A 230686-nucleotide genomic window follows, 5' to 3' on the forward strand; every position below is an offset into this window, starting at 1 on the left:
GCCCTCGGCGTCGTCCTTGCCCGGCGCCGCGCAGAACGGACAGCCGTCGCCGGCGTCCCTCGAGGGGCGGTCGGCCTCGATGTAGGCCATGCGATGAGGCGTCCACAGTCGGCCGAAACCGTCGGGCTCCCCCGCGAAGTCGTGCTCGGACTCGGCGTGCTCGGGAGTGAAGTCCTCGTTCTGCGTGACCATGCGCCCCATCCTAGGGAAACCCGCGCGCCGGGTCAGACCGGAGCGATCTCGGCGAGTTTCTCCACGAGCCGCTCGTCGCTCGCAGCGCCCGCGTGGGCCAGGCCGCCCACGCGCTCTGCCACTTTCTGTGCGACGTCTGCGGCATCACCTTCGCCCACGACGGCGACGGCGCTCGCGAGTCCGCCGAGGCCGCTTGCGGCGTCCTCGAGGTCGAGCCAGTCGTCGTCGGTGAGTTCCGCTGTCACACCCGCCCACACGACGCCCGCGGCCATGACGCCACGTTCGGCCAGCGATCCGACGCTCTCGCGCGGCAGCGAGCCGTCCTCACCGAGGTAGAGCACGACGGCGTTCGCCGCCGGCTTCGACGGGCAGGCGATGCAGCGCTCGCGCTGGTCGAGGGCCCAGATGATGTCGCTCATCGCTGCTCCTTCGTGGCCGCGAACGGTGCGTCGCGGTGCATGTGTCGCTCCTCCGGGGCACCGAATCCGAGACGCTCGTACAACGGGCGCGCCTTCGGACGCGTGTTGAGCAGCATCCGCTCGACGCCGCGCGCGTCCGCCCAGGCGTCGACGGTGCGGAGCATGCGTTCGCCGAGTCCCGCGCCACGTTCGTCGGGCACGACGAAGACGAACGCGACGTACAACCACGGCTTGGCGCCGCGCGCGAGCGTCGGCATCCGGTGGACGAGGGCGCACTGCACGATGCCGACGACGGTGCCGTCGGAACGGGTGGCGATCCACGTGGGTACCTCGTCGAAGGCCGAGAGGAAGTCGTCCGCGTACTCGGTCACGAAACCGGCCCGCTTCGGGTGCCCCTCCTCGAGGTCCGAGCGCAACCGAAGCGCTGCACAGGCGAAGGCGTCGTCACGCCTGGCCCGGGCGATGGTGATCGTCATGGCGCCAGTCAACCACGGCTTGACCCTTCGGCAAACGCCCCGCGCCGCACGGCAAACCACGATGTGAGACACGAGTCCCGCCCCTCGATACCGCCCGGGATATCCTCGGACCAGGTCACGAGCGCCAGCGTCAAACCCCGGTTTGCTGGCCGGCAACCCTCCCACCGCGGCGGGGTGCTCCGGGTGACGACCTGGCCCGGCGTCGGATACGCCCGGGCAAGCGCGGAAGCAGAGCTTCCGGCGCACCCCGCGTGCGAGGTTCGCGCACGGGTAGCGACCTTTCGAGGAGTTGTCATGAGCGCTCAGGACTGGGCTTTCGAGACCAAGCAGATCCACGCCGGCCAGGTGCCGGACGGGGACACCGGATCGCGCGCGCTGCCGATCTACCAGACGACCTCGTTCGTCTTCGACTCCGCCGAGACGGCGGCCAACCGCTTCGGCCTGTCCGACCTCGGCCCCATCTACACCCGGATCGGCAACCCGACGTCGCAGGCCGTCGAGGAGCGCATCGCGGCGCTCGAGGGTGGCGTCGGCGCCCTGCTGCTGGCCTCCGGCCAGGCCGCGACGACGTTCGCCATCCTCAACGTCGCGCAGGCAGGCGACCACGTCGTCGCGTCGGCCGCTCTCTACGGCGGTACGTACAACCTGCTCAAGTACACTCTCAAGCGTCTCGGTGTGGAGACCACCTTCGTCGAGGACATCGGTGACCTCGACGCGTGGAAGAGCGCCATCCGCCCGAACACCAAGCTGCTGTTCGGCGAGACGCTGAGCAACCCCGACCAGAAGGTCCTCGACGTCGCGGGTGTTGCCGGTGTCGCCCACGACGCCGGCCTGCCACTGTTCGTCGACAACACCGTCGCGACGCCGTACCTGCTGCGCCCGATCGAGCACGGCGCGGACGTCGTCATCCACTCGGCGACGAAGTACCTCGGCGGCCACGGCACGTCGATCGCCGGCGTGCTCGTGGACGCCGGAACGTTCGACTACGCCAAGGAGCCGGAGAAGTTCCCGCAGTTCAACGAGCCGAGCGAGAGCTACCACGGTCTCGTTTTCGCCCGCGATCTCGGCGTCGGTTCGGCGCTCGGCGCGAACCTCGCGTTCATCCTCAAGGCACGCGTCGAACTGCTGCGCGACCTCGGCTCCGCCGTGTCGCCGTTCAACGCGTTCCTCATCGCCCAGGGCCTCGAGACGCTGTCGCTGCGCGTCGAGCGTCACGTGGAGAACGCGAAGAAGGTTGTCGCCTACCTGAGCGAGCACGCGCAGGTCGAAAAGGTCTTCTACGCCTCGAAGGACGACAGCCCGTACAAGGAGCTGGCCGACCGCTACCTGCCCACCGGTTCCGGTGCAGTGTTCTCCTTCGAGATCGCCGGCGGCATCGACGCGGGCAAGGCGTTCGTCGACGCCCTCGAGCTGCACTCGCACGTGGCCAACATCGGTGACGTCCGCTCGCTCGCCATCCACCCGGCGACGACGACGCACAGCCAGGGCAGTGACGACGACCGCCGCGGCGCCGGCGTCACGCCCGGCCTCGTGCGCCTGTCGGTCGGCATCGAGAACGCGAACGACATCATCGCCGACCTCGACAAGGGCTTCGCAGCCGCGAAGGCTGCCTCCGCCTGATCGCCCGCACCGCGGAGACTACGACGAAGCCACCACCCCAAATCGGGGCGGCGGCTTCGTCGTATGTGGATCAGGCCTCGGCAGGTGCCTCGGCCGCCGTGGGCGACGTGTTGTTGCGCGAGGCGATGTACGCGGCGATCTCGGCCACGGCCTCGTCGACCGGCACGCCGTTCTTCTGCGAGCCGTCGCGGTAACGGAAGCTCACGGCTCCGTTGTCGCGGTCCTCCTCGCCGGCGATGAGGATGAACGGCGCTTTCGACTTCGAGGCGTTGCGGATCTTCTTCGGGAAGCGGTCGTCGCTCGTGTCGATCTCGACGCGTACGCCGGCCCGACGCAGCTTCTCGCCCACCTCGCCGAGGTAGTCGTAGTACTCCTCCGCGACCGGAACCCCGAGCACCTGAACCGGTGCGAGCCACGCCGGGAACTGCCCCGCGTAGTGCTCGACGAGCACACCAAGGAAGCGCTCGATCGAACCGAACTTCGCCGAGTGGATCATGACCGGCTGCTGACGCGTGCCGTCCTGAGTCTGGAACTCGAGGCCGAAGCGCTCGGGCATGTTGAAGTCGTACTGGATCGTCGACATCTGCCACGTACGGCCGATGGCGTCACGTGCCTGCACGGAGATCTTCGGGCCGTAGAAGGCTGCGCCGCCCGGGTCGGGCACGAGCTCGAGGCCCGAGGCGTTCGCGACGTCGGCGAGCACCTGCGTCGCGACCTCCCACTGCTCGTCGGTGCCGATGAACTTGTCCTTCTTGTCGCCGGCCTCGTCACGCGTCGACAGCTCGAGGTAGAAGTCGTTCAGCCCGAAGTCACGCAGCAGCCCGAGGATGAAGTCGAGCAGGTGCTTGATCTCGCCCGGCGCCTGCTCCGGCGTCACGTAGGAGTGGGAGTCGTCCTGGGTGATCATGCGCACGCGCGTGAGGCCCGAGAGAACGCCGGACTTCTCGTCGCGGTAGACCGTGCCGAACTCGAAGAAGCGCAGCGGCAGCTCACGGTAGGAGCGTCCGCGCGAACGGAAGATCTCGTTGTGCATCGGGCAGTTCATCGCCTTGAGGCGGTACTTCTGCCCGTCGAGGTCCAGCGGCGGGAACATGCCGTCGGCGTAGTAGGGCAGGTGACCCGAGGTGTAGAAGAGGTCTTCCTTCGACACGTGCGGCGTGCCGACGTAGCTGAAGCCCTCTTCGATGTGGCGACGGCGGACGTAGTCCTCCATCTCGCGCTTGATGATGCCGCCCTTGGGGTGGAACACGGGCAGGCCGGGGCCGATGTTCTCGGGGAAGCTGAACAGATCCATCTCCGCGCCGAGCTTGCGGTGGTCGCGCTTCTCGGCCTCGGCGAGGCGCTCGAGGTAGGCCTTGAGCTCGTCCTTCGTGGGCCACGCGGTGCCGTAGACGCGCTGCAGCTGCGGGTTCTTCTCGCTGCCGCGCCAGTAGGCCGCAGCCGAACGCATCAGCTTGAACGCGTTGCCGAGCACCTTCGTCGACGGCACGTGCGGGCCGCGGCACAGATCGCCCCAGGCGACGCTGCCGTCACGACGCACGTTGTCGTAGATCGTCAGTTCGCCGCCGCCGACCTCGGCCTCGGCGCCCTCGGCAGCATCGGCCGCGTTGCCCTTGAGACCGATGAGCTCGCACTTGTACGGCTCGTCCTTGAGCTCCTCGAGGCCCTCGGCGTCGGTGATGACGCGACGACAGAAGGTCTGGCCCTCGTTGACGATCTTGAGCATCGCCTTCTCGAGCTTCTTAAGGTCGTCGGGGGTGAACGCCTCGGCGACGTCGAAGTCGTAGTAGAACCCGTCGGTGATGGGCGGACCGATGCCGAGCTTGGCGTCGGGCTTGGCCTGCTGCACGGCCTGGGCGAGCACGTGTGCGGCAGAGTGACGCAGCACGGCGAGGCCCTCGGGCTCCTGTGCCGTGACGGGCTCGACGACGGCGCCGGCCGGCACCTCGCGGTGCAGATCCCACAGGTCGCCGTCGACCCGCATGACGAGGACGGCCTTGTCGTCGCCGAACAGGTCCGTGCCCGTCGTCCCGACCTCCACCTCGCGCTGGTCACCGGCGACGGTCAGGGTGATCTGTTCGGACACGGGAGGTCTCCTTGGAAGTCGGGATGGGGGCGCACCTGCGCCGACCCGATGCAAGGTTACCGGCTCCCGGAAGTGCCGGGCGAGCCGGTTTGCCGCGCGATCAGAGGCTGTTGACGATGACGGCGGCGAGGCCGCTCGCCACGAGGACCAGGACGACGAGGACCGCGACGAGGAACGTCGACATCCCGCCGCCGCTCGGCGCAGGTGCGGGACGCGGCGCCGCTCTGGCGCTGGCGACACGTGCCGGGGACGCCTGATGCGCGCGCGGCGGGGCACTGGGTCGGGCCGGCGCCGGTGCGGGGCGTCCGGAGCCGCCGGCCGCAGCACGACGGCGTTCCTTCTTGATAGCGGCGATCCATTCGCCCGCCGACGGCGGACGCTCGGCAGGGTCCTTGCGAAGCGCCCACCGAATGGCGGCGTCCACGCGCGGCGTCACCCCGTCGACGCGTCCGACGAGCGACGGGGCCTTCGCGTGGCGGTGGGCCTGGCGCAGCTCCTCCAGTTCCCGCCCCGCGAAGGGCGGTTCACCCGTGAGCGCGTAGTAGAGGACGCAGCCGAGCGCGTAGACGTCCACCGCGGGCCCGTCCTCGGATGATGCGGTGAAGCGCTCGGGCGCCATGTAGGCCCACGACCCGAGAATCTGAGAGCCGGCCGCCACCTTGTGCCGGTCGACGACGGCGATGCCGAAGTCGGCGAGGTAGACGAATCCCTTGCGGTCGACGAGGAGGTTGGCTGGCTTCACATCGCGGTGGACGACGCCCGCGGCGTGCGCGTCGTCGAGGGCCGAGGCAGCCTGCTCGACGATCTCGATGGCCGTACCGAGCGATGCCGGCCCGAACTGCCGCACGACGCCCGAGAGGGAGTGCCCGTCGACGTAACGCATGTCGAGGTAGGCCTGGTCGTCGATCTCGCCGTAGTTGTGGATCGGCACGATGTGCGGCGAGTTCATACGCCCCACGAGGTCGGCCTCGCGGCGGAAGAGCTTGAGGTAGTCGGCCTCGTCGGCCTCCTGGTCGGCAATCACCTTGAGCGCGACGACACGGTCGTAGCGCGTGTCGCGGGCCCGCCAGACACGCCCCATGCCGCCCTGCCCGATGACGTCGAGCAGTTCGTACGGTCCTAGGTGTTGCACGCGGACACCTCCCCTTTCTCGCGGCGAGGCCAACCTTACGGTCTCGTCCTGCTTCGCCTCGCGTGTACGCGCCGAACGCCGGGTCACCCCCTACTTGCGGGTGACCCGGCGTTCGCTTCGACTCGTTCGCGGGTCAGTCGGTTCCGAACTCCATCGCCGCTTCGTCGAGGGCGATCGCCTCGGCGTCCGCGTTGGGGTTGGACGCGATCTGCTTCGCGCCGCCCGGCTCGAGTTGGCCGACGAGGTCGGTCTGCGCGCGGCCCAGGCCGCCCGAGGCGGCGTAGAACTCGAGCTTCTCGCGGGTGTCGGCGATGTCGAGGTTGCGCATCGTGAGCTGACCGATGCGGTCGACGGGACCGAACGCCGCGTTCTCGGTGCGCTCCATCGACAGCTTCTCCGGGTGGTAGCTGAAGTTCTCGCCGACGGTGTTGACGATGGAGTAGTCCTCACCGCGACGCAGGCGCAGCGTCACCTCACCGGTGACGGCGGTGGCGACCCAGCGCAGCAGACCCTCGCGGATCATGAGCGACTGCGGGTCGAACCAACGGCCTTCGTAGAGCAGGCGGCCGAGGCGACGACCGTCGTTGTGGTACGCAGCGATGGTGTCCTCGTTGTGCACGGCGTTGAGCAGTCGCTCGAAGGCCGTGAAGATGAGCGCCATACCGGGGGCTTCGTAGATGCCGCGCGACTTGGCCTCGATGATGCGGTTCTCGATCTGGTCGCTCATACCGAGGCCGTGACGACCACCGACGGCGTTGGCTTCCTGGAACAGCGCGACGACGTCGCCGCCGAAGTCGTCGCCGTTGATGGCGACGGGCAGGCCGCGTTCGAGGCGAACGGTGACATCCTCGGTCTCGATCTCGACGGACGGATCCCAGTGGGCCACACCCATGATCGGCGAGACGATCTCCATCGACTCGTCGAGGTGCTCGAGGGTCTTGGCCTCATGCGTGGCGCCGAGGATGTTGGCGTCCGTGGAGTAGGCCTTCTCGGCCGAGTCGCGGTAGGGCAGACCGTGCTCGGTGAGCCACTCGGACATCTCCTGACGGCCACCGAGCTCGGTGACGAAGTCGGCGTCCAGCCACGGCTTGTAGATGCGCAGCCCCGGGTTCGCGAGCAGACCGTAGCGGTAGAAACGCTCGATGTCGTTGCCCTTGAAGGTGGAGCCGTCACCCCAGATAGAGACGCCGTCCTCCTGCATGGCGCGCACGAGGAGCGTGCCCGTCACGGCGCGGCCCAGCGGCGTCGTGTTGAAGTAGGTGCGACCGCCCGAGCGGATGTGGAAGGCACCGCACGCGATGGCGGCAAGACCCTCCTCGACGAGGGCCTTCTTGCAGTCGACGAGACGCGAGAGCTCGGCACCGTACTGCCCGGCGCGGCCGGGGATGCCCTCGATGTCGTCCTCGTCGTACTGGCCGAGGTCGGCCGTGTAGGTGCAGGGAACGGCGCCCTTGTCGCGCATCCACGCCACAGCGACGGACGTGTCGAGGCCACCGGAGAACGCGATGCCGACGCGCTCGCCGGTCGGCAGTGAAGTCAGAACCTTGGACATGCCGCCGACTCTATCGGCCCAATGACTAGTTATGCAAAACGATCGTATACCTACTCATTCGCGCGTTCATGGGCGCGTTCCAGACTATCGGGGGCGCCGGCGCTTGCGGGCATCATGGGGGCATGGATACCGCTGCGGGACAGGCCGGAACAAGCTTCGACGCGGTCGTCCTCGTCGGCGGCCGCGGTTCGCGTCTCGGCGGCGTCGACAAGGCCGCTCTCGACCTCGGAGGGCACCCACTCGTCGGCGCCTCGCTGAACGCTGCTCGGGGCGCCAGCACGCTCGTCGTCGTCGGTCGCACCTCGGCGCCACTCCCCTCACGCGCGGTCCTCACCCAGGAGGAACCGGCCGGATCGGGCCCCGCCGCCGGGTTCGCCCGCGGGCTGACGACGATCACCGACCCGTCCCCCTGGACGCTGCTCCTGGGCTGCGACCTGCCGGGGGCAGGCGACGCGGTGCGTCGCCTGCTCGACGCCCGCGCAGCTGGTGGCGACGCTAATGGCGTCGCTGATGTTGACGGGTTCGTCCTCACCGACGCCGACGGGCGCGCGCAGTGGATGCTCGGGCTATACCGGACGGCCGCGGTGCGCGCCGCCGTCAACGCATCCGCCGCGACGAACCTCTCGATGCGTGCGCTGTTCGCCGGGCTCGATCTCGTCCTCGTACGTCCGGCAGGCCCGGAGTGGCACGACATCGACACGTGGGCCGACCACGCCGCGTGGACCGAACGCCTCGACCCGCAGCGGCCGGCCTGACTCCCGTCCCGATGTCGCGGCGGTCGCTTGGGCCGACTCTCCTGCGCTTGGGCCGACTCGGCCTCGGCCCAACCGCGTCGAAGTCTGCCCACCGGGATGACGACAGTGCGCTGACATCATGGTGACCCATGAGCACCCACCCCGAGCAGTGGACCCGCTGGGTCGAGAAGGCCTGCACCGCGCTGGACCTCGACCCGGCAGATATCGACATCGATCTCGTCCACGAGCTGTCGAAGAACGTCTCGCACGAGGTGACGCGGCCACTGGCGCCGGTCTCGAGCTACCTCCTCGGCATCGCCGTCGGGCGACGCCTCGAGCGGGGCGAGCCCGTGGACGCCGCGGCTCAGCGCGAAATCGCGGACCGGGTTCCGCTCACCGACTGACGTCGTGCGCTGATCGACTCAGCCGCCGATGGCACTCATCGGGCGTGGCGGCTGCAGGAAGCCTGGCTCGTTGATGCCGTGTCCGGGCAGCTTGCTTGCGAGGCACTCGTGGATCTTCGCGGTGATGTCGTCGTCGCTCGCGCCGGAGCGCAGGATGTCGCGCAGGTTCGTCTCCGTGCGCGAGAACAGGCACGAGCGCAGCTGGCCGTCGGAGGTGAGGCGCAGGCGGTCGCACGCCCCGCAGAACGGCATGGTGACGCTCGCGACGACGCCGACGCGGGCGGGTCCGCCGTCGACCTCGAACAGTTCGGCCGGTGCGGCACCGCGGCCAGGCACCTCCGTGAGCGTGTGGTGCGCGCGCAGGGCATCGAGGATCTCGGCGCCCGTGATCATCTCGGTCCGCGACCAGATGTGCCCGCCGTCGAGCGGCATCTGCTCGATGAAGCGCAGTTCGTAGCCTTCACGGATCGCCCACTCGAGCAGGTCGTTCGCTTCGTCGTCGTTCTCACCGCGCAGCAGCACGGTGTTGACCTTGATCGGCTCGAAACCGGTAGCGCGGGCGGCGTCGAGACCGGCCATGACGTCGTCGAAGCGGCCCCGACGGGTCATCGTCTTGAAGCGCTCCGGGTCGAGGGTGTCGAGGCTGACGTTGAGCCGCGCAAGTCCCGCTTCCCGAAGCGGTTCCGCGAGACGGGCAAGGCCGATGCCGTTCGTCGTCATCGAGATCTCGGGGTGCCCCTCCGGCCCCTCGAGTGCCGCGAGACCTTCGACGATGGCGACGATGTCGGGGCGCAGAAGCGGCTCTCCCCCGGTGAGCCGGATCTCGGCGATGCCGGCCTCCACCGCAACGCGCGCGATGTTGAGCATCTCCTCGAGGGTGAGCAGCGTCGGTTTCGGTGCGAGCGGCACACCGTCCGCCGGCATGCAGTAGGTGCAGCGCAGGTTGCACTTGTCCGTGAGCGAGATGCGCAGGTCGCGGTGGACGCGCCCGAAGGAATCGACCAGCCCGTGGGTCATGTCAGGCCCGACCAGACGTCGTCGCCGTCGGTGTTGTGCTGGTGCTTCCAGATCGGCAGGGAGCGCTTCACCTCTTCGACGAGTTCGTTGCACAGCGCGAACGCCAGGGCCCGGTGCGGTGACGACACCGCTGCGACGATCGCGATGTCCCCGACGCCGAGGCGTCCGACCCGGTGCGTGACGGCGATGCGGGCGACACCGTCAGGGTCGAGCCGCGCGGCTACGTCGGACGCGATGTGCGCCATCGTCTCGCTGGCGCTGGGGTGGGCCGAGTAGTCGAGGTGCGTGACCTCACCGTCGATCTGCGGGTCGTGGTTGCGGACCGCTCCGACGAAGCTCGCGGTGGCTCCCTGACGGGCGTCCTCGACGGCGTCGAGGTGGGCCTGCAGATCGAGCGGCGCGTCGACGACGTCGGCGATGAGGACCGGCATCAGCGCCCGCCGCCAAAGATGCTCGAACGGTGACAACGCATTGGGTCAGGCTATCCCAGCCAGTTCAACGCCCGGTGGCCCACACCTGGGTAAGCGATGGGTACCAAAAACGCGGAACCCGAAGGATTCCGCGTTATCTATGGTGGATGTAAAGGGACTCGAACCCCTGACCTCTCGCGTGTGAAGCGAACGCTCTAACCAACTGAGCTATACATCCGTGTGGTGCGCGGGAAACATTAGTCGAACTCCTGCCCGACACCAAACCGGCCACGGGCCGCTCAGCCCAGGCCGGGCACCTTCGCGAGGAGGTCCTTGGCGAAGTCCGGGAACCAACCCGGCACGCCGGACACGGCGAACATCGCCCAGAAGATGGCCAGGACGAGCGCGAACGTCAGCAGGCCCGCGATGGCCTTGGCCCACCAGCCCTTCTCCTCGAGCCAGTCCCACCAGGCCTCGACGGTGCCACGCACCCACTTGAGCAGGTTCTGGGCCCACTCGAACTCACTCGCCCAGATACCCAGCCCGATGAAGATGATGACCCAGCCGGGCCCCGGGAACGGCAGCAGGATGATGCCGATGAGGACGACGATGAGACCGAAGATGGCCACCGCCATCCGGTAGATCTGCGCGCTTCGCGGGTTGGCGCGGATGCGTCGTCGCCACTCCCAGCGATCGCGATCGCCTCCGTCGACGGGCGTCGCCCCGTGTGCCTGCTCCTCGTGCATGGCAAGGAAGCCTACGAGGCGCAGCGCCTTCGTGCACCTTGATGGGTGAACAGCGTGTCAGGCGAGGAGCTCGTCCTGACGCTCGGAGAACACCTCGGCAAGTCGTGCGGTGACGCGGCCCGGCGTGCCCTCCTCGCTCAACTGCCGTTCGTTGATGGCGTGAATCCCCTGCACGTTTCGCGTCGAGGACGTGAGGAACGCCTCATCGCATTCCGTGAGGACATCGAAGCTCAGCGGCTTCTCGACGATCTCGATGCCGGCCTCACGGCCCCAGCGGATGGCGAGGTCACGGGTGATGCCTGCGAGGGGGCCGTCCTCGAGCGGCGGCGTGACGACGCGCTCCCCCAGCACGACGAAAATGTTGGAGCCCGTGCCCTCACACAGGTTCCCGAGGGTGTTCGCGAAGATCGCCTCGCTGCCACCGTTCTGCTTCGCGGCGGCCAGTGCGACGACGTTCTCTGCGTACGAGGTCGTCTTGAGTCCGGCGACCGCCGAGTTCTCGTTTCGCGTCCAACGCACGGTCGCGACCTTGGTCGTCGGCGCCGGGCGCGGTACGGCGGAAGCGGTGACGATGTGGGTCGGCGGGGCATCGCCGCGGTCGGAACCGAGCGGCCCGACGCCGCCCGTCACCGTGTAGCGCAGACGCCCGAAATCGATCTGGTCACCTTCGAGCACGGCGGCGATGCCGTCGTCGACCTTGGCTCGGTCGAGCTTGGGCAGCCCCAGGCCGGCGAGCGAGCGGTCCATGCGGTCGTGGTGCATCCCCAGCGCGAAGACACGGCCGTTCTCCACCTTGGCGGTCTCGAAGACGCCGTCCCCGACCGTCACGCCGTGATCGATCGGCGAGATGGCGGCACCGTCGTCGACGCGTCGACCTTCGACCCAGATTCGGACGCTCATGCATTCCTCCCAGTGTGTCGGCCATCAGCGATGCCCAACAGTCGACGTGCCTTAAGTTCGGTCTCGTGCCACTCGGTGCCGGGGTCGGAATCCCAGGTGATTCCCGCACCCGCACCGAACGACACTCCACCAGAGACTATCGGCCCGGACGCCGATTCGTTTCGGTGTATTTCGCGATCGTTTTCGCGCCAAAACGTCCGGATTCCGACGGCTAGTTCAGCCTGCCCGGCTGTGCCGTCAACCCACCCGATCGCGCCGCAGTAGGGGCCGCGCGGGGCCGTCTCCAGTTCGGCGATGACGTCCAGCGCACTGCTCTTCGGAGCGCCCGAGACCGACCCTGGCGGGAAGGTGGCGTCGAAGACCTCGGGCCAGCGGACACCGTCGCGCATCTGCCCACGCACGGTCGACACGAGATGAACGAGCCCCGGGTGGTGCTGGGCCTCGAGCAGACCGTCGACGCTGACCGTTCCCGGCCGACAGACGCGCTGCAGATCGTTGCGCACGAGGTCGGTGATCATGATGTTCTCCGTGGCGTCCTTCGCCAGCATGCGCTCGAGCGTCGAGGCGGTGCCCTTGATCGGTGCCGACGTCAGCGCGCTCCCCTCACGCGCCAGGAAGAGCTCGGGCGAGGCGCTTGCGATGTCGACGTGCCCCTCGACGTCGATGCGGCACGCGTAGGGCGCCGGATTATCGACGAGGAGGTCTGCGAAGAGGCGATCGAGATCGTCGCGTTCGGCGCCGTCTGCGCCGTCCCGCTCGAGAACACGGCAGAGATTGACCTGGTAAACGCGACCCCATGCGATGTCGTCCCGGATCGCAGCGACGCCGCGTTCGTATGCCCCGCGGTCGAGGCTCGTGCTCCAGGCGCCTTGCGCCACCGTCGATGCCTGGTGATCGGGCTCATCGCTTCCCAGTCGCGCCTCGAGAGCCCCTGCCCACGCGCGATCTTCGTGGTGGACGACGTGACGCAACCGCGCCGCCGTGACCCGGCCCTCGAAGGTGACGACGAGCGCATGAAACGCCGGCTCGTCCAGCACGGCGAGGTCGTCGTGGACGGACTCCACACCCCACGCACTCACCGTGCGGAACAGGGCGCGTTCGCCGTGCGCCTGCTCGATACCGTCCATCACGCCGCAAGGCTAGAACATACGAAAACACCCCCGGCGCTCGGCCGGGGGTGTTTCGAGGTGGTGGGCGATACTGGGTTTGAACCAGTGACCTCTTCCGTGTCAAGGAAGCGCGCTACCGCTGCGCCAATCGCCCGAGAACGGGATTGGAGCGGACAACCGGGCTCGAACCGGCGACCTCAACCTTGGCAAGGTTGCGCTCTACCAACTGAGCTATGTCCGCCTGTTTCCTCGACCTCGCGGTCTCGGCAACGACGAGAACGTTACCCGGTTCATCGATCGTTCACCAAATCGCGGATGTGCGCAGCGCTCAGGCGGCTTCGCTCACTCCTCGACGACGTGGATCGCCGACTCCTCGGCGCTCTCGTCACCGCCGGCGTAACCCTCGTCGGACGCGACGAGGTCCTTCTCCTCGTCCTCTCGTTCGCCCTCGTCCGGGGCGACGAGACGACCGGCCTCGCGTGCGTCCACCTCCTCCGAGACACCGTCGGGGTTGCCGTACGCGGAGTCGGGGTCGACGTCCGGCGTTTCCTCGGCCAGGCGCTCGTCGAGGGTCTCGGTGCCGCCGTGGTCGGCCCAGCGGGGCTGCTTCTCAGGGGCCGTGATGCCGGCGTCGAGGGCCTCTTCGTACTCGCGGCCGCTCAGGTCGTCCGCCGCCGAAGCCTGGTCGGCGAATTCGCTCAGGGTGCCTTCGTCTTCGTGGTTCGTCATGGGGCCATCATGACAGGTGGCTCCGGCGGCTCGACGTGGGAGCCGGACCGAAACGCGAACGATCCCCGCAGCGGAAAGGCTGCGGGGATCGTCATCGAACTGGTGGGCGATACTGGGTTTGAACCAGTGACCTCTTCCGTGTCAAGGAAGCGCGCTACCGCTGCGCCAATCGCCCGAGGTGGAGACGGGATTTGAACCCGTGTAGACGGCTTTGCAGGCCGTTGCCTCGCCTCTCGGCCACTCCACCACGCGAGTAAAATCTCGCACGTGTCCAAGAAGACACAGAGCGGACAACCGGGCTCGAACCGGCGACCTCAACCTTGGCAAGGTTGCGCTCTACCAACTGAGCTATGTCCGCCTGAAGCTTCGCGCAGTGCGCGTCGCAACGAGGTGAAACTCTAACCCATCCCTGTCGCGGGCGCCAACTTGTCGCAGGCACAGGGGACTCGGCCCAGGGTAGGCACCGCCGTGGGCACGAGATCGACTCGTCCACCGCCCGCACTCACCGGCAGCTCAGGCCGAGCGACGCTCCGCGTCGTCCTGCGTTTCAGTGCCTGCGGCCTCGTCATGGGCACCGTCGGCCGCCGTGAGCCGCGCGGGGGTCCGCTCCCCCTCGGGACGCACGTGGCTCGCGCCGAGGGAGTCGAGGTCCTCCTGGTCGTACGGGCGATCACTCGTCTCGAGGACGCGGGAGCGGACCTTGGCCACCTGCTCCTCGATGAGGCCCTTCGTGCGCGCACGCACGCCCTTGGGCGCCGAGGCAACCGGCCACAGGCGCGCGACGGCCGAGTTGAGGGCCGCGCCGATGAGCACCGAGATCGCGAGGAAGTACAACCAGATGAGCACGATGATCGTCGCGGCGAGGGGCCCGTAGATCGAGATGCCGCCCACCGAAGCCGACAGCCAGTTACGCAGGAAGACCGAGATGACGACCCACGCGACGAGCGTGAAGGCGGCTCCGGGCAGGTCGCGCACCCACGGCGTCCGGATCGGCGTGGCGATGTAGTAGAGCGTCGCGAATGCCACGATCGTCAGACCGCCGACCACCGGCCAGTACAACGACAGAAGGAACAGGAAGCCCGGCGGCAGGAGGCGTCCGAGCAGGTCCGGGCCGAGCACGATGAGCGGCAACACGACACCCATGACGAGCAGCGCGCAGAAATAGAGGGCGACCGAGAGCATGCGCGTCCGCACGATGCCGCGCTCCCCACCCTGGCCGTACATGATCGAGACGGTGTCGATGATGACGTTCACCATGCGCGAACCGGACCACAGCGAGATGAGGAACCCGATCGAGACGACATCGGGGCGGCCACCGTCGAGGGCGTCCTGCAGGGTCGGCATGAGGACGTTCTGCAATGCCTCGCCCGACAGCACGCTCGCCATGGACGCCTCGATGGAGCCGGTGATCTCGTCGACCGTTCGGCCGCCGAGCGCCTGACCGACGTAACCCATGACGCCGAGCAGCCCGTAGACGAGGGGCGGGAACGACAACAGGGCGAAGAAGCCGGCCTCCGAGGCGAGACCCGTCACGCGGTAGCGCATGCACTGGCGCACGGTGACGAGCACGAGGCGGATGAGTGCGTAGAGGCCCGGCACACGGCGGGCCCAGGTGCGAGCGAACGTGCGGAATCGGGAGGGCTCCTCCACGACCGGTTGCTCACTCACGCCGCAAAATTAGCGACCCAACGGCCCGAATTCGTGCTGCCACGCCCGAGCGTCCACCCGAAAGTAGTCGAATCGAGGGTTGTCCCCTGCTCGTGGTTAGGTAAAGCCCATGGATATCTGGCCGGGCAAGCCCTACCCCCTCGGTGCCACGTTCGATGGCACCGGCGTCAACTTCGCGATCTTCTCCGAGGTCGCGGAGAAGATGTACCTCTGCCTCATCGACGAAGATCTCAATGAGCAGCGCATCGAACTGACGGAGGTCGACGGCCACGTCTGGCACGCCTACCTGCCCGGCGTTCAGCCCGGTCAGCGTTACGGCTACCGCGTCGAGGGTCCCTACTCCCCCGAGGACGGCCAGCGTTGCAACGTCAACAAGCTGCTGCTCGATCCCTACGCCAAGGCCATCGACGGCCAGATCGACGGCGACGAGTCGCTGTTCAGCTACTACTTCCTCTCACCGGAGAAGCGCAACGACGAGGACTCGCTCGGCCACACGATGTTGAGCGTCGTCATCAACCCGTACTTCGACTGGGGTCACGACCACCCGCCGCAGCACGAGTACCACGAGAGCGTCATCTACGAAGCCCACGTCAAGGGCCTGACGATGACGCACCCGGACGTGCCCGAGGAGATTCGTGGCACGTACGCCGCCATCGGTCACCCCGCGATCGTGGGCCATCTCGTCGACCTCGGTATCACGGCCATCGAGCTCATGCCCGTGCACCAGTTCGTGCAGGACACGACGCTGGTGGAGAAGGGCCTGACGAACTACTGGGGCTACAACACGATCGGCTTCCTCGCGCCGCACAACTCCTACTCGGCCTCGGGGTCGCGCGGCCAGCAGGTCACCGAGTTCAAGGCGATGGTCAAGGCCCTGCACGAGGCCGGCATCGAGGTCATCCTCGACGTCGTCTACAACCACACCGCGGAGGGCAACGAGAACGGCCCGACGCTCGGCTTCCGCGGTCTCGACAACGAGGCGTACTACCGCCTCGTCGACGACAACAAGGCGCACTACTTCGACACCACCGGCACGGGTAACTCGCTGCTCATGCGCAGCCCGCACGTGTTGCAGCTCATCATGGACTCGCTGCGCTACTGGGTGAACGAGATGCACGTCGACGGGTTCCGCTTCGACCTCGCCGCCACCCTTGCGCGTCAGTTCCACGAGGTCGACCGCCTGAGCGCGTTCTTCGACATCATCCAGCAGGACCCGGTGATCAGCCAGGTCAAGCTCATCGCCGAGCCATGGGACGTCGGTGACGGCGGCTACCAGGTTGGCAACTTCCCGCCCCTGTGGACGGAGTGGAACGGCAAGTACCGCGACACCGTGCGCGACTACTGGCGCGGCGAGCCGGGCTCGCTCGGCGAGTTCGCCTCGCGCCTCACCGGTTCGAGCGACCTGTACGCCCACTCGGGCCGCCGCCCGATCGCGTCGATCAACTTCGTCACGGCGCACGACGGCTTCACGATGCGCGACCTCGTCTCGTACAACGAGAAGCACAACGACGCCAACGGCGAGGACAACAACGACGGCGAGAGCCACAACCGCTCGTGGAACTGCGGCGTCGAGGGCGAGACCGACGACGAAGGCGTCCTCGCGCTGCGCGAGCGTCAGATCCGCAACCACCTCACGACGCTCCTCCTGTCACAGGGCGTGCCGATGGTGCTGCACGGTGACGAGCTCGGGCGCACCCAGGACGGCAACAACAACACCTACTGCCAGGACAACGAACTCTCCTGGATCGACTGGGATCTCGACGAGCGCCGCAGCTCACTGCTCGAGTTCACCAAGCAGCTCATCGCGCTGCGCCGTGAGCACCCCTCGTTCCAGCGTCGTCGCTTCTTCGCCGGTGAGGCGCAGCACGGCGGACGCAGCGAGTGGGGCGACATCGTGTGGTTCCGCGCGAGCGGCGAGGAAATGCAGGACGAGGATTGGACCTCCGGTGCCGGCACCCTCATGGTCTACCTCAACGGCGACGCCATCCACACGAACGACGCCAAGGGTCAGCCCGTTGTCGACGACCACTTCCTCATGTTCTTCAACCCCGGACACGAGGAAGCGGAGTTCACCATCCCCGACGTCGTGCGCGAGGCGGACTGGAGCTTCGCCATCACGAGTTCGCAGGACGACGAGCAGGAGAACAGCGAGTGGAGCGAGGGCGAGAAGGTGAAGCTGCCGGCGCGTACCGTCGCCGTACTGCAGGCTCCGCGTGAAGCCGAGTGACCTGCTCGTTGAGCTGAACATGACGAGGGCCGTCACCGTCCACTTCGGACGGTGACGGCCTTCGTCGATTCGGATGACGGGTGTCAGCCTTCAGAGAAGGGTTCAGAGCTGCGCGAGCGCGGCCTTCTGCTCCTCGACGTCGAACGTCGCCTCGGGCCACGTGAGGTCGAACGAGCGCAGGTGCTCGAGGAGCAACTGCTGCACGGCCAGGCGCGCGTACCACTTGTTGTTCGCCGGAACGACGAACCAGGGCGCGATGTCCGTCGACGTGCGCTCGAGCACTGCCTGGTAGGCATCCTGGTACTCCGGCCAGTAGGCGCGTTCCTTGAGGTCGCCCGGGTTGAACTTGTAGAACTTCTCCGGGTTGTCGAGTCGCTCGGCCAGCCGCGCCTTCTGCTCGTCGGCGTCGATGTGGAGCATCACCTTGATGATCGTCGTGTTCTTGGCGACGGTCGACTCCTCGAAGGCGTTGATCTGTCCGTAGCGACGCATCCAGACCGGGCGCGAAACGAGGTCGTGGACACGCACGATGAGCACGTCCTCGTACTGGCTGCGGTCGAAGACGCCGATGTAGCCGGGCTTCGGCAGAGCGTTGCGGATGCGCCAGAGGAACGGGTGAGCCTGCTCCTCCTTCGTCGGTGCCTTGAACGACGTGAGCTCAACGCCCTGCGGGTCGATGCTGCCGATGACGTGGCGCATGATGCCGCCCTTGCCCGAGGTGTCCATGCCCTGAACGACGAGGAGGACGCTCCGACCGTCGGGGTGACGCTCACTGGCGTAGAGACGCTCTTGCAGGTCGGCGAGTTCCTGGCCGGTCTTGCGCATGAGCTTCTCGGCCTTCTTCTGGTCGCCGTCGAACGCGGGGGTGCCGCTCGCGTCGAGGTCGGCCAGGGAGAAGCCGGGCGTCACCTTGAGCACCGAGGTGAAGTCGCTCAGCTGCGCCTTGTGCTTCTTTTTCAACTTCTTCGTCGACTTGTCCTTGCCGACCTTCTTCGCGGCCTTGACGGCTTCGTCCTTCTTGGGCTTCTTCGCGGCTTCGGTGGCGGGCTTCGACGAGGCCTTCTTGGCGCTGCCCTTCTTCTTGGCAGGAGCCTTTTCGGCCTTCGCCTTGGCCTTCGCTGCCTTCTCCGATGCCTGCTCGGCGACCTTCTTCTTGTCGCTCGAGGTCAGCTCGTCGTCACGCTTCTTCGACTTCGTGTCGGCGTCGGCCTTGGCGGACGCGTTGTCCTTGTTCTTGCCCATGCTTGTCATCATCACAGAACGCGACGTGTCTCGCTATGGTTCGGCGCTCAACCGGCGTCATCTTCGTGCGGTGATTCGCCGACTCTCGTTCGCGCGCACAAGGCCTCGGCGTCCGTTGAGGTGGGCAGAGCCCCGGCTCGTCAGGCGAGGTAGTCGCGAACGACCGTCTCCCAGCGCTCCGGGTCGGTGTTCCACTCGCGCACGTGTCGCGCGACCTCCCAACGTTCCCAGCGCACGAGATCCGGGCGCGCCGCAGCGACGGCCGCGCTCGGCCCGTACGGCACGAACTCGTCGTCGACGGAGTGGATGACGAGCATCGGCTTGACGAGTTCGTCGGCGCGCTCGACCCAGTTCGTCAGCTTGATGTCGACGGACTCGCTCACCCCGATGGTGTGCCGGCTCGTGCGGCTTCCGAGGAGGAACCCGGACAGCGTCGCGAGGCTGGGGTGCACGCGATTGGCACGCGCGTGGTGGAGCATGACATCAGCCCAGTCGAGCACCGGACCGTCGAGCACGACCTTGTGCACGAACGGTGCGAATTCGGAGCGTGCGAGGAACTGCATCGTGATGGCGCCACCCATGGACCACCCGAGCAGATCGACGCTCGTGGCGCCGTGCGCGAGGGCGTACTGAACGGCGGTCTCGACGTCCTTCCACTCGGTGAGTCCGAGGCCGTAACGCCCGTCGAGGCTCGGCGGGCCCTCGAAGTCGTTGCGGTAGCTCGTGACAACGCAGGTGATACCGAGGTCGTGCAGCACCGGTACGGCACGCAGGGCTTCGCCGCGACGCGCGCCACGCCCGTGGACGAGAACGGCCCAGCGCTGACCGTCCCCGGCGTGTGTCACCCATCCGGGCGCGGGCCCGTACTCGGTTTCGAGGACGACGTCTTCGGTCTCGATGCCGTAGGCGTCCTGGGGTGACCCGTCGACGTACCAGCCGCTCCACCGGGCGCGCCCGGGTGCGAGGTCGCCGCGGGTGACCGAGTCGACGCGACGGATGATGTCGCCGTGCTCGGTCTCGCCGAGCACCTCGCCGATTCGGGCGTGACCGCGTTCGTTGTCCCAGAAGAGCCCATAGCGGCCCGGGGCGCGGGACTCGACGGTCGGGGCGAAGACCGCGGAGGTGACACGTCCGTCGCGTCCGTGTCTGACGGTGAGCACCGTTGCGTCATCCGGACGTTCGCGCTCCGGCGTGACGAGTTTGCGCGCGAAGAACGCGGCAACGGCCACGGACGCGAGCGAGGTCGTGGCAGCGAGGGAGCCACCGACGATCGCGCCGATGGCCAGGGAACGGCGAGCAGATGGACGTTGCACGTTCCCATCCTTTCACCGGCGCGCGAGAATGGTCGGCATGGATCTGCCTCTCGACCTCCCCGTCGCGCCGATGCTGGCCAAGGCGGCGACGCGCGTGCCCACCGACGCCGGCTACACGTACGAGCCCAAGTGGGACGGATTCCGTTGCATCGTGGCGCGGGACGGCGACGAGGTCGAGTTGCAGTCACGCGGCACGAAGTCGCTCACGCGCTACTTCCCCGAGGTGGTGGAGCACCTGCTCGGGGTTCTGCCGGAGCGGATCGTTCTCGACGCGGAGATCGTCGTGACGAGCGGCGAGCCGGGCGCGCAGCGCCTCAACTGGGACGCACTCGGTCAGCGGATTCACCCTGCGGCCTCGCGCATCGAGAAGCTGTCCACCGAGACGCCCGCGCAGGTGATCGCTTTCGACCTGCTCGCACTGGGCGACGAGGATCTCACTGCCCTGCCCTACACCGAGCGCCGCGCACGGCTCGAGGCGGTGTTCGCCGACTTGCCGGACTCGGATTCGCTGTTCCTCACCCGCACGACCGACGACCCTGTCGAGGCGCAGCGTTGGTTCGAGGAGTTCGAGGGCGCCGGGCTCGACGGCGTCGTGGCGAAGGCCGACGACGGTGCGTACGAGCAGAACAAGCGCACGATGATCAAGGTGAAGCACAAGCGCACTGCGGAGGCGGTGCTCGTGGGCTACCGCGTGCACAAGAGCGGGTCGGGCGTGGGTTCGCTGTTGCTCGGCCTCTACGCGGACGACGGCAAGCTCTACAACGTCGGCGGCATCAGCGCCTTCACCGCCAAGCGTCGTGAGGAACTCGTCGAGGAGTTGGAGCCGCTCGTCGTGCGCGACGAGGAGGGTGACGCGGTGACGGGTGAGACGGACCGTTCACGCTTCAGCGCGTCGAAGGACGTGTCGTTCGTCACGTTGCGTCCGGAGCGCGTCGTCGAGGTGGCGTTCGACCAGTTGGAGGGCCACCGCTTCCGCCACGCCGTGTCGTTCCTGCGCTGGCGCCCGGACCGTGAGCCGGAGTTGTGCACGATGGAGCAGGTCGACCGCGCACCCGCGTATGACCTGGGACGGGTGCTGCGCTCGTCCTGATCGTGATGCCGTCAAACGCTGATGGCGACGTCCTCGTCGACGACGGGCGCCGGCGCCTTCTTGCCGAAGCGCTGCTGCGCGGCCTGCTTGCTGATGCCGAGGCTGGAGCCGATCTGCGACCAGGAGTCGCCCTTGGCGCGACGCTCGGCGACGACCCACTTGATGGTGTCGCTCATGAGGTTGTTGAGCATCGCGAGGCCCTCGAGCTCGTCCTTGGTGAACAGGTGCGTCTGCACCCGGAAGCCCTCCATGATGCGGGCGGCGGCCTCTTCGACGGACTTCTCGGAGATGCCGCGAAGCTCCTGCGGCAACGGCTTGCTGATCTTCGGCATCCGATGATGGTAGGAGCCACGTCACGTAGATGTCAATTTGGCTTGACATGACGATCGGCTGATTCGCGCGGCTGGGCGGTGCCCGACGGGCGCGCAACCGCGTTGGGCAGAGTTCCCTGCGGCTGGGCCGAGGCGGTCACAACCCAACCGCAGGAAACCATGCCCAACGGCCGCGGACCAGCGTCAGGCGTCGGTGGTGGGCGCCTTCTTCGCGCGGCTCGGCTGGACGCGCGGGGGCTCGCCGGGCATCTTCGGGAAGTCGGGCGGGAAGGGCATCTCGGGCAGGCCGCGCTCGACGTCGGCGTCCCACAGCGCAATGGCGGCGGCCACGTCACCGACGTGATCGTTCATCGACGCGCCGCCCGCGGGTGCCCAGGCGTCACCGCGGTCGGCGACGATGCCCGGGACGGTTCGGATGGTGAAGACGCTCGGCTTCACGTCCCGCAGCTCAGACCAAGCCACCGGCATCGACACCGGTGCTCCCGTGAGCGGTCGCGGCGAGTAGGCCGCGGCGATCGTCCGATCGCGGTTGGCCTGGTTGAAGTCGACGAAAACCTTCTCGCCGCGCAGCTCCTTCCACCATTCCGTCGTCACGAGATCGGGTAGGCGCCGCTCCAACTCGCGCGCGATGCCGATGACGCCGTGGCGCACGTCGAGGAACTCGTGCGTCGGCGCGATGCGGGCGTACACGTGAACGCCCCGGTTGCCGGACGTCTTGACGAACGGCGTGAACCCGAGCGACTCCATAAGTTCTTTGAGCGCGAACGCCGCCTCGACGGCATCGGTGAAATCACGGCCCGGCTGGGGGTCGAGGTCGATGCGCAACTCGTCCGGGTTGTCGTTGTTGTCCGCCTTCACCGGCCACGGGTGGAACGTCACCGTGTTCATCTGCGCGCACCATGCGAGCATCGCCGGTTCGTCGAGCACGAGTTGCTCGTGGGCCCGCGCGCTGGGGTAGGTGCACATCACCGAGCGCGCGTACGCCGGCGCACCCTTCGGCGGGTTCTTCGAGAAGAAGGGCTTCTCCCCCAGGCCCTTCGGGTAGCGCTCCAACGCGATGGGCCGGTCACCGCTCCATCGCAGGAACTGCTCCGCGACGGCGAGCAGGTACTCGACGACGTCGAGCTTCGTCACCCCGTCGTCGGGATAGACGAGGCGATCGGGACTCGAGACCTTGACCTTGCGGACCTCGTCGTCCGGTCCGGGAACCTCGAGGACGACGGCTGCAGCGCTCATGTTCGCCACCCTAAGCCGATGATGAGCGACCGCCGCGTCACCGATGCCGCGTTTCCCAGGCAACATCGGGAAGGTCTGGGCAGCGCCCGACGTTGAACTTTGCACCCCACCCGCGAAGGAGCGACATGAGCGACCTGCCCCGCACCATGAACGACACCACCGACGAGCAGTGGCGCGAGAAGCTGACGCCCGAGGAGTACGCCGTCCTGCGCCAGGGAGGCACCGAGCGTCCGTTCGTGGGCGAGTACACCGACACCGAGACGGCGGGCACGTATCGCTGCCGTGCCTGTGGCGCAACGCTGTTCACCAGCAAGGAGAAGTTCCACAGCCACTGCGGATGGCCGTCCTTCTACGCGCCCGAGGACGCCGAGAACGTCACGCTCCTCGAGGACCGCAGCATGGGGATGGTGCGTACCGAAGTGCGGTGCGCGAACTGCGACAGCCACCTCGGCCACGTCTTCCGCGGCGAGGGCTACCCGACGCCGACCGACGAGCGCTTCTGCATCAACTCGATCAGCATGACGCTGGAGCCCGCCGACGAGAACTGAATAGCCGAACCCCGATCGGGCCCTTCCACTCGCACAGTGGAAGGGCCCGATCTGGGTGGGCGGGGAACGGGTCAGCCTTGCGCGCCCAGCTCGTTCTTGCGGATCTTGCCCGTCGCAGTCATGGGCATCGCCTCGATGACGCGGATCTCGGGAACCTTGTAGGCAGCCAGGCGCTCAGCAGCGAACTCGCGCAGCCGGTCGGCGTCGACCGCCTGGGTGACCGTGACGAACGCGACCGGGCGCTCCCCCGTCTCGTCGTCGGGCTTTGCAACGACGGCGCACGCTACGACGGCAGGATGAGCCGCCACCGCCATCTCGACCTCGGCCGGGAACACGCTCATCCCCTTGACCTTGATCATCTCCTTGTCGCGTCCGAGATAGTGCACGAAGCCCTCGTCGTCGATACGTCCGTTGTCGCCGGTGTGGAGCCATCCGTCGACGAGCTGACGTCGGGTGGCTTCCTCGTTGCGCCAGTAGCCACTCGTGACCGACGGGCTGCGGACGATGATCTCGCCCGTCTCGCCCACGGGCACCGGTGTCTGCGTGCCGAATTCGACGACGGCGATGTCGGTTCCCGGCACGGGCAGGCCGCAGAAAACGGGCTCGGCACGCAGGTCCATGTCGTCTGCGTGCAGCCCGTAGGGGCTCGTGTCCATCGTGTGCGTCTCCGTCATGCCGTAGGCGGCCTCACGAAGCACACCGCCGTCCGGGACGGCAGCCGTCCATGAGGCACGCACCTCGGGAGTCATCTTGCGAACGAACGAGACGGCCTGCGGATCGGTGAGCGACGACAGATCGCGCGAGCCGATGTCGTCGCGCGCCATGAGTTCGAGATAGTTCTCGACCGTGCCGACCATGACCTGGACGTGGTGCTCTTCAATGGCATCGAGCACGGCGTCGGCGTTCCACCGCGACAAGAGAACGCTCGTACCGCCGAGGACGACAGGGAGCAGGATGCCGAGATCCTCCCCGGCGATCCAGAAGATCGGCAGGTAGCACAACGCCGTGAAGTCACCGTGGGCATCGAGGCCGTTCGCCTGTGCGGTGCTCGCCGCTGTGTAGACCATGTCCCCCTGCGAGTGACAGCAACCTTTCGGCAGACCCGTCGTGCCACCGGTGTAGTTGAGCGCCGCGAGGGCATTCCACTCCCCTGCGTCTTCATCCACGCGCGGCCCATCGGTCATCCGGGACGAGCCGTCGTCGACCACCACGACCTCGCACTCGTGCTCCACCTGCGCCGCACCGTCACGCGCCGGCTTCTCGGTGACCGACGACGTCACGATGATCCGTGCCTCGCTGTCGCGCAGCTCGTGGGCCACCTCGTGGGCGCTGAACATCGGGTTCACCGGCACGTGCACCGCGCCGAGACGCAAGACCGCGAGGAACGTGACGACGAATTCGTGTCGGTTGCCCAGGTGCACTGCAACTCGGTCACCCTTCGTTACGCCGTGCTCCCGAAGCCACCCGGCGACACGACGATGGGCGTCGTCGAGTTCGCGGTACGTCATCGTCGTCGGGCCGTCGACGAGGGCGACCCGATCCGGTCGCTCCCCCGCCCAGTGCTCAACGTGTGCGGGCAAGGTCACCCGACCGATCGGGTAGTCGACCTCGTCGCTCCACCCCGACCCGCGGTGGCGTGACTGCCGCGCCCTGACGTCGTCAAGGTAGGCCTCCAGTGTCATCGTGTTCTCCCCCATGTTGGGCTCCTTCACCAGGTGTCGATGTACGGCCGTGTCGAGCGCTCGCCCGGGAATCCGCCGATGAGCTGAAGAATGCGCTCACGGGTCTCGGCGGGGTGGATGATCTCGTCGATCTCGTCGAGGCGTGCCGCGTTGAGCGCCTTGCCCTGCTCGTACTGCTGCGCGACGAGTTCCTCGAACCGCTCCTCACGAGCCGCAGGGTCTTCTATGGCGCCCAGTTCCTTGGCGTAGCCGAGCCGCACCGCTCCTTCGAGCCCCATGGCGCCTATCTCCGCCGTCGGCCAGGCGAGCGTGGCCGACGTTCGTCGGAAGCCCCCGCACGCCATCGCCATCGCGCCGAGGCCGTAGCCCTTGCGGGTGATGACGACGATCGTCGGCACCGTGAGGCGCGCACCTGCGACGAACATCCGGCTCACGTGCCGTACCGTTCCCTCGCGCTCGGCGTCGGGGCCAACCATGAATCCCGGTGTGTCGCAGAGGGAGACAAGCGGGATGCCGTAGCCCTCGCACAACTGCATGAAGCGCGCGAACTTGTCGCCGGCCGCCGCGTCGATGGCCCCGCCGAGCACACCGCAGTCGTTGGCCATGACGCCACAGGTGCGTCCGCCGATCTGGACGAGCGCGATGACAGCATTCGGCGCGAACTCGGGCCGCAATTCGAGGACGAAGCCGTCGTCGGCGAGCGTCTCGATGGCCGTGCGGATGTCGTAGACAAGCTTGCGGCGCTGGGGCACGAGCGTCGTCAGCACGTGTTGGTCGGGCGCCTCGCCCGTGCCAGGGAGTCCGGAGAGCAACCAGAGGTAGTCGCGCGCCGCTTCGACGGCCTGCGCGTCGTCGTCGACGACAAGGTCGACGACCCCGTTCGGTGCCTGGACGCTCATCGGCCCGACCTCGTCTGCCGCCACGCGGCCCAGTCCGCCACCCTCGATCATCGCGGGGCCCGCCATACCGATCGAGCTGTCGGCCGTCGCGATGATGATGTCGCACGTGCCCGCCATGGCCGCGTTGCCGGCAAAGCAGCGGCCGGTGACGACGGCGACCGTCGGGACGAGGCCGTTGAGCGCACCGAGCGCCGCGAAGGTGCCGAGGTCGAGCCCCGTGGCACTGACGAGCATCGCATCGACGTCACCAGGACGCCCGCCGCCGCCCTCGGCGAAGAGCACGACCGGCAGTCGGCGCTCGCGCGCGACCTCGAGTGCGCGGTCGGTCTTCTTGTGGTTGAAGTAGCCCTGCGTTCCGGCGAGAACGGTGTAGTCGTACCCGAGCACGACGCAGGTCAGCTCACCGCCGTCGACCGGTACCCGCGCCACACCCGTCACCATGCCGTCGGCGGGCGTCGACGCCTTGAGGTCGTCGAGGTCGCGGCGTGAGCGTTGGGCGGCGATGGTCGCCGAGCCGTACTCGTGGAACGTTCCGGCGCCCACGAAATCTCGAATGTTCTCGCGCACCGAGCGGTGGCCGGTGGCGGCGCGCTTGGCCATGGCCCCGAGGCGAGCCCCATCGGCGATCCGGGCGCGGTGCTCGTCGAGTTCAGCGGCGAGCGGGTTCTCCTCGGGCCCACCGTCCCCTTCCACGTGTGTCACGTCACACACGCTAAAGGCTGAGCCATCCCCTGCACGTCGATCGCGAACAGCCGATTTTGTAGACGTTCGGCGTCACATACGACGCGCAACGTCTACAGAATCAGACATCGTCGTCAGGCGTAGGCGGCGCACAGGGACGCCGCTCCGGCGCGCCCCTCGTCGATCGCCTTCTCGTACGGCTCGCGCAGCATGAGCGCCATGGTTCCCGCGTACGTCACCATGAGGGCAGACGCCAACGCTTCGGCTCGTTCGCCCGCGATGGGGGTGGCCGTCTCGAGCAGCCTGTCACGCAACAGCGCCGTCTCGAGGTCGAGGATCTCCCGCAGTTCCGGCGCCGGGTCGGGGAACGCCGCAGCAGTACCGGTGAAAGCGCACCAGCGCTCCGTCATCCGCTCGGATTGGTAGGTGCGCAACGCGTTCCACAGCGCGAGCACGCGCCCTGCGTCGTCCGGGGCTGCGGCGATCTCGTCGTCCCAGACCTGCTTCCACACCTCGTACCGACGATGCAGAGCCGCCGCGATGAGGCCTTCCTTGTTCCCGAAGTGCGAGTAGAGGCTGGGCGGCGACGCCCCCGCGGCCTTGAGGATCGTGTCGACGGGCGTGGCGAAGGCACCCTCGACGAACAGCAGCGCGTCGGCAGCGTCGAGCAGGCGCTCGCGAACGGGTTTGCGGGGTTCCACGGCGCCAGAATATAACGTGCGTTATCGTTGGTCTAGAACGAGCGTTCATCACGACGATCAGTGAAGGAGTGACCGTGCCCAGCATTTACATCGATGGCGCGTGGGTCGAGGCCGCATCCGGCGAGACCCGTGAGATCACCTGCCCCGCCGACGGATCCCACGTCATCACGGTGAGCGAAGGCGCCGAGGCGGACGCGAAGAAGGCCATCGCGGCCGCCCGCCGCACGTTCGACGACGGCGCCTGGTCCGCGACGCCCGCCAAGGAGCGCGGCGCCATTCTCGACAAGCTCGCCGACCTGCTCGAGCGCGACAAGGACAAGGTCGCCCGCGTCGAGTCGCAGGACACCGGCAAGCGCTTCGTCGAGTCCCAGTACGACATGGACGACATCATCGGCGTCTTCCGTCACTTCGCCGCTCTGGCCGACAAGGAGGCCGGCCGCGTCGTCGACACCGGCATGCCCAACGTCGCGAGCCGCGTCGTCACCGAACCGGTCGGCGTCTGCTCACTCATCACGCCGTGGAACTACCCGCTGCTGCAGACGGCCTGGAAGATCGCCCCGGCCATCGCTGCCGGCAACACCTTCGTCCTCAAGCCCGCGGAGCTGACGCCGCAGAGCTCGATGTGGCTCATGGACGCCCTCGCCGAGGCGGGCCTGCCCGCCGGCGTCGCGAACCTCGTCACCGGCCCCGGCGCCACGGTCGGATCCGAGATGACGACGAACGAGGACGTCGATCTCGTCAGCTTCACCGGCGGCCTCGTCACCGGCCGCGCGATCATGGCAGCGGCCGCACCGACCGTCAAGACGATCGCCCTCGAACTCGGCGGCAAGAACCCCAACGTCCTGTTCGCCGACGCCGACATCCCGGCCGCCATCGACAACGCCCTGACGGCAGTCTTCCTCGACTCCGGCCAGGTCTGCTCGGCCGGCACGCGCCTCGTCGTCGAGGAGTCCATCCACGACGAGGTGGTCACCGAACTCGTGCGCCGCGCCGAACTCATCCGCCTCGGCGGCCCGTTCGACGACAACGCCGAGACCGGCCCGCTCATCAGCGAAGCCCACCTCGAGAAGGTCGACACCTACGTCAAGGAAGCCATCGAGGACGGCGCGAAGCTGCTCACCGGCGGCAAGCGCGGCGAGGGCGAGCTCGCGAAGGGCTCCTACTACCTGCCGACGATCCTCGACGGCTGCGACAGCTCGATGCGCTGCGTCCACGACGAGTCCTTCGGCCCCGTGCTCACCGTCGAGACGTTCTCCGGCGACGACGCCAAGGCCGCCGAGGACGCCGCCGTCGCCATCGCGAACGACACGATCTACGGCCTGGCCGGCGCCGTCTGGACGGAGAACGCCGGGCGCGCCGAGCGCATGGCGCGCCGCCTGCGTCACGGAACCGTGTGGATCAACGACTACCACCCCTACGTGCCGCAGGCCGAGTGGGGCGGCATGAAGCAGAGCGGTATCGGCCGGGAGCTCGGCGAGCACGGACTCGGCGAGTACCTCGAGACCAAGCACATCTGGCACAACATCGACCCCGCACCGGCCGACTGGTTCAGCGGCCGCGAGAGCTGACCTGCCGCGCCCGCCTCGGGCCGAGCAGCACACATATCGCTCCCGGTGAGGTTCGCCCCGGCGAACCAACCATCCGCTTTCAGGTCCTCGAACGAACTCTGTGGGGCAGGGTTCGTTCGAGGACGACCATGTGAGAACACAAGGAGATTCATCTCGATGAAGAAGCGTTACGACTACGTCATCGTCGGTGGCGGCTCGGCCGGCTCCGCGCTGGCCAACCGCCTCTCGGCCGACTCGAACACGAGCGTTCTCGTGCTCGAGGCCGGGCGCGCCGACTTCAAGATCGACCCGCTCATCCACATGCCCGCCGCGCTCATGTTCCCCAGCGGCAACCCGCTCTACGACTGGCGCTACGAGAGCGACCCGGAGCCCTTCATGGGTGGTCGGCGCGTCGCGCACACCCGCGGCAAGGTGCTCGGTGGCTCCAGCTCGATCAACGGCATGATCTTCCAGCGCGGCAACCGAGGCGACTACGACAAGTGGGCCACGTTCGCCGGCATGGAGGACTGGGACTACGCCCACTGTCTGCCCTACTTCAAGCGCATGGAGACGACGCTCGCGGGCGCCGACGCCTGGCGCGGCGGTTCCGGTCCTCTCACGCTCGAGCGCGGCCCGGCTACCTCTCCCCTGTTCCAGGCCTTCTTCGAGGCCACCCAGCAGGCCGGCTACGCCCCGACGGATGACGTCAACGGCTACCGCCAGGAGGGCTTCGCACCCTTCGACCACACGACGAAGAACGGCTCGCGCATGAGCGCCTCCCGCTCCTACCTGTGGCCGGTCAAGAACCGCAAGAATCTCGACATCGCGACGCTCGCCTTCGTCACGAACTTGCGCTGGGACGGCAACCGCGTCACGGGCGTCGACTTCGTGCGCGGCGGTCGCCGCAAGCACTCCGTCGAGGCCGGCGAGGTCATCCTGTGTGGTGGCGCGTTCAACACGCCGCAGCTGCTGCAGCTCTCGGGCGTCGGCAACCCCGAGGTCCTCGCGGCCGCGGGCGTCGAGACCCGCGTCGACCTGCCGGGCGTCGGTGAGAACCTCCAGGACCACCTCGAGGTCTACCTCCAGCACGAGTCGGTGCAGCCGGTTTCCATCCAGCCCTGGCTCAAGAAGTGGAAGGCGCCCTACATCGGCGCGCAGTGGCTCTTCGCCAACACCGGTGTCGGCGCCTCGAACCACTTCGAGGCGGGCGGCTTCATCCGTACGAACGAAGAGGTTCAGTACCCGAACCTCATGTTCCACTTCCTGCCGGTCGCAGTGCGTTACGACGGCACGGGCGGCGGTCACGAGCACGGCTACCAGGTGCACATCGGCCCGATGAACTCCGACGTGCGCGGCCACGTACGCATCACGAGCAACGACCCGAAGAAGCACCCGAGCATCCTGTTCAACTACCTGTCGACCGAGCGCGACCGCCGCGAGTGGGTCGAGGTCGTGCGCGCCGCGCGCCACATCCTCAGCCAGCCCGCGTTCTCGCCGTTCGACGGTGGCGAGATCTCCCCCGGAAGCGCCGTCCAGACGGACGAGGAGATCATCGACTGGATCGCGAAGGACGCCGAGACGGCCCTGCACCCCTCGTGCTCGGCCAAGATGGGCACCGACGAGATGTCCGTCGTCGACCCGAACTCGATGCGCGTGCACGGCACCGAGGGCCTGCGCGTCGCCGACGCGTCGGTCTTCCCGAGCATCACGAACGGCAACATCTACGCGCCGGTCATGATGGTGGCCGAGCGTGCCGCCGACCTCATCGCCGGCAACACGATGCTCGCGCCGGAGAACCCGCCCACCTACCGCGCCAAGGCCGGTATGCCGCTCTACCCCGAGGGCGACCCGCGCAACGACGCCTGGGACGCCAAGAGCGAGATCCCGAGCGCTGCCGCCATCGTGGGAGAGCCGCGATGAGCTCGGTGACGCCCGCCCCCGACACCGAGGTCGAAACACCCGGCGAAGCCCGGATCAAGCCTGTCGTCCTGTGGACCACGGCCGTGTTCATCGCGGTCGTGGCCGGGTGGGCCCTCATCGACCCGAAGGGCGCCGAGAGCCAGCTCGGTACCGTCGTCGAGTGGATGGGTGGCTGGTTCGGCTGGTTCTACATCGCCCTGGCGACGATCGTCCTGTTCTTCGTCGTGTACCTGGCACTGCGCTTCGGCCGCATCCGTCTGGGGCACGACCACGACCGTCCCGAGTACTCAACGTTCGCCTGGGCGAGCATGCTGTTCGCCGCCGGCATCGGCACGGACCTCATGTTTTTCGCCGTCGCCGAACCTGCGTCGCAGTACCTCGCACCGCCGCAGGGCAAGGGCGGAACGCTCGACGCCGCACGTGAGGGCACCGTGTGGACGCTGTTCCACTACGGCATCACCGGCTGGGGCATGTACACGCTCATGGGTATCGCCCTGGGTTACTTCGCCCACCGCAAGGGCCTGCCGCTCGCGGTGCGTTCGGCGCTCTACCCGCTGGTCGGCAAGCGCATCAACGGCGGCATCGGCAACGCGGTCGACATCGCCACGGTGCTCGGCACGATCTTCGGTGTCGCGACCAGCCTCGGCATCGGCGTCGTCATGCTCAACGTCGGTCTCGACCTGCTGTTCGGCATCAACCAGGGCGTGCCCGCGCAGATCGGTCTCGTCGTCGTCGCCGTCGTCACCGCGACGATCTCCGCGACGTCGGGCATCGACAAGGGCATCCGCATCCTCAGCCAGCTCAACGTCATCCTCGCGCTGTTCCTCGCGGGCTGGGTGCTTGTCTTCGGCGACACCCGCTTCCTCCTGCGCGCGGCGACGATGAACGTCGGTGACTTCGTCAACCTCTTCCCGGGCATGACGCTCGACACGATGGCGTACGACTACCCGGGCGAGTGGATGAACCTGTGGACCCTGTTCTTCTGGGCCTGGTGGATCGCCTGGGCAAGCTTCGTCGGCATGTTCCTGGCCCGCATCTCGAAGGGCCGCACGATCGGCCAGTTCGTCGTGGGCACGCTGACGATCCCGTTCCTCTACATCGTCATGTGGGTGACGATGTTCGGTAACACCGCGATCAAGCGGATCCTGGACGGTGACAAGGCCTTCGGCGACGCCGCGGTCAACACGCCGGAATCCGGTTTCTACCAGCTGCTCCAGCAGTTCCCGGCGGCGACGTTCATCATCGGTCTGGCCACGTTCGTCGGCCTGCTGTTCTACGTGACGTCCGCCGACTCCGGCGCCCTCGTCATGGCGAACCTCAGCTCCGACCTGCCGGACGCCGAGACCGACGCCAAGCCGTGGGTGCGTGTCCTGTGGGCCGCCGCGACCGGTGTGCTGACCATCGCGATGCTCATCGTCGGCGGTATCACCGCGCTGCAGTACGCGACGATCGTCATGGGTCTGCCGTTCGCATTCGTCATGATCCTCGTGATGATCGGTATCCACCGTGCACTGACCGGCGAACAGCGGCACGCCAGCGCGATGCTGGACTCGCTGCGATCGGGCGCGATCGGTGCGCCGCCGGCCGCGAACGGCTCGTGGAAGAACCGCCTCGCGCGTCAGTTCGGCAGCGTGTCGGCAAAGGCCACGGAGGAACGCATGGACGATGTCGTCGTCCCGGCTCTCGAGGAGGTCATCGCCGAACTGCGCGAGCGAGGCGTCAACGCCGAGCTCGAGCACCTGGCGCAGCCGACCAAGCAGCTACGCCGTTCGGTGACGCTCACGGTGCACGCGGCCGACCCGCGCGCCGAGGACTTCCACTACACGAGCCAGATCCGCAGCATCAAGGTCGCGTCCTACGGCGCGCGCATGATCGAGGCGGACGACATCTCGTGCCAGCTCGAGGTCGTTGTCCCCGGCGGTGGCGCGTACGACGTGCTCACCTACTCCAAGGAAGAGATCGCGCACGACGTGCTCGACCACTACACGTGGTGGCTGAACACGAACGCCACGGTCGCCCAGGAAACCGAGTGACCATCGGCTGACGCACGAAGGCGGCAGGTACCGGATCTAATCCGGTACCCGCCGCCTTTGTCGTGCTGAACAGGCTCGGCGGGTCAGCGCATGCGCGCGACGAACTCGCTCATCGTGATCTGCGGGCCGGAGAAGAACGGCGTCTCCTCGCGCACATGACGGCGCGCCTCGGTATAGCGCATCTCGCGCATGAGATCGAGGATCCGGTACATCTCGTCGGCTTCGAAGGCCAGGATCCACTCGTAGTCGCCCAAGCCGAACGACGCGATGGTGTTCGCGCGCACGTCCGGGTACTCGCGGGCCGCCATGCCGTGGTCGTGGAGCATCTTCTTGCGCTCGTCGTCGGGCAGGAGGTACCAGTCGTAGCTGCGCACGAAGGGGTAGACGCAGATGTACTTGCGTGGCGTCTCGTCGGCCATGAACGCCGGGATGTGGCCGCGGTTGAACTCGGCCACGCGGTGCATCGCGACGTTCGACCAATACGGCTCGAGGTGACGGCCGAGGTCGGTAGCGAGGAAGCCCGAGTAGGCCTTCTGCAGCTCGTCGATCGACTCGCCGTGCCACCAGATCATGAGGTCGGCCTCGGCGCGGAAGCCGGAAAGGTTGTACGTGCCGCGCACGGTCACGCCCTTGCCCGCGAGCGAGTCGAGGTACTCGTCTGCCTCACGCGCGATGGCCTCACGGTCGCCGTCGACCTTGTCGACGATGGTGAAGACCGACCACATCGCGTAGATGCGGGAAGCGTTGATGCGGTCGACCGTGACGTGCTTCGGCTCGGGGCGCGAACTCGTCTTCTCGGGGTTCTGCGGGTTCTCCGGCTGCGGGGTGGTCACCGTGATTCTCCTTCGGGTGCGTGCTTGTTCGGAACAGGTTCGGGGGCTCAGGTGAGCTCGTCTTGAGCGCCGAGATCGTCGAGGACGCGGTCGGCTGCGGCTCGCGCCGTGGCGACGCAGGCGGGGATGCCGACGCCGTCGAGCGCCGCCCCGGCGACGTCGAGGGCGGGCAGCCGCGTGAGGTCGTCACGGATGCGTCGGACCCGCTCGACGTGGCCGAGGGCGTACTGCGGCAGACCGTTCGTCCAACGCTGGACGTGTGCGTCGAGCGGGGCGGGAAGGTCGAGACCGGTCGCCTCGCGAAGGTCGGCCAGGCCGACGGCAACGAGTTCGTCGTCGGCGCGCTCGAGAACGGCCTCGTCGCGATGGCGCCCCATCGACACGCGTACGTAGGCCACGTCCGGCGCGGCCTCGGCGAGCCACGGCCACTTGACGCTGGAGAAGGTCGAGGCCTTGATCGTGCGTCTGTCCACCGGAGGGACGAGGAAGCCCGTTCCCTCGGGAAGGCTCGCGTGGACGGAAGCCGGGAAGGCGTAGGTGACGATCGCCATCGTGGCGTACTCGATGCCGCCGAGCGCGTCCGAGGCTTCGGGCGCGATGGCCGCGAGCAGGCGGGCGGCTGCGGGCGCCGCCGTCGTGACGATGACGCCGTCGGCCTCGTGCGGTTCGGGCAGACCGTCCCGTTCGACTTCGAGGTGCCACGTGCCGCGATGGCCGAGCGAGCGGCGCAGCTCGGTGACGCGCGCACCGGTGACGACGTCCACGCCGCGATCGGCGAGACCGGCGCGAAGCGCTTCGGGCAGCGATCCCATGCCGTCAGTGGGCGCCCCGAACACCTGCCGTGTGTCGTTCGACGAGACCGCCGACGCAGCGGCCCGGGCGGCCTCGGTGAGGCGCCGGCCGTCGCGCAGGGCCTTGAAGAGCGGAGGCACACAGGCACGGGCCGAGAGCTCGCGGGCGTTGCCTGCATAGACCCCGCCGAGCAGTGGCTCGACCATGCGGTCGACGACGGCGGCGCCGAGGGCCTGCTCGACAGCGTCACCGACGCTGATGTCGGCCAGGTCATCTGCGCTGTCACCGGCTTCGGAACGGGGCACCGAGATCTCGACCGGACGCTCGTCGGCGGCACGAGCCACCTCGTCGTCGGAGAGCAGCCCGCGCGCCGACTCGGGGTCTGACGGAATGCCCATGAGTGTGCCGGCAGGTAGCGCCTCGAGCGAGCCGCGGGACCACAGGAGGGCCGGGAAACGTTGGGGGTGAACGGCCTCGACGCCGAGCTCGGCGAGCAGGTCGACCACCTCGGGGCGGCGCCAGAGGGCCGACTCGGCACCGACGTCGACGCGGTGCCCGGCGATCTCCTCCTGGCGCAATTTGCCGCCCACGCGCTCGTCGGCTTCGAAGACGGTGATCTTCCACGAGGGCGCCGTCGTCGCGAGATGCCACGCGGCGACGAGACCGCTCACTCCACCACCGACGATCGCGACCGACTTCATGCTCCCAGTTTCCCACTCTCAGCGCGGGTTGGGGTCGCCGGGGCGGCGCGTTGGGGGCAAGTCGTGACGTTTGTCCCGACTCGGGCGGCAGCGACCCACCAGGGAGCGACGGGTGCGGCTACTCCCCCGTACTTCCGTCGACGGCCTGACGCAGGAGGTCGGCGTGACCGTTGTGCCGCGCGTACTCCTCGATCATGTGCACGAGGATCCACCGGAGGCTCACTGTTTCTTCGTCCTCCCGAGGGTTGACGGCGAGAGCGTCCAGACCGGCGTCGTGGGCGAGGGCTTCGTCGACGATACGGTCACTGACCGCGACGGCGTCGTCGAACCACTCCCACAGCTCTTTCTGGGAGTGATCGGCCGCGTGCTCCCACGCCCAGTCCACACCGGCTCCGTGGGAGTGCGCGAGCCAATCGGGGCGCTCGATGCCGCCCGCGAAGGTGAGGTTGAACCAACCTGCCTCCACCATCGTGAGGTGCAGCATCAGCCCGGCGAGCGTCATGTCCATCGGGGGCAGGGCCCGACGCAACTGCTCGTCGTCGAGGCCGGAGCACTTCCACCGCAGCGTGTCGCGGTGGTGCTCGAGCATCCCGCGCAGCGTGGCGACCTCGTCGCCCTGCACCGGCGCCCAGCGCCTTTCGTCAGCCGACATCGCTGAACCACCTGTCATCTCGGGCGCTCCGCTCTCCTCGTGCAGCGACGTCACCCTACGTGCGGGAGGCGAGTGAGGCGTTGACCTCACCGAGAACGTCTGCGGCGCGCCGCAGATCGTCCTCGGCCAGTGTGAACGGAGTCCGAAGTCGCCCTTCGAGGCCACGTCCGTCGAGGGAGAAGGCACTGCCCGGAGTGAGGGTGAGACCGCGCGCGGCAGCTCGCCGCACGATCTCGCTCGACTGCGCGCCCGGCAGCCTCCACCACAGCGACAGGCCGCCGTCGGGAAGATCACAACTCCACCCCGGGCAGGCCCGGGCTATTGCGTCGCGCAGGAGAATTCGTCGACCGGCCAGCTCTGCGCGACGCTCGTCGTCGAGGCCCGATTGATCACGCAGCAGGCCGGCGAGAACGATCTGTTCGAGCACCGGCGCTCCGAGATCGAGCGTCACGCGCGCCGACGCGATGGCACCGATGTAGCGGCGCGGCGCGCGCACCCATCCGAGGCGCAGTCCGCCCCAGTACGTTTTGCTCGCCGACCCGACCGTGATGCACTCGGGAGCAAACGCCGCCATGGGGCGAACGCGCGGCGCCGCGTCGAGCCACAGGTCGGCCAGGGTTTCGTCGACGATGCCGACGGTGCCGTGCTTCGCCCACAGGCGCGCGAGGTCATGGCGGTCTTCCTCCCCCATGAACCGGCCCGTCGGGTTGTGAAAGTCCGGGATGACGAGCATCGCCCTCGGCGCACGGCGCGCGAAGGTTTCGGCCGTGGCCCGCACATCGAGACGACGCTCGTCGACTGATTCGACGGCGGGTACGAACCGCGCGCCACGGCTTCGCAGCGACGCAAGCGAGTTCGGGTAGCCCGACGGCTCGACGGCCACGGCGTCACCAGGCGAAACAAACGCCAACGCCGTAGCGGCCACACCCGCGAGAGCGCCCGTCGTCACGAGGATCTGATGGGGCGTCGTCGGCACGCCCCGCGCGGTGTAGCGCTCAGCGAGGGCATCACGAAGGTCGGGCACGCCGTCGCGGAAGTACCCGCCTTCGTGGGTGTACGCCGCCAGGTGCCGCGGGGCCTCCGCGAACCGTTCGGCGAGGCCGCCCACTGCGGCCGGAGCTGTGTTGGTGAGGTTGATTCCTCCCTGCGCATCGAACCCGCCGAGCACGCCGCTCACGGGTTCGCCACCGCCCGAGACGGGGCCACCGGGGATGCGCACGCGCGTTCCGGAGCCGCGGCGGGCTTCGGCGAAGCCACGCTCGCGCAGCAGTGCGTACCCGTGAGTGACCGTCGTGCGCGACAGGCCGAGCGCCACGGCAGCATCTCGCTCGCTCGGCAGGCGGGTGTCGTGCGTCAACCGGCCGTCGGCCACGAGACGTTCGATGCGGTCGCTCAACCAGGCGTACGCCGAACCTCGCTCGGGTGGTGGGCCGACGAGGCGCGCGAGGGCATTCGCCCCGATCCTGCGTTCCATGGGGCCACTGTGTCCGAATTGGCTATTCAAGACAAGGCCACTTCTGCTGCACTCTGGTTTCATGAGCACCATGTCGACGACCCAACCTCAGCCCGACGCGGCCGCGCGTTCTTCGCGTGGATCGCGCCAGCTGGCCAATCTGACGCCGATGGGTCAACTGCGTGCCGGCAAGCTCGGTCGTCGGCTGCCGCAACTCTTCATCGGCCTGACGCTCTTCGGTGCCGCGATGGGTCTGTTCGTGCGAGCGAACGTCGGCCTCGAGCCCTGGGGCGTCTTCCACCAGGGCGCCAGCCTGCACACCGGCTGGTCGATGGGCACGGTCACGATCGTCGTGTCGTTCATCGTGCTGCTGCTGTGGATCCCCATGCGTCAGTGGCCCGGGCTCGGCACCGTGGCGAACGCGGTGTGGCTCGGTTTCGTGCTCGATGCGACGATGGCGCTCGTCTCCGAGCCGAACTCCATCGTGGCGCGCTCGGCGCTCTTCGCCGTCGGCCTGCTCGTCAACGCCATCGGCGGCGCGATGTACATCGGAAGCCAACTCGGCCCCGGGCCCCGCGACGGTCTCATGACGGGCCTGCACCGCATCACGGGCCTCAGCGTCCGCCTCGTGCGCACGAGCATCGAGGTTGTCGTCCTCACTTCGGGCTGGCTGCTCGGCGGTGGCGTGGGCGTCGGAACGGTGCTCTATGCGCTGCTGATCGGCCCGCTCGTGCAGTTCTTCCTCCCGTGGTTCACGGTCGAGTTGGACGGGCACCGAGCCGAGGGTGCCAAAGCGCCTGAGGGCCCGGGGAAAGAGAACGCCACATACCCCGAGGGTGACTGAGCTTTGCCGACGCAGCTGAACGGCGTCAGGCGTCGGCGACGGGTCGCGAGTCGCCGGCCCTGACGCCCCGCACGATCGTCAGTCCGAGGACGACGAGACCGGCCGCGAGGAGAGATCCGCCGGCCATCTCCGAATCGAGGGGCGCGAGGAACGCGAGCGCCGCTCCGAGGAAGATGGCCCTGCGGGTGCGACGACGCTCGAGCAGCAACAGCGCTGCGGCCGGCACCACGGCGAGTGCGTACCAGGACTGCACGACCGGTGCGAGGAGCACCACCGCAGCGAACACCCCGATGCACGTTGCGAGTCCCGACGTGGGGTCACCCGTGGGCCTCGTGAGGGCCAGGACGATGACCAAGGCGACGGCGAGCGCCATGCCGAGCGCACGCACGACGGGCACGGCGTACATCTCGAGGCCGCTGCCGGTCTGTGCGAGCAGCCATTCGAGCACGACGCCGACGGCGGTGGGCGCGGACGCCGGGGTGACGACGACGCCCGGCACGCTGAGCACCTTGACCCATCCGAGCCCGAGCCCGTAGGGAATGCCGCTTGCCGCGACGGTGGCGGCGGCGATGAGGCCGCCGGCAGCGAGCCTGAGGAATCGTCCGGGTGCCCGCACTGCCCCGGGCAAGGAGACGAGAACGACGGGAACGACCGCCACGACGGCCGTGAACTTCACCGCAGCGGCAAGACCGACGAGCACGACGCCGAGCACCCACCGGCGTTCGGCGGCGAACACGAGCGCCGCGGCCACGAGGCCCATGACGAGGGCGTCGTTGTGCAGCCCGCCGACGGCGTGGACGAGGACGAAAGGTGACGCGATCGCGAGCGCCGTCGCCCTCGCCGGGTCGATGCCGAGGTGGCGGGCGAGGCGCGGAACGGCCCACGCAGTGAGGCCGAGCCCGATCAGGGCGGGCACCCGCTGGAGCAACAGCAGGAGCGTGGGGTCGCCGAACACCTCGCGCGTCAGAGCACCCCAGATGATGGGGATCGGCCCGTACGGCGTGGGGGTGTAGCGCCAGATCGGGTCGACCATCGAGGTGAGTAGTTCGGGCATCTCGCCCGGGGAGATCGTGTACGGGTCACGCCCGGACGCCGCGACGGCGCCCTGGGCCATGTAGCTCCACCCGTCGTGGGAGAACAGCGGCGGCGCGATGAGCAGGGGCGCCATCCAGCGCATCGTCACGGCCCGTACGTGACGGACGCGTTCATCGGCCGATCCTTCCGCCGGGGTCCGCACGAGGCTCACCCATGCGTGCGTGAGCAAGGCGACGCCGATCAGCGTGACGACGAGGGCGAGGAAGCGTCCTGGCGCGTTCGTGCCCAACCATTGCAGCGGGGCGACGAGGAAGCGCACCGGGCTCGGAGGCAGCTCGTTGAGGACGAGACCCGCGAGGAGCAGGAGCACCGAGCCGCACACACCCCGGCTGACGAGGGTGCCGGGCAACGTCGGAGCACGCATGTGCCGGAGCGTCAGCGAGCGGAGATCTCGTGGACGCGGGAGACGACGCGCGTGATGACGTCGGGGTCGGTGCTCGGCAGGACGCCGTGGCCGAGGTTGAAGATGTGGCCCTTCGCGCGACGGCCCGCGGCGACGATCTCGTCGACCTTGGCCTCGAGGGGCTCCCAGGGAGCGAAGAGGAGCGCGGGGTCGAGGTTGCCCTGGAGAGCGTACTGACCGCCGGTGCGTTCGCGGGCGGCGTCGAGGTCGACGCGGAAGTCGACACCGACGACGTCGGCACCCGCCTCGCCCATGGCGGAGAGCAGTTCACCGGTACCGACACCGAAGTGGATCTTCGGCACGTCGAGCCCATCGACAGCGGCGAGCGCCTGGCGTGAGTGCGGCTGGACGAAGCGCAGGTAGTCGGCAAGCGGGAGGTTGCCGACCCACGAGTCGAACAGCTGGACGGCGCTGGCGCCGGCTTCGGCCTGCACGCGCAGGAACGCACCGGAGATCTGGGCGAGACGAGCGCACAGGTCGTTCCAGAGCTCCGGGTCGCCGTACATGAGCGCCTTGGTGTTCTCGTGGTTCTTCGAGGGTCCGCCCTCGACGAGGTACGAGGCGAGCGTGAAGGGTGCACCCGCGAAACCGATGAGCGGCGTGCCGCCGAGTTCGGCGGTGAGCAGCTTGACCGATTCGGTGATGTCCGGGACGGCGTCGGGCGTCAGCTCGGGCAGGCGGTCGAGGTCGGCGCGCGTACGGATCGGCTGCGCGACGACCGGGCCCACGCCCGCGACGATGTCGAGGTCGACGCCGACAGCTGCGAGCGGCACGACGATGTCACTGAAGAAGATGGCGGCGTCGACGTCGTGCCGACGCACGGGCTGCATCGTGATCTCGGTGACGAGGTCGGGGCGGCGGCACGACTCGAGCATCCCGACTCCCTCGCGCACCTTGCGGTACTCGGGCAGCGAACGGCCGGCCTGGCGCATGAACCACACGGGCGTGTAGGGCACTTCTTCGCCGCGGGCAGCCTTGACGAGGACGGAGTTACGCGGGTCGACATTCGTTTCGCTCACGCTCGAAATCCTCTCATGCGCACCTGGCTTCGACAGCGGCGAACCACCCGGAGGACCCCGGTCGATCTGACAGGGTGAAGCCATGGCCTCCCCCGCCGAAACCCTGCACACCGAACGCCTCGTCCTTCGCCGCTTCGTGCCCGATGACGACGCCGACCTCGAGTTCGCTCTCGAGCTCCATGCGAACCCCGATCTGGCCCGGTTCATCCCGTCGGCCGTTCTCACCACCCGCGAGGACGCGGCCGCGTGGTTGCGCCGGATCGACGGCAACACCGCCCCGGGACGCGGCTGGTGGTGCGTCGAGGCCGAGGGCGCGCCCGTCGCGGCCATCCTGCTCAAACCGATCCCTTTCTCCGCCGGGTACACGAACGCGGCGACGGAGGATGTCGAGATCGGGTGGCGCGCCACGAGCACAGCCACCGGTCACGGCTACGTCACGGAAGCGGCCCGCGCCGTTCTCGACGCGGCGCTGGCCGGTGGCCTCGACCGGGTTGTCGCCGTCACCGACCCGGCCAACGTCGCCTCACGACGGGTGACCGAGCGTCTCGGCATGACGCACCTCGGACGCACCGAGCGCTACTACGACGAGTCGCTCGAACTGTTCGTCGCGCGCAGCGACCGGTCGGCCTGAGCCGTCAGATCGACACGAGGCACACGCCCACGACGGTGAGTGCCACGCCCGCCAGCTGAACCCCGCGCAGTCGCTCGCCGAGGCAGCCGCGGGCGAGCAGGAGCGTCGCGACCGGGTAGAGCGAGCCCAGCACGGCGACGATCGAGACCTGCCCCTGGGCCGAGGCTGCGGCGAACAACAGGTTCGCGACGAGGTCGCCGATGCCGAGCAGCGGCAACGCAAGAAGGAGACGAGGCGTCAGAGGTTCGCGGGCCGCGTTCCGTGAACGCAGGACGAGGAACGTGGGGATGAGCAGCGACAGGCTGCCGCACCGCATGGCGAGCATGGAGCCGGACAGGTCGTGCCGCGCCCCTCCGTCCATGAAGTACAGGGACAGCCCGAACGCGACGGCGGCGATCGCGGCGAGCGTCACCGGCCTGCGGCCCACCTCACCCGATAGTTCGGGGCCACTCGCGAGCACCGCACCCACGAGGGCGACGACAAGGCCCACCCCGACGATCGTCGTCCACGCGTCGCCACGGAGGAGACCGAGCGTGACGGGCACGATGGCACCGAGGGCCGTGATGGGCGAGACGACGCCCATCGTCCCGGTCGACAGCGCCGCGTACAGGCACAGCAATCCCACCGCGCCACTGAGCCCCGCCGCGATGCCCCAGAGCGCCCACGCCGTGACGGGCGATTCCCCGTGCGAGCCCCACAAACTCACGGACAGGAAGAACACGAACGCCGCAGCGAGGCCACCGAGCTGAGACAGGGTGACGACCTTGACCGGATGCATCCGCTTCGTCAGAACGCCTCCGGCGAAGTCTGCGCTACCCCAGACGGCGGAGGAGAGAAGGGCCAGGAACGTCACCACATGCGCAGGGTAGGACGCGCGGCGTGCCTCCCGTGAATTCGCCCCTTTCCGGCCTAATCTTCTGGCCATGGGGATGCAGACATTGAAGCGCGACGACGCCGAGCACTTCGCCGACGTGGTCGATGCCGTCAAGGCCGCGCGGGTGCGTCCCGAACTCTCCCTCACCGAGGTGCCCCCACCGCGCCGTATCGCTCCCCACGCCGTCGCTTTCTCCGCCGAGGTCGTCGACCCGCGTGACGACGACGCCGTTCTCGGCACCGGACGTTTCGTCCTTCTGCACGACCCCGCGGGCCCCGAGGCCTGGCACGGCACCTGGCGCGTCGTGACGTTCGCTCGCGCCGAACTCGAATCCGAGATGGCCACAGACCCGGCGCTCGGCGCTGTCGGCTGGTCCTGGCTCGTCGAGTCCCTCAAGGACGCCGGCGCCACGTATACCGCGGAAGCCGGCACCGTCACCCGCGTCGTCAACGAGAGCTTCGCCGGCCTCGCCGAGCGTCCCTCGAGCGTCGAGCTCGAAGTGCGTGCGTCGTGGACCCCGGACGGCAACGACATCGCCGCCCACCTGCAGGGTTGGGCCACGCTCATGTGCACGGTCGCCGGCCTGCCGCCGCTGCCCGAAGGGGTGTCGGCCCTGCCGGGGCGCTTCTGATGACGTCCGACTCCCCCGCCGGCGATAACGCGTCGCTCGAGGACGCGCAGCCGACCGACGACAAGCCGAGCTATCCCCTGCTCGCCGAACCGGCTGACGGCGTTCCCGAGATCGTGACGACGGCCGCGCGCCTCAAGGAGTGCTGCGCCGCCATCCGCGCCGGCTCCGGGCCCGTCGCCATCGACGCCGAACGCGCGTCAGGCTTCCGCTACGGAAACGACGCCTACCTCGTCCAGCTGCGGCGCAAGGGTTCGGGCACCTGGCTCATCGACCCGGTGCCGTGCAGCGATCTCAGCAGCCTGAATGCCGCCATCGGCAAGGCCGAGTGGGTTCTTCACGCCGCAACGCAGGATCTTGCCTGCCTCAAGGCCCTCGGTCTTTACCCGAAGGCGCTGTTCGACACCGAACTCGGCAGCCGCCTCGCCGGCCTCGCCCGCGTCGGGCTCGCCGCCGTCACGGAGCACTACGTCGGCGTCACGCTCGCCAAGGAGCACTCGGCCGTTGACTGGTCGACGCGTCCGCTGCCCCACGACTGGCTCGTCTACGCCGCGCTCGACGTCGAGCGCCTCGTCGAGGTGCGTGACGCCCTGGCCGCCGACCTCGAAGCCCAGGGCAAGGGCGAATGGGCCCGTCAGGAGTTCGAGGCGCTGCTCGACTTCGAGGGCCCGACGCCGAAGAAGGACCCCTGGCGTCGCACGTCCGGTCTACACGCGCTGCGCGATCCGCGCCAGGTCGCCCGGGTGCGTTCGCTGTGGCAGACGCGCGAGGACATCGCCCAGCGCCGCGACACGACGCCGGGTCGCGTGCTGCCCGACGCACTCATCATCGATCTGGCCCGCCGCAACCCCAACGACCTCGCCGGTCTCGTCGGCCCGCCCGCCATCCGCCCACGCGTCGGTGACGGCTCGGCCCGACGCCGCCGTCCGCGCCCCGCGCACCGTGGACTCGCGCGCTACGGCGAGCGCTGGCTCAACGCGCTCAAGAACGCCGACGCCCTGCCGCAGCGCGAGCTGCCGCCCCTCACGATGCGTACGAACGCTCCCCCGCCGATCCGGGCGTGGGCCGATCGCAACCCAGCTGCCGCTGGTCGTCTCGACGACGTCCGCTACGGCCTCCAGCAGTTCAGCGAGAAGCGCAACGTGCCCGTCGAGAACCTGCTGACGCCCGATCTTCTGCGTCGCACCATCTGGTCGCCCCCCGCCGATCAGAGCGAAGCCGGATGGCGTGAAGCCCTCGCCGCCGGGGGCGCACGCCCCTGGCAGTGCGACATCGTCGCGCCGCTTCTCGCCGAAGCCGCGCTCGATCACCCGACGAATTGATCGACCCGCGTACTCACGGGTAACCGAACGGGTTAGCCTGGCCTAGTCAGCTTTGTCTAACTTCGGGAGGCAACGTGCCCCGCACGCTCCATGAGGTCGTCTTCGTCGACGGTGTTCGTACGCCGTTCGGCAAGGCCGGTGAGAAGGGCATGTACGCCCAGACCCGCGCCGACGACCTGGTCATCAAATGCATCCGTGAACTCATGCGTCGTCAGCCGAACCTCCCGCCCGAGAGCGTCGACGAGGTGGCCATCGCCGCCACGACGCAGATCGGTGACCAGGGCCTGACGATCGGCCGTATGGCCGCTCTCCTGTCGGGTCTGCCCAAGTCCGTTCCCGGTTACGCCATCGACCGCATGTGCGCCGGCGCCATGACGGCCGTGACGACGACCGCGTCCGGCATCGCGTTCGGCGCCTACGACATCGCCATCGCCGGCGGTGTCGAGCACATGGGCCACCACCCCATGGGTGAGGGCACCGACCCGAACCCGCGCATCGTCGCCGAGAAGCTCGTCGACCCGAGTGCCCTCGTCATGGGCAAGACGGCCGAGAACCTGCACGACCGTTTCCCGGCCATCACCAAGGAGCGCTGCGACGCGTTCGCCGTCGGCTCGCAGAACAAGCTCGCCAAGGCCTACGCCGAGGGCAAGATCCAGCAGGACCTCGTGCCCGTCGCCACGCGTCACGCCGAGAAGGGCTGGGGCCTGGCCACCACCGACGAACCGCCGCGTCCGGGCACCACGGTCGAGGACCTCGCCGGTCTCAAGACGCCGTTCCGCGCCCACGGCAACGTGACCGCCGGTAACGCCGCCGGTCTCAACGACGGCGCCACGGCCTGCATCCTCGCCTCCGAGGAGAAGGCCAAGGAACTCGGCCTGCCCGTCGGCATGCGCCTCGTCGGCTACTCCTTCGTCGGCGTCGACCCCGAGGTCATGGGTATCGGCCCGGTCCCGGCCACGGAGAAGGCTCTCAAGCAGGCCGGTCTCACGATCGACGACATCGACCTGTTCGAGCTCAACGAGGCCTTCGCCGTCCAGGTGCTCGCCTTCCTCGACCACTTCGGCATCGACGCCTACGACGAGCGCGTCAACGCCTACGGTGGCGCCATCGCCACGGGTCACCCGCTCGCCAGCTCCGGCGTGCGCCTCATGACGCAGCTGTCGCGCCAGTTCGCCGAGAAGCCCGAGGCCCGCTACGGCCTCACGGCCATGTGCATCGGCATCGGCATGGGTGGCGCTGTCATCTGGGAGAACCCGAACCACCCCGACTACGGCAAGGAGAAGGTGGCCTGATGAACGACGCATCGAAGAACCAGGCTCACGACGAGGTCGTCACACACGCCCACGCGCAGGACATCCAGCTTCCGCGTCACGACGGCACGACGTCCGGCACCTTCGTCCTCATCACGCTCGACAACGGCTTCGACCACACGAAGCCGAACAGCTTCGGCCCGCTCGGCCTCGCCGAGCTGGAGGCTCAGCTGGACACGGCCGCCGAACGTGCGGCCAAGGGCGAGATCGTCGGTCTCGGTGTCACCGGCAAGCCGTTCATCATGGCTGTCGGCGCCGACCTGACGGGCATCCCCGCGATCACGAGCCGCGAGCAGGCCGTCGAGATCGCCGAGCAGGGCCACCGCGTCTTCTCGAAGATCGCCGACCTCGACATCCCGACGTTCGCGTTCGTCAACGGCGCGTCCATGGGTGGCGGCGTCGAGATCGGGCTCTACTGCGACTACCGCACGATGTCCGCGGACGTTCCGGCTTACTCGCTGCCGGAGTGCTTCCTCGGTCTCGTGCCCGGCTGGGGCGGCACGTACCTGCTGCCGAACCTCATCGGTGTCGAGAACGCGCTGCAGCTCATCATCAGCAACCCGCTGTCGAACAACAAGATGGCCACGGGTGCTCAGGCGTTCAAGCTGGGCGTCGCCGACGAGCTCCTCGCGCCGGTCACGTTCCTCGAGGACTCGCTGCGCTTCGCGTCCGACGTCATCTCGGGCGAGAAGAAGGTCGAGCGCCCTGAGGTCGACAAGGACGAGTCGACGTGGAAGGCCGCGTGCGAGAAGGCCCGCGCCTTCACCATGCAGAAGACGGGCGGCGCTGCCCCCGCTCCGCTGCGTGCGATCGACCTCGTCGAGGCTGCCCGCACTAATACGCGCGAGCAGGGCTTCGAGGGCGAGAACGAGGCCCTCGGCGACCTCATCATGAGCGACGAACTGCGCGCCGGTCTGTACGCGTTCGACCTCGTCCAGAAGCGCGCCAAGCGCCCCGCCGGTGCGCCGGACAAGGCGCTCGCACGCAAGGTGACGAAGGTGGGCGTCGTCGGTGCCGGTCTCATGGCCAGCCAGCTCGCGCTGCTGTTCATCCGCCGCCTCGACGTGCCGGTCATCATGACCGACCTCGACCAGGCGCGCGTCGACAAGGGCGTGGAGTACGTTCACGCCGAGATCGACAAGCTCCTCGAGAAGAAGCGCGTCTCCCCCGACAAGGCGAACCGTCTCAAGGGTCTCGTCACGGGTTCGACGAGCAAGGACGGCTTCGCCGATGCCGACTTCGTCATCGAGGCCGTCTTCGAGGAGATGGGCGTCAAGAAGAAGGTGTGGTCCGAGGTCGAGGCCATCGTCACGCCCGAGTGCGTCCTCGCGACGAACACCTCGTCGCTGTCGGTGACGGAGATGGCGGAGGACCTCGCGCACCCCGAGCGCGTCGTGGGCTTCCACTTCTTCAACCCGGTCGCCGTCATGCCGCTGCTGGAGATCATCCGCGGCGACAAGACGGACGACGCGACGCTCGCCACCGCGTTCGCCACGGGCAAGCAGCTCAAGAAGACCTGCATCCTCGTGAAGAACTCGCCGTCGTTCGTCGTCAACCGCCTGCTGGGCCGCTTCATGGGCGAGGCGGGCAAGATCGCGGACGAGGGCACCCCGGTCGAGACCGTGGAGAAGGCGTTCGCCGGCATCACGCCGATGCCGCCGTTCATGCTCATGTCGCTCGTCGGCCCGGCAATCGCGCTGCACAACAGCGAGACGCTGCACGGTGCGTTCCCGGATCGCTTCTACGTCTCGCCGAACCTGGCGAAGGTCGTCGAGGCGAAGATTCCGGGCTTCTACGGCAAGGACGGCAAGCTCAACGAGGAGGTCTTCGCTCAGTTCGAGAAGACCGGCTCCACGGAGCTCACCGCCGAGCAGGTGCGTGACCGCGCCCTCGAGGCCCTCGCCGACGAGACGCGTCGCATGCTCGACGAGGAGGTCGTCGCGGCTCCGATGGACATCGACCTCGCGATGATCACCGGTGCGGGCTTCCCGTTCTGGAACGGTGGCGTGACGCCGCTGCTCGACCGCCTCGGCATTTCCGAGAAGGTCACCGGACAGCGTTTCCTGCCGAAGGGCGCTGCCAGCGTCGCCGGCTGATCCAGCTTCGCGTAACAGAACGCGCGGGGAGAGCACTGATGTTCTCCCCGCGCTTTCTGTGTGTCCTCGAGCGCGCGCGACTCGCCGTTCCAAGACGGACGGTTGATCGCGAGGAGTGAACAGGTATCGTCGAGAAATACGCCACGTGGTGAACGCCACGCGGTGGGCGATTCTTTATCTCATACATGAGATATAGCATGGAGAGCATGGTTCAACAGCAGCTTGTACGGATCGGTGGCACCATCCGTGAAGTCCGGCTCGAACGCGGTCTGACGCAGAGCGCCCTCGCAGCGCAGGTCGGCACCTCGCAGAGCGCGGTCGCCCGCATCGAGCAGGGCGGCCAGAACCTCAGCATGGAAATGCTGACCAAGATCAGCAGAGCACTCGATTCGGAGATCATCACCGTGGCCAGTAGCAACCTCCCCCTGAACATGCGCATCGAGGGCGGCAAGCAGCTCTCCGGTTCGATCGACGTCCGCACGAGCAAGAACGCTGCGGTCGCCTGCCTGTGTGCCGCCATGCTCAATAAGGGACGCACCACGCTGCGCAACCTCGCTCGCATCGAAGAGGTCAACCGGATCACCGAGGTGCTCAACTCCATCGGTGTGAAGACGCGCTGGCTGCCGGACTCGAGCGACCTCGAGATCACGCCGCCGGAGAAGATCGACCTGTCGACGATCGACGAGGTCGCCGCGCGCCGCACCCGCACGATTCTCATGTTCCTCGGCCCGCTCATGCACGAGTTCGACACGTTCGAACTGCCGAACGCCGGCGGCTGTGACCTCGGTGCGCGCACCGTCGAGCCCCACCTGCACGCGCTGCGCGCGTTCGGCATGTCCGTCGAGGCGTCGAACGGCTACTACCACGTGTCCGTCGACAACTCGGTGCGCCCGACGAAGCCGATCGTCCTCATCGAGCGTGGCGACACCGTCACCGAGAACGCGCTGTTCGCCGCCGCTCGCTACGAGGGAAAGACGATCATCCGCAACGCCTCGAGCAACTACATGGTGCAGGACCTGTGCTTCTTCCTGCGCGAGCTCGGTGTCTCCATCGAGGGCGTCGGCACAACGACCCTCGAGATCCAGGGCGTCGGCGAGATCAACAAGGACATCGAGTACTTCCCGAGCGAAGACCCGATCGAGGCCATGTCGCTCGTCGCCGCGGCGATCGTGACGAAGTCGGAGATCACGATCAAGCGCGTGCCGATCGAGTTCATGGAGATCGAGCTCGCCATTCTCGAGGAGATGGGCTTCCGCTACGAGATCACCGAGGAGTACACGTCCGCCAACGGCGAGACGCGCCTCGTCGACCTCACGACGAAGCCGGGCCCGCTCAAGGCGCCGACGGACAAGATCCACCCGCTGCCCTTCCCCGGCCTCAACATCGACAACCTGCCGTTCTTCGCCGTCATTGCGGCGTGCGCCGAGGGCCAGACGCTCATCCACGACTGGGTGTACGAGAACCGCGCGATCTACCTCAACGAGCTGACGAAGATCGGCGCCACGGTGCACCTCATGGACCCGCACCGCGTCATGATCGAAGGTCCCGCCAAGTGGCGTGCGGCCGAGGTGATGTGCCCGCCTGCGCTTCGCCCGGGCGTCGTCATCCTGCTGGGCATGCTCGCGTGCCCCGGCACGTCGATCCTGCGCAACATCTATGTCATCAACCGTGGCTACGAGGAGCTCGACGAGCGCCTCAACGCGCTCGGCGCCGACATCACGAGCTTCCGCGACGACGAGTTCAGCAACTGAACCTGACGCACCGAGTCGCCTCGACGACGAGCCCGCCCCGTCACCACTCGGTGACGGGGCGGGCTCGTCGTTTCCGTACTTTCTCGTCAGCCCACGACGCGCTGCCGCTCCTGAGTGATCATCTGCTTGTGGTCGGCGTCGAGCTGAGCCCGGCTCGCCGGCATCGCGACGCGTTGGGTTCTCGCGGTACTCGCGCGCTTGGCGAAGGTAGCGGGGAAGCCGTTGGCCTTCGTCGCCGCCGGGCGCTGCGGCGTGTACAACCATGCCGTGAAGAACGAGTCGAGCTGCTGACCGCTGATGCGCTCGGCCAACGCGATTAAGTCGGCGATGCGGGCGTTGCCGTCGGCCTTCTGACGCGTCCAGGTCTTGAGGATCTTCGACATCTTCGCCTCCCCGACACGGTTGCGCAGAGCGGCGAGCGTCATGGCGCCACGGTCGTAGACCGCAGCGTCGAATTCGTTTCCGGCCCCGGGATCACCGATCGTGGTCGACCAGAAGTCCTCGTCCGGAGGCGTGAGGTAGTAGCTCTCCAGGAGATCCTGACGCGAACCCTCTCCCTGCTTCTCGGACCACAGCCACGTGGCGTATGTGGCGAAGCCCTCATTGAGCCAGATGTCCTTCCAGTTGTGAACCGAAACCGAGTCACCGAACCACTGGTGGGCCTGCTCGTGCACGATGACGCCCTCGCTCGGGCCGTCGGCCCAGAACACGTTGGAGTACACGGGGCGCGTCTGGTTCTCGAGCGCGAACCCGAGGGGCGCGTTCGGCGCCACGCCACCCATCGTCTCGAACGGGTACGGGCCGAACTGCTTGGCCTCCCACGCGACGATCTCCGGAGTACGCGCCAGATCCGCAGCCGCATACCGCTGCTGGGGGCTCTTGACGGTGGTGACGGCGTTGAGCCACGGAATGCCCTGTGCCGTGCCCTTGGTGATGGTGAACTGACCTGTCACGAAGAAGGCGAGGTACGGCGCCATCGGCTGCGACACCTGCCAACGCCACGTCTGCCACGGCCCCGAGACCTTGTTCGACTGCAGCGTGCCGTTGCTCAGTGCCTCAACGCCCTTGGGGACGGTGATGGCGATGTCGTAGGTCGCCTTGTCACGCGGGTGGTCGTTCGAGGGGTACCACCACGCAGCCGATTCCGGCTCTCCGAGGGCCGCGGCGCCGTCCGGCGTCGTGACCCAGGGCGTGAAGCCCTTGACCTTCGTCGTGCTGGGGTTGCCGCCGTAGGTGACTTCGACGGCCATGCTCTCCCCCTTCTTGAGAGCACGCGAGGGAGTGACGACGAGTTCGTGCTCGCTCTGGGTGAACTTGGCAGGACGCCCGTTGACCGTGACGAGCTTGGCGCGCAGCGCGAGGTCGAGGTTGAAGCGGCCCAGGCTCTGCTTCGTCGTGGCGAAGACCCAGGTCTTGCCCTTCACCGTGTTCTTCGTCCGGTCGTACTCGACGTTGATCGAGTAGTGGTCGACGTCGTATCCGCCGTTGCCGTAGTTGGGGTAGTACGGATCGCCGATGCCCGCGGAACCGGACGGCGCCACGGCGGCGGTGGCAACCCCCATCGGCGTGAGGACGACGGTGGAGATGGCGGCGGCGCGACGCCATGAGCAGCGCTTCATTCTGTGAGCCCTTTCGCGAAGGGCGGCGTCTGTCGTCACCCTGCGAGGTCCAGGCAACCACGTGGCACGACCTCCGCGAGAGATACTCGCGGGAAACTTGAGACAGCTCAAGACCAGCACCCGCGAAGGGCTGCAGGCGCGCCATCGCAGCGATGGCATAGCCTCTCGTCATGGCCCTGCACGCATTACCCGAAGCACTCGCCCACCGAGGTTTCTCGGGCGGCGACGATCACACCCTCGAGAACTCGATGTCCGCGTTCGACGCGGCCGTGAGGCTCGGGTATCGCTGGGTGGAGACCGACGTGCACGCCACCGCCGACGGGGTGCTGCTCGCGTTCCACGACGAGACGCTCGACCGGACGACGGACGCCCGCGGCGTCATCGCGCAGCTCCCGTGGTCTGTGGTCTCGGAGGCTCGCATCAACGGCGTCGAGCCGATCCCCCGCCTCGACGATCTGTTCACGCGTCACCCGCAGCTGTGCGTCAACATCGACGTCAAGGCTGCAGGGGCGATCGAGCCACTCATCGCGTGCATCGAGCAGCACGGAGCGCACGATCGGGTGCGGGTGGCGTCGTTCTCGGAGAAGCGCCGGCGGGCGGTGCTCTCGGGCCTCAGCCGGCCGGTACGCAGTTCGCCCGGGCAGGAACTCATGACGGCGCTGTGGGTGAGCGCCCACGTTCCCGTCGTGGGGCGGATGCTGTTCAGGCGGCTCGCGAAGGGCATCGACGCCCTACAGATCCCCGAGCGCCACGGACGGGTGCGCGTGCTCGACCGGGCGCTGCTCAACGCCGCGCTCGCGGCCGGCGTCGAGGTGCACGTGTGGACCGTCAACGAGCGCTCCGACATGGAGCGGCTGCTCGACTTCGGCGTCGACGGCCTCGTCACCGACCGAGCCGACACCCTCAAGGACGTCCTCGTCGCGCGCGGTGAGTGGACGGTCGAAGGCGACGATCTCCCGGCGTAGTCCGGATACCTCTCTGCGGTATCTTGACATCAAGATACTTTGAGAGGAGTCACAATGCGCTTGCACCATGTTCAGGTGTCGATGCCGAAGGGGCGCGAGCAGGAAGCTCGCACCTTCTACGGCGAGGTGCTTGGTCTCGTCGAGATCGACAAGCCGGGAGTACTGGCCCAACGAGGCGGATGTTGGTTCCGAGCGCTCGGCGATGACGGATCCACCACGGCCGAGATCCACCTCGGCGTCGAGGAGCCGTTCAATGCCGCCCGGAAGGCGCACCCGGCACTGGCCGTCGAGAGCGTCGATGCCCTGGAGCGGCTGGGCAACGGCATCATGTCGGCCGGCTACGAGATGTCGTGGGACGAGCGCGACACGCTCGACGGATTCACGCGCTTCCACTGCCGCGACCCGTTCGGTAACCGCATCGAGGTGCTCACGCCACGGGCTTGACCGCCAGGGTCCGTGGTCGAGCACCGGCGTCTGCCAGCAACGACACCAGGGGAAGGAACCTTCCCTTCTTGCGTGCTGGGGCCCGCCTTCGGCACAAGAAGGGAAGATTTCGCACCGTCTCGTGCCTCCATGGCCTGGCCCGCGGTATCCCTCCGGCCGGGGCGTCAGGCCTGACGCTGCCCGTCGAGGATCTCGTCGACCTCGCGGATGAGTTCGGCACCCGTGCGGCCCCACGAACGCAGCTCGGCGTCGCTCCCTCGCGTCAGAGCCCGGCGCCAGCTGAGCACGCGGCTCATGCGACCCAGGAGCAGGGCGTCGTCGACGGCGCGGTGCAGGACGCTCGAACCGAGCGCATCGCCCCACCCGCTCGAGTACGCACGCAACAGACGCGCCCGCGCCTCCGCGGCAGCGGCGTCGTCGAGGCCCTCGGTCGTGGCGCGCAGCGGCTCGTACAACGACAGCAACGGATGACCGACGTACGCGTGCATCCACTCCGTGATGCGGGCCTTCGTCAGACCCGCCGTGGTGCCGTCGGCGAGAACCGTGCCGGAACGCAGGTCGTCGTGCTGAACCGTGAGCGGAAGACCGAGTTCTTCGAGGCGGCGCGCCGTGGACGACAGGGCCGACCAGTGGTTCGGCGACAACCCGAGCCGCCGCCACTGCTTGACGATGTCACCGGGCGTCAGCTTGAGGACGCCGTCGCGCACCATGTCGTCGGCGACGGCAGCCGAAGCCCGCTGGATTCCGGCGTAGCGGCGCAGCACCCCCGACATGAGGCTGAGGCGTGACTCCTCGGTCTCCACCTCACGCAGGCTGCCACTCTCGGCGGGCATGAGGAACCAGCGACGCTCGCGGTCGGCGGCCCAGATCGACGGAACCGCGTCGGGCACGACGGTGGCCAGGTGCCCCATGAGCACCGACTCCGACGTCGTCTCCGGAAGGCCCGCCACCATGCGCACGCGCCCGTGATCGGTGTCGGCCACGAGGCGCGTGAACCACGGCGTCAGTGTCGGCTGCTTCGGCGTCGTCGCGTCACGCGTGACACCTCGACGCTCGAGCACCTCGTCCATCCAGCGGCTCGCGTCCCACATCCAATCCTTGCTGGCCCACACCTCGGTGGCAGGGCCGGGGACGAGGGCGCCGGGAAGCGGCGGAAGATCGTCGTACCGTGCCACTCAGGCGACGTCCTTGCCGGGTGCCAGGCGGGGGCGCAGGTCAGCGGTGATCGCGTCCGCCGTCAGGCCGATCTCGGTGAGCACCTCACCACGCGAGGCGTGCAGGAGGAACTCCTTCGGGATGCCGTACGTGTCGACGCCCGCAGCGACGCCGGCTTCACGGAAGGCGCGCGCACACGCGGAACCGACACCGGCCTCGACGAGGTTGTCCTCCACGACGACGACGTGCTTCGCGCGAGCAGCCAACTCGACGAGCTCCGGGGCGACCGGAAAAACCCACCGCGGGTCGACAACCTGAACGGCGAGTCCGTCCGACTCCAGGGTCTGCGCCACGTCGAGCGCGACACCGACCATCGAACCGACACCCACGACGAGCACGTCCGGGTTCTCGGCGTCCTTCATGACGTCGAGGCGCCCGATGCGACGCTCGGCGACGAGCGGCTCACCGACGTCGCCCTTCGGGAAGCGGATGACGCTCGGCGCATCGTCGATCGCGACGGCGTCGCGCAATTGCTCGCGCACCTGGGCGCCGTCACGCGGCGCGGCGAGGTGCAGGCCGGGCACGATCGAGCAGATCGACATGTCCCACATGCCGTTGTGCGAGGCGCCGTCAGAACCGGTGACACCCGCGCGGTCGAGCACGAACGTCACACCCTGCTTGTGCAGCGCGGCGTCCATGAGGAGCTGGTCGAACGCGCGGTTGAGGAACGTGGCGTACACGGCGACGACCGGGTGCAGCCCGCCGTAGGAGAGCCCGGAGGCCATCGTCACGGCGTGCTGCTCGGCGATGCCGACGTCGAAGACGCGCTCGGGGTACTTCTTCGCGAAGTCGTCGAGGCCGACGGGAATGAGCATGGCCGCGGTGATCGCGACGACGTCGTCACGCTCGCCGCCGAGCGCCACCATCTCGTCGCTGAACTCATCGGTCCAGATGCGCCCGGAGACCTCGAACGGCAGACCCGTCTCGGGGTTGAACTTGCCGATGCCGTGCCACTGGTCGGCCTCGTCGGAGTAGGCGGGCTTGTATCCGCGCCCCTTCTGCGTGATGACGTGCACGAGCGTGGGGCGGCCGTAGTCGCGCGCCCGACGAAGGGCCGTCTCGACGGCCTGCTCGTCGTGGCCGTCGATGGGGCCGAGGTACTTGATGCCGAGGCTCTCGAAGACGCCCGTGTCGGGGTAGACCATGTCCTTGAGGCCGCGCTTCACACCGTGCAGCGCCTCGTACATCTTGTTACCGACCTTGGGCGTGCTCTGCAGGCGGCTCTTGCCCCAGTCGAGCACCTGGTCGTAGGTGTGCATCGTGCGCATCATCGCGAGGTGCTGCGCCATGCCACCGATCGTCGGCGCGTACGAGCGCTCGTTGTCGTTGAGCACGATGACGAGCGGCAGGTCGGGGTCGGCCGAGATGTTGTTGAGCGCCTCCCAGGCCATGCCGCCGGTGAGCGCGCCGTCGCCGATGACGGCGACCGTGTGCCGGTCGGCCTCGCCGCGCAGGCGGCGCGCCTTGGCGATGCCCTCGGCCCACGACAGCGACGTGGAGGCGTGCGAGTTCTCGACGACGTCGTGCTCGGACTCCTCACGGCTCGGATAACCCGACAGACCGCCCGACTTCTTGAGCTTGCTGAAGTCGTGACGTCCGGTGAGCAGCTTGTGCACGTAGCTCTGGTGACCCGTGTCGAAGACGAACGTGTCACGCGGCGAGTCGAAGACGCGATGCATGGCGATGGTCAGCTCGACGACACCGAGGTTGGGGCCGAGGTGGCCACCCGTCTTGGAGACGGAATCGACGAGGAACTGCCGGATCTCGGCCGCGAGGTCATCGAGCTTGTCGACCGGGATGCCCTTGAGATCGTCCGGCCCCGAGATGGTTTCCAGCAGGGTCACGTCTGAATCAGCCTTTCGAGAGTGCAGTCTCTTGAGTCTAGGTCGTTCGACTTCAAGGTTCCATGCGAGTACACCCGCAAGGTCTGTGCGTTACCGAAGAGTCACCTCCTCCCCGTCACAACCGCGGCACGAACGTCTTGCCCCGCATCGCCTCGTGGACGAGACGCACGGCGTGCGCCGTGGCGCGCAGCCGCAGCCCCTCGGCCGACAGGTGCTCCATCACCTGCGGAACGGCGCGCGGGGGCAGCTCGTCGGCCAGGTCGACCCGAATACGTCGGTACGACTCGCGCATCGCGTTCAGCTGCGCGTCGACGTGCCACGTGGCCACCCAGGCGAGCGCCACCGGATGCCGACGCCACGCGTCGTAGGCGCGGAAGTCGGCCGGGCACTGGTCGAGGAGCCACTGCGTGGCAGCCTGCTCCCACCCCGGCGCTCCTGGCGGCGGCACTCCCCTCGGCCACCCCGGAGGGCCGCCCTGCACGACATCGGACATGGCGTCAGCGTACGCCATTTTTCGAACATACGTTCTACTGTTTCGAAGCTGCCCTACGTAGCGCCACCGCACTCACCCCGAGCACGAGCAGGCCGGCAAGAACACTCCAGAAGGCAGAGCCGACGCCACCCAGCGTCACGCCCGAACCGGCGACGACGAGCGTCACCGCGGCCGCCTCGCGCGTCGCGACGGGCTCGAGTGCCGACGCAGCAGCTGCGGCGAAGGTGCTGAACAGCGCCACCGCAGCAACCGCCGCGAGCAACGCCTGCGGCGCCACGAGGGCCACTGCGACAACGGCGGCCGACGCCGGCGCCAACGCGACGTAGACGACGCCGCACGTGACACCCGCGATCCACCGACGATCCCGATCGGGATGCGCCTCTGGGCCGGCCGCGAGCGCCGCGGAGATGGCGGCCAGGTTGATGGCGTGGGCACCAGCGAGCGAACCGGCGACACCCGCGGCCCCGGTGTAGAGAAGCGGCCCCCGCAGGCCGAGGCGGTAACCGAACGACGCTAGCACGGCGACGCCCGGCAGGTTCTGGCTCGTCATCGTCACGAGGAACAGGGGCAGCGCGATGGCGACCATCGCCGTCGCGTCGAGGTGCGGTGTGACGAACTCGAGGTGTGGCACGAGCGTCGTCGCCCCCGTACGCGAGAAGGCTCCGTCGACCCCCATGACGACGAGCGCGGCAGCGAGCGCGGCAGCGAGCGCGGCCAGCACCGCCCACCGTCGCGCGAACGCCGTCGTGACGAGCCAGGCGAGCAGAACACAGCCGATCTGCCACGGGGCGCGGGGCAGGTCGACGAACGGCTTCGCGCAGATCGTGAGGAGGATGCCCGCGAGCATGGCGCTGGCGAGAGCAGCGGGGATGCGTTCGACGAGCTTCTCGAGCCACGGCACCGCACCGCACAGGGCGAGCAGCATGCCGCAGACGGCGAATGCTCCGACAGCTCCGGCGAACCCGCCGGCGGCAGCGCCGGTCGTCGCGAGGAGCGCCGCGCCCGGAGTCGACCACGCCATCGTCACGGGCATCCGCGTGCGCAGGCTGAACACGATGCAGCCGAGCCCCATCGTCAGACACAGGACGAGCAGGCCACTCGCCGCCTGCGCCTGCGTCGCACCGACGGCCCGCAGGCCCGCGAGGACGACGGCGAACGAGCTCGTGAAGCCGACGACGGCGCACACGAGACCGGCCGTCACGGCCTGCAGATCGTCGCGCCCCATTGTCATCGGCTCAGCGTACGAGCGCTTCACGCCGATGGCTCGCGCCTGTCCACGGATGCGGTGCCGACGGCGATTCGCGCCCGATTCTCCGAAGTCGCCACGCGGCAACTTACGCATTGGTAACTTGAGGCGTGGACCACATAGTCAACCGAAGGAAGAATATGTTCTCCGCACGCCGCACCACGTCCGTCGCCGTTGCCGCAGCAGCTCTCGCAGGCGCGACGACCCTCACGGCCCCCGGCGCTCAGGCTGCCGAATCGCAGCCGAAGGACACCGTCTGGAACCTCGGCTACGACGTCGCCGCCACGACGAACGTCAAGAAGATGAACCAGAGCTCGTCGACGACCGGTTTCAGCTTCTCCACCGTTCATGTCGAGAAGGGCACGCTGAGCTCCGACCTCATGCTCAAGGACCTCAAGACGCCGGTGAAGCTCGGCGGCCTCCAGATCGGTTACGCCACGATTGCGGTCGAGCCGGTCGGCAAGGCGACGGGCACGATCGACGCGACGACGCACAAGGTGACGCAGACGCAGAAGGCGTACCTGCACATCAAGGATCTCTCCCCCGCCGGTCACGGCCTCATCAACCTCGTGGGCAAGAACTGCAAGACGTCGGCGCCGGTCGAGATCCCGGTGAGCGGCACGATGAAGGGCGGCTTCGACCCCATCACCCTGAGCGGCAACTTCACCATTCCCAGCTTCACCGGCTGCGGAACAGGCGGAACGCTCAACAAGCTCGTGACGAAGCAGGTCAGCGGCCCGGGCAACACCATCACGTTGAAGCTCACGCCGCGCGCCTGACTCGCGCAGCTCCTGACGTGGGGCGGACCGTCATTGCCGACGGTTCGCCCCGCGTCTGCGTCCGCGATCGTTGGCGCAAGCGTGCACAATGGCCGCATGGGTACCTATGACGCATGGCTCGAGCAGGCCTCCATCGACGACGCCGTCCGCGATCTTCGTCCGGACTACCGGGCAGTGCTCGTCGTCGCCGAGGGGTTGAGCGGCGGCGAGTCGAACGAGGCGAGCGAAACGCTGCTGTTCGCCGCCGAGGAACACGTGCGCCCGCTCCTGGAGCACACGAAGGTCGAGGAACTCCCCCACATCGCCGCATGGCGCGAGGCGTTCCGCGCCTTCGGTGCCAAGCCCCAACGCACCCGCAACTCCGCGGAGGCGCTCATGCGTCGCGCCGACGCCCTACCGCGTATCAACGCGCTGACCGACGCCTACAACGCCGTCTCCGTCCGCTTCCAGACGCCGCTCGGCGGCGAGAACCTGGCCGCTTACGACGGGCCGCTGCGCCTCGTGCGCGCGACCGGCGACGAGGAGTTCGACACGCTCGCCTCGGGAGCGGAGACGATCGAGCACCCCGAGCCCGGCGAGGTCGTCTGGCGTGACGACGCCGGCGTCACCTGCCGCCGGTGGAACTGGCGCCAGTGTTACCGCACGCGCCTGACGGAGCAGACGACCGACGCCGTCTTCATCTGCGACGTCCTCGACGTCGAACCGGGCGACGGCGAGCAGCGAGCCCAGGACGTTCTCGGCGCTCTCACCGAGGCCCTCGAGGCCGTCAGCCCTGGCGTGAAGCTCAGCTCACGCATTCTGTGATCCGACGGGCTCCCGTCGTCCGATCTCGGACAAGAAAGCGCCGCGACGCCCGCGCCCCACATGCCGCACCGCGATGGGTAGCGTGACTCGCATCACACGAAACCCGTAGCGAGGTGCTTCATGCCCAACGTCGCCGCGCCCATCTGGACGCACGCCGCCCGCAACCCCGACCACCCGGCCGTCCGCAGCCTCGACAAGAGCTGGTCCTACGAGGAGCTACGCTCCCACGTCGCCGCGTGGGCTGGCGCGCTGCGTGAGGCGGACATCGAACGCGGTGACCGCATCGTGCTCATCGCGCCGTCGGTGCCCGAGTTCGCTGCCGTCTACCACGGCGCCCAGGCTGCGGGCATCGTCGTCGTGACGCTCAACGTCATGTCGACGCCCGCCGAGATCGGTTACGTGCTGGGCGATTCCGGAGCCCGACTCGTCATCGCGTGGCACGCAGCGACGACGGCCGCCGAGCGCGCGGGCGCCGAGGCAGACGTCGACGTGTGGAGCCTGGAACCCCACGCCCCGGTCACCTGCGAGACGCCGCTGTCCGAGCCCGTGGAGCGCGACGCGTCCGAGACCGCTGTGCTCCTCTACACCTCGGGCACGACGGGTAAGCCCAAGGGCGTGCAGCTCACCGTTTCGAACCTGCTCGAGACGGCCGAGATCTTCATTCGCCAGCTCGAACTAGAGCCGACGGACGCGTTCGGCACCGGCCTGCCGCTGTTCCACGTCTTCGGTCAGTGCATCTGCATGAACACGATCCTCGTCGGCGGTGCGAGTCTCTCCCTGCTCAGCCCGTTCGAACCGCAGGCCATGGTCCGCGTGATCCGCGACCACGAACTGACGATCGTCGCGGGCGTTCCGACGATGTGGAACTACCTCCTGCACGTCGCCGGCGACTTCGGCCCCGCTGACTTCGCCAATCTCCGCCTGGCTGCCTCCGGCGGCGCGAGCCTGCCGGTGGAGGTCATCCGCGCGTTCGAGACCCGCTTCGGCTGCACGATCCTCGAGGGGTACGGCCTCACGGAGACCACAGGCGCGGCGACGTACCACTCCCCCTTCATCGAGCAGCGCGTCGGCACGACGGGTATCGCTCTGCCAGGTGGCGCGGTCGAGGTGCGCGGCGCTGACGGGCAGCCCGTCGCCCTGGACGAGGTCGGCGAGGTCTTCATCACCGGCCCCATGGTGATGAAGGGGTACTGGAACCGCCCCGAGGCCACCGAGGCAGACCTCGTCGACGGGTGGTTCCGCACCGGAGACCTCGGCGCGCTCGACGCCGACGGGTATCTGCGCATCGTCGATCGCGCGAAGGACCTCATCATTCGTGGCGGCTACAACGTCTACCCCCGCGAGGTCGAGGAGGTGCTCTACGAGCACCCGGACGTCGTCGAGACGGCCGTCGTCGGCATCCCCGACGACACATACGGCGAGGAGGTCGGGGCCGTCGTCGTGCTGCGACCTGACGCGTCCCCCGACCCGGAGGCGTTGCGCGCGTGGCTCAAGGAACGGCTTTCCGCGTACAAGGTGCCGCACCTGTACCGGTTCGCGGACGAACTGCCCAAGGGCGCGACGGGAAAGATCCTCAAGCGCGCCATCGAGTGGACCCACGACGAGGAGAAGAACGATGACTGACGTCCAGACCGTCAAGGGGGTCGTCGACTCCGGCGACCTCGGTGCGACGCTCGTCCACGAGCACGTCTTCGTGCTCGGCGAGGAGTACCGCGTCAACTACAGCGAGTGGGACGAGGACGCCCGCGTCGCCGATGCGTCCCGCAAGTTGCAGGAGCTCAAAGAGCTCGGCATCGACACGATCCTCGACCCGACCGTGCTCGGGCTCGGGCGCTACATCCCGCGCATCCAGAAGGTGGCCGAGGGAACCGACCTCAACATCGTCGTCGCGACGGGCGTCTACACCTACGACGACGTGCCGTTCCAGTTCCACTACACGGGCCCGGAGACCCTATTCGGCGGTCCGGAGCCGATGACCGAACTGTTCCTCAAGGACCTGCGCGAGGGCATCGCCGACACGGGCGTGCGCGCTGCGTTCCTCAAGTGCGCCATCGAGGAGAAGGGCCTGACGCCCGGTGTCGAGCGCGTCATGCGGGCGGTCGGCGCGGCGAGTGCCGAGACGTCGGCTCCGGTCACCGTGCACACGCACGCGGGCAGCGAATCCGGACTCGTGGCGCAGCGTGTGCTCGCCGAGGAGGGCGTCGATCTCGGTCGCGTCGTCATCGGCCACAGCGGCGACTCGACCGACCTCGATTACCTGTGCAAGCTCGCCGACGCCGGAAGCTACCTCGGCATGGACCGTTTCGGCATCGACGTTCTCCTGCCGTTCGAGCAGCGCGTCGACACGATCGTCGAGCTGTGCCGTCGCGGTTACGCCGAGAAGGTCGTCATCGCCCACGACGCGTCGTGCCTCATCGACTGGTTCCCCGAGGGACTCATCCCCCAGGCCCAACCGAACTGGAACTTCCGGCACATCAGCGAGGACGTGCTCCCTGCGCTGCGTGAGCGCGGCGTGAGCGACGCGGACATACACACGATCCTGTTGGACAATCCGCGTCGCTACTTCGAGTAAGTTGGCCGTCGTTCGGCGGGCGAAGGTCAGTTCGCCGAGGACGTCATGGAGTCGGAGCTCTTCATGTCCTTCTTCATGTCGTCACTCTTCATGGAGTCCTTGGACATGTCGGACTTCATGTCCTTCGACTTCATGTCGCTGGACTTCATGTCCTTCTTCATGTCGCTCTTCATCTCGGTGCTCGTCGGCATGTTCGACGACGAGTTGCCGGAGCCCTGGCCGTCGTTGTTGCAGGCGGCAACGCCGAACACGGCGCAGGCGGACAGGGTGATGGCGGCAAGGCGCTTCATGATGGTTCCTTCTCTCTCGCAAACGGTGTGCATGAGGCATTCGGCCCCCTCACCCGAATGGATGGGAGACGGGGTGTGGCCTACCTCACACCGACCGAGACGGTGTGCCATCCCGAGGCGCCGTCGGGCGTCACCTCGGCTTCCTGCGATGTCTGCACCTTGCCGTCGGCGTACCGGCAACGGGCCTTGATCGTGTGCTGCCCCTTGGGCGCGTCCCAGGACAGCCACCACTGCCGCCAGTAGTCGATACCGACATTCGGGCCGAGCTTCGCCGTCTGCCATTCGCCGTCGTCGATCTGCACCTCGACCCCGACGATGCCCTGGTGCTGGGCCCACGCGACGCCGCCGATCGCCACGCGTCCGGCGTCGATGGTGCGGCCGGCGCGGGGTGCGTCGATGCGCGTCGAGGGCTTGATCGGACCCTTCTCGCTCCAGCCGCGGTCGGTCCAGTACGCGCGGTGCTCGGCGTAGGTGGTGACCGTCAGCTTCGTCACCCACTTCGTCGCCCCGACGTAGCCGTAGAGGCCCGGCGTGACGAGACGCGCGGGGAAACCGTGCTCGCGCGGCAGCGGCTCGCCGTTCATCCCGACGGCCAGGAGAGCCTGACGGTTCTTGTCCTGGAAGGCCTCGATCGGCGTCGAGCAGGTCCACCCGTCGTCGGAGACGGAGAGCACCTGGTCGGCGCCGCTGCGTGGACGCGCCTTGGCGAGCAGGTCGCGCACCGGGACGCCGAGCCAGCGGGCGCCGCCCGCGTACTCGCCGCCCACCTCGTTGCTCACGCAGGTGAGGGTCACGTCCGCCTCGACGAGCGGCATGGCGAGGATGTCGTCGTAGGTGAACTCGAGTTCCTCCTCGACGTCGCCGTCGATGACGAGTCGCCACCCGCCCGCGTCGACGTTGTGCACGACGAGCGCGGTGTCGATGCGGTAGAAGTTCGAGTTCGGGGTGAGGAGCGGCGTCACCCCCTTCACGGTGCGCTCCAACCCCGCGGGCATGGCGGGCAGCGAGCGGCTCGGGCGCGGCAGTGCGCGCACCATCTGCGTCACCTGCGAGCCGATCTTCTGTCCCATGCCCGCGGCCACGGCTCCGAGCCCCGCAAGGGCTCCCGCGCTCAGCATCGTCCGGCGCGTCACGTCGCCCGAGGCCACGCCAGGCGCGATGCTCGACGAACCTGACGCCGACGACATCACCGCCACGAAGCTTCCGGCCCCGACGAAGGCCGTCGCGAGCGACGGGATGACGGCGAAGACTCCCCCGCCCGGCCGGGCCCACGCGGCAAGGCCGGCGAGCGCGACGAGGACACCGAGCAGCGCAACACCGCGCACGAGCCGCGTCCGAGCGAGCAGCCCAGCGAGCGCGCCGAGCAGGCCGGTGACGAGCGCCACGGAGGCGAGCAGGACGGGCTTGTCAGCGGTGCCGAAGGTCGACACGGCGAAGTTCTTCAGCCAGGTCGGAGCCGCATCGACAACGGCCGAACCGACCGCGAACGGCGGCGAATAGCTCGGCCCCGTGATCGCCGCGACGAGGTGCCCTGCCCCCGCGCCGGCGATCGTCGAAGCCAAGCCGACGAACGCTGCTTGCCCCTTGCCGAGGTCTGCGGCCGTCACAGCTGCACCGAACCCAGCACCTTCGAGGTCGGCTGGGCCGAACCGCCGGCCGGTTCCATCGACACGGCGACCTCGCGGGCGGCGCCGGCGTCACCGTGCAACAGCATGGCGATGAGCCCGTCCTTCTCCGGCTCGGGCAGCAGGCCACCGGAGACCAACTTCCCGGAGGAGTCCTTGACCCACATCTGGTACGCCATGCCGTCCGGGGCGCGCCCCATCGTCGTCGACGTGACGACGGCCTTGTCCATACCCATCGAACGGGTGACGGTGATCTTGTGCTCGCCCATGTCGATGACCGACTCACGGGCGTCGTCGGCGTGCATGACCTCCGCGACTGGTGCCGGCATGGAGCCGGCGTCGTCGCTCGCGATCCGTACCCCCCCGGCCACCGCGATGACGATGGCTGCGGCGGCAGCACCGAGCCACAGAATTGCTCGCCGGGCCGCGCGTGGCGTCTGGGAACGCTCCGCGGCGACGGGCACGACGGGTGGCAGCGGACGGGTGCGAGCCACCTGAGCGAGGAGCTCACTGCGCACGTGAGCGGGCGGCGTCAGCTCGGGGGCGGGCAGCGTTGCCGCCGCTTCCTGGAGGGAGAGCACCTCGCCAAGCGCCTCGGGGTGATCGCGCAGGTAGGCCTCAACGGCCTCACGCTCCTCGGGCGTCACGGCGTCCACCGCGTACGCACCGATGAGTCCGTAGGCGTCGCCCGGTCGAACGTCGCGCTTCATCGTTCACCTCCCATGGTGTCGCGCAGGCGGATGAGTCCGTCGCGGATGCGTGTCTTCGCCGTTCCGAGCGGCAGGTCGAGCAGGGCGGCCACCTCGGTGTGGGTGTGTCCGCCGAAGTAGGCCAGTTCGAGCGCCTCGCGCTGAACCGGGGTGAGGGTCGCCATCGCGCGCCGCACGCGCTCGGCCTCGAGGCTGCTCGCGACGGCTTCGCTCGTCGAGTCGAACGCGACCTCGCACTGTTCGACGGCGTACCGCCCTTCCCGGGCGCTCGCCGTCTCGGCGTGACGCACCCGGTCGACGGCCCGCCGGTGCGCGATCGTCATCATCCAGGACATGGCGGACGCCTGCTTCGCGTCGTAGCGAGCCGAATGGCGCCAGATGTCGAGGTAGGTCTCCTGGAGAACCTCCTCGGACTGCGCCGGGTCGCGCAGCACGCGCACGATGAGACCGAAGACGCGGGCGCTCGTGTCGTCGTACAGCTGCACGAACGCAGCGTCATCACCTCGCGCGCAGCGTTGGACGAGTTCCTCAGCGCGTATAGGAGCACCTGACCGATCCGGTGCAGGAGCGAGCGACGCGGCACGGGCCGCACGGGCGGACGACGTGAACCGCACTCACTCCCCCTGCTGACGTTGGTTGTTCCTCATGCCCGGCGTTCGGAGCCCAGCTGCGATCGGATGGGTCGGACCGCGCACATTCTGCCCGAACCGTTCCACCGTGTGCGGGCGAGAAGATATATGTCGACTTCCGAACATGTTCCGAATATCATGGATACATGTCACTCGCGGCGAACCTCCCCCACGTCACCCGACGCTCCTCGGACCTCAGCAAACACTCGGCCGAGGTCTTCGCCGAGGCCGAGAACCACTCCGTCACAGTGACTCGACGGGATGGTGAGTCGCTTGTACTCATGTCCCAGCGCGAAGCGGACGCTCGAGCAGAGCTTCTCCACATCGCTGCGAATCTCGTCACGGTGACGCTCGAGGACGGCCCCCTCAGTGAGCGCATGGCTAGCCGCTATCCCTGGATGTATGCCCTGAGCACTGCGGAACGCGAGCAGTGTGCCACCGACCTCGTCGAGGCAGCACGCGCCTCCTTCTCGACGGGGCAACCGCATCTGGCAATTACCAAGCTCACGAGTTGGCGGGAGACGGCCACCGCCATAGCCGCGGGGCTGGGCACCGAGCCTGTGGCATGGCTCGATGACGAACCCGTCGTCGAGCGCCCCTGAGCATGCCCAGGGAAGCGGTCGTACCGCGGCCGGCCAAAAAGTCGGATTACGTGCTGAAATATGCGACGAAACAGTCCGAGAAGGGCTGGCGCGATCTCGTGGCCACGATCCGCAATCCCATGAGCGACAGCTGGGATTTTCTCACTCGTACTCCCCTGTCGAAGACTCCGAACAACTACCCGCTGGAAGGCTCGCTGGCTTCGATCAGTCGTGGAGGCCGAACGTATCAACGTTGCACAAGCCCACGCTCAAGGGCACGGCCCGTATTTGGTTCTACGTGGACGGCAGCACCGTCTACCTGGAGCAGGTTCACACGGCTCATCCCAACGAGACCAAGTAACTGCGGCTCGGCCCGCAACGCCGTCGGCCCGGCTCCCTGAAGGGAACCGGGCCGACGGTGTTCAGCTACCTGCTGTTACCGCGTCACGCACTCTTGACGATGTTGCGCAGCACGTACTGCAGGATGCCGTCGTTGCGGTAGTAGTCGGCTTCGCCGGGGGTGTCGATGCGGACGACCGCGTCGAACTCCACCGTTTCGCCGCCGTCCTTCGTGGCGACAACCTTGACCGTCTTCGGCGTCGTGCCCTCGTTGAGGGCCTCGATGCCGGTGATCTCGAAGGTCTCCGTGCCGTCCAGACCCAGGTCGTCAGCCGTCTTACCGGCCGGGAACTGCATCGGCAGGATGCCCATGCCGATGAGGTTGGAACGGTGGATGCGCTCGAACGACTCGGCGATGACGGCCTTGACGCCCAGCAGACGCGTGCCCTTCGCAGCCCAGTCACGCGACGAGCCCGAACCGTACTCCTTGCCGGCGAGCACGACGAGCGGCGTACCGGCCCCGGCGTAGTTCATCGCGGCGTCGTAGATCGTGTTCTGCTCACCGTTGTTCGTGAAGTCGCGCGTGAAGCCACCCTCGACGCCGTCGAGGAGCTGGTTCTTCAGGCGGATGTTCGCGAACGTACCGCGCACCATGACCTCGTGGTTACCGCGGCGCGAACCGTAGGAGTTGAAGTCCTTGCGGTCGACGCCGTGCTCGGCGAGGTACTTGCCCGCGGGGCTGTCGGCCTTGATGTTGCCGGCCGGGGAGATGTGGTCGGTGGTGACCGAGTCGCCCAGCTTGGCGAGCACGCGGGCGCCCTTGATGTCGGTGACCGGGGTCAGCTCCATCTTCATGCCCTCGAAGTACGGGGGCTTGCGAACGTACGTGGACTGGTCGTCCCAGTCGAACGTGCCACCGGCCGGGGTCTCGAGACCCTGCCAGCGCTCGTCACCGGCGAAGACGTCCTTGTACTGCTCGAGGAACATGTCGCGGTTGATCGAGGAGGCGATCGTCGAGTCGACGTCCTGCGCGCTCGGCCAGATGTCCTTGAGGAAGACGTCGTTGCCGTCCTTGTCCTGACCCAGGGCTTCGTTCTCGAAGTCGAAGTCCATCGTGCCGGCCAGCGCGTAGGCGATGACGAGCGGCGGGGAGGCCAGGTAGTTCATCTTCACGTCGGGGTTGATGCGACCCTCGAAGTTGCGGTTACCCGACAGGACGGAGACGACGGCGAGGTCGTTCTCGTTGACCGCAGCGGAGACATCCTCCGGCAGCGGGCCGGAGTTACCGATGCAGGTGGTGCAGCCGTAACCGACGAGGTGGTAGCCGAGAGCCTTGAGCGCCGGCCACAGGCCCGCCTTCTCGTAGTACTCGGTGACGACCTTCGAGCCCGGAGCCATCGACGTCTTGACCCACGGCTTGACCTTGAGGCCCTTGTCGGCGGCGTTCTTCGCGAGAAGACCGGCCGCGAGCATGACCGACGGGTTCGAGGTGTTGGTGCAGCTCGTGATCGAGGCGATGGCGACATCACCGTGGTCGATCTCGAAACTGCCACCGTCACGGTTGACCGTCGTCGGCTTGGAGGGGCGCTCGCTCTTGCCTGAGATCGGCGAGTTCGTCGGGGCCGAACGCGGGTCGGAGACCTGGTCGGCACTCGTGTTCACCGAGTCGGACGCAGGGAAGGTGCCCTCGAGCTCCTCGTCGACCGAGCTGTCCTCGATGCTGTTGCCGTTGACGACGTAGTTGTCGAGATCGGCGACGAACTGCTGCTTGGCCTCGGACAGCAGGATGCGGTCCTGCGGACGCTTCGGGCCGGCGATCGAGGGCACGACGGTCGACAGGTCGAGCTCGAGCTCCTCGGAGAAGCGCAGGTCGACGCTCGGGTCGAGCCACATGCCCTGCTCCTTGGCGTACGCCTCGGCGAGGGCGACCTGCTCGTCGCTGCGGCCCGTGAGGCGCAGGTAGTCGAGCGTCACGTCGTCGATCGGGAAGATCGCACACGTGGAGCCGAACTCGGGGCTCATGTTGCCGATCGTGGCGCGGTTCGCGAGCGGGATGGAGGCGACGCCCTCACCGTGGAACTCGACGAACTTGCCGACGACACCGTGCTCGCGCAGCATCTGCGTGATCGTGAGGACGACGTCCGTGGCGGTGACGCCCGAGGGGATCTCACCGGTGATCTTGAAGCCGACGACGCGCGGGATGAGCATCGAGACGGACTGGCCGAGCATCGCGGCCTCGGCCTCGATACCGCCGACGCCCCAACCGAGGACGCCGAGGCCGTTCTCCATCGTGGTGTGGCTGTCGGTACCGATGCAGGTGTCGGGGTAGGCCACGCCCTCGCGCTCCATGACGACGCGCGCCAGGTGCTCGATGTTGACCTGGTGGACGATGCCGGTGCCCGGGGGGACGACCTTGAAGTCGTCGAAGGCGCCCTGGCCCCAGCGCAGGAACTGGTAACGCTCGTTGTTGCGCTCGTACTCGAGCTCGACGTTCTTCTCGAACGCGTCGTTCGTGCCGAAGGCGTCGATCTGGACCGAGTGGTCGATGACGAGCTCGGCCGGCGAGAGCGGGTTGACCTTGTTCGTGTCACCGCCGAGTTCACCGGCGGCCTCACGCATCGTGGCGAGGTCGACGACACAGGGAACACCGGTGAAGTCCTGCATGATCACACGCGCGGGCGTGAACTGGATCTCGGTGTCCGGGTCGGCCTTCTCGTTCCAGCCACCGAGAGCGGAGATCTGCTCCTTGGTGACGTTCGCGCCGTCTTCGGTGCGCAGCAGGTTCTCGAGGAGAACCTTGAGGCTGTACGGCAGGGTCTCGTGGCCCTCGACCGTGTTGATGCGGTAGATCTCGTAGCTGTTCGAGCCAACCTCAAGGGTGCCCTTTGCTCCGAAGCTGTCCGTGCTCTGACTCACGCCGACTCCTTCGTCTGTTGCCTGGGAGCGCGCCCCTCGGGCCCGCGTCCCGCGTCATTTATCTTGACGTCAAGATAACTTAATCACACGCTGGGAACGCCCCTCAGCAAAGGCAAACCTAACTTTGCCACCTGCCCTTGCCGAGGCCGTTCTCCTGCCTTGATCGTAGGTCGCCGAGCCCGTCATGTCGCCCCAGTGGGCGAGCCCGATGTCGACGATCTCAGGATGCGTTCGCCTCACCGCGGGGTCGCAGCACCGCGATGCACTCGACGTGCTGCGTCATGGGGAACGCGTCGAAGCCGCGAAGAGCGTCGACGTCGTAGCCGCGTTCGGCGAAGTAGCCGAGGTCACGCGCGAGCGCGGCCGGGTCACACGCGACGTAGGTGACGACGCGGGGCGCGAGGTCGGCGATCGTCGCCACGACGTCGCGGCCCGCACCTGCACGGGGCGGGTCGAGGACGACGACGTCGGCGCCGGTTCCGAGGTTGGCCTTCGCCACGTCGGACGCAAGGAGGTCGACGTGGCGGGCTCCGCCCATGTTCGTGCGGGCGTACTCGATCGCCTCCGCATCCGCCTCGACGCCGAGCACCGAACCGCTCGGGCCCACCAGATCGGCGAGGGCGCGCGTGAACAGGCCGACGCCGCAGTACAGGTCGACGGCTCGCTCCCCCTCCTGCGGGTCGGTGGCGTCGAGGACGACGTCGAGGAACGTGGAGGCAGCCGCCGGGTGCACCTGCCAGAACCCACGGGCGCTGACGTCGAACTCGGCGCTGCCGTGGGCGGTGTCGACGATCTCGCGTACCGCGGGGGTCTTCTCGCCCTTGGGCTGCGGCAGCTCGATACCGACGATGTCGCCGACGGAGGGGCGCACGAGGTCGAGGCCCGCGATCGAGGCGTCGAAGCGGTCACGCAGCGCCGCGGTAAAACCCTCGTCCGAGACGACGCAGTCGTCGATCTCGACGAGGCGGTGTGAGCGGTGTTCGCGCAGGCCCGCAACACCGCCGTCGACGGCGAGTTCGAGGCGGGTGCGCCAGCGCAGCCCGTCGGGGTGGCCGGGCAGTTCCTCGACGGTGAAGTCGGGGGCCACCTCGTCGAGGTCGATCTTGGCGATGCGCTGCAGCTGATCACGCACCACCTGCGTCTTGAGCGCGCGCTGCGCGGGCAGTGCGACGTGCTGCCAGTCGCAGCCGCCACACATGCCGGGGCCGGAGAACGGGCACGGCGCGGGGACGCGATCGAGCGAGGCGTCGAGCACCTCGACGGCGTCGGCGCGCAGGAACTTCGACTCGCTCGTTCCCTCGGTGATGCGGGCGACGACGCGTTCGCCGGGCAGCGTGTGCCGGACGAAGACGACGCGGCCCCCATGGCGGGCGACGCAGTGTCCGCCGTGCGCGACGCCCTCGACGGCCAGTTCCAGCCGCTCGCCCTCCATCGGACGGCCCTTGCGGGCCTTGCGACGGTTCATTCCAGAGCGGCGACCGGGTGCAGAACGTGACGTTGCCATGTCGTTCACCCTCCCCCGGATGCCCCGGAACACGCAACGCAGCAGGCCCTCACCTTCGATAGGGTCGCCTCGTGCACTACGTCATCATGGGCTGCGGCCGCGTCGGTTCCTCCCTCGCGCGCACGCTCGAGGACACCGGCCACAGCGTCGCCATCGTCGACCGCGACGAATCCGCCTTCCGCCGCCTGCCGAGCTCGTTCCTCGGACGCCGCATCGTCGGTGTCGGTTTCGACCGCGAGACGCTCGTCGCCGCCGGCATCGAAGAGGCGTTCGCCTTCGCCGCCGTCTCCAGTGGTGACAACTCGAACATCCTCTCGGCCCGCGTGGCACGCGAGACGTACGGCGTCGAGCGCGTCGTCGCCCGCATCTACGACCCGGGCCGCGCCGAGATCTACCAGCGCCTCGGCATCCCCACGGTCGCCACCGTCCGCTGGACCGCCGACCAGGTGTTGCGGCGCATCGTGCCGCAGGAGAGCACTGCGGTGCACCACGATCAGTCGGGCACCCTCGCCATCCTCGAGATCCCCGTCCACCCCGCGTGGATCGGGCACGCCTACGACGAACTCGAGCAGGTCACCGCCTCGCGCGTCGCGTACGTCTCGCGCCTGAGCACCGGCGTCCTGCCCCGCGCTGGCCTCGTCCACCAGGAGGGCGACATCGTGCACTTCGTCGTCGAATCGGCCCGCCGGGAGCTCATCGAGGCGTTGCTCTCGCAGGGCCCTCACACCGACCTCACGAACCCGCTCGCGCGCGAGCACTGAGAGGCACGTCATGCGCATCGTCGTCGTCGGGGCCGGAAGCGTCGGCCGATCCATCACCCGCGAACTGCTGAGCAACGAACACAGCCTGCTCGTCATCGACAAGTACGCCCGCGAGGAGCGCGTCAAGGCCATCCCGGACGCCACGTGGCTCCTCGCTGACGCGTGCGAGGTGGCCACGCTCGAGGAGGCACAGCTCGAGCACGCCGACGTCGTCGTCTGCGCCACGGGTGACGACAAGGTCAACCTCGTCGTCTCCCTGCTCGCGAAGACGGAGTTCGGCGTGCCGCGTACCGTGGCCCGCGTCAACAACCCGCGCAACGAGTGGATGTTCGACGAGGGCTGGGGCGTCGACGTCGCCGTCTCCACCCCGCGCCTCATGACGGCGCTCGTCGAGGAGGCCGTCAGCGTCGGCGACCTCGTGCGCCTCTTCGAGTTCCAGCAGGGCAAGGCCACGATGGTGGAGCTCACGCTCCCCCTCGACTCCCCCTACTGCGGCAGCAGCGTCGCCGACCTCGCCCTGCCGCCCGAGTGCGTGCTCGTCGGCATCATCCGCGACCAACTGCCGATGGCGCCGGTGCCCGAGGAGAGCCTCCAGGCACTCGACGAACTGCTCTTCCTCGCCACGCGTGACGCCGAGCGCACCCTCGCGGCGAAGCTCACGGGCCGCCGTCGCGACGAGGTGCAGACGGTCCTGAGCGACCGCAACTTCTGAGGTCGCTCCGAACTGCGGGCGAGGCGCGTCAGGCGCCGTGAGGCGCGTCAGGCGCCGTGCTCGCGCGCCTCGGGCTCGAGACGTTCGTGGCCTTCGCGGTCGTCGTGCAGGAGCGCGTCGTGGGTGTCCAGCGGGGTCTCACCGCGCAGGAGCAACAGCGCCATGAGGGCGAGGGCGGCGAGGTACAGCGGCCAACCGAGCGCGATCTTCGCGACGCCGAGCATCGTCACCTGGTCGGCCAGGTACAGCGGCAGCATGACGGCCAGGCGCACGGCGAACAGGGCCGCGAACACCCACGTCAGGCGCGTGCACACCTTCACCATGGCGCGGCTGCGCTGCCACGCCGTGGGGTCGTCCTTGAGGTTCGGGTCGCCGCCCGCCACGATGAAACCGACGAGCGGCCAGCGCACGACGATCGACGCAATGCTGATGGCGAGCATGACGCCCGCCTGGATGAGACCGGGCAGGAAGACGTCGGACGCATTGCCGGAACGCTTCGCGAGAAACGCAGCGAAGGCCGTGGCGAACGCCGCAGCGACGACGAACTTCACCGTCTGACGCTGCACGAGGCGCAGCACGAGCGCGACGGCGAGCACGACCGCCGCGGCAATGAGCGCTTGGTTGAGGTTCTTCGTCGCGGTCCACACCGCGACGAACGCGACCGTCGGCAATGCCGCCTCGAGCGATCCGCGCCACCCGCCGACCGCGACGGCGAGGCGCTCGCGGATGACGGCCTCGACCGTGTTCGCCGGGGGCTGGTGGTTCTCGGTCACTGGGATTCCTCGTTCTCGAGCAGGAGCTCGTAGGCGGGGTTGAAGATCGTGGGGCGGTTCTTCACGGTCGTCAGGAGCCCTTCGACGGCAAGCGCGGCGCCGACGTGAATACCGACGACCTCACGGCGACCGAGCATGACGAGCGACGCGGGCTGGACCGAGGTGTCGAACGGGTCGAGATCGACAACGAGGTCGGGCACACTCTCGGAGCGCGGCCTGACGGTGACCTCGCTGACGCGCCCTTCGATCCTCACCCGGCGTCGAGCAGGCGCGAGGGCGTAGCGGGAGGCCTCTCGTGCTCGCTGGGCCGCGGCCTCTTCCTCCCCCGACGGGCCGGGGAGGAAACGGGCGCGCAGCTTCGCGAGCATCTGCTCCATCAGCGCGTCTCGGTAATCTCCGGGCCACGCTCCAGCGGGCTGACGGCGGGATCGCTCTCACCGGCGGACTGCTCCTGCTCGCGCACCTGGGCGAGCAGCTCCGGCGGCAGGGTGAGTTCGAGCAGTTCGCGCGGCGCGCGTGCCTCACCGCCGCGTCGCACGACGACGGTGCGCACGAACTCCATGGCGCGCTCCGCGGCGTCGTCGTCGAGGGCCGCGTGGCCCGACAGCACGGCGCGCAGGAACCAGCGCGGGCCGTCGACGCCGATGAAGCGTGCCGGCGAGAAGGTGGTGCGGCCGTCGGGGCCCTGGCTGGGCATGCGCACGTGCAGCTCGGTGCCGAGGTCGCCGTCGACCTCGTCGGCCGTGCCGCCACCGGCGAGGATCGACTCGGCGATCTCGCGGCGGATGCCGTACCAGATGCCGCTCGTCTTGGGCGCGGCGAAAACCTGCAGCTGAACCGCAGAGGCACCGCCCTCACCGATGACGGCGGTCATGCCGGTGAGCACCTGCGTGCTCTCGTCGACGTCGAGGCGAAGCTCGACGTCCTCACCGGGCGCGAGCAGCAGCGCACCGAAGTCGATGCGATCGCCCTCGGGGGCGTCGTCGACGTCGAACGGGCCGTTGGAGAGGTCGACGTCCTCACGCGGGCGCAGGCGCGAACGGCGGCGGCGCTCCTCGGGGGTGAGCTCCTCGGACGTCACGTCCGCCGACTCGGTGGCCGTCTCGTCGGTGTCCTCGCTGAGGTCGACCTTCTCGTCGCCCTCGACCTGCGAGGCTGCGTCGTCCTTCTTACGTCGGAACATGGCCATGATCAGTCAGTCTCCTTCTCGGCGCGAGCCTGCGTGGCCGCGAATCCGCCGGTCGAACCGTGCCCACCGGCGCCACGCGACGAGTCGTCGAGGTCGTCGACGACGACGAACGTCGCCTTCTCCACCCGCTGCACGACGAGTTGCGCGATGCGGTCTCCCCTGGAGACGGTGAACGACTCGCGGCTGTCGGTGTTGACGAGGTTGACCTGGATCTCGCCTCGGTAGCCGGCGTCGACGACACCGGGCGCGTTGACGATGGTGATGCCGTGGCGAGCGGCCAACCCCGATCGGGGGTGGACGAAGCCGGCGTATCCCTCAGGAATCGCGACGGCGATACCCGTGGGAACGAGCGCGCGGTGACCGGGCGCGAGCGTCAGGCCGACGCGTGCCCGCAGATCCGCACCGGCGTCACCCGCGTGGGCGTACGTCGGCACCTCCAGCCCCGGGTCGAGGCGTCGGATGGGGACGGTGAGATGTCCGTCGTCGTCGCTGCTCGGTGCGTTGTCCATGCCTCAGGCGCAGTCGCGGCAGACCGGAAGGCCGCCGTCCTCTTCAGCGAGCTGGCTGCGGTGGTGAACGAGGAAGCACTTGCTGCAGGTGAACTCGTCCTCCTGGCGCGGCAGGACGCGCACGGAGAGCTCCTCACCCGACAGGTCGGCGCCGGGAAGCTCGAAGCCTTCGGCGTGCTCGGTCTCGTCGACGTCGACGCTGCTCGAGGACTTGTCGACCCGACGGGACTTCAGTTCCTCGATCGAGTCTTCGCTGACGTCGTCTTCGTTCTTGCGCGGGGCATCGTAGTCAGTTGCCATCAGTACTCTTTCTTCGATGAGTGTGCGGCGTCGCGCTTGTGGCGCTCACCGCTGATCCCCCGCTGCAACGCGCGGATGACCCGATTTGTGCCCGCATACTAGCGCGCCTCGGGGAAAAGGCAATCCGTGAGGTCGGCAAAGATGCCGGGAGCCGTCGCGATCGCCATCGCCTTGCCCATCTCACCGCCCGGTGCGCCCCCGATCGCAGCGCCTGCTTCGGTGGCGATGACCTGCCCTGCGGCCTGGTCCCACGCGTTGATTCCGGACTCGTAGTAACCGTCGAGCCGGCCCGACGCGACGAAGCACAGGTCGAGTGCCGCGGACCCGCCGCGTCGGATGTCACGCACCTTCGGCAGCAGCTGCGCGACGGCAGCGCCCTGCTCTTCACGCTTGGCCGCTTCGTACCCGAAACCGGTGCCGACGAGAGCGAGCTCGAGACGCTCGCAGTCGCTGACGACGAGGGGTTCGCGTCGTCCGTCGGCCGTGACGAGGTGGGCACCCTGGCCGTGGGCCGCGGCGTAGGTCTCCCCCAGCAACGGTGCACTGACGGCGCCCGCAACGGGCAGCCAGGCGCCCTCACGCGTCGTGTCGCCGATGCAGACAGCCACGGACACCGCGAAGAACGGGTGACCGTAGAGGTAGTTGACGGTGCCGTCGATGGGGTCGACGACCCACGTCAGACCCGAAGTGCCCTCGCGCGCGCCGCCCTCCTCACCGAGGATCGCGTCCTCGGGACGCTCGGCGCCGATGCGCTCGCGCAGCAACTGCTCGCTGCGCTGGTCCATAACGGTGACGACGTCGACCTCGCTCGACTTCGTCGCTTCGACCCCGAGAGAACGCGGGCGTTCCGTCACGACGAGGCGCGCGGCGTCGTCAGCCATGGCCGTCGCGAGATCGCGCAGACGAGTGAGCTCCTCGGCGTTCAGCCACTCGGGCAGGGCGAGCGGTGCGTCGATGTCGCGTTCCATCGGGTTCTCCTTCGCGAAGGTGCGCTTTGACGGTACGACCTCAGTCGCGACCGCACAGAGCGGGCTTGGCGGCGCGCAGGTTCGGGCAGCAGCCCGGGGCGCAGATCGACGGCATGGCCTCGCCCGGCCACGCGGGGCACTCGGGCGACTCGTCACGGGCCTCGGCCGCGCGCTCCTCGACGAGGTCGACGAGGCCGTGCACGAACTCGTCGTCCGTGCCCACGGTCGGCACGCGAGGCATGACGAGCCCGAGGCGTTCGGCGGTTTCGGCGGCCTCGGTGTCGAGGTCGTAGATGACCTCCATGTGGTCGGAGACGAAGCCGATCGGCGCGACGACGACGTGCGTCACGCCGCGCTCCGCGAGGTGCTCGAGGTGGTCGTTGATGTCGGGCTCGAGCCACGGCTGCGACGGCGGGCCGGAACGCGAGCAGTAGACGAGCGCGCCCTCGAGGTCACGCGAGAGCGTTGCGTTCGCCTCCGAGAGGATGGCGGCCCCCAGCTCGTCGTGCTGCTGCCAGTAGAGGTTGCCGTCACCGTCGCCGGGTCCGGAGGTGTCGTCCATACCGAGCGGAATCGAGTGCGTGACGAAGACGACCTGCACCTGCTCGTCGGGCACCCCGGCGAACTCGCGCAGGGCGTCGGTGACGAGGCGGACGTTGGCGCGGGCGAAGGACGGGTGCGTGGCGAACTGACGGATCTTGTCGATCTCGAAGCCGGTCAGGCCCTCATCCTCGAGGGTGTTCACTGCGGCCGCGAGGTCCTCGCGGTACTGACGGCACGAGCTGTAGGAGGCGTACGCGCTCGTCGTGACGGTGACGATGCGGCGCATGCCCTCGCCGTGGGCGTCGCGCAGGGTGTCGGTGAGGAAGGGCTCGCTGTTGCGGTTGCCCCACAGGATCGGCGTCGTGATGTCACGACGGTCGAGTTCGGCGCGCAGCGCGGCGATGAGGGCCCGGTTCTGGTCGTTGATCGGGCTGCGCCCGCCGAGCTCCTCGTAGTGGTGGGCCACCTCGGCGAGACGCTCGTCGGGGATGCCGCGCCCGGCCGTCACGCGGCGCAGGAACGGCATGATCTCGTCGGGCTTCTCGGGTCCGCCGAACGACGCGAGCAGGACGGCGTCGTACGGTTCGAGCGGGTTGGCGTCGGTCATGACCGGTCTCCAGTTCGAAGGGGCTGAGGGGCATTGAGGTCGAGCACCACGGCGATCATGCGCAGGGCGAAGGCGACGAAGACGCAGCCCCAGAGCACGGGCACCGTGTAGTACGGCGTCTCGTGCGCGATGACGACGAGCGAACTGCCGAGCAGAGCCGGCACGACATAGAGCTCTCGGCGCAGCACCTCGGGCACCTGCCCGACGATGACGTCGCGCATGAGGCCGCCACCGATGGCGGTGAGGACGCCGACGAAGATCGCCGTCGTCGCACCGGCGCCGTAGGCGAGGGCCTTGATCGAGCCTGCGACGCAGAACAGCGCGAGGCCGGCGGCGTCGAGGAGGCGCACGAGTCGAGCGATACGGCTCATCTCGGGGTGGAGCGTGAACGCACACAGGCCCGCGAGGACGCAGACGCCCATGAGGCGCCAGTCGCTGACGCCGACGGGCGGCGTCTGACCGATGAGCAGATCGCGCAGCACACCGCCGCCGAGTCCGGCCATTCCGGAGAGGATGACGACGCCGAGGATGTCGAGCCTCTTGCGTACGGCGACGAGCCCACCGGAGAGCGCGAAGACGAACACGCCGATGAGGTCGAGGAGGAGCTGCAGAGAGCCGCTTTGCGTGAGCACCATGGCAGCGACACGTTACCGCGGGCGGCGCGCCATCCCTGCATCAGGCGGGCGATAATGGCACAGTAGCGGCTACACAACTGGTAACGGATGGAGTTGCGTCGTGCAGGAATTGCGTTTGATCGGGGTCTCGGAGGACGGCAGCGGCCTCCTTCTCGCCGACGACGACGGGGGTCGCTTCACCCTTCCCATCACCGACGAACTGCGCACCACGATCCGACGTGACCGCCGCGAGCCGGCGTCCGCCGACGGCCAGGCGAAGGCCGAGAACCCGCTGCGTCCGCGCGACGTGCAGGGCCTCATCCGCGGCGGGGTGCCGCTCGAGGAGATCGCCGAGCGTGCCGGGTGGACGCTCGAGAAGGTGCAGCGCTACGAAGGCCCGATCCGCGCCGAGCGCGACTACGTCTCCGGTCTGGCGCAGGGTGTTCAGCTGTATGGGCGCGGTGAGACGACGACGCTGCGTGAGCGCGCCGACCGTCGTCTCGCCGAGCGCGGCGTCGAGGCCGAGCGCGTCGTGTGGGACAGCTGGAAGAACGACGACGCCCACTGGACCGTCACCGTGCGCTTCCCCGCCGGTGGTCGCCAGCGTGAGGCCACGTGGCTGTTCGACCCGGTGAACCGCGCACTGCGCACCGTCGACGACGAGGCCCGTTGGCTCGGTGGCGACGAGATCGCCGCCGCTGACGAGGAGGCTCCCGAGCGTCAGAAGGCCGTCGCGCGCAAGAAGGCCGGCGGTTCCGCTCGCGCCGCACGCCCGGCGTCCGTCTACGACGTCGAGGCCGAGGGCGGTCTCGAAGACGCACAGGCTCCTCACCTCGGTGCGACGCTCGGCTCGAGCGACGACGCCGGCAAGCCTGCCGACCTGACCGCGTCGATGCGTGCGCGCCAGGCGAGCCGCAGTCGGTCGAAGGGCTCGGGTCGCTCGAACGCGTCTCGCCCGACGGCGCTGCCGAACGTGACGAGCGGCTCCCCCGACGTCACGCGCGTCGAGCGTCTCGACCTCGGCACGACGCCTCCCCCGGCGCCGAGCCACCCGCGTCCGGAGGAACTGCACGCTCGTTCCGACAGCGACGCCGACAACGCGAACACGAACGCGAACGCTGAGAAGAACGACGACACCTCGCGCCGTGCGACGGCCGGTGTGACGGCGCTGCCGACGCGCAAGACGGCCGATGCGCCGACCGCTGACGAGCCCGACGTCGATGTCCACGCTGCCGACGAATCCGACGATGTGGCGGCCGAGAAGTCGACGTCAACGGGTTCGCGTCGCCGCAAGAGCCGCCGTTCCCGCGCCAACCTCGAGCAGGCGTCCGTGCGCGCGGCGTTGCACGACGACGACGCCAAGCAGGACGAGTCGCTCTTCGGCGAGCTGCCCGGCTTCCACGACGGTGGCGACGTTCACCAGCTGCACGACGTCGAGGACGACGCGTTCGACGAGGCCAACCTCGACGAAGCCGACGACGTTGCCGAGGCCGACGTCGAGGACGCAGTCGACGACGGCGCTGAGACGAAGGCCGCAGGCTCCGCGGTGGCCGATGACGAGGTCGTTCAGGAGGAGTCGCTCTTCGACGAGGTCGACGAACCCGCTGAGGCTTCGGCTCCCGCGAAGAAGAGCACCCAGAAGCGCACCTCGGTGCCCGAGCGTGCGAGCCAGTCGCGCAAGAGCAGCCGCCCGAGCGTTCCGAGCTGGGACGACATCATGTTCGGTGGCCGCGGCCCCAAGAAGTGACTTTCAGGGCTGAGCCTCTGCGCCAGACCTGACGGACAGGAGAACGCCCGACCTCGCGCCACGTGCGCTGAGGTCGGGCGTTCGGCGTTCGAGTGGGGGTTACCGAGCGGTGTCGGCGTGAAGGTTCGGCAGCTCGTCGTTGCGAGGCGTCAGCGGTCGCGGCGATCCCAGCCGTCGTCGCCATCCCACTGCGGCCGGTAGGACGACGATCGGCGCTCCTGCTCGGGCATGCGGCGCGTGCGATCGTCGCGCGGCTCCCCGGTGTTTCGGGAGTCCGACGTCGGCACCGGAAGCGTCCGGCGGTTCTCCTGCCACGCGTCGTACGGGTCATATCCGTCGCGGGAACTGCCGTCGTACTCGCCGTACCGGTCGCCGTCCTGGTCGTACCGATCATCGTCGCGATAGCGCTCGCCTCGTGAATCTCCGGCCGGCTCACCGCGGCGCCAGCGCCGCGTGCGCGGAGTCGTCGGCAGGTCGTCAGGGGCTCGGGTGAAGGCGTCGTCCGAGGTCTCCGTCACGGTGTCGGCGAAGGCGCCACCACGTCGGGCGCCACGACCGTCATCGTCCTTGCCGTAACCGCGACGTCGCGGCCACGTCGGTCCGCGCCCGGCGTTCCACAGCATGACGAGCACGGCCCACCCGACGAGCAGGACGGCGGCAGAGTACAAGCCGATCGTCGCGTCGGTCGGCACGACGCAGGCGTAGATGCCACCGATGACCCACGCGAGCTGGAGCACCGTCTCGGAGCGCGCGAAGGCGCTCGTGCGCACGGCCTCGGCGAGGTGATCCTGAATGAGCGAGTCGACGGCGAGCTTGCCCAACTGTTGTCCGAGACCGGCCACGAGGCCGACGACGATGGCCGTCACGAGGGTGAAGTGCACCGCGCAGACCACCATGGCCACCGCGTCGGCAAGCAGCGACCCGATCACGACGGTGCGAGGCGCGAAGTTCTTGACGAGCGAACCGAGCACCGTACCGAGCGCATTACCCAGCGCGGCCGCGCCGACGACGAGCGCCAGTAGTGTCGTGGCGCGATCCTCCCAGCCAGGTAGCGGATGGGTCTTCATGAGGAAGGCCATGAACATCGTGAGGAAGCCGCTGATCCAGCGCAGACCGACGTTGGCGCGCAGCGCAGAGACGATGACGCTCGGCAGGCGCACCTGGGCGCGTCCGGAGCGCAGTGAGTCGGTGCGTTCGGAATCGATGTCAGGCGGCAACAGAATGGCGAGCACCGTGCCGACGACGAAGAGCAGGAACGCGGCACGGAAGGCCCACGTCGCGCCGAACAGGGCCGCGGCTCCACCGGCGAGCGGACCGCCGATCGTCGCTCCCGCCACGCCGGCGAGGCTCATGCGGCTGTTGGCCTTGACGAGCGTCATGCCGTACGGAAGCAGCCGTGGCGTGGCCGATGATCGAGTGACGAGGTAGGCCTTGCTCGAGACGAGGATGGCCAGGGCCGTAGGGAACTGCCAGGTGGAGCCCTTCTCGATGGCGTCGGCGAGCACCCAACAGAGGAAGCCGCGCAGCGCGAGCGTGCCGCCCATGGCCCAGCGGCGCCCGTGCCGGTAGCGGTCGAGCAGAGGGCCGATGAGCGGCGCCACGATGGCGAAGGGCAGCATCGTGAGCACGAGGAACAGCGCGACGTGGTCCTTCGCCTCGCCGGGCTGCGCGGAGACGAACAGCGTGCCGGCGAGGCCGACCATGACGGCGGCGTCGCCGGCGTTGGAGAGGGCGTGCACCTCGATGAGGCGCCCGAGGCCACTCTCCCCCGCGCCCTGGGCGTTGCTCGCCCGGCGGGCGGCGCGCAGCGTCGTCTTCGTGGCACCCGCGCTCAGGCGGTAGGCGCCGCGTGCTGCACGCCCGCCCATGACTCCGGCACTGCGCAGGCGTTCGGCGCGTCCGCGGTGGGGCGCTGCCCCGACGCGCTCGCGCCGCTCCTCTCGCTCGTGCCGTTCGTTCATCGCGCTCGCCTCAGCCGGCCGCGCCGCGCGACTGATCGGTGAAGGTCGAGGGCGGCACGGGGCACACGTCGAGGTCGAAGGGCATCTGCTCGGCGCCGATGGCGCGGGCGGCGTGCGACGTCATCCGACGCATGAAGTGACGACGGCACAGCACCTCGTACTCCACCAGCGGCGTCTCCGTCTGGTCGCCGGTGTCACCGACGACGACCTGCTCGCCTTCGACGACCATGGTGCCGTCGACGACGCGGGCGTTGTGGGTGGCGCGCTTGCCGCACCAGCACAGGGCCTCGACCTGGAGCAGCTGGGTGCGGTCGGCGAGTTCGAACAGGCGCCGCGAGCCGGGGAACAGCTGCGTCTTGAAGTCCGCGGTGATGCCGAAGGCGAAGACGTCGACGTCGAGTTCGTCGACGACGCGCGCGAGTTGGTCGATCTGCTCGGGCAGGTAGAACTGCACCTCGTCGGCGATGACGTAGTCGAGGCCGCCAAGCGTCACGCCCGCGGAGACGGCGAGATCCCACAGGTCGACCTCGTCGCTCACCTCGATGGCCTCGTGACGCAGGCCGAGGCGCGAGGAGATGACGGCTTCACCGGCGCGGTCGTGCTGGGTCAGCACGATGCCGCGCTGCCCGCGGGCCGCGTGGTTGTGATCCATCTGCAGCGCGAGGGTGGACTTACCGCAGTCCATCGTGCCGGTGAAGAAAACGAGCTCAGCCACGGGCAGTCACCTTAGCGCGGCGGAAGGTGGAGGAAGGGCACGTCGAGTTCCTGCGGCGTCATGGCGCCGTGCTGGCCGATGAGGGCGAGCACCTGATGGCTCATGACGCGCGAGTCGACGTAGCCACGGGCCGCGCGCATCGAGACGACGACGTCGCCGAAGCGGCCCGCCGTGCCGGCGTCGAGAGCGCCGACCCAGCCGAGGTCGCTCAGTTCCTCGCGGGTGAGCACGTGGCCGTCGCTGCCGACCTCCTTGCGCCAGGCGGCGAGGACGTCGTCACGCTCGCCGGGCTCGACGTAGAGGTGCAGCGCGCGCATCTCGCCGCCAACGGTGCGCACGCCGTCGCGCAGGTGGGGGGTTTTGGCGATGTCGACGCGGGCGTCGAGCGGGACGTCGACCATGCCGTGGTCGGCCGTCAGCGTGAGGGACGTGCCGACCGGACGCTGGGAGGCGAGGCGCTCGAAACCGCGGTCGAACGCTTCGAGTTCGGTGGCCCACTGCGGCGAATCGATGCCGTGCACGTGCCCGGCCTTGTCGATCTCACCCCAGTAGAGGTAGACGAGACGATGGCCACGCCGGACGGCGGCGAGCGCTGCGTCGATGCGGTCCTCGAGCGCCTCGGCGCCGTAGAACACCGCGCCGCGAAGGGCGGCATTCGTCAGGCCGGAGCCTTCGAAGTAGTCGGGCCCGATCATCGCCGGGCGCAGGTCGGCCTGGTCAGCCCGTTCGAAGACAGTGGCGTTCGGCTGCCAGACGCGTGGCTCGGGGCCGCGCTGCCACGTCAGTTCGTTGAAGAGCATGCCGGTGGCCGGGTCGACGACCTGGTAGCCCGCGAGGCCGTGCGCACCCGGCGGCAGGCCCGTGCCGAACGTGCCCATGGAGGTGGCGGTCGTCGTCGGGAAGCCTGCGGCGAGCGTCTGGACGTGGTCGAGGTGCTCGTGGAGGAACGGCGCGTGCGCGCTGCGCCTGCGCAGGAGCCGCGCGCCGAGACCGTCGGCGAGCACGACGATGCCCGCCTTCGCCTGCGGCAGCTTGCGCCCCTCCCCCTCGAACGCGGCCGGAGCGAGCGTGCGCGCGACCGACGGCAGAACGGACGCAAGGCCTTCGGTGTCGTACCGGGGTGCCTTCATGAATCCGTCCCGGTCAGCGTCGGCCGACGACGGCCGACAGGGCATTGGCGAAGCTCATCGCCTGGTTGAGGCTGCCTTCGCCCTCGGCGTCGGCAGAGATACGTAGGCTGATGTCGTCGCCGGTGATCGTGCCGTCGTAGCCGTGGTCGGCGTCGCACTGCGGGTCGCCGCACGTGGCGGGCAGCAGGTCGACTCGGCTGACGGTGCCCCACCCGACGGTGAGCGTCACCTCGCGCCCGAGCGTGCCCGGGCGGTAGGTCTCGGCGTCGGCGACGACGTGCGTCAGCGTCACGCCGCGCACGAACGACAGCGCCACGGCCTCCGACGTCGCGGTGACGGCCGAGTGACCCGAGCCGTGCGCGTGGGTGCGCGGGTCGGCGTGATCGTCGGCGTGCGCGATGACGAGCTTGTGCGGCGTGAGCGCGAGAACCGTGATGTGGCGGTGGAATTCGTCCTGGTCGAACGTCGTCTCGAGGTGCACGAGGTGGTGACGCACCTCGTCACCGGCGAGCGCCGTGGTGACGACGTCGCCGACGAGAGCCGGGAAGTAACCGGCCTTCTCGATGTCGCGGACGAGGTCGGCGGGCAGGGTGGCAGACATGCGTGCCATCATCCCACCTTCGTCGCCCCCGGCGCGTGTCGGTCGCCCGAACCTCACGTCATGGCCCGGCGCCCGGAATCCTGGCGCAGCGAGTGCGGCGCCAGCGTGATGCGGGCGCCCAGGACATCAAGGCCGGTGGGGTTGGTGCTCACCGGGTTGAGTTCGAGGTGGGCGATCTCGGGGTTCTCGTCAGCGAGGATCGCGACGCGCGAGACGAGGTCTTCGATGGCGGCGCGATCGGCGGCGGTGCCGTGGCTGCCGTCGAGCAGCGGCCACGCCTTGATGGAGCTGACGAGGTCGGAGACGTCGCTCGTCGTGAGGGGCGGGATGCGGTAGCCGACGTCGTCGAGCAGGTCGGTGGGCGGGCCGCTGACGGAGAACGTGACGACGGGGCCGAAGAGCGGGTCCTCCGAGCTCGTCACGACGCAGCCGATGCCCGGCGTCGCCATCGACTGGACGACGAACTGGTCGGCCCCGAACTGGGTGAGGCGTTCCTCGAGCGCTTCGAAGGCCTCGACGACGGCGAGCGGCGAGCGCAGGTCGGCGCGCAGGGAGCTCGCCACCTGGTGGCGCACCTCCGGAGCGATCGACTTCACGACGACGGGGAAACCGAGCTTCTCGGCTGCAGCGACGGCTTCCTTCGAGGTGCGCACCGGAATCGACTGCCACACGGAGATGCCGGCGAGACCGAGGAACTCGGCGACCTCGTCACCGGTGAGGTCGCGGCCCTCGGGCTGCTCGGTCATGACGCGGCGCACCATGGCGCGCACGCCCTTGCGGTCGATGCCCTCCGGCGCGAGGGGCTCACCGCGGTCGCGCTGGAGCCAGCCGGCGTAGTTCGTCACGGCGGCCAGGGCGCGGATCCCGTCCTCGGGCATGGGGTACGACGGCGTGACGACGCGCTCGCCGTCAGGGCTCGTGGCGGTGAGGGCCTCGGACGCGCCGTGGATGCCGAGGAAGGTGGTGATGCACGGCTTGTCGTAGCAGGCGCTCACCTCCGCGACGGCCCGCGCCACCTCGGTGCCGCCGGAGATGAGCGGCGGGATGAACGAGGCGATGACGGTGTCCACCGATTCGTCCTCGAAGGCTGCGACGAGGGCGTCACGGAAGCTCTCGACATCAGCATCGGGCGCGAGGGCGACAGGGCCCCGCGTCACCTCGAGCTTCCAGCTCAGTGCTGCGTCACCGCAGAGCGCGCCGAGGGCGTCGGAGTTCGTCACAACGGCGACGCGGCGCCCCTTGGGCAGCGGCTGGTTGATGACGAGCTGGGCGACGTCGAACAGCTGGTGGACGTTGCCGACGCGGATGACGCCGCTCTGGCGCAGCATCTCGCGGAACGCGGCCGGGCTCGTGCGGGTCTCGCGGACGCGGTGGCCCGGGGGCACACCGAACGCCGAGACCTCGGGCTTGACGACGATGACGGGCTTGCGCAGCGCGAGCTGACGGGCGATGCGCGTGAACTTGCGCGGGTTACCGACCGACTCGAGGTAGAGGCCGACGGCGTGAGTTTCGTCGTCGTCGATCCAGTACTGCATGAGGTCGTTGCCGGAGACGTCGATGCGGTTGCCGGCGGAGGCGAAGTCCGAAAGACCGAGGCCACGACGCCCGGCGCTGGCGAGAACCGCGATGCCGAGCGCGCCGCTCTGGGCGAAGAGGCCGAGGTGACCGGCGGGCGGCATCTCGTAGGCGATGGAGGCGTTGAGGCGCGTGTCGGCGCGCGTGTTGATGAGGCCGAAGCTGCTCGGGCCGACGACGCGCATGCCCTGGCTGCGCGCGAGGCTGAGCAGTTCGGCCTGACGCTCGGCGCCCTCGGCGGAGCCGGTCTCGGCGAACCCGGAGGAGACGACGAGCAGCGCCTTGACGCCGGCCGGGCCGCACTCGCGCACGACGTCGAGCACCTGCGCGGCAGGCACGGCGATGATCGCAAGATCGACGCGGCCCTCGATGTCGCCGAGGCTGCGCACGGTGCGGTAGCCGTCGATCTCCTCGACGCTGGGGTGGACGACGTCGACGCGACCGGTGAACCCACCCTCACGCAGGTTGGCGAGCACGCGCCCACCGACCGACGGGCCCTTGCTCGAGACGCCGATGACGGCGACGGACGACGGGTTGAGCAGGGCGCGCACCGACTGCGATTCGCTGCGCTGTTCGCGCGCGAGGCGCACGGCCTGCGACTTCTCGTTCGGCTCGATCTCGAACCGCACGGAGATGACGCCGTCGTCGAAGTTGCGCTTGACGTCGTAACCGGCCTCGGTGAAGACCTGGATCATCTTGCGGTTCTGCGGCAGGACGTCGGCCACGAACTCGGCGACGCCGTTCTCAGCGCCGATGGCGGCGAGGTGTTCGAGCATGACGGAGCCGACGCCGCGGCCCTGGAAACTGTCGGCGATGTTGAACGCGACCTCCGCCGAGGGAGCATCCGGCCCACCGAGGCGGTCGTAGCGGCCGATGCCGATGATGTCGTCACCGACGAGACCGACGAGGGCAACGCGCTCGACGTGGTCGACGTGGGTGAAGCGCGTGACGTCACGGTCACTCAGGCGCTTGATGGGGGCGAAGAAGCGCAGGTAGATGGACTCTTCGCTCTGGGCAGCGTGAAAGCGGTGAAGGCGTTCCGCGTCGTCAGGGCCGATGGGGCGCACGTGGGCCACGGAGCCGTCACGCAGGACGACGTCGGCCTCCCACTCGCGCGGGTAATCGGCTGGCGCGGACTCCACCTCATCGCTCATGACTTCATTCAACCACCGTGGCCTGCGACGGACGTGTGAGTCCAGCGGCCTCCTCGATCGCTCGATCGCCACAGCTCGCCGTCGGTGCGTGAGAGGGCGAGGAACTCCTGGCCGAGGGTGCGCACATCATCCATGCCACCGGTGGGCGCGTCGTCGCCGCCGCTCGATTCGCTCCAGCTGCGGCCGCCGTCGGAGGAGACGCGCAGCGGGTTGTCGTCGGAGGTGCGCGTTGTGGCGTCGGCGGCGGTGCGCGGGCCGCCGGAAGCCGCGACGATGTGTTCGCCGTCGGACGTGGCCAGCGAGATGCCGCCCTGGGTGGGCAGCGACAGGTTGCCGGTGCCGAGGAGTTGCCAGGTGCCGCCGCCGTCGGTGCTCGTGACGGTGGTGAAGCTCGTCGTCTTGGCGGAGACGGCTTCATCGCAGACGGCGACAAGACGGTTGGTGCCGTTGCCCGCGATGGCGCTGAACGGCTTTCCGCTGCAGGCCGATCCGGGGTTGAGGGGTGCGAGGCTGTCGCCGGCCAGACGCCAGGCACCGGGGGCGTCCCCGCTGCCGGGTTCGTTGCCGGCGAGGACGATGAGGCTGTCACCACCGACGACGAGGTTCGCGGCGTCGATCTGGCTCGTGGGCGTCGCGGCGGCGATCGTCTGGGCCAACCGCGGGGTGTCTCCGCCGCCGAGGCGGGAGATCTCCAGACGCCCCGAGCAGGTGCCCTGGATGCAGCCCGACGCCGTGAGCGCGAGGGTTTGTTTGTCGTGGACGACGACGTCGAGGACGGTGCTGCCGGGGTGGTCGACGTGGGTGAAGGTGCGTCCGCCGTCGCGCGTGACCCACAGGTCGCCGCCGTAGACGTAACCCGTGGTCGGCGAGGTGAAGAGCACCTCGCTCAGGGCACCGGCGGGCTGGACGCGCGGCTGCGTGGCCCCGGTTGCCGCAGACGTGTCGGCGGAGCTGAACGTGTGCATCTGCGTCCACGTCTTGCCGTCGTCGGTGGAGCGCACGAGGGCGGGGCACGGCGTGCCGGAGCAGTCGCCTTCCCCGAGGCCGAAGAGGGTGTAGTCACCTGCGTTGGTCACCGACCAGAGAACGAACTTCTCATCGACCGCCGAGATGGTCTGTTCGCCTTCGACGTCCGCTGCGCCGCCGGGCGCCGGGGGCTGAGCCTGTTGGGCATCGGCGACGGTCTCCCCCTGCGCGACGCCGGTGGGCGCGAAGGGGTCGCGCACGATGGTCCACGCGCCGATGAGGCAGAGCCCGATGGCGCCGAAGGCTGCCAATTGGGCGATCCACGAACGTTGCGGAGCGAGACGGCGCAGCCAGCCGGGCACGCGGCGTTCACGCGCGGGGGTGCGCGGGGCCTGCTCGCTCGGCGGTGTCACGGGAAAAGGGTATCGAGCCGGGCGCCGTCACCGACGCCGCCGCGCCTCTAGCGAATTCGCTCGACGGCCGACGCCGCTGCCTGTTCGAGGTCGGCTCCGGTGTTGGCGAGCGCCTCGTCGAGGTCGGTGTAGCCGGCGTGGATGGGCTCGACGGCGACGATTGTGTCGTCGATGAGGGCGCGCCCCTCCGGGCGGACCTCTCCCCCGAGCATGACGACGGGCACGCCGTGACGGCGGGCGATTTCGGCGACGCCCCAGGGCGTCTTGCCGAAGCGGGTCTGCCCGTCGATGCGGCCTTCGCCGGTGAGCACGAGGTCGGCGTCACGCACCGCGTCCTCGAGCCCCACGGCCTCGGCGACGACATCAAGACCCGGCCGGAGCGTCGCACCCGTGAGAGCGAGGAACGCAGCGCCGATTCCCCCGGCAGCGCCCGCCCCGGGCAGGTTGCGGACCTCACGGCCCGTCGCCGTCTCGAGAACGTCGACCCATCCTGCGAGCACCTTCTCGATGACGGGCACCCGCGCGGGCGTCACGCCCTTCTGCGGCCCGAAGACGGCGGTGGCGCCGTCGGGCCCGAGCAGCGGGTTCGTCACGTCACTGGCCAGGATCACCTCGACACCCGCAAGCCGCGGGTCGAGCTCCGACAGGTCGAGCGAGGCCACGTTGTTCATGCCCTCGGGCGTCGGAGTGACCGGCCTGCGGTTGGAGTCGAGCAATCGCCCACCGAGAGCGGAGATCATGCCCGCGCCACCGTCGTTCGTTGCCGATCCTCCGAGACCGATGACGACCCGGCGCGGGTCGAGATCGAGCGCGGCCGAGACGAGGTGCCCGACACCAGAACTGCAGGAGCGGTAAGGATCGCGCAGTTCCACCTCGATGTGATGCAGCCCGGCCCCCTGCGCGACGTCAACGACGGCGAGGCGTTCCGAAGCGACCCACCCGAGCTCAGCTGTGCGAGGACGTCCGAGCGCGTCCGTGATGTCCACGGCGATCAGCTGACCGCCCAGCGCCGCCATGAGGGTTTCGGTTGTGCCCTCTCCCCCGTCGGCCACCGGCAAATCGACGACGTCCGCCGACGGAAGGACGCCGCGCACTCCCCGAGCCAGCGCTGCGGCGGCGTCGACCGCCGAGAGCGCTTCCTTGTAGGAATCGGGGGCACAGACAACCTTCATGGGGCTGACCTCGTTCTCATTCGCCTCGCGGGGCGACGATCATCGGGATGGGCAGGTGGGCGAGCATCCGGCTCGCCACTGTACCGATGAAGGTCTGTTTGCCCTGCGCCAGGCGGGACGAACCGATGATGAGCGCGCTGTCGGGCTTCCACTCGATGTTCGCGATGGCCTCCTTGAGGTTCTTGCCCTGACCGACGTGAGACGTCACCTCGTCCACGTCGACCTCCTCGGCGGCACGCTCGAGCGCCGCCCGCACGCTTTCGACGCGTTCGTCCGGGACGTCGACGTCCGTGTCGAGCTCGAGCAACGAGACCAGGCGCAGCGGAAGGCTGACGCGCTCGACGCCGCGGATGGCTTCCTCGAGAATCCGGCCGGCGCCGGCGCGGGGCCCGACCGCAGCGACGAGTTCGGTCAATTCAGCGGGAGCGTCCTTGCGGTAGCCGCGCGGAGCCATCGCGACCGGCACCGGCGAGGCGTGCAGGAGCGCGGTGACGATGGCGTTCGTCGTGAGCGTCCGGGTGCCGGTGCCCGCGCCGATGACGATGAGATCGGCGTCGATCTCCTTCGCGGCGTCGAGCACGCCCTCGGCCACGGAACCGCTGCGCCGGACGTGGAGTACGACGTCGTCGAGGCCGGTCAGCGCGTCGAGGTGCTTCTGCACGCGCTCACTGGCCTGGCGCACGACCTCCTGGGTGAAGCTGACATCGCCGAACGTGTGGGCGCCGAACGTCTCCTCACGCACGACGTAGACGACGGCGAGTTCGGCCCGGAAGGTGCGGGCGAGCGTAGCGCCGAGGGCGAGGGCGTCCTTGGAGCGGGCGTCGCCGCCCCACGCGACGAGGTATCGGACGGTCGAGTCGCTCATCGCGTTTCACCTTCGCCTGTTGTCGGGGTCGGCCCCGTCGGTACGCCGCTGAGCCCGCCGTCGGTGACGAGGTCGCCTTCCTGCGTGATCGTCACATCGCCACCGATGACGCCGTACTGGGTGCCCTCGGCGCGCCAGCGCTGAAGGTCTTCGAACGAGCCGGTGCGCAGCGTCCGCCCCCGGAAGAACGCCGCATCCCGCGACCACTGCAGGGCCATGAGCGCGAAGCCACCCAGGAGCGAAACGACACCGACGACGACCACGGCGCCGAACCCCCAGATGGTCACGTTCTTGCCGTTGTCGTCGAGCAGGTAGTCGGGTTCGGCGTAAGACTTCACGGCGTAGGCGAACATGAGGAAGAGGAACGCCCCGCCGAGGCACGGAATGAGTCCGCGGTTGACGAAGTGGCGCGCCGACGTGCGTAGCGAGTGCCGGTAGAACCAGGCACACGCGAAGCCGGTGATGCCGTAGTAGAAGGCGATCTGCAGCCCGATCGCACCGATGAGCGCGCCGAGGATGTTCGTGCTGATGAGGGTCATGAGCAGGTAGAAACCTGCGGAGGCGATGCCCATCCCGAGCGTCGACCACGTGGGCGTCTGGTAGCGCGGGTGCACGGTGGAGAACTTGGCCGGCAGCGCGCGGAACACGCCCATCGACAGGGCGGTGCGCGCCGTCGGGAGGACCGTCGTCTGCGTCGAGGCGGCCGACGAGGTGAGAATCGAAATGGCCAGGAGCGCCAGCCCGGCGTGACCGAGGAAGGTGTCACCGAAGAGCGCCGACCCGATGGCGGTGAACACGTCGTCGGCGTTGGATTCGTTGCCGAGCCCGATGCCCGTGTCCCCCGTTCCGGCGAACGCGACGGTGGCGATGGAGACGAAGACGTAGATGACGAGGAGCAGCAGCGTCGAGATAACGGCGGCACGGCCCGGCGTGCGGCTGGGGTCGTCGGCTTCCTCGTTCGTCGAGACGGCCGAATCCCAACCCCAGTAGATGAACACGGCGAGCAGCACCGTCGACGACAGGACCGACATCGAGAGTCCACTCGGCCACAGCCACGACAGCGACGGCTTCGCCGAGCCTGCTGGGGCGCTGCCGGAGTAGACCTTCCACAGCGCCACCCCGACGACCATGATGAGCGTGAGCACCTCGATCGTCAGCAGCGCGTACTGCAGGCGGGCGGAGACCTCGATGCCGCGGAACGAGATCCACGTCATGACGCCGATCCACAGCAGGCCGGCGGCGGTGGACCAGAACGTGCTCGAGTCAAGGCTGTTGTGCAGACCGAGTTCATTCGCGAGGGTGAACGAGTAGGCTCCGGCGATCTGGGCGAGGTTCGCCATGACGATGATGTCGGCGATGACGATGCCCCAGCCGCCCATCCAGCCGGCCACGGGGCCGAAGGCGCGGGTCACCCAGGTGAAGGTGGTGCCGCAGTCGGGTTCGGCCTCGTTGAGCTCGCGGTAGGCCACCGCGATGAAGTACATGGGCAGGAAGGCCAGCAGCATGATGGCGGGCGCCTTGAAGCCAGCGCCGCCCGCGACGACGAAGCCGAGTGTCGCGGCGAGTGAGTAGGCCGGCGCCGTCGAGGCCACGCCGACGACCACGCTCCCGGTGAGGCTCAGGGCGCCCGCGCGAAGCCCCTTGCCCTCGGTGACGACGGTCGCGCCCGATCCTGCGTCGCTCATCTCACTGCTCCCGCATGCCCCAGGGGGCACCGAAACCCTCGGGCTTCGGCGCCTTGAGCAGGTCGAGGAACGGTACGGCGTCGAACGCTTCGGGGCCGAGGACGCCGGCGCCGGACCACGCGCCCGTGGCAAGGAGTTCGAGGGCGACGACGGGGTTGATCGCCGTCTGCCAGACGACGCACTGGGAGTCGTAGTCCTTCATCGTCTGCTCGTTGTCGACGACGTGGTAGAGGTACGTCGAGCGTGGCTCGCCGTCCGTGCCGGTGCCGGTGACCCACGGGCCGGCGCAGGTCTTGCCCTTCATGCGCGGCCCGATGGTGGCGGGGTCGGGCAGCGCTGCGGCGACGACGTCGCGCGGTGAGATCTGCTGGCCCTTGACGGTGATGGGTTCTACTGAGTCGAGGCCGAGGGTGTGGAGCACCTTGAGGATGCCGATGAACTCCTCACCGAGGCCGTACGTGAAGGTGACGCGCTTGGCGTCGACCCCGCGCGGCATGAGAAGCACTTCCTCGTGCTCGACGTTGACGCACTCCACCTCGCCGATGCCCTCGGGAAAGTCGAAGATTTTCGGCTCGTTGAACGGCGGGGTGGTGAACCAGCCGCGGTCTTTCTCCCAGACGACGGGCGGGTTGAGGCATTCCTCGATCGTCGTCCACATGGAGAAGGACGGCGCGAAGATCTCGTTGCCGTCGTCGGTGACGACGAGGTTGGCGCCGTCGCGGGTGCCGAGTTCGTCGATCTCGGAGAAGAGGTGGTCGGCGGCGTAACGGGCGAAGACGTCCGAGAGGCCGGGCTCGACTCCGATGCCGACGAGCGCGAGGCGTCCGGCCTTCTCCCACGCGTCGGCCTTGGCGAACTGCTCGTCGCAGAGCTTGACGCCGACGTTCGCGTACGGCTCGCTCTCGTGGGGTCTCGAGAGAGACATCGCCATGTCGAGGTAGTCGGCGCCCGCGGCGAAGGCTCCGTCGAAAATGGGCATGACGAAGACGGGGTCGACGGCGTTGAACATGTGCGTGATGGCGTGCTCGCGGCAGAGCGCCTTGACGCCCTCGGCGCTCGAGGCGTCGATCTGAGCGGAGGTGACGCGGGCCTCGCCGTTACGACGCTCGGACGCAGCGCGGGCGCTCGCTTCGGCGCGCTCGGCCGAGTAGTCGGCGACGACGAGCGCCTCGAAGAAGTCACGTTGGACGAGGAGTTTCGCGGCGGCCGAGCCGACGCCGCCGGCGCCGATGAGCAGGATGCGCATAGTCGTGTGGTCCGTTCAGGAAGTCGGGCGGTTCGGGACGTGCTGACTGCGGTGTGATCTCAGGTCAGCCGTACCGGGCCGTCGACTCGTGCGTGTGCCCGGATCACCCCTACGGATCCGTCGGCATCGCCGCGTTGCCCGCGCCTCCACCAGACATGCTCGTGAGACGCAGATCACTATGGGCGCGAGCATAGGCCTCGTCACTGACAACCGCTAGCGATGCGTCAGCCTGTGGATAGCGAGCAGGCGTGAGAGGCTCCCCACAAGGTGACGGTTGGGGTACCTGGTGACGTCTGACCGTCACCAGGTACCCCAACCGTCACCACACTTCGCAGAGAAGACGAGGGCCGAGCCGTACCCTGAGCCCATGCGGCCCGGCCTTTACGAAAAGCTCATTACTGCTCGCCTCGCGGCCGAGTTGGAAGAACTGCAGGACCGCTTCACGGTGACGAAGGGCGTCGTCGACGAGGCCATCGCGCCGGAGGTTCTCGCTCGCCACCTGGCGAAGTCACTCGTCCGCCATCTCGCCAGCGACGAAGGCCCGAGCCGCGTCAACGAGATCCTGCGAGCGCTCGAGGACGAGGACGACGAGCTTCTTCCCGAGGATGAACTCGCCGAGCTCCTCGCGCGCTCCCCCACCGCCGGACTCGGCGCCGGGCGTCAGTACACGCGTCGCCCGAGTACCCGCCTGTCGGAGGCGGCGCTGCTGACGAACGCACAGGGCGAGCCGAGTATCGGCGGCGAGCTGCGCAACGAGCTCGCAACGGCCGATCGCGTCGACCTGCTGTGTGCCTTCGTCATGTGGCCGGGCATCCGCGTCATCGAAGATCAGTTGCGGGGGTTGAAGGACCACGGGGTGCCGATCCGCGTCATCACGAGCACGTACACGGGGTGCACGGATCGAGGGGCGCTCGATCGGTTGGTCACGGAGTACGGCGCCGAGGTGAAGGTGCACTACGAGACGAGCCGTACGCGCCTGCACGCGAAGGCCTGGATCTTTCACCGCGACAGCGGGTACGGCACGGGGTTCGTGGGCTCGTCGAACCTGTCGTCGTCGGCGCTGCTCGACGGCGTCGAGTGGAACGTGCGCATCAGCGACATCGCGACGCCGACGCTCATGCGCAAGTTCGAGGCGACGTTCGACAGCTATTGGGCGAACCCGGCGTTTGAGACGTATGAGCCGAGCCGCGATCACGAGCGGCTCGATAGCGCCTTGCTCAGCGCGTCCGGCCGGCAGAAGAGCGAGGGCATCAGCCTCTCGGGTCTCGAGGTGACGGCGCGCCCACACCAGGCACGCATGCTGGAGGAGCTCGAGGCACACCGCACGATTCACGGCCGCCACCGCAACCTCGTCATCGCGGCGACGGGTACCGGCAAGACGGTGGTGGCGGCGCTCGACTACAAGCGAATGTGTTCCGGCTCGAACCGCCCGAGGCTGCTGTTCGTCGCGCATCGCCGCGAGATCCTCGAGCAGGCGCGGCGCACGAACGCGGAGGTGCTGCGTGACCCGAACTTCGGCGAGCTGCTCGTCGACGGGCATCGTCCCGTGAACAACACGCACGTGTTCGCGAGTGTGCAGTCGCTCGCCACGACAGATCTGACGGCCGTCGACCCGACGGCGTACGACGTCATCGTCATCGACGAGTTCCACCACGCGTCGGCGCCGACGTACCGACGCATCCTCGACCACTTCGAGCCGCGGGAATTGCTCGGACTCACGGCGACGCCGGAGCGAGCCGACGGGCAGGACGTGCGCGAGGTGTTCTTCGATGGGCACGCGGCGACGGAACTGCGGTTGTGGGATGCGCTCGAGGAGGATCTGCTCACGCCGTTCCACTACTTCGTCGTAGGCGACACTGTGGATCTGACGTCGGTGAAGTGGCTCGGTTCGCGGGGCACCTACGACCGCGCGGAGCTCAGTGAGTTGCTGGCGACGAATGCCGAGCGAGCGGCGCACGTGCTGCGTTCGGTGGAGGCCAAGGTGGGCGACCTGGACGCAATGAAAGCGCTCGGGTTCTGTGTGTCGTTGGAGCACGCGCGGTTCATGGCGCAGTTCTTCACGGCATCGGGAGTGCCGTCGATGCACGTGACGTCGGCGGCCGACAGCGCGGATCGGGGTGAGGCGCAGCGTCGCCTGCGTGACGGTGAGATCAAGGCGATCTTCACGGTGGACATGTTCAACGAGGGTGTCGACATTCCGGCCGTCAACACGGTGTTGTTCCTGCGCCCGACGGAGAGCCCGACGGTCTTCGTTCAGCAGTTGGGGCGCGGTTTGCGTTTGGCGAACGACAAGCCGGTGCTGACGGCGTTGGACTTCGTCGGGCACCAGCGCAAGGAGTATCGCTGGGATCGCAAGCTGCGGGCCGTGGCGAAGACGATCAAGCGGACGGAGTTGACGAAGGCGATCGACGGGGCGGGCATTCCGCTGCCGGCGGGCTCGCAGATCGTGTTCGACCGCGTGGCGCGCGACATCGTGGTGAAGAACATCAAGGCGGGGGTTTCGGGCGGCTGGCAGTGGCTCGTGCGTGAGGCACGCGAGACACGGCCCGAATCGCTGCGCGCCTTCCTCGACGACAGCGGGCTGGACCTGGCCGACCTCTACACGAACAACAAGAGCTGGACCCTTCTGCGTCGAGAAGCGGGCCTCCTGCCGCGAGAGGGTTCTGCGTTGGAGCGCGATCTGCTCAAGCGGGTGCGGGCGTTCATGCACGTGGACGATGTGGAGCGCTCGCAGGCGTACCGGGAGGTGCTGAGGGACGGGTTCACGTGGGAGGAGGGGTCGGACGCGGCACGCCGGTACGCGCCCATGTTGACGATGGCGTTGTTCCCCCGGGGCGGGTACGCGTCTGCTCGCGATGCGGTGGCTGCCCTGGGCCCCGAAGTTGAGTTCCGCCGCGAACTGACGACAGTGCTCGAGATAGCCCTCGACACCGCGACGTACCCCACACGGCCGATGGACGGTCGGCTCGGCACGCTGCCGTTGGCGTTGCATGCGCGCTACACCCGCGAGGAGTTGCTGACGGCAATCGGGTACGCGTCGTACGACGAGAGCCGCTTCCCGAGTGTGGCCGTGGCCGGTGTGTACTACCGGCCGGAGCAGACATTGGATGCCTTCCTCGTGACGACGAACAAGGTGGGCACGGGCTTCTCACCGACGACGATGTACCGCGACTACGCCATCAGCCGCGACCTGTTCCACTGGGAGTCGCAGGGCGTGACCCGCGAGGACTCGGCAACCGGCCAGCGCTACGTTCAGCACGCAGAGCGGGGCTCTTCAATCGCCCTGTTCGTACGCGAGCACAAGGTTGACGTCTTCGGCGGAGGCGCCCCGTACGTCTACCTCGGCGACGCGACCTACGTCAGGCACGAGGGCGAACGCCCGATGGCGATCACGTGGAAGCTGACGCACCCCATGCCGGAGCAGGTGTTCCAGTGGGCTTCGGTGGTGTGACTATGGGACGGCCAATTGTGGCAGGCCGTACGACGTGCGCGTCAGAAGGATCCGTCGCTCCAGGTTCCGTCGGGCAGTCGCGTACAGCCAAACGTGTCTCGATAGGTCGCGTCGCCACTCGCACACGTGAGGTCGAAGTCCTGTGTCTCCTTCGGCCCACCCCAGGTGAGTCCGTACATCTCGCAGAGTCCCTGAGACGCCGGCGCCACTCCTCGACGACAGGTTGAAGCATTCGGCTCCTGCGCCTTTTCAGCCGGCGTGCACGGCACATACCAACCTTCGAACGGGTCATAACACTGGGCGGTCTGCGCCGCCGAAGTCTTCTTGGGTGAAAAGAAGGGTGCTGACGGTTCGGTAGAGGGCGGAGGGGTTGTCTTGACCACGCTCGAGGGCGTGACGTTCTGGGTCGACGAGGCCGTGGGCGTCACTGCCTTAGACGGGGTCGATTCAGTGGACGGCGAAGTCGGCTTCGAAGCCGCGGACCGCGCGGACGTCGATTTCGATGCCGACGACGTTGTGCTCGTCGTCGAGGTTCCCGTACCAGAAGGCTCCGGGTCGCCACCCGAGCAAGCAGCCATCAGCGGCAGCACAGCCAGAGCCAACGACGCCTTGAAAGTCCGATTCACCAGCTAAGACTAGGCCACGCAGGCATAGCAGCTGTCAGGTTTCGTCGCACCCGGGCCGCAAGTCGATCCGCAGAACCTCCATGTCCTCCCCGTCGGACGCTCGCCGTTGAAGAGCCTCCAGGAGATCCTCTTGCCGCGGTTGCCCGAACGTGAGTCGGTACAGCGCTACGTCCTCCTTCATGCGCTCGTAGCGCTCGCCCTCACGAGTAAAGGCGTACGGCGCCAGGTGCCGCTCGATCTTCGCCGGTCCCGGGAAGACCCACCCCGGAGTGAAGTCTCCGAACTCATCCCGGTAGTCCGTCGCCCTCGCATAGAGCTCATCCCACAGGTGCGTGCTCCTCTTCCCCGATGCCAGCGCACAGAGCCCAGCGCGTCCGTGCGCGGCCGCGATGTTCTTGCGCACCGCGTGACCGCGGTATCGATCGACGCGGCCTTCGCGCTGCTCGAAGTCGACCGGGTTGCTCGGGAGATTCCAGTGGAACACGGCGTGCGACCACCAGTGGAAGTCGATACCCTCCTGGCCCACCGAAGTCGACGCCAACACGAACGGCCAGAACGGACTGTTGAAGGCATGCCGCACCTCACCCGGACGCGCACTGTCCTCCTTCGTGTTGCGACCTGCGTAGCGAAGAGCGAACCGCGCAGAAAATGCGATCGCTTCGTCTCCGGGTGCGGCGCCACGCGCGGGGTAGCGGGCTGCGCGCATCGTCATCGCGGATGCCGCTTCCCTGGCGAGGCGCTTGAGTGAGTCGTCATTCACTTCGCCGGAGACAACGTCTGCTCTCAGGTGGAACAGGTACTCGTCTAGTACCGCCTCAAGATTGCCAGCGGCGCAGTAACGCAGCACGCGCTGCCAATGAAAGCGTTCCTCGGGATAGAGCTTCTCGAGGAGCACGACCGCCTCAGGCCTGTTGAAGACCGATCTCACACCATTGGCCAGGGTGGCCGCGGCAAGGAAGTGACCGACTGAGGTCACCGCCGAACGAGGACTGACGAGCCGGTCCAGCACTCGCCAGGCGATGCTCGCCGGTGCGAACAATGCGAGATCCGCAAGCGCCTCGATGTCACCGGAGCTCGGTGTCTCGCCGCCACCATCCCGGATGGCCTGCGCCTCGCGAATGTGGACTTCGATAGCGGTTAGACCGCGCTCCGGCGGTTCTGGGTTTTCGTCGTCTTCAGACTGGGCGCGACCGACCATCGCTTCGCACGCCTGCGCGAGGTCGCAGTCGATGGGCCAGTTCGCCGGGCGCGAAAACGCCGCCCGCCAGGGCGCTGCAGAGTGGTCGTCACCAGTCGGATCAACCACAGCGAGTTCCTTGGCGGCTAATCGCTTCACAGCTTCACGTAGCACTTCGGGCGTCGTCGGTTCCCCTGATTCAGACAGGTGGACGAGTGGATCGCCCCATTCGGCGAGTTCCTGCATGGGCCAGAAAAGCGCGAACGTCGACATGCTCGCCGCTTCCCCACTGCCGGAGCGGAGGCTATAGCCCAAGTGCCGCGTGACCTTCGTTCTGCCTTCCGGTGAGTACGTCTCGTAGGAAGAGTGCTTCGTTCCTCCGACGGTGGTCTCTTCGCGAGCGATTCGTCGATCAGCCTCGTAGCTGAGCAGACTCGCAATCGCACTCGGTGTCGCGTTCCACGACGAGAACACGAGGCGCTTGGTCATGCCGTCTGCCTCGGCGAACGGCCCCTCGGGCGTGACGTATGGGAGCGATGGCGGCACCCATAGAAGCTTCCACCAACCTCGGTCCAGTGTCTGGTCGACGAGCGTCTGCATTCGCGCATTCCCCGGTGCTACGGGCTTGAACGCCGTCAGCTCTCCATCCTTCAGGTGCTGTGTCTTCCGCAATACCGACGTCAGCTCTGCGATGTCCCCGCCCTCGTCCACGAGATCCTTGATCCGGTTGGCCAGCTTGTACCCGTCACAGAAATTGATGAAGTAGGGAGCGGACTTCCAATACTCGGTGGACATCAGCCCGTGCGATGTCGATGTCGCGACAGCTTCAGCAGCTGCCCGCAAGTGTGCGTACCCCACGAGGTCCGCGGCAGCGACCTGGCCCGCCTGCGCCACGCACTCAGCATTCATCGGCTCGACCGAGACAACCGGTCGCTCGGAGCGACTCATCACCTTAAGCAGCTCACGACGGACGTCGTCGACCACATGGCGATCGACCACAGCAGACGTGGCACCGACGTCGCGCAAGGTGAGGAGGTCGCGGAACTTGGTCAGACCGTGACGCACCTTCTCCGTCGAGAAGTTCCGCTCGTCATCGCTGTCCTCGGTCGGGTTTCCGAGCTCAAGCGTATGAAGTGTCTCGAGGAACCCCGCATCGTGGGACTCACCCTCAGCCGCCCGGGTAAAGGGCTTGAACGGGGTTGCGGAGAGTAAGAGCGTCTTGGCGTTCCCGTAGTCACACAGTTCGTGGAAGAGACGCCCGGCTTCGTTGTCGTCGCGAAGCAGCGACGTGAACCGTTGGAACTCGTCCACGATGATGAGATCCGGCTCAAGAGTTTCGACGCTCGCCTGGGCCATGGCCGCTCGCAGGGCCCCGACGAATCGCCAGCGCCGCTCGTCGAGTTCCGGCGATAGCTCGGTCCGTCGACCGATATCGTCGAGAAGCGACGACCACTCGTCATCCAACGACCACCCGTCCTCGTCCACTGCGGCCAGCTTCTCGTCGAACTTGTCCAAGATCGGCTCGTGAATGCCGTCGGCCAACGCCGGTGCGGCCCAGTTGTCGACGTACACCCGGCGGAATCGCTCGAGGGAGCGCACCCCACCCTGGAAGATTCGAAGCGCTGTTCGCCGCCCCCACCCGTCCAGAGCGTAGATCTCGCACATCGCCTGGTAGAGCACGGCGCGTTCGATGGCGGTGCCCTCGGTGTTGCCGAGATCGAACGATGTACCGGGGGTGAATGAGACGAGGTTGATGCGCTTGCGCCCGCCCTCAGTTGGCTCGTCGAGGCCGTTGGCATAGAGCGGCAGGAGTGTTAGCCGGTTGGCGAATCGACGTTCCGGCGAGCCGGTGACATTGAGCTTGACGAGGTTCTGCTGAGCGAGATCCGCGTTCGCGCAGATGTACACCACGTCGATACGACCCACTGTGTCGTCGTCCTGCAGATGCTCGATCGAACGGGCAATGACACCTCGCGCAACTCGTGTCTTGCCGAGCCCCGTCTCGTCGGCGACGAGAAAGCGCCGAGCACCGTCCTTGTAGAAGCGATTGATGACGTGATCAACGGATGCCCGCTGGAAGTCAGTGAGACCGCCGACGTGGTCGTCGGCAACGTAACGGGTCACTTCTCCCCCAGAATCTTTTGCGCGGCTGAGACCTCGGCCCAGAAGCCGTTGAAGGCATCCCAGTCGAAGGTGGATTGTTCGTTGGCCGGGTTGGCGTCGTTCTTGCGCCGTTTTCCCATCGCCTGAACGACGGCGTCGAGTTCGGCCAGAGCTTCGGGATTGGTCGCCAGGGCTTGCAGCACAGTGTCGAGCAGTGATCCTGGGAGGAGGCCAGACGACTGGCGTGAGCCAGAGTCTTCACGTCCGCCACGAAGAACTTCACCCGCGAGCGCACGGTCGCCGAAGTTCAGCATGAGGAGAGCGAACTTGAGGAATTTGTCCGGTGTGTCGAGTTGCTCCGCCACAATGGCGTCGAGCCGCCCATCAGGGGCGTTGTCAAGCTCGGCGATGACGACGCTCGTCGACGTACGTTCCCCATCAGTGGCTGTCACGACGAGTAGAGGCGTGATCTGAGTCAGGCTGACGCCGCGACATCTTCCGTCAAACCGCTCCCCGTTCGTCAGCGGCATCGTCCGACTGTCGAAGCCCAAGACGCTGACTGTGGCCGTGTAGCCGGCGGCAATACCCACCGGCTCATCCGTCACGATCAGGAGGTCGTACCCCTCTTCGGGTCCTGCCCCAATAGCTTGCACTTTGACCCGGAATCGTGCCTCTGCCACGGCTCGGACCGCATCGTCCAAGCGTCGCTGCACATCCTCCTCGCGGTCAGGCTCCGCCCCACCGCCGGTTTCGTACGGAATGGCCAACTCACCGAGGTCGTCGAGAAAGCGCTCGATGCCGAACTTCTTTCGGTGGCCCCGCATCTCGACGAGGAATTCGACGTTGCGGGAGAAGGCTGGTCCTGTCGCATTCGCCGACCCGATGATGACGCGGTCCTCGGTCAGTCTCGACCAGTGTTCCGAGATGTACATCTTCGCGTGAAGGCGACCGAGCGGCATCTGCTCAGTACCGACCACGGCCGAATCCCCGGAATCGTCTGACTCGTCTGAACCGAGGTAGCCGGAGACGTCATCCAAGCGGTACATCGGCTGCACGGCCCTGAGCCGGTGGTCGTCGAGCGTTGCGACCGTGGCTGACCTGAGTCTGTCCAACTCGCCGGGACGCGCAACCACTGCAACAGGAACGTCACCGAGGCCGGGGAGGCCGTCGTCCTGAACGAAGGGCGAAACGACGAGGTGGCCAGCCCAACGATCGTTGTCGCCGCCCTCGAAGACCCGCGACATCGCATCGGAGCTTCCGTCCAGGTAATGGAATTGCGGGGCAAACTTCGCGTCGGGAATGCCTTGCCATATGACGTGACGGATCTCCTCGGCGAGGGCGTGCACCCGCGACGCGTCGAGCGTTCGAATGCTCCGGCCGGGGAGTCCGTCGAGCAGCGCCGCCAGGGGCTCGTTCGCCTCGTTCACGTCACTCGTGACCGCTTCGGAGTCCAGACGCACCACCAAATCCCACGAACTGTCATGAGTGAGATTGCGTGTCAGAACGAGCGTGCGGTAGGTGAGAACTCCATCCTCGCCCGCATATCGAAGCACCCAGACCTTGGGGTGAAACAGGCCTTTCGCGCCGGCCTCAGCGCGTTGAGGACGCCGCACCTCGTGCACCATGTCTTCGAAGAACGCAATCAGTTCACGGGCCTCGTGCGGCACTCCGACCTCGCCGGCCTGACAGAAGATGTCGACCTTCGTCGACGTGTCCTTGAGCGCCTTGAGCAGGGCAACGGGGTCCTTCACCATCGACCCGGAGCCCAGGGAACTCAGGGCCAGCGCGGGAACCAACGTTGCTGTGAGGTCAAGGGTGAACGTCGTCGCGACGGCATAGTCCAACTCGTACCCCGGATCGGGCTCGAGGGACTCCACGAGGAGAGCGCGGACATCAGGCGTCAACATTCTGCAGGCCCCTCACGATGTCGTTGACGAGCGTGCGAACGGTGCCCCAGCGGTAGGCCAACTGGCCGAATCCGGACCCTTCCCACCCGTCCAGCATCTTGTCGTTGTTGAAGCGGGATTGCCGGCCCTTACGTTGCTCACGCACACGCACGAGTTGACGGAGATCGGCGTCGTCCATGACCGATCGCCCCGAGCGTGCAGCGGCTTGAGCCCCGTCAACCCATTCGCGAACGAAGGTCTGTGTTCGCAAAGTGATGTTCGGTTTCTTTGACGTAACGAATCGGAGCAGATCGTCGACGCCTGAGTACGTGAGGGTTTCCTCCGTCCGCAGGAACTCCTCTTCCCATTCGTCGAGCATCATGCGGAATCTCGCCGCCAGATCGGTGTCGTCCGACTCCTCACGCTTGACGTCGTTCCAGCGCTGCCCGATGAGCACGTTGTACAGGAGTGCGCTGCCGTGCATGAAGTTGGAGAACCAATATGCACGCCCGAGGTCGTCGTCGTCACTCCACTCCAGGTCGACTTCCGGGCTCCAGGGGAACGCACACGGCGGGATTTCCTCGCTGCGCGTGAGCAACTTCCCCATGACTCGGTTGCCGTTCGCCTTCAGCATGCGGTCGCGCAGCCATTCGGCCTCGTCACGCGTGAGGGCAAAGCCTCCCGGCACCTCATCCGGAAAGCCATCAGGCATGTGCTGAGTCGCCCAGGCGTCCCACTCCGGAGGGAGGCCATCGAGGTGTTCCGTGGATTGTTCGTCCTCGTGCACTGAACCCAGCGATCCGATGGGCGCGTCTTGACGGATGTCATAGGTGATCATGCCGTTCCAGTACATGGTGGACGGAAGTGTCTTGATCGCTGCGCCTACTCGAGAACCGATCAGCCCGGCGGAGTCCTCCAGGCCCGCGTTCTTCATCGCACTGATCAGGCGGCGTTCGTTTGCTTCACCTTGTGCCACCAGTGCCTTGCCCGTCTTACCCTTCCGAGAGGCGGCCTCGTAACACCAGGGGATGAAGAGGTAGTAGCGAGCCCGTGTCTGGAGCACAGAGGTGCCGGCGAACAGTTCGTTGCTCAGCACGTCCCTGATCTGGCCAAGCCCGAGCTCGTCCACGCTGTCCTTCTGGCTGAACAACTCGACGATCTCGCGAGCGGTCCGCTGTTCGTCCTCCGACGTGTCGAGCCATGCAACGTGAGAAGCCACGCCGCCCCCTCTGTGTTGTCCGTCACAACGTGCGCACCCGACGCTACAGATCCTGGCTCGCGTTGGCAGCCGAGAGCGCAAATTGGCCGTTGCCGTACGTGATGGCAGGGGCCCTGTCACGATGACCCCACGGCCGTCAACGGGGCCGTCACGAAACACCGAGAATCGAGCACGTATGCACCATGACCAGTTCTGGCGTCTGGACTCCACTAGGAGTGAGCGGGCCCGTGAGATCGCTCTCGAAATTGTGTCGTCCGAACAGTGCCCGATCGATCTCGCGCAGTATTACCAAACCGAGGGGCCGTAGGCAGGTGCGACGTTTGTCGACTTGGCGCCTGTAGATCCGTTCACGGTGACGGCGAGCGACTTGCTTGCCGCGACGACTCTGTCCGTCTCGGTGGCACCCGTGGCGATCCGACGATTTGTGGAGCGCGCAGACGAGTTGAGTGCACAGCTACGTGAGATCCCCGAAACCCTCACGCTAGAAGCTGTCGATTCCCCTCACGAGGCCGCAGCGATGGCGGCGTTCTACGCGTCCGTGAAGGCGTGCTTATACAAGGCCGGCGCTCAAACTGGTAACGCCTGGGTCACCGCTTCCAAGATTTGCGCGCGCAAACGCCCACAGCTCTTCCCGGTGCGCGATCGGGTCGTCATGACGCTGCTCGGCCTCAAGGGGAACTACGCCGATGATTGGCCCGTTTTCGCAGCCCTGATCGGCGACGCGGAGATTCGAGGTCACCTCGACGCCGCAGTCCAGCGCGCTGCACAGCAGAAGTGCGTAGGTCTCGGTGACCCCGGCCTCCGGCTTCGCCACCTCGATGTGGCGCTGTGGATGTCTGGCAGATAAAGCACCGACACAAAGCCTCGGCTTTGATGGGGCCCTCCGCCACCCCTATTCTCCGGCCCACCCACACGCTAGGCTCAACGCTGTCATTCGCGGAGACGACGGGCTTTCGCCTTAGAACACGCCCCCACCGCACGGTTTCGTGCTGCCTGGGGGCTCTTGGTGTACCTCGTCCGTTCATCCGTCGACGGTCTTTCCTCGATGGAGGCCGAACTGGTGGATCTGCTGAGCGAGCAGATGGCGATCCAGACGAACCGACGCGTCGGCGCCGGCGAGCAGCGGTCGTGGTCGCGTAGCATTCCGGCGCTCGTTCGAGACCTGCGCGATGCGAACCTCGGTGGCGTTGAGATGCTCTTGGAGTACCAGCTGCCGCTCTCGAGCAAACGAGCGGATGTCGTCCTGGCCGGTGTTCACCCGAAGACCGGGGTGCCGTCGTACGTCATCGTCGAGCTCAAGCAATGGAGCGAGGCGGAACCCTTTGAGGACGCCGACAACCTCGTCTCTATCTCCGCATACGGCAAGCGCGGCATCCTGCACCCCGGTGTCCAGGTCGCTGGCTACTGCGAGTACCTCGCCGACTTCACCGCGTCGCTCGCCAATAACCCACATTCGCTGAGCGGAGCCGCGTACCTCCACAACGCAACGGACAAGGGGGTCACCACGCTGTTCAACCGGCCCGTTGACGACCTCTCACGGGTGTTCACCGGCCAGCGACGCGCCGAGTTCATCGCCTTCCTCCAGAGCAAGCTCAGCACGGAGGCCCGAGGAGCCGCTGCAGCAGACGCGTTGATCGGGAGCAAGATCGAACCGAGCCGACAGCTTCTCGAGGTGGCCGCTACCGAGGTACAGGAGCGAGAGCAGTTCGTGCTCTTGGACGAGCAGCGCACAGCCTACGAGCTGGTCCTCCACGCGGTTGAGCGAGCACGGCGCGCGAACGCCAAGACTGCCGTCGTCGTGACCGGAGGGCCCGGCAGCGGCAAGTCCGTCATCGCCCTGTCACTCATGGGCGAACTCTCGCGGCAGGGCCGAAGCGTCATGCACGCCACCGGTTCTCGCAGCTTCACCCAGACGCTGCGGCGCGTCGCGGGGTACCGCAAGCCCCAGGTCCAGAAGATGTTCGCGTACTTCAACCAGTTCATGACGGCTGTGCCGAACGACCTCGACTGCTTGATCCTTGACGAGGCCCACCGCATGCGCGAGACGAGTGTCGATCGCTACACGCGCAAGGAGGTTCGAGTGAACGCCCGCCCCCAGGTTGTCGAGTTGCTCAACGCCGCCCGCGTTCCGGTGTTCCTCCTCGACGAGTATCAGGTGGTGCGTCCCGGCGAGATGGGCACCGTCGAAGACATCGAAGCGCACGCTCGCGCAGAAGGCATCGTGGTCGAACGTGTCGACCTCGCGGAGCAGTTCCGGTGTGGCGGTTCCGAGCTCTACGTCGACTGGGTGCTTCGCCTCCTCGGCATGCGTGAAGGCGGGCCGATTCCCTGGACCGGCGACGACAACTTTCAGGTGTCGGTGGTCGACTCCCCCGGCGAGATCGAGTCAGCACTCGAGCGCGATCTCTCCGAGGGATACAACGCTCGTATGGCTGCCGGCTACTGCTGGCCCTGGAGCGATCCGCAGCGCGACGGCACACTCGTCGAGGATGTGCAGATCGACGGCTGGTCACGCCCCTGGAACCTCAAGGGCGAACGCTCAGTTGGCGGGGCTCCCCCGTCCGCTCTGTGGGCCTCTGACCCCGCCGGATTCGGACAGGTGGGGTGCGTCTACACGGCTCAAGGATTCGAGTACGACGCGGCGGGCGTCATCATCGGGCCCGACCTCGTGTGGCGCGACGACCGCTGGGTGAGCGTTCGTGAAGCGAATCGAGACCCCGACTTCAAGTCGGTCAAGAAGGTGGATGCCGCTCAGTTCGACAGGCTCATCCGCAACGTCTACAAGGTGCTCCTTACACGCGGCATGCGGAAGGTGACCATCTACTCCACTGATCCTCAGACCCGAGCTTTCCTGCATTCCCTCGTCAGGGTCTGACGCACGATCCGCTCCACCAACACCAATACACAGCAACGGAACGACAGGCTTCCGCGCCGGACATGCCTCCCCCGTGACAATCACGGAAGAGGCCTGCCGTGGCCGGCTGGATCATCACCATCAGCAAGGACACCCCTGAGCATTGGCAATTCGCTCAAGAGTCGGGGTTCTGGGACTTCACGAGGAAGCCCGCCATCGAGCCGGGCGACTACCTCTACTTCTGGCAGTCCGCTATACCGAAAATCGAGCCAGGGCACTTCGTCGGAGTGGCTCAAGCGATCTCGGGGACGTATGACCGCGGTGACAGAGAGATGCCGTGGGTGATCGATGACGAGCGTCGCGATCGCTACACCTCACGCGTCGATCTCACAACGGTGGCATCGCGCGTCGAATCAGAACTGACGGCCCAGGCCCTGGCGGACTCTGGCTTCGTCCCTCAGAGTCCCACAGGGGCTCCGGTCATGAATAGCGGGCCGTTTCACGTTACTGACTTGGCCGATCAACTCGAAGCACGAGTCCTCGGAGACGACTTTCCCCACACCGACTTCGTCATGGCGGATAACGACGTCCACCTTGACTACGGCGGCGATCAAGAACCGATCGACATGTCCGACGCCCGGAAGCGGGTCGAGCGCACCGTGGTCGCCCGGCAAGGACAGCCAAGATTCCGGAACGAGTTGCTCCGGACCTACGGGAACCGATGTGCGGTGACCCGCTGCAGCACCGCCGTCCTGCTCGATGCTGCGCATCTCCTGCCGTACCGGGGGCCTCAAACCAACCGAACAGACAACGGCATCCTCCTGAGGACAGACCTTCACACCCTCTTCGACAGCCACCTGATGACTTTCATGTATAGAAACGAGGACCAGCTCGTGGCCCTGTTCTCACCTGGCGTTGATGCGTCCTATCGGTCCTGGCATGGCTCTCGTGTGCACCTCCCCCCGGACAACTCGTGTCGCCCTCACCCGGATGCCCTCGAACAGCACCGTCAAGCCTGCCCCTGGCTCCAAAACGGGTGGAAGATCTGACGCTTGAGCTGCACCGAGGCAAAGAAGTGCCCCGACTCCCATTGGAGTCAGGGCACTTCATCAAACGGCACAGCCGGGCGGCCCCTCAGCGTCGTCACATGGGGCCGTTGTAGTACGCCTTACAGCTAACGGGCTTGCCTGAGGTCACGAGGTAAGTGTTAGCCATCGTCTTCCCCTTTGGCGGCACCAGCTCAGGGAACTCCGAGCCGCCGCCGTTGATCTTGCCGGCGCCGTCCTTACACACGACGGCAATGCGCGGCGTCATCAGCGGCTTGTCAGTCTGGTTCGAGATCTCGAACTTTGCGTTGGTTTCGCCATAGGCGTCCGAGACCACCGAGACCGCCCCAAGCGTGACCTCGTCTGTGCTGGAAGGCGTCATGTCGTTGGAGCTACTAACAGTCGCCTCCAACTTCGCCACCTTCTTGTCTGCGGGAACATCGATCTGCGTTCCGAGCACAAGAGCCTGACCCGTCTTGTAGGTCTGCTCCGTCTGACTTCCAGACTTCACAAGCTGTCCGGATGCGTCGTACAGGTTGAAGTTCACGACGACGAACGACCCAGGCTTCAGCTTGCCGACATTCACGACTGCGGTGCTCCAGACATACTCATCCTGCTGCCCGAAGCCGCTTTCGGCGATCTTCAGAGCCGTCGTGCCGCCCTCAACCTTGGACGAGTCTGAGCTCGACGAGTTCGCAGCATCAGCTGTGGCCTGATCCGTCTGCTGATCGCTACCACCACAGGCGGCGAGCACGAAGAGGGACGACGCCGCGAGTGTCGCGGTCATGAGCTTGAGTCGAGGCACGGAAACTCCTGTGAAGTAGTTAAACGCGCACAGACTAACCACCCTTACGGGTCACCGGCTGAGGATTCGTTCCGGTTGGAAAGCAAACTGTGACCTTGGCCCGCGCTCCCCGAGAGTCGGCCCCTCGGTGTCGCGCCACCGATGTGTGTTGTCTCGATGTCCTAATCATTAGGACATCGAGACATCGAGCCACCACGTCCGTCACGCCGCGTGTCGCGACACCGCCTCGTCAGCCCATACGAGAGGATGACAGGTGCACTGTGCCCTCCCCTGGGCGTCCGCGACGTGAAGGATGATCGGTGGCCCGTTCGAAGAAGCCCGAGGTTCTCGACGACGACTTCGTCGAGAACATCATCGACATCGATGTCGAAGACGAGATGCGCTCGGCGTTCCTCGAGTACTCGTACTCGGTCATCTACTCGCGCGCCCTGCCGGACGCACGCGACGGCCTCAAGCCGGTTCAACGTCGCATCCTCTTCTCGATGGACGAGCTCGGCCTCATGCCGACGAAGAACCACGTCAAGTCCTCCCGCGTCGTCGGCGAGGTCATGGGTAAGTACCACCCGCACGGCGACTCGGCCATCTACGACACCCTCGTGCGCATGGCGCAGGACTTCACGATGCGTCTGCCGCTCGTCGACGGTCACGGCAACTTCGGCTCTCTCGACCAGGGCCCGGCTGCGTCGCGATACACCGAAGCGCGCCTCGCGCCGGCAGCTCTCACGCTGACCGAGAGCCTCGACGAGAACACCGTCGACTTCGTCCCCAACTACGACGACTCGCTGCAGCAGCCCTCCGTCCTGCCCGCGGCCTTCCCCAACCTCCTCGTCAACGGCGCGAGCGGAATCGCCGTCGGCATGGCCACCAACATGCCGCCGCACAACCTCGGCGAGGTCGTCCAAGCGGCTGTTCACCTCATCAAGAACCCCGAATGCAGCCTCGACGACCTCATGCGCTTCGTGCCGGGCCCCGACCTGCCCATGGGCGGCCGCATCGTCGGTCTCGAGGGCGTGCGCGACGCGTACCTTTCCGGCCGCGGCTCGTTCCGCACCCGCGCCACCTGCAGCATCGAGAACGTCACCCCCCGCAAGAAGGGCATCGTCGTCACGGAACTGCCCTACATGGTCGGCCCTGAAAAGGTCATCGACCGCATGCGCGACCTCGTGAGCAGCAAGAAACTGCAGGGCATCTCGGACGTCAAGGACCTCTCGGACCGCCACCACGGCCTGCGCCTCGTGATCGAACTCAAGAACGGCTTCAACCCCGACGCCGTGCTCGAACAGCTCTACAAGCTCACGCCGATGGAGGAATCCTTCGGCATCAACAACGTCGCCCTGGTCGACGGCCAGCCGCGCACCCTCGGCCTCAAGGACCTCCTGCGCGTCTACACCGACTTCCGCGTCGACGTCGTGCGCCGCCGCACCGCCTACCGCCTCGGCAAGAAGGAAGACCGCCTCCACCTCGTCGACGGTCTGCTCATCGCGATCCTCGACATCGACGAGGTCATCCAGATCATCCGCTCGTCCGACGACTCGGGCATCGCGCGCGAACGCCTCATGAAGGTGTTCGACCTCTCCGAGGCGCAGGCCACCTACATCCTCGACCTGCAGCTGCGCCGCCTGACGAAGTTCTCCCGCCTCGAGCTGGAGAAGGAAGCCGAAGAGCTGCGCAAGGAGATCGAGAAGCTGCGCGCGATCCTCGCCGACGTCAAGCTCCTGCACAAGGTCGTCTGCGACGAACTGCTCGCCATCGCCAAGGAGCACGGCACGCCGCGCCGCACCGTGCTGCTCGAGGCCTCCGGCGAAACGAAGACCGCCAAGAGCGCCACCCCGCTCGAGATCGCCGACGACCCGTGCTGGGTGCTCCTCTCCTCCACCGGCCTCGTCGCGCGCACGACGAACGCCGACCCGCTCGGCACCGACGGCAGCCGCCGCAAGCACGACGCCATCGTCGCCGCCGCGCGCACGAGCGCACGAGGTGAGTTCGGCGTCGTCACCTCGACCGGGCGCCTCTTCCGCGTCTCCGCGCTCGAGCTGCCGCACCTCGTCGACACCCACGAAGCACCCGTGCTCGACGGCGGCGCACCGCTCGCCGCGTTTGTCGACCTCGCCCCCGGCGAGAAGGTGCTCACCGTGACCTCGCTGCGCACCGACTCCCCCGGCCTCGCGCTCGGCACGGCCGCCGGCGTCGTCAAGCGCGTCAACCCGGACTACGCGAACAAGCCGATCATGGAAGTGATCACGCTCAAGGGTGACGACGTCGTCGTCGGCGCCGTCGAACTCCAGACCGGCACCGAGGAACTCGTCTTCGTCACCAACGAAGCGCAGCTGCTGCACTTCAACGCCGACGGCGTGCGCCCCCAGGGCCGCACCGGCGGCGGCGTCGCCGGCATCAAGCTCGGCAAGGGCGCCCACGTCATCCACTTCGGCGGCGTCTCGCGCGACGGCGTCGTCGTCACCGGCGCCGGCCACCCGAGTTCGCCCGACGGCGAGATCACCTCGCTCAAGGTCGCGCCGTTCGCCGAGTTCCCGGCCAAGGGCCGCGCGACGGCCGGCGTGCGCGCGCACCGCTTCCTGCGTGGTGAGAACCACCTGACGTTCGCGTGGGTCGGTTCCGCGCCGGCGCGTGCCGCCGACGCGACGGGCAAGGCGATCACCCTGCCACCGGCGGACGGCAAGCGCGACGGCTCGGGCGACACCGCTCCCGGCCAGATCGCGGCCATCGGCACCACGGCGCCCTACACCGACGTTCCGGCCGACGCGTCGGCGAGCGAGGTGGCGGAGCAGACGCCTGTCAGCGCCGCTGAGGAGAGCGCCGAGGGCACGCTGAGCCTGTTCGACGGCGACGACGCCTGACCCGTTCGGCCCGCTCTGTGAGTGTCGGCCCGGTCTGCGACCGGCGCGGCTCACAGGGCGGGCCAGCGGTCACATCCTGATTCGTGGTGCCGGACGGGGGTGCGCGTCCCCTACGCAGGTCGGTGCCACCTTCTCACTCGTCATGAGAAGGCTGTCTGTCCTCCTCTCACACCACGCGTAAGGGCCTATGCGCTTCCCGACTAGGCTTAAAGCGTGACTTCATCGCTGTGCTCTGCCGACTGGGACGACTCTGCCCTACCCGCCTGGGGCAGCGCGAAAGATGCCCGCGTCGTCGTCGTCGTGGAAGTCGGCGGATCGTGGGGGCGTGACGCTGTCGCCGACGCCGGGCTCAAGTCTCCGAAGGGCGCCACTCTGTACGTGGTGCGCTCCCCCGGTCGTCATGCCGAGACACCGTCACTGCAGCGCGTCATCGTGAGCGGTGGGTTCGACAACGAGCCGTGGCTTGTCACCGGAAAACTGAATGCCCCAGGGGTTTCCACGTTCCTTTCGGGCAATGTTGTCGACGAATCGTGGTGGTCCGAGTTCGGCTTCGAGCGTTCCGACGAACCCGCGCTCCTCGTATGCACCAACGGTGTTCGAGACACGTGCTGCGCGGTTCGCGGACGACCCGTCGCCCAGTCGGCCTACGCCGCTGAGCCGACCCGCACGTGGGAGGTGTCGCACATCGGCGGCCACCGCTTCGCGCCGACGGCGATCCACCTGCCGAGTGGGCAGACGTTCGGCCGCCTCACGGGTGACGACGCTGCCGCCCTGGCGCACGTTGCGACGACGGACGCGGTTCCCGCGGAACTCTTCTCACGCGGCAAGCACCGCGGACGGGTGGACCTCTCCCCCGCCCAGCGCGTCGCCGAGACCTGGTGGCGCGAGCAACATCCCGAGCTTCCGCTGACGCCGCCCGTCGCCCTCGGAGCCGCGACGAAGACCGACGGCGGCGAGAGCGTCGAGCTGCCCGACGGCACGACGCTGCTCGTCACCACGCACAAGGGCCCGGAGCTGCGCGACTCGTGCATCAAGAACCCCAAGCCGTCGCAGTACTACGAAGCCGGCCCCGAAACGCAGTGACGGGCCGGGCGCCCTTCGCGCCCGACCCGTCATCCGCTCACACGAGCGCAGCCATCACTTGCGTACGGTGCTGCTCGTCGAGCTCCAGATCGTCGTTCCACCCGCGTAGCTCACGCGGTAGTCGCGCGCTGCCTTCGAGGTGTAGGAGTACGTCAGGGCCCCCTTCGTCGCGGTCGCCTTCTTGAGCGTCTTCCACGTCGTCGTGCCCACCGGGCGGTACTGCAAGGTCGCGGTGGTCTGCCACGGAATGCGCTTCTGAACGGTCGTTGCGTATCGCGTGCCGGTCGACGTGAGCGTCACGCGGGAGCCGCTGCGCACCGCCTTGAGCGACGTCCACGAACCCAAGCGGACGGTGGTCGTCGGCGTGTTGGGGGTGAACTCGTTCCAGTTGTTCTGCTCCGTTGCCCACGCCTCACGCCAGGAGACGACACCCAGGGTGTGCCAGTCGTAAATGTCCCAGTAGTCCGACGTCACCGAATCGAAGAGGACACCATCCTCGGCTCCCTGCGACGTGTATCCGGTCCACGTCGCGAAGACGGACGATGCGTACGAGGTGCACGTTCCGGAGAGCGTGGTCTTGACCGCCTGGTACGGGCCGACAATGCGCACCTGCGCAGGAACGACAAGGCGGCAGGTGCCGCTTGTCGCGGCCTGGGCACTGGGGCTGAAAGCCACCGTCGCAAGGGTGGCGAGGGCCGCGGTGCCGGCCAGGGTGGACATGCGTCGCATGATGGGTTGTCCTTTGGGGAGCAATGAATAGTCGGTTCGACATGAACCAACCTTCGAAGATTACGGCACGCCACGGTGCCCGCCGACACAATTCGGCCGAACTCGCACGTCGTCCGCACCGGGTTGGTGGACCGGTGCCCCCACGTCACTCTGCTTTGGTAGCTCCGTGCAGTTCCGCAGGTGCGTTCTCGGGTGGCTGATCTGCACGCCCCGGCGGATGCTCGTCGTCCCCTTCGCCCTCCACCTCGCGGCGAGCGTCGCGCTCCGCCGCGCGGCGCGTCTCGTCGCTGATCTCGTAGCGACGCTTGTAGAGGTCGAGCAGCGCCATCGCCGTCGCGGCCATCGGCACACCGAGAATGCCGCCGGCGAGGCCGAACATCTGCGCGCCTAGCAGCGCCGACGCGAACGACACCGCCGGGTGGACGTCGACCGCCTTCGCGCTGATGTTCGGCTCGATCGTGATGTTCTCGATCTGCTGGTAGATGATCGCGAAGACGAGGATGACGAGGCCGTTGACCGGCTTGTCGCTCGTGAGGCCGACGAGCACGGGCAGCACGATCGAGATGTACGTGCCGATGTTCGGGATGAACTGCGCAATGAGGCCGGTCCACAGCCCGAGCGCCAGCCAGTACGGCATCCCGATGATCATCATGAACGTGCCGTGCACCGTCGCCGAGATCGTCGCGAGAATGCACCGCGCCGCGACGTAGCCGCCGACCTTCGTGACGAAGACCTCCCACACCGTCAGCACCACACGCTGCTGCGACGGGCGGAACAGGCCAGCGATCCACGTGCGCAGGCGCGGCATGCCCGCCGAGATGTAGCAGGTGAAGAACACGAGAACGAAGGTGTTGAACGCCGTCGAGACGATGCTCGTCACGAGCCCGAGCACGCCCCCCGCGAGCTGCGATCCGTACGACGCGACCCGCTCCGGCGTCAGGGAGACCTTCGACAGCATCGTGTTGATGTCGTAGTCGGTGCCGAACCGCTCGTTCGCGTAGCGCACGAGATCGGTGACGACGCCCGGCGCCGCCGTCACGAGCGCCTGGATCTCGGACACGAGCAGGCTGCCGAACGCGGCGAAGAAGCCGGCGATCGCTAGGCCGAGCGTGAGAACGACGAAGCCCGTCGCCAGCGCACGCGGCATGTGCTTGGCCAGCCGACGGACGGCCGGCTCCATCGCGACGGCGAGGAAGAACGCCATGAGGATGGTGAAGATAGCCGAGCCGGCGGAGTTCGAGATGAACCCGAGCGCCGCGACGACAGCCAAGGCACCGAGCACCACCCAGGTGGCCCGCCACACCGACCGCGGGTCGAGGGCGATGGTGAGGCGGGGTGAGCCCTTGTCAGGACGCCCGTCGGAGCCGTTCGTTGGCATGGTCGTTGCCCTCCCCCTCGTCACGTTGACGCGACGAGTGTTTCACGCCACCGCGGCTAGGCTGACGCCATGGCCGAGCTTCACATTGCACAGGACGAGCACGCCGACGAGATCATTTCCGAGCACCCGTTCGGGCTGCTCGTCGGGATGCTCCTCGACCAGCAGATCGCCATGGAGGTTGCCTTCGCCGGCCCCGGCAAGATCTACGACCGCTTCGGCACGCTGGACCCAACCGAAATCGCCGCGATCGACCCCGACGAGTTCATCGCGCAGTGCACGACTCCCCCGGCTATCCACCGCTACGGCAAGTCGATGGCCGAGCGTGTGCAGAAGCTCGCCGCGGCCGTCAGCGACGAGTACGACGGCGACACGACGAAGATCTGGGCCACCGACGACGCGAACGAACTGCTGGGGCGCCTCAAGAACCTGCCCGGCTACGGCGACCAGAAGGCACGCATCTTCGCGTCCCTCCTCGGCAAACAGCTGGGCGTCCAGCCCGACGGCTGGCGCGAAGCCATCGGCCCCTACGCCGAAGAGGGCTCCTTCCGCTCCGTCGCCGACGTCGTCGACCCCGACTCGCTGCTCAAGGTCCGCGAGACCAAGCGCGAGATCAAGGCTGCAAAGAAGGCCGCCGCGAAGAAGGACTGACCGCCCTACTGGCTACGTTGTGCGCTGCTGGCCGCGGCATGCCGCAGCCGAATCCGCAGAACGTTCCCGCCTGACGGGCCCGCCCATATTCATCGGACGAGGACAGCGCACACGTCACGCAGACGGCGTCCCCGACTTGCGCACACCGACGGCGAACTGCACCGTCGCGCCCTTCACCGGGGTCAGGGTCACCTTCAACCCGGGCGCGGCCGTCGTGAGGGTGTCCAGGGTTCCGGGGTCACCATCACACTCGTACGTGCGCGAGAACGTCTGCTCGATCGTGGCGCCCTCGATCGCCTCCGTGTACGACGCGGTCGCCACCAGCCCACCGCCGGTGCACGCAACCACCACTTCCATGGGTCCGCCTGCCACGTCGGGGAAGTCGAGGCTCTTCCCCTCCGACGCTGTGCCCTTCTCGATCGTGAGGAAGTCCCTCGGCTGGCCCAACACTTTCTCCCGCAGCCCCGACGCTCCGGCCGCCGGCTTCGCCTGAGCGTCGTCGCCGAGCACGACCGGCTTGGGCGTCGTGTACTCCGGGTGGTCCTGATCGCGCGCCCACTCGTCCATCGAGCAGCCCGAAAGCAGCGCGGCCAGGAGCGCGGTCGTCACCGTTGCAGTAGCGCGAAGTGAGCGGAGGGTCGCCATGAGATCTCGTTCTTCCTGGCGGCAGGCCGCACGGTGTCCGGCGGGCAGCCGAATCACTTCAACGTAACGGCGTCACACGATTCGAGGAAGAGTTGCCGCCGGAGCAATTCGGTAACGAAACAGGCGTGGCGAATCCGTCAGCCGCGCAACCACACGGCCAACCCGGCGCATCCGCACGCCCAGAGCACGCTGACGAACGTGCCGATGATGAAGCGTTCCGCCACCGCCGACTTCTCACCGCTGCGCAACTCGGGGTAGCGCCCGAGGCCCTTCACTGCCAGGACGATGGCGATGGCCTCCGGCCAGTTCGCGACGAGACCCGCGAAGATCGCCAACCGTTCGAGCGCCCCGATCCATGCGCCGCCGCGCAGGATGCTCCCGGCTTGCTCGACGCCACCCGTCGCCTTGCCCGACACAGGTTTCGGTGTCTCGGCGTTCGGCTCGGAAGGCGCCGGTAGCTGTTCGTGATCGCGCCGGCCGTCGACGAAGCGGAAGACCAGCTGCGTGACGAATCCGCCCGCCACGACAGCGAGCACGCCGAAGAGCGCGACCACCAACACCGCCCGTTCGTTCATGACCTGAACGCTAACGCCCGGTACCGACAACCGGGCGAGCTCAGCCCAAAGCAGCCGTCAGCGCGCGCACCGCGAGCGCCTCCCCGGCGTCGGCTTCGACGACGGCCGCGGTGCTCACTCGCTGGCTGACGGCTGACGCCGTCACGCCGAGGCGAGCCGCGATCTCCTGACGCGACAAGCCCTCGGCGACGAGGTCGGCAACCTCCCACCCGGCTGCGGTGCGGCGCCGCCAGACGAAGGCCAGCAGGTCGAGGGCGGCGCGCGCATCGTCGGCAGCGGCGCTGGCCTCGGCTCCCCCGACACGCGTCACGACGGCGAGATCCTGCGTACCTCCTCGGGATTCGTTGACGGCGGCCCGGGCCGCGACGAACGCGGCCCCGTTCGCGGCGCGAACGTCGTCCGGCACCGGGGTGTCGACAGGCCCGATGCCGAGACCGACCCGCCACCCGCCCTCGCGGACGAAGAGGCGCACTGCGCTCACGGCATCGGCCGGGTCGGCGATGAGCGCCTGGACTTCGTCACCCGCCGTGCGCGCGAAGGCACGGGACCTACCGCCGAGCGTCAGGGATTCGAGGGCTCTGAGCATGGCCGGAACACGGTCGCCCCGAGAACTACTGCGGATCTGGTCTGCCGTGACGACGATCATCGCGCCACCGCTCGATTTAGTCATACGCCTAAAGTAGCAGCGATTAAGTCTCTGGCCTAACTCTTGGCAGCTGCAGTCGACAGCCTGTACCGGCGGAACGATGGCACGAGCACGGCGATCGCCACCACGGAGACGAGCACGAGGACACCACCGATCCACGCTGCCCGACCGGCCCCGGACGCCTCGGCGCCCGCCCCGTGGACGACATCCGCGATTCGCGGCCCACCCGCAACGACGACGAGGAAGACGCCCTGCAGGCGACCGCGCACCGCGTCGGTGGCCGCCGTCTGCAGCATCGACGTGCGGAACGCCGCCGAGACCATGTCCGCCGCGCCACCGACGACGAGGGCGCCGAACGCGATCCAGAACACGATGTCGAGCCGTCCGTTCGCGAGCGCCACCGCTCCACCGAAGACGACGACCGCCCCGCCCCACACGGCGACGGCGGCGAGCACCGCCACGCCGTGCCGCTGCACGCGCGATACCCACCCGGAGAACACGCCGCCGAGCACAGCACCGACCGGAATGGCCGCGAACAACCACGCGAACGCGAACCCGCCCTCGCTCGGTCCGCCGAACGACTCGTGTGCGATCTGCGGGAACTCCGCACGCGGCATACCGAAGATCATCGCGGCGAGGTCGACGACGAAGCTCGCCATGAGCACCGGATGGCGTGAGAGATACCGCAGCCCGTCGACCACGGACGTGAAGCCGGCCACCGTCACCTCGCCCAGCGGACGCATCGCCGGCAGGTTGACGACGGCCCACATCGTGGCGAGAAGGCACAGGGTGTCGGCGGCGTACATCCACGAGAACCCGAGCACCGGGATGAGCGTTCCCGCGACGAGCGGCCCCGCGATGCCACCCGCCATCGCCACCGTCATGAGGAGGGAGTTGGCCGCCGGCAGGAGTTCGGGTGGCAAGAGTCGCGGCAGCGAACTCTGCAGCGCCGGCTGGTGGAGCGCGAAGAAGATCTGCTGCACCGCGAACAGGCTGAGTAGCAGCCACACGTTGATGCCACCGACGGCGGCCTGCGCCCAGAACAGCGCGCTCGTCACGATGAGCCCGGTCGTCGTGAACATCAGGATGCGACGACGGTCGTGCGCGTCGGCGAGCGAGCCTCCGTACAGGCCGAAGACGATGAGCGGCACGAGGCCGAACAGGCCCGTCAGGCCGACATAACTCGAGTCACGCGTCTGCGCGTAGATCTGCGCGGGCACCGACACGATCGTCAGCTGCGCGCCGATGACCGTGACGATGTCGGCCAGCCACAACCGCCGGAAGGCGGGAACCTTGAGCGGGCGCGTGTCCGCGAGAACGCTGCGGGCACGCGCGAGCCTGCTCGCGGTCATGCGTCGATGCGCTCCAGGTCGAGCTGGTGAGCCGACGAAATGATGAAGTCCTTGCGGGGCGCCACGTCGCTGCCCATGAGCAGGTCGAACACCTGCTCCGCCGCCTCGGCGTCGGCGAGCGTGACGCGACGCAGCGTGCGGTGACGCGGATCCATCGTCGTCTCCGCGAGCTGGTCGGCGTCCATCTCGCCGAGACCCTTGTAGCGCTGCGGTTGCTTGAACGTGCGGCCCTTCTTCTCCCACGCACTGACGACCGAACGCATCTCGGCCTCGGAGTAGGTGTAGATGACCTCACCCTTGGCGCGGCCGCTCGCGTTGAGCTCGAGACGGTGCAGCGGCGGCATGGCCGCGTACACCCGACCGGCCGCGACGAGCGGGCGCATGTAGCGGAAGAACAGGGTGAGCAGCAGCGTGCGGATGTGGGCGCCGTCGACGTCGGCGTCCGTCATGAGGATGATTTTGCCGTAGCGCACCATGTCGAGATCGAAGCTGCGCCCCGAGCCGCCACCGATGACCTGGATGATCGAGGCGCACTCGGCGTTCTTCAGCATGTCGCCTACCGACGCCTTCTGGACGTTGAGAATCTTGCCGCGGATCGGCAGCAGCGCCTGGTACTCCGAGTTGCGCGCCGCCATGCCGGTGCCGAGCGCCGAGTCACCCTCGACGATGAACAGCTCCGATTTCTCGCCGTCGGTGGAGCGGCAGTCCTTGAGCTTGCCCGGCAGGCTCGAGCTCTCCAACGCCGTCTTACGCCGCTGCGTCTCCTTGTGCTGACGCGCACTGATGCGCGACTTCATCTCGGCGACGACCTTCTCCAGCAGGAGCGCCGACTGCGCCTTCTCGTCGCGCTTCGTCGACGTCAGGTGCGCCGTGAGCTCCTTCTCGACGACCTTCGCGACGATGGCGCGCACGGCGTTCGTGCCGAGCACCTCCTTCGTCTGGCCCTCGAACTGCGGCTCCGCCAGACGCACCGTGACGACGGCCGTGAGGCCGGCGAGGACGTCGTCCTTCTCGACCTTGTCGTTGCCGACCTTGAGCTTTCGCGCGTTGACCTCGAGCTGCTTCTTGAAGACCTTCATGAGGGCCTGCTCGAAGCCGGTGTTGTGCGTGCCGCCCTTCGGCGTCGCGATGATGTTGACGAAGGAACGCACCTTCGTCTCGTACCCCGTGCCCCAGCGCAGCGCGATGTCGACGCCGCACTCACGCTCGACGTCCTGGCTCGTCATGTGCCCGCTCTTCTCGTCGAGCACGGGCACCGTCTCGGTGAAGTGACCGCTGCCCTGCAGACGCCACACGTCGGTGACGGCCGCGTCGGCGGCGAGGTAGTCGGTGAACTCGCTGATGCCGCCGTCGTGGAAGAAGACCTCCTCGTGGGGTCCGTCGGCGCCCGGCGTCTCGGGCAGGCCGCGCTCGTCACGGATGACGAGGGTGAGGCCCGGCACGAGGAAGCTCGTCTGACGCGCACGCCCGATGAGCTGCTCGTAGTCGAACTGGGCGCTCTTGAGGAAGATGCTCGTGTCGGCCCAGTAGCGCACGCGCGAACCGGTGACGCCGCGCTTGGCCTTGCCGACGACCTTGAGCTCGCTGCCCGACTCGAACGGGCTGAACGGGTTGAGCGGGCTCTTGCCGTCGGCGTCGTCGAAGACGCCCGGCTCACCGCGGCGGAAGCTCATGCCGTACGTCTTGCTCGCACGGTCGACCTCGACGTCGAGACGAGCGCTCAGCGCGTTGACGACCGACGCGCCGACACCGTGCAGACCACCCGACGCGTTGTACGAACCGCCGCCGAACTTGCCGCCCGCGTGCAGCTTCGTGAAGACGACCTCGACACCCGAAAGGCCCGTGCGCGGCTCCACGTCGACGGGGATACCGCGACCGTTGTCGCGCACCTCGACGGAGCCGTCGGGCATGAGGATGACCTCGATGCGGTCGCAGTAACCGCCGAGCGCCTCGTCGACCGAGTTGTCGATGATCTCCCACAGGCAGTGCATGAGACCGCGCCCGTCGGTGGAACCGATGTACATGCCCGGGCGCTTGCGTACGGCCTCGAGCCCCTCGAGCACCTGGAGGTGACGAGCGGTGTAGGTCTGGTTCTCTCCTTGCGACACCTGGGAATCTCCTTGAAGTTCGCGGGGGACGCCGCAGACGGCGCACCCGTCACCGTACCCGAGAATCCGCGGGTTTCCGGGCCGCCACGCGGTGATCCGACGCTCACTGCGCACCTGCGGCGTAGACCGAATCACAACGATGTGGCTCGGGAGTCGGAATTGGGCTTCTCGGGAATGTCCGCCCGTGACAGACTGTTGTCGATTCCGAGAAACGATGCTTCGGGCATCGTTCGTAGGACGCCGCTGGTGCCCTTTCAAGGCATCCCGACGAGAGGATCGATATGACCACGACGATGGAACACACGATGACGGCCGCTGACCGCTGCGACCGCTGCGGAGCCCAGGCCTTCATCAAGGCGGTCATGTCGGGTGGACTCGAACTGCGCTTCTGTGGCCACCACGGCCGCGAGCACCTCGACAAGCTCAAGGAGGTCGCCGTCGAGGTCATCGACGAGACGCCCCGCCTGAGCGAAGAGGTTTGAGCAGCGCGCTGCCGCTGACGCCGAACGGCCCCGGTCACCCGCCAAGGGTGCCGGGGCCGTTCGCGTGCCTGCACACGGCGGGCTCTCTTCCTGGTCCGGCTCGTGGCCCAGCTGAGGGATGATGGCCCCATGGAACTGACGACGACGATCATCGCCGCACTCGTCATGGCGGTCGGCATCGCCGGTCTCATCGTGCCCGCGCTGCCTGGCCTTCTGCTCGTGCTGGGCGGGGTGCTCATCTGGGCGCTCGGCAACTCCGGCCCCACCGCGTGGACGGTGTTCGGCATCGCGTGCGTCCTCGCGGCGATCGGCTACGTCGTCCAGTACGTCGTGCCTGGCCGCCACCTGGGCCGGGCCGGCATCCCGAAGCGCAGTAGCCTCGTCGGCGTGATCTTCGGCGTCATCGGCTTCTTCGTCATTCCGGTGATCGGCCTGCTCGTCGGCTTCGTACTCGGTGTCTTCGTCGCCGAGATGGCCCGTCAGCCCCGCACGGACGAGGCGTGGCGCTCGACGAAGGTGGCCGTCAAGGCTGCCCTCATGTCGGTGGGAATCGAACTGCTCGCGGCGCTGATCATTGCCGTCGGATGGGCCTGCGTGGCCATTCCGATGGCTCTGTGACTGGCCTGTGACGAGGCGTCCCTACCAGCCAGGCGTCCCTACCAGCCCTGGCTCTCGCGGCGACGACGATCCCAGCGCTCCTCAAGACGCTGCATGAAGCCGCTGTTGCTCGCGCCACGAGCGGGCTTCGCCTTGGACTTGGCCGAGCCCGGGAATCCACCCTGGACGCTCGGGAAGCCACGGCCGGCACCGTCCGAGCCGCCGGCGCGCTGCGCCGACGAGGAACCGACGACGTGCAGGTCAGGACGCTGGTCGGCATCCGTACCCACCGCGTAGGTGACGCCGAAGACCATGCCGAGGAAACCGATGGCGCCCAGCCAGGTCTGACGGGTGGTGACGGCGAGAACGACGAGCGCGAGACCCGCCGCGAGGGCAAGCACACCGAGCAGGACACGACGGCGACGTCGTGCGCGGTTCGGGTCGGAAACCATGGTCGACGCGAACTTCGGGTCCTCGGCGGAAAGCTGCGCCTCCAACTCTTCGAGAGCGCGCCGTTCCTGTTCTGACAACGGCATGGGAGCCTCCGGTTCGACACTCGCGGCGCATGGTGCGCCACGCATGGTGTGCTGGCATTGTCTCGTTCATTTGTAGCACTTCGGGACGTTACTCGTGGCCACCCGCGAGGGGGCGAAGAACCGACCGCTCATCCCACGAGACTCGCCGGTCTCACGATGCCCGCGCCGAACCGCGCGCTGGCGCGGTCGACGGCGCGATCGGCCTCCTGCCAACCGAACTCGCGCTCCCCCAGCTTTCCCTGCCGGGAGGTCAGCCGTCGGTCGGTGAGCCCCTGCACCCGCACCCCGACGAGGCGGATGCGGGCCCGCTGCAGCCCGAGGGCGTCGAAGAGCTGGGCGGCCACGGCGTAAACCTCCCGGCTGACGTCGGTGTGCTCGCTCAACGTGCGCGACCGCGTGATCGTCGTGAAATCGGAGAAGCGCACCTTCAGCACCACCGTGCGTCCGGCCACCTCGGCCGAACGCATACGCGCCGCGACGCGGTCGCTCAGCTTGAGCAGGTGCCGCTTGATGAGCACAGGATCGTCGAGATCCTCACCGAACGTCTCGTCCGAACCGATGCTGCGCTCCGGCTCGTGCGGCACGACCCGACGTTCGTCGTGACCCCACGCGAGGCGGTGCAGCGTCATGCCGCTCGCCTGCCCGAGGGAACGCACGAGCGTTCGCTGCGGCAGGTGCGCGATGTCGCCGACGGTGCGCAACCCCAACGTGTGCAGCTTCTCCTGCGTCGAGGCACCCACGCCCCACAGCGCCTCCACCGGCAGCGGGTGGAGGAAGTCGAGCACCTCATCCTGACGCACGAGACGCAGCCCGTCCGGCTTCGCACTCGTCGAGGCCAACTTCGCGACGAACTTCATCGGCGCCACCCCGACCGAACACGTGATGCCCTGCTCGTCGGCGACGGCGTCACGCAACTCGTGCCCGAGCGCCGCCGCAGACTCCGGCCCGTTGCAGACGCCGCCAACGTCGAGGAACGCCTCGTCGAGCGAGATCGGTTCCACGAGCGGCGTGACCTGCGAGAACAGGTGCATGATCGAGCCCGAGATCTGCGTGTAGAGGTCGTAGTTGGGCGCGAGGACGACGGCATCGGGGCACAACCTTCGCGCACGCCCCATCGGCATACCCGAACTCACCCCGCTGCGCCTGGCCTCGTAGGTGGCCGAGAGCACCACGCCCCGCCCGGCGCCGCCGACGATGACGGGCCGACCGAGCAGATCGGGGCGCTCGATGAGGGACGCCGACGCGTAGAAGGCGTCCATGTCGATGTGCAGGATCATCTGCCCCACCCTCCTGAACTTCCGGGGCTCGCGTGCCACAGCGAACGCGGAGCCTCACCCTGACCGGGAAGCTGCGCGCGACCTCCCGAGACCGTTTCGCCGGCCGGTTTGATGTCGGCGTACGGCGACTGTTTGAACCCTGACGAGTGCACGAGCATCCGACGTCCGCGAGCGCCGCCGACACCTTCTGCGTCCGGTGGGGCGACGCCGACGAGGCTGCTCACGCCGTCAGCGCCCGCCTCGCTCCACGCCTGCCACACCGCCGTGAGATCCCACGCGCCGGTGGCCCGGATGGAGACACCGTGTGGGCCGGTACGCCGCACGACACCGCGCACGAGGAGCATCCACGAGTGGAAGACGGTGTCGGCGTACGGCCCCTGAACGTCTTCGAAGAACGTGGCGTCGGCGGGGCCGGTGCCGTCGTCGAGCGTGAGGAAGATGACGCGGCGCCCCGAACGCACCGGCGGGGTCTGCGTGGCCACCTTGATGCCCGCGCACCACACTTCCTGCCCACCGCGCAGATTCACGAGATCGGACGCAGCGCTGAGGCCCAGGTGACGCAGCATCGGCGCGTAGAACTCCATGACGTGACCGCTGACGTCGAGACCGAGGATGTCGAGCTCGGCACGCACCTTCTCCGCCGGCGTGAACTCGGGCAGGCCCGAACCCTCACCGTCGACGGCTCCGTCGACGAGGTCGAGGACGAGTTGAGCACCCACCGGATCCTTCGCCCCGGGGCGGCGCCCCTGCGCCTGCGCCCTGGCGGCTTCCACCGGGTCGAACGTGAAGAGCACAGCCTCCCCTGGCGCTTCGCCGGCACCTGGGCTCGACGCACTCCTCTCGTCTACGTTGCTCGACGACGGCTTGGTCGCGAGCACCTTCTGCCCGCGCGGACGCCCCCGCGATGTACCGCGCAGGTGCCAGCGCTCGAGATCTTCCAGTTCGAGCAGGAGGTCGCGTCGGGTGAGAGCGCCTCGCCCTGTGCGAGCACCGAAGCCGTACAGGCTGTCGAAGGCGCCGACGAGAACGAGACGTTCGACGCTCGTTCGCGTCAGGCCGGCCCGGTTCCACACGTCGCTCAAGCTCGAGTAGGGCTGCGCCGCGACGAGAGTTTCGATCTCCCTCTCGCTCATGCCCTTGACGTCGGCGAATCCGATGCGCAGACCGAGTTTTTCGGAAGCCCCTGCGTTCGGGTCCGATTCGTCGGAGCTCGGGCCACCAGGGAGACCGACCGAAGCACCAGCATCGTTGTGACTGCCCTCCTCGGCGCTGCCGCTCACCCGCTCCACCCGGTACTCGCCCCGCGAGGCGTTGATGTCAACACCGAGCACGGGCACACCGAACGTGCGAGCGTCGGCGAGGATGAGCCGCTTGGGGTACATGCCCGGGTCGTGCGTGAGCACACCCGCGACGAACGCCGCGAGGTGATGGGTCTTCAACCACGCCGACTGGTAGGTGGGCAGCGCGAACGCTGCCGCGTGAGCCTTGCAGAAACCGAAGGACGCGAAAGCCGCGAGCACCGCCCAGATGCGTTCCCGCTCGCCGCGCGTGTACCCGCGGGCCTTGGCGGCAGCACGCCACCACTCCCCGATCTTCTCCTGCCCTGTGGGCGAGCCCATCGCCCGACGCACCTCGTCGGCTTGGGCGAGCGTCACACCCGTCGTCTCGGCGACGATGCGCAACACCTGCTCGTGGAAGACCACGACGCCGACCGTCTCCTCCAGCGCCGGCCGCAGGCTCTCGTGGAGGTACTCCGGCTCACCCCAACCCTGACGCACCCGCAGGAACGGGTTGATCATGTCGCTCTTGACCGGGCCGGGGCGGAACAGCGAGATGTCGATGATGAGGTCTTCGAAGGCCTCGGGAGCGAACTTGCCGATGAGTTCACGCTGCCCGGGCGACTCGATCTGGAAGCACCCCAGCGTGCGCGTCGAGCGGATGAGGTCGAACGTCGCCTCGTCGTCGAACGGGACGCACGTCTCGTCGTCGAGGTCGACGACGACGCCTTCGACCCGCTCGATCTCGGCCACGGCGTGCGCCATCGCCGACTGCATTCGGATACCGAGCACGTCGAGCTTGAGCAGCCCGAGGGTCTCGACGTCGTCCTTGTCGAACTGGCTCATCGGGAAACCGAGCCAGCTCGCCTCCATCGGCGTGCGATGGCCGAGTTGCGCGTTCGACAACACGACGCCGCACGGGTGCAGCGCGACGTGCCGCGGCAGACCGTCGAGTCGCTCGACGAGGTCGAACAGTCGCTCCAACTCGCTCGAGGCGAGACCGCGAGCCCGCAGCTCCGGCAACTCCTCGATGGCCTGGCGCGCATTGCGCGCGGCGATGTGCGGAAAGGCCTTCGCGATGACGTCGACGTCGGCCAACGGCATACCGAGCGCAGCGCCGGCGTCACGGATGGCGTGACGCACCCGGTAGGTCTCCGCCATCGACACACACGTGACCCGCTCGCCGCCGAAGCGCTCCATGATGCGTTCGTACATCTCGGTGCGCCGCGCCGATTCCACGTCGATGTCGATGTCGGGCAGTGACGCCCGAAGCGGCGTGCAGAAGCGTTCCATGAGCAGGCGGTGCCGGATCGGGTCGACCCCGCTGATGCCCAGCAGATAGTTGATGAGGCTGCCCGCGCCCGAACCGCGAGCAGCGACGCGCACACCGGCGTCACGGATGAGATCGCACACGATGGCCACCGTGAGGAAGTAGGTCGGGTAGCCGAGGTGGCGCACGACCTCGAGTTCGTCGTCGAGTCGCTCTTCGACGGCGGCGTACTCGGTTGCCGAGAGGTGGCCATAGCGAGCGGGCAGCGCGGCGCGGCAGCGCTCGGCCAGAGCGCGCTGGGGGTCGACGCCGTCCAGGTCGAGCACCTCCGGTTCCGGAAGATGAACTGCACCGATGCCGATGTCGTGGAACGGATGCTGCACGCAGAGCTCGGCCAACCGTGACGTCGCGCCGACGAGGTCGAGGGCCGCGCTCTCGTCGCCCGCAGCCTGCGCGAGTTCACGTGCGATCTCGAGCATCTCGCTCTCGGGGAGCAGATGCCCTCGCGTGCTCGTGCGGTCGAGGTGCCGCAGGTCGAGCGCCACCATGCGCCGCGCCGCGTCGAGCAGATCGGCGGTGACGGCCTCGTCGGCGTCCGCGTGCCTCACCCAGCCGGTGAGCACCGCGGGCACACCGCACGCACGCGCCAGCGCCCACAGGTCGAGCGCGTGCCGCCTGCTGGCCGGCGTGCCCGGCGCCCCGTCGTGACAGGCCACCTCGACTGCGAGCGCCCCGTGCGGCAGCGCAGCACGCCACTGCTTGAGCAGCTGCTCCGCCGCGGCAGGACGTTCGGCGAGCAGCGCCTGCCCGACGTCGGAGGCCGGGCCGAGCAGCACGGTGAGTGCCGGGGCACTGTTGCCTCTGCCCGCCTCCTCGACAGTGACGAACCGCGCGATCCGTTCACGCGACGTGCGCGCGGCACTGCGCTCCCCGACGAGGTGAGCGTCCGTGACGAGACGGCACAGCTGCCCCCAACCGACGCCCTTGGCGAGCCCGCTGGCAGCGCCACGAGCCAGAACGGTGACGCGAGGCCCCCGGTCGTCGACGGCGGCCCCGCCCTTCGCGGGGGTGCGCCGCGGGCGGGACGAGATGGTCGGCGTCGGTGGCTCGAGCGCCAGGTCGACGCCGACAACGGGTTCGATGTCGTGATCACGGCAGGCCTCGACGAACTTCACCACGCCGTAGAGACCGTCACGGTCGGTGAGCGCCAGACGCTCGTAGCCCAACTCGTGTGCCCGCTCGACGAGACGCTTCGGCGGTGTGGTGCCGTAGCGCAGCGAGAAGGACGACGCGACGTGCAGATGGGTGAACTGCACCGACCTCACCCCACCGCGACGGGGGTGAGCCGCAACGCCGAAGCATCGGCGGCAGGCAGACCGACGTGGACGAGCACGGCGTCGAGGAAGAGCTGGGCCTGCCGGACGAGGTCGTCGGCCTCTCGCACACTCACCCCGGCCCCGCCACTCTGGGCGACGGCGCTGCGCTTGCCGCACTCAGTGAAGAAGCTCGCCCACTCCCCGAACTCCGGGCGCTGACGAGCCAGCGCCTCCCACGCACCGCGCGGACGTGAGCCGAGCGAACGCGGCGCCACCTGAGCCAGAAGGGCGGCAGCCGCCCGCAACGCAGCGAGTTGGGCCCTCGCGTAGCGCTCGGACGTCGTCGTGGCCGAGCAGGCCTCGATCAGGGCAGCGCGCGAACGGCCCAGAAGATCGAACAGATCGCCGGTGAGTGCTTCCGCGGGCGCACCCGGACCCGTTGCCGTCGTCGTCATGACATCTCCCTCTCGCTGCACACTTCGTCGAACCTGCACATCAGTCACTGAGCCGCTCGAGCGACCACCCGGAGCGCGCATGCGCCAGGTCGAACACCCCGAGGCTCGGGCTCGCCCCCGCACTCGCCTCGACCCGCCACACCCGACGTTCGGCGTCGTACACGCCCTGCTCCCCCATCGGCAGGCGCCACCACGGCGTTGCCTCACGCCAGCTCTCGAGCACCCCCGCGACTCGATACCTGCGTCCTCGCCAGACGAAGACCTCGGGCGCGCTCGCCTCTCCCGTGTCCACTGTGGTCACCTCGACGCTCTCGGCGTATCCGCGCATCTCGCCACCTCACTTCACTCGGGTGACGACCGCGTCGTCACCGCCGGATGGTTCGCTGTGACTGTGACGGTGAGCGACGACGCAACGAACGTCGGAACAACGGCACAGCACAAGCCCGTTTTTTCGAACTCATGTTCGATATGGTGACACTAGAACGCCCCGGCGACAACCCCCAGATTCCGCGGAATCGGAGCGACCGCGTAGGCTCGGTGGAAGTCGCTTGCCGGAAGGATCGAGACGTGCCCAACTCCGCGGACGCATCGCAGTTGCTCGAACGCATCCAGCGCACCGTCGACGCCGAAGTCGCCCACCAGCGCGAGGTTCTCGCCCCCCTCGGCGACGAAACCGATCTCATGGTCGACGCCATCGCTTCCCTGCTCTCCGGCGGCAAGCGCGTGCGTGCGTCGTTCCTCTACTGGGGCTACCGCGCCGCCGGCGGCGCCGACAGCGACGCCCTCGTGCGCGCCAGCGCGTCGATGGAGCTCTTCCAGGCTGCCGCGCTGCTGCACGACGACGTCATGGACGCGAGCGACACCCGCCGCGGCATGCCGGCTGCCCACCGCGCCATGGCGAACGCCCACCGCGAGCGCGGCCTCACCGGCGACGCCGACCGCTTCGGCGAGGCCGGCGCCATCCTCGCGGGCGACCTGTGCCTCACCTGGGCCGACGAGATGTACGCGACGAGCGGTCTACCCGCCGACGAGGTTCTTCGCGGACGTCGGGTCTTCGACCTCATGCGCACCCAGCTCATGGGCGGGCAGTTCCTCGACGTCCTCGAGGCCGTGCAGAACTGGGAGGGGCTCGCCACCGACGAGCGCATCACCCGCGCTCTGCGCGTCATCCGGTACAAGAGCGCGAAGTACACGATGGAGCACCCCCTGCTCATCGGTGCCACCTGCGCCGGTGGCTACGACGCCACGCTCGAAGCCCTCTCGCGCTACGGTCTCGCTCTCGGCGAGGCCTACCAGCTGCGCGACGACCTGCTCGGCGTCTTCGGCGACCCGGCACAGACGGGCAAGCCGGCCGGTGACGACCTGCGCGAAGGCAAGCGCACCGTCATCGTCGCTCACCTGCTCGACGACCTCTGCGCCGACGACCGCGCGTTCTTCGACACCCGATTCGGCCACGACGACCTCGACACCGACGAGATCGAGCGTTTCCGCGCGCTCGCGGTGAGCACCGGCGCCGTCGACGCCGTGGAGCAGCGCATCACTCAGGGGGCCGACGAAGCGCGCACCGCGCTCGAGTCGCTCCGCGAGTCGATGCCGACCGAGGCGTTCGCCGCCCTGCACGACTTCATCGGGACGACGACCGCTCGCTCCAGCTGAGCCGCCGCGCCGTCAGGGCAGCAGCGTCAGAACGCCTCTTCCATGGCACGCTTGCGCACCTCGGCCTTGCGGCCCGCACGCAGCATGTCGATGGGGGCGCCGTCGATCGGCAAGGTCTCGTCGGGCGTGCACAGCCAGCGAATCGCTTCCTCGTCGCTGAATCCCGCGTCGGAGAGCACCGTCACCGTGCCCATGAGAGGCGTGACGACCGCACCGTCCTGAACGAAGGATGCCGGCACCGCGACGACATTACGCTCCCCCACGCGCGCGGCGATGATCTCGCGATCGGCGATCATCTGACGCACCTGGCGCAGCGACATGCCCAGCTCCTCGGCGAGGTCGGGCACGGTGAGCCAGTCACCGACAAGTGCTTCGAGTTCCGTGTGCGTTGCGTCATCCACGACCCCAAGATTGCCAGACGGGAACGCGTTACCGCATGTCGGCAGCGCACCGGGGGCGAGCTTCACCCCTTCGGGCGCGCCTTCGCAGGACGAGCCACGTCACCACCTAGCGTGTGAGCCATGCCTCTCACCTACGACGTCCCCGTCGCACTGCACGCGGCGCCGCCTGCGCACGTTCAGCCGGGCCGAGCTCACGCGCAGTTCGTCAAGGGAGCCGCGACGAGCAGCCCTGCTGCGAAGAAGAAGCCGACCCGCAAGGTCAAGAACGTCACGATCCGCCCCGGGGACTCGGTCTACGCCATCGCGCGAACCCACTCCTCGAGCGTCGCGGCCATCGTCAAGGCGAACCCGAAGATCGAGTTCCGTCGTCTCGTGCCGGGCACCGTCCTCAAGGTGCCGGTCCCCGCCTCGGCCCCGAAGGCGACGAAGCCCGTCAAGAAGCAGGCCGTCAAGAAGCCGTCGAAGGCCACGAGCGCGAAGCCGGTCAAGAAGCCCGCAGCAAAGCCCGCGAAGGCGCCGGCGAAGAAGCCCACGAAGAAGGCCGTTCGTCACACGAAGAGCGTCACCGTGCGCCCGGGCGACTCGCTCTACACGCTGGCCCAGCGTCATCACGCGAGCCTGGCAAGCGTCATCAAGGCGAATCCGGGGCTCGACGCGCGTCGTCTCCACGTGGGGTCTCAGGTCAAGATCCCCGTTGCCGGTGTCACCTCCGCCGCGAAGCCGACGAAGAAGCCCACCACGAAGCCTGCTCGCAAGCCCACCTCGAAGGCCCCTGCTGGTGGCTACGCACCCAAGCCGACGCACGTCGTCAAGTACGCCGGCACCTCTGCGGCACGGCGCTACCCGGCCTCCGCTGTCGCCTCGGGTGATCGTCACCGTCAGCAACTCGCGCAGGCGAACCTGCCGAACCAGGCCCAGATCCGTTCGATGATCGTCGCCACCGCCAAGCGCTACGGGGTCGACCCGACGCTTGCCCTCGCCATCGGCTGGCAGGAATCGGGGCACCGCCAGAGCGCCGTCTCCGTCTGCGACGCGCTCGGCACGATGCAGGTCATGCCGGCCACCGGCCGTTGGGCGGGCGACCTCGCGGGCCGCAAGCTCAACCTCATGGACCCACAGGACAACATCACGGCAGGCGTCGTCACTCTGCGCTTCCTCACCCAGCACGCCAACAACCGCGACGAGGTGATCGGCTCCTACTACCAGGGCCTCGGCGCTGTCCGGAAACACGGCTTCTACCCCGACACACGCCAGTACGTCAGCAGCGTCAAGGCGCACATGAAGCGCTTCGGCGGTTGACGCGGCCGGGCGCCAGGCACGCTCCGTGTCCTCACCTGATGACCCGCAGCGTTCAGCGTTCTTCCTGCCCCGCCACCTAGACTCGCCACCGTGACCACCTCGCACGCCGACCCCCTCATCGGCCGCACCGTCGAAGGGCGCTACCGCGTCCTCGAGCATCTTGCGGACGGTGGCATGGGCAGTGTGTACGTCGCTCGGGACCTCCGCCTCGATCGCGAGGTCGCCCTCAAGGTGTTGCGGGCCGACCTTGCGCGTGACCCCGTCTTCGTCGAGCGCTTCCAGCGTGAGGCCCGCGCTGCGGCGCGACTTGCCCACCCCCACGTCGTCGCAGTGCACGACCAGGGGCAGGACGCCGATGTCGTCTACCTCGCCATGGAACTCGTGCGCGGTCGCACGTTGCGCGACGTCATTCGCGACGGCGACAGGAGCGTTGGTGAGCAGCTCACGCTGTTCGAGCAGCTGCTCGACGGCCTCGCCGCCGCCCACCGGGCCGGCTTCGTGCATCGCGACATCAAGCCGGAGAACGTTCTCATCGACGCCGTCGACCGAGTGAAGGTCGCTGACTTCGGCCTGGCGCGTGCCGTCACGGGAAGTGGCGTGAGCGTCGACAGCGAAGTCCTCATCGGCACGGCGTCGTACCTGTCGCCCGAACAGGTCGAGCCGTCGAGCTTCAGCCCCTCCGGCACCCGTTCCGACGTCTACTCCGCGGGACTCGTCCTCTTCGAGATGCTCACGGGCCACCGCGCCTTCGACGGCGACCTTCCCGTCCAGGTGGCCTACCAGCACGTACACGGCACGATGGCGAAGCCCTCCGAGATCCTGCCGGAGCTCACTGCCGCCTTCGACCCACTCCTCGCCCGGGCCTGTTCCAAGGAGCCTCAGGAGCGTCCCGCCGACGCCGAGGAGTTCAAGACCGAAGTCACCAGGCTTCGCGCCGAACTCCCCAACGACGTTCTCGACGTCCCGGTACCGCCAGCCCCGCCGTCGTCACTGACGACGAACGCCGACACCCAGCACACCCGCGTCTCCGCGGCCGCCGACGGTACGACCGCGCCGGCCGCTCGAGCCTCCTCTGCAGCCGAGGCTCCCGACTCCCCGCTCGTCACCCGCCAGTACGGCCCCCAGTCGACGACGGCCCTCCCGAGCCGCGCCACCGTCGTCGAGAACGAGCGCTCGCGCCGTTGGTGGCCCTGGGTGCTCGCCGTCGCCGCACTCGTCGTCGCCGTCGTGGCGGCCATCGCGTTCACCGTCGGCCCCCTCGGCCCGCGCACCGTTCCCAAGGTTCAGGGTCAAGCTCAAGGTCAGGCCGTTTCGACCCTGCGGAGCGCAGGCTTCGACGTCAAGGTCCGCACCACCGAGTCCGACACTGTGCCTACGGGGCGGGCTGTGCGCACGACACCCGAAAGCGGAGCGTCGCGCCGTCCGACGAGCGATGTGACGCTCTGGGTCAGCACCGGCCCCCGCATGGTCGACGTCCCCGATACCGCGAACGCCACGCAGGACGACGCGCGCAAGACCCTGGAGAGCAAGGGGTTCAAGGTCGCTCGCGTCGAGAAGCAACACTCCGACATCGAGAAGGACAAGGTCGTCGGCACCAACCCCGCAGGTGGCAGCCGCGTGCGTCACGACACCCCGATCACCCTCATCGTGAGCGACGGACCGGCCGAGGTCGACGTCCCCGATGTCTCCGGATCGTCCGAGGACGATGCGAAGCGTCAGTTGGAGGCGCTCGGCTTCTCCGTGACGACAACGGAGGACTACGACCCGGACATCGAGTCGGGCAAGGTCGTCTCCACCGACCCGAGCAGCGGCACGACCGCGCGCGCAGGAAGCACCGTCACGCTCACCGTGTCCAAGGGACCCGAGATGGTTGACGTCCCGGATGTCGTCGGCATGAGCGCAGCCGATGCCCGCCGCACGCTCGAGGACGCCGGATTCGAAGTCGACGGCGGCTCGTGGCTCGACGATCTCCTCGACGGCACCGTCTCCAGCCAGTCGCCCGAGGGCGGCTCCGGCAAGCAGGCGCCCAAGGGCTCCACTGTCACGCTGAACTTCTGAGGCGGCTCCTCGACAAACGTCGAACGGCGCTCGCCCCTCGTCGGGGCGAGCGCCGTTCGGCGTGAAGCGGTCGTTGCTCAGGCGTTGCGTGCACCCAGCATCTCAGCCACCAGGTAGGCGAGCTCAAGGCTCTGCTGGTGGTTGAGGCGCGGGTCGCAGGCCGACTCGTAACGGCTCTCAAGGTCTTCGTCACGCACCTCGACGCTGCCGCCAAGGCACTCCGTGACGTCGTTGCCCGTGAGCTCGACGTGCAGGCCGCCCGGCACCGTGCCGGCCGCTTCGTGCACCTCGAAGAAGCCACGGACCTCGTCGACGACGTCGTCGAGACGACGCGTCTTGTAGCCGCTGGAGGATTCGAACGTGTTGCCGTGCATCGGGTCGGTGATCCACAACGGCGTGGCGCCCTCGGCCTTGAGACGCTCGACGATGGGCGGCAGAGCCTCGCGGATCGTGCCCGCACCCATGCGCGTGATGAACGTCAGACGGCCCGGCTCACGCTCGGGGTCGATCTTGTCGATGATGCGCAGCAGGTCGTCCGGGTCGGCCTTGGGGCCCACCTTCATGCCGACGGGGTTCGAGATACGGCTGATGAAGTCGATGTGGGCGCCGTCGATCTCGCGGGTGCGCTCACCGACCCACAGCATATGTCCCGACGTGGCGTACGGGCGGCCCGAGCGGGAGTCGGTGCGCGTCAGCGGACGCTCGTAGTCGAGCAGCAGCGCCTCGTGGCTGGAGAAGAAGTCGACCGCCTTGAGGGCGTCGAAGTCGGCACCACATGCCGCCATGAAGCGCATCGCCCGGTCGATGTCCTTGGCCGTCTTCTCGTAGCGCGAGTTCGCGGCGTTGGCGATGAAGCCCTTGTTCCACTCGTGCACGTTGCGCAGGTCGGCGAAACCGCCCTGCGTGAAGGCTCGCACGAGGTTCAGCGTGGCCGCGCTCGTGTTGTACGCCTGGAGCAGGCGGTCCGGGTTCGGACGACGAGCCTCCTCGGTGAAGGCGAAGTCGTTGACCATGTCACCGCGGTAGGCCGGGAGCGTGACGTCGCCACGGGTCTCGGTGTCCTTCGAGCGCGGCTTCGCGAACTGGCCGGCGATGCGGCCCAGCTTCACGACCGGCGTGCTCGCGCCGTACGTGAGGACGGCCGCCATCTGGAGGATCGTCTTGATGCGGTCGCGGATGTTGTCGGCCGTGGCCGAGGCGAACATCTCCGCGCAGTCGCCACCTTGCAGGACGAAGGCCTCGCCGCGGGCTGCGGCGGCCAGACGGGTGCGCAGATCGTCACACTCGCCCGCGAAGACGAGCGGCGGATAGCTGGCCAGGGTCTCCGAAACACGTTCGAGCGAGCCGTCGTTGGGCCACGTGGGCTGCTGCTTCGCCGGAAGCTCCGGCCAGTCGAGGCCCACGGGACGGGTCGTAGTCGAAATGGTCTGGGTTTCGGGGGTGGTACTCACCCTCCAAAGCCTATGACCGCTGTCCAATCCTGCGCATCTCAGCCCTTTTGCTGAGACGGAGTCAGGAGCGCTCGCTCGCTTCCTCACCCGGCGCCTCGGCCACCGGCTGAATCGTCTCCGTGGTCACGTCGCCGGAGGAGTCGGGGGTTTCTGCTGACGCGGCTGCGTCCGCGTTCTTGCCCTTGTCGGCGTCGCTGCTCTTGCGCGGCAGGCGTGAGGCGGCGTCCTCGATGACGGAGGTGGCGCTGCCCTGAATCTCCTTGGCCACGTGAACCGCGCCCTCACCGATGGTGCGAGCCTTCTCGGCAACGGACTTCTTGCGCGACGCGGCATACTCGTCGACGTACTCCTGGCCCGACAGGAGCATGAGCTCGTACATGATCTCGTCGGTGATCGAACGCAGGACGAAACGGTCGGCGCTCATACCCTCGAAGCGCGAGAAGTCGAGCGGAACACCGAAGCGCACGTGCGGCTGCGCGTAACGACCGAACTTCTCACCGGGAGGGGCCACCGTGTCGGTGTCCATGAGTGCCACCGGGATGACCGGCGCGCCACTTTCCAGCGCCAACCGGGCCACGCCCGTCTTGCCCTTGTAGAGGCGGCCGTCCGGCGAACGCGTGCCCTCGGGGAAGATTCCGAACAGATCGCCCTCAGCGAGGATCCGCTTGCCCGTCGCGAGTGCCCCCGCGGCCGCCGAACCGCTCGTGCGGTCGATCGGTACCTGGCCCGTGCCCGAGAAGAAGCTCTTCTGCATGCGGCCCCTGACGCCGGGCGTGGTGAAGTACTCGGACTTGGCGACGAACGTCACGCGACGGTCGAGCACGAGCGGCAGAAAGAGCCAGTCGGAGTACGACAGGTGGTTGATGGCGAGGATCGCAGGCCCCGAATCCGGGACGTGCTCGAGCCCTTCGACGGTCGGGCGGAACACCGTCCGCAGCGCCGGGCCGACGAGAACTCGCTTGAGGAGCCAGTAGAGCACGGGAGAACTTCCTGTTGGGCGTGAGAATCCGATGTCACTCTAGTCGGTGTGACCTATGACGCGTAGCCCGTCCGGGCCGCGGCGTTGCCCCTCTCGTGCCAGGATGTGGGCATGCAGCTCGACGATCTCCGTGGCAGCGCTGTGCCCGCGCGCCGCAACCGCGTTCGATGACGAACGGGCAGCCCGACGAGGCCCGCGACTGGGACGCGGAGTTCGAGGCCATCGCCAAGAGCCTGCGGCCGCAGTCGGACTCCTCTGGCGACGAACCTCATGAGATGCCCCCGGCGAGTCGCCACCGGTTCGACCACGGCTTTGCCGAGCCACCCAAGGACAACTCGCGCGGCGACAGCGCGTCGTCGTCGGCCACGGACGACTCCCCCGTTCCGGGTTTCCGTGACCAGTGGCGGCTGCGTGACGACGCGCCCTCGCTGCCGAACCTGAACACGAATCGACCGCTTGAGGACCCTCCCGAACTCGAGGACGACGACGACTTCGTCCCACCCGAGCCGACGCCCCTCGACAGCGACGACCCGGCAACGATCGTCATGTTGGGCTGCCTCGTGCTGGGCCCGTTGTGGCTGCTCTACCTGCTCTTCTTCGACCGCAACGCCGCAACGTTGTGGTGGAGCCTCGCCGCGCTCATCACCGCAGCCGGCTTCGTCATGGCCGTGGCCCGACAGCCGAAGTCACGCGACGAGGACGATGACGACGACGGGGCGCGCGTCTGAGGCTCGTCAGGCGATGACGGCGTCGACGACGAGCGGGCGATGGTCGGTCGCGACCTTCATCTGCTCTTCGACCGCGGACATGTCGACGGCCGTCAGCGTCAGCTGCGGCGAGGCGTAGATGAAGTCGATGCGCTTGTGCGGGTCGGCCGCGTTGAACGTGTTGATGCGCGGGCCCGCGTCGAGCAGACCGTGATGCTTGAACTCGCGCCCGGCGGGGCCGTTCTCGAGCTCGTTGAAGTCGCCGGCGATCGCCCACGGCAACGTGTGGTCGAGGGTCTCGTCGCCGAGCAGTTCACGCGCGTGTCCACCGCGCAACGCTCCGTAGAGCGACAGGTGCGTGCTGATCGCGACCCACGGCTTCTCACCGGGCAACGCCACCTCCGCCCATGCGTAACCGCGCGGCTCCTGCGGACGCGGCACGGAGTACAGGCCGTGACCGCTGCGACGCACCTCGACGCGCGGCGACGTGATGAGCGCGGTGCTCATGCGATGACGCTTGCCGCCGCCCCAGACCATGCCGAGGCTCTCGGCGAAAGCCGCGACCTTGTGGTTCGAGAACGGGTGACGCGGCATCTCCTGCAGGCACAGCACGTCAGGTCGCGCGTGCTCGATGACTTCGTGCAGCGCGGCCCGGTCGTCCTTGAGGCCCCGCACGTTGTAGCTCATGAGTCGTACCGTCATGCCACGTTTCCTTTCACGGCGCTGCGGGCGAGGTCGGCGGCACCGACGAGGCCGGCCTCATTGCCGAGTTGCGCCTGGGCGATGCGGGCCTCCGGGCGGTAACCGCGCCCGGGCAGTTGTTTGCGGAAGGCCTCACGCGCCGGACCGAGCAGCATGTCACCGGCGGCGGAGACTCCACCGCCGATGACGAAGGCGCTCGGATCGAACGCGCTGGCGAGGTTGGCGAGGCCAGTGCCGAGCCACGTGCCGATCTCGGCGAGAAGCTCCGCGGCGGTGGCGTCACCGGCCGAGGCGGCCTCGGTGATCATCGGACCGGTCAGCTTCGTCAGGTCGCCGCCGAGGGTGTCCGCGATGTCGTGAGCCATGGGCGATTCGGCGGCGAGCAGCGAGCGAGCTTCCCGCACGAGCGCGTTGCCGCTCGCATACTGCTCCCAGCAGCCGCGGTTTCCGCACTCGCAGCGCAGGCCGCCGGGCACGACCTGCATGTGGCCGAACTCCCCCGCGATGCCGTACCGACCGCGCTGGATCTCCCCGTCGAACAGCACGGCGCCGCCAATTCCGGTTCCCAGGTTGACCATGACGACGTGGCTCTCACCCCGCACGGCACCGAAGCGCCACTCGGCCCAGCACGCCGTGTTGGCGTCGTTGTCGACGAAGACGGGGTGCGTGCACCGCGCGCGCAGGTTCTCGCGCAGCGGCTCGTTGCGCCACGACAGATGCGGGGCGAAAACGACCGTCGAGCGATCCGCTCCGACGAAACCTGCCGCGCCGATGCCGACGGCGGAGACGTCGCCGAGCGAATCGCGCTCCGCGACGGCGTCAAGTTCGTCGACAACGCTGACGAGCAGGTCCTCGACGACCGCCGCTTTCGTCGAGCGGTGTGGGGTGTCGCGACGGGCGCGGGCGATGACGTTGCCCTCCTCGTCGACGAGACCGCCGGCCACCTTCGTGCCGCCGATGTCGATACCGATCGCGAGACTCACGCGCGTCCTTCCCTTGCCAGTGCTGCGGCGCCGATGACGCCTGCGTCGTTTCCGAGCGTCGCGACACAGAAACGAGCCGCGGGGCGGTGCCCGCCGCCGGTGAGTTCCTCGGCGAACGCGACGCGTGCGGGCTCGAGGACGAGGTCGCCCGCTTCGGCGAGACCTCCTCCGATGACGAAGACCTGCGGGTCGAGAATCGCCGCGAGCGACGCGGCGCCCTCGCCCAGCCAGCGTCCGATCTTGGCGAGCAGAGCCACGGCCGCTTCGTCACCTTCCTGGGCGGCCTGCGTCACGTGAACGCCCTTGAGGTTCTCCGGCTTGCCGTCGCACAACTCACGCAGACGCTTTCCCTGCGGAGTTCCCTCGTCGACGAGGGCCCGCGCGTCGCGAACGAGCGCGCTGCCGCTGGCGTACATCTCGAAGCAACCTCGGTTGCCACAGCCGCAGAGGTGTCCGTGCGGGACGACGCGCATGTGGCCGATCTCGGCGCCGACGCCGTGGCTGCCGCGGAAGACCTCGCCGCCGAGCACGATGCCTCCGCCGACACCAGTGCCGAGCGTGATCATCACCATGTCGTCGACGTTCTTGCCGCCGCCGTAGCGGAACTCCCCGTACCCGGCGGCGTTGGCGTCGTTCTCGATGACGACGTCGTGACCGGTGGCCTCCTGGAGCTGGGCGCGCAGCGGCTCGTGGCGCCACGCGATGTTCGGTGCGAAAAGGACCGTCGCCCCCTCACGATCGATGTAACCGGCGCACGCAACCCCCACCTTGGGCGTCTCGTCACCATGGGCTCGCGCCTTCTCGGCAAGCTCCCGGATGAGGTCGACCGTGCCGGTGATGATGGCCTCGGCGTCCTGCGCGGGCGTGTCACGGCGTGCCTGCTCGACGAGTCGGCCCTCGGCGTCGACGAGACCGCCGGCGATCTTCGTTCCGCCGATGTCGATACCGATGCTCACGCTCACGTTGTGCCCTTCATCCCGCGGAGCCACTCGGGCGACCGCACGTGCCACCAATCCTGAACGGCTCCACGACGGTGGCCAAATCGCCTCGCCGTCACTCGGGGTGCGCCCTTTCCGTGTTTCGACGCTCGACCTCACGCGCCAAGTCGTCCAGCGCCACCGAAACGACCGTCGCCTCGGCCTTGCGGCGTAGTGCTGTGATGATCGGAATGCCGGGATCAACGTTCAACGTGTACGTGACGGTGCACCCCTGAGCCGCCGGCACGATGCGGTACGAACCCTCCAGGCTCCGTAGCTGCTTCGCCGCGACGAGTGTCCACGCGACCTCCGCTTCCGGGCCTCGCCTCGTCACGCGGTAGCTCAGCCGGAGGACGTCCTTGAGCAGCCCGGCGTCCATCCTCAGCTCTGCGTCGCTCGGCATGCCCGCCGCATCCAACGCGAACACCTCGGCCCGTGTGATCTGCGACGTCCACCTCGGGTAGGCCTCGATGTCGACGACGGTGGCCAGCACCGTCTCCGGATCTGCTGACATCACCCGAGTCGCGTTCGTGTGCTCACCCATGCCGCGACAGTAGGGCATGCGCGCGGAACCTTTCGAGCAAGCCGCTAGGCTGGGCGCGGCATTCGGACGTCAGTCCACCCCGCCACCCCACGCCTCAGACGAAAGGTCGCCATGCAGGAGAGCTGCGAACCTCTGCTCGTTCCCGTCCGCGCGGAAGCGAGTCTTCCGCAGTTGCTCACGACGAACGCGACGCAGCGAGGCGACAACGTCGGCTACGCCGTGCGCGAGGGTGCCACGTGGCGTGAGATCACCCACCGCGAGTTCCTCGCCGAGGTGGAGCAGTTGGCCAAGGGCTTCATGGCGTCGGGCGTGCGACCGGGCGACCGCGTCGCCCTCATGAGCCACACGCGGTACGAGTGGACACTCGTCGACCTCGCCCTGCTCACTGCTGGCGCCGTCGTCGTGCCGGTGTACGAGACGTCGTCGGCCGACCAGATCTCCTGGATCCTTCGCGACTCCGGCTCGATCGCCGCCATCGTCGAGGACGTCGACATGGCCCGCAGCATCGCCACGGTCCGCGACGAGTGCCCGGCCCTGCGTGACGTCTGGCAGATCGACGGCGGACACCTCGACGAGTTGCGTCAGGGTGCCGGCGATGTCAGTGATGCCGAGATGCGCGCACGACGCGACAGCCTCGACGCCGAGAGCATGGCGACGATCATCTACACCTCCGGCACGACCGGCCGCCCGAAGGGCTGCGTGCTGACGCACGGCAACTTCGTTGCGCTGTCGCAGAACGCCCTGGCCCGGATGGACGCGCTCGTCAACGGCGAGGACAACAACGGCACGATGCTGTTCCTGCCGCTCGCGCACGTCTTCGCGCGCCTCATCCAGTACGTGGCGATCGCTTCCGGAACCCGTTTGGGGCACACGTCGATGACCACCCTCGTCGACGACCTCGGGACCTACCGCCCCTCGTACCTGCTCGCGGTGCCGCGGGTGTTCGAGAAGGTGTTCGCCGCGTCGCGTCAGCGCGCAGTCTCTGACGGCAAGGGTCGCGTGTTCGACACCGCCGCCGATGTCGCGACGAAGTACAGCCAGGCCACGAACGCGGGACGGCGCCCGTCGTTGCTCCTTCGGGCCAAGCACGCGGTCTTCGACCGTCTCGTCTACGCGAAGCTGCGCGCGGCGTTCGGCGGCGAGCTCCGGTACTCGATCTCCGGTGGCGCGCCTTTGGACGCCTCCCTCGCCCACTTCTACAACGGGATCGGCCTTCCCGTCCTTGAGGGCTACGGCCTGACGGAGACGACAGCACCGGCGTCGGTCAACCCGCCGGAGCGACTCAAGATCGGCACCGTCGGCCCGGCCTGCCCTGGCGTCTGCCTGCGGATCGCCGAGGACGGCGAGGTGCTCGTCAAGGGCATCAACGTCTTCCGCGAGTACCTGGGCAACCCCGACGCCACCGCAGAGGCGAAGGTCGATGGGTGGTTCCGCACGGGCGATCTCGGCTCGCTCGACGAGGAGGGTTACCTCACGATCACCGGCCGCAAGAAGGACCTCATCGTGACCGCCGGCGGCAAGAACGTCAGCCCGTCGAGCCTCGAGGACGCCCTACGCTCCGATCCTCTCGTGGCCGAAGCCGTCGTCGTCGGTGACGGCCGCCCGTTCATCGCGGCGCTGCTCACCCTCGACGAGGAGGCGCTGCCGGCGTGGGCGAACGAGCACGGCGTCGCCGACCTCGACCCCGAGCAGGCACGCACGCGCCCCGAGGTGCTCGAAGCGCTGCAGTCTGCGGTCGACAAGGCCAACCAACTCGTGTCGCGCGCGGAGTCGATCCGCAAGTTCACGGTTTTGCCGGAACACCTCACGGAGGCTTCAGGGCACCTCACACCGTCGCTCAAGGTGAAGCGTCACGTCGTGCTCAAGGACTTCGCCGAGCAGGTCGACGAGCTCTACGCCTGAGCCCGCCTCGGCGGTTCGCGCCTCAGCTACCGGAGTTCAGCGCCCGATCCAGCCATGCGGCGAACGACTCGGCACTGTCGGGGAGGAGTTGTCGGGCCGATGAGCTGGCATGCTCCTCGTCCGCGCGCGACTGCACGAGACGCTTGAGCACCGCCGCACCTGCGACGTGGGCCAGGTAGGTGACGTAAGCCGCGGACCACTCGTACCCCAGGCGGGCATCACGCTGGAACTGCTGCGCCGGCGGTGGACCGGTGAAGTGTTCCTGCCGCGCGTTGTGGGCTGCCGCAAGATTCGGCCAACGCGCGGGGAGCCTCGGCGCCTGATCGGGGGTTGCGGTCCACTCCGCAGCGCCCTCCTTGAGCCAGAGCGCTGTGCGGTCGGAACCGAAGTGCCGCAACCGCACGTGCGCCAGTTCGTGTGCAATGACGACCTGTCGCCCGATGTCGGTCAGCGATCTCGCCGCGCTGGGCGAGACGAGCACGCGCCCGTCGCTCGTCGTCACGGCTGCCGTCGAGCCGTCGAGCCCGTCAGCAGCCGCAGCGAAGGCGGCATCGTCGACGACCGCGACCTTCACGCTCCCCTGGGCCTTACCCCAGATCGTGGCCACGTCGCCTGCCGCACGCTTCACACGATCCGCCCACTCCGATGCGCTTCCCTCGGTCGCCGACAAGTCGATCGAGCTGAGCGGCGTCTCGAGGCGCATCGTCTGCCGCGACGAATCGCCCCCTGACCCCGACGGCGGCTCCGCGTCGCGAGCATCACCGTCGCCACCAGAGCATGCCGCGGCGAGGACGACGGGCAGCAACCCGAGAACGCGGCGGCGGGACGGCATGCGCCAACCCTAGAGGGCGCGTCTCAGACGGCCACCTGGAGACCGAACGGCGCGCGCTCGAGACGCGCATCCGCCGCGTCGTGGGCGGACACGAGGCCGGAGGCACACAGGGTGTCGAGCACCCGGTGGTCCTCGGCCTCCCACTCGGGTTCGCCGAGGGCCGGTTCGGGCAGCCCGAGAAAGGTCGTGACCACGCACGAGTCGCAGGCGCGACCCCGCACCGGGCAGGAGTTGCACGAGATGAGCATGATGCCCCCTTCGGTTGGTTCTCGTGGCCGTTCGCCATGCGATCGGCTTGTGGCGATGACGCTAGGTGTAGGCACCGACAACGCCGCCATTCAGCGGAATTAATCCGATGGCCGGCGCCATCGAGCGTCGAGGAGCAAGGGGTTGTCGGTGCCGGCATCTACCGTGCGGAGCATGGAGATCACGACAGCGCAGACGGGCGTGCAGACGTCGCTCAGTGACCTCGGCACGCCCCTCGTCGACGTGACGTTCGTCGTGGTCGATCTCGAGACGACGGGCGGGCGCCCCGAAGCCGAGGGCATCACCGAGATCGGCGCCGTGAAGGTGCGCGGCGGCGAGATCCTGGGAGAGTTCGCCACGCTGGTCGACCCCGGCCACGAGATCCCCGTCCAGATCCAGCGCCTCACCGGCATCACGACGAGCATGGTGTACGACGCCCCACGCATCGCGGGGGTTCTGCCGGCCTTCCTCGAGTTCCTCGGACATGACAGCGTTCTCGTGGCCCACAACGCCGGATTCGACGTCGGCTTTCTCAAAGCCGCGTGCGCCGGCCACGCCATCGACTGGCCCGCCCCCGACGTCGTCGACACCGTGAAGCTCGCTCGCGCCCTCGTCCCACGTGACGAGGTGCGCAACCACCGCCTCGGAACCCTGGCCGCACACTTCGGTGCTCACACGACTCCCAATCACCGCGCTCTCGCCGACGCGCGAGCCACGGTCGACGTGCTGCACGCCCTTCTCGCCCGTGCCGGCTCACTCGGCGTGACGTCCCGCGAGGATCTCCTCGTCTTCGGCGCAAAGGTGCCCGCTGCGCGTCGCCGTCGCGCGACGATGGCCGACGGCCTACCTGAGGCGCCGGGCGTCTATGTCTTCAAGGACGAGCAGGGCGTTCCGCTCTACGTCGGCACGTCGGGAAACATTAAACGTCGAGTCAAGAGTTACTTCACGGCGTCCGAGAAGCGGCGCGGAATGGGCCTCATGGTCGACCTCGCGCACACCGTCACGCCCATCCCCTGCGCCACCGCGCTCGAAGCTCATGTGCGCGAGATCCGATTGATCGCAGAGTTCCGCCCTCGCTTCAATCGGCGCTCCGCCCGGCCCGAGAAGGCCGCATGGCTCAAGGTCACCGACGAGCGCTTCCCCCGCTTGTCCGTCGTCCGTTCCCGACGCGACGACGAGGCCCTCTACGTGGGCCCGTTCCGATCGAAGACCGCGGCCGGCGCCGCGCGTGACGCCATCCACGACGTGCGCCGGATCCGCCAGTGCACTCAACCGATTTCGAGCAAGGGAGCGCCCCCGTGCGTCCTCGCCGAGATCGACCGATGCGATGCCCCCTGCCTCGGCGAACTCACACCGGAGGCCTACGCGCCGATCGTGACGGCGCTGCGCCAGGAGCTCGAGTCCGGCACCTCGACGCTCGTCTCCGATCTCGAACGACGTCTCGCTCGCCTGGCCACGGACGAACGCTTCGAAGAGGCCCGCGCCACGCGCGACGCCCTCGTGGAGATGCTGCGCGGCACCGATCGTCACCAGCGGCGCGCCCCGCTCGTCGAGAACCCCCACTTCGTCGCTGCGCGGCCACGCGCCGGCGGAGGCTGGGAGTTCGCCGTCGTCCGATACGGGCGACTAGCCGGGTCGGCACACGCGAATCGCGGCGAAGATCCGCGCCCGGTCATCGAGTCACTCGCCCTCTTCGCCGAAGCGGTGTCGCCCACCGACGAGACACTCCCAGAGGAGACCGACGTCGTGCTGCGCTGGCTCGAGCGCCCCGGAACCCGCGTGGTCGACTCGAATCTCCCGTGGGTCAGCCCCGTGGGCGGTGCCGGCGGCGCCTTGTCACGGCTCGATCCCCTCGTCGAGCGCGCTCGCGAACTCGCGTGGGAGGACGAGCGCGCTTCGTGACGGGTTCTCAGCCGTCGAGGCCGAGATCGAAACCGGCCTCGAGGTCGTGCTTGGAGTAGGTGCGGAACGCGAGGTGCGTGTCCGTTCCCGTCACGCCGGTGACCTTGTTGATGCGATCGGAGATGACGGGCGCGAGGTCCTCGTAAGAGGGAACGCGCACCATGGCGATGAGGTCGACGCCGCCTGTCACGGAGTACACCTCGTCGACGCCGTCGAGATCGGCCAGCTCCGCGGCCACCTCGGGGATGCGGGAGACCTCGGCTTCGATGAGAACAATTGCGGTGATCACGGGTACACCGTAGCCATCGTCAGCGCGACGCCGAGCGGGAACGTTCGACCCAACCGTCGAGAACTCGGGCAGCAGCACCGGAGTCGATGGCCTCTGCGCCCCGGGCGACGCCGGCTCGCACCGCCTCGGCAAGATCGCCACGTCCACCGAAGCGCTCACCGCTCGCCTGCTGCTCCGTCAGGGCCAACGCGAGCCCCGCGTTGAACAGGACGGCGTCACGCACCGGACCGTGATCGCCGGCCAGCAGACGGCGCACGACCTCGGCGTTCTCGTCCGCCTGGCCTCCTCGCAAGGCTTCCAGCGGTGCCGTTTCGAGCCCGACGTCCTGCGGTCCGAGCACGTGCTCCTCCACCGCGCCGTCGAACACCCACCACACCGTCGAGGTCGTGGCCAAGGTGAGCTCGTCGAGTCCGTCGTCACCGCGGAACACGGCCGCATCCGTGCCTCGCTCGGCAAACACGCCCGCCATGACCGGGGCCATCGCCTTGTTCGCGCACCCGACCGCGGCCACGGCAGGGCGCGCAGGGTTGGTCAGCGGACCCAGGAAGTTGAAGGCCGTCGGAACGGCGAGTTCACGGCGTGTCGTCGCCGCGTGACGCATGGCGGGGTGGAAAAGCTGCGCAAAGAGGAAGGTCATGGGGGCCTCGAGCGCTTCGGCCTGCAGACGCTCGGGCTCCGTCGTGAGATCGACGCCGAGAGCCTCCAGGACGTCCGCGGTGCCCGTCGAACTGGAACTGGCCCGGTTGCCGTGCTTGGCCACTCGCACCCCGGCGCCGGCACAGACGAGGGACGCCATCGTCGAGATGTTCACCGTGTGCGCCATGTCGCCACCGGTGCCGACGATGTCGAGCGTCGGGCCCGGCACCTCGAGAGCGCGCGCGTGTTCGACCATGACGTCCGCGAGGCCCTGAAGCTCCTGCACGGTCTCGCCCTTGGAGTGAAGAGCCACGAGGAAGGCAGCCATCCGGACGGGCGAGACCTCCCCGGACATGATCGCGCCCATGGCCCCGCGAGCCTGCTCATAGCTGAGGTCCTCACCTCGCACGAGATGTGAGACGAGTTGCGGCCACTGCATTGCGATACCTCGCTGGTGTCGGACGACGGGGTCTCCCCAACTCTAGGCCCGCCGCCGACTCACCCTGTGCCGCCTCCCGATGCGCGGAACGACGCGCATCACACCCACAGCTCGAACCCGTGCCAAACCCAGTGCTCTCACAGCGGAAGTAACAAAAGTGTGTCTCTTCGGGGGGCCGCGTGCGCGATCGGGGAATGGGCAGGACATAATGTCCGGGTGGCGACCGCAACTACAGCTCAGACGAGCGAACACGGCATCCCCGCCGGGCACGGACCGGCGACCCGACCCAACCTGACTGCCGTTGGCACGATGGTGTGGCTCGGGAGCGAACTCATGTTCTTTGCCGGCTTGTTCGCGATGTACTTCACGATCCGCTCCGTGGCAGGTGACCTGTGGCATGACCGCACGCATCACCTCAACGTCACGTTCGCGGCCATCAACACGACGGTCCTCGTGATCTCGTCCGTGTGGTGTCAGCTCGGCGTGTTCAAGGCCGAGCACGGCATCCCGCACCGCACGGGCAAGCTCCTCGAGGTCGGCAAGTGGGGCATGCGCGAGTGGTACTCCCTCACCTACCTGTTCGGCGCGATCTTCGTGTCCGGCCAGGTGCTGGAGTACTCCGAGCTCCACGAGGCGGGCATCTCGCTCGACAGTGACGCCTACGGTTCGATGTTCTACATCACCACCGGCTTCCACGGCATCCACGTGACCCTGGGTCTCCTGGCCTTCCTGCTAATCATCGGCCGTACCTTCACGTCGAAGAACTACAGCCACCACCAGGCCACCGGCGCCATCGTCACGTCCTACTACTGGCACTTCGTCGATGTCGTCTGGATCGCACTGTTCGCCACCATCTACCTCCTGAAGTAATGCGCCACGAACCGCGCCGCATCATTTCCCCGACCGTCGACAGGATGTTCTCGTGAGCACTCTCGCCGCCCGCCGCCGACACCCGGCTGCCCTGTTCGTCGTGCTGCTTCTCGCCCTCGTGGTGACCGGTGGCCTCTACGCCGCGTTCGCGCCCAAGACCGCCAAGGCTGCCGGCGCCAGCGCCGAGGACGTCAAGGCCGGTAAGCAGCTGTTCCTCTCGAACTGCTCCACCTGCCACGGCACCAACGCCACCGGCACCACCTCCGGCCCGTCGCTCGTCGGCGTCGGCGCCGCGTCGGTCGACTTCCAGGTCGGCACCGGCCGTATGCCGCTCGCGGCTCCGAACACGCAGGCCCAGCGCAACAACGTCCAGTTCTCGGACGAGCAGATCGCGCAGATGGCTGCCTACGTCCAGAGCCTGGGCCCCGGTCCGAGCGTTCCGGAGAAGGAGTACACGACCCCGGGCGGCAACGCTGCCAAGGGTGGCGAGCTCTTCCGCGTCAACTGCGCCATGTGCCACAACGCCTCCGGCCAGGGCGGTGCCCTGACGCGAGGCAAGTACGCCCCGACCCTGATGTCGGTCAGCGGCAAGCACATCTACGAGGCCATGGTCACGGGCCCGCAGTCGATGCCGGTGTTCAACGACACCAACCTGTCGCCGCAGGACAAGAAGGACATCATCACCTACCTCAAGCACGTCGAGAACGACCCTGCTGAGGGCGGTCACAACCTCGGTGCTCTCGGCCCGGTGACGGAGGGCATGTTCGCCTGGACGTTCGGTATCGGCCTGTGCATCGGTGTGGCCGTGTGGCTCGGACGTAAGGCGGCCTGATGAAGTTTCCCCGTTTCGGATCTGACTCGTCAGACAGGAATCGCAAGAACATGAATGAATCCGGCGCTTCGGCGCACCCGGGTGAGGGCTCGTCGGACTACGCTCCGGTCAGCCTGAACGACGGGCACATCGAGGGCACGGGCGCACTTCCCGACCGCTTCGAGAACCCTGGCCTCCCGCCGCACGTCCACCGTCTCGGTGACGAGGACCCGGCTGCTGCCAAGCGGTCCGAGCGTCAGGTCGCAACCCTGTTCATCATGTCGATGCTCGCCACGGTGCTGTTCGTCGTGGCCTACTTCGCGATCGACAAGAACTCGGTCATGACGATCCCGTTCGTCGGCCCGACCAAGGCGCTTCACTTCGTTCTCGGCTTCACGCTGGCGCTGTCGCTGCTCGGTATCGGCCTCGGTGCCGTCCATTGGGCTAAGACGATCATGCCGGACGAAGAGGTCATCGAAGAGCGTCACGAGCTGAAGTCGGACGACGAGGCCTGGGAAGCCGCCGCCAACATCATGACCGGTGGCGCCGAGGCAGCTCAGCTCAAGCGTCGCCCGCTCCTGAAGTGGACGCTCGGTGGCGCGCTCGGCCTGTTCGCCGTGCCGGTCGCCCTCCCCCTACTCGGTGGCCTGGGCCCGATGCCGAAGCTCGACCTCGTCAAGACGATGTGGGACACGAAGATCAACGGCCGCGGCCGTCGTCTCATGCGTGACCCGGAAGGTACCGCCATCCGCGCGTCCGACGTGACGCTGGGCTCGGTCTTCCACGTCCTGCCCGAGGGTGTCAACGACACCGAGCACCCCCTCAACGAGAAGACGAAGGCCTCCGTGATCCTCGTCCGGCTCGACGAGGCGAAGATCAAGTCGGAGCGTCAGCGTCAGTGGGGTGTCGACGGCATCGTCGCCTACTCCAAGATCTGCACGCACGTGGGTTGCCCGGTGGGCCTCTACGAGCAGCAAACGCACCACCTGCTCTGCCCCTGCCACCAGTCCACGTTCGACATGACGGACGACTGCAAGGTCATCTTCGGCCCGGCCAAGCGCCCGCTGCCGCAGCTGAAGATCTCCGTCGACGACGAGGGCTACCTCGTGGCTGACCAGGGCTTCAAGCGCCCGGTCGGACCGAGCTTCTGGGAAGACAACGGGAAGGAACTCAAGTCGTGAGCACCGCCGCTTCCGCGCGCGACTCGCACGCTCCGACGACGCAGCGTCAGGACCCCAAGGGCGGCCTGGCGGGTGTGTCGAACTGGATCGACGAGCGCAGCGGCGCCGCCAAGGGCGTGCGCTTCCTCATGAAGAAGGTCTTCCCGGATCACTGGAGCTTCATGCTCGGTGAGGTCGCGCTGTACTCCTTCATCATCCTGCTCATCACCGGTACGTTCCTCACGTTCTGGTTCGTGCCGTCGATGGGCCACACCACCTACAACGGCTCGTACGTGCCGCTGCAGGGCATCCAGATGTCCGAGGCGTTCGCCTCGACCCTCGACATCTCGTTCGACATCCGCGGTGGTCTGCTGATCCGTCAGCTCCACCACTGGGCAGCTCTGCTGTTCGTCGTGTCGATCATGATGCACATGTTCCGCGTGTTCTTCACGGGTGCTTTCCGCAAGCCGCGTGAGATCAACTGGGTCATCGGAACCCTGCTGTTCATGCTGGCCATCATCGAGGGCTTCATGGGCTACTCCCTCCCGGACGACCTCCTGTCCGGTACGGGTATCCGAGCGATGCAGGGCTTCATCCTCTCCACGCCGATCGTCGGTACGTACATCTCGTACGGCCTCTTCGGCGGCGGTTTCCCCGGCGAGATGATCATCCCCCGCTTCTACTCGCTGCACATCCTGCTCATCCCGGCCATCATGGTGGCGCTGCTCGCGGCTCACCTCATCCTGCTCGTCGTGCACAAGCACACGCAGTACCCCGGCCCGGGTCGCACGGACAAGAACGTCGTGGGCTTCCCGCTCATGCCGGTGTACATGGCCAAGGCCGGCGGTTTCTTCTTCATCGTCTTCGGCATCACGGCTCTCATCTCGAGCCTCGTGGGCATCAACGCCATCTGGGCGTACGGGCCCTACGAGCCGACGCAGGTGACCGCCGGTTCGCAGCCTGACTGGTACATGGGCTTCGCCGACGGTGCGCTGCGACTGCTGCCCGGCTTCCTCGAGTTCGTCGCTCTCGGCCACACCTGGAGCATGAACATCTTCCCGGGCTCGATCGCCCTGCTGCCGATCTTCTTCGGCATGATCGCGATCTACCCGTGGATCGAGAACTGGGTCACCGGCGACAAGCGCGAGCACCACGTGCTCGACCGTCCGCGCAACGCTCCGACGCGTACCGCCATCGGTATGGGCTTCGCGGTGTTCTACGCGGTGCTCATGTTCGCGGCCGGTAACGACATCATGGCGATCAAGCTGCACATGTCGATCAACGACATCACGTACTTGTTCCGCTTCCTCGTGATCTTCGGCCCGATCATCGCCTTCTGGGTGACGAAGCGCATCTGCCTCAGCCTGCAGCGTCACGACCGTGACCTCGTGCTGCACGGCCGTGAGTCGGGTCGCATCGTCCGCACCCCCGAGGGCCGCTTCTTCGAGGCGCACGAGGAGGTCGACGAGTTCACCCGCTGGCGTCTGGTCGGCTACGAGGCTCAGGCCCCGAGCAACATCGACACCTCCGGCCTTGAGGGCAAGGAGCTGAAGAAGGCGAAGCGTCGCAACCGCTGGACCAACTTCTACTTCCGTGACCGCATCGCCCCCGTCACGCCTGCGGAGCTCGAAGCGGCTCACCACCACGGTGACCACGAGGGGCTTGAGGCTGCGGTCCTCGAGGACGCGAAGTCCGATCAGTTCGTCGGCGAACTGCACGGTGGCTCCGAGGAGACGGGTCAGCGCTGAGTCACTTCGCTGCACCACACGAAGGAGGGCCCGATCGGCAACAGCCGATCGGGCCCTCCTTCGTCTGCGATAAGTCTCAGTGATGCAGACGGGACTGAAGAATCGCGACGGTGAGTTGTTCTGGTGTTCCCGCCACCGTCGTCGAACCAGGAATGGGTTGCCACGCTCCCCCGCCAATCCTGAACTCCCCAGTCAGCGTCACATCGATGCGAGTGTTGACGACGCCCTTGCGAGCGTAGGTGTGCGTCACCGCACCTGAGGGGTAGACGCCGCCGGCATCGGGCGTTGGTCCGTGACTCGTTCCGTCGCCGTAGTGGTAGGTGTAGAGAGCGCTGGCAGGACGGATGGTCACCGTGTGACCGAGGACCGTCGTCGTGACGCTCTGACCCGGTGCGAGCCCCTCGGCTCCGAAGGCGGCACGGAAGTAGGTCGGCAGACCAGTCAGAGTCGTGTTGCCGACGGGCTGGATGTCCACGCCCGGCTTCGTGAAGATCTGTGTGGTCCAGGCTTGAGCAGCAGCCTCTTCGGGCGTGTAGGTCGGAACAGCCACCTGGGTGATTGTCTCCCCTTGAGGTGAAGCCGCAGGCGCTGTCGGCGACGCGAAGTCGACGCCCGCCTCAACGCCGCTCATCCTCGTACGGACGCATGAATACTTCGCCACGGTGTCAGCCGTGATGCACGGGACCTCCGTGATCATGGTCTTTGTAACGCTCGTGGCTGACCTGCCACCGGTCACTACAGCGGCCCGCGCAACTGTGTTTCGGCCAGACGGGGTGATCGCTACGTTGCTGCCAGTGACTTCAACGGCCCTTACCTTGACAACTGCGCGGTGAGCACCGGACGGCTGGCTCCCTCGACCGCCAGGATTAGTAATCACGACCGAGATCCCACCACGCTCCACGCAGGCGCTGCGTCCGCCGCACTTCCCTGCCCCGGCAGCGTGAACGGGCGGCGCCAATGTCACCCCGGTTAAGAGCAGCCCAAGGTACTTAGTTTTGGTCAGCACCGTACGCACTCAGCTTCCAACCGTCCTTCTCCCATTCCAATTTGGCGGCACCCTTCTGGCTTACCGACTCCAGTTTGGATCGGTCCCCTTGCTTGGAAACCATCTCACCAGCGGTCAATCGGAGATGAAACTCGATTACGGGTACGTCTGCCGTGGAGGATGCATGGACCTTCATGTCCGTAACCGAGGCCGCCGAATCCTCAACATGAGTGCCCTCAGCTACCTGCTTCGCTATCGCAGACTCCTGCTCGGAACAGACTTGGCAATCAGAAGTAGCAAACCTGGTCAAGACACCCGTGGTCGGGTGTGCATCCAGGGCAGCCAATGTCTCCCAGTAGAACTTCACAAACGCCTTGGCACCTTCGTGGGTGTGGGCCTTGGCTGCGTCCGGGACGACGAACTCACGGCTCTGGCCATTCGTGTTCGATGACGTACTCGATGGTGCGCTGGTCGTCTTGGAGGACGATGCGTTTCCGGAGGCGATTCGAGACATGTCGGAAGGTGCCACGTCCCCGCTTGACGCGGTCGGCGCCGATTCCCCACTGCACCCGGCGAGCACGACCGCAGCGCAGCACGCCGTCGCCCATCGGCCCAAAGCGCGTCCGCGCGCGGTAGAGGTCCACAGCGCTACCGGCGCGGGCTGCCCTCGCCGCTTCCCCTTCGGAGTGCCGCCGTTGAGCGGCGCAGCATCTCCTCGGACTTCACGGTGCGTGAAACGCTCGGACATGACAACCTCCACGAGTTGATGGGACTCGTCGAGTCTCACCCGGCATCGTCACGAGGTGGCCGAAACGAACGGTAAGTTTTTGGTCAGATTTCACAGACCACCCTCCAGCGCGCTTCTGACCTCAAACCCACAGCTCGTACGAGGCCGACGCCGCTTCACACTTGCTCGCGCGACCAGGCATGCCGAAGGGCCGCGCAGTTCAGAACTGTACGGCCCTTCGTTTGCGAGGAAGCGATCAGATCGCGTGCTCTCCGCTGAAGTACTCGAACACCCAACCGACGACGGCCAGGGCGACCAGCGGAGCGGCGACGAAGACGATCCACCAACCGACGGCCAGGCCGAGGGCGAGGAGTGATATCGACGCGGCCAGCCACAGCGGCCACCACGAGTACGGCGAGAAGAAGCCGACCTCACCGGAGACCTCGTTGATCTCACCCTCGGGCTTGTCGCTCGGGTCGAGGTCCATCTTGCGGTCGGTCATCGTGAAGTAACCGGCGATCATGAGACCGAACCCGGCGCTGAGGGCCAGACCCACGGCGCCGACCGGCTCCGACCACTCCGTGAAGTGACCGTAGATGAAGATCAGGGGCACGTAGAAGAGCCCGAGGTAGAGGAAGAGCTTGGCCGAAGTCTTCATGCGTTGGTGCCCTTTCGGTCGAGCTGGTTGACCGTCTCAGGCGACGGCAGCACCGAGAAGACACCGACCTCGGGGTGGTGCAGGTCGAACGCCGGACGCTCCGAACGGATACGCGGGATGCTGTTGAAGTTGTGCCGCGGCGGCGGGCACGACGTGGCCCACTCAAGCGACGCACCGAAGCCCCACGGGTCGTCCTCGCTCACGACCGGCGCCTTCTTCCACGTGATGTACACGTTGTAGATGAAGGGCAGCATCGACGCGCCGAGCAGGAACGAACCGACGGTCGAGACCTGGTTCATGAACTGGAAGCCGTCCTCGGGCAGGTAGTCCGCGTAACGACGCGGCATGCCCTCGACACCCAGCACGTGCTGGATGAGGAACGTCATGTGGAAGCCGACGAAGAGCATCCAGAACTGGATCTTGCCCAGCGTCTCGTTGAGCATGCGACCCGTGAACTTCGGCCACCAGAAGTAGTAACCGGCGAACATCGCGAACACCACGGTGCCGAAGATGACGTAGTGGAAGTGCGCGACCACGAAGTAGGAGTCGGACAGGTGGAAGTCCAGCGCCGGGCTGGCGAGGATGACACCCGTGAGACCACCGAAGAGGAAGGTCACGAGGAAGCCGAGGGCCCACAGCATCGGGTTTTCGAAGGTGAGCGAACCGCCCCACATCGTGCCGATCCAGTTGAAGAACTTCACACCGGTCGGAACGGCGATGAGCATCGTCATGACCGCGAAGAACGGCAGGAGCACCTGGCCGGTGGCGTACATGTGGTGAGCCCACACCGAGACCGAGAGCGCCGCGATGGCGATGGTCGCGAAGACGAGCGTCTTGTAACCGAAGATCGGCTTGCGCGAGAAGACCGGCAGGATCTCCGAGATGATGCCGAAGAACGGCAGCGCGATGATGTAGACCTCGGGGTGACCGAAGAACCAGAACATGTGCTGCCACAGCATGGCACCGGCGGTCTCCGAGTCGAAGACGTGCGCACCCATCGTGCGGTCGAGGCCGAGGCCGAACAGCGCGGCGGCGAGAACCGGGAAGACGAGGAGCACGAGGATCGACGTGATGAGGACGGTCCACGTGAAGATCGACATGCGGAACATCGTCATACCCGGTGCACGCATGCACACGATCGTCGTGACGAAGTTGACCGCACCCATGATCGAGGCGAAACCGGTCAGCGCAAGGCCGTAGACCCAGAGGTTTCCACCGAGGCCGGGGCTGAACGTCGAGCTCGACAGCGGCGCGTACGCGAACCAACCGAACGAGGCTGCACCCTGCGGCGTGAGGAAGCCGCCGACAGCGATGAGGCTGCCGAAGAGGTAGAGCCAGTAAGCGAACATGTTGAGTCGCGGGAACGCGACGTCGGGTGCACCGATCTGCAGCGGCATGAGCGCGTTCGCGAAGCCCGAGAAGAGCGGCGTCGCGAACATGAGCAGCATGATCGTGCCGTGCATGGTGAACATCTGGTTGAACTGCTCGGGGTTGTCCACGACCTGGAGGCCGGGCTCCCACAGTTCAGCGCGGATGACCAGCGCCATGGCGCCGCCCATGAGGAAGAAGATGAACGAGGTGATGAAGTAGAGGTTGCCGATGACCTTGTGGTCGGTCGTCGTGATCCACTTCACAACCGTGCGGCCTGCGTGGAAGTCCTCAGGGCGCCGTCCATCGGGGCGCTCCGCGGTTCCAGCCGCTGGGGTAGCGACGGATGCCATTACTTGCCCTCCTTGACGATGTCGGACGAGTCCAGACCGTCCGGCAGGAACTGCTGGTCCTTCGGGTCGACGCTGGCGCGGTTGAGGGAGTTGGACAGGAAGCCCGTCTTACCCTGCTTGCGAAGGTCGTCCATGTGCTTGTCGTACTCCTCCTGGGAGACGACCTTGACGTTGAAGAGCATCTGCGAGTGGTACGCACCGCAGAGCTCGGCACACTTGCCCTTGAACGTGCCCTCCTCCGTCGTGTCGACGGCGAAGCGGTTCACGCGGCTCGGGATCATGTCGAGCTTCTGCATGAACTGCGGCACCCAGAACGTGTGGATGACGTCACGCGTGGTGAGCACGAACTCGACGCGCTTGTTCACGGGCAGGTACAGCGTGGGCAGACCCTTCTCGGCGCCCGGCTTGCCGGCCTTCATGTCCGCCATGACGCCGGTCTCGTAGACCTTCTCGTCGGCGTAGTTGAAGTCCCAGCTCCACTGCTTGCCGACGACGTTGATCGTGACGTCAGGCTTCTGCGACGTGTCGAGGAGCTTGTTCTCCAGGCCCACGGTCTTGCCGAAGAGCACGGCGACCATGACGATCGGCACGACCGTATAGAGAATCTCCAGCGGCACGTTGTACTGCATCTGCGCCGGGAAACCGGTGTCGCTCTTGCGACGGCGGTAGCGCACGATGCACCAGAAGATCAGGCCCCAGACGAGGACACCGACAGCCAAGGTCCAGTACCAAGTACCGAGCCAGAAGTCGATGACCTCGTTGGCGTTCTTCGTGACGCCGTGCGGCAGGTAACCGCGCTCAACGCGCGGCGAACACGCCGACAGGAGCAGCGCAGCTCCACCGAGACCGACAGCAGCAATCCGACGACGCCGCGCTGGGCTCGTCTTTTCAAGGGGCCGACGCACAGCGTCCACCTTCCGCAGATCCAAACCAGGCACGGTAAAACCTTATCCCAGGCACAGGTGGCGCTGAGGGTGGGGGTCGATACCTGGCGTTAACGATTGACTAACGGCCGCGACCCGAGCCGCCGAACGCCGAGATCGGCGGGGCGTGGACGAGTTGCGGCAGCCGCGCACGGTACGCGTCACGTGCGATTTCCGTGACCCCGAGACTGCCGAGGTGCGGTGTGCGCCACTGGACGTCGATGAGCCTCGGCACGTCGTCACGCTCGTAGACGGCGTGCGCGAGCGCGCCGAGAGCGACCTTCGACGCGTCGGTCGCGCGGTGGAACATCGACTCCCCCGCGAACAGCCCTCCGATGGCCAGGCCGTAGAGACCCCCGACGAGGGAGCCGTCGTCCCAGACCTCGACGGAGTGCGCGACCCCGAGTTCGTGCAGGCGCGTGTACGCGGCCGCGATCTCGGACGTGATCCAGGCGCCGTCACGGGAAGGATCGGCGCACCCTGCGATGACGCCCGCGAAGTTGCGGTCGAAGCTCACCTCGAAGGCGCGTGCCGAACGGCGCAGTGACCGGGAGGCGTGGAAGGCGTCGCGTTCGAGGACGCCCCGCTCCTGCGGGGACCACCACCCCATCGGTGGGGCACCGCCCTCCCCCAGCCCCATGGGAAAGACACCGTGCGCGTAGGCCGCAACGATCGTGCCCGGGGCGAGGTCGGCGCCCAGCGCGACGAGGTCGTCGTCGAGGTCGAAACGGGCGAGCGAGAAATCCCACTCACTCGTGAGGTCGAGTGGGTTCAAGGACGACGGCAGCTCAGGTGCGCCTGGACGTCGGCCACGGCATCGTCGCCGTACGCCGCGCGTAGTCGCTCGAGGAAGGTCTCCTGGCGCAGGACGTACTCCTGGGTGCCGACGGTCTCGATGACGTGCGCGGCCAGGGCCGAGCCGACCTGCGCGCATCGGGCGAGGTCGAGCTCCCACGACAGCCCGGCAAGGAATCCGGCGCGGAAGGCGTCGCCGACGCCCGTCGGGTCGACGGCACCCGAGATGGCGGCGACGTCGACGTGAATCGGCTCCTCACCCTTGCGCAGGATGGTGGCGCCGTCCTTGCCCTTCGTCACGACGCGTACACCGACGCGCTCGAGGATCTCCTCGCCGCTCCAACCGGTCTTCTGCTCGGTCAGGTGCGACTCGTACTCGTTGGTGAACAGGTAGTCGGCGCCGTCGATGATCTCGCGGATGAAGGGGCCATCGGCGAAGGCGAGCTGCTGCGAGGGATCGGCGACGAACGGGAGGCCGCGGCGTCGGCATTCCTCGGTGTTGCGGCGCATGCCTTCGGGGTCGTGGGCGCCGATGAGAACGAGGTCGAAGCCGTCGTGGCGTTCGGAGATGGGGCCGATCTCGACTTCGCGCCCTTCGGACATCGCGCCGGGGTAGAACGAGGCCATCTGGGCCATGTCGCGGTCGGTCGTGCACACGAAGCGTGCGGTGTGGTGCGTCTCCGACGTGCGCACCTCGGAAATGTCGACGCCGTGGCGTTCGAGCCAGGAGCCGTAATCAGCGAAGTCAGCGCCGACGCAACCGATGAGGACGGGGCGGAGGCCCAGGTTGCCCAGGCCGAAGGCGATGTTGCCGGCCACTCCCCCGCGCCGGATCTGCAGGTCGTCCACGAGGAACGACACCGAGATCTTGTCGAGCTGCTCGACGACGAGCGAGTCGGCGAAGCGCCCGTCGAACGTCATGAGGTGGTCGGTTGCGATGGAACCCGTCACTGCGATCTTCACGTGGGCCAACCTATCGCGGGTGCGCGGACGGGCGCCCACGTCGTCGAAACTCGCCGACACTGACGCGCACTGAGACGCCCCCGGGCCGACCGAACGCGCGTTTGCCGCACGAGCGACCGCCCTCGGACGAATCCGGTCCGGCCCTCGTCACGAACAGGACCACGCTGGAAGCGGACGCCACGACGCGCGAAAAGCCCACCCCGGTGGGAGTGAGCTTGCGAACTCACAAGGGGTGGGCTTTTCGCGCGTCGTGCCCGAAGCTGTGTCGCACCGAGGCTGAACTCCGAGCTTGCGAGGGGTTCAGACCGGACAACGCAGCGAGGGAAGGATCAGCTGAAGCTGTCGCCGCAGGCGCAGGAGCTGCCGGCGTTGGGGTTGTCGATGGTGAAGCCCTGCTTCTCGATGGTGTCGGAGAAGTCGATGGAGGCGCCTTCGAGGTAGGGCGCGCTCATGCGGTCGACGACGACCTCGACACCGTCGGAGTCGCGCACGAGGTCACCGTCGAGGGTGCGCTCGTCGAAGTAGAGCTGGTAGATCAGGCCGGAGCAACCGCCGGGCTGGACGCCGACGCGCAGACGCAGGTCGTCGCGTCCTTCCTGCTCGAGCAGGCTCTTCACTTTGGAGGCCGCGACGTCGCTCAGGTTGACGCCGTGCGTACCGGTTTCGGTCTGGGTGTTCGTCTCCACAGTCATCGTGGATCGATCCTCTCTCACGTCCTCGGTCCTGGTGGTCTCCAGGCCGTGTGTAGGGCAACAGCGGCACGCTCGTGCGTGTTCCCGGTGTACCACTGTACGCCTGCCGGGGTGGTCATCCGGAAGCCGCCGGCCACTGGAGGCCGAGCACCCAGGCGCCTGCGACCGCGGCAGCCAGGGCCACAGCGACGAAGGCCGTCTTCCACAGAGCAGCGGGCAGGTGCGTGGCTCGGGCGAGCGCGGAGGCGTCGTTGGCTCCGACACGGGAGGCGAACAGTTCGAGTGCCCCACGCAGACCGGCGGCGAGCAGAAAGGCGGACACGAGCGCGCACGCCGCGAGCGCCTGCTCGGGTTCGGCCCAGCGGCGCAGGGCGACGAGACCTGCCAGCACGGCGAGCATGACGACGACGCCGAACACATTGCGCAGCAGGAACAGCGTCCCTCCGAGTACGACGAGGAGCACGAGCACCCAGGCCTCGACGTGGTCGTGTCGGGCGGCCCACACCCCGCTGAGCCCGACGAGGGAGGGCCCCGGGTAGCCCGCGAGGAGGGTGAGGACGACACCGGGGCCACCGGAACGTCCGACACTCACCGTTTCTCCCGAGGAGTCACGGTTGAGTCGGATCGAACGAAGTCGTCGCCCGGCGAGCAGCGCGACAAGCGCGTGCCCCGCCTCGTGGACGGCTGTGACCCCATGGCGACCCCACCGATACGTCGACGGCACGAGCGCAAGGGCGACCCCGACGACGAGGGCCACCCACAGGAGAGCCTCACCCTCGTCCACCGCGGAGGGGGCGAGGGCGAGGCTCACGCTCGAGTGGAGGTTCACTCAGATCCGAGGCGTCGGGCGATCCGCTGCAGGAGCACGGTCTCGGCGAGGCAGACCTTCTCGAACTCGCCGAGGTGGAGCGACTCGTTGGCGCCGTGTGCGCGCGTGTCCGGGTCCTCCACGCCCGTGACGAGGAGTGCCGCGTCGGGCATCATCTCGGCGAAGAGGGACACGAAGGGAATGGAACCGCCGATGCCGACGTCCACCGGCTCGTTCTGCCAGGCGTCCGCGAAGGCCGCACGCGCCTCCTCGTAGACCGGACCGTTCGCGTCGGCGGAGAAGCCCGCACCCAACTCGTCGAGTTCGACGTTGACCTCGGCGCCCCACGGCGCCGCGTCTTCGAGGTGCTTCTTCAGCGCGTCGAAGGCCGCCTGCGGATCCTGGCTCGGCGCGACGCGCAGGGAGAGCTTGGCGCGCGCACTCGCGGTGAGGGTGTTGCTCGCCACGTCAACGCCCGGGGCATCGATGCCGATGACCGTGATGCTCGGCTTGAGCCACAGGCGAGACGTGAGCGGACCCGTGCCGATGAGTTGCGTGCCGGGCAGCATGCCGGCGTCCGAGCGCAGCTGGTCGGCGTCGTACTCGATCTCGGTGTCCTCGGACGCATCGAGACCGGGTACCGCGACGTTGCCCTCTGCGTCATGCAACTCGGCCATGAGGCGGCACATCGTCGCCAGGGCGTCGGGCGCGGCTCCGCCGAACATCCCCGAGTGAACCGAGTGCTTCAACGTGCGGACGGTGACGACCGCACGCACCGTGCCGCGCAGCGTTGTCGTGAGGGCAGGCGTACCGACGGCCCAGTTCGCGGAGTCGGCGAGGACGAGCGCGTCGGAGCGCAACTCGTCGGCGTACTTCTCCAGCAGGGCCGGCAGGGAGTCGGAGGCGATCTCCTCCTCCCCCTCGATGAACAGGGTGACGTCGCAGGGAAGGTCGTCTCCCCACGCGCGGACTGCGGCCAGGTGCGCCATGACACCGGCCTTGTCGTCCGCCGCGCCGCGGCCGTAGAGACGACCGGCGCGTTCGGTCGGCTCGAACGGCGGCGTGTCCCAATCGGCGTCCGCGCCCGGCGGCTGCACGTCGTGGTGGGCATACATGAGAACCTTCGGGGCTCCGGCCGGGCCGCTCTTGTGGGCGATGACGGCGGGGCGTCCACCCTCGGCCACCACCTTCACGTCCATGCCCTCCGCAGCGAGCAGCTCGGCGACGGCCTCGGCCGAACGAGCAACCTGCGTCTGGTCGAAGGAGCCGAGCGAAACACTCGGGATGCGGGTCAGATCCTTGAGGTCCTCGACGACCTTCGGCATGAGGGAACGGACGCGTTCGCGCAGCTGCTCGAGGTCGACGACGGTGTCATTCGTGTTCACACCGGCCACGGTATCGTCCGCGGCGAGCGAGTCGTCCGATCCCACGCACCGAGGGTGACCTACCATGATCGGGTGTTCGGACGAGACAAGACCACGACCCAGGGCGCTACACGCTCCACGACGGCGGAAACCCCCGTTTCCCCGGTGAAGGAGCGTCCGGGCGCCAAGAACCGCCCGACGCCCAAGCGCAAGGATCAAGAGGCCGCGCGTCGCCGCCCCCTCGTGGAGACCGACCGCAAAGCCGCCAAAGCGGCGAACAAGCAGCGTGCCCGCGAGGCGCGCCTCGCCCAGCGCGCCGCAGCCGAGCGGGGCGACGACAGCGCCCTTCCCGCCCGCGACCGCGGCCCGGAGAAGCGCTACATCCGCGACCGTGTCGACTCACGCCTCAACATCGGTGAGATCGCACTTCCGCTCATGCTCGTCGCGGTCATCGTCATGTTCGTGCCGAACCCGTCGATCCAGTCTCTCGGGCTCATCATCGTGTGGGCCGTGCTGCTCATCGCCCTCTTCGACGCGATCTTCATGTGGCGCAGCACGAAGAAGCGCCTCATCCAGAAGTTCGGTGCGGCACCGCGCGGCGGCGCCGGCTACGCCATCATGCGCGCCATGCAGATCCGCCGCGGCCGCTTCCCCCGACCCGTCGTCAAGCGCGGCGAGAAGATCGACTGACACCTCAGGCGTTCAGCGGCATCGGCCCGTAGACGGCCTCCTCACCATTCATGAGCGTGACCTCCTCGACACCCTCGTCGAGGAGGTCTTGCCATGTCTGCGACAGCCAGGCCTCGGCGTCCTCCTGGGAGGAGAAGGGTCCGCCGACACGGGCGGACGTCTCACTGGTCCAGTTCCACTCGTCCATGCCTGTGAGCCTACGAGCCGCGCCGCGTCGACGGCGGCACTAGGGTGACGGAGAAACCGATCTTCGAAGGAGACGCACATGTCCGCTACGTCCGAGATCCTGTCCGAGCTTCCGATCGATCAGCTCGCCGAGCAGGTGGGCGCGAGCCCTGAGGAAACCGAGGCCGCCGTGCGCAGCGTCGTGCCTGCCCTCCTCGGCGGCATGGAGGCCAACATCCAGCACCCCGGCGGGCAGAGTGCCCTGCTCGAGGCGCTCGGCGGTCACGTCGACTCCTCCCCCACGCTCGACGAGGTGAACACGGACGACGGCGCCAAGATCGCCCAGCACGTCTTCGGCGACCAGCAGGACGCCGTCGTCAACCAGCTCGGCGGCCTGCCGGGCAGGAGCAACGACCTCGTGCGACGACTCATCCCGATCATCGCGCCGATCGTCATCTCCTACCTCGCCAAGCGGGTTCTCGGTGGAGGCGCGGGCACCAACGCCTCGGCCGGCGCCGGTTCCAGCGCCGACATCCTGACGCAGATCCTCTCGGGCGTTCTCGGTGGCTCCGTGCCGGGTGCCCAGTCGGCCGGACAGGGGAGCCAGCAGGCTCAACCCCAGCAGCAAGCGGGCCCGAACTGGGGCGACATCCTCGGCAACGTCCTCGGTGGCGGCACACGTATCTGACGCCGAACCCGATCACAGCGAAGCGGCCGCTCCCTTGGCGAGGGGAGCGGCCGCTGTGTCGTGAGTGCGCGGAACGGCGTCGGCGCGGGGTCAGATGGAGCGCGTCTGGACCTCGACGAACGGCGGCTTCGTCACGACAGCCTCGAGGAGACGACCGCGCACGTCGACGGCCACGGTGTCACCCTCGTCGACGTCCGGGAGCATCAGCGCGAGCGCGACGCCCTGGCCGAGCGTGGGCGAGAACGTGCCCGAGGTGACCTCACCGAGTTCCTCGCCCTCGGTGCTGCGCACGACGCAGTGGGCACGCGGGATGCCACGTCCGGTCAGCTTCAGGCCACGCGAAATGCGACGCGGACCCTCCGCCTTCTCCTTCGCGAGCGCGTCCTTGCCCCAGAAGGAGTCCTTCTTCCAGCCCACGGCCCAGCCGGCGCGAGCCTGGACGGGCGTGATGTCGAGAGACAGGTCCTGACCGTGCAGCGGGTAGCCCATCTCGGTGCGCAGCGTGTCGCGAGCGCCGAGGCCACAGGGCAGGCCCTCGTAGGGAGCGGCCGCTTCGAGGAGCGCATCCCACAGGGCGAGGGCGTCCTCCCAGCGGCTGACGAGCTCGTAGCCGCGCTCACCCGTGTAGCCGGTACGGCAGACGGTGAGCGGGCGGCCCTCCCACTCGGCCTCGTCGAAGCTCATGTAGTCGTGGTCGACCGGCAGGCCCAGCGCCGAGACAACCTCGTCCGACTTGGGCCCCTGAACGGCGAGGACCGCGAACTCCTCGTGCGCGTCGCGCACGGTGATGCCGTCCGGAGCGGCATCGGCGAGACGACGCACGACCTCGGCGGTGTTGGCGGCGTTGGGGATGAGGAACAGATCGTCCTCGGCCTTGACGTAGACGATGAGGTCGTCGACGACGCCACCGGACTCGTCGCAGCACATCGTGTACTGAGCCTTGCCGGGTTGGATCTTGCGCAGGTCGTTGGACAGGCATGCGTTGACGAAGTCGAGGGCCCCCTCGCCCTGGACCGTCGCCTTCCCGAGGTGGCTGACGTCGAAGATGCCGACACGCTCGCGCACGGCCGTGTGCTCACGCACGACGCCGCCGCCGGGGTACTCGATCGGCATGGCCCACCCACCGAAGTCGGCCATCTTGGCCCCCAGGGCGCGGTGACGCTCGTCGAGCGGGGACAGTTTCGCTTCACTCATACAGGCGAACCTATCGCCCCGGACGATCGTCCGGGGCGGATGGGGCCGCTAGGGTCGACGAGGAGCAGTTTCGTGACCCCTCGCGGGTCGATCATTCGCAAGAGAAAGGCATTTCACGTGACCACCGTGAACCTCAGCGACAAGGCCACCGCCGCGTCCAAGGCCGACGTCCTCGTCGTCCTCACCGCGAAGTCGAAGGACGGAGCCCGTGTCGTCGACCCACAGGGCGTCTCCGCCGAGACCGTGAAGGCCGTCAACGCCGCCCTCGGCACCCTCAAGGCCAAGGCGGGCGCCGACGAGGTCGTGCGCCTCGCCGGAATCGCCGGTACCGAGGGCGTCGTGCTCGCCGTCGGTTCCGGCCAGGAGCGCGACGCCGCCCTCACCGACATCGGCGCGCAGCGTGACGCCGCGGGCAGCGCTGCCCGCGCGCTCGCGGACGTCGAGAGCGCCGTCTTCGCCTTCCCCGCGAGCCACGCCGAGGCCGTCGGCGCCGTCACCGAAGGCGTCCTCCTGGGCGCTTATGTGTACGGCGAGTACAAGAAGGAGCCGACGAAGCCCGTCGCCGACGTGAAGATCCTCGTCGCCGACGCCAAGGAGAAGGGCCTGACGCAGGCCGTCGCCGACGCGACGATCCGCGCCAACGCGCAGAACTGGGCTCGCGACCTCGTCAACATGCCGCCGCTCGACCTCTACCCCGGTTCGTTCGCCGAGATCGTGCGCAAGCGCCTCGCGAGCTCGAAGGTCAAGGTCGCCGTCATGGACGAGAAGGCCCTCGCCAAGGCCGAGTGCGGCGGCCTCATCGGCGTCGGGCGCGGTTCGGCGCGTCCGCCGCGTCTGGTCACCCTCACGTACAAGCCGAGCAACGCCAAGCGCCACATCTCGATCGTCGGCAAGGGCATCACGTTCGACTCCGGCGGCCTGTGCATCAAGCCCGCCAACGGCATGGTGACGATGAAGTGCGACATGGCCGGCGCCGCCGCCGTCGCTGCCTTCGTCGAAGCTGCCGCCGAACTCGAACTGCCGGTCGCCATCACCGGCTACCTGTGCCTCGCAGAGAACATGACCGGCGCCGACGCCCAGCGCCCCGGTGACGTCATCCGCATGCACGACGGCACCACGGTGGAGATCGCCAACACCGACGCCGAAGGTCGCCTCGTCATGGCCGACGGCCTCTGCTACGCCAGCGCCGAGGAGCCCGACCTCATCATCGACATCGCCACCCTCACGGGCGCTGCGGTGCTCGCTCTCGGCAACCGCACGGCCGCGGTCGTCGGCAACAACGACGAGGTCCGGGACGACGTCATCTCCGCCTCCGACCGCGTGGGCGAGCACATGTGGCCGATGCCGCTGCTCGACCACCTGCGCCCGAGCATCAACTCCGAGGTCGCCGACCTCAAGCACACCGGCGAGCGCATGGGCGGGCTCATCACGGCCGCCATGTTCCTCAAGGAGTTCGTCGGCGAGAAGAACGGTGAGCAGATCGACTGGGTGCACCTCGACATCGCCGCTCCGGCGTTCAACGAGGGCGGCGCCTACGGCTTCACCCCCAAGGGCGGCACCGGCTTTGCCGTGCGCACGCTGCTCGAGGTCGCCGCGTCCTGACGCGGCCCTCCCCGCGCGAACCCGGGCCGTTCCGAGGAAGCCCAACTTCCTACTGACGGGTACTGGCCCGGGTTTCCGCAACCTCGCTCGACAGTGACAAGATGGGGTCTGATCGGGAGCCCGTTTCGCGACCCGCCCCCGGAGTCGACAACTTCATCCGCGACCCCAAACGTGCAATTTGGATTGAGGAGACCTCCACCCATGTCTGACCGCGTGACCATGCCGGCCCTCGGCGAGTCGGTGACCGAAGGCACCGTGACCCGTTGGCTGAAGAACGTCGGTGACACCGTTGCCGTTGACGAGCCGCTGCTCGAGGTCTCCACGGACAAGGTCGACACCGAGATTCCGTCCCCGGTTGCCGGCACGCTGCAGGAGATCCTCGTCGAAGAGGACGAGACGGTGCCGGTCGGCGCTGACCTCGCCGTCGTCGGCGACGGTGAGGCCTCCGGCGGTTCTGACTCCTCCGACGACTCGGCCAAGGCCGAGGACAAGGGCGAGGAGAAGACTGAGGAAGCTGCTGCGGAGACCTCCTCCGAGAAGGAGTCCAAGTCCTCCGACGACGAGCAGAAGTCCGAAGAGCCCAAGCAGGAAGCTGCCTCCTCCGGCGGCGAGGTCTCCGGTGGCGAGAAGGTGACGATGCCGGCGCTCGGCGAGTCCGTCACCGAGGGCACCATCACGCGCTGGCTCAAGGCCGAGGGTGACGATGTCGCCGTCGACGAGCCGCTGCTCGAGGTCTCCACGGACAAGGTCGACACCGAGGTTCCCTCCCCCGTGGCGGGCAAGCTGACGAAGATCCTGGTTTCCGAGGACGAGACGGTGCCGGTCGGCGCCGACCTCGCCGTCATCGGTGGCGAGGCGGGCGGTTCGTCCGACGACTCGGCCGAGTCCGAGGAGAAGGCCGAGCAGCCGCAGGAGTCCGTCGACTCCGAGAAGCAGGACGAGGCCGTCGAGGCTGCCGAGGACAAGTCCGAGACCTCCGAGCCCGAGAAGGCTCCCGAGGCCAAGGACGAGCCGAAGGAAGAGCCGAAGCAGGAGGCTCCCGCCAAGGAGTCTTCCTCCGGCGACCAGGGTGACAAGCAGCAGGAGGCCTCAACGAAGGTCGACAACTCCGGCACGTACGTCACGCCGCTCGTGCGCAAGATCGCGGCCGAGAACAACATCGACCTGTCGTCCATCAAGGGCACCGGTGTCGGCGGTCGTATCCGTAAGCAGGACGTCCTCGACGCCGCCAAGGCCGCTTCGGCGCCCAAGGAAGAGGCACCGGCCCCCGCGCAGGAGTCGGCTGCCGCTGCTCCCGCAGCTTCGGCCACGCCGCAGGCCGCTCCCCAGGCGTCCGCCGAGGCCCAGGCCAAGCGCGGCACAACCGAGAAGATGTCGCGTCTGCGCAAGGTCATCGCCCAGCGCATGGTCGAGTCGCTCGCCACGTCGGCGCAGCTCACGGCCGTCGTCGAGGTCGACATGACCAAGGTCGCCGCCACGCGTGCGCGCAACAAGGAGAACTTCAAGTCCCGCGAGGGCGTCAACCTCTCTTACCTGCCGTTCATCACGACGGCGGTCGTCGAGGCACTCAAGGCGTTCCCGCAGGTCAACTCCTCGGTCGACGGCGAGAACATCGTCTACCACAACGCCGAGCACATCGGCATTGCGGTTGACACGCCGCGCGGCCTGCTCGTGCCGGTCGTCAAGGACGCCGGCGACCTGTCGATCGCCGGCATCGCGAAGAAGATCGCCGACCTTGCCGCGCGTACGCGTGACAACAAGGTCACGCCGGACGAGTTGGGTGGTGGCACGTTCACCATCTCCAACATCGGCTCGAACGGTTCGCTCCTCGACACGCCGATCATCAACCAGCCGCAGGTCGCCATCCTCGGCACGGGCGCGATGACGAAGCGCCCGGTTGTCGTCACGGACGAGTTCGGCAACGACTCCATCGCGGTCCGCCAGATGATGTACCTCGTCCTCACCTACGACCACCGCGTGGTCGACGGCGCGGACGCCGGTCGCTTCCTCTCGGCCGTCAAGGCCCGTCTGGAAGAGGGCGCCTTCGAGGTGTGACTCAGGCGGTCCGACGGCTTAACCTGAAGCCATGACCAGGCAGCGCATCGCCATCACCGGTTCCTCCGGATTGATCGGCGGTGCGCTGTCTGCATTTCTGCGCAAACGCGGGGACACTGTCGTGCGACTCGTGCGCAGGCACCCCGTGCCGCCGTACGAGGTCGCGCTGACCGCCCCCGGTGAACCGGTGGACGAGTTGGCCGCCGCCTTGAACGATGTCGATGTCGTCGTCAATCTCGCGGGTGCCGGCATCGGTGACCATCGCTGGACGGCTTCGTACAAGAAAGCCCTACGGCACTCTCGCATCGACACAACGGCGACGCTCGTCGAGGCGCTGGCCCACTGCACGCCGAAGCGCCTCGTCTCCGGCTCGGCGATGGGCTTCTACGGCGACCGCGGCGAGGAGGTCCTCGACGAGACCTCGTCAGCCGGGTCGGACTTCCTGGCCGACCTCGTCGTCGACTGGGAAGGGTGTGCCGAGCGGGCTACGAGCGACGGCCACAGCGTTGCGTTCGCCCGCACGACGCTCGTCGTCTCCGCACAGGGCGGGGCCTTCGCCCAGATGGCCCTTCCGGCCAAGTTCGGCGTGCTCGGCCCGTTGGGCTCCGGTCGTCAGTGGTGGAGCTGGATCAGCCTGCGTGACGAAGTGCGCGCCCTGGCCCACCTCATCGACCACCCGGACATCACGGGACCGGTCAACCTCGCGGCGCCACTCGCGTGCCGCCAGGCCGGTGTCGCCAAGGCGCTGGGGCGCTCGATGCGCCGCCCAGCCGTGGCGCCGGCGCCGGAGTTCGCACTGCGCGCAGTTCTGGGCGAGATGTCGACCCAGCTCACCGCCTCGACGAGAGTGCGCCCGGCCGTCCTGCAGGCGTCCGGCTTCACATGGATCGATTCCAACCTCGATCAGGTCCTCGACCGCCTCGCGGCCGATCTCAGCGACCACTCCACTCACTGATCCGCCACCGCCCGGCATCGCTCACGAGGCGCAGCTCCACCTGAGTGGATTGACTCGCCCTGCGCGACCGGTCGTTGCCATGGGTCACCGTGTAGCCCGAGCGCGTGACTGTTGCGGTGGCTCCGGCCGTCCCGGCAGCGCCTGTCTTGGGGGCGTAGCTCGCGACGCGATAGGAGACCCCCGAATAGACGATGCCGTCACGCTGCGCTTGGTGTAGGGCCGCGCTGTCGCTCGTCAGCGCCGGCGACTTCGGCGCCAGGCATCGCTCGAGCCGGCGCTGATCGACGCTGTTCCAGGCCTCGGCGCGACATGCGAGCAGTGCCTCCACCTCGCCGCGGGTCGGTGGGTGCGAGGTGGCACTCGACGAGTCCTTCGAGGCGGTGCTCGCCTTGCCGGAGGCCGAGGGGCGCGCCGTCGACGTCGTCGCTCTCGGCTCGGAGGTTGTGCCCCGCGCGGCGTACGGCGAGTGTTCCGCCGCGGCGCCTCGTGCCGGAGCCTCCACCGAGTCGGGAGCATCATCCGTGGGCCACAGGGCGGCTCCGGCGACCAGCGTCACACCCAACGCCAGTGCACCGACGAGACGCGACCTTCCCCGTTGTGGGCCCTCCCCGTGACGGCGGCCCCGGCCTGCCTCTCGGCGCGTCTGCGGCCCTTCCGCGAGCTGTCGCTTCTGCGCTTCCTCCCGCAGACGACGTGTGATCGATTCGGCCGGCGCATCCGCCCCGGCCACTCGAGGCACCGACCGATCGACGGGCACAGCCACCGGGTCGGCAGCCTCGAGTAGCTTGCGAGCCACGTCGTCGGAGTACGGACGAGCCGACGGAGTGAGGGCCAGACCGGCCGCGATGAGGCGCTCCAGGGGCTCCGGGACGTCGGGCACGAGTTCGCTCAGCGGCGGTCGAAGCGACGCGGGCGCGGGCGCCTCCCCGACGAGGGCGAACCACGCAACGGCAGCCAGGGAGAACACGTCGCTCGACGCCGCAGGAGCATGCCCCTCAAGAACCTCGGGGGCGACGAAACCCGCGCTGCCCCATTCAGCTTCTCCGGGCAGCGCAGCGACACGTGAGGCACCGAGATCACTCAGCAATGGTCGTCCGACATCGTCGAACAAGACGTTGCGCGGGGTGACGTCACCATGGACGCACCCACCGTCGTGAATGCGCGAGAGCGCTCCCGCGATGGGCGCGAGCGCCGTCACGCACTCCCCCGCGGTGAGTCCGCCGCGACCGACGACGACGTCGTGCAAGCTCCCGCCCGGCAGGTACGGCATGAGCAGAACGCTGCGCCCGTCGTCGTCGCGGAGGAAGTCGACAACCGGCACGACGTGGTCCCCGGCATGACGACGCATGCTGCGCCACTCGGCGCGTCCGGAGGCCTCACCGGCCTCGCGGAACACCTTCGCCGCGAGGCTCGCACCGCCGGGTGCGGTGACGCGCCAGACATCTGCACTGCCGCCCGCACCGATGAACTCCTCCACCGTGTAGCCCTCGAGCCGTGGCTCCTGTGTCATGACGGCCTCCCTGCTCCGTTGCAATCTGACGCCCGATCGGGTCGCTGTTTTCAGCCTGCCAAGATCGCGGCGAGCGGCGCAGAAGTTATCCACAGCCCCCTCCGAGCGCCCCGTCATGAGCCCGGGCGTAGGCTCCCGTCATGCGCGTCATCCACCTCGGCTTCGATCCTGATTTCGTCGATTACGAGGCCGGTTGGAGCAGACAACGGGAGATTCACGCCGAGGTCGTTGCGGGTGGCGAGGACACGGTTCTCCTGCTCGAACACACCCCCGTCTACACCGCCGGCAAGCGCACCGAGGCGCACGAGCGTCCCTTCGACGGCACGCCCGTCGTCGACGTCGACCGCGGAGGCAAGATCACGTGGCACGGCCCGGGTCAGCTCGTCGGGTACCCGATCTTCGCGCTGCCCATCCCCATCGACGTCGTGGCGCACGTGCGCCGCATCGAGCAGCTCATGATCGGTGTGTGCGCTGACCTCGGGGTCGAGGCCACCACCGTCGAGGGCCGCACAGGTACCTGGGTGCTCGCCGACGACAAGGGTCCCGACCGCAAGATCGGCGCCATCGGCGTGCGCGTCTCGAAGCGCGCCACGATGCACGGTTTCTCCCTCAATGCGAACTGCGATCTCGGCTGGACGCAGACCATCGTTCCGTGCGGCATTTCCGACGCCGGGGTGACCACCCTGAGCAAGGAGCTCGGCCGCGACGTGCCCGTGCGTGAGGTGCTTCCCCTCGTCGAGGCGCGTCTGCCGGATCTTCTGTCGCCCCGGCGTCGTTCATGACGACTCTCGAAGTCGCTCGGGAAGTTCCGGCAGGCGTAGGCTGTTGTGCTGGAAAGGCCATGCCAAACCACCGCAAGGAGTCAGTGTCTTGACCGTCGCGCCCGAAGGCCGTCGTCTGTTGCGCGTCGAGGCGCGCAACGCCGAGACCCCCATCGAACGCAAGCCGAGTTGGATCCGTACCACCGCCAAGATGGGCCCGGAGTACAACTCGCTCCAGAAGCTCGTCAAGGGCGAGGGCCTGCACACCGTGTGCCAGGAAGCCGGCTGTCCGAACATCTTCGAGTGTTGGGAAGACCGCGAGGCCACGTTCCTCATCGGTGGTGACACCTGCACGCGTCGTTGCGACTTCTGCGACATCGCCACCGGCAAGCCCGGTCCCCTGGACCTCGACGAGCCGCGCCGCGTCGCGGAGTCGGTGCGCGAGATGGGCCTGCGCTACGCCACCGTCACCGGCGTGGCCCGCGACGACCTCAAGGACGGCGCCGCGCAGCTCTACGGCGACACGGTGCGTCTCATCCACGAACTCAACCCCAACACAGGCGTCGAGATCCTGCCGCCCGACTTCGGCGCCGTGCCGGAGCTCGTCGGCAAGGTCTTCGATGCACGCCCCGAGGTGTTCGCACACAACCTCGAGACGGTGCCGCGCATCTTCCGCCGCATCCGCCCGGCCTTCACCTACGAGAAGTCGCTCAAGGTGCTGACGATGGCGCGCGAGCAGGAACTCGTGACGAAGTCGAACCTCATCCTCGGCATGGGTGAGGAGGAGCACGAGATCGACCAGGCCCTGCAGGATCTGCACGAGGCCGGCTGCGACATCATCACGATCACGCAGTACCTGCGTCCTTCGAAGCTGCACCACCCGATCGACCGGTGGGTCAAGCCCGAGGAGTTCGTCCACTGGAGCGACCGCGCCGAGGAGATCGGTTTCTCCGGCGTCATGGCCGGCCCGCTCGTGCGTTCGTCCTACCGTGCCGGGCGCCTCTACGCACAGGTCATGGCCAAGCGCGGCCAGGCCCTGCCGGAGAACCTCCAGCACCTCGCCGAAGCGGCATCGTCCCCGGCCCGCCAGGAGGCGGCGTCGTTGGTCGAGCGCACGCGCTCCGACGTATCCTGATCGGCATGGCAACATCCTCCGGCTCGAACGAGCCCAAGAAGTCACGCTTCCGGCGCGGTCGTGGTGAGGCGGGAGCGAGCAAGGCTCCCGGTCGCTCGTCGCAGTTCAAGCAGGTCTTCGAGACGACGCGCGCGAACGACTCGGCGCTGATCCCGTGGATGGTGGGGGCTTTCGCCCTCGTCTTCCTCGTGTTCCTCGCGATCGGTTTCGGTTTCGGCCACCCGATCTACTTCGGCATCCTCGGGCTGCTGTTCGGTCTGCTCGCAGCGATGGTGGTGCTGGCGCGCCGTGCGAACACCGCGATCCACAAGTCGATCTCGGGTCAGCCGGGTGCGAGCGCGGCGGCGATGTCGTCGCTTCGTCGCGGTTGGTTCGTCGAGCAGGAGCCGGTCGGCGCCGACATGGGTCGCAGCCGTCAGGTCAAGGATCTCTCGAGCGCCGCGATGGTGTACCGCGCCGTCGGCAAGCCGGGCGTCGTGCTCGTGGCCGAGGGCCCCAAGGGTGGCGCAACCCGCCTCCTCGCCCAGGAGAGCAAGCGCACGAGCCGCGTGCTCGGTCCCGAGGTTCCGGTGCACACGATCCGCGTCGGCACGGACGACGAGGCCGTCCCCGTCGAGCGTCTGACGAAGGACATGCAGAAGCTCCCCAAGGTGCTCACCGACGACGAGTCCGGCCAGGTGACGAAGCGCCTGCGCGCCCTCGGCGGACTCAAGTCGGGAGTGCCCGCCGGCGTCGACCCGAACAAGGCGCGCGTCAACCGTGCGGCCATGCGCGGACGCTGACCGCTCGATTCGAACGTGACGAAGGCTCCTTCCCCCACTCGGGGAAGGAGCCTTCGTCGTTCAGCAGGCGGCGACGCGTCAGCGAGTGCGCAGGATGAGCGTTCCCGCGATCTTGTCGTGCAGTCCTCGTCCGTAACCGTCGGTGACGACGGCGGGTACGACGAGGCACAGCAGGACGGTGCGCACGGCGCCGGAGACCAGACCGGGAGGCGTTGCATCCGGACGCTGGACGACGAGCCCGAAGATGCGGTGACCGATCGTCATGCCGATGGTGCTCACGAGCAGGAAGTTCTCGATCGCGAAGACGAGGAGCGGCTTGAACCCCTCGGCGCCGGAGCCGCCCCAGCGGTAGTCGAGGAATGCCGCCGCGATCAGGGAGCACAGGAACCAGTCGATGAGCAGTGCGCCGATACGGGGAAGGAAGCGTCCCAGTGAACCCGGCCCCTCAACGGGGCGCCCTGCGGCGGGGTCGGTGTGGGCCTCGGGGCTCGTCATCGTCTCTCCTTTTCCGGACATGATCGTCTCGCACTGTGAGGCACGATCTGTGTTGCTCCAACCCTAGGGCCGTGCCTACCGATAGGTTTAATCCGTGCGTCCGGGACGCGTCCCGGACGCTTCGACAGATCGGCACGTGTGTAACACCGCTGAAACATTGAAGCCACGAGAGGGAAACTCCCCCCGACTACCGTCGTGGTGAACACGCGGTGCGACGCCGACCGGTCTCGCCCATCCGATCAGGAGGATCAATGTTCCAGACCGCTGACGAGGCCTTGAAATTCATCAAGGACGAGGATGTCAAGTTCATCGACATCCGATTCTGCGACCTCCCCGGGGTCATGCAACACTTCAACGTCCCGGCCGAGAGCTTCGACGCCGACGCGATCGAAGAGGGCCAGATGTTCGACGGCTCGTCCATCCGCGGTTTCCAGGCGATCCACGAGTCGGACATGAAGCTCGTGCCGGACCTCAAGACGGCGTTCGTCGACCCGTACCGCAAGGAAAAGACGCTCATCATCAACTTCTCGATCGTGGATCCGTTCACGGGCGAGCAGTACTCGCGCGACCCGCGCAACATCGCGGCCAAGGCCGAGGCCTACCTCAAGTCGACGGGCATCGCCGACACGGCGTTCTTCGGCGCGGAGGCGGAGTTCTACGTCTTCGACGACATCCGTTTCGAGACGAAGCAGAACGCCAGCTACTACTACATCGACTCCATCGAGGCCGCCTGGAACACGGGCCGCGAGGAGGAGGGTGGCAACCTCGGGTACAAGACCCGTTACAAGGGTGGCTACTTCCCCGTTCCCCCGGTCGACCACTACGCCGACCTGCGTGACGAGATGTGCCTGCGTCTGGCCGAGGTGGGCCTCGAGGTCGAGCGCAGCCACCACGAGGTCGGCACCGCCGGCCAGATGGAGATCAACTACAAGTTCAACGAGCTTCTGCAGTCGGGCGACGACGTCATGAAGTTCAAGTACGTCATCAAGAACACGGCGTTCGCGAACGGCAAGTCGGCGACGTTCATGCCGAAGCCGCTGTTCGGTGACAACGGTTCGGGTATGCACACGCACCAGTCGCTGTGGAAGGACGGCGAGCCGCTGTTCTACGACGAGCGCGGCTACGGCGGCCTGTCGGACATCGCCCGCTGGTACATCGGTGGTCTGCTCAAGCACGCTCCGTCGCTGCTGGCGTTCACGAATCCGTCGATGAACTCCTACCACCGCCTCGTGCCGGGTTACGAGGCTCCCGTGAACCTCGTGTACTCCGCGCGTAACCGTTCGGCGTGTGTGCGTATCCCGATCACGGGTACGTCGCCGAAGGCGAAGCGTGTCGAGTTCCGCGTGCCGGACCCGTCGGCGAACCCGTACCTGTGCTTCGCGGCGCAGCTCATGGCGGGCCTGGACGGCATCAAGAACCGCATCGAGCCGCCGGAGCCGGTGGACAAGGACCTCTACGAGCTTCCGCCCGAGGAGCACGACGCCATCGAGCAGGTTCCGGCGTCGCTGCCGGCCGTTCTCGACGCGCTCGAGGCCGACCACGAGTACCTGCTCGAGGGCGACGTGTTCACGGAGGACCTCATCCAGACGTGGATCGAGTACAAGCGCCTCAACGAGGTCGACCCGATCCGGTTCCGTCCGCACCCGCACGAGTTTGAGATGTACTACGACATCTGATTCCGCGTAGTGGAGGTTGAGGGCCAGGAGACCCGGCGAGCGCCAGCGAGCCGGACACTCCTGGCCCTCGGCCGTAACGGTGCGGGATCAGATGTCGTCAAAAGACATCGCCATCCGCCGAAGATCCCTTAGGAAGCCCCCATTCTGTAGACGTTCGGCGTCACGTACGCCGCGCAACGTCTACAGAACCGCCCCGACCGCTCCGAGCCGTGCCAGTCTGGGCTCCATGTCTTCTTCTCGGGTGACGAGTTTCCGTAACCACGCTCTGACGTTCGACGTCGTCGACGAGGGGCCGCTGGACGGCGAGATCGTCGTGCTGCTTCACGGATTTCCCGAGCGGGCGTCGTCGTGGCGAGGAGTGACGGCGCGCCTTAACGAGGCCGGCTGTCGGACGATTGCTCCGGATCAGCGTGGCTACTCCCCCGGCGCTCGCCCGCGGCGGCGTCGTGACTACGCGATGCCGCGGCTCGCCCAGGATGTCGTGGCGCTCATCGACACGCTCGACGCACCCGTCCACCTCGTCGGTCACGACTGGGGCTCCGCGGTGGCCTGGACGGTGACCGCGCACCATCCCGACAGGATCCGCACCCTCACGGCGATCTCCGTCCCCCACCCCGAAGCGTTCCTGCGCGCCATGCGCGGGCGTCAGCTCGCGCGCTCCTGGTACATAGGAGCCTTCCAGCTCCCGAAGGTCCCCGAGCTCCTCGCACGTCGGGCGGGAGGCGTCATGGACCGGGCGATGCGCGCGGGTGGCATGACGCCCGACGAGGTTGCCCGCTTCCGCACCGAGATCGTCGACGACGGCGCGTTGCCCGGCGGCCTCGGGTGGTACCGCGGATTGCCTTTCTCCAGTCAGAGCTGCCCAGCGGTCCAGGTTCCCACGACGATGGTGTGGAGCACCGGCGACGACTTCATCGACGAGGCCGGCGTTCGAGCCTGCGGCAACCACGTCGAGGCACCGTACGAGCTCGTCGTCCTCGAAGGGGCGAATCACTGGCTCCCGAGCCAGAGCCCGGCAGCGGTTGCCGACGTCATCCTGCGCCGAGCCGAAGGAACTCCTACTACCCCGCGGTAACCGATCCGAGGCGAGCACGTTCTTGGCGTCGCGCTACGGTGGCCCCATGGCTGAGAATCTTGAATCCGATGTGATCATCGATGCTCCTGTGGAGTGTGTCTGGGAGGTCGTCAGCGACCTACGCCGGATGCCGCAGTGGTCGCCCCAGTGCCGCAAGGTCATCGCGCGCGGACCGATTCGTCAGGGTACCTTCATGCTCAACATCAACCGTGACGGCAAGCTGTGGTGGCCCACTCGGTCCAAGGTCACCGACTTCAGCCACCAGCAGCGTGTCGCCTTCCGCGTGCTCGACAACAACACGGAGTGGAGCTTCACGCTCGTTCCCGAGGGTGAGCGCACCCGCCTCGTCGAGCGACGTGACGTTCCCACTCGCGGCACCACCCAGATCTCGCGCGTCCTCATCGACAAGGTGCTCGGCGGCGAAGCCGACTTCGAGGCCAACCTCGCCGCCGGAATGAACGCCACGCTCAAGCGCATCAAGGCGAGTGTCGAAACGTCGAAGGCCGGTCCGAGCGCATGAACGACGGTGCGCGCCTGTACGACATCGGCGAACTGCGTCGCCGAGCGCGGGCGCGTGCCGCACAACGGGTGGGGCAAGCCTTCGACGGGCAGATCGCGGACGACTCGGTCGCCGGCGTCCGGGTTCGTCGCTACCTGCCCAGTACCATCCACGCCTCCGCGACGACGTTCTTCTTCCTCCACGGCGGCTACGGCCTCTTCGGGGACGTCGAGCTCCAGGACGGGTACTGCCGCCTGCTCGCGATGCGGTTGGCCCACGGGGTCATCGCCATCGATTACCCCCTCGCCCCCGAGAACACGTTTGCTCACGCCATCGCGGCCGTGCAGGCGGTAATGAGGGAAGAGAACACCGGTGTGAGCGTTCTGGCGGGCGATTCGGCCGGTGGCGCACTCGCTGTGGCCACAGCGCGGGCCGGTGAGGAATGGCCCGAATGCGTCGACGGTCTGCTGCTCACCAACCCCAACCTCGACCTCACGCTCGGCTCGCTCGCTCCGAACGCGCCGGCCGGACCCGACTCCGGCCTCATGAGCCACGCGTTCGCCCAATGGCTGGGCGACGAACACGCCGGGCTTCGCCTCGACCAGGACGCTCGTCGGTTGCCACGCACCCTCGTCGCGGTCGGCACGGACGACAGCCTCGCTCCCGAGGCGAGAACCTTGCACGCCGCCTGTACGGGAGCCCGCGTGCCGTCCCGGCTCCTCGAGTTCGAGGCCGTGGGTCACGGTCTCGTGAGCGAGAGCCACCTCGTCGAGCGCATCGCGGACGAAGCGCGCGTTTTCTTCCGCCTTCCGGCGAGCTGACGCCCCGCGTCAGCCGCCGTACACGATCTGCGTCGCGCCGAGGCGATCGAGCAGGTAGGCCGTTTCGAACGCGGCTTCCTTCCACGACTCGTACCGGCCGCTCACACCGCCGTGGCCGGCCACCATCTCCGTCTTGAGCAGGATCGGACGCTCGCTCTGGTCACTCGTCACGGTGCGACGCAGCTGCTGCACCCACTTGGCCGGTTCGACGAAGAACACTCGCGTGTCGTTGAGGCTTGTCGTGGCGAGCACGGCCGGGTAGCGCTCGGCACGCACGTTCTCGTACGGCGCGTACGACTTCATGTACGCGTACACCTCGGCGTCGGCGAGCGGGTTGCCCCACTCCTCCCACTCCCCCTGCGTCAACGGCATCGACGGATCGAGCGTCGTCGTCAGGGCATCGACGAACGGCACCTGCGTGACGACCGCGCAGAACAGCTCCGGCGCCTCGTTGATCACCGCGCCGATGAGCAGACCACCGGCGGAACCCCCCTCTGCAGCGAGGCGATCCGGCGAAGCCCAACCCGTGTCGACGAGGTGACGCCCACACGCGACGAAGTCGTCGAACGTGTTCTTCTTGTGCTCCAACCGGCCGTCGAGGTACCAGGAACGGCCCATCTCACCACCGCCACGCACGTGGGCGATGGCGAAGACGACACCACGCTGCAGGAGGCTCAGACGCAAGACCGAGAAGTACGGATCGATCGACGACTCGTAGGAGCCGTAGCCGTAGAGGAGTGCAGGGTTGGTGCCGTCGGCCTCGACGTCCTTGTGCGCCACGAGCGAGATCGGCACCTGTGCCCCGTCCGGGGCCGTGGCCCACAGACGGTGCTGCTGGTAGTCGGACGGCTCGTGGCCACCGAGCACCTCACGGCGCTTGAGCAGCGTGACCTCGTCGGTCGTCGTGTCCCAGTCGTAGACCGAGCGCGGCTCGACGAACGACTCGGTGGCCACCATGAGCGTCGTCGCCTCGTAGATGGGGTTGGCGCCGACGCCCACGGACATCAGCTCGCCGGAGAACGGCAGGTCACGTAGGACGCCGAAACCGTCGCCCTCCTTGGGCAGCAGCTTGACCGTGGCGAGGCCACCGGAACGCAGCCCGACGAGCACGAAGTCGCGGAACGCGGAGACGCCCATGAGGCGCTCACCCTCTCCTCCTTCGAGGAGCGGCTGCCAGTGCTCGATTCCCGGCGTCGCGAGGGGCGCCCAGGAGACGTCGTAGTCGACGCGGTCGCGGTTATGCACGATGTAGAGGCGCTGACCGTCGATCTCGATGTCGTAGTCGAGGCCCGGAGTGCGCGGCTGAACGACGCGCAGACCTGCCTCGACGTCCTGCAGGTCGAGCAGGTGGAACTCGGCGGTGTCCTTCGAACCGAGCGACAGGACGAGCCACCGGTCGTCGTGCGTTCCCCCGATGCCGAGCCAGTACGAGGCGTCCTCCTCGGTGAACAGGAGCGTGTCCGCGCTCGGGTCCTCACCGACGACGTGGTGCCACACCTGAAAGGGCCGCCACGCCTCGTCGACGCGCGTGTAGTAGTACGACTCACCGTCGGCCGCCCAGACGAGGCCGTAGCCGACCCCGGTGACGCTCTCCTCGAGAACCTCACCCGTGGAGATCGTGCGCACGCTGATCTTGTAGCGCTCGTCGCCCTCGAAGTCCATGAGCGCCGCGAGACGGTTCTGGTCAGGGCTGAGAGCCAGCCCACCAACCGAGTAGAAGTCCTTGCCCTCCGCCTCGACGTTGCCGTCGAGAAGCACCTGCTCACCCGGAAGCGACGCCTCGGGCGTCGGCACAGGACGGCTGTCGCCTTCGCGGTACGGTGCTCGGCAACTGATGCCGTACTGCTGGCCCTCCACCGTGCGGGCGTAGTACCACCAGTCCTTGTCACGCACCGGGATCGACAGATCCGTCTCCTTGGTACGCCCCTTGATCTCGGCGAAGATCCTGTCGCGCAACTCCTGCTGCGGCGCGAGGACGGCGTCGGTGTAGCCGTTCTCCGCGTTGAGGTGCGCGATGACCTCGGGGTCGGACTTGTCGCGCAACCACTCGTAGTCGTCGACGAAGACGTCGCCGTGGTGGATGCGCTCGTGCGGCACCCGCTTCGCCTGGGGTGCGCTGGGGCCGTTCGTCGTCATGTTTCCTTCTCTTCGTCGTCGGCTCAGCCGAGGCAGGCGGGGCCCAGCAGCGCCTTGAGGTCGCCGAACAGGGCCGGGGTCGCGTTGACGCGCAGACTGTCGTCGAGCTTGACCGTGAGCGTGCGACCGGGCCGGGTGAGGCGCAGGTGCACCTCCGTGATGCCGGGGTGCTCGCCTAGTACCTCCTTGAGCCGCTCGGCGAGGCCCTGCGTGGCGCGGGCATAGGGCAAGTGGAGGGTCACCGGGCCGCGTGGGCCGTCCGTGAGCTCCGGCAGCGTGAGTTCCATCGCGTTGAGCGCGACCGACTCGTCACGACGGTTGACGCGGCCCTTGACGGCGCACACGACGTCCTGACTGAGCATCGTGGAGACCGTGGCATAGGTCGAGGGGAAGAACAGGCACTCGATGGCTCCGTCCATGTCCTCGACCGTGGCGATGGCCCACAGGTCGCCCTTCTTCGTGCGCTTGACCTGCAGACCCGTGATGAGACCGGCAATCGTCACCATGGCCCCGTCGGGCAGCGAGTCCTCACCGAGGAGCTTTGCGACGGACGTGTCCGAGAACTGCGACAGCGCAGCCTCGATGCCGAACAACGGGTGGTCGGAGACGTACAGGCCGAGCATCTCGCGCTCGAACGCGAGCTTCGTCTGCTTGTCCCACTCGATCGGCGGAATCTGCGGTAGGGCCGCGAACTCGATGCCCGGCGCGTCGTCACCGAAGCCGGCGAACAGCGAATCCTGGCCGTGTTCCTCCTTGCGCTTCTCCTCGATGAGGGCGTCGACGTACGAGTCGTGAATCTGCACGAGGCCCTGACGCGGGTGGCCGAGGTCGTCGAAGGCGCCGGCCTTGACGAGCGACTCGACGGTGCGCTTGTTAAGGACCGTCGCCGAGCACTTGCGCAAGAAGTCCTCGAAGGAGGTGAAGCGTCCCTTCTCCTCACGCGTCGCGACGATGGCGGAGACGACGTTCGAACCGACGTTGCGGATCGCCTCGAGACCGAAGCGGATGTCCTCACCCACAGCGGCGAAGTTACCGATCGACTCGTTGACGTCGGGCGGCAGCACCTTGATGCCCATGTGTCGGCACTCGTTGAGGTACAGCGCCGACTTGTCCTTGTCGTCGCGCACGCTCGTCAGGAGCGCGGCCATGTACTCGGCCGGGTAGTTGGCCTTGAGGTAGCCGGTCCAGTACGACACGAGCCCGTAGGCGGCCGTGTGCGCCTTGTTGAACGCGTAGTCGGAGAACGGCAGGAGGATGCTCCACAGCGTCTGCACCGACTCCACGGAGAAGCCGTTGTCGAGCATGCCCTTCTCGAAGTTGACGTACTCGGCGTCGAGCACTTCCTTCTTCTTCTTACCCATGGCTCGACGCAGCAGGTCGGCGTTGCCGAGGGTGTAACCGGCCAGCTTCTGGGCGATCTCCATGACCTGCTCCTGATAAATGATCAGGCCGTAGGTCATGTTGAGGATCGGCTCGAGGGCGTCCGTCAGCTCGGGGTGGATGTAGTCGATCGGCTGGCGCCCGTTCTTGCGCAGCGCGAAGTTGGTGTGCGCGTTGGCACCCATCGGGCCCGGACGATAGAGCGCGAGAGCAGCGGAGATGTCTTCGAAGTTGTCCGGCTGCATGAGACGCAGCAGCTGGCGCATGCCGCCGCCGTCGAGCTGGAAGACACCGAGGGTGTCACCGCGCGCGAGCAGGTCGTACGTGCGCGCGTCCGTCATGTCCTTGCTCAGCGCGTCGAGGTCGACCTCCTCGTCGCGGTTGGCCTGGATGTTCTTGAGGGCGTCGTCGAGGATCGTGAGGTTTCGCAGACCGAGGAAGTCCATCTTGACCAGGCCGAGCGTCTCGCAGCTCGGGTAGTCGAACTGCGTGATGACGGCCCCGTCCTGAAGGCGCCGCATGATCGGGATGACGTCCATGAGCGGCTCGCTCGACATGATGACGCCGGCCGCGTGCACGCCCCACTGACGCTTCAGCCCTTCGAGGCCGACACCGGCGTCGAAGATGTTCTTGAACATCGGGTCGGACTCGATGAGCGCGCGGAACTCGCCGCCCTCGGCGTAGCGGGCGTGCTCGGTGTCGTACATCTTCGCGAGCGGCACGCCCTTACCCATGACGTCGGCGGGCATCGCTTTCGTCATCTGCTCACCGACGGTGAATGGGAAGTCCATGACGCGCGAGGCGTCCTTGACGGCCTGCTTCGCCTTGATCGTGCCGTACGTGACGATGTACGAGACGCGGTCGTCTCCGTACTTATCGACGACGTAACGGATCACCTCGGAGCGCCGGCGCTCGTCGAAGTCGACGTCGAAGTCGGGCATCGACTTTCGCTCGGGGTTGAGGAAGCGCTCGAAGATCAGACCGTGCGGGATCGGGTCGAGGTCGGTGATGCCCATGGCGTAGGCGCACATCGAACCTGCACCCGAACCACGCCCCGGCCCCACGCGGATGCCGTTGTCCTTGGCCCAGTTGATGAAGTCGGCGACGACGAGGAAGTAGCCCGGGTAGCCCTTGCCGACGATGACGTCCTGCTCGTAGCGAGCCTGCTTGATCGCGTAGTCCGGCACCCCTTCGGGGAAGCGCCGCTTGAGGCCGCTCTCGACCTCCTTGATGAACCACGACGTCTCGTCCTCCCCCTCGGGGCACGGGAAGCGCGGCATGTAGCGGCCTTCGCCCTCGGTGAAGGAGACTTCGCACTGCTCGGCGATGAGCAGCGTGTTGTCGCACGCGTCCGGGTGGTCGCGGAAGAGGTGACGCATCTCGTCGGCCGACTTGAGGTAGAACTCGTGCGAACCGAACTTGAAGCGGTTGGGGTCGGTCAGACGCGAACCGGAGTTGATGCACAGCAGCGCATCGTGGTGAACCGCGTCCTCCTTGTTCGTGTAGTGCAGGTCGTTCGTCGCGAGCAGCGGCAGGCCCAGGTCCTTCGCCAGCTTGAGCAGGTCGCTGCGCACCCGACGTTCGATGTCGACGTCGAGGTCGTGCTCCATGAGCTCGCAGTAGAAGTTGCCCTCGCCGAAGATGTCACGGAACTCGGCGGCCGCCTCGACGGCCTTGTCGTACTGCCCGAGGCGCAGGCGGGTCTGGATCTCGCCCGAGGGGCAGCCCGTCGTGCCGATGAGACCCTTGCCGTACTGCTGCAGCAACTCACGGTCGAGGCGCGGGTACTTCGAGTAGACCTGATCGAGTGAGGCCTGCGAACCCATGCGGAACAGGTTGTGCATGCCGTCGTTGTTCTTCGCCAGCAACGTCATGTGCGTGTAGAGACCGCGGTTCGAGACGTCGTCGGCCTCCTGGCCGCGCTCGCCCCACGTCGTACGCGTGCGGTCGGTGCGGTGCGTGCCCGGCGTGAGGTAGGCCTCGAGCCCGATGATGGGCTTCACGTCGTACTTGCGCGACTTCGACCAGAACTCGTAGGCACCGAAGAGGTACCCGTGGTCGGTGGTGGCGATCGCCGGCATGCCGAATTCCTGGGCACGGGCGAACATGTCATCGATACGGGCTGCACCGTCGAGCATCGAGTACTCGGTGTGGTTGTGCAGGTGGACGAAGCTGCGCGACTGACTGGACATCGGGGACGAGTCTACGACCGGCCACCGACAACCACCTGTGCGCTGAGCGCCGCGTTCGCTCACGGCGGATCGACCACGAGCGCACGACCCTCGTGACGACCCCCGCGAACACGGGCAAGTGTGTTGTTCAGCCCCTGATGAGGTCGAGCGCGCGCGCCAGATCCTCGGGGTACGGCGAGGTGAACGTCACGTGCTCACCGCTGCCTGGGTGCTCGAAACCGAGCTCGACGGCGTGCAGCCACTGGCGGTCCAGACGCAGGGTCTTGGCGAGCTTGGGGTCGCTGCCGTACAGCGGGTCGCCGACGCACGGGTGGTGCATCGCGGAGAAGTGCACGCGAATCTGGTGCGTGCGCCCCGTCTCGAGGTGAACCTCGAGCAGCGACGCCGAGCGGAAGGCCTCGAGAAGCTCGTAGTGGGTGACCGAAGCTCGGCCGGAGTTCATCACGGCAAACTTGTAGTCGTGGCCGGGGTGACGCCCGATCGGCGCGCTGATCGTGCCCTCGATCGGGTCCGGCAGCCCCTGAACGAGGGTGTGGTAGGTCTTGTCGACCGTGCGGTCGCGGAACGCCTGCTTGAGCAGCGTGTAGGCCCGCTCACTCTTGGCCACGACCATGAGGCCGCTCGTGCCCACGTCGAGGCGCTGGACGATGCCCTGACGCTCGGGCGCACCGGACGTCGAGATGCGGTAACCGGCGGCGGCGAGACCGCCCACGACGTCGGGTCCGTCCCAGCCGACGCTCGGGTGGGCTGCGACGCCCGCAGGCTTGTCGACGACGACGATCTCCGAGTCGTCGTGGACGATGCGCATTCCGGGGATCGCCTCGACGCGGGGCTTGGCCTCGCGAGGGCCGGTGCGCTCGGGCATCGTCACCTCGAGCCAGGAGCCGGCGCTCACACGCTCGGACTTGGCGACGACCTTGCCGTCGACGCTCACGGCGCCCTCGGCAGCCAGCTCCGCCGCCCGAGTCCGCGAGAACCCGAGCAGCCGGGCGATGGCCGCATCGACGCGTTCACCCTCGAGACCCTCGGGGACCGGAAGTGCCTTGACCTCGCTCATGCTGCGTCCTCGTTCCCGTCGTTCTCGGTTTCGCTCTCTCGATCACGGTCACGGATGCCGTCCAGGCCGACGCCGCAGAACGTCAGCACGACGACGAGGGCCGCAGCCGTGCAGATCGCGATGTCGGCCACGTTGAAGATCGGCCAGTTCGGCAGTTGGAGGAAGTCGACGACGTACCCCTTGCCGCCGCCCGGCGGACGGAAGAAGCGGTCGGTGAGGTTGCCCACCGCTCCCCCGACGATGAGACCGAAGGCGAGAGCCCAGCCCGTGCTGCGCAGCTTGCGCGCCGTGACGAGCACCGCGATGACGACGGCTACCGCGATCGCGGTGATGAAGATCGTCGAGTTCGTGCCGAGGCTGAAGGCAGCCCCCGGGTTGTGCGTGAGCTGGAATCGCAGGAACGACCCGATCACTTCACGCGGGTGCCCGTCGGCCAGGGCGTCGAGCGCCCACGCCTTCGTCGCCTGGTCGATGCCGTAGGCCGTGGCTGCCGCCAGGCCGAGGACGGCGAGGTGCCTCGTCGACGCCCCGCGGGGCGTTCGAGGGTGGTCGGGTGTGGTCGCGGAACTCAGCGACGCTCCTGCTTCTGCTTGCATGACAGGCATAGGGTCGCACGCGGGAAGGCTTGAAGTCGAAGTTTGCCGATCGCACCGCCGCACGATTCGCACACGCCGTAGGTGCCGTCGTCGATGCGGGCCAGGGCCTTCTCGTTCTGTTCGAGCACCTCGGCGGACTTGCGGGCCAGCGAGATTTCGTGCTCGCGCTCGAAGTTCGCGTTACCCACGTCGGCCTCGTCATCGCCGGCGCCGTCACCCGGGTTGCGCAGCAGCCCCTCGAGGTCGCTGGCCAGGCTCTCGAGTTCGGCTCGCACGCGCGCGACCTCAGCCTCGAGTTCCTCGCGCACCTCGGCCAGCTCAGCGTCGGTCCAGGGCTCTTCCTCGGCCTTCACGGCCAGATCCTGCGCCGAAGCCGCAGCGTCCTTGGTTGCCATCGTCTTCTCTTCCCCTTGGTGGTGGCTCGCCCGGCGCACGATGCTCCGAGCGAGCCTGATTAAGGTCAGAGGATAGGGCACAAGTTGAGGCTTCGTGCGTGATCCGCCGACGAATTCGCCTAACCGACAAGTAATCCACCCCGGCGTGGGGAACTGGCCGTCACGCCCGTCGCTACCCGGGTGCCGGACATAAGGAGGGCCCCGACACCGGGTGGTGTCGGGGCCCCTCGTCACGAGATCACTGACGCTTGTCGGCGGGCGACTGCGTTTCCTTCTCGTCGAGCTTGCGAAGCTGCTCGCTGAGGTAACCCTTGAGGTTCGAACGGTAGTCCGTCTCGAAGCCCTTGAGACGATCGATCTCGCCGGTGAGCGACGTGCGGCGGGTCTCGAGGTCGGCCAGGATGCCCTTACGGCGCTCCTCGGCCTCCGACACGAGGCTCGTCGACTTCTCGGTACCGGTCCGCACCAGGTCGTCGTGCTGCTTCTGGCCCTTGCTCACGAGGTCGTCGTGCTGCTTCTGGCCCTTGCTCACGAGGTCGTCGTGCTGCTTCTGGCCCTTGCTGACCAGGTCGTCGTGCTGCTTCTGGCCGGTCGTGACGAGCTCGTCGTGGCGCTTCTTGGCCGAGCTGAGGAGCTCTTCGCTCTTCGAGTTGGCCTCCCCGACGACCTTCTCGTGGTGGGCCTTCGCCTCGCTCAGCAGGCGGTCGCGCTCGTTCTCGCCGTCCTTGACGTGCTGGTCGTGCAGACGCTGGGCGAGGGCGAGAACGCCCGCGGCGTCGCCGGCACCCGCCTTTGCGCCGTTATCGCTCGGGGCCGCCAGGGCGGCCGAGTCGTTCTGCTGCTGGTTCTTCGTCGAGCGCAGTTCGTTCTCGAGTTCACTGACACGCTTGCGCGCCGCCTCGAGCTCGGACTGAGCCGCGGCCGCCTCACGACGAGCGGTCTCCGCAGCTTCCTTCGCCGCGTCGCGCTCGCTCGTCAGATCGCCGACCTGCTTGTTCAGGGCGTCGGAACCGGACGTGTCGCTCTTGACGGGCTGCTGCGAGGTGGACGACGTCTCACGGGCCTTGGCGAGTTCGGCCTTGAGACGCTCGATCTCAGCCTTGTCCGCGTCGGACGAGCCCTGCCCCCCGGCAACCGGCGTGAGCGCCGGGACGGCTGCAGCACCGCGCGTAGCGGGCTGCCCGGCCATCGTGGCGTCGGACTCGGCCCCGCCCTGCCCGCGACGGCAGTCGTCGAGCTTGTCGCTCAGGGTGTCGTTCTCAGCGTTCAGTCGGCGCAACTCGACGACGATCTCGTCGAGAAAGTCGTCGACCTGAATCTCGTCGTAACCGCTGCGCCCGAAGCCCTTGGGTTTCGAGAACTCCTTCTTCACGACGTCTTCTGGCGTCAGCGCCATGTGTTCACCTCAGTAACGCTCGAGCCACGGGCACGCCCTGTGGCTACGGATCATGCCCGGCACGGAAGCCGGACAATCGACAATACTCCTAGGCTCACCTTAGGAGATTCGCGGCCACTTGCACAGCCAGGGCCAGGATGATGAAGGCCAGATCGAGGGCGATGCCTCCCAATCGCAGGGGCGGAACCACCTTCCGGATGGCCTTCAGGGGCGGGTCCGTCAGCGTGTAGACGAACTCCGCGACGACGAGAACCGGTCCCTTCGGGCGCCATTCGCGCGCGAAGAGCTGGATCCAGTCGAAGACCAGTCGTGCGATGAGCACGACGAAGTACAGATCGAGCAACGTGGCCACGGAGTGGCGAACAACGTCCATGTTTCCTCCGCATGGTCATCGGGTCGATTGGGTCAACGTACGAGCAGGGCCGCGCCTTCCCGGTTCGGGAAGACGCGGCCCCACCGACGTCGGACGCCGGGTGTCAGCTCTGGTTGAACAGGCCTCGCGTCGCCTTGGCGACCTCGGGGCCGGAGGTCGAGACCTCGACGCTCTCCGGGGACAGGAGGAAGACCTTGCTCGTGACGCGCTCGATCGAGCCGTGCAGGCCGAAGACGAGGCCGGCGGCGAAGTCGACGAGTCGCTTGGCGTCCGTGTCGTCCATGTCCGAGAGGTTCATGATGACCGGAACGTTGTCGCGGAAGGCCTCGCCGATCTCCTTCGCCTCGTTGTAGGTGCGAGGGTGGATCGTCGTGATGCGGCTCATGCTCGAGGCCTCCATGTCCGGGATGTCGTGGTGGGCCACCTCGGGCCGCAGCGGCGTGACCTCGGCGGGAGTGCGACGCTCGTACGCCTCGTACGTCTCCGGGTCACGCTCGTCGTAGGCGGCGTCGTACTCGTCGCCATAGGCGTCGACGTTCCGGGCTACATGAGGGTCGGTGTCGGACAGGCCGAGGTATTCCATCGTCTTGCGCAGTGCGCCACTCATAACTTCTTGCTCCTTGGTCCGCCCTGGCCCCTGCGGAAGGGCACCACGTGCTCGTCGGTGTCGCGTTCGAAGTTACCTGGCAGCAGGGCGTGAACCGAGTATTGCGCTACCGACACGCAGGTGTGTCGCGCCGATTTTCACCGCGGCCTCCAGATCGCCCGACATCCCCGCCGACAACACGCGCGCCGCGGGGTGGTCTGCGAGGAAGCTCTCGCGCACGGCGGCAAGCCGCTCGAAAGCGCGCTCAGGCTCCTCGCCGCGCGGAGCAACGGCCATGAGGCCGCTCAACGTCAACCCTGACGCCTGAGCCACCTCGTCGGCCAGAGCAGCGAGCTCAGCGGGCGCCACGCCCCCACGTCCTTGCGAGTGCTCCTCGAGATCAACCTGGAGGAGAACCTCGAGCGGCGTGTCGCGCTCCCCACCCGCAGCGTCGAGCAGCGGGACGAGCTTGGGCCGGTCGAGAGACTGCACGACGTCGACGAGCGTGGCGACGCGCTTGGCCTTCTTGCTCTGCAACTGGCCGATGAAGTGCCGGGTCGGAGCCTTGAGAAGATCGGGGCGCTCTTCACGCAGCGAGTCGACCTTCTCGTGCAGTTCCTGCTCGCGGCTCTCCCCGACGTCGGAGACGCCCAACTCGGCGAGCGCGACGAGATCCGAGACCGGGAAGAACTTCGTCACCACGACAAGGGTCGGCTCTTCGTCGCGCCCCGCATCCCGGGTGGCCGACGTGATGCGCTCACGCACCTGCTCGAGCCGGGTGGCGAGTTCCGCCCGACGCTCGTCGTCAACCTCGATCACGCAGCCTCCGATCCTTCTCGGCGGACGATGACACCGGCGAAGCGGCCCGTCCGACCGTCACGGCGGTAGGAGAAGAGCCGCTCGTCCTCGACGGTGCACCCGGCGATCCACTCGAACGGCACGTCGAGCTCGGCGAGTTGTGACGCCACACCGGAGGCGACGTCGATGGCCGGGGTGCCCCAACGCGTGATCGCAGCGCTCGTGGGGTACTGCGTCCGAGCACCGTCGTACATCTCCTGCGGCACCTCGTAGCAGCGTCCGCACACGGACGGGCCGAGCGTGGCGCGCACCGATGTGGCCCCCAGGTCACGCATGGCAGCAACAGCCGCGGGCACGACGCCTGCGAGCATGCCGGGGCGCCCGGCATGAGCAACGCCGAGCACACCTGCCTCGGCATCTTCGAGGAGAACCGGGACGCAGTCCGCCACCATGACCGCGAGCGCGAGATCCGACGAGTTGGTGACCATGGCATCGACGGCGTGGACCTCCCCGAGCGAATCGGGCGTCACCTCGACGACATCGCGTCCGTGAACCTGGTTCATCCAGGCGATGGGGACGCCCCCGAGTTCCGCGGACAGGAGGTCACGGTTCTCGCGAACGTGCGCTTCGTCGTCACCGACGTGAAGGCCGAGGTTCAACGCCGAGAACGGCGCCTCGCTGACACCCGAGAGGGAGTCGGTGAAGCACCGTTCCAGGTTGCCTTGCGGCAGGTCACGCCGGTCGTGCCAGTAGAACATCGACCGGGGCCTTTCTCACTTGAGGAAGTCGGGGACGTCCAGGTCATCACGGTCCTCGAAGGTGACCTCCTTGGGAGGACGCGCGACCTGCTGCTGACCCTGCGTCTGGGTGCCCGCTGCGGAGCTGCCCTGACGCTGCTCGGAGCCGGACTGACGCGAGTCGTCCTGACCGGCCTCCTGGCCGTGCTGCTGACGCGCCGGCGGAGCCGACACGCGCGTCGGGCCCGACGTCGTACCCGGCACCGTGGCCGGCTGGATCGTCTGGGGGGCCGCCGGCTGCTGCGTCTGCTGAGCCGGGGCCGCGGACGGCGCCTGCGTCATCGACGACTGCTGCTGACGCTGAGCGCCGCCACCGGCGTTGCCACCGGAGCGCTGCGACTCGTCCGAGCGCTTCTGCGGAGCGCCGCCGTCGAAGCCCGCCGCGATGACGGTGACGCGGACCTCGTCGCCGAGCGCGTCGTCGATGACGGCACCGAAGATGATGTTGGCCTCCGGGTGGGCGGCCTCCTGCACGAGGCGCGCGGCCTCGTTAATCTCGAACAGACCGAGGTCGGAGCCACCCTGGACCGACAGGAGCACACCGTGCGCACCGTCGATGCTCGCCTCGAGCAGCGGGCTGGAGATCGCGAGCTCCGCGGCCTGGACCGCACGGTCCTCGCCGCGAGCCGAGCCGATGCCCATGAGGGCCGAACCGGCGCCTTGCATGACGGACTTGACGTCGGCGAAGTCGAGGTTGATCAGACCCGGCGTCGTGATGAGGTCGGTGATGCCCTGAACACCCGAGAGGAGAACCTGGTCGGCCGAACGGAACGCGTCGAGCATCGACACGGCGCGGTCGGAGATCGACAGGAGGCGATCGTTCGGGATGACGATGAGGGTGTCGACCTCTTCGCGCAGCGCGTTGATGCCGAGCTCGGCCTGGTTGGCGCGGCGACGGCCCTCGAACGTGAACGGACGCGTGACGACACCGATGGTCAGCGCACCGAGGCCCTTGGCGATCTTCGCGACGACGGGGGCGCCACCGGTACCGGTACCGCCACCCTCACCCGCAGTGACGAAGACCATGTCGGCGCCCTTGAGGACCTCTTCGATCTCCTCGGCGTGGTCCTCGGCGGCCTTGCGGCCGACCTCCGGGTCGGCGCCGGCGCCCAGACCGCGCGTGAGCTCGCGGCCCACGTCGAGCTTCACGTCTGCATCGCTCATGAGCAGCGCCTGGGCGTCGGTGTTGATCGCGATGAACTCGACTCCCTTGAGCCCGACTTCGATCATCCGGTTGATGGCGTTGACGCCACCGCCGCCGATACCGACGACCTTGATGACGGCCAGGTAGTTCTGGGGAGTTGCCACGGGGAGGGGCCTTTCGAACGCGGGTGCGGGTATGCGAACTCGATGCTACGCGAACCGTCGACCACTTGGCGAACACTTCAACATCCCGTTGAACGTTACCCGCGGATTCCGGGTTCGCCCGCGCACGACAACGCGATCCGCCGCCGTGGCCCACTCCCCCGGACATTCGTGATGAAAACACCCTCGTTCCCCGTCACGACGGGGAAAGAGGGTCTCATCATCAAGTTGAGGGTTAGCGCCGCTCCAGGCTCTCGAGGATGCGTGGGCCGAGGTGCGTGATGTCACCGGCTCCGACCGTCACGACGAGGTCGCCCGAGCGAACTTCCTCCAGAAGCACGGCGAGCGCATCGTCGGCCGTCGGCGTGAACGTCGCGACACCCGACGTCATCGCATCGGTGATGAGGCGACCCGAGACACCCTCGACCGGCTGCTCACGAGCCCCGTACACGTCGAGGACGAGAGCACGGTCGGCACCGTCGAGCGCCTCCGCGAGACCGAGAGCGGCGTTCTGCGTCCGCGAGTACAGGTGCGGTTGGAACACGACGAAGAGCCGGCCCGACTCCTTAAGGGCGTCAGCGGTGCGCACGAGCGCTTCGAGCTTGCCGGGATTGTGGGCATAATCGTCGACGACCCGCACGCCCGCGGCCTCGCCGCGGGGCTCGAAGCGGCGCGACGTTCCGCGGAAGGCACTGAGCGAGTGCGCCGCGCGCTCGGCATCGATGCCCAGCCCCTCGACGAGGGCCGTGAGGACGCCGGTGGCGTTGAGGACGTTGTGTGCGCCGGGCACCTCGAGAGCAAGATCGACCTCCCGCCCGCCGGGAAGTGCCACACGAGCACCCCAGGCGAATCCGGCACCGTGTTCACTCACGATGCGCACATCCGCGTCGTCGCTACGCCCGTACGTGAGCACGCGCGCTCCCGCCTCGCGACGCTCGTCCGCCAGCGCGCGGCTGCCGTCGTCGTCGGCGCAGGCCACGAGAAGACCGTCGGTCGCGATGGTTGCCGCGAAGATCTCGTACGCCTTCGCGAGGTTCGCGGACGTGCCGTAGAAGTCGAGGTGATCGTCCTTGATGTTCGTCACGATCGCGACGTCCGGGTGATAGACGACGAAGGAACCATCGCTCTCGTCGGCCTCGACGACGAACACGTCGCCCTCCCCCGGTGCCGCGTTGACGCCGAGGCCGGCCACGTTGGCGCCGATTGCGAACGACGGCTTCTCCCCCAGCGCGGTGAGCGCTGCGGTGGCCATGCCACTCGTCGTCGTCTTGCCGTTCGCGCCGGCGACGGCGAGACCGCGGCGGCCCTGCATGAGCATGGCCAGACCCTGCGAACGGTGGAGGACACGCAGGCCGCGGCGGCGCACCTCGACGAGTTCGGGGTTCAATTCGTTGATCGCGCTCGAGACGACGACCACGGCGCCGTCCGGCACCTCGGCGAGGTTCGCTGCCGCGTACCCGACAGCGATACGAGCACCCTGGGCACTCAGGTCGTCGAGCACCGGGAGCTCCACGTTGTCGGATCCGCTGAGCTGCACACCATCAGCCAGGAAGAGCCTCGCAACGCCGGACATACCTGAGCCGCCCACGGCGATCATGTGCACGTGCGGGACGTCGGCGAGGTTGGGCAGGGACTCGGAGAAGTCGAACCTCTCGTTCACACCGTTGCCCATGCTCATGCCCCCTTCGACGTCGAGGCGGCGTCCTCAACGAGGTCGACGAGCTTGCCCGCGGCATCGGCGTGGCCCTGACCGGCGGCTGCGCGGCGCATTGCCGCGAGGCGCTCCTCGTCACGCACGAGCGGCACGAGGTTCTCGTCGATCCAGGCCGGCGTGAAGTCGTCGTTGTCGACGACGATGCCACCGCCGGCCGCCACGACGTCGCGGCTGTTCAGCTTCTGCTCTCCGTTGCCGATGGGAAGCGGCACGTAGACGGCGGGCAGGCCGACCGTCGTCAGTTCGCTCACCATGCCGGCGCCGCTGCGCGTCACGACGAGATCGGCGACGCTGTAGGCGAGATCCATGCGGTCGACGTACTCGACGACGACGTAACGGGCACCGCCCGTCTGTTCGGGAACCTCGAAGCCCTTGCCCCGTCCGGTGACGTGGAGGATCTGGATGCCGGCGCCGGTGAGCTGCTCGACACGAGCGCGGAAGGCCTCGTTGAGGCTCACTGCACCGAGCGAGCCACCGGTGACGAGCACGGTCGGGCGGCCCGGCTCGAGGCCGAAGTGCTCGAGACCCTCCGCACGCAACATGGCCGGCTTGATCTCGGTGATCTCTCGGCGCAGCGGCATACCGACGACCTCGGCGTCCTTCATCGGCGTCGAGGGGAAGGTTACCGCGACGTGCTCGGCCCAGCGCGCGCCGAGCTTGTTCGCCAGGCCCGGGCGGGCGTTCTGCTCGTGGATGACGAAGGGCACGCCGGCCTTGCGAGCCGCGAGGTACATCGGTGTCGAGACGTACCCGCCGAACCCGACGATCACCTGTGGGCGGTGCGTCTCGACGAGACGATCGGCCTCGCGCAGTGCGCCACGAAAGGCGGCCGGGAAGCGAAGGGCTGCGCCGTTCGGACGGCGCGGGAAGGCCACCTTCGGCACGAACGCGAGGGCGAATCCACGTTCGGGCACGAGGCGTTCCTCGAGCCCACCCGGCGAGCCGACAGCCGTGACGACCGCATCGGGGTGACGGCGGGTGATCTCCTCCGCGGTGGCCAACAACGGAGACACGTGACCGGCGGTGCCACCACCGGCGAGCAGAACGCGATCGAGGGTGGTCATGAGCGACCCTTTCGGTTGGGCAGGACCGCCATCGTGCGGCGGACGAGACGGGGCTTGGCGCGCAGGGCTTCGGCAGCCCGTGGTTCGCGGCGTGCGAACGACAGAAGGATCCCGATGCCCACGAGCGTCATGACGAGAGCGGAACCACCGGCGCTGACGAGGGGCAACGGCACACCCACGATCGGCAGGAGGCCGAGAACGGAGCCGATGTTGACGACGGCCTGGAAGCAGATCCACATCATGATGCCTGCGGTGGCGACGCGCACGAACATGTCGGTGGACTGCGCGATGAGGCGGTAGCAGGCGTACGCGAAGACGAGGTAGAGCGCGAGGACGGCGAGCGTGCCAGGCAGGCCCAGCTCCTCGCCGATGATCGCGAAGATGAAGTCGTTGTGCGCCTCCGGCAGCCAGCCCCACTTCTCGCGCGAGGCGCCGGGGCCGAGGCCCCACAGGCCACCGTCGGCCAGAGCCCAGGAGCCGTGGATCTTCTGGTAGCAGGCAGCGACATCGATGTCGCTCGGAGCGTCACAGCCACCGAGCCACGCACCGATGCGCGAGGTGCGGTTACCGCTCGTCATGACCGCGACGGGAAGGAGCACCGCGATACCCAGGCCCAGCCAGGCGAACCAGGATCCCTTGGCACCCGCGGCCCACAGCATCCCCAGGTAGATGACGGCGAAGACCATCGTCGTGCCGAGGTCGCGCCCGACCATGACGAGACCGGCGAGCAGACCTGCGAACCAGAACGTCGGCAACACCGACTTCTTGAAGTCGTACAGCTGAGCCCGACGGTTGTCGAGGATGACGGCGACGACGAGGATCATGGCGATCTTGCCGATCTCCGACGGTTGGATTCGCAGCCCACCGACCTGAAGCCAGTTCCGGTTGCCCAGGACCTCGACTCCGACGCCGGGAATCATCACGGCGGCCTGCATCGCTGCGGCGAGCAGGAAGAAGATGCCGGCGACCTTCTTGAGGAACGGTGTCGGCAGCCTACTGAACACCGCCGCAGCCACGAGGCCGATGACGGCGAACATCAACTGGTTGGTGAACTGCGAGAAAACCGATCCACCGCGCATGTACGACTGGACACTCGAGGCGGACAGCACCATGACGAGGCCCAGCACGACGAGCACCGACGTGGAGCCGAGCAGCAGGTAGTACGTCGCGAGAGGCGACTCGAGCCAGCCCAGTCGCCGTCGCAGTCGCTCACCCCACACGTCCTGTGAGGTCTCCTCACGCCAGGGTGTGCGGGTCGTCATGCGTCAGCGCCACCCAGGGATTCGACGATGCGGGTGAACGCTTCACCGCGCGCACCGTAGGAGGCGTACATGTCCAACGAAGCTGCAGCAGGGGCAAGCAGAACGGTGTCCCCCGACTGCGCCATGCCTCGCGCGTGTTCGAGCGCCTGCGTCATCGCGGCCTCGGGTTCGCTCTCCTCGACGATCTCCACGGGAACGTCGGGGGCGTGCTCGGCAAGAGCACGCGCGATGGCGTCCCGGTCACGTCCCATGAGCACAGCCCCGCGAAGACGCGTCGCGTTGTCGCGGACCAGTTCGCTCACATCGGCGCCCTTGAGCAGGCCGCCAGCGATCCAGACGACAGGTTCGTACGCCGTCAGCGACGCGGCCGCGGCCGGCGGGTTGGTGGCCTTGGAGTCGTTGACGTACCGCACGCCGTCGAGCGTCGCGACGAGCGCCATACGGTGCGGCTGCGGCGAGTAGTCCATGAGCCCCTTGCGCACGGCGGCGGGTGAGACGCCGTAACTACGGGCGAGCGCCGCTGCGGCCAGTGCGTCGGCGACGTAGTGCGGCGCCGCAGCGTTCGGGCCGAGATCACGCAGGACGGCCAGTTCCGCCGCGCTCGTGCGGCGTTCCTCGACGAAGGCGCGGTCGGCGAGCACGTCCTCGACGATTCCGACCATCGACGGAGCCGGTGTGCCGAGAGTGAAGCCGATGGCACGACAGCCCTCGACGACCTCGGCCTCCTCGAGGAGCGCCTCCGTCGTCGGGTCGTCGACGTTGTAGACGCAGGCAGCCTGGGTGCGCTCGAAAACGCGTCCCTTCTGCCGGCGGTACTCCTCGAACGAGCCGTGCCAGTCGATGTGGTCGGGCGCGACGTTGAGCAGGCATGACGCGAACGGCGAGACGCTGCGCGACCAGTGCAACTGGAACGTCGACAGTTCGACGGCGATGACGTCGAACGGCTGCGGATCGAGGATGGCCTCCATGATCGGCATGCCGACGTTGCCCGCGGCCACAGCGCGCAGACCTTGGGCCTGCAGGATCGACTCCAGCATCGTGACGGCGGTCGTCTTGCCGTTCGTCCCCGTGATGGTGATCCACGGGGCCGCGCCCTCACGCGGGCGCATGCGCCACGCGAGCTCGACCTCCCCCCAGACGGGGATGCCGCGATCCGCGGCGTCCGTCATGAGCGGATCGGTGGGAGGGACGCCAGGCGAGGTGACGACGAGCTGCGTGCCCTGGGGCGCACTCGTCATGTGCTCCGCACCGAACGCGATCTCGGCGCCGAGCACCTCGAGGATCTGGGCCCGTTCGGCCATGACGTCGGTCTTGTCGCGAGAGACGACGCGCACGTTCGCCCCTCGTTCGAGCAGCGCATCGGCGGCGGCGAAGCCACTGACGCCGAGTCCGACGACGAGGACCGAGAGGCCGGACCAGTCGGCGTCACGATGCGTCAGATCACGCTCGCCCCCGAACGGTTCGTAGCTCGGGTCGAGCGGCCACAGCTCGTTGTCGGTCACTGGTTGACGTTCCATTCCGCGTAGAAGATTCCGAGGCCGAAGGCCACGCACAGGCCGGCGATGATCCAGAAGCGGATGACGACGGTGATCTCGTTCCAGCCCACCATCTCGAAGTGGTGGTGCAACGGCGCCATCCGGAAGATGCGTTTGCGGCGCAATTTGAACGACCCGACCTGAAGGATGACCGAGAGGGTTTCGAGGACGAACAGACCCGCCAGGATGACGACGAGGAACTCGGTGCGCGTCGTGATGGCCAGGCCGGCGAGTGCGCCACCGAGGGCGAGCGAGCCGGTGTCACCCATGAAGATCTTGGCCGGTGTCGCGTTCCACCACAGGAAGCCGAAACAGGCACCCATGAGGGCTGCGGCGACGACGGCGAGGTCGTGGGGATCACGCACGTCGTAACACTTGGCCGCGTTGGAGGCGAGGCCGTTTTGGCAGTTCTGGTTGAACTGCCAGATCGCGATGAGCACGTACGCGCCGAACACCATGACGCTGGCGCCGGTGGCCAGACCGTCCAGCCCGTCCGTGAGGTTGACGCCGTTCGACGTCCCTGCGATGAGCAGGTTCGCCCAGATGACGAACAGAATGAGACTGACGACCGTGCCGCCGAGGGCGAGCGAGACGTTCGAGTCGCGCGCGAAGGAGATGTTGTAGCTGGCGGGGGTGAGGCCGGCGTCGTTGCGGAACTGAAGGGCCAACACCGCGAAGATGACCGCCACGAGCGTCTGGCCGAGCAGCTTCTGCACGGACGTCAGACCCAGAGATCGCTGCTTGGTGATCTTGATCGCGTCGTCCGCAAAACCGACGAGCCCGAGGCCCGTCATGAGGAACAGCACGAGCATGCCGCTGGCCGTCACGGGCGTCATGGTGACGAGGTGGGCCGTTCCGTAGGCGAGAAGGCTCGCGGCGATGATGACCGCTCCACCCATCGTCGGCGTTCCACGCTTCGTGTGGTGCGTCGTGGGGCCGTCGTCACGAATGAACTGGCCGTACCCCTTGCGCACCAGGAACTTGATGAACATGGGGGTGCCGAAAAGCCCGACGACGAGCGACACGATGGCCGCGATGAGGACGCCCTTCATGCGGTCACCTCCGTTGCGGGAAACGCGGACGTTCCGGCTTCCTCGACCAACCTATCGCCCAGCAGACGCAAACCCGAGTCACGACTCGACTTCAGCAGCAGGATGCGGCCCGCGCTCAGATCGCGCACGAGTGCGTCGTGCGCCGCGTCCGCGTTCTCGACCTCGTGGACGCGCTCGGCCGCCATTCCGGCCTCACGTGCCCCGACGGCGATGGGCGCGGCACCCGCGCCGACGACGTAGACCTCGTCAATCCCGAGGGCCGCGATCTCACGACCAACACCGGCGTGTTCGTCGAAGGAGGTCTCCCCCAGCTCACGCATCTCGCCGAGCACGGCGATGCTGTGACGCTCGCGTCCCATGTGGGCCAGCGAGCGCATCGCGGCACGCATCGAGTCGGGGTTGGCGTTGTAGGCGTCGTTGACGAGCGTGATGTCGCCCGGCAGTTCGTGAACCTCCATGCGCCAGCGAGAGGTCGCTCCGGCGGCGGCCAGCGCCTCCACCACGGTGTCGAGATCGAGCCCCAGGCTGACAGCCGCTGCAATGACGCTGAGCGAGTTGCCGACCTGGTGCTCACCGAACACGGCAAGGCGCACACGCGCCGTACCGGCCGGGCACGTGAGGTCGTAGGAGGCGCGACCTGAGGTGTCGACCTCGACGTTCGTCGCGCGGTAGTCCGCGTCCTCTCCGAGACCGACGAGGACCACCGTGGCCTTCGTCCGTGAGGCCATGGCGCGCACGCGTTCGTCGTCGACGTTGAGCACGGCGAAACCGTCCTCGGGCAGGGCTTCGACAAGTTCACCCTTGGTCTGCGCAATCGCGTCGACGGAGCCGAACTCACCCATGTGCGCCTTGCCGACGTTGAGGACGATGCCCACCTTCGGCGGGGCGATCTTCGTCAGGTACTCGATGTGACCGACGCCGGAGGCACCCATCTCCGCCACGAGGTAACGGCTGTTCGAACCGAGCCGGCACACCGTGAGGGGAACACCGACCTCCGAGTTGAGCGAGCCGTGGGGTGCCACCGTCGGGCCGAACCGGGCAAGGACGGCCCCGAGGAGATCCTTGGTCGAGGTCTTGCCGGACGACCCCGTGATGCCCACGATCTCGAGGTCGGCAATCGCATCCACGACGCCGCGTGCCAGTTTGGCGAAGGCAAGCTCCGAGTTCTCGACGACGACGGTCGGCAGGATGTCGACAGCACGCTCACCGAGCACGCCGACGGCACCGGCGTCCCGTGCGGCCGAGGCGTAATCGTGCCCGTCCGCGTGCTCACCGACGCGAGCGACGTACAGGCTGCCCGGCACGCACTCGCGGGAGTCCGTGACGACGGATGCGCTCACCGTGGCGTCGGCACCGACGAGGTGACCTCCGGTGATGCGTGCGATCTCGTCGAGCGAAAATTCGATCACTTGGACGTCGACTCCTCTGAGCGGTATTTGATCGGGAACGGAAGCTTGTCGCTCTTGTTCGGCGGTATTTTACGCTGGCGCAGCGCCTCGGCCATCACCTTGGAGAACACGGGAGCCGCTAGGTCACCACCGAATGTTCCCGCCTGCGGACGCTGCAGCGTCACCGACACGATGAGCTGCGGATCCTTGGCCGGCGCCATACCGATGAAACCTGCGGTCACGCCGTCGTAGCCACCCTTCACCGAGTCGTAGCGCTCGGCCGTCGACGTCTTGCCTGCGACGTCGTAGCCCGGGACGGCCGCCTTCGGCGCACTGCCGTCCTTCGTCACGACACCCTGCATCATGCCGACGAGTTCCTTCGAGGTCTTCGCGCTGAAAACGCGCGTCGACTTCCGCTCGTCCGTGTAGGGCTGCATCGCACCGTCGCCGCCTTGAACCTCGGAGACGAGCTTGAGCGGCTCACGCACTCCACCGTTGGCGATCGCCTGGAACAGCCCGACCTGCTGCACAGCGCTGCTCGCGAGCCCCTGACCGAACATGATCGTGTACCAGGTGTCGCCCTTCCAGGTCGAGACCTTCGGCACGATGCCCGTGGACTCGCCGGGGAAACCGATCCCGGTGGCCTCCCCGAGCCCGAACTTCTTCATGTAGGTGTACAGCTTTTCCTTGGGCAGCTTCTCCCCCGCGAGGATCGTGCCGATGTTCGAGGACTGCGCGATGACACCGGCAAGCGTCAGGTACTCGGTGGGGTGTGGGTGCGAGTCGTGGAAAGGACGTCCCGCGCGTTTCAGGCTCGGCGGCACCTCGACATGCGACTTCGGCGTCATGATGCCTTCTTCGAGGACGGCGCCGGCAGTCACCATCTTCTGCGTGGAGCCGGGCTCGAAGGTGTCCGTGAAGGCACGGTTCTGCAGGTTCTCGGACTTGGCCGTCGACATGTCGTTGTTGTCGAAGCTCGGATAGCTCGCCGCCACGAGAATGTTGCCCGCCTTGTCCGCGACGACGATCTCGCCCGAGACCGCCTTCGACGACTTCACCTGTGCGGCGAGTTCGTTCTGCGCGAACCACTGCAGGTCGCTGTCGATCGTCAGCTTGGCACCACGGCCCGCAACCGGCTTGCGGTCGAGGTTCTCACCCGTCGCGATCTCGGAGCCGTTGCGTGCACGCTCGACCTGGTGCAGGCCGGCCTTGCCCTGCAAGGTCGTGTTGAGCATCTGCTCGATACCGCCACCGGGCACGTCCTGTGCGTTGACCGAACCGAGCAACGGAGCGAGGGCCGTGCCTTGCGGGTACTCGCGCTTCTGCACCTGCTCGGACGTGATTCCGGGCAGGTCGAGCGCCCGGATCTGGCTCCACTGAGCGGGGCTGATGTCCTTGGCGAGGTAGACGAACCGACTGTCGCGGGCATCGGCGCGCTCGAACGTGGCCCGGATCTCGGCTGCGTCTCCCCCGAGGATGCGAGCCAATTCCTGCGAGACGCCGTCGATGCCCTTGGGCTTGCCGTTGGTCGAGCGCTCCCGGAACGACTTCGCGGCCACCGGGTCACCGGCGACGTCGCGACGCTCCACGCTGCGTGCGAGCACCGTCCCGGCGGAATCCGTGATCTCACCACGGGCTGCGGGGACCTTCGATGTCGTCAGACGGTTGTTGGTGGCCTTCTGCGCGATCTCGTCCGCCTGGATCCACTGAACCTTGACGAGCTGCCAGGTGAACAACGACAGGATGATGGCGAAGACGGCCAGCATCGTGCGGGTACGACGACGGGGGTGACCGACGGCGCGCAGACGCGCCTCGGCCGGTCGCGACATACGCACCGGACGCGCCTTCGAGGGCGCCGGCCTGCGACGTTGTTCCACGGATTCCCCTCGTCGCGGACGAAAGCTCTTGCTCTTACTTCCCGGTCGTACTCGTGGCGTCGGACTTCGCGTCGCTGCCCTTCGCCTTGGCGTCCTTGGACTTGGCCTGCTTGGCCTTCGCATCCGCCTCAGCCTTCGCCTTGGCGGCGTCGGCCTTGGCCTTCGCGTCCGCCGCGGCCTTCGCCTTGGCCACCGGATCCGTGATGTGCAGTCCGATGGTGCCGCTGTCGAGCACGTCGGCCGCCGCCTTGCTCGCGGGGGTCGTCGACAGCGTGTTCACACTAAGACGCTGACCTGCCTGGCCCGAAGTCGCCACGCCGACCTGCTTGCCCGTGGTGCGGTTCACGTAGCGCACCTGCTCGGCCCGGACCATGCCGTACTCCTCGGCCTTCACCGCGAGGTGCTCGGGTGCCGAGACCGCGGAGATCTCGCTGTCGAGACCCTGCTGACGGTCATCGAGCGTCGCGACATCACTGCGCAGCTTGTTGAGCGTGAAGGACTGCTCCGCGCGCATCGTGTTGAGCAGGAGCAACGACAGCGCCGAAACGAACGCGAAGACGAAGACGAGCGCCATGAAACCCGAGACCGGACGCTTGCCCGCGACGGTCTCCGTCCGGGCACGCACCGGACGAATGGCCGCCGCGCGAGACGCGGGCGCCGGGCGCCTCGTCGTGCGTGCCGGTCGGGAACTCGCGCGCGTGGAACGGGGTGCGCGGGAGGGGGCGGCCAGTTGGCTCATGACTGGCTTCCTTTCGGTCGGGTACGACGGATGGCACGGAGTTTCACCGAGGCGGAACGCGAGTTGTGCTCCAGTTCGGTTGCTGAGGGAGTCGAGGCGCCACGCAGGAGCAGCTCGAACTCGGGAAGGTGCTCGGGCAGCTCCACCGGAAGCCCTGCCGGTGCGGTGGAACGGCACGCCCGAGCGAATGCCTGCTTGGTGATGCGGTCTTCGAGGGAGTGGAACGACAGGACGGCGAGTCGACCGTCGACGGCGAGGGTGTCGAGCGCGGTGTCGACCGTGTTCTCCCAGCCACGCAGTTCGTCGTTGACCTCGATGCGCAAAGCCTGGAAGGTGCGCTTGGCGGGGTGACCGCTCTGACGCTGCGAGGCAGACGGAATGACGGAGCGGAGCATCTCGACGAGCCGCGCGGAGGTGGTCCACGCCTGCTTCTCGCGTTCCTTGACGACGGCGTGGGCGATCTTGCGCGCATAGCGTTCCTCGCCGTAGACGCGCAGGATGCGCTCGAGCTCGTCCTGCGAGTAGGTGTTGAGGACGTCGGCCGCCGTCTGCCCCGCGCTCGACTGGTCCATCCTCATGTCGAGGGGCGCGTCAGCGCGGTAGGAGAAGCCTCGCTCGAGTTCGTCGAGCTGGAAACTGGAGACGCCGAGGTCGAAGAGCATCGCGTCGGCCGGCCCGTCGAGGACGTCTGCGAGCTCCGTGTTGACGGCGTGAACGCCGCGAAAGCGCTCACCGAAGCGAGCCAGACGCTCGCCGGCGAGTTCAAGGGCCTGCGCGTCACGGTCGATTCCGACGACGCTTGCCTCGGGGAAGCGTTCGAGGACGGCTTCGGCGTGGCCGCCCATCCCGAGCGTGCCGTCGACGTACAGAGCTCCCGGACGCTCGAGGGCCGGGGCGAGAACGTCGAGAATCTCGGCGAGCATGACGGGAACGTGACGATCGGCGGCGGGCGCGAACTCGTCTCGCATGTTCACTCCCTCAGTGCTCGGGTCGTCGGACGTCGGTCCTCGTGCGTGGTGGTCGGGCCGCTGCGACTCTGCGTCCAGGGCCCCCGCCGCTACGCTCCGGCACCGGGGAAGGTGTGCCGGAAAGCAGCGGCCGGAGACCTGGACGCAGAGGGCTACAGCAGCCCCGGAACGACCTCTTCCGCCTGGTCGGCGAACGGCTGTTCCGCGCCGGCGAGGTAGTCGTTCCACGCCTGCGTGTCCCAGATCTCGATGCGGTTACCCGCACCGATCACCGTGCATTCCTTCGACAGACCTGCGTAGTCACGAAGCAGCTGCGGGATCGTCACGCGTCCTTGCTTGTCGGGGATCTCGTCGGAGGCCCCCGAGAGCAGGACGCGCTGATAATCACGCACCGCACGCGAGGTGACAGGCGTCGTGTTCATCGCCGTGGCGATGCGCTCGAACTCGGCCATCGGAAAGACGTAGAGGCAGCGTTCCTGTCCTCGAGTCATGACCAGCCCGCCGGCGAGACGTTCGCGGAACTTCGCCGGAAGGAACATGCGGCCCTTGTCGTCGAGTCGAGGCGAATGGGTACCCAGAAACACGGCTGGGCACCTCCCGTCACCGACACGTCGATCCGATGCCCCCCACTCTACTCCACTTCACCCCACAAAGTCTCCCCCCTTGCCCGGAATCAACCGGCGAGTTGGCGAAGCGTCCCAGTGATTGCAAGGAAATTCACGGGTGGAGTGCGGTGGAGGAAAATCGTGCGCCAGACCCGGCAGAAGCTTGCCCCACGACGCTCCACGGCGAATGGACCGCACGGACTTCCGCGGGATTCCGCGATATTCCACCAAGGACGAAGCGCGCTCCACAGCGGACTCACGCCTCGTGGGGCGAAGTGGGGAGCGCGGTGAAGGACGGGGTGGAGCAGGGTGGAGTGGCGTGGGAAGGCTCACCTTCGACCATCCCCACGTGCCTGTGCAGGACAGGGTGCCGCCGTATTTGGCAAGATCGGTTTGCATGGACACCTCGTCACGCGATCACGGCTACCCCGCCCCCGCTTCCCGCCGCCGCTCGGGCGTCGACGTCATCGCGACGGCTGACGCTGTGCGACGCAACGTCGAGCAGGTCATCGAGGGCAAGCCGGACGTCGTCCGGGTGGCCACGACGGTGCTCTTCGCCGGAGGGCACCTGCTCGTCGAGGACGTGCCCGGCGTCGGCAAGACGGTGCTGGCCAAAGCCCTGGCCCGTTCTGTCGACGCGTCCTTGCGCCGCATCCAGTTCACGCCCGACCTGCTTCCGAGCGACATCACCGGCGTGACGATCTACGACCAGACGAGCGGCGAGTTCCGTTTCCGTCCCGGCGCCGTCTTCGCCAACGTGGTCATCGGCGACGAGATCAACCGCGCGTCCCCCAAGACGCAGGCTGCGCTGCTCGAGGCCATGGAAGAACACCAAGTGACGATCGACGGCACGACGCGTGCGCTGCCCGACCCGTTCATGGTCGTCGCCACGCAGAACCCCGTCGAGATGGACGGAACCTTCCCGCTGCCCGAGGCGCAGCGAGACCGTTTCATGGCGCAGGTGAGCATGGGCTACCCCTCGCCCCGAGCCGAGTTCGACATGCTCGAGCACCACGGTGTCACCGATCCCCTCAGCGTTCTGCGTCCGGTGACGAGCGCCGCCGAGATCGCCGCCTGCGTGGGTGCGATCTCCCGTCTTCACACGAGTGACGCACTGCGGCAGTACGTCGTCGATGTCGTCTCCGCCACACGCGAGCACTCGAGCGTCCGCCTCGGCGCCAGCCCGCGTGCGTCCCTGCAGCTGTTGCGCGCCGCGCGCGCCCACGCCGCACTCGCCGGCCGCGACCACGTCATCCCCGAAGACGTCACCGCGATGGCACCGGCCGTGCTCGGCCACCGCGTGCTTCTGCGCCGCGGCCGCAACGACCTCAGCGCGAGCGAGGTCGTCGCCGACGTCATCGCCGGCGTGCGCGTGCCGACCCAGCGCGCCTCCCGGTGAAGTCGCTGCCGCGCCCCACCCGCCGAGGTTTGCTCGTCCTCGTGGCGGGGGCACTCCTCGTCGTCGTGGGGGCGGCCTCAGGCTTCACCGATGTGGTGCGTGCAGGCATCTTCGTCCTGGTGCTGGCGCTGCTGGCCTTCCTCATCGCCGTCGCCGCTCGGACCGGTCGGGTCGACGTGACCCGTCACGGCCCCCCGGAGCGCCTCAGCGTCGGTGACGAGGGGCAGATCACGCTCGGCGTGAAGGCCCGGCGTGCGGGATGGATCGAGACGACGCTCGAGGAGCCACACACGTTCACCCGCCACGGCGTGGCGAGGTGGCCCCTTTCGCAGGTTCAAGGGGGTCGGGCGGCCTACGACGTCACCGCACGTCACCGTGGGTCGTTCACGAGTGGACCGGCGCGACTCGTCGCGTCCGATCCCTTCGGCCTCTTCGAGACGTCGCTCGAGCAGGGCCGTGCCTCGACCTGGCTCGTGCGCGCCCACACGGTGAGTCTCGAGACGCCGCAAACCGTCGCTCAGGGTGACGGCGACGACACCGTCATCTCCGCTCACGCGACCCACGCCGGGCGACCCGGCGCCAGCATCCGCGAGTACGTCCAGGGCGACGACCTGCGCACCGTGCACTGGCCCGCCACGGCGCACCGGGGCGAGCTCATGGTGCGTCAGTTCGACCCGCCGGCCCAGCCCCGCATCCATGTGGTCGTGCTCGGCAACGTGCCACGACCCGGCACCAACGAGTCGTGGGAGTGGCTGATCAGCGCAGCGGCCTCGGCATGCACCGAGCTCGAGAACCACAACCTCGCAACCCTTGCGACCGTCGGCGAGCGCGAGTACCACAACCATGACGACATTCTCGACGCCCTGGCTCGCGCCGGTGAGAGTCTGCCCGACCGTTTGACCATCGAGGAGAGCCCCACCTTGCTCTTCCTGCACACGAGCGCCGATCACTTCCCCCCGGCCCCACACCACTCCCCGGCGTTCGCCTGGGTGGGCGGCGCGAGCGCGGAGCACGGCGCGAACGAACTGACCCGGTTGGGTTGGGACGCCGTCGCCATCTCCCCCTACGACTCCATCGCCGAGTCCCTGTACCCCGCGATGTCCGGAGGTGATCTTCGATGAAGAGTCGTCAACTCCCCTCCGAAGTCGCCCTCCTGCTCCTCGCGCTGGCCGCGAGTTGGCCGCTGGTGGAACTGACGAGCAGCTCTGCCCTCGTGGGGCCCGCTCTCGCCGTCGCCGCTCTCGTGTGGTTCGTCGGCGCTCTGTGCCGCTTCACACACCGCACGCCGGCTCTCATCGTGACGGCACAGCTCGTCGCACTCGCCGTCGCCACCCTGGGAGTCTTCGTCGCCAAGGGAGGGTCACTCACTGCGGCGTCCGTGAAGGCAACGGCCGCCTCTGCCCAGGAAGCGGCGAACACCTCCGTCGCTCCGTTGCCGGCGATGCTCGGCGTCCTCGTCATGCTGGCTCTCGCCGCGGGTCTCGTCACGCTTGTCGTCGACTACGTGGGCGGCACCGCACGTATGCCCATGCTCACGGTCCTCCCGGTGGCGGCGCCCTTCATCCTGGCCACCACCGCACTCGGTGACACCCTTCGCGCGCGCTACTTCGTCACGGCGGCGATCGCCTGGGCCCTCGTCGTCCTCGCAGCGTCCTTCGCCGAAGGCTCGAGCTTGCGCACCGGCCTCATGCGCTCCCTGCCGGTATTCGCCGCCATGACGGCGGTTGCCGTACTCACGGCTCTCGTCCTGGCCCCCTCAGTGCCACAGCGAGCCACCCCCGCGCTCGCCGAGGGCGGAGCACAGGGCGTCAACAACTCGGTCGACTTCTCCGAGACGCTCGACCTCAGCAAGAGCCTGAACTCTCGCAACGCCGCGCCCGTGCTCACCTACACGACCCAGGCAACCACTCCTGCGCCGTTGCGTGCCACGACGAGCTCTTCCTACACTGACGGCGTCTGGCGCGCCGAGTCGTCGGGCCCGTTCACCGATGCCCGTCCCAACACCGAGTTGCCGAACCCCGGCGCCGAGGATTCGATGCCGGCGCGCACGGAACGCATGTCCGTGACCCTCAACGGCATGCGACCGCCGTTCGTCGCGGCGCCTGCGCAGCTGCGTGCGGCCAACTTCGGTTCTGCGAACCCGACCTTCCGTGTCGGCACGAACAACGGTGTGCCGTTCCTGTCGCAGCCCGCGCCGGCCTACTCTGTGCTCTACCGCGAGTACACGGCGGCCGCACGACCCACGAGCAACGGGCGCGCGGGAGTCGGTGGCAGTGTCACGGCGAAGGATCTCGACACCGCAACACTCCCGGAGGCGGCGAAGCAGCGCATCACTCGGCTCAATCAGGCCTCCGGGGCCGCCGACGCGGGAACACCGTTCGAGCAGGCCGTCGCGCTGCAGCGCTATCTGCGTACCGACCCGTCGTTCACGTACTCGCTCAAGTTGGCCCCGACCCGTTCGGAGAACGGTCGCGAGCTCGATCCGCTGTCGAACTTCCTGGAGACGCGACGGGGCTACTGCACTCAGTTCGCGACTGCCATGGTCATGGGAGCGCGGCAGATGGGGCTGCCCGCGCGTGTGGCCATCGGCTTCCTGCCCGGCACGGAGCGCAGCGGCACGTACGAGGTGCGAGCTGCGGACGCCCACGCCTGGGCGGAGGTCTACTTCCCCGGTATGGGGTGGACGCGCTTCGACCCGACGCCCGGCCTGCGTTCGGGTGCGCCGCCGCCCTACGCGCCGGACACCCCCACCGGCGACTCGTCGGCGTCCTCGTCCTCGAGTGCGCCCACGAGCTCGACGAGCACGTCCTCGTCCACCTCGAGCGTGCGCCCGTCGAGCGAGACGAGCACCTCGTCGAGCACGACCCAGCCGGCCAAGCCCGACTCGGACTCCTTCCCTTGGGCCCGCGTGCTCGCGGTGCTGGGGGGCCTCGCCTTGGTCGCGCTGCTCGCGTCGGCCCTGCCCCTGGCGGGTCGACGTAAGCGCCAGGAAGTCACCCGTACGGCATCCACGGATCGCGAACGTGACGAGGGAGCGTGGCACGCCATGCTCTGGTCGCTGCGCGATCTCGGTTACACGACGCCGGAGGGCTTGTCGCCACGAGCCACCGCAGAGGCGTTCACCCGGGACAACCCGGAGTCGGGCACCACGGTGCGTGAGGCCCTCGAGCGAGCGTGCTCAGGTATGGAGGCCTCGCGCTACGCGCCGACGACGGGCCGGTCCCAGGCGTCAGCGTGTGACCGGGTGGTCCGGGCCGCACGGGACGAAGCGTCGTTGGGCGCGCGGGTGAAGGCCCTCCTCGCCCCTGCCTCGGGTCGCGCCTACCTCACGGCACTCGGCCGCCGGAACCGCACCTGACGCCACACGAGATGAGCCTGGCTCTCCCCTGACGTGTGGAGCCGGGCTCGTCCGTTTTCGCGCCGATCCTGCGTTCGATGCCACGCGGACGAAGGATGATGGTGTGTTCGGCCGAAGATGCGACCGATATCCCTGCCGTCTTCAGCCAAACCCACCATCCGTCGGCGTGAAGGGTTCCACGGACGCTCGAGCGCCGAAGGGCGCATCCCCCATGGGATGCGCCCTTCGGCGGTAAAGCCGCTGCTCAGTCGAGGTAGTCGCGCAGAACCTGCGAGCGCGACGGGTGACGCAGCTTGCTCATCGTCTTGCTCTCGATCTGACGGATGCGCTCACGCGTCACGCCGTACACCTTGCCGATCTCGTCGAGCGTCTTCGGCTGACCGTCGGTGAGACCGAAGCGCATCGAGACGACGCCCGCTTCGCGCTCGCTCAGCGTGTCGAGCACCGAGTGCAGCTGCTCCTGCAGGAGCGTGAAGCTCACGGCGTCGGCCGGAACGACGGCCTCGGAGTCCTCAATGAGGTCACCGAACTCGCTGTCGCCGTCCTCGCCGAGCGGGGTGTGCAAAGAGATCGGCTCGCGACCGTACTTCTGGACCTCCACGACCTTCTCGGGGGTCATGTCGAGTTCCTTGGCCAGCTCGTCCGGGGTGGGCTCGCGGCCCAGGTCCTGGAGCATCTGGCGCTGGACGCGGGCCAGCTTGTTGATGACCTCGACCATGTGCACCGGGATGCGGATGGTGCGCGCCTGGTCGGCCATGGCGCGGGTGATGGCCTGACGAATCCACCACGTCGCGTAGGTCGAGAACTTGTAGCCCTTGGTGTAGTCGAACTTCTCGACCGCACGGATGAGGCCCAGGTTGCCTTCCTGGATGAGGTCGAGGAAGAGCATTCCGCGACCGGTGTAGCGCTTGGCGAGCGACACGACGAGACGCAGGTTGGCCTCGAGGAGGTGGTTCTTGGCGTTCTTGCCGTCCGAGGCGATCCACCACAGCTCACGCTTGAGCTTCATGTCGATCTTGTCGCCGGAGTCGAGCTTCTGCTCCGCGAACAGGCCGGCCTCGATGCGCTTGGCGAGCTCGACCTCCTGCTCGGCGTTGAGCAGCGCGACCTTACCGATCTGCTTGAGGTAGTCCTTGACCGGGTCTGCCGTGGCGCCTGCCGTGACGACCTGCTGAGCAGGAGCGTCGTCCTCGTCGCCCTGACGCAGGACGAAGCCGCCCTTCTCGTCCTCCGGCTCGGAGGTGTCGCCGGCCTTGCTGTCGGAGGCCTGCTCGGGCGTCTCGACATCGTCACCGGTTTCGGCCGCGATGTCGACCGGCTCGACCTCGTCGACCTCGGGCTCGTCGGCGGCCTTACCTGCCTTCTTCGCAGCAGCCTTCTTCGCCGTCGCGGTCTTCGCCGTCGCGGTCTTGGCCGTGGCCGTCTTGGCGGCAGCCTTCTTGGCCGTGGTCTTCTTCGCGGCAGCCTTCTTGGCCGTCGTCTTCTTGGCGGGAGCCTCGTTGGCGGTCTCGTCCGCCTCGCTCGACTCCTCGACAGCCGCAACCTTCGCGGTCGCGGTCTTCGCCGTCGCCTTCTTGGCGGTGGTCTTCTTGGCCGCAGTGGTCTTGGCCGCAGCGGACTTCGCGGTGGCCTTCTTGGCCGTCGTCTTCTTCGCGGCCGTCTTACGACGTCCGGCTGTGGTGGCCACGGCCTGCTCGGCGTGGGCCTGGTCGAGGACGACCTCGATGTTCTCGGCGGCCAGCGCCTTCAACACGGACTTCTGCTTGGCGGACGACACCTGTGCCTCTTCGATCGCGTCCTTCAATGCGACGCTGTCCACCGAGCCCGTCTCACGACCCGATTCGAACAGAGCTGCCAGAGCCGGGTGGTCGACATCCGCGGGAAGTGCGGGGGGCTGCGTGGTCTTCGACACTGTCGTCACCAACTACCTTCCGAAAGTAATGCGTCGCCGTCGTCGGCCGCAGGGCAGCGACGATCGAAGCGACACCGGAACGAGGAGTGCGATCACGAAACCCCGCGCTTGGCGCTCCGGGTGGTGACCGCTTCTTCACCCATTATAAAACTCGACGGACGAAACCGCAGAATCACGGGGTTCAACGAGCTTCGATTGACGTTCATTCCCTGCCCCGCATCGGCCGCCATCTCAGCAACTGAAGGGCGTTCGGGAGCCTCAGGGCTTGACGGCGAGCACGGGGCACGGGGCGTCGAGCAACAAGCGCTGCGCACTCGTGCCCAGGATCAACTTGCCGACAGGGGTGCGCCTGCGTAGCCCGATGACGAGCAGGGCGGGCTGCACGCGGGAAATCTCCTCGAGGATGGATTCCACGGCGTCGGCGCCGTCCTGCACATCGACGACCTGTGCGCCCGTGTACTCCTCGGCCGCCTTGCGGGCCGCGGTGCGGGCCTCGTCCGAGGGCACCGTGCACACCACGATGAGCGGGCGACCCAGATCCTTCGACTGGCGAGCTGCCTCGGCGAGGGCGGCTTCGCCCTCGGGGCCGGGCGCGAAACTGACGATGACGGACATGGCGACCTCACTCGCGAAATTCGGAATCTGCCGTCACGCTACCCGAGGCCCCTGCGGTGGGCCACTCAAGCGACGCCGCGCACGAGCCGCGGTGTTCCGCGCAACGGACGCTGGACGAGTTCCTGCACGAGCGACGCGATCTGGTCGGCCTCGATGAGGAATCCGTCGTGGCCGTAGGGCGAGTGGATCATGCGCAGTCGTCCGCGACCGTAGGCGCGCACCATCCGCGTCGATGCGCTCACGGGAAAGAGTCGATCGGAGTCGACTGCGGCCACGAGGAGTTCTCCTTCGTACGCCTCCAGCACCGCGTCGAGCCCGCCGCGTCCTCGCCCGATGTCGTGGGTCGCCATGGCCTGCGTCAGGCGCACGTAGGCCAGCGGGTCGAAGCGTCGCGCGAGTTTGGCCCCGTGGTGGTCGAGGTAGCCCTCGACGCTGAAGCGACCGCCCTCGAGCGGGTCCTCACCTGGCTGGGGCTCGGCGCCGAACCGTGCCTCGAACTCGCTTGCGCTGCGATACGAGGCGTGAGCGATCTGGCGGGCCAACGCGAGGCCGTTCGTGGGAAACGTGCCGTGACGCAGGTAGTCGCCGTCGCGGAATTCCGGGTCGGACGTGATGGCGACGACCTGGGTGTGACCCCAGGCAATCTGGTCCGCGGTCGCGCAGCCACTGCTCGCCACGACCAATGCCCGCTCGACGCGGTCCGGGAACCCCGCGACCCACTCGGCCGTGCGCATCCCCCCGAAGGAGCCTCCGATGACGGCGTGCAGGCGTCGCACACCGAGCGCTTCGAGGCACGCCGCTTCGGCGCGGACCTGGTCTCGGACGGTCACCTGCGGGAAACGTCCGCCCCAGGGCTCGCCGTCCGGAGCGAGCGAGATGGGGCCGGTACTGCCACGGCATCCACCGAGAACGTTGATGGCGAGGACGAAGTACTCGTCGGTGTCGAGTGCTGCGCCGGGGCCGATGATTCCTGGCCACCAACCCGGGGTGGGCTGCCCGTCGCCAGTATCGCCGACGACGTGCGAATCACCCGTGAGCGCGTGCTCGACGAGGACGACGTTCGACGCGTCGTCGTTCAACTCGCCCCAGCACTCGTAGGTCATGACGACGTCCGGCAGCGTGCGGCCACTTTCGAGAACGACGTCTCCCAGAGCGACGGCTCGTGCCTGCGCGTTGAACCCACTCGGCGCCTGCACAGGACGCGTAGCGGCCGGTGCGACGTGCGCTGAATGAGAGCTCGCCATGTGTCCTCCTCGAAGGACTCGCCGAAGCGACTGGCGAGTCCGCGCTTGCCGCAGCGTTCACGGCCCTGTCGTCACCCGGGGCACCCCACCGCGGTGGAGGGTTGCCGCTCAGTCAGCCGGGGCTTGTGTGACTGAGACTCTTGACGCTCCGAGACTAGGGCGAGTGCAGCGAAGGCGCCAGGAAGGCCCCTGCTGATGTCCACGATGTGAAGCGCCGGCCCGGTGGCTGCCCGCACTCTCTCGCCTCGTCGCCACGACGTCAGCGACGGCGCCGCGCCGCACGATTCGGCCTCGCCGGCCGCAGGAAGTCCTCGTACGCCATGCCGGAGGAGGTCATCCTCACGACGAGGTCGACGAGAGGTAGGCGCGCGCCCCGTTCCTGGGCCTCGGCGGCGGCGAGCACAGCGCTGGGCCGCTCCCCTTCCCGCCAGCGCGCGAGCGCCACGAGACACAGCCAATGGGCTCGCGCCGGCTCGGGCACGGCGACGAGGATCTCCAACAGGCGCTGCGAACTCACCGGCTCGGACCAGCACTGCCGCGTGGTACGGGCTCCCGCGGCCAGTTCGGGCACGACGCTCCACACCATCTCGTCGCGCAGGAGTGGATCGGGCATGGCGTCGACGACGAGCGCCAGAGCCTCACGCTCGCGAGTGCTGTGGGGGTGCCCGGAGCCTGAGGCCACCTCACGCCAGGCCGCGCGCACCCGGCCGGTCTCGCCCGGTAGCCCGACGAGCAGGTCGGCGACGGCCCGTTGGGCCAGTGGCGAAACCGCGCGGAGGGCGGCCACGGCTTCATCACGCGATAACGCCGGTTCGAGGCGTCCCTCGAGGGCCGATGCGAGGGAGGGCACATCGGCGGCAGTCGGCACTGGGGCCAGTGCACCGTCACAACAGCCTTTGGTGCACGTCGTTGCCCACCAGACGTCAGGGGCCACGACGAGGGCGTGCTCCACCTCGACGGCCGGTGCGAGAGCCCGCGTGACCAGGTCGAGATCGACGCCGGGACTGCACTGGTAGGCCGTGACGACGACGCCACTCGTGCCGAGACGATTCGACGCCTCGACGACGCGATCGCGCACGTGGTGAACGTGCTCCGGGGTGACGACGGCTTCGTCGAAGCGGGCAGCCCCCGCAACTCGCCCGCCGTCCATGAACGTGACGACGAGGGACGCCGTCGGAGCGAAGCCGAACTCGTACGGCATGAGGGCGAGCAGCGGGCCCATGCCCGAGAGATGAAGTGTGGTCATGGCTTCACGAAGCCATGACCACACTTCTCACGACCAGTGCGAGGCGCTGGCGCCTGTGGACAAGGGCGTCCTCAGCGCACGCGCTCCCCCGCCAGCGTCACACCTGTGCGCTTCTCCCAGTCGAGGAAGTCGTCGGTGACGTGCACGAGCGAGCTCGCCAGCCACGTGAGGACGGCGGCGTCGTCCGCAAGACCCACGACTCCCAGGAGCGCCTCGGGCAGCAGATCGACCGGCGAGGCGACGTAGGCCGCAGCAGCCGTGAGCAGCGCGAGCTGCGCGGTGCTCACGCCCCGGTACGAACCGGAGCGCACAGCGCGAGCCAGGCGCGGAAGTGCGCTGAGGCGGGTCGTGAGCGAGGGACCTCCGGCGGCGGACGCCGCCGTCACTGCAGCAGCGAGGGATTTCAGGCCAGCGAGTCGGGTGACGCGGCGACCGAGCGAGGTGGGACGTGCCATCGAAGTGCCTCCGGTTGACGAGCGTTCAGGTGAACAAAGCGTCAACGCCGACGCCACGCGGTGCATTCCGCGGGCGCCGGCGTCGTCACGATCGGCGGAGCGTCAGGCCGTGGGCGGCACGGCCGCGATGAAGTCGTTGCGCGCCGCGTCGGCGATCTTGCGCAGGAGCATGACGTCGAGCCCCGCACCGATGAAGCCACCCGCAACCGGGATGACGCGCGGGATGCGCGAGAGGAACTTGCGCCCGACCTGCGTGCCCAGGCGGAACGCGACGGACTTGTTGACGACCGCGAGCGCCGCCGGGGGAAGACGACGGGTCGCAACGTTCGTCGCGACACCGCCGCTGAACGCACCCATGCCCTTGAGAACCTGCGTGGCATCGGCGCCGATGAGGTCGAGCAGGATGGCCGAACGGACCGACTCGTCGCGCAGGTTGTGGCCGTACAGGTACGCGATGGAGGCCACCATGCGCGTGGCAACGGTGTAGAAGCCGACGATGTTGGCGGGCAGGGCCACGGGCATCGTGATGAAGCCACCGAGGTTGGTGACGAACCCGTTCGCACCCGCGAGCTTCGTGTGTGAACGCACGATGGCGTCGACCGCGGCTTCGCGTGAACCGTTCTTCTTCAACGCCTCGTCGGCCACCTTCGCCGCGGAGTCGAAGGTGGCGACGCCGTCGATGCCGGTGGAGATGAGGTGCTGGGCCAGGGAGTTGGCGGCGCGATCGAAGGTGCCGTTCGAGCCCTGAGCCGGCTCAATTTGCTTGTCGTCTTTGTCTTTACCGAATCCGAACATGGGCTGATCCTTGCAGCGCACCGATGGCTGGGCAACCGGTACCGCGAACGCGGGCCTCGTCAGTCGGCCTGGGGGCGATTCGGCGATCCGTCGGAGTCGTCCGAGTCGTCGGCGTGGCGAGCGGCGCCACGCTCGCCGCCGGGCGTGTCCTCGTTCTCGTCGCTGCCCGAACGCAGGAACTGCTCGAGTTCCTCGCCGATCTCGTCGGCGCTGGGCAGTTCGTTCATCTCAGCCGCGAGCAACGACCGGCGCCGGCGGCCCTCGGTGAACGTGTCGTACTGCTGCTCGAGGCCGGAGACCACCTCGGTGACCTCGTCGTTCTCCCCGACCTGCTTGGCGATGTCGGCCCGGTGCAACCCGGCGATGGCGGCCAGCTCCTGCGCCGGAATCGCGAGTCCGGTGAGCCCGGTGACGCACTCGAGAGCCGCGATGGCGGCGTCGCCGTACTCGACCTGCACCAGGTAGTGCGGCACGTGGACGGCGAATCCGGCCGTGTCGATGCCGGCCTCGGCGAGACGAATGTGGAGCAGCCCCTCGGCGCTGGCCGGGATCTGGACGTTGCCGAACAGCGGCTCGTTCTCGGTGAGGTAGCGCTGGTTCGAGGCGTAGCGCGTGAAGCCGATGGGACGCGTGTGCGGCACCGCCATCGGGATGCCGTGCGCGCTCACCATGAGGCTGACGCCGAACATCGAGGCGAGGATGCGCGTGGCCTCGGCGACGCGCTCCCACTGGTAGTCGGGCTCGGGGCCGGTGAGCAGGAGAAACGGCGTGCCCTCGGCGTCGATGACGCGGTAGAGCACGAGCGACGGGTCGTCGTACTCGCTGAAGCGGTCGCGGTCGAACGTCATGACCGGACGACGGCCGCGGTAGTCGAGCAGCTGGTCGAGGTCGAACGACGCGACGACCGTGTGCTCGAGGGTGCCGAGGATGTGCTGGGACATGAGCTTCTGAGCGAAGCCCGCATCGATGAAGCCGCCGAGGGCGACGACCATCGTGCTCGCACGCAGGTCGTGCGAGGTCGTGTCCGTCTCCAGACGAAACAGCTGAGCCGGGTCGAGCACTGGCCTCTCCTTCGATTCGATGTGCCCGTTGCAACGTCCCCGTCACACGGAAGATTCCCGCATCGCTGCGGGCGAACAACCGACTCGCGGGACGTTCAGTTCGCGGCCGCGTCCACGACGTGCTCGCCGTGGCCGGCGCTACGCAGGCTCTCGCGCAGCTTCTGCGCGTTGGCTGCGAGGATCTGCTGGTCCTGGCCGTGAACGACGTCGTGCGGGTCGAAGTCCGCAGGCGACTGCGTCGGCCACACGTGCAGGTGCAGGTGGGCCACCTCGTAGCCCTCCGCGAGCAGGCCGATGCGCTTGGCCGACCAGGCCTCCTGCTGCGCCTGCCCGATCTTCTGCGCCACGTCCATGAGGTGCGAGAGGGCCTGCGGGTCCGCGGCTGTCCACTCCTCGATCTCCTCGCGGGGTACGACGACGGTGTGCCCGTCGGTGATCGGGTCGATCACGAGAAAGGCCACGCACGTCTCGTCCTGCCAGACGAAGTGACCAGGGATGTTGCCGTCGATGATCTGCGTGAAGATGCTCGCCATGTCTCCAACCTAGAGGAGATCAGAGCGCTTCGGCAGCGTCCATCGCCTTGTAGATGCGCTGGGGCGAGACAGGATGAGCCGTGCCGAGGCGCTGCGCGAAGAGGCTCACACCGAGCTCCTCGATCATCCAGCGGATGTCGACGACGTCGGCGTCGGTGCGGCGTTCGGGGCGCAGCGCCGCGAGCATGCCCTCGTACTCGGCGCGGACGGTGGCGAGCTGGTCGGCTCGGTCGGCGTCCCGCGCGGTGTCGGTGACGCCCCTCGTCACGCGCTCGAGCAGCGCCCGGACGTAGACGTCGAGGCGCGGCAACCGAGCCATGCCGGTCTGCGCGACGAACCCCGGGTGGATGAGCGCGACGAGGTGGGCTGCGACGTCGTCGTGCAACGCCTTGGCAGCCGGCGACGTGAGTTTGCCCAGCGCGAGCTCCACCTCGTGCGCGTGCTCGAGCACCGGGGCGAGCTTCTCCGAGGCCTCGAGAACGAGCGGTGCCACCTGCTGACGGACCGTGCGCAGCGCCTCCTCGAACTGTTCGGGTGTGCGCACCTCGTGGTTCGGCATCCCCGCGACGACGGAGTCGACCGCCGCGGCGAGCACGTCGTCCATGAGCGCCGTCATCGAACCGTGCGGGTTGTTGCCCAGCGCCAGTTTCTGACGGTTCGACATCAGACCGAGGATCCGTTTCCACGGCACCTGGGTGTTGAGCAGCAGGAGTCGACGCGTGCCGAGGCGGCTCGCCTGCGTCGCTTCGGAGCGCGTTCCGAGCACCTCGACGGCCACGCTCTCGCCGTGATCGACGAGGGCCGGGTAGCCGGTGATGCGCTGGCGCCCCGTGGTCTTCGTGAAGGTGGACGGCAGGTCGTCGAGGGTCCAGGCGGTGAGGCCTTTTTTCTCGAGGTCGCCGGCGGCCTTGGACATCGACTGACGCAGACGCCCCGCGAGCGCGTCCTGAAGCTCGGCGAGGTTCTTGCCCTCACGCAGTCGTTTGCCCCGAGCGTCCTCCACCCTGAAGGTGACCTTGAGGTGATCGGGAAGGCGGTCGGTGTCCCAACTACCCTCGGGCACACGCACTTTGGCGAGGTCGAACAGGGCGTCGGCGAGCTCGTCGGTGAACGGACGCTCGCCCGCCGCGCCACCCGCGTCCATGAGTGCGAGCGCCCGGCGCGCATGATCCGGCGCGGGCACGAAGTTGCGGCGCACGTTCTTCGGCAGCGACTTCACAAGGGCGGTGGCGAGTTCCTCACGCATACCGGGCACGAGCCAGTCGAAGCCCTCGTCACTGACCTGGTTGAGTACCGGCAGTGGGATGTGAACGGTCAACCCGTCGGCGTCCGCGCCCGGGTCGAACTGGTACGTCAACCTCAGCTTGAGCTTCCCCTGGCGCCACGACTTCGGGTAGGCCGTCTCGTCCACGGCCTCCGCGTCGTCGGCGACGAGGAAGTCCTCGGTGAAGGTGAGGAGCTCGGGCTCGGTGCGCCGTTTCTCCTTCCACCACCTGTCGAAGTGCGCACCCGAGACAATGGATGCGGGCAGGCGCTCGTCGTAGAAGTCGAAGAGCGTGTCGTCGTCGACGACGAGATCGCGGCGGCGAGCGCGCGCTTCCAGATCGGCCACGCGGGCCATGAGGCGGGCGTTGTCCTTGAGGAACGCGTGCTGCGCATCCCAGTCACCCTCGACGAGAGCGTGACGGATGAACAGGTCCCGGGCCGTCTCGGGTTCGAGCGGTCCGAGCGCCACCCGGCGCCCGACGACGAGCGGGACGCCGTAGAGCGTGACGCGTTCGAGCGCGACGGCTGAAGCCCGCTTGCGCTCCCAGTGCGGCTCCGCGTGCGAACGCTTGACGAGATGCGCGCCGGCTTTCTCGACCCACAGCGGGTCGACGACGGCGTTGGTGCGCGCCCACATCCGGGTGGTCTCCACGAGTTCGCCCGCCATGACCCAGTCGGGCTGGCGGCGGAAGAGCGTCGATCCGGGCTGGATGGCGAAGCGCGCGTTGCGGGCACCGAGGTACTCACGCTTCTCCCGATCACGCACACCGACGTGACTGAGCAGTCCCGTGAGCAGCGCTTCGTGGATGGCGTTCTCGCTCGCGGCGTTGTCACTCATGAACAGCTTCGCCTGCTTGCAGGCCGCCTTGAGCTGCGCGTGCAGGTCCTGCCACTCCCGAAGGCGCAGATAGTGCAGGTACTCGCGCTTGGCGAGGCGGCGGAAGGCGCTCGAGGAGAGCTCCCGCTGTTGCTCACGCACGTAGTTCCACAGGTTGAGGTAGCCGAGGAAGTCGCTCGATTCGTGCTTGAACCGGGCGTGCTGCTGGTCGGCCTGGGCCTGCGCGTCGGCCGGTCGCTCCCGCGGATCCTGGATCGACATGGCAGCAACGATGATGAGCACCTCGCGCAGCGACCCGTTGGCCGCGGCGGCGACGAGCATCCGCCCCATGCGCGGGTCGACGGGCAGGCGCGCGAGGGTGCGGCCCGTCGGTGTGAGCTTCTTGCGCTGCCCGCTCGCCTTCGTGTCGAGCGCGTGCAGCTCCTCGAGGAGCGCCAGGCCGTCCTTGATCTGACGGGCGTCGGGCGCATCGACGAAGGGGAAGCGCGCGATGTCGCCGAGTCCGAGCGACGTCATCTGCAGGATGACGCTCGCGAGGTTGGTGCGCAGGATCTCCGGGTCGGTGAACTCCGGACGCGACTCGAAGTCCTCCTCCGAGTAGAGGCGGATGCAGATGCCGTCGGCCACACGTCCGCAGCGGCCGGCGCGCTGCCGGGCCGACGCCTGCGAGATCGGCTCGATGGGCAGCCGCTGGACCTTCGTGCGTTGGCTGTAGCGCGAGATGCGAGCCGTGCCGGTGTCGATGACGTAGCGGATGCCCGGCACCGTCAGGGATGTCTCGGCGACGTTCGTCGCAAGGACGATGCGTCGGCCGTTGTGCGGCGCGAACACCTTGTGCTGCTCGGCCGCGGAGAGTCGGGCGTAGAGCGGAACGATCTCGACGTCGTGCCGGGCGCGACCCCAGTTGGCGCCGCGCAAGGCGTCGGCTGCGTCGCGGATCTCACGCTCACCGGAGCAGAAGACGAGGATGTCCTGGCTCGAACCGTCGCCACTGCCGGAACGCCAGAGCTCCTGGGCGGCCTCGACGATGCCGGTGACCTGGTCGATGTCCTCGACCCTGGGCTCGTCCTTGGGTGACGAGGGCGCGATCTCGCGCACGAGTGGGCGGTAGCGCATCTCCACCGGAAACGTCCGCCCGGAGACTTCGATGATGGGCGCCGGGCCCTTGTCGCTGGCGAAGTGCTCCGCGAAGCGCTCCGGGTCGATCGTCGCCGACGTGATGATGACCTTGAGGTCGGGCCGGCGGGGAAGCAGCTGCTTGAGGTAGCCCAGGATGAAGTCGATGTTGAGGCTGCGCTCGTGCGCCTCGTCGATGATGAGGGTGTCGTACTGACGCAGGTCGCGGTCGCGCTGCATCTGCGACAGGAGGATGCCGTCGGTCATGACGCGCACACGCGTCTTCTTCGACGACTCGTCGACGAAGCGCACCTGGTACCCGACGACGTCACCGAGCTCGACCTCGAGTTCCTCGGCGAGACGTTCCGCGACCGAGCGGGCAGCGATGCGTCGTGGCTGCGTGTGCCCGATGGCGCCGCCGAGGCCGCGACCGAGTTCCAGGCAGAACTTCGGCAACTGGGTCGTCTTGCCCGATCCGGTCTCACCAGCGACGACGACGACCTGGTGGTCACGGATCGCCTCGATGATCTCCTCGCGAGCCTCGGCGACGGGCAGGTGCGCCGGGTAGTTGAGGACGAACGGAGCGCTCTCCTGCGCGTCAGCTGCGGGAGCCTCGGATACGGCGGACGGGGACGGATTCACTGAACTGGTCACAGTCCCTCCAGTCTCTCACGGCTCGGCAAGGCGATTTCGGTGGTCAACCCTGCGGGAGAACCGTCAGAGCACCGCTCAGTGCGCCGGTACCTCGAGGAACTTCGGGCGTCCCTTACGCGGATCGGCCAGGAGGTCGGCGAACGACTCGGTGTTGCGCGAGAGCGTGACGAGGAGGTCTCCACTCGGCGTCGCGAGTTCCGGATGCGCGAGCGGCTGGTAGGCGACGACGCCGTCACCTTGGGAGTACGGCTCGGCCACGGCCCGTTCGCCCCGCCAGGGACCCGACGGTGTGGGCGCGCTCCACACCCCGATGTTCTGCCCGAACTCACCGCCCTGCTTCGACACGAGCACGAAGCGCTCGCCACGGCGCACGACGGAGAAGGTCTGTGAGACACCCTCATGCGCGAGAAGGAACGGACGGGCAGCCCCCGCGTCGGTGACGAACGTGCGGCCGTTCCAGAACTGCCACTCCGGGCCGTCGGACAGCTGCGCGAGTCGGGTTCGCGCCACGTACGCGCCCTTTCCGGTGCTGCCCTTGGGCTGCTGGCTGCCGTAGACGTAGACCCAGCCCTCGTCGCCGACGAGCGCCGAACCCCAGTTGATCTGCTCGGCATCGGCGTTGTCGGGCGTCACGTCGAAACGGGTGACGGGTTGCGGCGCGCCGCCACGCTCGACGGCGTAGACGGCCATCGTCATGCCGCGGTAGGAGAAGTCGAAGAGGCCCTCCTTTCCCGGTTCGATCCGGGAGCACCCGACGAGGACGATGTCGGCACCGCGCATCGGCACCGTCATGGCGCTGTTGGGCCAGCACACACGGCGTCCCTCGAATCCGCCGATGACCGGGCCGTTTCCCGGAGCGCGCACCTCGTCGAAGCACCGCCCCGTCCCGACGAGCATGCTGTTGGCGACCACACGTGGGTTCGTGCCTTTCGCCCGTGTGGTGTCGCCGAAGATCCAGAGCACCCGTCCATCGCTGAGCGGGGTCGTCACTCCGACGTCGCCGCTGCGCCAGGTCGCGAGCGACAACGACGCCATGTCGCTTCCCCGCTCGGCGGCCGACGCCCGCGTGACTGCACGTTTCTCGGCGCTGCACTCGCTGCGCACGAGCGCGTTCGGTGCGGCCGCGAGCGCCTTGTCGGCCCTGTCGAGAAAGGGTCGCGACCCGATGCGATCGGTGGAATCGGGGACGCTGAGCGTACAGCCAGCGAAGGCGAGCGTGAGGCCGGTGGCCCCCACGAGTGCGACACGGCGACGTCGCACTCGTGTTGGCCTGCTCCGGCGCGGCGTCATCGTCAGGGAAGCAGCTGCGAGACGGCGTGGATGAAGAGGCCGACGAGGCCACCGACGACGGTGCCGTTGATGCGGATGAACTGCAGGTCGCGCCCGACGAACGTTTCGATGCGATCCGACGCGTCCTGGGCGTCCCAGCGCTCGACCGTCGAGGAGATGAGGGTCGTGATCTCGTGGCCGTAACTCGTGACGAAGCTGGCCGCGCCCGACTCGAGGCGTCGCTCCACGGTGGCGCGCAATGCCTCGTCGTGCTGGAGCCGGTCGCCGAGGGCGCGCAGGTGTTCGACCATCCGCTCGCGCAGGGCACCCTGCTCGTCGAGGAGCGCGTCAGTGAGCATGCGGCGTACCGACCCCCACAGGGCGATCGCCGAGTCGGCGACGCTCGGGTGGTCGAGGAAACGCTCCTTGATGTTCTCCGCCTGCTCCTGCGTACGCTCGTCGTGCTGCAGGTCGTGGGCGGCGCGGGCGAGGAAGGCGTCGATGGCCTTGCGCATGTTGTGGTTCGGGGTGTCGCGCACCTCGGCGAGCCACTTGACGATCTCGAGGTGGATGCGATCGACGACGGCGTCGTCGAGCCACTGCGGTGACCACCAGGGGGCCTTGGCGCCGACGATGCGGGAGACGGCTTCCTTGTTCTCGCTCACCCACACGTGCATCTCGGTGACACACACGTCGACGAAACCGTGGTGGGTGCCGTCGGCGACGATGCCCTCGAGCAGGTGGCCGGCGAGTTCACCGATGGGTTCGCGGCGCAGTCGCGGCAGGAGGACGGTGTCGAGGAAGTGGCGCACCTCGTCGTCGTCGAGGGTTTCGACGGCGCGACAGAGGGCCGGGGCCGCGTCGGCGACGACACGCTCCGCATTGCCGGGACGCTCGATCCACTCACCGAGCCGGCGTGGAATCTCGGCCTGACCGATACGTTCGGTGACGAGTTCGGGCGTGAGGAAGTTCGAGCCGACGAACTCCTCGAGGCTCTTGCCGAGCTGATCCTTGCGCGTCGGGATGATGGCGGTGTGCGGCACCTTGAGGCCGAGCGGGTGACGGAACAGCGCCGTCACGGCGAACCAGTCGGCGACGGCACCCACCATCGCGGCCTCGGAGGCGGCGTTGACATAGCCCCACACGCCGTCTCGGCCGTGCGTCAGGACGAAGACGAGCGCCGCGAACGCCAGCAGGCCCGTGGCCACGAAGCGCATGCGGCGCAGGGCGGCTCGGCGCTGTTCGTCGGATTCGGGAAGGGCGAGGCTCGTCGACACCCCGACAGAATAGCGAGCGTGCGTCAGGCGGCGAGACGCCTCACGGTATCGGCGAGGGAATCGAGCTGTTGCTGGATCTCGGGCCAGGTCTGTTCGAGGTCGATGTGGCGCGCGTGGACGTCGGTTCCGGTGCCGGGCATCCGGATGCGTGAGGCCGGACGGCGCGCCGCGTGGGCGTAGACGACGAGGGCGTTCGCGAGACCGAGGGACGAGGCCTGGACAACGACGGGGAAGAACGTGGCGGCGTCGTTCGCGATGGCCGTCATCGCCGAAGCGGCCGCTCCGCGGGATCGGGTGCCGGCCATGGCGCCGAACGATGGCGGCATTGCGCTGCGCTGCAGGGCGCGGGCCGTCACGTCGGAGGTGACGGCGTCCGGCGTGCCGAGGTGGTAGCAGGTGCCCAACACGAGCACCGGACCGCGCGGGCCACTGACGAGAACGTCGGCGTTGGCCTGCACCCCACTCGACTCCCCCGGGTCGAGCTGTTCGGTCTGTTCGACACGCAGCCCGGGCCACAGACGCGAGCGCAGCTCACCGGCCACGAAGCGCAGGAAGACGTACTCGACGTCGAGCAGGAACGCGTGCGCCTGCTGTACGCCCTCCTCGTGCCGGATGGCGAAACCGTCGAGCGCGAGACGCGCGAGGTCGAGCGCCTGTTCGTAGTGCTCGTTGAGTCGCGTGATGACGATGTCGGTTGCGCGCTCGGCGGCGGACGGCACGCCGACGCCCTCGAAGCGGGCGAGCAGTTCGACGGCTCGACGCCGAGTGGACGGCGACAAGCCGTGACCCGTGAGGATGACGCGCACCGCGGCGGCGAGGACGCGGTTCTCCTCGATGTCGGCCGTGAAGTCGTCGTAGCGGCACTCGGGCTGCGCAGCGGTCCACGGACGTCGGGCGATCTCCTCGACGAGCAGGCGCCCACGGATCGTGGCGAGTGGTTCCTGACGCGACTGGTAACCGTGCAGCAGGCCGCGACGGGTGGCCGCTTCGATGGCCCGCAGGACCGCGAGCGCTGACCCGTCGAGCAGTTCGTCACTCGCGAAACCGCTCGTGCCCTGCCCCCAGACGACCTCGTCGCCGAGGCCGGCCAGCATCGCGAAGAGCGAGTGCATCGGCGCGGCCGGAGTAATACGGATCTGCAGGCCCGGCACGCTGATCGATCCGACCCGTGACGTCGTCTCGAGGACGACCGTCTGCGGGTCGGCGGTGGCGAGCACCTTGACCTTGTCATCGGCGACGGCGAAGAGGGCGCTGCGTCCTTCGGCGCTCAGGCGGACCGGTGCGGAGCGGGCATGCTCACCGACGACGACCGTCTTCACCTGTTCGCCGGCCACCGCCTCGGTCATCCGCCGTCGCGCGCCGTGGCGCTGTCGGAAGCGGCCTCCGCACGAGCGGCTTCGCCGTGGCGCGCCTCGACGGCGTCCCACGTGAACGTGGCGAGCACATCCTCGCGGCCGTAGAGCTGGTCCTCGATGAACGGGTAGATGCCGTACTGCCACACCCGGCGCAGCTTCTCGTCGTCGAGATCGGTCGACATGAAATGGCTGTGACCGATCTGCAGGTGCGGGCCGCGCAGGATCTGACGCAGTTCGTCGTTCACGCGGTCGACGAGACCGGCCACCCACACGGGGCCGTCGTTCTCGGCGAGCCAGCGCGCGAGCAGTCCCTCCATCGGACCCTCGTGCGGCATGAACGGCAGGAAGTGGAAGCGACGACGCAGTGCCGCGTCGACGAGCGCGATGGACCGGTCGGCCGTGTTCATCGTGCCGATGAAGTACAGGTTCGCCGGCAGCTGGAAGCCTTCGTCGGGGCGGTAGCTCGTCATGACCGAGTGGGAGCGGTACTCGAGCAGGAAGAGCAGTTCACCGAAGACGCGCGGCAGGTTGGCGCGGTTGATCTCGTCGATGATCATGACGTGCGGCGTCGTCGGGTCGGCCTCGGCCGCCTCGGCGAGCAGCGCCAGCGGGCCCTTGCGCAGTTCGTAGACCATCGCGCCGCCGGCGTCGAGGCGCGGGCGATAGCCCTCGAAGAAGTCCTCGTAGGAGGTCGAGGGGTGGAACTGGACGATGGCGCGCTTGGCGGGGTCCGGCTGGAGCGCGGCGGCGAAGCGCTGAGCCATGAACGTCTTGCCGGTACCGGGCGGGCCGTAGAAGATGACCTGCTTCTTGTCCTTGAGCAGGCCGTCGATCTCGCGGACGAACTCCTCGTCGACGAGCAGGTCGGCGGCGGCCTCGGCGAGCAGGTCGCGCTCGGGGTCGATGCTCGACTCACCGGTGCGCAGCAGCCAGTGGGCGAACTGGGCCTGACCCCACGGATCGGCGGGCAGGAGGGGCTCGAGCTTGGCACGCAGGCGATCGCCCGCGAGGACGTGCAGGCGTCCGCGCGAGAGCTCACGGCGGCGCGGCAGCGACACGTCGAGGGCCTGCGCCATGGCCACCTTGCCATCGCGTCCGGCCATCGCGTAGACGGGCAAGTAGCGGTGCGGGTGCGCGATGGCGAGAAGCTTCATGACGACGGACTCGTCGAGTGCCACGTCGTCGGAGTTCGTGGGCGCGAGGGCCGCGTCGATGCGGTCGGCGTCGTCGCCTTCGCCCCACAGCAGGTGCGTCAGGGTGCGCGAGAGGTTCTCCAGGCCCTGCGCGTCGAGCGCGGCGAGGCGGGCGTCGAGGACCGAGTGCGTGCCGGTGGAGCCGTACGCTCCCCCGGCGATGATGCGCCGGAACGTCGCGAGGTCGAACGCCGCGAGCGCCTCGGGCTCCAACGACGCGGCGAACTCACGGCGTCGTTCGATGTGCCACTGGTCGCGCTCGGCCGGGTACGGACGCTCCGCGAGAAACGTGCGCAGGGCGACGGCGAGTTCCTCGTCGACGCCGGCGCCGCGTGTGTCGGCGCCACGCATGATGTCGACGAGCGGCATGAGACGGCGAACCGTCTCCTCGATCTCGTCGCCGAAGTCGATGCGTCCCACTCCTTCGGGATGCGGGAACCAGCGCCCCACGAAGACGTCGCCGCCCTCGTAGGTGTCGCCCGTCGGACGCAGACGGTCCGACGACGAGGTGGGCGCCACATGAATGAACTCGAGGCCTTCGGGTAGGGCACCGTCGAGGCGCGTGCCGAGCGCTTCGTGACGCGCGGAGCTCGAGGCGCCCTCCCACCCGGAGACCAGACCGACGGCGATGCCGGAGCGCGTGAGCCAGACCCGGATGCCGGGTGCGCCACCGCTGCTCGCAGGCAGCAGCCACGTCGTGTGCGAGTCACAGCGGTACGCGGCGCGTGCCGTCGTGTCGGTACGAGTCTGCAGGCTCGTCTCCGCGAGGTCGACGCCGGTGACACGCTCGAGCGCCTTGTGCAGGGTGCGCGCGACGAGAGCGGCGTGACCACGCAGCTGCAGCGCAAGGGATGCAGCGCGTGCCTCGTCCTCCGCGGCGGCGTAGCCGACACCGGGGGTGTACGTGGCGTGCAGGCGAGCGGCTTCCTCCGTGAGGGCGGGCAGTGCCTCGCCGAAGCCGACGAACGAGGGGTCGTCACCGAGGTGGCTAACGACGCGCTGGGCGACGTGCGATTGCCCGGGCGCGAAAGCGCGTGCGAGGTCGACGAACGCGACGTAGCGCTCCGCATGGGTGAGATGACGGCCCATCCACCCCAGGGTCTGGAACGTGTCCGATCCACCCGGCCACAGGATCGGCCAGTCGGCCTCCGTGTCCGTGGCCCACATGAGCGACAGCACCGACGGAATGCGTGAAAGGTCCGGGCCTGCTCCCCCCACCGTCTCCTCGACGAGACGGATCGCGGCCGTGGCTTCGTCGTAGGACGTGGGCGTGTCCAGCGCCCAGGCAAGTGCCGCCTCGAGTTCACTGCGTCGGCCCTCACAGTGGGCCACGACGCGCGGCAGCCAGTGCCGTGCCAGCGACACGGCAGCCGAGTACGGGCCGGGACGAGCGGCCCACTCCTCCAGACGGGACGTGAAGAGGTCGACGTCCGGCGAGCGCATCATCTCGGCGATGAACTCACGCGCCTCGCCGCACCGCACGGGAGCGAGGGCGTCGAGCTGGTGCCAGGACCCGACGAACACCGGATCCGCTTCGGCCCGAGCTCGCATGAGGTCGAACGTGCTCGCCCACCGGGCGAGGTCGAGCCGACGCTGAGCGGCTTCCGCTTCGTCAGGCTGCGGCGCGTGCACGTCCATCGATTACCTGTCGTCCGTTCGTCGTGAATGCTTCGTACGCGGCCTCGAGGTGAGGTCTCGTCACCGAGGCAGCGGAATCCATCCTACGTCGCAGCACGACATGGAACGCCCGTCCGACTCCTCCGGTCCTCGGGCGTTCCCCGGGCGCTTCGCCGCACGGCGGAAGGCCCGGGGCGCCTCGTCAGGCTCCTCAGTTGACGACGCGCAGACGGATCGTCTCCGGCATCGACCGCAGCTGGTCGAGCAGCGCCTCGGGCAGCTGGGAAACGACGTCGGTGACGACGTAGCCGCTCTCGGCCGAGGTGTCGAGCATCTGGCCCTCGATGTTGACGCCGTGCTCGGCGAGGATGCCGTTCATCCGGGCCAGGACGCCGGGGACGTTCTGGTGGAAGTGGATGAGGCGGTGCTGGCCGGGACGCTCGGGCAGGTTGAGCGAGGGCAGGTTGACGTTGAGCGTCGTCGAACCGCGCTGGATGTAGTCGCGCAGCTTCGCGGCGACGAAGCGACCGATGTCCTCCTGCGCCTCCTCGGTCGAGCCGCCGATGTGCGGGGTGAGGACGACGTTCGCGAGGCCCTGCAGGGGCGAGCTGAACAGTTCACCCTTCGACTTGGGCTCCTCGGGGAATACGTCGACGGCGGCACCGGCGATGTGGCCGGACTCGAGGTGCGTCTTGAGCGCGTCGTAGTCGACGACGAAGCCGCGCGAGAGGTTGAGGAACAGCGCCCGCGGACGCATGGCTGCGAACTGCTCGGCGCCGAAGAAGCCGGCGTTGCCGGAGCGACCGTCGACGTGGAGCGTGACGACCTCGGCGACCGACAGCAGCTCCTCAAGGGAGCTGCACCGCGTGGCGTTACCGAGCGCGAGCTTGTCGTCGGTGTCGTAGAAGTAGACCTTGAAACCGAGCATCTCGGCGACGACGGACAGCTGGGAACCGATGTTGCCGTACCCGACGATGCCGAGGCGGCGACCGCGCACCTCGTGGCTGCCCTTGGCGTCCTTGAACCAGACTCCGTCGTGCAGCGCGCGGTCCTTCTCGGTGAGACGGCGGGCCATGATGATGATTTCGGCGATGGCGAGCTCGACGACCGAGCGCGTGTTGGAGAACGGCGCGTTGAACACGACGACGCCCTTCTGCGCTGCCACGGCGAGGTCGATCTGGTTCGTGCCGATGCAGAAGGCTCCGATGGCCTCGAGGCTCGGCGCGTTCTCGAGGACGCGGGCCGTCACCTCGGTCTTGGAGCGGATGCCGAGCAGCTGAACACCCTCGAGCGCCTCGATGAGCTCGTCCTCGTCGAGAGCCCCGACGCGGGTCTCGACCTCGAAACCGGCATCACGGAGCAAGGACTCTCCGAGGGGGTGGACGTTCTCGAGCAGCAGTGCCTTCACAGGGAGAGTTCCTTTCCGGTGTGGCGGTTGCGCCCGCCAATGAGATCGCGGGCTGCTCACATCATGAGACAGCACCGAGCGTCGCGGACGCCGACGCATCTCACGACATAAGACGAGCGCGGGGCGTCGCCCCGAAGGACGACGCCCCGCACTCGATCAGGGCTGAGCGATCAGCTGCAGCCGGAGGTGCTTCCGCAGCCCTCGCAGACGTAGCAGGAGCCGGCGGGACGCATCTTCGTGCCGCAGGTCATGCACATCGGGGCGTCGGCTGCCTTGCCCTGGAACTTCTCCATGAGCTCGGCCGAACTGTGGATCTCGGAGCCGACCTCACGGGCGGAGGCCACACCGGAACCGGACTTTACCTCGTCGACGTGCTCCTCCGTGGAGGTGGCAGCTGCCGGACGCTCACCGCGTGCCGCCGCCGGGGCGACGGACTGCGAGTTGGACTCGGCGTCGAACGGCTCGTCGTCGCTCTCGATCGGCGTGTAGGAGCCGGTCTCGAGCTGGCGAGCGCGCTCCTCGGCCGTGTGGATGCCCATGAACGAACGCGTGTCGAAGTCGAGGTAGTCGAGCGCCAGGCGGCGGAAGACATAGTCCATGATCGACTGCGCCATACGCACGTCCGGGTCGTCCGTCATACCGGCCGGCTCGAAGCGCAGGTTCGTGAACTTCTCGACGAACGTCTCGAGCGGCACGCCGTACTGCAGGCCGATCGACACGGCGATGGAGAACGCGTCCATGACACCGGCGAGCGTCGAACCCTGCTTACCGAACTTGAGGAAAAGCTCACCGAGATCGCCGTTCTCGTACGTGCCGGCGGTGAGGTAACCCTCCGCGCCACCCACGGCGAACGACGTCGTCTGCGACGAGCGACGCTTCGGCAGGCGCTTGCGCACGGGGCGGTACTCGACGATCTTCTCGACCGGCGTCTCGGCGACGGTCTCCGTGGCCGTCGCGGGCTCGGAGCTCTTCTCGTTCTTGCCCGACGAGAGCGGCTGGCCGACCTTGCAGTTGTCACGGTAGACGGCGATGGCCTTGAGACCGAGCTTCCAACCCTCAAGGTGCACCTCGGCGATGTCCTCGACCGAGGCCGACTCCGGCAGGTTGACCGTCTTGGAGATAGCACCCGACAGGAACGGCTGGCAGGCGGCCATCATGCGGACGTGGCCCATCGGGGAGATGGAGCGCGCACCCATGGCGCAGTCGAAGACCTCGTAGTGCTCCGGCTTGAGGCCGGGAGCGTCGATGACGTGGCCCTTGTCGGCGATGTGCTCGACGATCGCCTCGATCTGCTCTTCCTGGTAGCCGAGCTTCTTCAGCGCGCGCGGAATCGTCTGGTTGACGATCTGCATCGAACCGCCGCCGACGAGCTTCTTGAACTTCACGAGCGAGAAGTCCGGCTCGATACCGGTGGTGTCGCAGTCCATCATGAAGCCGATGGTGCCGGTGGGCGCGAGGACGGAGGCCTGCGCGTTGCGGAAGCCGCCCTTCTCACCGTTCTCGACGACGTCGGCCCAGGCCTTCGTCGCGAGCGCGTGGATGTCGCTGGCCATGGCGCCCATGTCCTTGTGCGAGGCGAGCTCGTCGTTCGCGGCACGGTGCTTGCGCATGACGCGGTTGTGAGCGTCGGCGTTGCGGGCGTAACCGGCGTACGGTCCGACGACGGAAGCCATCTCGGCGGAGCGCTTGTAGGCGGCACCCGTGAGCAGCGACGTGATGGAACCGGCCAGCGCACGGCCGCCGTCCGAGTCGTAGCCGTGGCCGGTGGCCATGAGGAGCGCACCGAGGTTGGCGTAGCCGATGCCGAGCTGGCGGTAGTCGACCGTCGTCTTGCCGATGGACTCCGTCGGGAAGTCGGCGAAGCAGATGGAGATGTCCATCGCCGTGATGACGAGCTCGACGACCTTCTGGAAGGTGACGGCGTCGAACGTGTCGTCGTCCTTGAGGAACTTCAGGAGGTTGAGCGAGGCCAGGTTGCAGCTGGAGTTGTCGAGCGACATGTACTCCGAGCACGGGTTGGACGCCGTGATGCGGCCCGTCTCCGGGTTCGTGTGCCACGCGTTGATCGTGTCGTCGTACTGCACACCCGGGTCGGCGCACTCCCACGCGGCCTTGTTGATCTTGTCGAACAGCTCGCGGGCGTCGACCGACTCGATGACCTCACCCGTGTCACGGGCACGCAGGCCGAAGGTTGTGCCGTCCACGACGGCCTTCATGAACTCGTCGCTGACACGAACGGAGTTGTTCGCGTTCTGGTACTGCACGGAGACAATGTCGCGGCCACCGAGGTCCATATCGAAACCGGCATCACGCAGCGCACGGATCTTGTCCTCCTCGCGCGCCTTCGTCTCGATGAACTCCTCGATGTCCGGGTGGTCGACGTCGAGGACGACCATCTTGGCCGCACGACGCGTGGCGCCGCCGGACTTGATGGTGCCTGCCGAGGCGTCGGCGCCGCGCATGAACGAGACCGGGCCGGAGGCGGTGCCACCGGAGGACAGCAGCTCCTTCGAGGAACGGATACGCGAGAGGTTGAGGCCGGCACCGGAGCCGCCCTTAAAGATGAAGCCCTCTTCCTTGTACCAGTTGAGGATCGAGTCCATCGAGTCGTCGACGGACAGGATGAAGCACGCGCTGACCTGCTGCGGGCTCGCCGTACCCACGTTGAACCACACCGGCGAGTTGAACGAGAAGACCTGGTGCAGCAAGGCGTACGTGAGCTCGTGCTCGAAGATCTCGGCGTCGGCGTCGGACGCGAAGTAGCCGTTGTCCTTGCCGGCCTTCGTGTACGTGAGCACGACGCGGTCGATGAGCTGCCTGAGCGACTTCTCGCGAGCGTCCGACCCCAGCGCGCCACGGAAGTACTTCGTCGTGACGATGGTGGAGGCGTTGAGCGACCAGAAGTCGGGGAACTCGACACCACGCTGCTCGAAGATCGTCTCGCCGGTCTTCCAGTTCTGCTGGACGACGTCACGCAGCTCCCAGGTCACCGCGTCGTAGGGGTGGACGCCCGGGGTGGTGAAGATCCGCTCGATCGTGACGCCGTTGTTCCGGCGACCCGACTTGGCTCGAGCCTTCGTGGTCTCGGTCATGACCGCATGCCTCCTGGCACTTCTCGTGGGTTTGGTGTGGTGTGTCGTGAAGTAGGGGGTGAGCCGGTGGTGCTCAGCCGGCGTCGCGCAGAGCGTGCCTGCGCAGGTCGGCGACGGCGTCCTCGAAGTCAGTCAGTGACTCGAAGGCCTGGTAGACGGACGCGAACCGCAGGTACGCGACATGGTCGAGTTCGCGCAGCGGGCCGAGGATCTCGATGCCGACATCGTGGGCGTCGATCTCCGCAGCCCCCTTGGAGCGGATCGACTCCTCCACCTGCTGAGCGAGGACGGCGAGCTGATCGTCGGAAACCGGGCGGCCCTGGCAGGCCTTGCGCACGCCCGACATGACCTTGTCGCGAGAGAAGGGTTCGCTCACACCGGAGCGCTTGACGACCGTGAGGCTCGCGGTCTCGACGGTGGAGAAACGCTTGCCGCAGTCGGGGCACTGGCGGCGACGCTTGATGCAGGTGCCGTCCTCGGTCGAACGGGAGTCGACCACACGGGAGTCGGCGTTGCGGCAGAAGGGACAGTGCACGTGCCACGCCTCTCGATCGCAGGATTCCACCGCCTCGTGACGGTATGAACCCCAACACCGGCATCGCGGTAATTCTTCCGCAAACAACCACATGTTGGGGGCATTAGGGCGCCTATGCCCTACATCTAGGAATCCTAGGTTGCGTTGGCGACCGCTCGCAACCGTGTCGGCAAACCCGGCGCACCAACCCCAGCAATGACGCGGAAAAGATGTGCGGCTCGCCCCAGCGACACGCCGAGGGGGCCGCTCAGCCTGCCGGAACGAGAATTCGCTGGCCGGCCTGAACGTGCATCGAGCTCATGTTGTTGGCCTCCTGGATGGCCACGACACCACGGTCGTTACGCAGGGACGGCAGCTCACGAGCGGCGATCTGAGAAAGGGTCTCCCCGTCCTTCACCGTGACCGACGTCGCGCCACCGGCAGGGTTAGCTTCGGCCACGGCCTTGGCCGCAAGGAGGCCACCGCCGACGAGAACCAGAAGCGCCAGAAGGGCGGCGAAGCGACGGCGAGCGAGAACGGCACGACGCGTCAACGGGGCGCGCCGCGTGCTACGACCACCCTCAAGGGAATCGACGACCGCAGGCCCCGACGGAACGAGGTGCAGGTGACGACGGGGGCTCGGCGCGACCGCCGGGGCGTCCAGACTGGGCACAGCACTCATGTTCATTCCTCCTGACTCGGCGCGGATGCATCGAACATCCGTGCGATAGAACAACTGTACGACACAAACGTTCGAAAGCAAGGCCGTCGGCGGCGTGTTTCTCGTACATGTTTGCGAAAACTGTGTACGGTGGTGCCTACGTTGATCCCGAACGCTCACACCGAATCAGCGGCCACCGACAACCCCGGAATTCCGGGGAGAATCAGGGCTCCGCACCGAGGTCCGCGTCCGCGAGATCACTGTTTTCGTCGATGTGAGGAGACGCCATGGGTGAGGTCCACTCCATGAACAACCGCGCGAAGGGCAAACTGACCCCGCGCCAGCAGAAAGTGCTCACCGTCATCCGGCGCTCGGTCGACGAGCGCGGTTACCCGCCGAGTCTGCGCGAGATCGGTGAGGCCGTCGGGCTGACGAGCCCGAGCTCCGTCGCACACCAGCTCGCCACGCTCGAGCGCAAGGGTTACCTGCGTCGCGACCCCAACCGCCCTCGCGCCATGGAGGTCGTCTCTCCCGACGACGGCGCCGACACCCGCGGTTACCGCGGAGGCACCTCGGTGCGTGCAGCGTCCGAGAGCACGTACGACGAGACCGACTCGGGCAACGAGCGTCCGCAGGCCTCCTTCGTCCCCGTCGTCGGACGCATCGCCGCCGGCGGGCCGATCCTGGCCGAGCAGGCCGTCGAGGACGTGTTCCCCCTCCCCCGTCAGATCGTCGGTGACGGCGAACTGTTCCTGCTCAAGGTCGTCGGCGACTCGATGATCGAAGCCGCCATCTGCGACGGCGACTGGGTCGTCGTGCGCCAGCAGCCGGAGGCGTCCAACGGTGAGATCGTGGCTGCGCTGCTCGACGGCGAGGCCACCGTGAAGACGTTCAAGCGCACGAACGGCAAGACGTGGCTCCTGCCCGCGAACGAGAACTACGAGCCGATCGACGGCGACGAAGCCAGCATCATGGGCAAGGTCACGGCGGTGCTGCGCAGCGTCTGACTTTCGCCCACCCTCACGTCGTCGCGTTCGCCTCGGTCTGCACCTGCAGGCCGAGGCGTTCGCATGTCGCGGTGAGGGTGGCACCAAGCGGTTCGTGCAGCACGAGATCGGCGCGCTCCGAACCGCGCATGCTTCCCAGACCGACCAGGGCCACGGGCTTGCCCGACTTAAGCGCGGCCGAGACGAACCGGAAGCCCGACATCACCTTGAGCGAACTTCCGAGAACGAGAACCGCCCGTGACAGTTCGAGCTGCGCGTAGCAGTGCTCAACCGTCGCGGTGGGCACGCTCTCGCCGAACATCACGACGTCGGGCTTGACGACGAGCGAGCCGCAGTGCGGACATGCCACGAGGACGAAGGCATCCTGCGCACTCCGGGCAACCTCGGCGTCTCCGTCGGCCAACAGGGCCACGTCGCGCGGGAGGTTCGGGTTGGCGTCGCGGATGCGCCCCTGGAACTCCGCTCGATCCGAGCGGCTGCCGCACTCGACGCACTGCACCGAGGAGAGCGAACCGTGCAGTTCGAGGGCGTCCGCTCCGGAGGCCGCATGAAGACCGTCGACGTTCTGCGTCACGAGGTGTTGCACGAGACCTGCGCGCTGCAAGGCTGCAACAGCGTGGTGGCCGCCGTTGGGCCGAGCCGCGGCGAAACGTTCCCACCCGACGGCGCTGCGAACCCAGTAGCGTCGGCGCGCGTCGTCCCCGCTGAGGAACTGCTGGAACGTCATGGGAACCGTTCGGCGGGTGCCGTCAGGCTTGCGGTAGTCGGGAATGCCCGACTCGGTCGAGAGACCCGCCCCGGTGAGCACGAACAGGTCGCCCTGCGCGACGAACTCCGCCAACTCTGCAGTCACAGGTGGCCCCTCTCATACGACGATCGATAGAAACTACAACATCCGATAACGCCGGGTTATTCTCTACGGATGATCGACGCCGCCGGCCTTCGGGTCATGAAAGCCATTGCCCAGGAGGGTAGCTTCACCGCTGCCGCTGCTTCCCTGGGCTACTCCCAGCCTGCCGTGTCCCAGAT

Annotated in this window: 200 protein-coding genes, 6 tRNA genes and 2 riboswitches (2 of these 208 only partly in view); of the genes, 63 read left to right on the top strand and 143 right to left on the bottom strand. The window is 67.9% G+C overall.

Annotation, left to right across the window (positions count from 1 at the left end):
• The 3 genes in view from IM689_RS08370 to IM689_RS08380 are tightly spaced (at most 32 nt apart) and all read right to left on the bottom strand, a layout consistent with a single transcriptional unit that may run on beyond the window.
• Positions 1 to 192: the beginning of an HIT family protein gene (locus tag IM689_RS08370; protein WP_047311560.1), read on the bottom strand. 378 nt of this gene lie to the left of the window's left edge; the window shows 192 of its 570 coding nt (coding positions 1–192); it begins with the start codon at positions 190 to 192; its stop codon lies beyond the left edge, outside the window.
• Between the two features lie 32 nt (positions 193 to 224).
• Positions 225 to 611 (bottom strand): hypothetical protein, encoded by a 387-nt coding sequence (locus IM689_RS08375; RefSeq protein ID WP_193643640.1) that lies wholly within the window; start codon positions 609 to 611, stop codon positions 225 to 227.
• Positions 608 to 1087, bottom strand: a complete 480-nt coding sequence (locus tag IM689_RS08380) for a GNAT family N-acetyltransferase (RefSeq protein WP_193643641.1) — start codon at positions 1085 to 1087, stop codon at positions 608 to 610. The genes IM689_RS08375 and IM689_RS08380 overlap by 4 nt, the downstream gene beginning before the upstream one ends.
• Before the next feature lie 113 nt (positions 1088 to 1200).
• Positions 1201 to 1316, top strand: a riboswitch (SAM riboswitch).
• 65 nt (positions 1317 to 1381) lie between these two features.
• Here IM689_RS08380 and IM689_RS08385 point away from each other — a divergent pair.
• Positions 1382 to 2707, top strand: a complete 1326-nt coding sequence (locus IM689_RS08385) for a bifunctional o-acetylhomoserine/o-acetylserine sulfhydrylase (RefSeq protein ID WP_193643642.1) — start codon at positions 1382 to 1384, stop codon at positions 2705 to 2707.
• 70 nt (positions 2708 to 2777) lie between these two features.
• Here IM689_RS08385 and thrS read toward each other — a convergent pair whose 3' ends face one another.
• The 3 genes from thrS to argG all read right to left on the bottom strand — a co-directional run bounded on the left by thrS (position 2778) and on the right by argG (position 7477).
• Positions 2778 to 4793, bottom strand: coding sequence for a threonine--tRNA ligase (gene thrS, locus IM689_RS08390; RefSeq protein WP_193643643.1), 2016 nt, complete (start codon positions 4791 to 4793; stop codon positions 2778 to 2780).
• A gap of 100 nt (positions 4794 to 4893) precedes the next feature.
• Complete coding sequence (locus IM689_RS08395) at positions 4894 to 5925, bottom strand: serine/threonine-protein kinase (RefSeq protein ID WP_193643644.1); 1032 nt, start codon at positions 5923 to 5925, stop codon at positions 4894 to 4896.
• A 133-nt stretch (positions 5926 to 6058) separates the two neighbouring features.
• Positions 6059 to 7477: an argininosuccinate synthase gene (argG, locus tag IM689_RS08400; protein WP_193643645.1), complete on the bottom strand. Its 1419-nt coding sequence runs from the start codon at positions 7475 to 7477 to the stop codon at positions 6059 to 6061.
• Between the two features lie 122 nt (positions 7478 to 7599).
• Here argG and mobA point away from each other — a divergent pair, with 122 nt between their 5' ends.
• Positions 7600 to 8232 carry a molybdenum cofactor guanylyltransferase gene (mobA, locus tag IM689_RS08405; protein ID WP_193643646.1) on the top strand — a complete coding sequence of 211 codons (633 nt, stop codon included), beginning with the start codon at positions 7600 to 7602 and terminating at the stop codon, positions 8230 to 8232.
• Positions 8233 to 8360: 128 nt separating this feature from the next.
• Entirely contained in the window at positions 8361 to 8615 is a 255-nt protein-coding gene (locus IM689_RS08410) for a DUF6457 domain-containing protein (RefSeq protein WP_047311554.1), read from the top strand.
• 18 nt (positions 8616 to 8633) lie between these two features.
• Here IM689_RS08410 and moaA read toward each other — a convergent pair whose 3' ends face one another.
• The 13 genes from moaA to IM689_RS08475 all read right to left on the bottom strand — a co-directional run bounded on the left by moaA (position 8634) and on the right by IM689_RS08475 (position 15194).
• On the bottom strand, positions 8634 to 9632 hold the full coding sequence (gene moaA, locus IM689_RS08415; protein WP_193643647.1) for a GTP 3',8-cyclase MoaA: 999 nt from the start codon (positions 9630 to 9632) through the stop codon (positions 8634 to 8636).
• Positions 9629 to 10063, bottom strand: coding sequence for a molybdenum cofactor biosynthesis protein MoaE (locus IM689_RS08420; RefSeq protein WP_118913216.1), 435 nt, complete (start codon positions 10061 to 10063; stop codon positions 9629 to 9631). Before IM689_RS08420 ends, moaA begins: the two co-directional genes overlap by 4 nt.
• 140 nt (positions 10064 to 10203) lie before the next feature.
• Positions 10204 to 10280 (bottom strand) — tRNA-Val (locus IM689_RS08425).
• Between the two features lie 61 nt (positions 10281 to 10341).
• Positions 10342 to 10788, bottom strand: coding sequence for a TIGR02611 family protein (locus IM689_RS08430; protein ID WP_052946974.1), 447 nt, complete (start codon positions 10786 to 10788; stop codon positions 10342 to 10344).
• 57 nt (positions 10789 to 10845) lie between these two features.
• Positions 10846 to 11688: an aminotransferase class IV gene (locus tag IM689_RS08435; RefSeq protein WP_193643648.1), complete on the bottom strand. Its 843-nt coding sequence runs from the start codon at positions 11686 to 11688 to the stop codon at positions 10846 to 10848.
• Positions 11685 to 12815: a chorismate-binding protein gene (locus tag IM689_RS08440; protein ID WP_193643883.1), complete on the bottom strand. Its 1131-nt coding sequence runs from the start codon at positions 12813 to 12815 to the stop codon at positions 11685 to 11687. Before IM689_RS08440 ends, IM689_RS08435 begins: the two co-directional genes overlap by 4 nt.
• Positions 12816 to 12876: 61 nt before the next feature.
• Positions 12877 to 12951: transfer RNA gene (locus IM689_RS08445), tRNA-Val, on the bottom strand.
• An 11-nt stretch (positions 12952 to 12962) separates the two neighbouring features.
• Positions 12963 to 13038: transfer RNA gene (locus IM689_RS08450), tRNA-Gly, on the bottom strand.
• A gap of 101 nt (positions 13039 to 13139) precedes the next feature.
• Entirely contained in the window at positions 13140 to 13526 is a 387-nt protein-coding gene (locus tag IM689_RS08455; RefSeq protein WP_193643649.1) for a DUF5709 domain-containing protein, read from the bottom strand.
• A 100-nt stretch (positions 13527 to 13626) separates the two neighbouring features.
• Positions 13627 to 13701 (bottom strand) — tRNA-Val (locus tag IM689_RS08460).
• A 1-nt stretch (position 13702) separates the two neighbouring features.
• Positions 13703 to 13773: transfer RNA gene (locus tag IM689_RS08465), tRNA-Cys, on the bottom strand.
• A gap of 38 nt (positions 13774 to 13811) precedes the next feature.
• Positions 13812 to 13884: transfer RNA gene (locus tag IM689_RS08470), tRNA-Gly, on the bottom strand.
• A 155-nt stretch (positions 13885 to 14039) separates the two neighbouring features.
• Positions 14040 to 15194 carry a YihY/virulence factor BrkB family protein gene (locus IM689_RS08475; RefSeq protein WP_118913221.1) on the bottom strand — a complete coding sequence of 385 codons (1155 nt, stop codon included), beginning with the start codon at positions 15192 to 15194 and terminating at the stop codon, positions 14040 to 14042.
• A 109-nt stretch (positions 15195 to 15303) separates the two neighbouring features.
• On the opposite strand from IM689_RS08475, the gene glgX reads away from it, so the two are divergent.
• Positions 15304 to 17421 carry a glycogen debranching protein GlgX gene (gene glgX / locus IM689_RS08480; protein ID WP_193643650.1) on the top strand — a complete coding sequence of 706 codons (2118 nt, stop codon included), beginning with the start codon at positions 15304 to 15306 and terminating at the stop codon, positions 17419 to 17421.
• Between the two features lie 102 nt (positions 17422 to 17523).
• Here the strand turns inward: glgX and IM689_RS08485 are convergent, their stop codons facing one another.
• Positions 17524 to 18663: a PPK2 family polyphosphate kinase gene (locus tag IM689_RS08485; RefSeq protein WP_193643651.1), complete on the bottom strand. Its 1140-nt coding sequence runs from the start codon at positions 18661 to 18663 to the stop codon at positions 17524 to 17526.
• A 140-nt stretch (positions 18664 to 18803) separates the two neighbouring features.
• The gene (locus IM689_RS08490; RefSeq protein WP_193643652.1) at positions 18804 to 19976 is read right to left on the bottom strand and encodes an alpha/beta hydrolase; all 1173 of its coding nucleotides are present in this window, start codon (positions 19974 to 19976) and stop codon (positions 18804 to 18806) included.
• Positions 19977 to 20013: 37 nt separating this feature from the next.
• Here IM689_RS08490 and IM689_RS08495 point away from each other — a divergent pair, with 37 nt between their 5' ends.
• On the top strand, positions 20014 to 21066 hold the full coding sequence (locus IM689_RS08495) for an ATP-dependent DNA ligase (RefSeq protein ID WP_193643653.1): 1053 nt from the start codon (positions 20014 to 20016) through the stop codon (positions 21064 to 21066).
• 11 nt (positions 21067 to 21077) lie between these two features.
• Here IM689_RS08495 and IM689_RS08500 read toward each other — a convergent pair whose 3' ends face one another.
• A complete protein-coding gene (locus tag IM689_RS08500; RefSeq protein WP_129663720.1) occupies positions 21078 to 21398 on the bottom strand; it encodes a hypothetical protein in 321 nt (106 codons plus the stop codon).
• Between the two features lie 183 nt (positions 21399 to 21581).
• Positions 21582 to 22634 carry a non-homologous end-joining DNA ligase gene (gene ligD, locus IM689_RS08505; RefSeq protein ID WP_193643654.1) on the bottom strand — a complete coding sequence of 351 codons (1053 nt, stop codon included), beginning with the start codon at positions 22632 to 22634 and terminating at the stop codon, positions 21582 to 21584.
• A gap of 125 nt (positions 22635 to 22759) precedes the next feature.
• On the opposite strand from ligD, the gene msrB reads away from it, so the two are divergent.
• On the top strand, positions 22760 to 23182 hold the full coding sequence (gene msrB, locus IM689_RS08510; protein WP_047311545.1) for a peptide-methionine (R)-S-oxide reductase MsrB: 423 nt from the start codon (positions 22760 to 22762) through the stop codon (positions 23180 to 23182).
• Between the two features lie 71 nt (positions 23183 to 23253).
• Here msrB and IM689_RS08515 read toward each other — a convergent pair whose 3' ends face one another.
• The 3 genes from IM689_RS08515 to IM689_RS08525 all read right to left on the bottom strand — a co-directional run bounded on the left by IM689_RS08515 (position 23254) and on the right by IM689_RS08525 (position 27145).
• Positions 23254 to 24879, bottom strand: a complete 1626-nt coding sequence (locus IM689_RS08515; protein ID WP_227484661.1) for an AMP-binding protein — start codon at positions 24877 to 24879, stop codon at positions 23254 to 23256.
• Between the two features lie 11 nt (positions 24880 to 24890).
• On the bottom strand, positions 24891 to 26465 hold the full coding sequence (locus IM689_RS08520; protein ID WP_319803842.1) for an acyl-CoA carboxylase subunit beta: 1575 nt from the start codon (positions 26463 to 26465) through the stop codon (positions 24891 to 24893).
• Positions 26466 to 26578: 113 nt separating this feature from the next.
• Entirely contained in the window at positions 26579 to 27145 is a 567-nt protein-coding gene (locus IM689_RS08525) for a TetR/AcrR family transcriptional regulator (protein WP_129663726.1), read from the bottom strand.
• A 74-nt stretch (positions 27146 to 27219) separates the two neighbouring features.
• On the opposite strand from IM689_RS08525, the gene IM689_RS08530 reads away from it, so the two are divergent.
• The 3 genes from IM689_RS08530 (at position 27220) to betT (ending at position 32645) form a co-directional block, all read left to right on the top strand.
• Positions 27220 to 28713, top strand: a complete 1494-nt coding sequence (locus tag IM689_RS08530) for an aldehyde dehydrogenase family protein (RefSeq protein ID WP_193643655.1) — start codon at positions 27220 to 27222, stop codon at positions 28711 to 28713.
• Between the two features lie 156 nt (positions 28714 to 28869).
• Positions 28870 to 30612, top strand: a complete 1743-nt coding sequence (gene betA, locus IM689_RS08535) for a choline dehydrogenase (RefSeq protein ID WP_187035240.1) — start codon at positions 28870 to 28872, stop codon at positions 30610 to 30612.
• Positions 30609 to 32645, top strand: a complete 2037-nt coding sequence (betT, locus tag IM689_RS08540; RefSeq protein WP_193643656.1) for a choline BCCT transporter BetT — start codon at positions 30609 to 30611, stop codon at positions 32643 to 32645. Before betA ends, betT begins: the two co-directional genes overlap by 4 nt.
• An 83-nt stretch (positions 32646 to 32728) precedes the next feature.
• Here the strand turns inward: betT and hemQ are convergent, their stop codons facing one another.
• The 4 genes from hemQ to yczR all read right to left on the bottom strand — a co-directional run bounded on the left by hemQ (position 32729) and on the right by yczR (position 37097).
• On the bottom strand, positions 32729 to 33478 hold the full coding sequence (gene hemQ / locus IM689_RS08545; protein ID WP_454519291.1) for a hydrogen peroxide-dependent heme synthase: 750 nt from the start codon (positions 33476 to 33478) through the stop codon (positions 32729 to 32731).
• A gap of 47 nt (positions 33479 to 33525) precedes the next feature.
• Complete coding sequence (hemG, locus tag IM689_RS08550) at positions 33526 to 34971, bottom strand: protoporphyrinogen oxidase (protein WP_193643657.1); 1446 nt, start codon at positions 34969 to 34971, stop codon at positions 33526 to 33528.
• A 118-nt stretch (positions 34972 to 35089) separates the two neighbouring features.
• Positions 35090 to 35623, bottom strand: coding sequence for a DinB family protein (locus IM689_RS08555; RefSeq protein WP_193643658.1), 534 nt, complete (start codon positions 35621 to 35623; stop codon positions 35090 to 35092).
• Between the two features lie 55 nt (positions 35624 to 35678).
• Complete coding sequence (gene yczR, locus IM689_RS08560; protein ID WP_193643659.1) at positions 35679 to 37097, bottom strand: MocR-like transcription factor YczR; 1419 nt, start codon at positions 37095 to 37097, stop codon at positions 35679 to 35681.
• Positions 37098 to 37158: 61 nt separating this feature from the next.
• On the opposite strand from yczR, the gene yczE reads away from it, so the two are divergent.
• Positions 37159 to 37920, top strand: a complete 762-nt coding sequence (gene yczE / locus IM689_RS08565) for a membrane protein YczE (RefSeq protein ID WP_319803843.1) — start codon at positions 37159 to 37161, stop codon at positions 37918 to 37920.
• Positions 37921 to 37945: 25 nt separating this feature from the next.
• Here yczE and mptB read toward each other — a convergent pair whose 3' ends face one another.
• Positions 37946 to 39379 (bottom strand): polyprenol phosphomannose-dependent alpha 1,6 mannosyltransferase MptB, encoded by a 1434-nt coding sequence (gene mptB / locus IM689_RS08570; RefSeq protein ID WP_193643660.1) that lies wholly within the window; start codon positions 39377 to 39379, stop codon positions 37946 to 37948.
• Between the two features lie 11 nt (positions 39380 to 39390).
• Entirely contained in the window at positions 39391 to 40521 is a 1131-nt protein-coding gene (gene hemE / locus IM689_RS08575; protein WP_227484662.1) for a uroporphyrinogen decarboxylase, read from the bottom strand.
• Between hemE and IM689_RS08580 the strand changes: the two genes are divergently transcribed.
• A complete protein-coding gene (locus IM689_RS08580) occupies positions 40520 to 41068 on the top strand; it encodes a GNAT family N-acetyltransferase (RefSeq protein WP_047311537.1) in 549 nt (182 codons plus the stop codon). The genes hemE and IM689_RS08580 overlap by 2 nt on opposite strands.
• Before the next feature lie 4 nt (positions 41069 to 41072).
• On the opposite strand, the gene IM689_RS08585 is transcribed toward IM689_RS08580, so the two are convergent.
• Complete coding sequence (locus IM689_RS08585; protein ID WP_193643661.1) at positions 41073 to 41924, bottom strand: EamA family transporter; 852 nt, start codon at positions 41922 to 41924, stop codon at positions 41073 to 41075.
• A 67-nt stretch (positions 41925 to 41991) separates the two neighbouring features.
• Between IM689_RS08585 and IM689_RS08590 the strand changes: the two genes are divergently transcribed.
• The 5 genes from IM689_RS08590 to IM689_RS08610 all read left to right on the top strand — a co-directional run bounded on the left by IM689_RS08590 (position 41992) and on the right by IM689_RS08610 (position 49049).
• Positions 41992 to 42573 carry a DUF3000 domain-containing protein gene (locus IM689_RS08590; protein WP_047311535.1) on the top strand — a complete coding sequence of 194 codons (582 nt, stop codon included), beginning with the start codon at positions 41992 to 41994 and terminating at the stop codon, positions 42571 to 42573.
• The gene (locus IM689_RS08595) at positions 42573 to 43892 is read left to right on the top strand and encodes an HRDC domain-containing protein (protein WP_193643662.1); all 1320 of its coding nucleotides are present in this window, start codon (positions 42573 to 42575) and stop codon (positions 43890 to 43892) included. The genes IM689_RS08590 and IM689_RS08595 overlap by 1 nt, the downstream gene beginning before the upstream one ends.
• A gap of 74 nt (positions 43893 to 43966) precedes the next feature.
• Positions 43967 to 45184: a thiolase family protein gene (locus tag IM689_RS08600; protein WP_193643663.1), complete on the top strand. Its 1218-nt coding sequence runs from the start codon at positions 43967 to 43969 to the stop codon at positions 45182 to 45184.
• The gene (locus IM689_RS08605) at positions 45184 to 47298 is read left to right on the top strand and encodes a 3-hydroxyacyl-CoA dehydrogenase NAD-binding domain-containing protein (protein WP_193643664.1); all 2115 of its coding nucleotides are present in this window, start codon (positions 45184 to 45186) and stop codon (positions 47296 to 47298) included. The genes IM689_RS08600 and IM689_RS08605 overlap by 1 nt, the downstream gene beginning before the upstream one ends.
• A 206-nt stretch (positions 47299 to 47504) precedes the next feature.
• Positions 47505 to 49049 (top strand): helix-turn-helix domain-containing protein, encoded by a 1545-nt coding sequence (locus IM689_RS08610; RefSeq protein WP_118913279.1) that lies wholly within the window; start codon positions 47505 to 47507, stop codon positions 49047 to 49049.
• Positions 49050 to 49135: 86 nt separating this feature from the next.
• Here IM689_RS08610 and IM689_RS08615 read toward each other — a convergent pair whose 3' ends face one another.
• Positions 49136 to 50668 (bottom strand): M1 family metallopeptidase, encoded by a 1533-nt coding sequence (locus IM689_RS08615; protein ID WP_193643665.1) that lies wholly within the window; start codon positions 50666 to 50668, stop codon positions 49136 to 49138.
• 170 nt (positions 50669 to 50838) lie between these two features.
• Here IM689_RS08615 and IM689_RS08620 point away from each other — a divergent pair, with 170 nt between their 5' ends.
• Together IM689_RS08620 and IM689_RS08625 are read left to right on the top strand one after the other, a co-directional pair.
• Complete coding sequence (locus tag IM689_RS08620; protein ID WP_193643666.1) at positions 50839 to 51633, top strand: glycerophosphodiester phosphodiesterase family protein; 795 nt, start codon at positions 50839 to 50841, stop codon at positions 51631 to 51633.
• Positions 51634 to 51687: 54 nt separating this feature from the next.
• Positions 51688 to 52077, top strand: a complete 390-nt coding sequence (locus IM689_RS08625; protein ID WP_187035263.1) for a VOC family protein — start codon at positions 51688 to 51690, stop codon at positions 52075 to 52077.
• Positions 52078 to 52241: 164 nt separating this feature from the next.
• Here IM689_RS08625 and IM689_RS08630 read toward each other — a convergent pair whose 3' ends face one another.
• From IM689_RS08630 to IM689_RS08645, 4 genes are all read right to left on the bottom strand, one after another.
• Positions 52242 to 53252: an aminoglycoside phosphotransferase family protein gene (locus IM689_RS08630; protein ID WP_193643667.1), complete on the bottom strand. Its 1011-nt coding sequence runs from the start codon at positions 53250 to 53252 to the stop codon at positions 52242 to 52244.
• The gene (dxs, locus tag IM689_RS08635; protein ID WP_193643668.1) at positions 53253 to 55136 is read right to left on the bottom strand and encodes a 1-deoxy-D-xylulose-5-phosphate synthase; all 1884 of its coding nucleotides are present in this window, start codon (positions 55134 to 55136) and stop codon (positions 53253 to 53255) included. It abuts the gene before it with no gap.
• A 115-nt stretch (positions 55137 to 55251) separates the two neighbouring features.
• Positions 55252 to 55629, bottom strand: coding sequence for a hypothetical protein (locus tag IM689_RS08640; RefSeq protein ID WP_047311724.1), 378 nt, complete (start codon positions 55627 to 55629; stop codon positions 55252 to 55254).
• Between the two features lie 34 nt (positions 55630 to 55663).
• Positions 55664 to 56860 (bottom strand): benzoate/H(+) symporter BenE family transporter, encoded by a 1197-nt coding sequence (locus IM689_RS08645; RefSeq protein WP_193643669.1) that lies wholly within the window; start codon positions 56858 to 56860, stop codon positions 55664 to 55666.
• A 155-nt stretch (positions 56861 to 57015) separates the two neighbouring features.
• On the opposite strand from IM689_RS08645, the gene IM689_RS08650 reads away from it, so the two are divergent.
• The 4 genes from IM689_RS08650 (at position 57016) to IM689_RS08665 (ending at position 61030) form a co-directional block, all read left to right on the top strand.
• Positions 57016 to 57654 (top strand): hypothetical protein, encoded by a 639-nt coding sequence (locus IM689_RS08650; protein ID WP_193643670.1) that lies wholly within the window; start codon positions 57016 to 57018, stop codon positions 57652 to 57654.
• Between the two features lie 96 nt (positions 57655 to 57750).
• Positions 57751 to 58458 (top strand): B3/B4 domain-containing protein, encoded by a 708-nt coding sequence (locus IM689_RS08655; RefSeq protein WP_193643671.1) that lies wholly within the window; start codon positions 57751 to 57753, stop codon positions 58456 to 58458.
• Between the two features lie 120 nt (positions 58459 to 58578).
• Positions 58579 to 60081, top strand: coding sequence for a long-chain-fatty-acid--CoA ligase (locus IM689_RS08660; RefSeq protein WP_193643672.1), 1503 nt, complete (start codon positions 58579 to 58581; stop codon positions 60079 to 60081).
• On the top strand, positions 60074 to 61030 hold the full coding sequence (locus IM689_RS08665; protein WP_193643673.1) for a phosphotriesterase family protein: 957 nt from the start codon (positions 60074 to 60076) through the stop codon (positions 61028 to 61030). Before IM689_RS08660 ends, IM689_RS08665 begins: the two co-directional genes overlap by 8 nt.
• Positions 61031 to 61056: 26 nt before the next feature.
• On the opposite strand, the gene IM689_RS08670 is transcribed toward IM689_RS08665, so the two are convergent.
• From IM689_RS08670 to sigK, 4 genes are all read right to left on the bottom strand, one after another.
• A complete protein-coding gene (locus IM689_RS08670; RefSeq protein ID WP_193643674.1) occupies positions 61057 to 61320 on the bottom strand; it encodes a hypothetical protein in 264 nt (87 codons plus the stop codon).
• An 80-nt stretch (positions 61321 to 61400) separates the two neighbouring features.
• Positions 61401 to 62927 (bottom strand): molybdopterin-dependent oxidoreductase, encoded by a 1527-nt coding sequence (locus IM689_RS08675; RefSeq protein ID WP_193643675.1) that lies wholly within the window; start codon positions 62925 to 62927, stop codon positions 61401 to 61403.
• Positions 62924 to 63655 carry an anti-sigma factor gene (locus IM689_RS08680; protein ID WP_193643676.1) on the bottom strand — a complete coding sequence of 244 codons (732 nt, stop codon included), beginning with the start codon at positions 63653 to 63655 and terminating at the stop codon, positions 62924 to 62926. The genes IM689_RS08675 and IM689_RS08680 overlap by 4 nt, the downstream gene beginning before the upstream one ends.
• Positions 63652 to 64140, bottom strand: a complete 489-nt coding sequence (gene sigK / locus IM689_RS08685) for an ECF RNA polymerase sigma factor SigK (protein WP_406565490.1) — start codon at positions 64138 to 64140, stop codon at positions 63652 to 63654. The genes IM689_RS08680 and sigK overlap by 4 nt, the downstream gene beginning before the upstream one ends.
• Before the next feature lie 290 nt (positions 64141 to 64430).
• Between sigK and IM689_RS08690 the strand changes: the two genes are divergently transcribed.
• Entirely contained in the window at positions 64431 to 64886 is a 456-nt protein-coding gene (locus IM689_RS08690) for a prevent-host-death protein (RefSeq protein WP_193643678.1), read from the top strand.
• 423 nt (positions 64887 to 65309) lie between these two features.
• Here the strand turns inward: IM689_RS08690 and acnA are convergent, their stop codons facing one another.
• Together acnA and IM689_RS08700 are read right to left on the bottom strand one after the other, a co-directional pair.
• Complete coding sequence (gene acnA, locus IM689_RS08695) at positions 65310 to 68120, bottom strand: aconitate hydratase AcnA (RefSeq protein WP_193643679.1); 2811 nt, start codon at positions 68118 to 68120, stop codon at positions 65310 to 65312.
• A 220-nt stretch (positions 68121 to 68340) separates the two neighbouring features.
• Positions 68341 to 69624, bottom strand: a complete 1284-nt coding sequence (locus IM689_RS08700; protein WP_193643680.1) for a class I SAM-dependent RNA methyltransferase — start codon at positions 69622 to 69624, stop codon at positions 68341 to 68343.
• Positions 69625 to 69695: 71 nt separating this feature from the next.
• Here IM689_RS08700 and IM689_RS08705 point away from each other — a divergent pair, with 71 nt between their 5' ends.
• Together IM689_RS08705 and IM689_RS08710 are read left to right on the top strand one after the other, a co-directional pair.
• Positions 69696 to 70385 (top strand): potassium channel family protein, encoded by a 690-nt coding sequence (locus IM689_RS08705; protein WP_193643681.1) that lies wholly within the window; start codon positions 69696 to 69698, stop codon positions 70383 to 70385.
• 10 nt (positions 70386 to 70395) lie between these two features.
• Complete coding sequence (locus IM689_RS08710) at positions 70396 to 71097, top strand: potassium channel family protein (RefSeq protein ID WP_047311519.1); 702 nt, start codon at positions 70396 to 70398, stop codon at positions 71095 to 71097.
• A 47-nt stretch (positions 71098 to 71144) separates the two neighbouring features.
• On the opposite strand, the gene IM689_RS08715 is transcribed toward IM689_RS08710, so the two are convergent.
• From IM689_RS08715 to IM689_RS08750, 8 genes are all read right to left on the bottom strand, one after another.
• Entirely contained in the window at positions 71145 to 71870 is a 726-nt protein-coding gene (locus IM689_RS08715; protein WP_187035289.1) for a DUF3159 domain-containing protein, read from the bottom strand.
• Positions 71867 to 72247 (bottom strand): hypothetical protein, encoded by a 381-nt coding sequence (locus tag IM689_RS08720; RefSeq protein ID WP_047311517.1) that lies wholly within the window; start codon positions 72245 to 72247, stop codon positions 71867 to 71869. Before IM689_RS08720 ends, IM689_RS08715 begins: the two co-directional genes overlap by 4 nt.
• Positions 72247 to 73059 carry a DUF3710 domain-containing protein gene (locus IM689_RS08725; protein WP_047311516.1) on the bottom strand — a complete coding sequence of 271 codons (813 nt, stop codon included), beginning with the start codon at positions 73057 to 73059 and terminating at the stop codon, positions 72247 to 72249. The genes IM689_RS08720 and IM689_RS08725 overlap by 1 nt, the downstream gene beginning before the upstream one ends.
• Positions 73060 to 73061: 2 nt before the next feature.
• Positions 73062 to 73568: a dUTP diphosphatase gene (gene dut / locus IM689_RS08730; RefSeq protein ID WP_047311515.1), complete on the bottom strand. Its 507-nt coding sequence runs from the start codon at positions 73566 to 73568 to the stop codon at positions 73062 to 73064.
• Between the two features lie 3 nt (positions 73569 to 73571).
• On the bottom strand, positions 73572 to 73868 hold the full coding sequence (locus IM689_RS08735) for a DUF4193 domain-containing protein (RefSeq protein WP_047311514.1): 297 nt from the start codon (positions 73866 to 73868) through the stop codon (positions 73572 to 73574).
• Positions 73869 to 73966: 98 nt separating this feature from the next.
• Entirely contained in the window at positions 73967 to 74836 is an 870-nt protein-coding gene (locus tag IM689_RS08740; protein WP_193643682.1) for an inositol monophosphatase family protein, read from the bottom strand.
• A gap of 40 nt (positions 74837 to 74876) precedes the next feature.
• Positions 74877 to 75986, bottom strand: coding sequence for a ferrochelatase (locus IM689_RS08745; protein ID WP_193643683.1), 1110 nt, complete (start codon positions 75984 to 75986; stop codon positions 74877 to 74879).
• On the bottom strand, positions 75983 to 76621 hold the full coding sequence (locus tag IM689_RS08750) for a trimeric intracellular cation channel family protein (RefSeq protein WP_047311511.1): 639 nt from the start codon (positions 76619 to 76621) through the stop codon (positions 75983 to 75985). Before IM689_RS08750 ends, IM689_RS08745 begins: the two co-directional genes overlap by 4 nt.
• Before the next feature lie 100 nt (positions 76622 to 76721).
• Here IM689_RS08750 and sepH point away from each other — a divergent pair, with 100 nt between their 5' ends.
• Complete coding sequence (gene sepH / locus IM689_RS08755; RefSeq protein WP_193643684.1) at positions 76722 to 78347, top strand: septation protein SepH; 1626 nt, start codon at positions 76722 to 76724, stop codon at positions 78345 to 78347.
• A 149-nt stretch (positions 78348 to 78496) separates the two neighbouring features.
• On the opposite strand, the gene IM689_RS08760 is transcribed toward sepH, so the two are convergent.
• From IM689_RS08760 to IM689_RS08805, 10 genes are read right to left on the bottom strand one after another with little or no spacing between them, the layout of a single operon-like run.
• Positions 78497 to 80308 (bottom strand): MFS transporter, encoded by a 1812-nt coding sequence (locus tag IM689_RS08760; RefSeq protein ID WP_193643685.1) that lies wholly within the window; start codon positions 80306 to 80308, stop codon positions 78497 to 78499.
• 10 nt (positions 80309 to 80318) lie between these two features.
• Positions 80319 to 81023: a thymidine kinase gene (locus IM689_RS08765; RefSeq protein ID WP_193643686.1), complete on the bottom strand. Its 705-nt coding sequence runs from the start codon at positions 81021 to 81023 to the stop codon at positions 80319 to 80321.
• Positions 81024 to 81034: 11 nt separating this feature from the next.
• Positions 81035 to 82153, bottom strand: a complete 1119-nt coding sequence (locus IM689_RS08770; protein ID WP_193643687.1) for an alkaline phosphatase family protein — start codon at positions 82151 to 82153, stop codon at positions 81035 to 81037.
• 13 nt (positions 82154 to 82166) lie between these two features.
• Positions 82167 to 82763, bottom strand: a complete 597-nt coding sequence (locus tag IM689_RS08775; protein ID WP_193643688.1) for a DUF5998 family protein — start codon at positions 82761 to 82763, stop codon at positions 82167 to 82169.
• Positions 82764 to 82807: 44 nt separating this feature from the next.
• Positions 82808 to 85483: a bifunctional acetate--CoA ligase family protein/GNAT family N-acetyltransferase gene (locus IM689_RS08780; protein ID WP_193643689.1), complete on the bottom strand. Its 2676-nt coding sequence runs from the start codon at positions 85481 to 85483 to the stop codon at positions 82808 to 82810.
• Between the two features lie 8 nt (positions 85484 to 85491).
• Complete coding sequence (locus IM689_RS08785; RefSeq protein ID WP_193643690.1) at positions 85492 to 86862, bottom strand: beta propeller repeat protein; 1371 nt, start codon at positions 86860 to 86862, stop codon at positions 85492 to 85494.
• 47 nt (positions 86863 to 86909) lie between these two features.
• The gene (locus IM689_RS08790) at positions 86910 to 88034 is read right to left on the bottom strand and encodes a glycerate kinase (protein WP_193643691.1); all 1125 of its coding nucleotides are present in this window, start codon (positions 88032 to 88034) and stop codon (positions 86910 to 86912) included.
• A gap of 16 nt (positions 88035 to 88050) precedes the next feature.
• Positions 88051 to 88899: a universal stress protein gene (locus tag IM689_RS08795; RefSeq protein ID WP_193643692.1), complete on the bottom strand. Its 849-nt coding sequence runs from the start codon at positions 88897 to 88899 to the stop codon at positions 88051 to 88053.
• Positions 88896 to 90584 carry an APC family permease gene (locus IM689_RS08800; RefSeq protein WP_193643693.1) on the bottom strand — a complete coding sequence of 563 codons (1689 nt, stop codon included), beginning with the start codon at positions 90582 to 90584 and terminating at the stop codon, positions 88896 to 88898. Before IM689_RS08800 ends, IM689_RS08795 begins: the two co-directional genes overlap by 4 nt.
• Before the next feature lies 1 nt (position 90585).
• Entirely contained in the window at positions 90586 to 91830 is a 1245-nt protein-coding gene (locus IM689_RS08805; protein WP_193643694.1) for a saccharopine dehydrogenase family protein, read from the bottom strand.
• 367 nt (positions 91831 to 92197) lie between these two features.
• Here IM689_RS08805 and IM689_RS08810 point away from each other — a divergent pair, with 367 nt between their 5' ends.
• Both IM689_RS08810 and IM689_RS08815 read left to right on the top strand, forming a co-directional pair.
• A complete protein-coding gene (locus IM689_RS08810) occupies positions 92198 to 95281 on the top strand; it encodes a DUF3427 domain-containing protein (protein WP_193643695.1) in 3084 nt (1027 codons plus the stop codon).
• Between the two features lie 375 nt (positions 95282 to 95656).
• Positions 95657 to 95914 carry a hypothetical protein gene (locus tag IM689_RS08815; protein ID WP_193643696.1) on the top strand — a complete coding sequence of 86 codons (258 nt, stop codon included), beginning with the start codon at positions 95657 to 95659 and terminating at the stop codon, positions 95912 to 95914.
• A gap of 27 nt (positions 95915 to 95941) precedes the next feature.
• Here IM689_RS08815 and IM689_RS08820 read toward each other — a convergent pair whose 3' ends face one another.
• Genes IM689_RS08820 through IM689_RS08830 form a run of 3 tightly spaced genes read right to left on the bottom strand, consistent with a single transcriptional unit; the run spans position 95942 to position 102292 of the window.
• A complete protein-coding gene (locus tag IM689_RS08820) occupies positions 95942 to 99208 on the bottom strand; it encodes a DEAD/DEAH box helicase (RefSeq protein WP_193643697.1) in 3267 nt (1088 codons plus the stop codon).
• Complete coding sequence (locus tag IM689_RS08825) at positions 99205 to 101064, bottom strand: phospholipase D-like domain-containing protein (RefSeq protein ID WP_193643698.1); 1860 nt, start codon at positions 101062 to 101064, stop codon at positions 99205 to 99207. Before IM689_RS08825 ends, IM689_RS08820 begins: the two co-directional genes overlap by 4 nt.
• Before the next feature lie 16 nt (positions 101065 to 101080).
• Positions 101081 to 102292 (bottom strand): DUF6361 family protein, encoded by a 1212-nt coding sequence (locus tag IM689_RS08830; RefSeq protein ID WP_193643699.1) that lies wholly within the window; start codon positions 102290 to 102292, stop codon positions 101081 to 101083.
• Positions 102293 to 102620: 328 nt separating this feature from the next.
• On the opposite strand from IM689_RS08830, the gene IM689_RS08835 reads away from it, so the two are divergent.
• The 3 genes from IM689_RS08835 (at position 102621) to IM689_RS15055 (ending at position 106195) form a co-directional block, all read left to right on the top strand.
• Positions 102621 to 103139: a DUF6308 family protein gene (locus IM689_RS08835; protein ID WP_193643700.1), complete on the top strand. Its 519-nt coding sequence runs from the start codon at positions 102621 to 102623 to the stop codon at positions 103137 to 103139.
• A gap of 213 nt (positions 103140 to 103352) precedes the next feature.
• A complete protein-coding gene (locus IM689_RS08840) occupies positions 103353 to 105167 on the top strand; it encodes a DUF2075 domain-containing protein (protein ID WP_319803845.1) in 1815 nt (604 codons plus the stop codon).
• 98 nt (positions 105168 to 105265) lie between these two features.
• Positions 105266 to 106195: an HNH endonuclease signature motif containing protein gene (locus IM689_RS15055; RefSeq protein ID WP_319803846.1), complete on the top strand. Its 930-nt coding sequence runs from the start codon at positions 105266 to 105268 to the stop codon at positions 106193 to 106195.
• 94 nt (positions 106196 to 106289) lie between these two features.
• Here IM689_RS15055 and IM689_RS08850 read toward each other — a convergent pair whose 3' ends face one another.
• Entirely contained in the window at positions 106290 to 106979 is a 690-nt protein-coding gene (locus IM689_RS08850; protein WP_193643701.1) for a hypothetical protein, read from the bottom strand.
• A gap of 317 nt (positions 106980 to 107296) precedes the next feature.
• Between IM689_RS08850 and IM689_RS08855 the strand changes: the two genes are divergently transcribed.
• Both IM689_RS08855 and IM689_RS08860 read left to right on the top strand, forming a co-directional pair.
• Complete coding sequence (locus tag IM689_RS08855) at positions 107297 to 109852, top strand: DNA gyrase/topoisomerase IV subunit A (protein ID WP_193643702.1); 2556 nt, start codon at positions 107297 to 107299, stop codon at positions 109850 to 109852.
• Positions 109853 to 110065: 213 nt separating this feature from the next.
• Positions 110066 to 110935: a sucrase ferredoxin gene (locus IM689_RS08860; RefSeq protein ID WP_193643703.1), complete on the top strand. Its 870-nt coding sequence runs from the start codon at positions 110066 to 110068 to the stop codon at positions 110933 to 110935.
• Positions 110936 to 110989: 54 nt separating this feature from the next.
• Here the strand turns inward: IM689_RS08860 and IM689_RS08865 are convergent, their stop codons facing one another.
• On the bottom strand, positions 110990 to 111655 hold the full coding sequence (locus IM689_RS08865) for a hypothetical protein (protein ID WP_193643704.1): 666 nt from the start codon (positions 111653 to 111655) through the stop codon (positions 110990 to 110992).
• Positions 111656 to 111809: 154 nt separating this feature from the next.
• On the bottom strand, positions 111810 to 113042 hold the full coding sequence (locus IM689_RS08870) for an AI-2E family transporter (protein WP_193643705.1): 1233 nt from the start codon (positions 113040 to 113042) through the stop codon (positions 111810 to 111812).
• A 69-nt stretch (positions 113043 to 113111) separates the two neighbouring features.
• Here IM689_RS08870 and IM689_RS08875 point away from each other — a divergent pair, with 69 nt between their 5' ends.
• Positions 113112 to 113690, top strand: coding sequence for an HhH-GPD-type base excision DNA repair protein (locus tag IM689_RS08875; protein WP_193643706.1), 579 nt, complete (start codon positions 113112 to 113114; stop codon positions 113688 to 113690).
• A 114-nt stretch (positions 113691 to 113804) separates the two neighbouring features.
• On the opposite strand, the gene IM689_RS08880 is transcribed toward IM689_RS08875, so the two are convergent.
• The 5 genes from IM689_RS08880 to IM689_RS08900 all read right to left on the bottom strand — a co-directional run bounded on the left by IM689_RS08880 (position 113805) and on the right by IM689_RS08900 (position 119016).
• Complete coding sequence (locus IM689_RS08880) at positions 113805 to 114299, bottom strand: hypothetical protein (RefSeq protein WP_193643707.1); 495 nt, start codon at positions 114297 to 114299, stop codon at positions 113805 to 113807.
• A gap of 173 nt (positions 114300 to 114472) precedes the next feature.
• Positions 114473 to 114910 (bottom strand): hypothetical protein, encoded by a 438-nt coding sequence (locus IM689_RS08885; protein WP_227484664.1) that lies wholly within the window; start codon positions 114908 to 114910, stop codon positions 114473 to 114475.
• 40 nt (positions 114911 to 114950) lie between these two features.
• Positions 114951 to 115580: a helix-turn-helix domain-containing protein gene (locus IM689_RS08890; RefSeq protein WP_193643708.1), complete on the bottom strand. Its 630-nt coding sequence runs from the start codon at positions 115578 to 115580 to the stop codon at positions 114951 to 114953.
• Positions 115581 to 115612: 32 nt separating this feature from the next.
• Entirely contained in the window at positions 115613 to 116908 is a 1296-nt protein-coding gene (locus IM689_RS08895) for an MFS transporter (RefSeq protein WP_193643709.1), read from the bottom strand.
• Complete coding sequence (locus IM689_RS08900; protein WP_193643710.1) at positions 116905 to 119016, bottom strand: DNA gyrase/topoisomerase IV subunit B; 2112 nt, start codon at positions 119014 to 119016, stop codon at positions 116905 to 116907. The genes IM689_RS08895 and IM689_RS08900 overlap by 4 nt, the downstream gene beginning before the upstream one ends.
• Before the next feature lie 281 nt (positions 119017 to 119297).
• Between IM689_RS08900 and IM689_RS08905 the strand changes: the two genes are divergently transcribed.
• Together IM689_RS08905 and IM689_RS08910 are read left to right on the top strand one after the other, a co-directional pair.
• On the top strand, positions 119298 to 119498 hold the full coding sequence (locus IM689_RS08905; RefSeq protein WP_082128775.1) for a DUF7455 domain-containing protein: 201 nt from the start codon (positions 119298 to 119300) through the stop codon (positions 119496 to 119498).
• Positions 119499 to 119627: 129 nt separating this feature from the next.
• Entirely contained in the window at positions 119628 to 120116 is a 489-nt protein-coding gene (locus IM689_RS08910; protein ID WP_193643711.1) for a DUF456 domain-containing protein, read from the top strand.
• A gap of 38 nt (positions 120117 to 120154) precedes the next feature.
• On the opposite strand, the gene IM689_RS08915 is transcribed toward IM689_RS08910, so the two are convergent.
• From IM689_RS08915 to IM689_RS08935, 5 genes are all read right to left on the bottom strand, one after another.
• Positions 120155 to 120631: a DUF3040 domain-containing protein gene (locus tag IM689_RS08915; protein WP_193643712.1), complete on the bottom strand. Its 477-nt coding sequence runs from the start codon at positions 120629 to 120631 to the stop codon at positions 120155 to 120157.
• A 128-nt stretch (positions 120632 to 120759) separates the two neighbouring features.
• The gene (gene dinB, locus IM689_RS08920; RefSeq protein ID WP_193643713.1) at positions 120760 to 121908 is read right to left on the bottom strand and encodes a DNA polymerase IV; all 1149 of its coding nucleotides are present in this window, start codon (positions 121906 to 121908) and stop codon (positions 120760 to 120762) included.
• The gene (locus IM689_RS08925) at positions 121905 to 125771 is read right to left on the bottom strand and encodes a DNA polymerase III subunit alpha (protein ID WP_193643714.1); all 3867 of its coding nucleotides are present in this window, start codon (positions 125769 to 125771) and stop codon (positions 121905 to 121907) included. The genes dinB and IM689_RS08925 overlap by 4 nt, the downstream gene beginning before the upstream one ends.
• A gap of 5 nt (positions 125772 to 125776) precedes the next feature.
• Positions 125777 to 126226, bottom strand: a complete 450-nt coding sequence (locus IM689_RS08930; RefSeq protein WP_193643715.1) for an SAV_6107 family HEPN domain-containing protein — start codon at positions 126224 to 126226, stop codon at positions 125777 to 125779.
• A gap of 40 nt (positions 126227 to 126266) precedes the next feature.
• Positions 126267 to 126554 carry a DUF6504 family protein gene (locus IM689_RS08935; RefSeq protein ID WP_118914897.1) on the bottom strand — a complete coding sequence of 96 codons (288 nt, stop codon included), beginning with the start codon at positions 126552 to 126554 and terminating at the stop codon, positions 126267 to 126269.
• A 239-nt stretch (positions 126555 to 126793) separates the two neighbouring features.
• Here IM689_RS08935 and IM689_RS08940 point away from each other — a divergent pair, with 239 nt between their 5' ends.
• Positions 126794 to 127882, top strand: a complete 1089-nt coding sequence (locus IM689_RS08940) for a polyprenyl synthetase family protein (protein WP_319803847.1) — start codon at positions 126794 to 126796, stop codon at positions 127880 to 127882.
• A gap of 26 nt (positions 127883 to 127908) precedes the next feature.
• Here the strand turns inward: IM689_RS08940 and IM689_RS08945 are convergent, their stop codons facing one another.
• Positions 127909 to 128283, bottom strand: a complete 375-nt coding sequence (locus tag IM689_RS08945; protein WP_047311482.1) for an Rv2175c family DNA-binding protein — start codon at positions 128281 to 128283, stop codon at positions 127909 to 127911.
• A gap of 120 nt (positions 128284 to 128403) precedes the next feature.
• Here IM689_RS08945 and IM689_RS08950 point away from each other — a divergent pair, with 120 nt between their 5' ends.
• Positions 128404 to 129582 (top strand): lytic transglycosylase, encoded by a 1179-nt coding sequence (locus tag IM689_RS08950; protein WP_193643717.1) that lies wholly within the window; start codon positions 128404 to 128406, stop codon positions 129580 to 129582.
• Positions 129583 to 129672: 90 nt separating this feature from the next.
• Positions 129673 to 131640 carry a Stk1 family PASTA domain-containing Ser/Thr kinase gene (gene pknB / locus IM689_RS08955; protein ID WP_193643718.1) on the top strand — a complete coding sequence of 656 codons (1968 nt, stop codon included), beginning with the start codon at positions 129673 to 129675 and terminating at the stop codon, positions 131638 to 131640.
• 77 nt (positions 131641 to 131717) lie between these two features.
• Here the strand turns inward: pknB and IM689_RS08960 are convergent, their stop codons facing one another.
• Complete coding sequence (locus IM689_RS08960; protein WP_406565491.1) at positions 131718 to 133091, bottom strand: class II 3-deoxy-7-phosphoheptulonate synthase; 1374 nt, start codon at positions 133089 to 133091, stop codon at positions 131718 to 131720.
• A gap of 61 nt (positions 133092 to 133152) precedes the next feature.
• On the bottom strand, positions 133153 to 134070 hold the full coding sequence (locus IM689_RS08965; RefSeq protein ID WP_187035349.1) for a lysophospholipid acyltransferase family protein: 918 nt from the start codon (positions 134068 to 134070) through the stop codon (positions 133153 to 133155).
• Between the two features lie 167 nt (positions 134071 to 134237).
• Here IM689_RS08965 and IM689_RS08970 point away from each other — a divergent pair, with 167 nt between their 5' ends.
• Positions 134238 to 134798, top strand: a complete 561-nt coding sequence (locus tag IM689_RS08970) for a hypothetical protein (RefSeq protein ID WP_129663127.1) — start codon at positions 134238 to 134240, stop codon at positions 134796 to 134798.
• Between the two features lie 6 nt (positions 134799 to 134804).
• Here IM689_RS08970 and IM689_RS08975 read toward each other — a convergent pair whose 3' ends face one another.
• The 4 genes from IM689_RS08975 to IM689_RS08990 form a co-directional block, all read right to left on the bottom strand.
• Positions 134805 to 135479: an endonuclease/exonuclease/phosphatase family protein gene (locus tag IM689_RS08975; RefSeq protein ID WP_118914887.1), complete on the bottom strand. Its 675-nt coding sequence runs from the start codon at positions 135477 to 135479 to the stop codon at positions 134805 to 134807.
• On the bottom strand, positions 135476 to 136462 hold the full coding sequence (locus tag IM689_RS08980; RefSeq protein ID WP_047311480.1) for an ROK family glucokinase: 987 nt from the start codon (positions 136460 to 136462) through the stop codon (positions 135476 to 135478). The genes IM689_RS08975 and IM689_RS08980 overlap by 4 nt, the downstream gene beginning before the upstream one ends.
• On the bottom strand, positions 136459 to 137424 hold the full coding sequence (locus IM689_RS08985) for an ROK family glucokinase (RefSeq protein ID WP_193643719.1): 966 nt from the start codon (positions 137422 to 137424) through the stop codon (positions 136459 to 136461). The genes IM689_RS08980 and IM689_RS08985 overlap by 4 nt, the downstream gene beginning before the upstream one ends.
• Positions 137425 to 137515: 91 nt before the next feature.
• Positions 137516 to 138001 (bottom strand): SRPBCC family protein, encoded by a 486-nt coding sequence (locus IM689_RS08990; protein WP_193643720.1) that lies wholly within the window; start codon positions 137999 to 138001, stop codon positions 137516 to 137518.
• Between the two features lie 93 nt (positions 138002 to 138094).
• Between IM689_RS08990 and IM689_RS08995 the strand changes: the two genes are divergently transcribed.
• On the top strand, positions 138095 to 139885 hold the full coding sequence (locus tag IM689_RS08995) for an AMP-dependent synthetase/ligase (RefSeq protein ID WP_193643721.1): 1791 nt from the start codon (positions 138095 to 138097) through the stop codon (positions 139883 to 139885).
• A 22-nt stretch (positions 139886 to 139907) separates the two neighbouring features.
• Here IM689_RS08995 and IM689_RS09000 read toward each other — a convergent pair whose 3' ends face one another.
• Positions 139908 to 140717, bottom strand: a complete 810-nt coding sequence (locus IM689_RS09000) for a hypothetical protein (RefSeq protein ID WP_193643722.1) — start codon at positions 140715 to 140717, stop codon at positions 139908 to 139910.
• A 23-nt stretch (positions 140718 to 140740) separates the two neighbouring features.
• The gene (locus tag IM689_RS09005; protein ID WP_182434805.1) at positions 140741 to 140911 is read right to left on the bottom strand and encodes a hypothetical protein; all 171 of its coding nucleotides are present in this window, start codon (positions 140909 to 140911) and stop codon (positions 140741 to 140743) included.
• Between the two features lie 226 nt (positions 140912 to 141137).
• Between IM689_RS09005 and IM689_RS09010 the strand changes: the two genes are divergently transcribed.
• Entirely contained in the window at positions 141138 to 142865 is a 1728-nt protein-coding gene (locus tag IM689_RS09010) for a DEDD exonuclease domain-containing protein (RefSeq protein WP_193643723.1), read from the top strand.
• 7 nt (positions 142866 to 142872) lie between these two features.
• Here the strand turns inward: IM689_RS09010 and IM689_RS09015 are convergent, their stop codons facing one another.
• Together IM689_RS09015 and trpD are read right to left on the bottom strand one after the other, a co-directional pair.
• A complete protein-coding gene (locus IM689_RS09015) occupies positions 142873 to 143154 on the bottom strand; it encodes an Lrp/AsnC family transcriptional regulator (protein ID WP_047311477.1) in 282 nt (93 codons plus the stop codon).
• 19 nt (positions 143155 to 143173) lie between these two features.
• Positions 143174 to 144229, bottom strand: coding sequence for an anthranilate phosphoribosyltransferase (trpD, locus tag IM689_RS09020; RefSeq protein ID WP_047311476.1), 1056 nt, complete (start codon positions 144227 to 144229; stop codon positions 143174 to 143176).
• A gap of 216 nt (positions 144230 to 144445) precedes the next feature.
• Between trpD and ctaE the strand changes: the two genes are divergently transcribed.
• From ctaE to qcrB, 4 genes are read left to right on the top strand one after another with little or no spacing between them, the layout of a single operon-like run.
• Positions 144446 to 145099: an aa3-type cytochrome oxidase subunit III gene (ctaE, locus tag IM689_RS09025; RefSeq protein ID WP_082128771.1), complete on the top strand. Its 654-nt coding sequence runs from the start codon at positions 144446 to 144448 to the stop codon at positions 145097 to 145099.
• A 52-nt stretch (positions 145100 to 145151) separates the two neighbouring features.
• A complete protein-coding gene (gene qcrC / locus IM689_RS09030) occupies positions 145152 to 145931 on the top strand; it encodes a cytochrome bc1 complex diheme cytochrome c subunit (RefSeq protein WP_047311474.1) in 780 nt (259 codons plus the stop codon).
• A 50-nt stretch (positions 145932 to 145981) separates the two neighbouring features.
• On the top strand, positions 145982 to 147091 hold the full coding sequence (gene qcrA, locus IM689_RS09035; RefSeq protein WP_129663106.1) for a cytochrome bc1 complex Rieske iron-sulfur subunit: 1110 nt from the start codon (positions 145982 to 145984) through the stop codon (positions 147089 to 147091).
• Positions 147088 to 148818, top strand: a complete 1731-nt coding sequence (qcrB, locus tag IM689_RS09040) for a cytochrome bc1 complex cytochrome b subunit (RefSeq protein ID WP_193643724.1) — start codon at positions 147088 to 147090, stop codon at positions 148816 to 148818. Before qcrA ends, qcrB begins: the two co-directional genes overlap by 4 nt.
• Positions 148819 to 148894: 76 nt before the next feature.
• Here the strand turns inward: qcrB and IM689_RS09045 are convergent, their stop codons facing one another.
• The 11 genes from IM689_RS09045 to IM689_RS09090 all read right to left on the bottom strand — a co-directional run bounded on the left by IM689_RS09045 (position 148895) and on the right by IM689_RS09090 (position 158475).
• Entirely contained in the window at positions 148895 to 149368 is a 474-nt protein-coding gene (locus tag IM689_RS09045; RefSeq protein WP_193643725.1) for a hypothetical protein, read from the bottom strand.
• Between the two features lie 439 nt (positions 149369 to 149807).
• The gene (locus IM689_RS15140; RefSeq protein WP_227484708.1) at positions 149808 to 150317 is read right to left on the bottom strand and encodes a DUF6318 family protein; all 510 of its coding nucleotides are present in this window, start codon (positions 150315 to 150317) and stop codon (positions 149808 to 149810) included.
• The gene (locus IM689_RS09050) at positions 150226 to 150447 is read right to left on the bottom strand and encodes a hypothetical protein (protein ID WP_193643726.1); all 222 of its coding nucleotides are present in this window, start codon (positions 150445 to 150447) and stop codon (positions 150226 to 150228) included. Before IM689_RS09050 ends, IM689_RS15140 begins: the two co-directional genes overlap by 92 nt.
• Positions 150448 to 150786: 339 nt before the next feature.
• Positions 150787 to 151188, bottom strand: a complete 402-nt coding sequence (locus tag IM689_RS09055; RefSeq protein WP_193643727.1) for a cytochrome c oxidase subunit 4 — start codon at positions 151186 to 151188, stop codon at positions 150787 to 150789.
• Positions 151185 to 152909 (bottom strand): aa3-type cytochrome oxidase subunit I, encoded by a 1725-nt coding sequence (ctaD, locus tag IM689_RS09060; protein WP_193643728.1) that lies wholly within the window; start codon positions 152907 to 152909, stop codon positions 151185 to 151187. The genes IM689_RS09055 and ctaD overlap by 4 nt, the downstream gene beginning before the upstream one ends.
• The gene (ctaC, locus tag IM689_RS09065; protein ID WP_241510899.1) at positions 152909 to 153814 is read right to left on the bottom strand and encodes an aa3-type cytochrome oxidase subunit II; all 906 of its coding nucleotides are present in this window, start codon (positions 153812 to 153814) and stop codon (positions 152909 to 152911) included. Before ctaC ends, ctaD begins: the two co-directional genes overlap by 1 nt.
• A gap of 100 nt (positions 153815 to 153914) precedes the next feature.
• Positions 153915 to 154607: a leucyl/phenylalanyl-tRNA--protein transferase gene (gene aat / locus IM689_RS09070; protein WP_227484665.1), complete on the bottom strand. Its 693-nt coding sequence runs from the start codon at positions 154605 to 154607 to the stop codon at positions 153915 to 153917.
• A complete protein-coding gene (locus tag IM689_RS09075; protein ID WP_319803848.1) occupies positions 154604 to 155590 on the bottom strand; it encodes a carbohydrate kinase family protein in 987 nt (328 codons plus the stop codon). The genes aat and IM689_RS09075 overlap by 4 nt, the downstream gene beginning before the upstream one ends.
• Before the next feature lie 329 nt (positions 155591 to 155919).
• Positions 155920 to 156282: an iron-sulfur cluster insertion protein ErpA gene (gene erpA, locus IM689_RS09080; protein ID WP_193643730.1), complete on the bottom strand. Its 363-nt coding sequence runs from the start codon at positions 156280 to 156282 to the stop codon at positions 155920 to 155922.
• A 115-nt stretch (positions 156283 to 156397) separates the two neighbouring features.
• Positions 156398 to 157093 carry a M50 family metallopeptidase gene (locus IM689_RS09085; protein WP_193643731.1) on the bottom strand — a complete coding sequence of 232 codons (696 nt, stop codon included), beginning with the start codon at positions 157091 to 157093 and terminating at the stop codon, positions 156398 to 156400.
• A gap of 14 nt (positions 157094 to 157107) precedes the next feature.
• Positions 157108 to 158475 (bottom strand): dipeptidase, encoded by a 1368-nt coding sequence (locus IM689_RS09090; protein ID WP_319803849.1) that lies wholly within the window; start codon positions 158473 to 158475, stop codon positions 157108 to 157110.
• A gap of 72 nt (positions 158476 to 158547) precedes the next feature.
• Between IM689_RS09090 and IM689_RS09095 the strand changes: the two genes are divergently transcribed.
• Positions 158548 to 159144, top strand: coding sequence for a DUF3043 domain-containing protein (locus IM689_RS09095; RefSeq protein WP_193643733.1), 597 nt, complete (start codon positions 158548 to 158550; stop codon positions 159142 to 159144).
• 4 nt (positions 159145 to 159148) lie between these two features.
• Here the strand turns inward: IM689_RS09095 and IM689_RS09100 are convergent, their stop codons facing one another.
• Positions 159149 to 159331: a hypothetical protein gene (locus IM689_RS09100; protein WP_193643734.1), complete on the bottom strand. Its 183-nt coding sequence runs from the start codon at positions 159329 to 159331 to the stop codon at positions 159149 to 159151.
• Between the two features lie 78 nt (positions 159332 to 159409).
• Here IM689_RS09100 and IM689_RS09105 point away from each other — a divergent pair, with 78 nt between their 5' ends.
• Positions 159410 to 159997, top strand: coding sequence for a DUF937 domain-containing protein (locus IM689_RS09105; protein ID WP_193643735.1), 588 nt, complete (start codon positions 159410 to 159412; stop codon positions 159995 to 159997).
• A 90-nt stretch (positions 159998 to 160087) separates the two neighbouring features.
• Here the strand turns inward: IM689_RS09105 and gcvT are convergent, their stop codons facing one another.
• Positions 160088 to 161191, bottom strand: a complete 1104-nt coding sequence (gene gcvT / locus IM689_RS09110; RefSeq protein WP_193643736.1) for a glycine cleavage system aminomethyltransferase GcvT — start codon at positions 161189 to 161191, stop codon at positions 160088 to 160090.
• Between the two features lie 117 nt (positions 161192 to 161308).
• Between gcvT and IM689_RS09115 the strand changes: the two genes are divergently transcribed.
• The 3 genes from IM689_RS09115 to IM689_RS09125 all read left to right on the top strand — a co-directional run bounded on the left by IM689_RS09115 (position 161309) and on the right by IM689_RS09125 (position 165803).
• Entirely contained in the window at positions 161309 to 162793 is a 1485-nt protein-coding gene (locus IM689_RS09115) for a leucyl aminopeptidase (protein WP_193643737.1), read from the top strand.
• 201 nt (positions 162794 to 162994) lie between these two features.
• Positions 162995 to 164848, top strand: coding sequence for a 2-oxoglutarate dehydrogenase, E2 component, dihydrolipoamide succinyltransferase (gene sucB / locus IM689_RS09120; RefSeq protein ID WP_193643738.1), 1854 nt, complete (start codon positions 162995 to 162997; stop codon positions 164846 to 164848).
• 31 nt (positions 164849 to 164879) lie between these two features.
• Positions 164880 to 165803: a TIGR01777 family oxidoreductase gene (locus IM689_RS09125; RefSeq protein WP_193643739.1), complete on the top strand. Its 924-nt coding sequence runs from the start codon at positions 164880 to 164882 to the stop codon at positions 165801 to 165803.
• On the opposite strand, the gene IM689_RS09130 is transcribed toward IM689_RS09125, so the two are convergent.
• Complete coding sequence (locus IM689_RS09130; RefSeq protein ID WP_193643740.1) at positions 165781 to 167313, bottom strand: serine/threonine-protein kinase; 1533 nt, start codon at positions 167311 to 167313, stop codon at positions 165781 to 165783. The two genes, IM689_RS09125 and IM689_RS09130, sit on opposite strands and share 23 nt — an antisense overlap.
• 140 nt (positions 167314 to 167453) lie before the next feature.
• On the opposite strand from IM689_RS09130, the gene lipB reads away from it, so the two are divergent.
• The 3 genes from lipB to IM689_RS09145 all read left to right on the top strand — a co-directional run bounded on the left by lipB (position 167454) and on the right by IM689_RS09145 (position 169991).
• Complete coding sequence (gene lipB / locus IM689_RS09135) at positions 167454 to 168095, top strand: lipoyl(octanoyl) transferase LipB (protein WP_193643741.1); 642 nt, start codon at positions 167454 to 167456, stop codon at positions 168093 to 168095.
• Between the two features lie 88 nt (positions 168096 to 168183).
• Entirely contained in the window at positions 168184 to 169209 is a 1026-nt protein-coding gene (gene lipA, locus IM689_RS09140; protein ID WP_047311455.1) for a lipoyl synthase, read from the top strand.
• Between the two features lie 5 nt (positions 169210 to 169214).
• Entirely contained in the window at positions 169215 to 169991 is a 777-nt protein-coding gene (locus tag IM689_RS09145) for a DUF4191 domain-containing protein (protein ID WP_193643742.1), read from the top strand.
• A gap of 78 nt (positions 169992 to 170069) precedes the next feature.
• Here the strand turns inward: IM689_RS09145 and IM689_RS09150 are convergent, their stop codons facing one another.
• A complete protein-coding gene (locus tag IM689_RS09150; RefSeq protein ID WP_187035400.1) occupies positions 170070 to 170486 on the bottom strand; it encodes an RDD family protein in 417 nt (138 codons plus the stop codon).
• 251 nt (positions 170487 to 170737) lie between these two features.
• On the opposite strand from IM689_RS09150, the gene glnA reads away from it, so the two are divergent.
• The 4 genes from glnA (at position 170738) to IM689_RS09170 (ending at position 174557) form a co-directional block, all read left to right on the top strand.
• Complete coding sequence (gene glnA / locus IM689_RS09155) at positions 170738 to 172162, top strand: type I glutamate--ammonia ligase (RefSeq protein WP_193643743.1); 1425 nt, start codon at positions 170738 to 170740, stop codon at positions 172160 to 172162.
• A gap of 226 nt (positions 172163 to 172388) precedes the next feature.
• Positions 172389 to 173237, top strand: a complete 849-nt coding sequence (locus tag IM689_RS09160) for an alpha/beta fold hydrolase (RefSeq protein ID WP_193643744.1) — start codon at positions 172389 to 172391, stop codon at positions 173235 to 173237.
• Between the two features lie 46 nt (positions 173238 to 173283).
• Complete coding sequence (locus IM689_RS09165) at positions 173284 to 173757, top strand: SRPBCC family protein (RefSeq protein WP_193643745.1); 474 nt, start codon at positions 173284 to 173286, stop codon at positions 173755 to 173757.
• The gene (locus tag IM689_RS09170; RefSeq protein WP_193643746.1) at positions 173754 to 174557 is read left to right on the top strand and encodes an alpha/beta hydrolase; all 804 of its coding nucleotides are present in this window, start codon (positions 173754 to 173756) and stop codon (positions 174555 to 174557) included. Before IM689_RS09165 ends, IM689_RS09170 begins: the two co-directional genes overlap by 4 nt.
• A gap of 9 nt (positions 174558 to 174566) precedes the next feature.
• Here the strand turns inward: IM689_RS09170 and IM689_RS09175 are convergent, their stop codons facing one another.
• The 21 genes from IM689_RS09175 to mraZ form a co-directional block, all read right to left on the bottom strand.
• Positions 174567 to 176693, bottom strand: coding sequence for a S9 family peptidase (locus IM689_RS09175; protein ID WP_193643747.1), 2127 nt, complete (start codon positions 176691 to 176693; stop codon positions 174567 to 174569).
• 23 nt (positions 176694 to 176716) lie between these two features.
• A complete protein-coding gene (dnaE, locus tag IM689_RS09180) occupies positions 176717 to 180265 on the bottom strand; it encodes a DNA polymerase III subunit alpha (protein ID WP_193643748.1) in 3549 nt (1182 codons plus the stop codon).
• Between the two features lie 127 nt (positions 180266 to 180392).
• Positions 180393 to 181322 (bottom strand): RluA family pseudouridine synthase, encoded by a 930-nt coding sequence (locus IM689_RS09185; RefSeq protein WP_047311447.1) that lies wholly within the window; start codon positions 181320 to 181322, stop codon positions 180393 to 180395.
• Positions 181319 to 181918, bottom strand: a complete 600-nt coding sequence (lspA, locus tag IM689_RS09190; RefSeq protein ID WP_227484667.1) for a signal peptidase II — start codon at positions 181916 to 181918, stop codon at positions 181319 to 181321. The genes IM689_RS09185 and lspA overlap by 4 nt, the downstream gene beginning before the upstream one ends.
• The gene (locus tag IM689_RS09195; RefSeq protein WP_047311446.1) at positions 181891 to 182313 is read right to left on the bottom strand and encodes a TraR/DksA family transcriptional regulator; all 423 of its coding nucleotides are present in this window, start codon (positions 182311 to 182313) and stop codon (positions 181891 to 181893) included. Before IM689_RS09195 ends, lspA begins: the two co-directional genes overlap by 28 nt.
• Before the next feature lie 238 nt (positions 182314 to 182551).
• Positions 182552 to 183709, bottom strand: coding sequence for a DivIVA domain-containing protein (locus IM689_RS09200; RefSeq protein ID WP_193643750.1), 1158 nt, complete (start codon positions 183707 to 183709; stop codon positions 182552 to 182554).
• 94 nt (positions 183710 to 183803) lie between these two features.
• On the bottom strand, positions 183804 to 184082 hold the full coding sequence (locus tag IM689_RS09205) for a YggT family protein (protein WP_118913123.1): 279 nt from the start codon (positions 184080 to 184082) through the stop codon (positions 183804 to 183806).
• A gap of 103 nt (positions 184083 to 184185) precedes the next feature.
• Entirely contained in the window at positions 184186 to 184689 is a 504-nt protein-coding gene (locus tag IM689_RS09210) for a cell division protein SepF (RefSeq protein WP_193643751.1), read from the bottom strand.
• Positions 184690 to 184761: 72 nt separating this feature from the next.
• Entirely contained in the window at positions 184762 to 185487 is a 726-nt protein-coding gene (locus IM689_RS09215; RefSeq protein WP_193643752.1) for a YggS family pyridoxal phosphate-dependent enzyme, read from the bottom strand.
• A complete protein-coding gene (gene pgeF / locus IM689_RS09220; RefSeq protein ID WP_193643753.1) occupies positions 185484 to 186224 on the bottom strand; it encodes a peptidoglycan editing factor PgeF in 741 nt (246 codons plus the stop codon). The genes IM689_RS09215 and pgeF overlap by 4 nt, the downstream gene beginning before the upstream one ends.
• Before the next feature lie 15 nt (positions 186225 to 186239).
• The gene (gene ftsZ, locus IM689_RS09225; RefSeq protein ID WP_129663028.1) at positions 186240 to 187571 is read right to left on the bottom strand and encodes a cell division protein FtsZ; all 1332 of its coding nucleotides are present in this window, start codon (positions 187569 to 187571) and stop codon (positions 186240 to 186242) included.
• Positions 187572 to 187803: 232 nt separating this feature from the next.
• Positions 187804 to 189246 (bottom strand): UDP-N-acetylmuramate--L-alanine ligase, encoded by a 1443-nt coding sequence (murC, locus tag IM689_RS09230; protein WP_227484668.1) that lies wholly within the window; start codon positions 189244 to 189246, stop codon positions 187804 to 187806.
• Complete coding sequence (murG, locus tag IM689_RS09235; protein ID WP_193643754.1) at positions 189243 to 190346, bottom strand: undecaprenyldiphospho-muramoylpentapeptide beta-N-acetylglucosaminyltransferase; 1104 nt, start codon at positions 190344 to 190346, stop codon at positions 189243 to 189245. Before murG ends, murC begins: the two co-directional genes overlap by 4 nt.
• Positions 190343 to 191608, bottom strand: coding sequence for a putative lipid II flippase FtsW (ftsW, locus tag IM689_RS09240; RefSeq protein WP_129663024.1), 1266 nt, complete (start codon positions 191606 to 191608; stop codon positions 190343 to 190345). Before ftsW ends, murG begins: the two co-directional genes overlap by 4 nt.
• Complete coding sequence (gene murD / locus IM689_RS09245; protein WP_406565492.1) at positions 191605 to 193110, bottom strand: UDP-N-acetylmuramoyl-L-alanine--D-glutamate ligase; 1506 nt, start codon at positions 193108 to 193110, stop codon at positions 191605 to 191607. The genes ftsW and murD overlap by 4 nt, the downstream gene beginning before the upstream one ends.
• Positions 193107 to 194195 carry a phospho-N-acetylmuramoyl-pentapeptide-transferase gene (mraY, locus tag IM689_RS09250; protein WP_129663020.1) on the bottom strand — a complete coding sequence of 363 codons (1089 nt, stop codon included), beginning with the start codon at positions 194193 to 194195 and terminating at the stop codon, positions 193107 to 193109. The genes murD and mraY overlap by 4 nt, the downstream gene beginning before the upstream one ends.
• On the bottom strand, positions 194192 to 195604 hold the full coding sequence (locus IM689_RS09255; RefSeq protein ID WP_193643756.1) for a UDP-N-acetylmuramoyl-tripeptide--D-alanyl-D-alanine ligase: 1413 nt from the start codon (positions 195602 to 195604) through the stop codon (positions 194192 to 194194). The genes mraY and IM689_RS09255 overlap by 4 nt, the downstream gene beginning before the upstream one ends.
• Positions 195601 to 197412: a peptidoglycan D,D-transpeptidase FtsI family protein gene (locus tag IM689_RS09260; protein WP_227484714.1), complete on the bottom strand. Its 1812-nt coding sequence runs from the start codon at positions 197410 to 197412 to the stop codon at positions 195601 to 195603. The genes IM689_RS09255 and IM689_RS09260 overlap by 4 nt, the downstream gene beginning before the upstream one ends.
• A gap of 82 nt (positions 197413 to 197494) precedes the next feature.
• Entirely contained in the window at positions 197495 to 198085 is a 591-nt protein-coding gene (locus tag IM689_RS09265) for a hypothetical protein (RefSeq protein WP_193643758.1), read from the bottom strand.
• A gap of 110 nt (positions 198086 to 198195) precedes the next feature.
• Positions 198196 to 199167 (bottom strand): 16S rRNA (cytosine(1402)-N(4))-methyltransferase RsmH, encoded by a 972-nt coding sequence (gene rsmH / locus IM689_RS09270; protein ID WP_225911182.1) that lies wholly within the window; start codon positions 199165 to 199167, stop codon positions 198196 to 198198.
• 152 nt (positions 199168 to 199319) lie between these two features.
• Positions 199320 to 199751 carry a division/cell wall cluster transcriptional repressor MraZ gene (mraZ, locus tag IM689_RS09275; RefSeq protein WP_118913114.1) on the bottom strand — a complete coding sequence of 144 codons (432 nt, stop codon included), beginning with the start codon at positions 199749 to 199751 and terminating at the stop codon, positions 199320 to 199322.
• A 418-nt stretch (positions 199752 to 200169) separates the two neighbouring features.
• Here mraZ and IM689_RS09280 point away from each other — a divergent pair, with 418 nt between their 5' ends.
• From IM689_RS09280 to IM689_RS09290, 3 genes are read left to right on the top strand one after another with little or no spacing between them, the layout of a single operon-like run.
• Entirely contained in the window at positions 200170 to 201171 is a 1002-nt protein-coding gene (locus tag IM689_RS09280) for an AAA family ATPase (RefSeq protein ID WP_193643759.1), read from the top strand.
• A 41-nt stretch (positions 201172 to 201212) separates the two neighbouring features.
• Positions 201213 to 202292 (top strand): DUF58 domain-containing protein, encoded by a 1080-nt coding sequence (locus IM689_RS09285; protein ID WP_193643760.1) that lies wholly within the window; start codon positions 201213 to 201215, stop codon positions 202290 to 202292.
• Positions 202289 to 204529 carry a transglutaminase family protein gene (locus IM689_RS09290; RefSeq protein WP_193643761.1) on the top strand — a complete coding sequence of 747 codons (2241 nt, stop codon included), beginning with the start codon at positions 202289 to 202291 and terminating at the stop codon, positions 204527 to 204529. The genes IM689_RS09285 and IM689_RS09290 overlap by 4 nt, the downstream gene beginning before the upstream one ends.
• Positions 204530 to 204773: 244 nt before the next feature.
• Here IM689_RS09290 and IM689_RS09295 read toward each other — a convergent pair whose 3' ends face one another.
• The 17 genes from IM689_RS09295 to IM689_RS09375 form a co-directional block, all read right to left on the bottom strand.
• Positions 204774 to 206441 (bottom strand): RNA polymerase sigma factor, encoded by a 1668-nt coding sequence (locus IM689_RS09295; RefSeq protein ID WP_193643762.1) that lies wholly within the window; start codon positions 206439 to 206441, stop codon positions 204774 to 204776.
• 258 nt (positions 206442 to 206699) lie between these two features.
• On the bottom strand, positions 206700 to 207056 hold the full coding sequence (locus tag IM689_RS09300; RefSeq protein ID WP_047311427.1) for a universal stress protein: 357 nt from the start codon (positions 207054 to 207056) through the stop codon (positions 206700 to 206702).
• 65 nt (positions 207057 to 207121) lie between these two features.
• Entirely contained in the window at positions 207122 to 208300 is a 1179-nt protein-coding gene (gene metX / locus IM689_RS09305; protein WP_193643763.1) for a homoserine O-acetyltransferase MetX, read from the bottom strand.
• Between the two features lie 36 nt (positions 208301 to 208336).
• A riboswitch (SAM riboswitch) is annotated at positions 208337 to 208446 on the bottom strand.
• A gap of 113 nt (positions 208447 to 208559) precedes the next feature.
• Entirely contained in the window at positions 208560 to 209546 is a 987-nt protein-coding gene (locus IM689_RS09310) for a DUF4192 family protein (protein WP_193643764.1), read from the bottom strand.
• Between the two features lie 71 nt (positions 209547 to 209617).
• Entirely contained in the window at positions 209618 to 210001 is a 384-nt protein-coding gene (locus IM689_RS09315; protein WP_047311425.1) for a YkvA family protein, read from the bottom strand.
• A gap of 102 nt (positions 210002 to 210103) precedes the next feature.
• Positions 210104 to 210796, bottom strand: a complete 693-nt coding sequence (locus IM689_RS09320; RefSeq protein ID WP_193643765.1) for an EcsC family protein — start codon at positions 210794 to 210796, stop codon at positions 210104 to 210106.
• Between the two features lie 59 nt (positions 210797 to 210855).
• On the bottom strand, positions 210856 to 211857 hold the full coding sequence (locus IM689_RS09325; RefSeq protein WP_193643766.1) for a PAC2 family protein: 1002 nt from the start codon (positions 211855 to 211857) through the stop codon (positions 210856 to 210858).
• A 95-nt stretch (positions 211858 to 211952) separates the two neighbouring features.
• Entirely contained in the window at positions 211953 to 212390 is a 438-nt protein-coding gene (locus tag IM689_RS09330; RefSeq protein ID WP_193643767.1) for an HIT family protein, read from the bottom strand.
• A 19-nt stretch (positions 212391 to 212409) separates the two neighbouring features.
• On the bottom strand, positions 212410 to 216264 hold the full coding sequence (gene hrpA / locus IM689_RS09335; protein WP_193643768.1) for an ATP-dependent RNA helicase HrpA: 3855 nt from the start codon (positions 216262 to 216264) through the stop codon (positions 212410 to 212412).
• Positions 216265 to 216339: 75 nt separating this feature from the next.
• A complete protein-coding gene (locus tag IM689_RS09340; RefSeq protein WP_193643769.1) occupies positions 216340 to 217299 on the bottom strand; it encodes a DUF4185 domain-containing protein in 960 nt (319 codons plus the stop codon).
• Between the two features lie 257 nt (positions 217300 to 217556).
• A complete protein-coding gene (locus IM689_RS09345) occupies positions 217557 to 218810 on the bottom strand; it encodes a DUF445 domain-containing protein (RefSeq protein ID WP_047311420.1) in 1254 nt (417 codons plus the stop codon).
• Between the two features lie 23 nt (positions 218811 to 218833).
• Complete coding sequence (locus IM689_RS09350; RefSeq protein WP_193643770.1) at positions 218834 to 220156, bottom strand: McrC family protein; 1323 nt, start codon at positions 220154 to 220156, stop codon at positions 218834 to 218836.
• Complete coding sequence (locus tag IM689_RS09355; protein ID WP_193643771.1) at positions 220153 to 222996, bottom strand: McrB family protein; 2844 nt, start codon at positions 222994 to 222996, stop codon at positions 220153 to 220155. Before IM689_RS09355 ends, IM689_RS09350 begins: the two co-directional genes overlap by 4 nt.
• 190 nt (positions 222997 to 223186) lie before the next feature.
• Positions 223187 to 224383: a phosphoglycerate dehydrogenase gene (gene serA, locus IM689_RS09360; RefSeq protein WP_319803850.1), complete on the bottom strand. Its 1197-nt coding sequence runs from the start codon at positions 224381 to 224383 to the stop codon at positions 223187 to 223189.
• A gap of 170 nt (positions 224384 to 224553) precedes the next feature.
• Entirely contained in the window at positions 224554 to 227475 is a 2922-nt protein-coding gene (locus IM689_RS09365; protein ID WP_193643773.1) for a vitamin B12-dependent ribonucleotide reductase, read from the bottom strand.
• A 73-nt stretch (positions 227476 to 227548) separates the two neighbouring features.
• Positions 227549 to 228010, bottom strand: a complete 462-nt coding sequence (gene nrdR / locus IM689_RS09370; RefSeq protein WP_047311683.1) for a transcriptional regulator NrdR — start codon at positions 228008 to 228010, stop codon at positions 227549 to 227551.
• A 247-nt stretch (positions 228011 to 228257) separates the two neighbouring features.
• Positions 228258 to 228671, bottom strand: a complete 414-nt coding sequence (locus tag IM689_RS09375; protein WP_193643774.1) for a LysM peptidoglycan-binding domain-containing protein — start codon at positions 228669 to 228671, stop codon at positions 228258 to 228260.
• Between the two features lie 266 nt (positions 228672 to 228937).
• On the opposite strand from IM689_RS09375, the gene lexA reads away from it, so the two are divergent.
• Positions 228938 to 229657 carry a transcriptional repressor LexA gene (gene lexA / locus IM689_RS09380; RefSeq protein WP_047311416.1) on the top strand — a complete coding sequence of 240 codons (720 nt, stop codon included), beginning with the start codon at positions 228938 to 228940 and terminating at the stop codon, positions 229655 to 229657.
• Positions 229658 to 229670: 13 nt separating this feature from the next.
• On the opposite strand, the gene IM689_RS09385 is transcribed toward lexA, so the two are convergent.
• Positions 229671 to 230510 (bottom strand): Sir2 family NAD-dependent protein deacetylase, encoded by an 840-nt coding sequence (locus tag IM689_RS09385; RefSeq protein WP_193643775.1) that lies wholly within the window; start codon positions 230508 to 230510, stop codon positions 229671 to 229673.
• 69 nt (positions 230511 to 230579) lie between these two features.
• Between IM689_RS09385 and IM689_RS09390 the strand changes: the two genes are divergently transcribed.
• Positions 230580 to 230686: the 5' end (the start) of a LysR family transcriptional regulator gene (locus IM689_RS09390; RefSeq protein WP_129662984.1), read on the top strand. It continues 811 nt past the right edge of the window; only the first 107 of its 918 coding nucleotides appear in the window; the start codon lies at positions 230580 to 230582; the stop codon falls past the right edge of the window.

It is taken from the genome of Dermacoccus barathri (assembly GCF_015070805.1).
Classification (GTDB): domain Bacteria; phylum Actinomycetota; class Actinomycetes; order Actinomycetales; family Dermatophilaceae; genus Dermacoccus; species Dermacoccus abyssi.

Excerpts from the sequence above, each read along its gene's own strand:
- IM689_RS08375 (WP_193643640.1), bottom strand. The coding sequence starts at position 611 with ATGAGCGACATCATCTGGGCCCTCGACCAGCGCGAGCGCTGCATCGCC.
- IM689_RS08380 (WP_193643641.1), bottom strand. The coding sequence starts at position 1,087 with ATGACGATCACCATCGCCCGGGCCAGGCGTGACGACGCCTTCGCCTGT.
- IM689_RS08385 (WP_193643642.1), top strand. The coding sequence starts at position 1,382 with ATGAGCGCTCAGGACTGGGCTTTCGAGACCAAGCAGATCCACGCCGGC.
- argG (WP_193643645.1), bottom strand. The coding sequence starts at position 7,477 with ATGTCCAAGGTTCTGACTTCACTGCCGACCGGCGAGCGCGTCGGCATC.
- mobA (WP_193643646.1), top strand. The coding sequence starts at position 7,600 with ATGGATACCGCTGCGGGACAGGCCGGAACAAGCTTCGACGCGGTCGTC.
- IM689_RS08410 (WP_047311554.1), top strand. The coding sequence starts at position 8,361 with ATGAGCACCCACCCCGAGCAGTGGACCCGCTGGGTCGAGAAGGCCTGC.
- moaA (WP_193643647.1), bottom strand. The coding sequence starts at position 9,632 with ATGACCCACGGGCTGGTCGATTCCTTCGGGCGCGTCCACCGCGACCTG.
- IM689_RS08420 (WP_118913216.1), bottom strand. The coding sequence starts at position 10,063 with ATGCCGGTCCTCATCGCCGACGTCGTCGACGCGCCGCTCGATCTGCAG.
- IM689_RS08430 (WP_052946974.1), bottom strand. The coding sequence starts at position 10,788 with ATGCACGAGGAGCAGGCACACGGGGCGACGCCCGTCGACGGAGGCGAT.
- IM689_RS08435 (WP_193643648.1), bottom strand. The coding sequence starts at position 11,688 with ATGAGCGTCCGAATCTGGGTCGAAGGTCGACGCGTCGACGACGGTGCC.
- IM689_RS08440 (WP_193643883.1), bottom strand. The coding sequence starts at position 12,815 with ATGGACGGTATCGAGCAGGCGCACGGCGAACGCGCCCTGTTCCGCACG.
- IM689_RS08455 (WP_193643649.1), bottom strand. The coding sequence starts at position 13,526 with ATGACGAACCACGAAGACGAAGGCACCCTGAGCGAATTCGCCGACCAG.
- glgX (WP_193643650.1), top strand. The coding sequence starts at position 15,304 with ATGGATATCTGGCCGGGCAAGCCCTACCCCCTCGGTGCCACGTTCGAT.
- IM689_RS08485 (WP_193643651.1), bottom strand. The coding sequence starts at position 18,663 with ATGGGCAAGAACAAGGACAACGCGTCCGCCAAGGCCGACGCCGACACG.
- IM689_RS08495 (WP_193643653.1), top strand. The coding sequence starts at position 20,014 with ATGGATCTGCCTCTCGACCTCCCCGTCGCGCCGATGCTGGCCAAGGCG.
- IM689_RS08500 (WP_129663720.1), bottom strand. The coding sequence starts at position 21,398 with ATGCCGAAGATCAGCAAGCCGTTGCCGCAGGAGCTTCGCGGCATCTCC.
- ligD (WP_193643654.1), bottom strand. The coding sequence starts at position 22,634 with ATGAGCGCTGCAGCCGTCGTCCTCGAGGTTCCCGGACCGGACGACGAG.
- msrB (WP_047311545.1), top strand. The coding sequence starts at position 22,760 with ATGAGCGACCTGCCCCGCACCATGAACGACACCACCGACGAGCAGTGG.
- IM689_RS08515 (WP_227484661.1), bottom strand. The coding sequence starts at position 24,879 with ATGGGGGAGAACACGATGACACTGGAGGCCTACCTTGACGACGTCAGG.
- betA (WP_187035240.1), top strand. The coding sequence starts at position 28,870 with ATGAAGAAGCGTTACGACTACGTCATCGTCGGTGGCGGCTCGGCCGGC.
- betT (WP_193643656.1), top strand. The coding sequence starts at position 30,609 with ATGAGCTCGGTGACGCCCGCCCCCGACACCGAGGTCGAAACACCCGGC.
- hemG (WP_193643657.1), bottom strand. The coding sequence starts at position 34,971 with ATGAAGTCGGTCGCGATCGTCGGTGGTGGAGTGAGCGGTCTCGTCGCC.
- IM689_RS08555 (WP_193643658.1), bottom strand. The coding sequence starts at position 35,623 with ATGTCGGCTGACGAAAGGCGCTGGGCGCCGGTGCAGGGCGACGAGGTC.
- yczR (WP_193643659.1), bottom strand. The coding sequence starts at position 37,097 with ATGGAACGCAGGATCGGGGCGAATGCCCTCGCGCGCCTCGTCGGCCCA.
- yczE (WP_319803843.1), top strand. The coding sequence starts at position 37,159 with ATGAGCACCATGTCGACGACCCAACCTCAGCCCGACGCGGCCGCGCGT.
- mptB (WP_193643660.1), bottom strand. The coding sequence starts at position 39,379 with ATGCGTGCTCCGACGTTGCCCGGCACCCTCGTCAGCCGGGGTGTGTGC.
- IM689_RS08580 (WP_047311537.1), top strand. The coding sequence starts at position 40,520 with ATGGCCTCCCCCGCCGAAACCCTGCACACCGAACGCCTCGTCCTTCGC.
- hemE (WP_227484662.1), bottom strand. The coding sequence starts at position 40,521 with ATGGCTTCACCCTGTCAGATCGACCGGGGTCCTCCGGGTGGTTCGCCG.
- IM689_RS08590 (WP_047311535.1), top strand. The coding sequence starts at position 41,992 with ATGGGGATGCAGACATTGAAGCGCGACGACGCCGAGCACTTCGCCGAC.
- IM689_RS08595 (WP_193643662.1), top strand. The coding sequence starts at position 42,573 with ATGACGTCCGACTCCCCCGCCGGCGATAACGCGTCGCTCGAGGACGCG.
- IM689_RS08605 (WP_193643664.1), top strand. The coding sequence starts at position 45,184 with ATGAACGACGCATCGAAGAACCAGGCTCACGACGAGGTCGTCACACAC.
- IM689_RS08610 (WP_118913279.1), top strand. The coding sequence starts at position 47,505 with ATGGTTCAACAGCAGCTTGTACGGATCGGTGGCACCATCCGTGAAGTC.
- IM689_RS08615 (WP_193643665.1), bottom strand. The coding sequence starts at position 50,668 with ATGAAGCGCTGCTCATGGCGTCGCGCCGCCGCCATCTCCACCGTCGTC.
- IM689_RS08620 (WP_193643666.1), top strand. The coding sequence starts at position 50,839 with ATGGCCCTGCACGCATTACCCGAAGCACTCGCCCACCGAGGTTTCTCG.
- IM689_RS08625 (WP_187035263.1), top strand. The coding sequence starts at position 51,688 with ATGCGCTTGCACCATGTTCAGGTGTCGATGCCGAAGGGGCGCGAGCAG.
- IM689_RS08640 (WP_047311724.1), bottom strand. The coding sequence starts at position 55,629 with ATGTCCGATGTCGTGCAGGGCGGCCCTCCGGGGTGGCCGAGGGGAGTG.
- IM689_RS08645 (WP_193643669.1), bottom strand. The coding sequence starts at position 56,860 with ATGACAATGGGGCGCGACGATCTGCAGGCCGTGACGGCCGGTCTCGTG.
- IM689_RS08650 (WP_193643670.1), top strand. The coding sequence starts at position 57,016 with ATGTTCTCCGCACGCCGCACCACGTCCGTCGCCGTTGCCGCAGCAGCT.
- IM689_RS08655 (WP_193643671.1), top strand. The coding sequence starts at position 57,751 with ATGGGTACCTATGACGCATGGCTCGAGCAGGCCTCCATCGACGACGCC.
- IM689_RS08660 (WP_193643672.1), top strand. The coding sequence starts at position 58,579 with ATGCCCAACGTCGCCGCGCCCATCTGGACGCACGCCGCCCGCAACCCC.
- IM689_RS08665 (WP_193643673.1), top strand. The coding sequence starts at position 60,074 with ATGACTGACGTCCAGACCGTCAAGGGGGTCGTCGACTCCGGCGACCTC.
- IM689_RS08670 (WP_193643674.1), bottom strand. The coding sequence starts at position 61,320 with ATGAAGCGCCTTGCCGCCATCACCCTGTCCGCCTGCGCCGTGTTCGGC.
- IM689_RS08680 (WP_193643676.1), bottom strand. The coding sequence starts at position 63,655 with ATGAAGCGCGACGTTCGACCGGGCGACGCCTACGGACTCATCGGTGCG.
- IM689_RS08690 (WP_193643678.1), top strand. The coding sequence starts at position 64,431 with ATGTCACTCGCGGCGAACCTCCCCCACGTCACCCGACGCTCCTCGGAC.
- IM689_RS08700 (WP_193643680.1), bottom strand. The coding sequence starts at position 69,624 with ATGGCAACGTCACGTTCTGCACCCGGTCGCCGCTCTGGAATGAACCGT.
- IM689_RS08710 (WP_047311519.1), top strand. The coding sequence starts at position 70,396 with ATGCGCATCGTCGTCGTCGGGGCCGGAAGCGTCGGCCGATCCATCACC.
- IM689_RS08720 (WP_047311517.1), bottom strand. The coding sequence starts at position 72,247 with ATGGAGCAGATGCTCGCGAAGCTGCGCGCCCGTTTCCTCCCCGGCCCG.
- IM689_RS08725 (WP_047311516.1), bottom strand. The coding sequence starts at position 73,059 with ATGGCCATGTTCCGACGTAAGAAGGACGACGCAGCCTCGCAGGTCGAG.
- dut (WP_047311515.1), bottom strand. The coding sequence starts at position 73,568 with ATGGACAACGCACCGAGCAGCGACGACGACGGACATCTCACCGTCCCC.
- IM689_RS08735 (WP_047311514.1), bottom strand. The coding sequence starts at position 73,868 with ATGGCAACTGACTACGATGCCCCGCGCAAGAACGAAGACGACGTCAGC.
- IM689_RS08740 (WP_193643682.1), bottom strand. The coding sequence starts at position 74,836 with ATGGAACGCGACATCGACGCACCGCTCGCCCTGCCCGAGTGGCTGAAC.
- IM689_RS08745 (WP_193643683.1), bottom strand. The coding sequence starts at position 75,986 with ATGACCGACGCCAACCCGCTCGAACCGTACGACGCCGTCCTGCTCGCG.
- IM689_RS08750 (WP_047311511.1), bottom strand. The coding sequence starts at position 76,621 with ATGGTGCTCACGCAAAGCGGCTCTCTGCAGCTCCTCCTCGACCTCATC.
- IM689_RS08760 (WP_193643685.1), bottom strand. The coding sequence starts at position 80,308 with ATGAACGAACGGCACGAGCGAGAGGAGCGGCGCGAGCGCGTCGGGGCA.
- IM689_RS08770 (WP_193643687.1), bottom strand. The coding sequence starts at position 82,153 with ATGAAGGCACCCCGGTACGACACCGAAGGCCTTGCGTCCGTTCTGCCG.
- IM689_RS08775 (WP_193643688.1), bottom strand. The coding sequence starts at position 82,763 with ATGGCACGCATGTCTGCCACCCTGCCCGCCGACCTCGTCCGCGACATC.
- IM689_RS08780 (WP_193643689.1), bottom strand. The coding sequence starts at position 85,483 with ATGAGCGATGAGGTGGAGTCCGCGCCAGCCGATTACCCGCGCGAGTGG.
- IM689_RS08790 (WP_193643691.1), bottom strand. The coding sequence starts at position 88,034 with ATGAAGGTTGTCTGTGCCCCCGATTCCTACAAGGAAGCGCTCTCGGCG.
- IM689_RS08795 (WP_193643692.1), bottom strand. The coding sequence starts at position 88,899 with ATGAGCGACTCGACCGTCCGATACCTCGTCGCGTGGGGCGGCGACGCC.
- IM689_RS08800 (WP_193643693.1), bottom strand. The coding sequence starts at position 90,584 with ATGAGCGACGCAGGATCGGGCGCGACCGTCGTCACCGAGGGCAAGGGG.
- IM689_RS08805 (WP_193643694.1), bottom strand. The coding sequence starts at position 91,830 with ATGCGCATCCTGCTCATCGGCGCCGGCGGCGTCGGCTCGGCCGCCGCG.
- IM689_RS08810 (WP_193643695.1), top strand. The coding sequence starts at position 92,198 with ATGCGGCCCGGCCTTTACGAAAAGCTCATTACTGCTCGCCTCGCGGCC.
- IM689_RS08850 (WP_193643701.1), bottom strand. The coding sequence starts at position 106,979 with ATGACCGCGACACTCGCGGCGTCGTCCCTCTTCGTGCTCGCCGCCTGT.
- IM689_RS08865 (WP_193643704.1), bottom strand. The coding sequence starts at position 111,655 with ATGTCCACCCTGGCCGGCACCGCGGCCCTCGCCACCCTTGCGACGGTG.
- IM689_RS08870 (WP_193643705.1), bottom strand. The coding sequence starts at position 113,042 with ATGCCAACGAACGGCTCCGACGGGCGTCCTGACAAGGGCTCACCCCGC.
- IM689_RS08875 (WP_193643706.1), top strand. The coding sequence starts at position 113,112 with ATGGCCGAGCTTCACATTGCACAGGACGAGCACGCCGACGAGATCATT.
- IM689_RS08885 (WP_227484664.1), bottom strand. The coding sequence starts at position 114,910 with ATGAACGAACGGGCGGTGTTGGTGGTCGCGCTCTTCGGCGTGCTCGCT.
- IM689_RS08890 (WP_193643708.1), bottom strand. The coding sequence starts at position 115,580 with ATGACTAAATCGAGCGGTGGCGCGATGATCGTCGTCACGGCAGACCAG.
- IM689_RS08895 (WP_193643709.1), bottom strand. The coding sequence starts at position 116,908 with ATGACCGCGAGCAGGCTCGCGCGTGCCCGCAGCGTTCTCGCGGACACG.
- IM689_RS08905 (WP_082128775.1), top strand. The coding sequence starts at position 119,298 with ATGACCACGACGATGGAACACACGATGACGGCCGCTGACCGCTGCGAC.
- IM689_RS08910 (WP_193643711.1), top strand. The coding sequence starts at position 119,628 with ATGGAACTGACGACGACGATCATCGCCGCACTCGTCATGGCGGTCGGC.
- IM689_RS08915 (WP_193643712.1), bottom strand. The coding sequence starts at position 120,631 with ATGCCGTTGTCAGAACAGGAACGGCGCGCTCTCGAAGAGTTGGAGGCG.
- dinB (WP_193643713.1), bottom strand. The coding sequence starts at position 121,908 with ATGATCCTGCACATCGACATGGACGCCTTCTACGCGTCGGCGTCCCTC.
- IM689_RS08930 (WP_193643715.1), bottom strand. The coding sequence starts at position 126,226 with ATGACGACGACGGCAACGGGTCCGGGTGCGCCCGCGGAAGCACTCACC.
- IM689_RS08935 (WP_118914897.1), bottom strand. The coding sequence starts at position 126,554 with ATGCGCGGATACGCCGAGAGCGTCGAGGTGACCACAGTGGACACGGGA.
- IM689_RS08950 (WP_193643717.1), top strand. The coding sequence starts at position 128,404 with ATGCCTCTCACCTACGACGTCCCCGTCGCACTGCACGCGGCGCCGCCT.
- IM689_RS08970 (WP_129663127.1), top strand. The coding sequence starts at position 134,238 with ATGACGAACGGGCAGCCCGACGAGGCCCGCGACTGGGACGCGGAGTTC.
- IM689_RS08975 (WP_118914887.1), bottom strand. The coding sequence starts at position 135,479 with ATGACGGTACGACTCATGAGCTACAACGTGCGGGGCCTCAAGGACGAC.
- IM689_RS08990 (WP_193643720.1), bottom strand. The coding sequence starts at position 138,001 with ATGCCCTACTGTCGCGGCATGGGTGAGCACACGAACGCGACTCGGGTG.
- IM689_RS08995 (WP_193643721.1), top strand. The coding sequence starts at position 138,095 with ATGCAGGAGAGCTGCGAACCTCTGCTCGTTCCCGTCCGCGCGGAAGCG.
- IM689_RS09000 (WP_193643722.1), bottom strand. The coding sequence starts at position 140,717 with ATGCCGTCCCGCCGCCGCGTTCTCGGGTTGCTGCCCGTCGTCCTCGCC.
- IM689_RS09010 (WP_193643723.1), top strand. The coding sequence starts at position 141,138 with ATGGAGATCACGACAGCGCAGACGGGCGTGCAGACGTCGCTCAGTGAC.
- trpD (WP_047311476.1), bottom strand. The coding sequence starts at position 144,229 with ATGCAGTGGCCGCAACTCGTCTCACATCTCGTGCGAGGTGAGGACCTC.
- qcrA (WP_129663106.1), top strand. The coding sequence starts at position 145,982 with ATGAATGAATCCGGCGCTTCGGCGCACCCGGGTGAGGGCTCGTCGGAC.
- IM689_RS15140 (WP_227484708.1), bottom strand. The coding sequence starts at position 150,317 with ATGTCTCGAATCGCCTCCGGAAACGCATCGTCCTCCAAGACGACCAGC.
- IM689_RS09055 (WP_193643727.1), bottom strand. The coding sequence starts at position 151,188 with ATGAAGACTTCGGCCAAGCTCTTCCTCTACCTCGGGCTCTTCTACGTG.
- ctaD (WP_193643728.1), bottom strand. The coding sequence starts at position 152,909 with ATGGCATCCGTCGCTACCCCAGCGGCTGGAACCGCGGAGCGCCCCGAT.
- erpA (WP_193643730.1), bottom strand. The coding sequence starts at position 156,282 with ATGACTGTGGAGACGAACACCCAGACCGAAACCGGTACGCACGGCGTC.
- IM689_RS09100 (WP_193643734.1), bottom strand. The coding sequence starts at position 159,331 with ATGGACGAGTGGAACTGGACCAGTGAGACGTCCGCCCGTGTCGGCGGA.
- IM689_RS09105 (WP_193643735.1), top strand. The coding sequence starts at position 159,410 with ATGTCCGCTACGTCCGAGATCCTGTCCGAGCTTCCGATCGATCAGCTC.
- gcvT (WP_193643736.1), bottom strand. The coding sequence starts at position 161,191 with ATGAGTGAAGCGAAACTGTCCCCGCTCGACGAGCGTCACCGCGCCCTG.
- sucB (WP_193643738.1), top strand. The coding sequence starts at position 162,995 with ATGTCTGACCGCGTGACCATGCCGGCCCTCGGCGAGTCGGTGACCGAA.
- IM689_RS09125 (WP_193643739.1), top strand. The coding sequence starts at position 164,880 with ATGACCAGGCAGCGCATCGCCATCACCGGTTCCTCCGGATTGATCGGC.
- IM689_RS09130 (WP_193643740.1), bottom strand. The coding sequence starts at position 167,313 with ATGACACAGGAGCCACGGCTCGAGGGCTACACGGTGGAGGAGTTCATC.
- lipB (WP_193643741.1), top strand. The coding sequence starts at position 167,454 with ATGCGCGTCATCCACCTCGGCTTCGATCCTGATTTCGTCGATTACGAG.
- IM689_RS09145 (WP_193643742.1), top strand. The coding sequence starts at position 169,215 with ATGGCAACATCCTCCGGCTCGAACGAGCCCAAGAAGTCACGCTTCCGG.
- IM689_RS09150 (WP_187035400.1), bottom strand. The coding sequence starts at position 170,486 with ATGACGAGCCCCGAGGCCCACACCGACCCCGCCGCAGGGCGCCCCGTT.
- glnA (WP_193643743.1), top strand. The coding sequence starts at position 170,738 with ATGTTCCAGACCGCTGACGAGGCCTTGAAATTCATCAAGGACGAGGAT.
- IM689_RS09160 (WP_193643744.1), top strand. The coding sequence starts at position 172,389 with ATGTCTTCTTCTCGGGTGACGAGTTTCCGTAACCACGCTCTGACGTTC.
- IM689_RS09165 (WP_193643745.1), top strand. The coding sequence starts at position 173,284 with ATGGCTGAGAATCTTGAATCCGATGTGATCATCGATGCTCCTGTGGAG.
- IM689_RS09170 (WP_193643746.1), top strand. The coding sequence starts at position 173,754 with ATGAACGACGGTGCGCGCCTGTACGACATCGGCGAACTGCGTCGCCGA.
- IM689_RS09175 (WP_193643747.1), bottom strand. The coding sequence starts at position 176,693 with ATGACGACGAACGGCCCCAGCGCACCCCAGGCGAAGCGGGTGCCGCAC.
- dnaE (WP_193643748.1), bottom strand. The coding sequence starts at position 180,265 with ATGTCCAGTCAGTCGCGCAGCTTCGTCCACCTGCACAACCACACCGAG.
- IM689_RS09185 (WP_047311447.1), bottom strand. The coding sequence starts at position 181,322 with ATGAGCGAGGTCAAGGCACTTCCGGTCCCCGAGGGTCTCGAGGGTGAA.
- lspA (WP_227484667.1), bottom strand. The coding sequence starts at position 181,918 with ATGCAAGCAGAAGCAGGAGCGTCGCTGAGTTCCGCGACCACACCCGAC.
- IM689_RS09195 (WP_047311446.1), bottom strand. The coding sequence starts at position 182,313 with ATGGCAACCAAGGACGCTGCGGCTTCGGCGCAGGATCTGGCCGTGAAG.
- IM689_RS09200 (WP_193643750.1), bottom strand. The coding sequence starts at position 183,709 with ATGGCGCTGACGCCAGAAGACGTCGTGAAGAAGGAGTTCTCGAAACCC.
- IM689_RS09205 (WP_118913123.1), bottom strand. The coding sequence starts at position 184,082 with ATGGACGTTGTTCGCCACTCCGTGGCCACGTTGCTCGATCTGTACTTC.
- IM689_RS09210 (WP_193643751.1), bottom strand. The coding sequence starts at position 184,689 with ATGAGTGGCGCACTGCGCAAGACGATGGAATACCTCGGCCTGTCCGAC.
- pgeF (WP_193643753.1), bottom strand. The coding sequence starts at position 186,224 with ATGTTCTACTGGCACGACCGGCGTGACCTGCCGCAAGGCAACCTGGAA.
- murC (WP_227484668.1), bottom strand. The coding sequence starts at position 189,246 with ATGAGCATGGGCAACGGTGTGAACGAGAGGTTCGACTTCTCCGAGTCC.
- murG (WP_193643754.1), bottom strand. The coding sequence starts at position 190,346 with ATGACCACCCTCGATCGCGTTCTGCTCGCCGGTGGTGGCACCGCCGGT.
- ftsW (WP_129663024.1), bottom strand. The coding sequence starts at position 191,608 with ATGACGACCCGCACACCCTGGCGTGAGGAGACCTCACAGGACGTGTGG.
- mraY (WP_129663020.1), bottom strand. The coding sequence starts at position 194,195 with ATGAAGGGCGTCCTCATCGCGGCCATCGTGTCGCTCGTCGTCGGGCTT.
- IM689_RS09260 (WP_227484714.1), bottom strand. The coding sequence starts at position 197,412 with ATGTCGCGACCGGCCGAGGCGCGTCTGCGCGCCGTCGGTCACCCCCGT.
- rsmH (WP_225911182.1), bottom strand. The coding sequence starts at position 199,167 with ATGCGAGACGAGTTCGCGCCCGCCGCCGATCGTCACGTTCCCGTCATG.
- IM689_RS09280 (WP_193643759.1), top strand. The coding sequence starts at position 200,170 with ATGGACACCTCGTCACGCGATCACGGCTACCCCGCCCCCGCTTCCCGC.
- IM689_RS09290 (WP_193643761.1), top strand. The coding sequence starts at position 202,289 with ATGAAGAGTCGTCAACTCCCCTCCGAAGTCGCCCTCCTGCTCCTCGCG.
- IM689_RS09300 (WP_047311427.1), bottom strand. The coding sequence starts at position 207,056 with ATGTCCGTCATCGTCAGTTTCGCGCCCGGCCCCGAGGGCGAAGCCGCC.
- metX (WP_193643763.1), bottom strand. The coding sequence starts at position 208,300 with ATGGCGAGCTCTCATTCAGCGCACGTCGCACCGGCCGCTACGCGTCCT.
- IM689_RS09310 (WP_193643764.1), bottom strand. The coding sequence starts at position 209,546 with ATGACCACACTTCATCTCTCGGGCATGGGCCCGCTGCTCGCCCTCATG.
- IM689_RS09315 (WP_047311425.1), bottom strand. The coding sequence starts at position 210,001 with ATGGCACGTCCCACCTCGCTCGGTCGCCGCGTCACCCGACTCGCTGGC.
- IM689_RS09320 (WP_193643765.1), bottom strand. The coding sequence starts at position 210,796 with ATGTTCGGATTCGGTAAAGACAAAGACGACAAGCAAATTGAGCCGGCT.
- IM689_RS09330 (WP_193643767.1), bottom strand. The coding sequence starts at position 212,390 with ATGGCGAGCATCTTCACGCAGATCATCGACGGCAACATCCCTGGTCAC.
- IM689_RS09340 (WP_193643769.1), bottom strand. The coding sequence starts at position 217,299 with ATGGCGTCGTTGTCGCTCGCGACCTGGCGCAGCGGCGACGTCGGAGTG.
- IM689_RS09350 (WP_193643770.1), bottom strand. The coding sequence starts at position 220,156 with ATGACCGAGGCGGTGGCCGGCGAACAGGTGAAGACGGTCGTCGTCGGT.
- IM689_RS09355 (WP_193643771.1), bottom strand. The coding sequence starts at position 222,996 with ATGGACGTGCACGCGCCGCAGCCTGACGAAGCGGAAGCCGCTCAGCGT.
- IM689_RS09365 (WP_193643773.1), bottom strand. The coding sequence starts at position 227,475 with ATGACCGAGACCACGAAGGCTCGAGCCAAGTCGGGTCGCCGGAACAAC.
- IM689_RS09375 (WP_193643774.1), bottom strand. The coding sequence starts at position 228,671 with ATGAGTGCTGTGCCCAGTCTGGACGCCCCGGCGGTCGCGCCGAGCCCC.
- lexA (WP_047311416.1), top strand. The coding sequence starts at position 228,938 with ATGGGTGAGGTCCACTCCATGAACAACCGCGCGAAGGGCAAACTGACC.